197 protein-coding genes and 1 CRISPR repeat array (2 of these 198 running past the window's edge) are annotated in these 230,686 nt (G+C 71.7%); of the genes, 81 read left to right on the plus strand and 116 right to left on the minus strand.

Going from position 1 to position 230,686, the window contains the following annotated elements; translation table 11 throughout:
* The 3 genes in view from urtC to NI17_RS07665 are tightly spaced (each overlapping or abutting the next) and all read left to right on the plus strand, a layout consistent with a single transcriptional unit that may run on beyond the window.
* A protein-coding gene (gene urtC, locus NI17_RS07655) for an urea ABC transporter permease subunit UrtC (RefSeq protein WP_084012550.1) crosses the window boundary here: on the plus strand, window positions 1–870 show its 3' portion. The gene continues 267 nt to the left of window position 1, outside the view; the window shows 870 of its 1,137 coding nt (coding positions 268–1,137); its start codon lies off the left edge, out of view; it ends in the stop codon at window positions 868–870.
* On the plus strand, window positions 867–1,655 hold the full coding sequence (gene urtD / locus NI17_RS07660; RefSeq protein WP_243597655.1) for an urea ABC transporter ATP-binding protein UrtD: 789 nt from the start codon (window positions 867–869) through the stop codon (window positions 1,653–1,655). The genes urtC and urtD overlap by 4 nt, the downstream gene beginning before the upstream one ends.
* On the plus strand, window positions 1,652–2,350 hold the full coding sequence (locus tag NI17_RS07665; protein WP_324609955.1) for an ABC transporter ATP-binding protein: 699 nt from the start codon (window positions 1,652–1,654) through the stop codon (window positions 2,348–2,350). The genes urtD and NI17_RS07665 overlap by 4 nt, the downstream gene beginning before the upstream one ends.
* 98 nt (window positions 2,351–2,448) lie before the next feature.
* On the opposite strand, the gene NI17_RS07670 is transcribed toward NI17_RS07665, so the two are convergent.
* Window positions 2,449–3,279 (minus strand): class I SAM-dependent methyltransferase, encoded by an 831-nt coding sequence (locus NI17_RS07670; protein ID WP_234401849.1) that lies wholly within the window; start codon window positions 3,277–3,279, stop codon window positions 2,449–2,451.
* Between the two features lie 72 nt (window positions 3,280–3,351).
* Between NI17_RS07670 and NI17_RS07675 the strand changes: the two genes are divergently transcribed.
* The gene (locus tag NI17_RS07675) at window positions 3,352–3,951 is read left to right on the plus strand and encodes a TetR/AcrR family transcriptional regulator (RefSeq protein WP_068690423.1); all 600 of its coding nucleotides are present in this window, start codon (window positions 3,352–3,354) and stop codon (window positions 3,949–3,951) included.
* Between the two features lie 177 nt (window positions 3,952–4,128).
* The gene (locus NI17_RS07680) at window positions 4,129–4,800 is read left to right on the plus strand and encodes an enoyl-CoA hydratase-related protein (RefSeq protein WP_243597656.1); all 672 of its coding nucleotides are present in this window, start codon (window positions 4,129–4,131) and stop codon (window positions 4,798–4,800) included.
* Window positions 4,801–4,853: 53 nt separating this feature from the next.
* On the opposite strand, the gene NI17_RS07685 is transcribed toward NI17_RS07680, so the two are convergent.
* A complete protein-coding gene (locus NI17_RS07685) occupies window positions 4,854–5,828 on the minus strand; it encodes an acyltransferase domain-containing protein (protein ID WP_068690425.1) in 975 nt (324 codons plus the stop codon).
* 247 nt (window positions 5,829–6,075) lie between these two features.
* Here NI17_RS07685 and NI17_RS07690 point away from each other — a divergent pair, with 247 nt between their 5' ends.
* Window positions 6,076–7,623, plus strand: coding sequence for an AMP-binding protein (locus NI17_RS07690; RefSeq protein WP_068690426.1), 1,548 nt, complete (start codon window positions 6,076–6,078; stop codon window positions 7,621–7,623).
* Window positions 7,624–7,644: 21 nt separating this feature from the next.
* On the opposite strand, the gene NI17_RS07695 is transcribed toward NI17_RS07690, so the two are convergent.
* From NI17_RS07695 to NI17_RS07745, 11 genes are all read right to left on the minus strand, one after another.
* The gene (locus tag NI17_RS07695; RefSeq protein WP_068690428.1) at window positions 7,645–7,935 is read right to left on the minus strand and encodes a 4a-hydroxytetrahydrobiopterin dehydratase; all 291 of its coding nucleotides are present in this window, start codon (window positions 7,933–7,935) and stop codon (window positions 7,645–7,647) included.
* Window positions 7,936–8,067: 132 nt separating this feature from the next.
* On the minus strand, window positions 8,068–8,259 hold the full coding sequence (locus NI17_RS07700; RefSeq protein WP_147416856.1) for a hypothetical protein: 192 nt from the start codon (window positions 8,257–8,259) through the stop codon (window positions 8,068–8,070).
* Between the two features lie 101 nt (window positions 8,260–8,360).
* Window positions 8,361–10,121: a SpoIIE family protein phosphatase gene (locus tag NI17_RS07705; protein ID WP_243597657.1), complete on the minus strand. Its 1,761-nt coding sequence runs from the start codon at window positions 10,119–10,121 to the stop codon at window positions 8,361–8,363.
* 150 nt (window positions 10,122–10,271) lie between these two features.
* Window positions 10,272–11,306 (minus strand): site-specific integrase, encoded by a 1,035-nt coding sequence (locus NI17_RS07710; protein WP_068690433.1) that lies wholly within the window; start codon window positions 11,304–11,306, stop codon window positions 10,272–10,274.
* Window positions 11,307–11,382: 76 nt separating this feature from the next.
* The gene (locus NI17_RS07715) at window positions 11,383–12,084 is read right to left on the minus strand and encodes an FAD-dependent monooxygenase (protein WP_234401852.1); all 702 of its coding nucleotides are present in this window, start codon (window positions 12,082–12,084) and stop codon (window positions 11,383–11,385) included.
* A gap of 2,307 nt (window positions 12,085–14,391) precedes the next feature.
* Window positions 14,392–14,583, minus strand: coding sequence for a type II toxin-antitoxin system HicA family toxin (locus NI17_RS07720; protein ID WP_068690435.1), 192 nt, complete (start codon window positions 14,581–14,583; stop codon window positions 14,392–14,394).
* On the minus strand, window positions 14,580–14,816 hold the full coding sequence (locus NI17_RS07725; protein ID WP_068690437.1) for a type II toxin-antitoxin system HicB family antitoxin: 237 nt from the start codon (window positions 14,814–14,816) through the stop codon (window positions 14,580–14,582). The genes NI17_RS07720 and NI17_RS07725 overlap by 4 nt, the downstream gene beginning before the upstream one ends.
* A 175-nt stretch (window positions 14,817–14,991) precedes the next feature.
* Entirely contained in the window at window positions 14,992–15,837 is an 846-nt protein-coding gene (locus NI17_RS07730) for a VanZ family protein (protein ID WP_068690438.1), read from the minus strand.
* Between the two features lie 323 nt (window positions 15,838–16,160).
* Window positions 16,161–16,481: a hypothetical protein gene (locus NI17_RS07735; protein WP_068690439.1), complete on the minus strand. Its 321-nt coding sequence runs from the start codon at window positions 16,479–16,481 to the stop codon at window positions 16,161–16,163.
* 264 nt (window positions 16,482–16,745) lie between these two features.
* On the minus strand, window positions 16,746–17,231 hold the full coding sequence (locus NI17_RS24535) for a DUF4158 domain-containing protein (protein ID WP_324609956.1): 486 nt from the start codon (window positions 17,229–17,231) through the stop codon (window positions 16,746–16,748).
* A gap of 21 nt (window positions 17,232–17,252) precedes the next feature.
* Window positions 17,253–17,849 (minus strand): LysE/ArgO family amino acid transporter, encoded by a 597-nt coding sequence (locus NI17_RS07745; protein ID WP_243597658.1) that lies wholly within the window; start codon window positions 17,847–17,849, stop codon window positions 17,253–17,255.
* A 69-nt stretch (window positions 17,850–17,918) separates the two neighbouring features.
* Here NI17_RS07745 and NI17_RS07750 point away from each other — a divergent pair, with 69 nt between their 5' ends.
* Window positions 17,919–18,794, plus strand: a complete 876-nt coding sequence (locus NI17_RS07750; protein WP_068690443.1) for a LysR family transcriptional regulator ArgP — start codon at window positions 17,919–17,921, stop codon at window positions 18,792–18,794.
* 171 nt (window positions 18,795–18,965) lie between these two features.
* Here NI17_RS07750 and NI17_RS07755 read toward each other — a convergent pair whose 3' ends face one another.
* Window positions 18,966–19,430 (minus strand): nuclear transport factor 2 family protein, encoded by a 465-nt coding sequence (locus tag NI17_RS07755; RefSeq protein ID WP_084012552.1) that lies wholly within the window; start codon window positions 19,428–19,430, stop codon window positions 18,966–18,968.
* Window positions 19,431–19,598: 168 nt separating this feature from the next.
* Between NI17_RS07755 and NI17_RS07760 the strand changes: the two genes are divergently transcribed.
* On the plus strand, window positions 19,599–20,048 hold the full coding sequence (locus tag NI17_RS07760; RefSeq protein WP_068690446.1) for a MarR family winged helix-turn-helix transcriptional regulator: 450 nt from the start codon (window positions 19,599–19,601) through the stop codon (window positions 20,046–20,048).
* Window positions 20,049–21,171: 1,123 nt separating this feature from the next.
* Window positions 21,172–22,386, plus strand: a complete 1,215-nt coding sequence (gene chrA / locus NI17_RS07765; protein ID WP_068690447.1) for a chromate efflux transporter — start codon at window positions 21,172–21,174, stop codon at window positions 22,384–22,386.
* A gap of 73 nt (window positions 22,387–22,459) precedes the next feature.
* On the opposite strand, the gene NI17_RS07770 is transcribed toward chrA, so the two are convergent.
* From NI17_RS07770 to NI17_RS07780, 3 genes are all read right to left on the minus strand, one after another.
* Window positions 22,460–24,433 carry a heavy metal translocating P-type ATPase gene (locus NI17_RS07770; protein WP_068690448.1) on the minus strand — a complete coding sequence of 658 codons (1,974 nt, stop codon included), beginning with the start codon at window positions 24,431–24,433 and terminating at the stop codon, window positions 22,460–22,462.
* The gene (locus NI17_RS07775; RefSeq protein ID WP_068690450.1) at window positions 24,430–24,855 is read right to left on the minus strand and encodes an ArsR/SmtB family transcription factor; all 426 of its coding nucleotides are present in this window, start codon (window positions 24,853–24,855) and stop codon (window positions 24,430–24,432) included. Before NI17_RS07775 ends, NI17_RS07770 begins: the two co-directional genes overlap by 4 nt.
* 328 nt (window positions 24,856–25,183) lie before the next feature.
* A complete protein-coding gene (locus NI17_RS07780; RefSeq protein WP_068690452.1) occupies window positions 25,184–25,777 on the minus strand; it encodes a dihydrofolate reductase family protein in 594 nt (197 codons plus the stop codon).
* Window positions 25,778–25,904: 127 nt separating this feature from the next.
* On the opposite strand from NI17_RS07780, the gene NI17_RS07785 reads away from it, so the two are divergent.
* On the plus strand, window positions 25,905–26,480 hold the full coding sequence (locus tag NI17_RS07785) for a TetR/AcrR family transcriptional regulator (protein ID WP_068690454.1): 576 nt from the start codon (window positions 25,905–25,907) through the stop codon (window positions 26,478–26,480).
* Between the two features lie 12 nt (window positions 26,481–26,492).
* On the opposite strand, the gene NI17_RS07790 is transcribed toward NI17_RS07785, so the two are convergent.
* The 3 genes from NI17_RS07790 to NI17_RS07800 form a co-directional block, all read right to left on the minus strand.
* Window positions 26,493–26,879 carry a DUF488 domain-containing protein gene (locus NI17_RS07790; RefSeq protein WP_068690456.1) on the minus strand — a complete coding sequence of 129 codons (387 nt, stop codon included), beginning with the start codon at window positions 26,877–26,879 and terminating at the stop codon, window positions 26,493–26,495.
* A gap of 30 nt (window positions 26,880–26,909) precedes the next feature.
* Entirely contained in the window at window positions 26,910–27,530 is a 621-nt protein-coding gene (locus NI17_RS07795; protein ID WP_068690461.1) for a TetR/AcrR family transcriptional regulator, read from the minus strand.
* A gap of 180 nt (window positions 27,531–27,710) precedes the next feature.
* Window positions 27,711–28,196, minus strand: coding sequence for an anthrone oxygenase family protein (locus tag NI17_RS07800; protein ID WP_068690463.1), 486 nt, complete (start codon window positions 28,194–28,196; stop codon window positions 27,711–27,713).
* A gap of 145 nt (window positions 28,197–28,341) precedes the next feature.
* Here NI17_RS07800 and NI17_RS07805 point away from each other — a divergent pair, with 145 nt between their 5' ends.
* Window positions 28,342–29,304 carry an AraC family transcriptional regulator gene (locus NI17_RS07805; protein ID WP_068690465.1) on the plus strand — a complete coding sequence of 321 codons (963 nt, stop codon included), beginning with the start codon at window positions 28,342–28,344 and terminating at the stop codon, window positions 29,302–29,304.
* A 136-nt stretch (window positions 29,305–29,440) separates the two neighbouring features.
* Here the strand turns inward: NI17_RS07805 and NI17_RS07810 are convergent, their stop codons facing one another.
* From NI17_RS07810 to NI17_RS07830, 5 genes are all read right to left on the minus strand, one after another.
* Window positions 29,441–29,758 carry an ABC transporter permease gene (locus NI17_RS07810; RefSeq protein ID WP_068690466.1) on the minus strand — a complete coding sequence of 106 codons (318 nt, stop codon included), beginning with the start codon at window positions 29,756–29,758 and terminating at the stop codon, window positions 29,441–29,443.
* A 30-nt stretch (window positions 29,759–29,788) separates the two neighbouring features.
* On the minus strand, window positions 29,789–31,105 hold the full coding sequence (locus NI17_RS07815) for a TRM11 family methyltransferase (protein WP_068690467.1): 1,317 nt from the start codon (window positions 31,103–31,105) through the stop codon (window positions 29,789–29,791).
* Window positions 31,102–31,941 (minus strand): cytochrome c oxidase assembly protein, encoded by an 840-nt coding sequence (locus tag NI17_RS07820; RefSeq protein WP_068690468.1) that lies wholly within the window; start codon window positions 31,939–31,941, stop codon window positions 31,102–31,104. Before NI17_RS07820 ends, NI17_RS07815 begins: the two co-directional genes overlap by 4 nt.
* Entirely contained in the window at window positions 31,922–32,404 is a 483-nt protein-coding gene (locus NI17_RS07825; RefSeq protein ID WP_068690470.1) for a DUF2243 domain-containing protein, read from the minus strand. Before NI17_RS07825 ends, NI17_RS07820 begins: the two co-directional genes overlap by 20 nt.
* 80 nt (window positions 32,405–32,484) lie before the next feature.
* Window positions 32,485–33,108: a TIGR03085 family metal-binding protein gene (locus NI17_RS07830; RefSeq protein WP_243597659.1), complete on the minus strand. Its 624-nt coding sequence runs from the start codon at window positions 33,106–33,108 to the stop codon at window positions 32,485–32,487.
* Window positions 33,109–33,228: 120 nt separating this feature from the next.
* Here NI17_RS07830 and NI17_RS07835 point away from each other — a divergent pair, with 120 nt between their 5' ends.
* Entirely contained in the window at window positions 33,229–33,885 is a 657-nt protein-coding gene (locus tag NI17_RS07835; RefSeq protein ID WP_068690472.1) for a hypothetical protein, read from the plus strand.
* Between the two features lie 66 nt (window positions 33,886–33,951).
* Here the strand turns inward: NI17_RS07835 and NI17_RS07840 are convergent, their stop codons facing one another.
* A complete protein-coding gene (locus NI17_RS07840) occupies window positions 33,952–35,517 on the minus strand; it encodes an OmpA family protein (RefSeq protein ID WP_119267616.1) in 1,566 nt (521 codons plus the stop codon).
* Between the two features lie 360 nt (window positions 35,518–35,877).
* Between NI17_RS07840 and NI17_RS07845 the strand changes: the two genes are divergently transcribed.
* Window positions 35,878–36,414, plus strand: coding sequence for an NUDIX hydrolase family protein (locus tag NI17_RS07845; protein WP_068690474.1), 537 nt, complete (start codon window positions 35,878–35,880; stop codon window positions 36,412–36,414).
* Between the two features lie 49 nt (window positions 36,415–36,463).
* Complete coding sequence (locus NI17_RS07850; protein ID WP_234401854.1) at window positions 36,464–37,567, plus strand: NAD(P)-binding domain-containing protein; 1,104 nt, start codon at window positions 36,464–36,466, stop codon at window positions 37,565–37,567.
* Window positions 37,568–37,594: 27 nt separating this feature from the next.
* Here NI17_RS07850 and NI17_RS07855 read toward each other — a convergent pair whose 3' ends face one another.
* Entirely contained in the window at window positions 37,595–38,257 is a 663-nt protein-coding gene (locus NI17_RS07855) for a TetR/AcrR family transcriptional regulator (RefSeq protein ID WP_068690476.1), read from the minus strand.
* Between the two features lie 221 nt (window positions 38,258–38,478).
* Between NI17_RS07855 and NI17_RS07860 the strand changes: the two genes are divergently transcribed.
* Window positions 38,479–40,026, plus strand: coding sequence for an MDR family MFS transporter (locus NI17_RS07860; RefSeq protein ID WP_068690478.1), 1,548 nt, complete (start codon window positions 38,479–38,481; stop codon window positions 40,024–40,026).
* Window positions 40,027–40,380: 354 nt separating this feature from the next.
* Here the strand turns inward: NI17_RS07860 and helR are convergent, their stop codons facing one another.
* Window positions 40,381–42,531 carry an RNA polymerase recycling motor ATPase HelR gene (gene helR / locus NI17_RS07865; protein WP_068690483.1) on the minus strand — a complete coding sequence of 717 codons (2,151 nt, stop codon included), beginning with the start codon at window positions 42,529–42,531 and terminating at the stop codon, window positions 40,381–40,383.
* Window positions 42,532–43,048: 517 nt separating this feature from the next.
* On the opposite strand from helR, the gene NI17_RS07870 reads away from it, so the two are divergent.
* Genes NI17_RS07870 through NI17_RS07880 form a run of 3 tightly spaced genes read left to right on the plus strand, consistent with a single transcriptional unit; the run spans window position 43,049 to window position 45,371 of the window.
* Window positions 43,049–43,303 (plus strand): hypothetical protein, encoded by a 255-nt coding sequence (locus tag NI17_RS07870; RefSeq protein ID WP_068690484.1) that lies wholly within the window; start codon window positions 43,049–43,051, stop codon window positions 43,301–43,303.
* The gene (locus tag NI17_RS07875; protein WP_068690485.1) at window positions 43,303–44,277 is read left to right on the plus strand and encodes an MvdC/MvdD family ATP grasp protein; all 975 of its coding nucleotides are present in this window, start codon (window positions 43,303–43,305) and stop codon (window positions 44,275–44,277) included. Before NI17_RS07870 ends, NI17_RS07875 begins: the two co-directional genes overlap by 1 nt.
* Complete coding sequence (locus tag NI17_RS07880) at window positions 44,274–45,371, plus strand: methyltransferase domain-containing protein (protein WP_068690486.1); 1,098 nt, start codon at window positions 44,274–44,276, stop codon at window positions 45,369–45,371. Before NI17_RS07875 ends, NI17_RS07880 begins: the two co-directional genes overlap by 4 nt.
* 2 nt (window positions 45,372–45,373) lie before the next feature.
* Here NI17_RS07880 and NI17_RS07885 read toward each other — a convergent pair whose 3' ends face one another.
* From NI17_RS07885 to NI17_RS07900, 4 genes are all read right to left on the minus strand, one after another.
* Window positions 45,374–45,898 carry a DUF6624 domain-containing protein gene (locus NI17_RS07885; protein ID WP_068690488.1) on the minus strand — a complete coding sequence of 175 codons (525 nt, stop codon included), beginning with the start codon at window positions 45,896–45,898 and terminating at the stop codon, window positions 45,374–45,376.
* Window positions 45,899–46,121: 223 nt separating this feature from the next.
* The gene (locus tag NI17_RS07890; protein ID WP_119267613.1) at window positions 46,122–46,400 is read right to left on the minus strand and encodes a hypothetical protein; all 279 of its coding nucleotides are present in this window, start codon (window positions 46,398–46,400) and stop codon (window positions 46,122–46,124) included.
* A 290-nt stretch (window positions 46,401–46,690) separates the two neighbouring features.
* Complete coding sequence (locus NI17_RS07895) at window positions 46,691–48,106, minus strand: FGGY family carbohydrate kinase (RefSeq protein ID WP_243597660.1); 1,416 nt, start codon at window positions 48,104–48,106, stop codon at window positions 46,691–46,693.
* Between the two features lie 24 nt (window positions 48,107–48,130).
* Window positions 48,131–50,521, minus strand: coding sequence for a lysylphosphatidylglycerol synthase transmembrane domain-containing protein (locus NI17_RS07900; protein WP_199860002.1), 2,391 nt, complete (start codon window positions 50,519–50,521; stop codon window positions 48,131–48,133).
* Window positions 50,522–50,754: 233 nt separating this feature from the next.
* On the opposite strand from NI17_RS07900, the gene NI17_RS07905 reads away from it, so the two are divergent.
* Window positions 50,755–52,056: an SUKH-4 family immunity protein gene (locus tag NI17_RS07905; protein ID WP_068690491.1), complete on the plus strand. Its 1,302-nt coding sequence runs from the start codon at window positions 50,755–50,757 to the stop codon at window positions 52,054–52,056.
* A gap of 7 nt (window positions 52,057–52,063) precedes the next feature.
* Here the strand turns inward: NI17_RS07905 and NI17_RS07910 are convergent, their stop codons facing one another.
* Window positions 52,064–52,510, minus strand: a complete 447-nt coding sequence (locus tag NI17_RS07910) for a hypothetical protein (protein ID WP_068690493.1) — start codon at window positions 52,508–52,510, stop codon at window positions 52,064–52,066.
* 149 nt (window positions 52,511–52,659) lie between these two features.
* Here NI17_RS07910 and NI17_RS07915 point away from each other — a divergent pair, with 149 nt between their 5' ends.
* Window positions 52,660–52,971, plus strand: a complete 312-nt coding sequence (locus NI17_RS07915; protein WP_068690495.1) for a 4a-hydroxytetrahydrobiopterin dehydratase — start codon at window positions 52,660–52,662, stop codon at window positions 52,969–52,971.
* A gap of 37 nt (window positions 52,972–53,008) precedes the next feature.
* Entirely contained in the window at window positions 53,009–53,740 is a 732-nt protein-coding gene (locus NI17_RS07920) for a helix-turn-helix transcriptional regulator (protein WP_068690506.1), read from the plus strand.
* A 257-nt stretch (window positions 53,741–53,997) separates the two neighbouring features.
* On the opposite strand, the gene NI17_RS07925 is transcribed toward NI17_RS07920, so the two are convergent.
* Window positions 53,998–54,966 carry an AraC family transcriptional regulator gene (locus NI17_RS07925; RefSeq protein WP_068690508.1) on the minus strand — a complete coding sequence of 323 codons (969 nt, stop codon included), beginning with the start codon at window positions 54,964–54,966 and terminating at the stop codon, window positions 53,998–54,000.
* Between the two features lie 101 nt (window positions 54,967–55,067).
* On the opposite strand from NI17_RS07925, the gene NI17_RS07930 reads away from it, so the two are divergent.
* A complete protein-coding gene (locus tag NI17_RS07930; protein WP_234401856.1) occupies window positions 55,068–55,925 on the plus strand; it encodes a TIGR03086 family metal-binding protein in 858 nt (285 codons plus the stop codon).
* 2 nt (window positions 55,926–55,927) lie between these two features.
* Here NI17_RS07930 and NI17_RS07935 read toward each other — a convergent pair whose 3' ends face one another.
* The 8 genes from NI17_RS07935 to NI17_RS07970 all read right to left on the minus strand — a co-directional run bounded on the left by NI17_RS07935 (window position 55,928) and on the right by NI17_RS07970 (window position 65,893).
* Window positions 55,928–57,385: a rhamnulokinase gene (locus tag NI17_RS07935; RefSeq protein WP_068690510.1), complete on the minus strand. Its 1,458-nt coding sequence runs from the start codon at window positions 57,383–57,385 to the stop codon at window positions 55,928–55,930.
* Window positions 57,386–57,485: 100 nt separating this feature from the next.
* Complete coding sequence (locus NI17_RS07940) at window positions 57,486–59,537, minus strand: bifunctional rhamnulose-1-phosphate aldolase/short-chain dehydrogenase (protein ID WP_068690512.1); 2,052 nt, start codon at window positions 59,535–59,537, stop codon at window positions 57,486–57,488.
* A gap of 61 nt (window positions 59,538–59,598) precedes the next feature.
* The gene (rhaI, locus tag NI17_RS07945) at window positions 59,599–60,765 is read right to left on the minus strand and encodes an L-rhamnose isomerase (protein ID WP_068690514.1); all 1,167 of its coding nucleotides are present in this window, start codon (window positions 60,763–60,765) and stop codon (window positions 59,599–59,601) included.
* A 65-nt stretch (window positions 60,766–60,830) separates the two neighbouring features.
* Entirely contained in the window at window positions 60,831–61,148 is a 318-nt protein-coding gene (locus NI17_RS07950; RefSeq protein WP_068690518.1) for an L-rhamnose mutarotase, read from the minus strand.
* Between the two features lie 75 nt (window positions 61,149–61,223).
* Window positions 61,224–62,300 (minus strand): rhamnose ABC transporter substrate-binding protein, encoded by a 1,077-nt coding sequence (gene rhaS / locus NI17_RS07955; protein WP_068690519.1) that lies wholly within the window; start codon window positions 62,298–62,300, stop codon window positions 61,224–61,226.
* The gene (locus tag NI17_RS07960; protein WP_068690521.1) at window positions 62,300–63,343 is read right to left on the minus strand and encodes an ABC transporter permease; all 1,044 of its coding nucleotides are present in this window, start codon (window positions 63,341–63,343) and stop codon (window positions 62,300–62,302) included. The genes rhaS and NI17_RS07960 overlap by 1 nt, the downstream gene beginning before the upstream one ends.
* Window positions 63,333–64,379: an ABC transporter permease gene (locus NI17_RS07965; RefSeq protein ID WP_369974891.1), complete on the minus strand. Its 1,047-nt coding sequence runs from the start codon at window positions 64,377–64,379 to the stop codon at window positions 63,333–63,335. The genes NI17_RS07960 and NI17_RS07965 overlap by 11 nt, the downstream gene beginning before the upstream one ends.
* On the minus strand, window positions 64,376–65,893 hold the full coding sequence (locus tag NI17_RS07970) for a sugar ABC transporter ATP-binding protein (RefSeq protein WP_068690523.1): 1,518 nt from the start codon (window positions 65,891–65,893) through the stop codon (window positions 64,376–64,378). The genes NI17_RS07965 and NI17_RS07970 overlap by 4 nt, the downstream gene beginning before the upstream one ends.
* A 226-nt stretch (window positions 65,894–66,119) precedes the next feature.
* Between NI17_RS07970 and NI17_RS07975 the strand changes: the two genes are divergently transcribed.
* The gene (locus NI17_RS07975) at window positions 66,120–67,211 is read left to right on the plus strand and encodes a LacI family DNA-binding transcriptional regulator (protein ID WP_084012567.1); all 1,092 of its coding nucleotides are present in this window, start codon (window positions 66,120–66,122) and stop codon (window positions 67,209–67,211) included.
* 75 nt (window positions 67,212–67,286) lie between these two features.
* On the opposite strand, the gene xylA is transcribed toward NI17_RS07975, so the two are convergent.
* Window positions 67,287–68,444 (minus strand): xylose isomerase, encoded by a 1,158-nt coding sequence (gene xylA, locus NI17_RS07980; RefSeq protein ID WP_068690527.1) that lies wholly within the window; start codon window positions 68,442–68,444, stop codon window positions 67,287–67,289.
* 34 nt (window positions 68,445–68,478) lie between these two features.
* Window positions 68,479–69,867, minus strand: coding sequence for a xylulokinase (xylB, locus tag NI17_RS07985; RefSeq protein WP_243597661.1), 1,389 nt, complete (start codon window positions 69,865–69,867; stop codon window positions 68,479–68,481).
* A gap of 153 nt (window positions 69,868–70,020) precedes the next feature.
* Between xylB and NI17_RS07990 the strand changes: the two genes are divergently transcribed.
* Complete coding sequence (locus tag NI17_RS07990; protein ID WP_068690528.1) at window positions 70,021–71,274, plus strand: ROK family transcriptional regulator; 1,254 nt, start codon at window positions 70,021–70,023, stop codon at window positions 71,272–71,274.
* A 665-nt stretch (window positions 71,275–71,939) separates the two neighbouring features.
* Here NI17_RS07990 and NI17_RS07995 read toward each other — a convergent pair.
* Together NI17_RS07995 and NI17_RS08000 are read right to left on the minus strand one after the other, a co-directional pair.
* Window positions 71,940–72,131 (minus strand): DUF397 domain-containing protein, encoded by a 192-nt coding sequence (locus tag NI17_RS07995; protein ID WP_068690530.1) that lies wholly within the window; start codon window positions 72,129–72,131, stop codon window positions 71,940–71,942.
* The gene (locus tag NI17_RS08000) at window positions 72,131–72,934 is read right to left on the minus strand and encodes a helix-turn-helix domain-containing protein (protein WP_068690532.1); all 804 of its coding nucleotides are present in this window, start codon (window positions 72,932–72,934) and stop codon (window positions 72,131–72,133) included. The genes NI17_RS07995 and NI17_RS08000 overlap by 1 nt, the downstream gene beginning before the upstream one ends.
* A 331-nt stretch (window positions 72,935–73,265) precedes the next feature.
* Between NI17_RS08000 and NI17_RS08005 the strand changes: the two genes are divergently transcribed.
* Both NI17_RS08005 and NI17_RS08010 read left to right on the plus strand, forming a co-directional pair.
* A complete protein-coding gene (locus tag NI17_RS08005) occupies window positions 73,266–73,676 on the plus strand; it encodes an ATP-binding protein (protein WP_068690533.1) in 411 nt (136 codons plus the stop codon).
* A gap of 351 nt (window positions 73,677–74,027) precedes the next feature.
* The gene (locus NI17_RS08010; protein WP_119268139.1) at window positions 74,028–74,531 is read left to right on the plus strand and encodes a helix-turn-helix domain-containing protein; all 504 of its coding nucleotides are present in this window, start codon (window positions 74,028–74,030) and stop codon (window positions 74,529–74,531) included.
* 28 nt (window positions 74,532–74,559) lie between these two features.
* Here NI17_RS08010 and NI17_RS08015 read toward each other — a convergent pair whose 3' ends face one another.
* Together NI17_RS08015 and NI17_RS08020 are read right to left on the minus strand one after the other, a co-directional pair.
* Window positions 74,560–77,391 (minus strand): CRISPR-associated helicase/endonuclease Cas3, encoded by a 2,832-nt coding sequence (locus NI17_RS08015; RefSeq protein ID WP_068690534.1) that lies wholly within the window; start codon window positions 77,389–77,391, stop codon window positions 74,560–74,562.
* A gap of 166 nt (window positions 77,392–77,557) precedes the next feature.
* A CRISPR array of direct repeats spans window positions 77,558–78,808; the repeat unit is 29 nt; unit sequence CCGAGCCCCACGCACGTGGGGATGGACCG.
* 99 nt (window positions 78,809–78,907) lie between these two features.
* Complete coding sequence (locus NI17_RS08020) at window positions 78,908–80,152, minus strand: MFS transporter (protein WP_243597662.1); 1,245 nt, start codon at window positions 80,150–80,152, stop codon at window positions 78,908–78,910.
* Between the two features lie 125 nt (window positions 80,153–80,277).
* Between NI17_RS08020 and NI17_RS08025 the strand changes: the two genes are divergently transcribed.
* Window positions 80,278–80,637, plus strand: coding sequence for an ArsR/SmtB family transcription factor (locus tag NI17_RS08025; protein WP_068690538.1), 360 nt, complete (start codon window positions 80,278–80,280; stop codon window positions 80,635–80,637).
* 162 nt (window positions 80,638–80,799) lie between these two features.
* Here the strand turns inward: NI17_RS08025 and NI17_RS08030 are convergent, their stop codons facing one another.
* The gene (locus NI17_RS08030) at window positions 80,800–82,980 is read right to left on the minus strand and encodes a heavy metal translocating P-type ATPase (RefSeq protein ID WP_068690540.1); all 2,181 of its coding nucleotides are present in this window, start codon (window positions 82,978–82,980) and stop codon (window positions 80,800–80,802) included.
* 308 nt (window positions 82,981–83,288) lie between these two features.
* A complete protein-coding gene (locus tag NI17_RS08035) occupies window positions 83,289–84,476 on the minus strand; it encodes a cytochrome P450 family protein (RefSeq protein WP_147417003.1) in 1,188 nt (395 codons plus the stop codon).
* A gap of 676 nt (window positions 84,477–85,152) precedes the next feature.
* On the opposite strand from NI17_RS08035, the gene dpdE reads away from it, so the two are divergent.
* From dpdE to dpdD, 8 genes are read left to right on the plus strand one after another with little or no spacing between them, the layout of a single operon-like run.
* The gene (gene dpdE, locus NI17_RS08040; RefSeq protein ID WP_267887185.1) at window positions 85,153–88,482 is read left to right on the plus strand and encodes a protein DpdE; all 3,330 of its coding nucleotides are present in this window, start codon (window positions 85,153–85,155) and stop codon (window positions 88,480–88,482) included.
* Complete coding sequence (dpdF, locus tag NI17_RS08045; RefSeq protein ID WP_068690544.1) at window positions 88,479–91,061, plus strand: protein DpdF; 2,583 nt, start codon at window positions 88,479–88,481, stop codon at window positions 91,059–91,061. Before dpdE ends, dpdF begins: the two co-directional genes overlap by 4 nt.
* Complete coding sequence (gene dpdG, locus NI17_RS08050) at window positions 91,061–91,945, plus strand: protein DpdG (protein ID WP_068690545.1); 885 nt, start codon at window positions 91,061–91,063, stop codon at window positions 91,943–91,945. The genes dpdF and dpdG overlap by 1 nt, the downstream gene beginning before the upstream one ends.
* Window positions 91,938–95,012: a protein DpdH gene (dpdH, locus tag NI17_RS08055; RefSeq protein WP_068690547.1), complete on the plus strand. Its 3,075-nt coding sequence runs from the start codon at window positions 91,938–91,940 to the stop codon at window positions 95,010–95,012. Before dpdG ends, dpdH begins: the two co-directional genes overlap by 8 nt.
* Window positions 95,009–95,695 carry a hypothetical protein gene (locus NI17_RS08060; protein WP_119268141.1) on the plus strand — a complete coding sequence of 229 codons (687 nt, stop codon included), beginning with the start codon at window positions 95,009–95,011 and terminating at the stop codon, window positions 95,693–95,695. Before dpdH ends, NI17_RS08060 begins: the two co-directional genes overlap by 4 nt.
* Window positions 95,692–100,197: a protein DpdJ gene (gene dpdJ, locus NI17_RS08065; protein ID WP_068690551.1), complete on the plus strand. Its 4,506-nt coding sequence runs from the start codon at window positions 95,692–95,694 to the stop codon at window positions 100,195–100,197. The genes NI17_RS08060 and dpdJ overlap by 4 nt, the downstream gene beginning before the upstream one ends.
* Window positions 100,194–100,724, plus strand: a complete 531-nt coding sequence (gene dpdK, locus NI17_RS08070) for a phospholipase D-like domain-containing protein DpdK (protein WP_199860003.1) — start codon at window positions 100,194–100,196, stop codon at window positions 100,722–100,724. Before dpdJ ends, dpdK begins: the two co-directional genes overlap by 4 nt.
* Window positions 100,721–102,823 (plus strand): protein DpdD, encoded by a 2,103-nt coding sequence (gene dpdD / locus NI17_RS08075; protein ID WP_068690702.1) that lies wholly within the window; start codon window positions 100,721–100,723, stop codon window positions 102,821–102,823. The genes dpdK and dpdD overlap by 4 nt, the downstream gene beginning before the upstream one ends.
* Window positions 102,824–102,875: 52 nt before the next feature.
* Here the strand turns inward: dpdD and dbpB (NI17_RS08080) are convergent, their stop codons facing one another.
* From dbpB (NI17_RS08080) to NI17_RS08095, 4 genes are read right to left on the minus strand one after another with little or no spacing between them, the layout of a single operon-like run.
* Window positions 102,876–103,991 (minus strand): DGQHR domain-containing protein DpdB, encoded by a 1,116-nt coding sequence (gene dbpB, locus NI17_RS08080; protein WP_068690556.1) that lies wholly within the window; start codon window positions 103,989–103,991, stop codon window positions 102,876–102,878.
* Window positions 103,992–104,034: 43 nt separating this feature from the next.
* Window positions 104,035–105,222 (minus strand): tRNA-guanine transglycosylase DpdA, encoded by a 1,188-nt coding sequence (dpdA, locus tag NI17_RS08085; protein ID WP_211329498.1) that lies wholly within the window; start codon window positions 105,220–105,222, stop codon window positions 104,035–104,037.
* Window positions 105,223–105,251: 29 nt separating this feature from the next.
* On the minus strand, window positions 105,252–106,385 hold the full coding sequence (gene dbpB, locus NI17_RS08090) for a DGQHR domain-containing protein DpdB (protein WP_068690558.1): 1,134 nt from the start codon (window positions 106,383–106,385) through the stop codon (window positions 105,252–105,254).
* A complete protein-coding gene (locus tag NI17_RS08095) occupies window positions 106,385–106,843 on the minus strand; it encodes a hypothetical protein (RefSeq protein WP_211329499.1) in 459 nt (152 codons plus the stop codon). Before NI17_RS08095 ends, dbpB (NI17_RS08090) begins: the two co-directional genes overlap by 1 nt.
* Before the next feature lie 542 nt (window positions 106,844–107,385).
* On the opposite strand from NI17_RS08095, the gene queC reads away from it, so the two are divergent.
* The 4 genes from queC to NI17_RS08115 all read left to right on the plus strand — a co-directional run bounded on the left by queC (window position 107,386) and on the right by NI17_RS08115 (window position 109,669).
* Window positions 107,386–108,081: a 7-cyano-7-deazaguanine synthase QueC gene (queC, locus tag NI17_RS08100; RefSeq protein ID WP_068690562.1), complete on the plus strand. Its 696-nt coding sequence runs from the start codon at window positions 107,386–107,388 to the stop codon at window positions 108,079–108,081.
* A gap of 2 nt (window positions 108,082–108,083) precedes the next feature.
* A complete protein-coding gene (gene queE, locus NI17_RS08105; RefSeq protein WP_068690564.1) occupies window positions 108,084–108,719 on the plus strand; it encodes a 7-carboxy-7-deazaguanine synthase in 636 nt (211 codons plus the stop codon).
* Complete coding sequence (gene queD / locus NI17_RS08110; RefSeq protein ID WP_068690566.1) at window positions 108,720–109,076, plus strand: 6-carboxytetrahydropterin synthase QueD; 357 nt, start codon at window positions 108,720–108,722, stop codon at window positions 109,074–109,076.
* Window positions 109,077–109,156: 80 nt separating this feature from the next.
* Window positions 109,157–109,669 carry a VUT family protein gene (locus NI17_RS08115; protein WP_068690568.1) on the plus strand — a complete coding sequence of 171 codons (513 nt, stop codon included), beginning with the start codon at window positions 109,157–109,159 and terminating at the stop codon, window positions 109,667–109,669.
* Window positions 109,670–109,772: 103 nt separating this feature from the next.
* Here the strand turns inward: NI17_RS08115 and fxlM are convergent, their stop codons facing one another.
* Window positions 109,773–111,035: a methyltransferase, FxLD system gene (gene fxlM, locus NI17_RS08120; protein WP_068690570.1), complete on the minus strand. Its 1,263-nt coding sequence runs from the start codon at window positions 111,033–111,035 to the stop codon at window positions 109,773–109,775.
* A gap of 126 nt (window positions 111,036–111,161) precedes the next feature.
* On the opposite strand from fxlM, the gene NI17_RS08125 reads away from it, so the two are divergent.
* The 3 genes from NI17_RS08125 (at window position 111,162) to NI17_RS08130 (ending at window position 115,856) form a co-directional block, all read left to right on the plus strand.
* Window positions 111,162–111,650: a DUF4383 domain-containing protein gene (locus tag NI17_RS08125; protein WP_068690572.1), complete on the plus strand. Its 489-nt coding sequence runs from the start codon at window positions 111,162–111,164 to the stop codon at window positions 111,648–111,650.
* 300 nt (window positions 111,651–111,950) lie between these two features.
* Window positions 111,951–112,262 carry an NUDIX domain-containing protein gene (locus NI17_RS24645; protein ID WP_211329500.1) on the plus strand — a complete coding sequence of 104 codons (312 nt, stop codon included), beginning with the start codon at window positions 111,951–111,953 and terminating at the stop codon, window positions 112,260–112,262.
* Between the two features lie 108 nt (window positions 112,263–112,370).
* On the plus strand, window positions 112,371–115,856 hold the full coding sequence (locus tag NI17_RS08130) for an NACHT domain-containing protein (protein WP_068690574.1): 3,486 nt from the start codon (window positions 112,371–112,373) through the stop codon (window positions 115,854–115,856).
* Here NI17_RS08130 and NI17_RS08135 read toward each other — a convergent pair.
* Window positions 115,798–118,137 carry an ATP-binding cassette domain-containing protein gene (locus NI17_RS08135; protein ID WP_068690576.1) on the minus strand — a complete coding sequence of 780 codons (2,340 nt, stop codon included), beginning with the start codon at window positions 118,135–118,137 and terminating at the stop codon, window positions 115,798–115,800. The genes NI17_RS08130 and NI17_RS08135 overlap by 59 nt on opposite strands.
* 60 nt (window positions 118,138–118,197) lie before the next feature.
* On the opposite strand from NI17_RS08135, the gene NI17_RS08140 reads away from it, so the two are divergent.
* Window positions 118,198–119,184: a helix-turn-helix transcriptional regulator gene (locus tag NI17_RS08140; RefSeq protein ID WP_243597663.1), complete on the plus strand. Its 987-nt coding sequence runs from the start codon at window positions 118,198–118,200 to the stop codon at window positions 119,182–119,184.
* Here the strand turns inward: NI17_RS08140 and NI17_RS08145 are convergent.
* A complete protein-coding gene (locus tag NI17_RS08145; RefSeq protein ID WP_068690582.1) occupies window positions 119,117–119,734 on the minus strand; it encodes a carboxymuconolactone decarboxylase family protein in 618 nt (205 codons plus the stop codon). The two genes, NI17_RS08140 and NI17_RS08145, sit on opposite strands and share 68 nt — an antisense overlap.
* A gap of 435 nt (window positions 119,735–120,169) precedes the next feature.
* Window positions 120,170–120,937, minus strand: coding sequence for a type I methionyl aminopeptidase (map, locus tag NI17_RS08150; RefSeq protein WP_068690584.1), 768 nt, complete (start codon window positions 120,935–120,937; stop codon window positions 120,170–120,172).
* 58 nt (window positions 120,938–120,995) lie between these two features.
* Between map and NI17_RS08155 the strand changes: the two genes are divergently transcribed.
* Window positions 120,996–121,271 carry a helix-turn-helix domain-containing protein gene (locus tag NI17_RS08155; RefSeq protein ID WP_068690586.1) on the plus strand — a complete coding sequence of 92 codons (276 nt, stop codon included), beginning with the start codon at window positions 120,996–120,998 and terminating at the stop codon, window positions 121,269–121,271.
* Window positions 121,272–121,325: 54 nt separating this feature from the next.
* On the opposite strand, the gene NI17_RS08160 is transcribed toward NI17_RS08155, so the two are convergent.
* On the minus strand, window positions 121,326–122,348 hold the full coding sequence (locus NI17_RS08160; RefSeq protein ID WP_199860006.1) for a LysR family transcriptional regulator: 1,023 nt from the start codon (window positions 122,346–122,348) through the stop codon (window positions 121,326–121,328).
* Window positions 122,349–122,491: 143 nt separating this feature from the next.
* On the opposite strand from NI17_RS08160, the gene NI17_RS08165 reads away from it, so the two are divergent.
* Entirely contained in the window at window positions 122,492–122,932 is a 441-nt protein-coding gene (locus tag NI17_RS08165; RefSeq protein WP_068690594.1) for a RidA family protein, read from the plus strand.
* A gap of 461 nt (window positions 122,933–123,393) precedes the next feature.
* Here the strand turns inward: NI17_RS08165 and rpmF are convergent, their stop codons facing one another.
* From rpmF to rpmG, 3 genes are read right to left on the minus strand one after another with little or no spacing between them, the layout of a single operon-like run.
* The gene (rpmF, locus tag NI17_RS08170; protein ID WP_068690596.1) at window positions 123,394–123,561 is read right to left on the minus strand and encodes a 50S ribosomal protein L32; all 168 of its coding nucleotides are present in this window, start codon (window positions 123,559–123,561) and stop codon (window positions 123,394–123,396) included.
* Window positions 123,562–123,590: 29 nt separating this feature from the next.
* A complete protein-coding gene (locus tag NI17_RS08175; RefSeq protein ID WP_119267644.1) occupies window positions 123,591–123,848 on the minus strand; it encodes a type B 50S ribosomal protein L31 in 258 nt (85 codons plus the stop codon).
* Between the two features lie 43 nt (window positions 123,849–123,891).
* Window positions 123,892–124,056, minus strand: coding sequence for a 50S ribosomal protein L33 (gene rpmG, locus NI17_RS08180; RefSeq protein ID WP_068690598.1), 165 nt, complete (start codon window positions 124,054–124,056; stop codon window positions 123,892–123,894).
* Between the two features lie 246 nt (window positions 124,057–124,302).
* On the opposite strand from rpmG, the gene NI17_RS08185 reads away from it, so the two are divergent.
* From NI17_RS08185 to NI17_RS08195, 3 genes are all read left to right on the plus strand, one after another.
* Window positions 124,303–125,466: a CobW family GTP-binding protein gene (locus tag NI17_RS08185; protein ID WP_068690600.1), complete on the plus strand. Its 1,164-nt coding sequence runs from the start codon at window positions 124,303–124,305 to the stop codon at window positions 125,464–125,466.
* 147 nt (window positions 125,467–125,613) lie between these two features.
* On the plus strand, window positions 125,614–125,850 hold the full coding sequence (rpmB, locus tag NI17_RS08190) for a 50S ribosomal protein L28 (protein WP_068690601.1): 237 nt from the start codon (window positions 125,614–125,616) through the stop codon (window positions 125,848–125,850).
* A 5-nt stretch (window positions 125,851–125,855) separates the two neighbouring features.
* Complete coding sequence (locus tag NI17_RS08195) at window positions 125,856–126,077, plus strand: uS14 family ribosomal protein (protein WP_068690603.1); 222 nt, start codon at window positions 125,856–125,858, stop codon at window positions 126,075–126,077.
* A 63-nt stretch (window positions 126,078–126,140) separates the two neighbouring features.
* On the opposite strand, the gene NI17_RS08200 is transcribed toward NI17_RS08195, so the two are convergent.
* The 6 genes from NI17_RS08200 to NI17_RS08225 form a co-directional block, all read right to left on the minus strand.
* Entirely contained in the window at window positions 126,141–126,617 is a 477-nt protein-coding gene (locus tag NI17_RS08200; protein ID WP_068690604.1) for a hypothetical protein, read from the minus strand.
* Window positions 126,614–127,186 (minus strand): hypothetical protein, encoded by a 573-nt coding sequence (locus NI17_RS08205; protein WP_068690606.1) that lies wholly within the window; start codon window positions 127,184–127,186, stop codon window positions 126,614–126,616. Before NI17_RS08205 ends, NI17_RS08200 begins: the two co-directional genes overlap by 4 nt.
* 100 nt (window positions 127,187–127,286) lie before the next feature.
* Complete coding sequence (locus NI17_RS08210) at window positions 127,287–128,282, minus strand: enediyne biosynthesis protein UnbU (protein WP_243597664.1); 996 nt, start codon at window positions 128,280–128,282, stop codon at window positions 127,287–127,289.
* Window positions 128,279–130,180: a CRTAC1 family protein gene (locus NI17_RS08215; RefSeq protein ID WP_068690609.1), complete on the minus strand. Its 1,902-nt coding sequence runs from the start codon at window positions 130,178–130,180 to the stop codon at window positions 128,279–128,281. The genes NI17_RS08210 and NI17_RS08215 overlap by 4 nt, the downstream gene beginning before the upstream one ends.
* Before the next feature lie 454 nt (window positions 130,181–130,634).
* Complete coding sequence (locus tag NI17_RS08220) at window positions 130,635–131,798, minus strand: epoxide hydrolase family protein (RefSeq protein WP_068690610.1); 1,164 nt, start codon at window positions 131,796–131,798, stop codon at window positions 130,635–130,637.
* A 70-nt stretch (window positions 131,799–131,868) separates the two neighbouring features.
* Window positions 131,869–133,053, minus strand: a complete 1,185-nt coding sequence (locus NI17_RS08225; RefSeq protein ID WP_119267781.1) for an acyl-CoA dehydrogenase family protein — start codon at window positions 133,051–133,053, stop codon at window positions 131,869–131,871.
* A gap of 399 nt (window positions 133,054–133,452) precedes the next feature.
* Here NI17_RS08225 and NI17_RS08230 point away from each other — a divergent pair, with 399 nt between their 5' ends.
* Both NI17_RS08230 and NI17_RS08235 read left to right on the plus strand, forming a co-directional pair.
* Window positions 133,453–133,884, plus strand: coding sequence for an SgcJ/EcaC family oxidoreductase (locus NI17_RS08230; RefSeq protein WP_068690612.1), 432 nt, complete (start codon window positions 133,453–133,455; stop codon window positions 133,882–133,884).
* 26 nt (window positions 133,885–133,910) lie between these two features.
* Window positions 133,911–135,284, plus strand: coding sequence for an FAD-dependent oxidoreductase (locus NI17_RS08235; RefSeq protein ID WP_068690613.1), 1,374 nt, complete (start codon window positions 133,911–133,913; stop codon window positions 135,282–135,284).
* A 213-nt stretch (window positions 135,285–135,497) separates the two neighbouring features.
* Here NI17_RS08235 and NI17_RS08240 read toward each other — a convergent pair whose 3' ends face one another.
* The gene (locus NI17_RS08240) at window positions 135,498–137,081 is read right to left on the minus strand and encodes a 4-hydroxyphenylacetate 3-hydroxylase family protein (protein WP_068690614.1); all 1,584 of its coding nucleotides are present in this window, start codon (window positions 137,079–137,081) and stop codon (window positions 135,498–135,500) included.
* Between the two features lie 601 nt (window positions 137,082–137,682).
* On the opposite strand from NI17_RS08240, the gene NI17_RS08245 reads away from it, so the two are divergent.
* A complete protein-coding gene (locus tag NI17_RS08245) occupies window positions 137,683–138,939 on the plus strand; it encodes a cytochrome P450 family protein (RefSeq protein WP_324609957.1) in 1,257 nt (418 codons plus the stop codon).
* Window positions 138,940–139,008: 69 nt separating this feature from the next.
* Here the strand turns inward: NI17_RS08245 and trpD are convergent, their stop codons facing one another.
* A complete protein-coding gene (trpD, locus tag NI17_RS08250; RefSeq protein WP_068690615.1) occupies window positions 139,009–140,085 on the minus strand; it encodes an anthranilate phosphoribosyltransferase in 1,077 nt (358 codons plus the stop codon).
* A 34-nt stretch (window positions 140,086–140,119) separates the two neighbouring features.
* Window positions 140,120–141,040: a VOC family protein gene (locus NI17_RS08255; protein WP_068690617.1), complete on the minus strand. Its 921-nt coding sequence runs from the start codon at window positions 141,038–141,040 to the stop codon at window positions 140,120–140,122.
* A gap of 449 nt (window positions 141,041–141,489) precedes the next feature.
* Here NI17_RS08255 and NI17_RS08260 point away from each other — a divergent pair, with 449 nt between their 5' ends.
* The 5 genes from NI17_RS08260 (at window position 141,490) to NI17_RS08280 (ending at window position 147,164) form a co-directional block, all read left to right on the plus strand.
* Complete coding sequence (locus NI17_RS08260; protein ID WP_068690619.1) at window positions 141,490–142,143, plus strand: DUF899 domain-containing protein; 654 nt, start codon at window positions 141,490–141,492, stop codon at window positions 142,141–142,143.
* Window positions 142,144–142,331: 188 nt separating this feature from the next.
* Window positions 142,332–144,098 (plus strand): non-ribosomal peptide synthetase, encoded by a 1,767-nt coding sequence (locus NI17_RS08265; protein ID WP_119267697.1) that lies wholly within the window; start codon window positions 142,332–142,334, stop codon window positions 144,096–144,098.
* A gap of 120 nt (window positions 144,099–144,218) precedes the next feature.
* Window positions 144,219–144,431, plus strand: coding sequence for an MbtH family protein (locus NI17_RS08270; RefSeq protein ID WP_068690621.1), 213 nt, complete (start codon window positions 144,219–144,221; stop codon window positions 144,429–144,431).
* 86 nt (window positions 144,432–144,517) lie between these two features.
* Entirely contained in the window at window positions 144,518–145,606 is a 1,089-nt protein-coding gene (hppD, locus tag NI17_RS08275; RefSeq protein WP_234401860.1) for a 4-hydroxyphenylpyruvate dioxygenase, read from the plus strand.
* Between the two features lie 172 nt (window positions 145,607–145,778).
* On the plus strand, window positions 145,779–147,164 hold the full coding sequence (locus tag NI17_RS08280) for a condensation domain-containing protein (RefSeq protein WP_068690625.1): 1,386 nt from the start codon (window positions 145,779–145,781) through the stop codon (window positions 147,162–147,164).
* A gap of 253 nt (window positions 147,165–147,417) precedes the next feature.
* On the opposite strand, the gene NI17_RS08285 is transcribed toward NI17_RS08280, so the two are convergent.
* From NI17_RS08285 to NI17_RS24405, 7 genes are all read right to left on the minus strand, one after another.
* The gene (locus NI17_RS08285) at window positions 147,418–148,251 is read right to left on the minus strand and encodes an alpha/beta hydrolase family protein (protein WP_068690627.1); all 834 of its coding nucleotides are present in this window, start codon (window positions 148,249–148,251) and stop codon (window positions 147,418–147,420) included.
* 147 nt (window positions 148,252–148,398) lie between these two features.
* Window positions 148,399–149,202, minus strand: coding sequence for an indole-3-glycerol phosphate synthase TrpC (gene trpC / locus NI17_RS08290; RefSeq protein WP_068690629.1), 804 nt, complete (start codon window positions 149,200–149,202; stop codon window positions 148,399–148,401).
* The gene (locus NI17_RS08295; protein ID WP_068690631.1) at window positions 149,199–149,468 is read right to left on the minus strand and encodes a DUF6052 family protein; all 270 of its coding nucleotides are present in this window, start codon (window positions 149,466–149,468) and stop codon (window positions 149,199–149,201) included. Before NI17_RS08295 ends, trpC begins: the two co-directional genes overlap by 4 nt.
* Window positions 149,449–150,780 carry a phenylacetate--CoA ligase family protein gene (locus NI17_RS08300; protein ID WP_199860009.1) on the minus strand — a complete coding sequence of 444 codons (1,332 nt, stop codon included), beginning with the start codon at window positions 150,778–150,780 and terminating at the stop codon, window positions 149,449–149,451. The genes NI17_RS08295 and NI17_RS08300 overlap by 20 nt, the downstream gene beginning before the upstream one ends.
* On the minus strand, window positions 150,780–152,621 hold the full coding sequence (locus NI17_RS08305; protein ID WP_068690633.1) for an FAD-dependent monooxygenase: 1,842 nt from the start codon (window positions 152,619–152,621) through the stop codon (window positions 150,780–150,782). Before NI17_RS08305 ends, NI17_RS08300 begins: the two co-directional genes overlap by 1 nt.
* Window positions 152,606–153,421, minus strand: coding sequence for a tryptophan synthase subunit alpha (locus tag NI17_RS08310; RefSeq protein WP_119267698.1), 816 nt, complete (start codon window positions 153,419–153,421; stop codon window positions 152,606–152,608). Before NI17_RS08310 ends, NI17_RS08305 begins: the two co-directional genes overlap by 16 nt.
* Window positions 153,409–154,638, minus strand: a complete 1,230-nt coding sequence (locus tag NI17_RS24405; protein WP_084012560.1) for an indole-3-glycerol-phosphate synthase — start codon at window positions 154,636–154,638, stop codon at window positions 153,409–153,411. The genes NI17_RS08310 and NI17_RS24405 overlap by 13 nt, the downstream gene beginning before the upstream one ends.
* Window positions 154,639–154,760: 122 nt before the next feature.
* On the opposite strand from NI17_RS24405, the gene NI17_RS24410 reads away from it, so the two are divergent.
* The 4 genes from NI17_RS24410 (at window position 154,761) to NI17_RS08345 (ending at window position 159,239) form a co-directional block, all read left to right on the plus strand.
* Window positions 154,761–155,552: a tryptophan 2,3-dioxygenase gene (locus NI17_RS24410; RefSeq protein WP_068690644.1), complete on the plus strand. Its 792-nt coding sequence runs from the start codon at window positions 154,761–154,763 to the stop codon at window positions 155,550–155,552.
* Complete coding sequence (locus NI17_RS08335; RefSeq protein ID WP_068690646.1) at window positions 155,549–156,733, plus strand: kynureninase/PvdN C-terminal domain-containing protein; 1,185 nt, start codon at window positions 155,549–155,551, stop codon at window positions 156,731–156,733. Before NI17_RS24410 ends, NI17_RS08335 begins: the two co-directional genes overlap by 4 nt.
* Before the next feature lie 129 nt (window positions 156,734–156,862).
* On the plus strand, window positions 156,863–158,242 hold the full coding sequence (locus tag NI17_RS08340; protein ID WP_119267699.1) for a tryptophan 2,3-dioxygenase: 1,380 nt from the start codon (window positions 156,863–156,865) through the stop codon (window positions 158,240–158,242).
* Window positions 158,235–159,239, plus strand: coding sequence for a methyltransferase (locus tag NI17_RS08345; protein ID WP_199860011.1), 1,005 nt, complete (start codon window positions 158,235–158,237; stop codon window positions 159,237–159,239). The genes NI17_RS08340 and NI17_RS08345 overlap by 8 nt, the downstream gene beginning before the upstream one ends.
* Before the next feature lie 99 nt (window positions 159,240–159,338).
* On the opposite strand, the gene NI17_RS08350 is transcribed toward NI17_RS08345, so the two are convergent.
* Window positions 159,339–160,118, minus strand: a complete 780-nt coding sequence (locus tag NI17_RS08350) for an alpha/beta fold hydrolase (protein ID WP_068690648.1) — start codon at window positions 160,116–160,118, stop codon at window positions 159,339–159,341.
* Window positions 160,119–160,508: 390 nt separating this feature from the next.
* Between NI17_RS08350 and NI17_RS08355 the strand changes: the two genes are divergently transcribed.
* From NI17_RS08355 to NI17_RS08370, 4 genes are all read left to right on the plus strand, one after another.
* Window positions 160,509–160,838: a YciI family protein gene (locus NI17_RS08355; RefSeq protein WP_234401872.1), complete on the plus strand. Its 330-nt coding sequence runs from the start codon at window positions 160,509–160,511 to the stop codon at window positions 160,836–160,838.
* Window positions 160,835–162,082 carry an RNA polymerase sigma factor gene (locus NI17_RS08360; RefSeq protein WP_119267795.1) on the plus strand — a complete coding sequence of 416 codons (1,248 nt, stop codon included), beginning with the start codon at window positions 160,835–160,837 and terminating at the stop codon, window positions 162,080–162,082. Before NI17_RS08355 ends, NI17_RS08360 begins: the two co-directional genes overlap by 4 nt.
* Window positions 162,083–162,245: 163 nt before the next feature.
* Complete coding sequence (locus NI17_RS08365) at window positions 162,246–163,832, plus strand: MFS transporter (RefSeq protein WP_119267796.1); 1,587 nt, start codon at window positions 162,246–162,248, stop codon at window positions 163,830–163,832.
* Between the two features lie 63 nt (window positions 163,833–163,895).
* Window positions 163,896–164,186 (plus strand): putative quinol monooxygenase, encoded by a 291-nt coding sequence (locus NI17_RS08370; protein ID WP_068690657.1) that lies wholly within the window; start codon window positions 163,896–163,898, stop codon window positions 164,184–164,186.
* A gap of 169 nt (window positions 164,187–164,355) precedes the next feature.
* On the opposite strand, the gene NI17_RS08375 is transcribed toward NI17_RS08370, so the two are convergent.
* The 8 genes from NI17_RS08375 to NI17_RS08410 form a co-directional block, all read right to left on the minus strand.
* Window positions 164,356–165,156, minus strand: coding sequence for a TIGR03084 family metal-binding protein (locus NI17_RS08375; RefSeq protein ID WP_068690660.1), 801 nt, complete (start codon window positions 165,154–165,156; stop codon window positions 164,356–164,358).
* 246 nt (window positions 165,157–165,402) lie between these two features.
* On the minus strand, window positions 165,403–166,446 hold the full coding sequence (locus tag NI17_RS08380; protein WP_068690662.1) for a carboxymuconolactone decarboxylase family protein: 1,044 nt from the start codon (window positions 166,444–166,446) through the stop codon (window positions 165,403–165,405).
* Window positions 166,447–166,477: 31 nt separating this feature from the next.
* A complete protein-coding gene (locus NI17_RS08385) occupies window positions 166,478–168,133 on the minus strand; it encodes an FAD-dependent oxidoreductase (protein ID WP_243597665.1) in 1,656 nt (551 codons plus the stop codon).
* Complete coding sequence (locus NI17_RS08390) at window positions 168,130–168,696, minus strand: DUF5987 family protein (protein WP_068690664.1); 567 nt, start codon at window positions 168,694–168,696, stop codon at window positions 168,130–168,132. Before NI17_RS08390 ends, NI17_RS08385 begins: the two co-directional genes overlap by 4 nt.
* A 56-nt stretch (window positions 168,697–168,752) precedes the next feature.
* Entirely contained in the window at window positions 168,753–170,102 is a 1,350-nt protein-coding gene (locus NI17_RS08395; RefSeq protein WP_068690666.1) for a cytochrome P450, read from the minus strand.
* A gap of 4 nt (window positions 170,103–170,106) precedes the next feature.
* Window positions 170,107–171,087 carry a DUF1702 family protein gene (locus NI17_RS08400; RefSeq protein ID WP_119267518.1) on the minus strand — a complete coding sequence of 327 codons (981 nt, stop codon included), beginning with the start codon at window positions 171,085–171,087 and terminating at the stop codon, window positions 170,107–170,109.
* A 136-nt stretch (window positions 171,088–171,223) separates the two neighbouring features.
* Complete coding sequence (locus tag NI17_RS08405; RefSeq protein ID WP_119267519.1) at window positions 171,224–172,195, minus strand: DUF1702 family protein; 972 nt, start codon at window positions 172,193–172,195, stop codon at window positions 171,224–171,226.
* Between the two features lie 207 nt (window positions 172,196–172,402).
* Window positions 172,403–173,230 (minus strand): helix-turn-helix transcriptional regulator, encoded by an 828-nt coding sequence (locus tag NI17_RS08410; RefSeq protein ID WP_267887188.1) that lies wholly within the window; start codon window positions 173,228–173,230, stop codon window positions 172,403–172,405.
* A 661-nt stretch (window positions 173,231–173,891) separates the two neighbouring features.
* Here NI17_RS08410 and NI17_RS08415 point away from each other — a divergent pair.
* Window positions 173,892–174,548, plus strand: a complete 657-nt coding sequence (locus NI17_RS08415) for a TetR/AcrR family transcriptional regulator (protein ID WP_068690668.1) — start codon at window positions 173,892–173,894, stop codon at window positions 174,546–174,548.
* A 15-nt stretch (window positions 174,549–174,563) separates the two neighbouring features.
* Here NI17_RS08415 and NI17_RS08420 read toward each other — a convergent pair whose 3' ends face one another.
* From NI17_RS08420 to NI17_RS08440, 5 genes are all read right to left on the minus strand, one after another.
* Window positions 174,564–176,105, minus strand: coding sequence for an acyl-CoA carboxylase subunit beta (locus tag NI17_RS08420; RefSeq protein WP_369975089.1), 1,542 nt, complete (start codon window positions 176,103–176,105; stop codon window positions 174,564–174,566).
* 119 nt (window positions 176,106–176,224) lie between these two features.
* Window positions 176,225–177,262, minus strand: a complete 1,038-nt coding sequence (locus NI17_RS08425; RefSeq protein WP_068690670.1) for an NAD-dependent epimerase/dehydratase family protein — start codon at window positions 177,260–177,262, stop codon at window positions 176,225–176,227.
* A 35-nt stretch (window positions 177,263–177,297) separates the two neighbouring features.
* A complete protein-coding gene (locus tag NI17_RS08430; protein WP_119267522.1) occupies window positions 177,298–177,861 on the minus strand; it encodes a flavin reductase family protein in 564 nt (187 codons plus the stop codon).
* Between the two features lie 4 nt (window positions 177,862–177,865).
* Window positions 177,866–178,312, minus strand: a complete 447-nt coding sequence (locus NI17_RS08435; RefSeq protein ID WP_068690674.1) for an acyl-CoA thioesterase — start codon at window positions 178,310–178,312, stop codon at window positions 177,866–177,868.
* Window position 178,313: 1 nt separating this feature from the next.
* Window positions 178,314–184,133 carry a type I polyketide synthase gene (locus NI17_RS08440; protein WP_279395517.1) on the minus strand — a complete coding sequence of 1,940 codons (5,820 nt, stop codon included), beginning with the start codon at window positions 184,131–184,133 and terminating at the stop codon, window positions 178,314–178,316.
* Window positions 184,134–184,911: 778 nt separating this feature from the next.
* Between NI17_RS08440 and NI17_RS08445 the strand changes: the two genes are divergently transcribed.
* Entirely contained in the window at window positions 184,912–185,286 is a 375-nt protein-coding gene (locus tag NI17_RS08445) for a DUF4180 domain-containing protein (protein WP_068690675.1), read from the plus strand.
* 207 nt (window positions 185,287–185,493) lie between these two features.
* Here NI17_RS08445 and NI17_RS08450 read toward each other — a convergent pair whose 3' ends face one another.
* The gene (locus tag NI17_RS08450; protein ID WP_068690676.1) at window positions 185,494–186,477 is read right to left on the minus strand and encodes a hypothetical protein; all 984 of its coding nucleotides are present in this window, start codon (window positions 186,475–186,477) and stop codon (window positions 185,494–185,496) included.
* A 524-nt stretch (window positions 186,478–187,001) separates the two neighbouring features.
* Between NI17_RS08450 and NI17_RS08455 the strand changes: the two genes are divergently transcribed.
* Window positions 187,002–187,526 (plus strand): DinB family protein, encoded by a 525-nt coding sequence (locus NI17_RS08455; RefSeq protein ID WP_068690677.1) that lies wholly within the window; start codon window positions 187,002–187,004, stop codon window positions 187,524–187,526.
* A 295-nt stretch (window positions 187,527–187,821) separates the two neighbouring features.
* On the opposite strand, the gene NI17_RS08460 is transcribed toward NI17_RS08455, so the two are convergent.
* From NI17_RS08460 to NI17_RS08505, 10 genes are all read right to left on the minus strand, one after another.
* A complete protein-coding gene (locus NI17_RS08460) occupies window positions 187,822–189,201 on the minus strand; it encodes an MFS transporter (protein ID WP_068690678.1) in 1,380 nt (459 codons plus the stop codon).
* 230 nt (window positions 189,202–189,431) lie between these two features.
* Window positions 189,432–190,523 carry a cytochrome P450 gene (locus tag NI17_RS08465; protein WP_243597667.1) on the minus strand — a complete coding sequence of 364 codons (1,092 nt, stop codon included), beginning with the start codon at window positions 190,521–190,523 and terminating at the stop codon, window positions 189,432–189,434.
* Window positions 190,524–190,667: 144 nt separating this feature from the next.
* Window positions 190,668–191,666 (minus strand): PDR/VanB family oxidoreductase, encoded by a 999-nt coding sequence (locus tag NI17_RS08470; RefSeq protein WP_084012563.1) that lies wholly within the window; start codon window positions 191,664–191,666, stop codon window positions 190,668–190,670.
* A 96-nt stretch (window positions 191,667–191,762) separates the two neighbouring features.
* Window positions 191,763–192,515 carry an IclR family transcriptional regulator gene (locus tag NI17_RS08475; protein WP_068690679.1) on the minus strand — a complete coding sequence of 251 codons (753 nt, stop codon included), beginning with the start codon at window positions 192,513–192,515 and terminating at the stop codon, window positions 191,763–191,765.
* 289 nt (window positions 192,516–192,804) lie between these two features.
* Entirely contained in the window at window positions 192,805–194,193 is a 1,389-nt protein-coding gene (locus NI17_RS08480) for an RHS repeat domain-containing protein (protein WP_119267587.1), read from the minus strand.
* Window positions 194,194–194,515: 322 nt separating this feature from the next.
* Window positions 194,516–196,315 (minus strand): LamG domain-containing protein, encoded by a 1,800-nt coding sequence (locus NI17_RS08485; protein WP_068694175.1) that lies wholly within the window; start codon window positions 196,313–196,315, stop codon window positions 194,516–194,518.
* 460 nt (window positions 196,316–196,775) lie between these two features.
* A complete protein-coding gene (locus NI17_RS08490; RefSeq protein ID WP_068694192.1) occupies window positions 196,776–197,213 on the minus strand; it encodes an ATP-binding protein in 438 nt (145 codons plus the stop codon).
* Between the two features lie 822 nt (window positions 197,214–198,035).
* Entirely contained in the window at window positions 198,036–199,349 is a 1,314-nt protein-coding gene (locus NI17_RS08495) for a DUF4073 domain-containing protein (RefSeq protein ID WP_068694173.1), read from the minus strand.
* Window positions 199,350–199,854: 505 nt separating this feature from the next.
* On the minus strand, window positions 199,855–200,334 hold the full coding sequence (locus NI17_RS08500) for a hypothetical protein (RefSeq protein WP_068694172.1): 480 nt from the start codon (window positions 200,332–200,334) through the stop codon (window positions 199,855–199,857).
* Window positions 200,335–200,350: 16 nt separating this feature from the next.
* Window positions 200,351–201,826: a helix-turn-helix transcriptional regulator gene (locus tag NI17_RS08505; protein ID WP_119267601.1), complete on the minus strand. Its 1,476-nt coding sequence runs from the start codon at window positions 201,824–201,826 to the stop codon at window positions 200,351–200,353.
* 560 nt (window positions 201,827–202,386) lie between these two features.
* Between NI17_RS08505 and NI17_RS08510 the strand changes: the two genes are divergently transcribed.
* The gene (locus NI17_RS08510) at window positions 202,387–202,899 is read left to right on the plus strand and encodes a DUF742 domain-containing protein (protein ID WP_234402172.1); all 513 of its coding nucleotides are present in this window, start codon (window positions 202,387–202,389) and stop codon (window positions 202,897–202,899) included.
* A gap of 91 nt (window positions 202,900–202,990) precedes the next feature.
* Here the strand turns inward: NI17_RS08510 and NI17_RS08515 are convergent, their stop codons facing one another.
* Complete coding sequence (locus tag NI17_RS08515; protein WP_068694169.1) at window positions 202,991–203,998, minus strand: quinone oxidoreductase family protein; 1,008 nt, start codon at window positions 203,996–203,998, stop codon at window positions 202,991–202,993.
* Window positions 203,999–204,052: 54 nt separating this feature from the next.
* Between NI17_RS08515 and NI17_RS08520 the strand changes: the two genes are divergently transcribed.
* Window positions 204,053–204,526 (plus strand): MarR family winged helix-turn-helix transcriptional regulator, encoded by a 474-nt coding sequence (locus NI17_RS08520; RefSeq protein ID WP_084012897.1) that lies wholly within the window; start codon window positions 204,053–204,055, stop codon window positions 204,524–204,526.
* Window positions 204,527–204,581: 55 nt separating this feature from the next.
* On the opposite strand, the gene NI17_RS08525 is transcribed toward NI17_RS08520, so the two are convergent.
* Window positions 204,582–205,706, minus strand: a complete 1,125-nt coding sequence (locus tag NI17_RS08525; protein ID WP_068694167.1) for an alkene reductase — start codon at window positions 205,704–205,706, stop codon at window positions 204,582–204,584.
* A gap of 62 nt (window positions 205,707–205,768) precedes the next feature.
* Here NI17_RS08525 and NI17_RS08530 point away from each other — a divergent pair, with 62 nt between their 5' ends.
* Window positions 205,769–206,155 (plus strand): MerR family transcriptional regulator, encoded by a 387-nt coding sequence (locus NI17_RS08530; protein ID WP_068694179.1) that lies wholly within the window; start codon window positions 205,769–205,771, stop codon window positions 206,153–206,155.
* Between the two features lie 30 nt (window positions 206,156–206,185).
* Here the strand turns inward: NI17_RS08530 and NI17_RS08535 are convergent, their stop codons facing one another.
* Window positions 206,186–207,187: a LacI family DNA-binding transcriptional regulator gene (locus NI17_RS08535; RefSeq protein WP_068694177.1), complete on the minus strand. Its 1,002-nt coding sequence runs from the start codon at window positions 207,185–207,187 to the stop codon at window positions 206,186–206,188.
* A gap of 91 nt (window positions 207,188–207,278) precedes the next feature.
* A complete protein-coding gene (locus NI17_RS08540; RefSeq protein ID WP_068694165.1) occupies window positions 207,279–209,924 on the minus strand; it encodes a glycoside hydrolase family 78 protein in 2,646 nt (881 codons plus the stop codon).
* A 456-nt stretch (window positions 209,925–210,380) separates the two neighbouring features.
* Between NI17_RS08540 and NI17_RS08545 the strand changes: the two genes are divergently transcribed.
* The 4 genes from NI17_RS08545 to NI17_RS08560 all read left to right on the plus strand — a co-directional run bounded on the left by NI17_RS08545 (window position 210,381) and on the right by NI17_RS08560 (window position 216,074).
* On the plus strand, window positions 210,381–211,352 hold the full coding sequence (locus tag NI17_RS08545; protein WP_068694163.1) for a carbohydrate ABC transporter permease: 972 nt from the start codon (window positions 210,381–210,383) through the stop codon (window positions 211,350–211,352).
* Window positions 211,349–212,170: a carbohydrate ABC transporter permease gene (locus NI17_RS08550; RefSeq protein WP_068694161.1), complete on the plus strand. Its 822-nt coding sequence runs from the start codon at window positions 211,349–211,351 to the stop codon at window positions 212,168–212,170. Before NI17_RS08545 ends, NI17_RS08550 begins: the two co-directional genes overlap by 4 nt.
* Before the next feature lie 48 nt (window positions 212,171–212,218).
* Entirely contained in the window at window positions 212,219–213,469 is a 1,251-nt protein-coding gene (locus NI17_RS08555; protein WP_119267589.1) for an ABC transporter substrate-binding protein, read from the plus strand.
* Window positions 213,470–213,575: 106 nt separating this feature from the next.
* On the plus strand, window positions 213,576–216,074 hold the full coding sequence (locus NI17_RS08560; protein WP_068694157.1) for a glycoside hydrolase family 3 protein: 2,499 nt from the start codon (window positions 213,576–213,578) through the stop codon (window positions 216,072–216,074).
* A 486-nt stretch (window positions 216,075–216,560) separates the two neighbouring features.
* On the opposite strand, the gene NI17_RS08565 is transcribed toward NI17_RS08560, so the two are convergent.
* The 4 genes from NI17_RS08565 to NI17_RS08580 form a co-directional block, all read right to left on the minus strand.
* Window positions 216,561–216,797, minus strand: a complete 237-nt coding sequence (locus NI17_RS08565; protein ID WP_068694155.1) for a hypothetical protein — start codon at window positions 216,795–216,797, stop codon at window positions 216,561–216,563.
* A 209-nt stretch (window positions 216,798–217,006) separates the two neighbouring features.
* Window positions 217,007–217,945, minus strand: coding sequence for a VOC family protein (locus tag NI17_RS08570; RefSeq protein ID WP_119267590.1), 939 nt, complete (start codon window positions 217,943–217,945; stop codon window positions 217,007–217,009).
* A 20-nt stretch (window positions 217,946–217,965) separates the two neighbouring features.
* The gene (locus tag NI17_RS08575) at window positions 217,966–219,093 is read right to left on the minus strand and encodes an FAD-dependent oxidoreductase (protein ID WP_068694153.1); all 1,128 of its coding nucleotides are present in this window, start codon (window positions 219,091–219,093) and stop codon (window positions 217,966–217,968) included.
* Between the two features lie 7 nt (window positions 219,094–219,100).
* A complete protein-coding gene (locus NI17_RS08580) occupies window positions 219,101–220,075 on the minus strand; it encodes a cyclase family protein (RefSeq protein WP_211329427.1) in 975 nt (324 codons plus the stop codon).
* A 115-nt stretch (window positions 220,076–220,190) separates the two neighbouring features.
* On the opposite strand from NI17_RS08580, the gene NI17_RS08585 reads away from it, so the two are divergent.
* The 5 genes from NI17_RS08585 (at window position 220,191) to NI17_RS08605 (ending at window position 226,144) form a co-directional block, all read left to right on the plus strand.
* Complete coding sequence (locus NI17_RS08585) at window positions 220,191–221,099, plus strand: LysR family transcriptional regulator (RefSeq protein WP_068691843.1); 909 nt, start codon at window positions 220,191–220,193, stop codon at window positions 221,097–221,099.
* Between the two features lie 265 nt (window positions 221,100–221,364).
* The gene (locus NI17_RS08590; RefSeq protein ID WP_068691841.1) at window positions 221,365–222,426 is read left to right on the plus strand and encodes a sigma-70 family RNA polymerase sigma factor; all 1,062 of its coding nucleotides are present in this window, start codon (window positions 221,365–221,367) and stop codon (window positions 222,424–222,426) included.
* A 35-nt stretch (window positions 222,427–222,461) separates the two neighbouring features.
* Window positions 222,462–223,298, plus strand: a complete 837-nt coding sequence (locus NI17_RS08595) for a YybH family protein (RefSeq protein ID WP_119267591.1) — start codon at window positions 222,462–222,464, stop codon at window positions 223,296–223,298.
* A 528-nt stretch (window positions 223,299–223,826) separates the two neighbouring features.
* On the plus strand, window positions 223,827–225,074 hold the full coding sequence (locus tag NI17_RS08600) for a zeta toxin family protein (RefSeq protein ID WP_068691837.1): 1,248 nt from the start codon (window positions 223,827–223,829) through the stop codon (window positions 225,072–225,074).
* Window positions 225,075–225,433: 359 nt separating this feature from the next.
* The gene (locus tag NI17_RS08605; RefSeq protein ID WP_068691835.1) at window positions 225,434–226,144 is read left to right on the plus strand and encodes a hypothetical protein; all 711 of its coding nucleotides are present in this window, start codon (window positions 225,434–225,436) and stop codon (window positions 226,142–226,144) included.
* Window positions 226,145–226,264: 120 nt separating this feature from the next.
* Here the strand turns inward: NI17_RS08605 and NI17_RS08610 are convergent, their stop codons facing one another.
* The gene (locus tag NI17_RS08610; RefSeq protein ID WP_068691833.1) at window positions 226,265–227,038 is read right to left on the minus strand and encodes an NAD(P)H-dependent oxidoreductase; all 774 of its coding nucleotides are present in this window, start codon (window positions 227,036–227,038) and stop codon (window positions 226,265–226,267) included.
* A 133-nt stretch (window positions 227,039–227,171) separates the two neighbouring features.
* On the opposite strand from NI17_RS08610, the gene NI17_RS08615 reads away from it, so the two are divergent.
* Complete coding sequence (locus tag NI17_RS08615) at window positions 227,172–228,245, plus strand: GlxA family transcriptional regulator (protein WP_084012638.1); 1,074 nt, start codon at window positions 227,172–227,174, stop codon at window positions 228,243–228,245.
* 90 nt (window positions 228,246–228,335) lie between these two features.
* Here NI17_RS08615 and NI17_RS08620 read toward each other — a convergent pair whose 3' ends face one another.
* The 4 genes from NI17_RS08620 to NI17_RS08635 form a co-directional block, all read right to left on the minus strand.
* A complete protein-coding gene (locus tag NI17_RS08620; RefSeq protein WP_068691831.1) occupies window positions 228,336–228,539 on the minus strand; it encodes a cold-shock protein in 204 nt (67 codons plus the stop codon).
* 266 nt (window positions 228,540–228,805) lie between these two features.
* Entirely contained in the window at window positions 228,806–229,036 is a 231-nt protein-coding gene (locus NI17_RS08625; protein ID WP_068691829.1) for a hypothetical protein, read from the minus strand.
* Between the two features lie 128 nt (window positions 229,037–229,164).
* Window positions 229,165–229,623: a DUF421 domain-containing protein gene (locus NI17_RS08630; RefSeq protein WP_068691827.1), complete on the minus strand. Its 459-nt coding sequence runs from the start codon at window positions 229,621–229,623 to the stop codon at window positions 229,165–229,167.
* Between the two features lie 16 nt (window positions 229,624–229,639).
* On the minus strand, window positions 229,640–230,143 hold the full coding sequence (locus NI17_RS08635) for a hypothetical protein (RefSeq protein WP_068691825.1): 504 nt from the start codon (window positions 230,141–230,143) through the stop codon (window positions 229,640–229,642).
* Between the two features lie 180 nt (window positions 230,144–230,323).
* On the opposite strand from NI17_RS08635, the gene NI17_RS08640 reads away from it, so the two are divergent.
* Window positions 230,324–230,686 carry the start of a cytochrome P450 gene (locus NI17_RS08640; protein WP_084012637.1) on the plus strand. The gene runs 957 nt beyond the window's last position, so 363 of the gene's 1,320 nt are visible here — the first part of the coding sequence; it begins with the start codon at window positions 230,324–230,326; its stop codon lies off the right edge, out of view.

A 230,686-nucleotide genomic window follows, 5' to 3' on the forward strand; every position in this document is an offset into this window, starting at 1 on the left:
GCGATGGGCATGTACTTGACGTTGGAGCGGGTGGCCTCCGACCCGCTGTCGGGCGGGGTGCCCGACTTCATGGCCTGGAGCGGGATCGACGAGCTGCCCGCGCTGTGGCGTCCCTTCGCCCACCCGGCCGTGGCGATCGCCGCCGCGGTGCTGGTGCCCGGCCTGGTCGCGGCCGTGCTGGGCTGGGCGGTGTTTCGGCAGCGGGTGCGCGGCGCCTACTTCGCCATCCTCAACCAGGCGCTGGCCGCGGCGTTCGTGATCCTGCTGATCAACCAGCAGCACCTGACGGGCGGCACCAACGGGCTGACCAGGTTCCCCACCCTGTTCGGCGCCAGCCTCTACAGCCCCGACACCAAGCGGTGGGTGTATGTGGCGGTGGTGGCGGTCGCCGCCCTGGTCTATGTGGCCTTCCGGCAGGTGGTGCGCAGCCGCTACGGGTCGCTGCTGGTGGCGGTGCGTGACGGCGAGGACCGGGTGCGGTTTCTGGGCTATGACCCCACGTGGGTCAAGACGCTGGCCTACACGCTGTCGGCGATGGCCGCGGGCGTGGGCGGCGCGCTGTTCGTGCTGGTGATGGGCATCATCGCGCCCTCGTCGCTGGGCATCATCCCGTCGCTGATGATGGTGCTGGCCGTGGCGATCGGGGGCCGGTTCAGTCTGGCGGGAGCGGTGGTGGGCGCGGTGCTGGTGAATGCCGCGCAGACCACGTTCTCCGAGAGCTTCGCGGGCGGTTGGACCTATCTGCAGGGCGCCCTGTTCGTGGTGGTGATCGTGTTCGCCCCGCGCGGTCTGGCGGGGATCGCCGAGACGGCGGCCGAGTGGTGGCGCCACCGCGGCCGTCGGCAACAACTCCAGGGGAGCAGTCAGTGACGTCATCGGTGGAGCCGCTGCTGCGGCTGAGTGAGATCAAGGTCGTGTTCGGGTCCTTCACCGCCGTGGACGGGGTCGACCTGTCGGTCGCCGAACGGGAGCTGCGGTTCCTGATCGGTCCCAACGGCGCGGGCAAGACCACCCTCATCGACGTGATCACCGGACGCACCCGCCCCAGCGGCGGCCGGGTGCTGTTCGGCGGCGTCGACATCACGGGGCGCAGGGAGCACGCGATCGTGCGCGCGGGCATCGGCCGCACCTTCCAGACCGCCACGGTGTTCGAGCGGTTGAGCGTGGCCGACAACGTCGACCTGGCCGCGTCCTACCGGATGGGGCCGCTGCGGCTGCTGCGGCGGCGGCGCGGCATCAGCGACGCGGTGGCCGCCGTGCTGGAACGGGTGGGGCTGCTGCGGTTGGCCGACCGCGGAGCGGGTGTGCTCTCCCACGGCCAGCGGCAGTGGCTGGAGATCGGCATGCTGCTGGCGCAGCAGCCGCGGCTGCTGCTGCTGGACGAGCCGGTGGCGGGCATGAGCGCGGCCGAGCGGGAGCGCACCGGCGAGTTGCTGACCGAGATCTCCGCCGACCACACCGTGGTCGTGGTCGAGCACGACATGGAGTTCCTGCGGCGCTACGCCCGCGATGTCACCGTGCTGCACGAGGGCCGGGTGCTGACCGAGGGCACGGTCGCCCGGGTGCAGGCCGATCCGCGGGTGCAGGAGGTCTATCTGGGACGTGACGTGCGGGTGGCCGAGCCCGTCGCCGCGGGTGCTGTGGAGGTGGAGTGACCGTGCTGGAGATCAGGGGGCTGTGCTCGGGGTACGGGCGCGCCCAGGTGCTGTTCGACGTGGACGTGGCGGTGGGGGCCGGTCAGGTGGCGTGTGTGATGGGCCGCAACGGGGTCGGCAAGACCACGCTGCTCAACACCGTCATGGGGTTGGTTCCGGCCGTGCGCGGAACGGTGGTCTTCGACGGAACCGACATCACGCGCACGCCCACGCACGCGCGGGTGCGCTCGGGTATGGGGTATGCGCCCCAGGGGCACGAGACGTTCGCGCCGCTGACGGTGTGGGAGAACCTGCGGGTGGCGGCGGACGGAGCGTCTCGGGGTGCGCAGGTGTCGATCGAGGCGCAGTTGGAGCTGTTTCCGAGGTTGAAGCCGCTGCTGAAGCGGCGGGCGGGGCTGCTGTCGGGCGGGCAGGCCCAGCAGTTGGCGATCGCGCGGGCGCTGGTGGCCGATCCCAGGCTGCTGGTGCTGGACGAGCCCACCGAGGGCATCCAGCCCTCCATCGTGGCCGAGATCGCCGAGGCGATCGCGCGGGTGGCCGCGCGCGGGGTGGCGGTGCTGCTGGTGGAGCAGTACCTGGATGTGGCGTTGGGGCTGGCCGACACGGTGACGGTGATGGACGCGGGCCGGGTGGTGTACGCCGGGGAGGCCTCGGGGTTCTCCTCCGACGACGCCGCGCGGCTGCTGGCGGTCTGACCGCTGCCCCGCGAGGAGGCGGGGCAGCGGCCGGTGCCGCTTCGCCCGGGCGGAGGCGGTCGCCTGGCCGGCGGTTGCCGCGGGGTCGGGGAGCCGGGTCAGGCGGGGCCGGTTCGTGCCGCGGTGACCGCCACCGTCGCGTAACGCATCGTGAGGCTGCCTCCCCTCCTGTCGACAGCGGCTCCGACACCCTCGAGCACCTGCGCCAGCCTGTCCGGTGGAAGCCGGGTGAAGGGGCCGAGGGTGGGGATCTGGTCGAGCCACTCGTCTCGGGTGGAGGACCGTTCCCAGTCGAACCGCCACTGCTCCGGCTCGCCGAAGGCGCCCGCCCGGCGGATCCCGTCGGCCGTCCTGGCCAGCAGCGCGGAGTAGCCGTCCTGGGTCTGTCGCGTCATCGCCCGCGGGTCGAGCGGTGAGTCGGGCGCTGCTCGCCGGTGGACCTCGGAGAGGGCTTCCGCCACGTCGGGTGGGAGTTGGAACACGTTCCACAACGCTGCCAGTCGGCCGCCGGGACGCAGCACCCGCGCGGCCTTGGCCGCTCCCGCGACCGGGTCGGTCCAGTGCCAGGCCTGTCCGGCGACGACCGCGTCGAACTCCCGGCCGGCCGGGTCCCAGGCTTCGAACGTCGCCACGTCGACCTCGATTCCGGACCGTCGCGCCAGGTCGGCCATCCGCGCGTCGGGATCGACTCCGAGCACCCTGCACCCGGCCGCCCGGAACTGCCGGGCGGCGATTCCGGTGCCGCAGCCGACGTCGAGGACGTCGGGGCCGGGGCTGGCGGCGACGATCCGCTCCACCAGCGCGTCGGGGTAGCGGGGGCGGGTCCGGTCGTAGCGTTGGGCGTCCGCGCCGAAGGACTCCGCCACCTGTCGGTGGTGGTGGGGCTCGTGTTCGGGGGGTCGCGGTTGCTCCGGCGGTAGAGTGGGCACGCGCCCACCGTAGTGGGCGCGTGCCCACTCGTCAACGACGGAACCCATCGAACGAAGTGAGGGAGGCACGGTATGCCGACAGGGGTGGCCCTGCGCGACGCGCGCGAGCAACTGTTCGCCGCCGCCGAGCGCGTCCTGCTCCAGGACGGGCCGAACGCGCTGACCAGCCGGGCGGTCACCGCCGAGGCGGGCTGCGCCAAGGGCGTGCTGCACCGGCACTTCGCCGACTTCGACGCCTTCCTCGCCGAGTTCGTGCTGGACCGCATCGCCCGGATCGACACCCGGGCCGCGGCCCTGCGCGACTCCGCCGGGACCGGCACCGTCGCCGACAACCTCACCGGCGCGCTGGTGGACCTGTTCGGATCGGTCGCCGTGGCGATCGTCGGCCTCGTCACCTTCCGGGACGACCTGCGCGCCCGGCTGCGTCAGGCCACGCCCACCGGTGTCCCGCTGCTGGCGGAGGCCACGGCCATGATCGCCTCCTACCTCGCCGCCGAGCGCGAACTGGGTCGCGTCGCGGCCGACGCCGACGTCGACACGCTCGCCCCCACGCTGGTCGGGGCCGGGCACCTGCTCTTCGCCGACCGCAGGGGCACCCCGCCGGAGGCCGGGGCCGTCCACAGGACCGTGACCGCGGTCATCGCCGGTGTCGTGCGGGAACCGCCGCCGTGACGGGCGGGTGCCGGTCCCGCCTGTCCGGCGCCCTCTCCTCCGCCGGTCGGCGCCGGTGGACGGCGGTGATGCGGGCGTGGGCGGCTCCCCCCACCCCAACCTTGGTTACCGGATAGTAACATTGGGGGTCGCACACCCCCGGGTGCTGCGCCCCGACCCCACCTGTGAGGAGCCGCCATGCCCACCCTCGACCGCCAGGGCGACGTCTTCGTCCTCGACCTCGGCGACGGCGAGAACCGCTTCCACCCCGACTGGATCGCCGCGGTCAACGCCGCACTCGACGAGGTGGAGAAGACGGAGGGGCCACGCGCCCTGGTGACCGCCGCCACCGGCAAGTTCTTCTCCAACGGGCTGGACCTGGACTGGCTGGCCGCCCACCCCGACCAGCACGTCGACTACGTCGTCAGCGTCCACGCGCTGCTCGCGCGGACGCTGACGCTGCCGCTGGTCACCGTCGCCGCCCTGCAGGGCCACACCTTCGCGGCCGGCGCCATGCTCTCCCTGGCCCACGACTTCCGCGTGATGCGCGCCGACCGGGGGTTCTGGTGTCTGCCCGAGGCCGACATCAACATCCCCTTCACCCCCGGCATGTCCGCGCTCATCCAGGCCAGGCTGGCCCCGCAGACCGCGCACGAGGCCATGGTCACCGCCCGCCGCTACGGCGGCCACGACGCGCTGGCCGCGGGCGTCGTCGACCACGCGGTGGCCGCCGACGCCGTGCGCGCCACCGCCGTGGACGTCGCCGCCGCCCTGGCCGCCAAGGCCGGATCCACCGTCGGCACCATCAAGACCCGCATGTACGCCCCGGCCCTGGCCGCGCTCACCGACACCGAGGCCCCGCTCGGCTGAACGGCCGGGCGGCCGACGCGGCGCGGGGCCCGCCCCGGGGCGGGCCCCACCCGTCAGGGCAGGCGCAGCCAGCCGGTGCGCACCCGCCAGGAGCCGCCGCGCTCCAGCAGGTCCAGCACGCCGCGCTGCAGGCGACTGGCGGGCTCGACCCGGTCGGGGGCCACCTCGGGGCACTCGAACACGAACCGGAACACGTCGGCGTCGCCGGGGCCGACCCGGTCGGTCAGGGTGAAGCGGTCCTGGAAGGCGAGGATGTTGGAGCCGGCTGGCAGGTACCGCCGGAGCTGGGGGTCCAGCAGCCAGGAGGTGCAGGTGGCCACGCGCACCTCCTGGCCGGTGACGGCGGCCAGCACCGCGCGGGCGCGAGCCAGGGAGGCGTCCACCGCCTCGGGGGCCAGCGGCCCGGAGGCGGGGATGTGCAGGCGCGCCAGGGGCTGTCCGCCCGCCAGTTCCGCGACACCGGGGAAGTCGCCGTCGTCGAGGCGGGCCGTCTCGTACTGCAGGCGCCCCACCTCCAACAGCGACCCGCGGTAGTGCAGGGCGATCCAGACGGGCAGGTCCAGACCCACCCGCCCGTACATGCGGCGGGTCTTGGCCACGTGGCGGCCCACGTCGGCGAGGGTGGCCGCGGTGACGTCGGCGGGCACACCGCGGCGGCGGTGCTGCTCGCGCAGCAGGGGCGTGGCGGCGAGGAACGCGTAGACGGGGGCGCAGCGCACACGGGCGTCGTCGGCGGAGGTCAGGTCGGGCCAGTCGACCCAGCCGGGGCGGCCCTGGTCGGCGACGACACGGGCGTGGCAGGCGTCCAGCAGCCACCGGGCGGTATCGGGCCAGTCCGGGGCGGGCCACAGGGCCAGCAGGTCGGCGCGGTCCGCCTCATCGAACGCGAGCGCGTCCAACACCCCGCGCGCGGCCTCGGGCGGAGGCAGCGGCGCGGGCTCGGGAGCGGGAAAGTCGGCGAGGGAGGCCAGGGTGGGGGCCGCGTCGGCGGCAAGCCCCAGGGCACGAGCGGTCGCGGAAAGGTCCATGCTGCCATCCTGGCGGCCTTTCCGTCCTCCGGGGAAAGGGATTCTTCGGGCCCGTCCCACCGCCCCGGGGGACGGCCCCTCAGAGGGCAGCAGCCCGAAAAAAGCAAGATGCTACCTGGAAGACACCGGTAGTGGTGGTGCACGCAATGATTTTTCTTTCCGGTGAGGCGCACGTCACATTCGGCGCATAGGCTTTGCTTCGACAACACCTGACCGACCCCATGACCACGAAAGGGGACAGACAGCGATGGCCGACCCCGAACAGCAGGTCCGCGACTGGCTCACCGCCTACACCGCACCCACCACGACCGTGGCCCACCTGCTGTGTGATCGGCACGACCCGGCCCGCACCGCCGTCACCGAGGTCGCCCCCGACCTGTCGGCGACCACCCTGACCTTCGGCGACCTCGCCCACCGCTCGACGGCCCTGGCCGCGGTCCTGGCCGGACGCGGCGTGGGCGCGGGCGACCGCGTGGCCACCCTGCTGCCCCTCGGTACCGAGTTGACCGTCACCGCCGTGGCCGTCTGGCGGCTGGGCGCCGTCCTGGTCCCGCTGCCCCCCGTCCTGGCCGCCTCGGCCGTCGACCAGCGGCTGCGGCAGGCGGCCGCACGCACCGTGGTCTGCACCGGTGACCAGACCGCCAAGCTCGCCCCCGACGCCGTCCAGGCGGTGGTGGCCGTCGACCGCGACGCGCCCGCGGCCGAGACGGGACAGGCCCCCGAGCCCGCAGCCGCCGCCCCCGACGCCCCCCTGCTGATCAGCCACACCCCCGGAGTGGCCGGCCCCCCACGCCAGATCACCGTTCCCGTGCGCGCCCTGGCCGCCTTCCACGCCCACCACCACTACGGACTGGGCGTGCGCGACGACGACGTCTACTGGTGCTTCAGCGAGCCCGGCGACCCCCACGGCCTCTACTACGGGCTCATCTCCCCCCTGCTGGCCGGGCACGCCTGCCTGCACCTGCGCGCGGGCTTCGACCCGGAGCTGACACTGGACGTGATGGAGACCTTCGGCGTCACCCGCCTGGCGGCGGCCCCCACCGTCTACCGGGCGCTGCGCACGGCCACCAAGACCCTGCCGCCCGAGATCATGGTGCGCAGCCTGGCCAGCAACGGCGACGCGCTGCGCACCGACCTCACCGACTGGGCACTGGGCACCTTCGGGGTGGGCATCAGCGACCACTACGGCAACGCCGAGAGCGGGATCGTGGCCGTGGGCGACGGACACGGCGGCCCGCTGACCGCCCTGCCCGGATTCACGCTGGCCGTTTTGGACCCGCTCAGCGACACCCCCGCCGAGACCGGGACGGTCGGCCGGGTGGCCGTCGACACCGCCACCAGCCCCGCCTGGTGGTTCGACGGCTACTCCGACGACCCCCTGGCCTCGGCGCGCCGCTTCAGCCCCGACCGCCGCTGGTACCTGACCGGCGACACCGGGACCGTCGACGAGTACGGCGCCGTCCACCTGACCCGCCGCGACGGCGAGGTGATCATCACCTCCGGCTACCGGATCGGCCCCTACGACGTGGAGTCGGTGCTGCTGGGGCACGAGGCGGTCGACGAGGTCGCCGTCTACGGCGTTCCCGACCCCGCGCGGGGCGCGCTTGTCGCGGCCAACGTGGTGACCGCCCCGGGCGTCTCCCCCACCCCGGAGCTCGCCGAGGAGCTCAAGCGGCTGGTCGCCGAACGCTTCGCCGAGGCCGCCGTGCCGCAGCGGTTGACGTTCGTCGCGCACCTGCCCAAGACCGCCAGCGGCAAGCTGCGCCGCAACCGGCTGCGCGCCAGCGCCGCCTGAGCCCGCCCCGGGCGCCACCGTTCACCCCTGTTCGACGAGCACGTCGATCCGTGCGGCCAGCCTCAGGTCGCGTTCGGTCAGACGACCCACGTCGTGGCTGGTCAGGGTGAAGGTGACGGTGGTGTAGCGGATGTCGATGTCGGGGTGGTGGTTGGCCTCCTCGGCCGCCCGGGCGACCCGCACCACCAGGTCGATGGCGTCGGTGAAGCTCGGCACGGTGACGCTGCGGGTGATGGTCTGGCCCTCACGGCGCCAGGCGGGCAGCCGGTTCAGCGCCGCCTCCAGCGTGGTCTCGTTGCTCGTGTCGACCATGGTCGCTCCTCCTCGGTTCGGTGGCTTCCCCGTCGCCCTACCCGAAACGAGGGTGTTTCCGCCCCTCACGCACACGACGCACGGGAGGCGGGGACGCTCGACCAGCGGCACCGCAACGCCGTCCGAACCGGATCAGACGCAGGTCCGGCCCCCGGCGAGGACGTGGCGTGCGTCGGCCGCGAGAGCCGATCCGGTGTGCCGGTGGTAGGGAAGTGGGATGAGCGCGGTCGACAGCGCCCAGGTCGCGTCGTCGACGTCCATGGCCGAACGGAAGACGCCGCGCGCCTCGGCGGCCAGCAGGTTCCACGCCACGATCAGGTCCACGGCCGGATCCCCCACCCCCGCTGCCCGTCCACCCGTCACCCCGCCGCGGGCCACGGTCGCCGCACCGGGATGCGCGCCGCCGTCGCAGGAGCCGACCGGGCTCACGACGTCGCGGACACGCGGTCGGGCTCGGGGACGCGCAGGGCGATCAGGGCGACGTCGTCGTCGTTGTCGGAGGGGCGGACCCGTTCGACGAGCAGGTCGCACAGGTCGTCGACGGGGTGGCGGGCCAGTTCGGCGGCGTGCCGACGCAGCCGGGCCATCCCCTCGTCCACACTGTGGCGGGGCGACTCGATCAGCCCGTCGGTGTAGAACACCACCGTGCTCGCCACGGGCAGCTCCACGGCGGCGTCGGCGCGCGGGGACGCCAGGTCGGTGCCCAGCAGCAGGCCGTGCCCGTCGTCGAGGAAACGGGCCCGGCCGTCGCCCGTCACCAGCAGAGGCGGCGGATGTCCCGCGTTGGTCCACCGCAGCAGCCGCGGTCCGGGGCCCCTGCCCTCCAGGCGGGCGAAGACCATGGTGGCCATGGACGCCTCACTGATGTGCCCCATGGCCCGGTCGAGTCGGCAGACGACTCTGCTGGGCGGTTCGCCGCTGTCCCAGGCCAGCGCGCGCAGCATGTTGCGGATCTGGGCCATGTGGGCCGCGGCCTGCAGGTCGTGTCCCACCACGTCGCCGATCACCAGGGCCGGGATCCCGTCGGACAGCAGGAAGGCGTCGTACCAGTCGCCGCCGACTTGGGAGGAGTACGGCGCGGGATGGTAGCGGGCGGCCGTCTCCAACTCCGAACTCTTCGGCAGCGGCGGCAGCAGGTAGCGCTGCATCGTCTCGGCGACCCGCTGCTGCCTCTCGTACAGCCGCGCGTTGTCGACCGCGAGCCCGGCCTGGCGGGCCAGGTCGTCGACCAGCGCCAGTTCGGTGGTGTCGAAGTCGCGGTGCTGGTCGGCGCGGCCCAGGGTGAGCGCTCCCAGGATCGATCCGCGCGGTCCGCGCAGCGGCGCGGCGATCGCCGAGTGCATTCCGGTGCGTTCGAACAGCTCCCGCTGCACCACCGCCATGTCCGAGTCCGGGGGGCGCCGGTAGTCCCGCGGGCTGACCCGGGTGGTGGGCGCGCCCCGCAGGACCCGCGACAGGGGCATCGGGGAGGCCTCCGGGATGGGCGGCATCGACCTCTGCAGTCCGCTCACCCGCACGTGGCGGTCGTCCTCGTGGTGCACCACGAGGACGCGTTCGAGTTCGCCGAGCTCGTTGACCAGGTCGACCACCGCCCAGTCGGCCAGGCGGGGGGTGACCAGCCGCACCAGACGCCACAGCGCCTCCTTGACCTGCAGGGTGGAGGTGAGTACCGAGGTGGCCTCGGCGAGCAGGGAGAGGCTGTCGGCCAGGCTGGTCAGCGCGGCCACGTGGTCGGTGGGGGCCGGATCGGTGATCTCGTCGTCGTGGGGGACGCGTTCGTGGAAGAGCACCGCCGCGCCGGTGGTGCCCTCGTCGATCTCGTAGGGGGTGATCATCCAGACCACGGGGAGCAGGGTGCCGTCTCCGCGCAGGAACCACTTGTTGCCGCCGTGGGCCGCCCGCCCCTTGAGGAAGGCCTTCATCAACTGGCACTGCGCACGCGGCAGGAGAACCCCGCCCGCGCCCCGGTGCAGCAGGTCGTGGGCGTTGTGTCCCAGCATGGAGGAGACCGGACGGCCGAGCAGCTCCTCGCCCCGGGGGTTGACCGCGATGATCTGCTCGCGGTCGTCGGTCATGTACACCCCGACGTCGAGCCCGGCCAGCACCTTGCGTGCCAGGTCGGGGTCGGCTCTGGGGAGACGGGACGGGGACTCTCCGCGCGGCGCGCCCTGGTGGTTGCTACCCAATGGTCCGCCTTTCTGGGTGAACACGCGTTCGCCCAGTTCGAGCCTAACTGTTCCGCAGAAGCGGATTCGGAAACCCCTGTTTCGCGGTGGAGGCGGTGAGTCGCGGACCGTGCCGGACGTGCGGCTTGCAGAGACGAAGACCGGGGCGACTCACAGTCCAACGTGGCGGATGGGGTTGTCATTCCACGCGTCGGCGGGGCGGATGTAGGTGTCGACCACGGGTGAGCGCAGCGACCAGCGGCCCTGGCGGGCGATGTGGGCGCGGGGCACGCGGGCGGCCGCGGCGGCGGTGGCCGCCCCGGCGCGCAGGGAGTGGGCGGTGACGGGGGCGTCGATTCCGGCGCGCTGGGCGAGGGTCTTGACGACGTGGTTGATACCCGCGCCGCTCATGCGCCCGGAGCCGCGGACCGTGGCGCCGGGGGTTCCGGCGGGGCGGCCGTGGCGGTCGACGGCGCGCAGCAGCGGGCCGGTGGTGATTCCGGTCTCAGCGAGCGCGGCGATCCAGGCGAGGGTGGTGCGCACCGGGCAGGTCCGCGCCAGCGAGCCGTAGGGGACGGCGACACCGGCCCCGACGGAGTCGCGGTCGGTCTTGGAGGTGCGCACGCGCACCTCCAGCCCTTCGGCGACCTCGCGGACGTCGTCGATGTCGAGGGCGGCCAGTTCGCTGCGGCGGGCCATCATCGCGAAGCCGAGCAGGCACAGGGTGCGGTCGCGCAGCCCGACCAGGTCATCGCCGGTGGCGTCGACCATGGCGCGCAACTGGTCGACGGTGAGCGCGGGGGCGCGGCGCGGGGTGTGTCCGGCCTGGGCGCGTTCCCGGCGGTAGGAGCGCAGGACCATGCGGGCGGGTTTGGTGTCCAGCGGCAGGCCGACGGCGGTGTGGTGGGACTGGATGGTGCCCAGGGCACGGTCGACGGTGGCGGGCGCGGGGGGCGGGACGGTGCGGGTGAGGGCGTCGACGTAGGTGGCGAGGGTGGCGGCGGAGGCGGGCAGGGCGCTGCGGTCGTGGGCGTCGCACCAGGTGCGGAAGGCGGTCCAGTCACGGCTGTAGGCGGTGCGGGTGTTGGCGGCCCAACTGTCGGCGATGCGCGCGGCCGCGGCCTCGCTCAGTTCGTTGTCGACGGCGGGCACGGTGTCGCGGCCGGCGGCGGGGACGAGCGGCCCGTGGGGGTGGGGGGTGGTCATCGAACGCCTTGTCCTTCCTCGCGGTGCCGGTGCGGCTCCTCCAACCGGGCTATTAAGGCACAGGTCGGGCACACGATCAAAAACCCCGCCCTGCCGGGGTGTCGGCTCCCCGCGCGGCGCTCCCCGCGGAACCCGGGCGGACCCGCACCAACTGGGCGAGTAGGGCCAGTACCGGCAGCTCCAGCAGCGGTCCCACCACCGGGGCGACGGCGACCAGGGGTGCCACAGCGAAGAAGACCGCCAGCGGGACCAGCAGATCCGCGCCGCAGGCCAGGACGGTGCGGGCCTGCCCGGCGAACATCGCGAACACGGCCGCGTACAGCAGCGGCAGCACCACGTGCCCGGCCGGGCCGGTGACGAACCGCTCCCGCCGGGCTGGGTCCCCGAACCGCAGGGAGGCCCGGCGCAGCACCACCGCCAGCACCAGGGGGGCGACGAGCACGAGCAGGACCGACTCGGCCAGCAGTCGGTCGACGGCGGGCTGGGGGATGCCGAGGACGTAGGAGTGCGTGGTGTCCAGCCGGTCCGGCCACGGCTTGTCGATACCGGCGAAGTAGCCGCCGAGCACGTATTTTCGGCCGTGTGCGAGGAACCGCTCCAGCAGGCCGCGCTGGTCCATCACCTCGATGCTGCGCACGTGCAGACCGAGCGCGCGCACGACCTCGGTCGGCTCCGTCTCCTTCTCCAGCACGAGCGCGCGCACGCCGTGCAGCCGCAGTTCACCGGCCAGCATCAAACCGGTCGGCCCACCGCCGACCACGATCACGTCGATGCCCATCACGCAACCCCGTTCGACCGCGGCTTCGGCCGGCCGCACCGCGGATTCCGGCTTCAGCTGGAGATTCTGCGGCACGGCCCGGGTCCTGCCGCAAGCCCCCCGGTGGGCTGCGCCGTGGAAACGGCAGGGAGTGCGCAACCTCCTCGCCACTGTTGTTCTCCGCCGTCCGCCGTGCGCGACGGGCGGGGGAAGAGCGGCATCCATGCCCGCCGGTACGGGAGGAACGGTGCCGACGCCGGGCGCCCCGCTCCTGCGACGTCACCGGTGCGGGATGGGCACGCCCGCGGCGCGGAGCGCGCTCTCGACCAGCGCGTTCAGCCGGACCCAGGCCGGTGCCCGGTCTTCGCCGTGGTGGCTGGTCAGCCCGTAGCGGGTCGCGGTCCCGGTGCGGGCCCGGAAAGAGGAAGTGGCCGGTCACGGCGGTGGCCAGTTCGGCGATGCGCGGGTCCTCGGGGTCCCAGGACGCGGCCTCCCCGCAGCGCTTGTTCAAAGCGATGAACCGGGTGTCGTCCAGGGCGTGCGCGACCCCCGACAGTTCACGGCACCTCGCGGCGCGGGAGCGGCAGATCGCACTGCTCACCCGTGGCCGCCCCTGGGACGGCGCGATGGCCCAGCGCTGCTTCGGCCAGGCGGTGGCCCACCCGAACCGCGATGGGGAAACGGGGCCGGAACCTGGAGATCGGGTGCGGCCCGCCGACACCCGCGGCCGGCTCCCAGTCGGCGTCGCCGAGGACGGAGGAGCGGTCCAGGTGCGCGCGAGGGCGGCTCGGTGCGGCGGCCGTAGAGGACCGCCTGCTCATCGGTGAGGAACTCGGCCGGCATGCCCTGGAAGGTACGAGCAGGGGCGCGGTGCTCAGCGCGGGTCTTCGTTGCGGTGCTCCCCACCCCCCGTGTTCGGACCCGCCTCGCCGGAACCCGCCGCCGGCGGCCTCTTCCGCGCGCGGCGGAGAGGTCGGCCGCTGTGGAGCGGCGACCGGGGCCACCCGGCGGCCCGCTCCTCCCGCACTCCTCGGCGGGGCGGCGGGCGGCCCGCACCACTTCCGAGCTGCGGAGACGATTCGTTGCGGCCCGCTGCAACGCTATGGCGGCACCCCCGGCGCCCGGGGCGGAGGCGGCCCGGCGGGCGGGGCGACCCCCGCTTTTCTGGTTTGCGATAAGGGAAGGTTATCGAAAACCAGCGGAACAGCGGCCCCCGGCGCCCTCTTCGCTCATTCTGTTTGCTGAAACCTTTTACGTTATGCATTAACGTTACTTACGCTACGAAATTAAACAGGGGGCGGGCAGACCGAGGGCTCAGGAGGCGGCCCCTCCCCGGACCGAGTGCGTCGACCGCTACCGGGGCAGGACCGGGGTGGTGGTCAAGGCCCAGTTCTCCCGAAGCTACGGCGAGCCGCAAAGTAGCTCGTGACTCGTGCGCTCAGCCCAGCAGCCGGTGGAAGAACCGCTCTTCGCCCTCGGAGGCGATCGACGCGGGCAGGGCGAGCAGCGACTCCAGACGGAGCGGCTCCCCCAGGTCCAGCACGGTGCGTGGAAGCCGCTCGCTCGTACAGTCGGACGGTGCGTTTGACCAGCGCCGCGCCGATACCCCGACCGCGGTGGGAGGGGGTCTACCGCCAACCCTCTGAGCTTGGTGATGACCAGCATCAGGGCCAGGCCCTGGACCTCGTTGGCCCGGCGGGATGGTCAGGGCGCAGCCGACGACCCGTCCGTCGCGATCGGTGGCCACGAGCAGCGCCGACAGGCCCGCGAAGGGGGCGACCTCGCGGCCGTGCAGGGGTGCCACTCGCCACGGTTCGCACCGCGCTCTCGTTGTCGCGCTGGGCCAGGCACTCGTGCAGCAACAGGGCGGTGTCCGCCTTCCCAGCGGCGGCGTTCAGGTCCTCGGTGATGTCGGTGCCCACGTCGGCCAGCAGTTCGGCGGCCCGGGGCAGGCCGTCGGGGTGTGCCGGGCGGATGCGGCCGCCGGCGGGAGCAGACCATCCCTTGGCGAGCTTCTCGGGGGTGATGGGGGAACGGGGGCGGAGCGCTTCTTCTGTTTGGCCACTCCCTTGAGTTGGCCAACCCAACCCACTGGCCAGACGAAACGAATGGCCAATGGCCCCGGGCCTCGGCCAGGACATCGACGAAGTCGCCGCGGACACGACAGCAGGTCCCAGAAGCACGCCCCACCGCGGCCTCTGCGAGGCGGGATCCGGACTGATTCGGCGAACACCTGCATGCCCGCGTACCGGTACGCGGGCGTATGGGCAGACGGAGGGGCCGGTGCCGTTCCCGGAGGTCAAAGAAGTATGCGCATCTCTTCGGCGGTCAGCCGCTCTGCTTGAGGACGGACGCCGTCGTGCCCCGCTTCAGCTCACGATGCAGGGACACGATCACCACCTTCTGGTCGCGGCGCAGCTTGGCGTGGTCGACTCTGGTCTTGACGTGCTCGGACCCCGCACGCTTCAGGGCGGCGACGACTTCGGGGCCGGAAGCAACAGGCAGACGGGAGGGACTCACGCGGGCAGGCGTATGTCGATCGCAGCGATCGAGGTGTCCGCAGTCGTCACGCTGTGGATCTCGTCGAAAGACTCGTCCTCGAAGTACAGCTCCAGCGCGTGTCCCAGCGCGGCGATCGCCTCCTCGCGGCTCTCTCCCTGAGAGGCCGCCTCGACATCCAGCGCACGCGCCACGTGCCCGCCCAACTCCGGGTCAGGGGTCACAGCAACAGCCAGATACGCGAAGCGCCCCATGTTCTCCAGAGTACTTCCGCACGGTCCGCGCAACCTGCGCGAGACCCACACGAGGAACGGGGTGGCTCCCTCGGGAGGTCAAAACACCGCAGCCGCCCCCGGCTGCCAGGCCGGGGACGGCTGTGTGGGATCAGGGTCGGAATGCGACCGCCTGGGGGCGGTGTTCCGCGGTCTTCTACCGTGCCGGGTGGCGGACCTCTGGCTCTTCGGTGGCGGGGCCGCGATGTCGTGTGCCGTTCGTGCGGAAAAGGCCGAGGCACAGGGCGGCGACGGCGACCATGCCCACCCCTGTCGCGGAGCCCGCCGTGTTGACCAGCAGGTCACCGACGTCGGCGCTGCGCCCGGCGGCCAGCGCCCACTGGACCGTCTCGATCGCCAGCGACAGCGCCGGCCCCGCGGCCAAGCGGGCCCACCAGGCGGGGAAGGCGGCGAAGGCCAGGATGCCGATCGGGACGAACAGCAGGGCGTTGACCGTCTTCTCCTCCACGATCAGGGCCGCCGACTCCTCGGCCTGGAGGAGAGGAGGCGGCAGGGCCTCCAGTTCCGCGCGCGTGTCCAGGTCCACGTCGTGTCCGTGGGCGTCGAACCACACCACGCCGCTGTCGGTGGTGGGATAGCGGTAGAAGGCCGCATCAGCCGGGTCGGCCTCCCGGCGGGCCTGCTCCACCTCCTCCGGTGACAGCTCCCGTGCCCCGTAGTAGAGGGTCTCCTCCGGTCCCGGCCCCAGCACCAGGTAGGCGCCCTCCGGTTCGACGGCCGCCTGGCGCAGCTCCTCGTAGGCCGACAGCGGATTCCACGTCACGTCCCAACCGGTGGTGCCGACCTTGTCCCACCCCAGCATGGGCCCGGCCAGGACGAGCAGGTACACCGCGGCGGCCGCGCCCAGCAGCCACCGGGCCTCCCGCGCGAACGCCCGCGGTGAGCGGCGGCGCCATCGAGCCACCACCACGGCGGCCGCGCCCAGCACCACCAGGGCGATGCCCACCGTCAACGGCGTCACGTAGAACAGCACCTGCCACATCACGAGTCTCTTTCTCTCCTCCTGGTTCCGGCCGGGCGGACGTCCGGCCGGAACCAGGGAAGGTGTAGGAAGCCGCTTCTGCTACGGCCTCATGCGGTCACAGGCACGAGACCGTTTCGGTCTCGTACATGGTGCTCGATCCCGCAACCTGCATGAGTCCCGTAACCGGAGGACCACCATAGGTGAAGTAGGACCTGATGCGGAACGTGGCTTAGGAACTCCACTGGTCGGAGTAACCGGACTGGCGGACCCCGAACTTCGCACTGATTGTGCTGCCGTAGTCCTTGAAGTAGTCCACTGAGGCATTGCTGCAGTTGAAGGCATCAATACGCAAGGTGCCGTTGCTCAGGATGCCGTAGCCGATCGCCATCGGCCAGGGAGGCGTCCACCATGCGCCGCAGGATGCCCTTCTTGCCCGGCACCGCGGTCAGCTCCCCGATCAGCTCCTTCTCCACCCGCTTCTCCGCACGGGCGTTGATCCGGTGGATGAGACGGATCAACAGCTCCACCAGGCCGTCGATCAGCTCGGCCTGCCGGGTCCAACACAGGGCGGCCAGCAGGGTGTAGCGCACCGGCTCGGCGAAGTCGGAGGGGTACATCCGGGCCGCGCGCGAGCGCCAGGCGGCCACGATCTTCTCCGACACGCTCCCGAACGGCTCGTCCGGCAGCCCCAGGGCCTGGACGGTCTTGAGCTTGTCGATCTCGGTGAGCCGGGTCCCAGCCCCAACGGCCCGGGGTCGGACTTCACGGTCCCCAACACGCCCTCGGTGCCCAGCACCCGGCTCTGGATCCGGTCGCAGACCCCTGAGCCCAGGCGGGTCATCACGCTGGTGGTGAAGCCTCCTCAAACCGGCGCACCCCCGAGGCGACGACCCGCTCGGTCTGCCCGGGTGGGGGAGGTTCGATCTTCAGAGTGCGGCACCGGCGCCGAACGGCCTGGGCGAGCTCGTCGCGGTCGACCTCCACCGGGCACACCTGGTCGGCCAGTCAGTCGGCGAGCTGGTCCTCTTCATCCTCGGTGGCCGGATGTGTGCCGTACTTGTCGCGGATCTGATAACGGTGGTACTCGATCGTCCGACCGATCCAGGCATACTTGGCGAACAGGGCCGCCTCGACGTCACCTGGTCGGCGACGAACTCCACCGCGGCCGCCGGGATCTCCTCCGCGTAGGTGGGGATGCAACCCTCGATCTGGAAGAACTTCAGCAGCAGCGCGAAGCCGAGCCGTGTCGCCCCGCTCTTGTTGCCGACCAGTTCTCGGTCGCCTTGCTCCAGTGTCCACTCGTCGACGAGTTCTTCGGGGGTCCAGCCCTGGCGCACACCCACTCCGGGTGGTCGGCTGCTCCGACACCGCGGTTTCCGGCGGCACCGTTTCGAGCCGGGCCCACGCTCCACCGGCCCCGCCGCCCCCTGCTCTCAGCCGAGCAGCAGGCGCAGCGCGAGGGCGACCATCACGACCCCGACGGCCAGGTCGAGCAGCCGCCAGGTGGCGGGGCGGCCCAGCACGTGCGAGGCCGCACGCGCCCCGAACCCCAGGCAGGCGAACCAGGCGAGACTGCCCGCGGCGGCCCCTGCGGCGAACCACCACCGGTCCGCGCCGTGCTGGTTGGCCAGTGAGCCGAGCATGAGCACCGTGTCGAGGTAGACGTGCGGGTTGAGGTAGGTGAGCGCGAGCGTGGTGGCGACCACCGCCCACCGGCCGCCCTCCCGCTCGGGTGCGGCGTGCAGCGCCTGGGGCCGGCGCGCGCTCCACAGCGACCGCGCCCCGTAGGCGGCGAGGTAGGCCGCACCGCTCCACCGCAGCACCGCCAGCACCGTCGGATGCTGCTGCACGAGCGCGCCCACACCGCCCACCCCCACGGCGATGAGCAGCGCGTCGGAGGCGGCGCACAGGGCGACGACCAGGCCGACGTGGGCGCGTCGCAGTCCCTGGCGCAGGACGAAGGCGTTCTGCGCGCCGATGGCCATGATCAACGACAGTCCGGTCAGCAGACCGGCGACAGCAGCGGACACGCTCTGACCCTAGGGACCGCCCCCTGTGAAGTAAAACGAAAGATTCTGCGGATCCGTTAGGTTTGCTTCATGCGCGTCAGTCCCGAGCAGCTCGCCGCCCTGGTCGCGGTCGTCGACCACGGCACGTTCGACGCCGCCGCACGGCACCTGTCGGTCTCCCCCTCGGCGGTCAGCCAGCGCATCCGCGCTCTGGAGTCCCGGCTGGGCCGGGTGGTGGTGGCGCGGAGTGCGCCGTGTCGGCCGACCGAGGCGGGCCGGGTGCTGCTGCGCCTGGCCCGCCAGCAGCAGCTGCTGGAACGCGAGGCGCTGGCCGAACTGCACGCCGGGGAGCACACGGCCGTGGAGGTGGCGGTCGCGGTCAACGCGGACTCGCTGGCGACCTGGTTCGCCCGGGTGCTCGACGCGTGCGCCTCGTGGCCGGACGTGACCGTGCGGCTGCACGTGGAGGACCAGGACCACTCGGCCGCGCTCCTGCGCTCCGGGGCGGTTCTCGCGGCCGTCACCTCCGATCCCGTCGCGGTGCAGGGCTGTGCGGTGGAGCGTCTCGGCACGATGCGCTACCTGCCGGTCGCCGCCCCCGCTCTGGCCCGCGTCCACGGAGGCGAGCGGGGGACCGACTGGGCGGCGATGCCCGTGGTGCGGTTCAACGCCAAGGACGACCTGCAGCACCGGCTGCTGGCCTCCCGTGGCGTCACCGTGTCCCCGCCCACGCACGTCGTGCCCTCCTCGGAGGGGTTCGTGGCCGCGGTGCGGGCGGGGCTCGGCTGGGGCATGGTGCCACGGGAGCAGTTGGGCGACGACCTGGCAACCGGGCGGCTGGTGCGGTTGGGTGACGCTGAGGCGGTCGACGTCCCGTTGCACTGGCAGTGCTGGCGGCTGCGTTCTGAGCGCCTCGGCCGCGTCAGCGCGGCCGTGCGCGCCGCCGCGGCCGCCCTGCACCGCTGATCCGGCCGCCGCGTCCCCGAGAGGGCGCGCCCGGTCCGGCCTCGGGCGCGCTGCTGCTCTTGGCTGCGGCCGTGGAGCGACTGCTTATGGGGGCGCGCACGGACAGGACCACGCCCCGCGCGGGGCGGACCTCGTCACCGCCTCGGTGGCCGATCCCTGAGACGCCCCGCGTCACTCCGGGTGGCCGGACGGGAAGCGGGCCTCCCGCTGTCCGAGGTCTGCGCCGCGGGGCTTCTCGTGGTCGGTGCGCCACACCACCTCGGCGGCCACGCGGCGCAGGCGCCAGCCGCGCGGGGTGCGCGCCGCCTCCATGCGGTACTCCTCGCCGACGGTGGAGGCCGCGCGGCCGGGGGTGGGGCAGAAGACCGCGATCTGCTGGGCGGTGAGCGTGGCGCGGTCGCCGTCGAGGGTGATGAGCGGGTTGGTGGTCAGGTGGTGGGTGCCGGCGTGGCCGCCGTGGCTGCGACGTGCCAGGGCCGCGATCCGGTCGACGCCGCTGACCTCGCCGGAGGCCACGACGACCGTGGCGTCCTCGGTGAAGACCGAGCGCGCCTCGTCGAAGCGCCCCTCGTCGAGCCAGCGGCCGTGGCGGGCGAGCAGGTCGGTCAACTCGGCGCGGTCGGTGAGGGTCTGCAGGTGCTGCCGAAGCGTCCTCGGGTCGGTGTCGGGGAGGGGTGGTCATGGGCTGCTCCGTGACAGAAGGGTTCTGGGTGAACGGACCACACCAGTATTGGTTACACCAACATTGGTGTTGATTGACCATAGCTGAAAGTTGGTGACGCCAACAAGCACTAGAATCGAGTTATGACCGCCGATCCCACCGAGACGCCTCCCCGCCGACTGAGTGGCCTGCCCAGCCGTCTGCTGACCCAGACGGCCGCACACGTCCACCGCCTGGTCACGCACGGCCTGGGAGACTTCCGCACCCACCACTACGCCCTGATGGCCGCCCTGGCCGAAGCGGGACCGTCCAGCCAGGCCGTGCTGGGCCGCCGCTGCGGGATGGACCGCAGCGACGTCACCGCCGCGGTCACCGAACTGGCCTCCCGGGGACTCCTCCGACGCACCGTGGACCCCGCCCACCGCCGCCGCAACATCGTCGCCCTGACCGCCGAGGGCGAGAACGCGCTACGCGAGTTGGACCAGCGGGTGCAGCGCCTCCAGGACGAGGCGTTTGCGCCCCTGACCCCGACAGAGCGCGCCCACCTGGCCGAACTCCTCACCCGTCTCCTGGACCACCACACCCGTCCCTGACCCCGACCGGCGTCCCTCCCCTCAGGCGCCCAGGCCGCGCAGCAGCACGGCCAGACCTTCGAGGAACTCCCGGTCGGCGTCGACACCGCGGGCCTGCCGCGCGATCTCCGGCCAGGTACGGAAAACTCGGTCGGCGGCAATGTGGAGAGGGCGACCGCGCCCTCACCGGACAGGGCCCCAGGTGCTCGACCCGGATCGCCCCGATGACGCAGGCGAGCAGGCTGCGCAGCGCGACAACCCGCCATCCGCCCTCGATGCCCGCCTCGGTGAGAACGGCGAGTACCGTCTCCGACCGGCGCAGCACGCTGGGGGACCGGTGCCGGTGGGTGAGCGCCAGCAAGATGACCGACGGATGGGCGCACACGGCGTCGCACCAGGACCTCGATCCGCTCCCGCCACGGGCGCGCCCGGATCCGACGGCGCCGCCGTACGCCCCCGCGCCCTCGTCCCCGTCTTCGGACCACCGGCCCCGTCCCCGACCGCAACCGACCGGTCCACCGGAATCCGCGAGGCCGTGGTCTTCTCCCCGCCGAGGAACTGCCGGACCACACCGCCGACCTCCCGTCCGCGGTTGTCGTCGACCCCGACCAGCGGCTGTACACCGAATTCGGCGTCGAGGCCGCGCCGCGCGCTGCTCGACCCGTGCGCCTGGGGACCGACGGCACGACCGCACGGGGGGCCGCCCCGGCCTGCCCGCCGACTTCCCCGTCACCAGCCACGGCCGCGTCGCCGCCGCCAGGTACGGCGAGCACGTCTACGACCAGTGGTCGGTCGACGAACCGCTGGAACTGGCGGCCCGCGCAACGCGACCGACTCCCCCAGCCCGGTGCGGAAGGCCGCGGTGGCCCCGGTGGTGTCCGCATGTCCCACGCGCGACGCCACGGACCGGCGCGGGCGGGAGGAGCACCGGCCACACCACCGCCGCCGTCCCGGCACCGCGAATGCCCCGCCCCGCTGCCACACCCCCGATTTCGGTATCGTCATCCGATATCGGACGAAGCCAGTGGAACGGGCCACTCACCCGCGAAGGAGACCGGACCGTGAGCGAACCACCGGTGCCCCCGGCCGCCCTGCGGCCGCCGTCGGCACACCCCCGGCCAGGAACCCCGCGCGCGGTGCGCGGATGAGCGGGCGGACCACGGCGCCGGCTCCCGGACGCGGGACGGTCGGCGAGGTGTTCGGCGCCTTCCTGCTGCTGGGACTGACCTCCTTCGGCGGACCGGTGGCGCACCTGGGCTACTTCCGGGAGGCGTTCGTGGTGCGGCGCCGCTGGCTCACCGAGACCGCCTACGCCGACCTGGTGGCGCTGTGCCAGTTCCTGCCCGGCCCGGCCTCCAGCCAGGTCGGCATGGCCATCGGCCTGCGCCGCGCCGGATACGCGGGTATGGCCGCGGCGTGGGTGGCCTTCACCCTGCCCTCGGCGGCGCTGCTGGCGGCCTTCGCCCTGGGGGTCCAGGCCGTGGGAGCCCAGCCCGGAGCCGGGTGGCTGCTCGGACTCAAGGCCGCGGCGGTGGCCGTGGTCGCCCACGCCGTGGTGGGCATGGCCACCAGCCTGGCCTCGGGCAGACGCCAGGCCACGATCGCGGTGGCCTCTCTGGTCCTGGTCCTGCTGCTGCCCTCGACCCTGAGCCAGGTCGCGGCCATCGCCCTGGGCGCTGCGCTGGGCGCGGTGTGGCTCACCACGGCGCCGCCCGCCGACGGCGACGCGGCCGCCCCCGGCGTTCCCGTGCGCCGCACGACCGCCCTGGCCTGCCTGGCCGTGTTCGCCGCCCTGCTGGCGGGGCTGCCCCTCCTGGCCGCGCTGACCGGCAACACGGCCCTGGCCACGGCGGACGGCTTCTACCGCGCCGGATCGCTGGTCTTCGGCGGCGGACACGTGGTGCTGCCGCTGCTGGAGGCCGAGGTCGTGGGCACCGGAGCGGTGGACCACGAGTCCTTCCTGGCCGGCTACGGCGCGGCGCAGGCCGTGCCCGGACCGCTGTTCACCTTCGCCGCCTACCTGGGGGCGCTGCTGCCCGTGGCCGCAAACCCGCTGCTGGGGGCGGCGCTGGCCCTGGCGGCGATCTTCCTGCCCTCGGCGCTGCTGGTCGTGGGCACCCTGCCGTTCTGGGAACAGCTGCGCACCGCCGCGCACGCCCGGCGCGCGGTGGCCGGGGCCGGTGCGGCGGTGGTGGGGATCCTCGCCGCGGCCCTGTACGACCCGGTCTTCGTCCAGGGGGTGGTCTCGCCCGCGACGATGGCCGTGGCCGCGGTCGCGTTCGTGGCCCTGGCGGTGTGGCGCGCCCCCGCCTGGGCGGTGGTCCTGGCGGCCAGCGCGGTCGGGGCGCTGGCCCTGTGAGCGGTGGGGCGACGCTGAGGGCGTCGCCCCACCGCCCGGGAAGGGACCGGCTCCACCCTCCCCGGGCGGCCCGTCAGCGGACCGCCGCCTCGCTCGCCCCTGCGGGGGCGGGGGTGTCCAGCCGCAACCGGGTGGTGCGGCCCGCGCGCACGCCGTTGAGGATGATGACGAACTCCGCGACCTCGTGGACCAGCACCACCGCGGCCAGGCCCAGCACCCCGGCCAGCGCCAACGGGATCAGCACCGCGATCAGCGCGAGGGAGACCACGACGTTTTGCAGGATGATCCGCCGGGAGCGGCGGGCGTGCGCCAACGCCCCGGGCAGCAGCCGCAGGTCGTCGCCCATGAGGGCCACATCGGCGGTCTCCACGGCCACGTCCGCGCCCATCGCGCCCATGGCCACGCCCACATCCGCGGTGGCCAGGGCCGGGGCGTCGTTGACGCCGTCGCCGACCATCGCGGTGACGCGACCCGAGCCGCGCAGCCGGCCCACGATGCGGGACTTGTCCTCCGGGCGCAGATCGGCGTGGACCTCACCGATTCCGGCGCGTTCGGCCAGGGCGTGGGCGGTGGCGGCGTTGTCGCCGGTGAGCATCACCACGTCGTGGCCGCCGGCGCGCAGACGGGCGACGGCCTCGGCGGCCTCCGGCCGCAGGTCGTCGCGGACCGCGACCGCGCCGACGACCGCGCCGTCGACCTCCACCAGCACGGTCGTGGCGCCCTCCCGCTGCATGCGGGCGACGTCGTCGGCGAGCACGCCCGGCTCGATCCAGCCCGCACGCCCCAGACGCAGTCGACGGCCGTCGCAGACGCCGAACAGCCCCGCGCCGGGCACCGCCTCCACCTCCGTGGCTCTCGGGACGGCGGGGGCCGCGCGCAGGACCGCGCGGGCCAACGGGTGCTCGCTGCGCGCCTCCAGGGCGGCGGCCAGCCTCAGCACCGTGTCGCGGTCGTGGCCGGGGGCGGCGGCCACCGCGACGACGGCCGGTTCGTTGCGGGTCAGGGTGCCGGTCTTGTCGAGGGCGACGGTGCGGACCCTGCCGAGGGCCTCCAGGGCCGCGCCGCCCTTGATGAGGACGCCGCGTCTGCTGGCGGCGCCGACGGAGGCGACGACCGTGACGGGCACCGAGATCGCCAGCGCGCACGGGGACGCGGCGACCACGACGACCAGGGCACGCTCCACCCACAGCAGCGCCTCGCCGAGGAGGGCCCCCGCGGCGGCGATGAGGGCGGCGACGACGAGGATGCCCGGCACCAGCGGGCGGGCGATCCGGTCGGTCAGGCGCTGGGTGACGCCCTTGCGGGACTGCTCCGACTCCACGATGTGGACGATGCGGGCCAGGGAGTTGTCGTCGGCCGTGGCGGTCACCTCGACCTCCAGGGCCGCGCTGCCGTTGACGGACCCGGCGAAGACCTCGTCTCCGGGACCGGCCTCGACCGGCACCGACTCGCCGGTGAGGGCCGAGACGTCCAGGCTGGCGCGCCCCTCGCGGACGATCCCGTCGGTGGCCAGGCGCTCGCCCGGCCGGACGAGCAGGACGTCGCCGACGGCGAGGTCGTCCGGGTCGACCTCGCGCTCCTGTCCGTCGCGCCGGACGGTGGCGGTGCGGGGGACCAGGTCGAGCAGGGCGCGCAGCCCTCTGCGGGTGCGGACCACGGAGTACTCCTCCAGGCCCTCGCTGAGCGAGTAGAGGAAGGCCAGCGCGGCGGCCTCCTCGACCTGGCCGAGCGCGGTGGCGCCCACCGCGCCGATCGTCATGAGGGTGTCGACGCCGATCCTGCCGCGGAGCAGTTTGGCCAGGGTCTCGGGCACGAACGTGGCCCCGCCCGCCACGAGGGCGGCGGTGTAGGGCAGCAGCGCCCAGACCCGCTGGTCGGCCAACTCCAGCAGGAACCCGCACAGCAGCAGCAGCCCGGACAGCGCGCCCAGGCGGATCTCGCCGACCTGCCAGACGTGGTCGACGTCCTCGCCGTCCTCGTCGTGGCCGCAGCACCGGTCGTCGTCGGGGGCGGCGGTGGGCGCGTCGTGGGGGTCGTGTCGGGTCATGTCGGCCGCTCCGTGTCAGGGGAGGTCGGGGGTGCGGGGCGGGTCGGGGCGTCGACGCCGTAGTTCGGGCACAGCGCGGGGGCGTCCCCGGTGGAGTGCAGCAGCCGCTTCGCCGCGGTGAGCACGTCCAGCAGTTCGGGGGCGCTGGTCAGGGAGAACAGCGAGGCCCGGCCCCGGGGGCGGGAGGTGACCAGGCCGCAGTCGCGCAGGCAGGACAGGTGGGCGCTGATCGTCGACTGCGCCAGTCCCAGGTGGTCGGTCAGGTCCCGTACCCGGTGCTCGCCGAAGGTGAGGTGGTGCAGGATCGCCAGCCGGGTCGGGTCCGACAGGCCGCGGAACAGCGCGGCCGTCGGGGCCAGCGCGTCGGGGGCGAGGACGGTCCCTTCGCCCGTCTCACCATTTTCTTCCGGTGTCATCGTCATGCGACGATGCTATCGGTGGTGGGCTGTGACACGGATCGGCGCCTACCTGTGCGGCACACCACAGCAAGGCGGGTGGCGCACCGCCCCCGGCCCCTTCCCCGTCCTCGCCGACGGACCCGCGCACGCACCGCACGCTCCACGACCTCCTGCGCATGCCGCCACGGCGTCCCGGCCAAAGCAGCGACGCGAAGTCGTTGGGGGAAGGCGGGGCCGTTCCGAGGTGCCGCGCCGCTGCTCGGCCTCGGTGTCCCCGGAGCCGGATCCAGGGACCGGTGCCAGGCGGAGCGCCCCCCGCCGCGGCCGACCGAAGCCGCCGGCACAGCGGACCTCACGCCGACGCGGCCCCGCCCGGTGCGCGCGTGTAGGTGAGGACGACCACCCCGCTGTCGAAGACGCGACTGCCCGCCAGCGCGAAGTGCCGGGGGGAGAAGTCGGCGGTGAACAGCGGAACGCCCGATCCGGCGACGACCGGGTAGAGCTTGACGACCAACTCGTCGATCTCCGGCAGCAGCGCGCCCGCCAGCGCGGCCCCGCCCGCCAGGTAGACGCCCAACCCGTCCTCCGCCTTGAGCGCGCGGACCGCCTCCAGCGCATCGCCGGAGACGATCCGCACCGCCGGATCGGGACTGCGGGTCATCGAGCGGGAGACCACGTACTGGCGCAGGTGGGCGTACGGGCTGGTGATCCCGGCCGCCAGCGCGGGCTCGTAGGTGCGCCGCCCCTGGATGACGGTGTCGAAACGGGTGTTGGCGACATCGGCCACCCCCAGCCGGGCACGCACGTGCGTGGGCAGCACGTCGGGGATGTCGGAGACGAACCAGTCGACGAGGTCCCCGCCGACGGGGTAGAAGTCGACCTCGTCGCCGGGACCGGCGATGAAGCCGTCGATGGTCGTGCCGACGTAGTAGGTCAGTGTGCGCACGGAAAAGACCCCCTGGCGGTGGCGCGGACAACGGGAGCGGGCACGACTGGGCCGACCCGACAACAACTTCACGTATAGTACTTCACATGTAGTGGTTGTGGGTGTTGATCTTTCTGGAGGACCCCCTTTGGTACGCAACCCGCAGCGACGCGCGGCCCTGACCGACGCGGCCATCGAGGTACTGGCCCACCAGGGCGCACGCGGCCTCACCTTCCGCGCCGTCGACGCCCGGGCCGCCCTGCCCACAGGCACCGCCTCGAACTACTTCACCAACCGCGACGACCTGCTCGCCCACGTCGCCGACCGGATCTTCCAACGGCTCGCCCCCGACCCGGCCGTCACCGAACCCCTCATGCGCTCCCCCCGCGACCGCGTGCTGGTGGCCGCACTGATGCGCGACATCGCCGACCGCGTCACCCGCGACCGCACCGGCTACCTCGCCCTGCTCGAACTGCGCCTGGAAGCCACCCGCCGCCCCCGACTACGCGCGTCCCTGACCCGGACCGTCCGCACCGACCTCGACGCCAACATCGCCTTCCACCTGGACGCCGACCTGCCCGGCGACCGCGCCACGGTCACCACCCTCTACTTCGCGATGCTCGGCCTCATCGTGGAACACCTCACCCTGCCCGACCTGCTCGCCGACACCTCCCTGCACGAGACGATCGACCGCATCGTCACCACGATCGTCCCCGAACACTGACCTTCCACCCGCTCAGGCGCGCAACCGCTCCAACAGCCACTCCCGCAACACCACGGCGTTGTTGCGCTCGGTGTCGGCCGCCGAGTACAACAGGGTCACCGGCCCGTGCCGCGCGGCGTCCACCAGCACGGCCGACCGTTCGGGAGCACCGTCCAACTCGGCCCGGTAACGGTCACGGAACCCGGCCCAGCGCCCGGGATCGTGCCCGAACCAGCGACGCAACCCGGCACTGGGCGCGACCTGCCGCACCCAGCCGTCCATGGGCACATCCGCCTTACGGACCCCGCGCGGCCAGACACGGTCGACAAGAAACACCCGCCGCCCGCGCGTGGCGGAGCCGTCACGCACCCCGGCGTCGTAGACCCTGCGCACCTCGATGTCGGTCGATGCGGTGTTCATGGCCGTCTGCTGCCCACAGCAGACAGAGTCTCACTCCCACCCGTCGGACGGCTCGGGAGGCGGGGCGGACAGCAGCGGCAACACCACCTCGTCGACGATCTCCACGACCACCGCCTCGGGGATGGGCGTGCCGTGGAAGAGAAAGTGGTGGCGCAGCAGCGCCTGACCGGCCTCCAGACGGCGCGGGGTCACACACGCCGGATCGAGTTCACCGCGCTCCACGGCACCGCGGACGATCTCGGCCATGACCGCACGTCCCACCCCCTGGGAGTGATCGCGAAACCGCCGTGCCAACTCCGGATCGCCGAGCAGGCCGCGCATCGCCTCCCCCGCCGGTCCGGCCAGCAGCGCCGCACCCCGCCGCAGCAGGGTCAGCAGGTCACCGCGCAGACTCCCCGTGTCAGGAGGATCGGACGGGTCGACAAGCATGCGGGCAACGGTGTCCATCACCAACTCGACACGGCTGGGCCAGCGCCGGTACAGCGACGCCTTGCTCGCCCGGGCACGCTCGGCCACGCTCTCCATGCTCAGCTTCGCGTACCCGTTCTCGGCGAGTTCGACCACCACCGCCCAGAAGATCGCGTCGTCGAGGGTCTTTCCGCGACGGCGGGGCCGACGGCGGTGGTCGACGGCAGACAGATCGGAGTGCATGGCGGGAATCCTACGAACCCTCGGCGACGCCGGGGGTGAAGATGACGATTCCGATACCGCAGCCCGGATAATCCGCCACTTCCCAACGGAAACGGCGGGCGGAACCACGGATTCCTCCGCCCCGCCCCGAAGCGCAGGACCCACGCGACCGCACCGGACAACGGAGGCGACCCGCCCGGCTCACCCCACCGCCACCGCACCCACCAGGCACCCGAACGCCAGCACCGACGCCACCGTGCGCACGACGTTCCAGCGCACCCACCGCGCCTCGAAACGGCGACGCACCCCCACCGGATCCGCCATCCGCTCCACCGGCCCCGCCTGCGCCAACGCGTCGTTGAGCGGAACACTGCCCCGCACGGTGACCGCCAGCGACACCACACCCCCCACCAGCGCCGCCACCAGCCATCCCAACACCGCTCCGGACGAGCCCACGTGCACCACGACCGCCACCAGCGACAGCACCGGGGAACCGAGGAAGACCACCAGGAACCACCCGTTGAGGATCGCCTCGTTGATCCGCTGCATCACCTCCACCACCCCGCGGTCGCCCACCCTGGCCAGCCCCGGCATCACCGCCACCGAGAACGCGAAGAACACCCCCGCCAACAGCCCCGTTGTCACCGTGGCCGCCACCACCGCGGCCCACCGCACCACCTCGAACACCCCACACCTCCCCGCACGAGGGCCACACGGGTTCACCACCCCCGCACGGCGCGATCCACGATCCACGACCAGCCAAACACCACCCCGCCGGGCAGGGCCATACGCGCACGACTCACCCTGCTGCGCGAGCGTCTACACTCCAGGCGTGGACGCGCTCCTTCCCCTCCTCCACAGCCCCCGCGCCCGCGACGCGTTCCTGCTGCGCGCCCTCCTCGACCCGCCCTGGTCACTGCTGGTCCGCGACCGCGCCCCGCTGACCCTCATCGCCGCCGCCCGCGGCGAGGCCTGGCTGCGCCCCGGCACCGCGGCCCCCCACCGCCTGCGCGCCGGAGATGTCGCCGTCGTCCGCGGCCCCGACCCCTACACCGTCTCCGACACCCCCGCCCGGCCGCCCCGCGTCGCCATCGGCCCCGACCAGCACTGCACCACCCTGCGCGGAGCGCCCCTCGCCGAGACCATGGCGCGGGGCGTGCGCACCTGGGGAACCGGCGACACCGGGACGACCGTGCTGCTCGTGGGCACCTACCCCACCCCCACCACGGTGGGACGCCGCCTCCTGGCCGCCCTGCCCCCGCTCATCGTCCTGCCCGGCCACACCGCCACCTCCCCCCTCGCCACCCTCCTCGCCGCAGAGATCACCCGCGACCTGCCCGGACAGCAGGCCGTCCTCGACCGCCTGCTGGACCTGGCACTGATCGCGGCGCTGCGCACCTGGCTCACCGACCCCGCCGCGCACGTGTCCGCCTGGTACCGGGCCGCCGCCGACCCGGTGGCGGGCCGCGCCCTGGCCCTGCTGCACCAGCACCCGGCCCACCCCTGGACGGTCGCCTCCCTGGCCGCGGCCGCCAAGGTGTCCCGCGCCACCCTGGCCCGCCGCTTCCGCGCCCTGGTCGGCCAACCCCCCATGTCCTACCTGGCCGCATGGCGCCTGGAGTTGGCCGCCGACCTGCTCGCCGACCCCGACGTCACCGTCGAGTCCGTCGCCCGCGCCGTCGGCTACACCAGCGCCTTCGCCTTCAGCGCGGCCTTCAGACGCCACCACGGCACCAGCCCCCGCCACCACCGCGCCGGACACGCGACGCACACCGCCGAGGAGCCGACCCCGTAAGGGCCCGGCTCTCCCGAAGCTGCGGCGAGCCGGGCCGGATGAATCACTGCTGGCCGGTCCGGTCTTCCCCGCGGGCCTACTCGTCTCCGGCCGGGACGTCTTACGTGGCACTCGCCGCGATCCGGCTGGTTCGTGGTCAGGTCTTGTTGAAGGTGTTCTTGGCCCAGAGGTGGTAGGCGGCGATGGCGGCGCTGCTGCCGATCGGGGTGCCGAGGAGGAGGCCGCGGACGGTTTCCATGATCGGGGTGAAGGGCTGGTAGTCGGCGAACCAGCGGAGGGCGGTGGGCATGGAGCCGGTGGGAACGAAGCCGCTGCCGAGGAAGAGCAGCAGGACCAGGGGCGTCGGGGTGTTGCTGGCGGCCTCGGGGCAGGATCCCCCCGCACAGAGCCCTCCCGCGGCCGTCACGCCCGCGCCAACGGTGCCGACGAGCGGAACGGAGAGCCATGCCCACAACGGTGCCGCGCACCCGATCCGCCCTCCCGGTCACGGTGCCGCGGACACGCCGGGCCAGCCAGCCCGACCGCACCGGCGCGAGGGGGTGAGCCCCGTCCCGCCCGGCCGCACCCCCCGCACCTCGTACTCGTACAGCGCCTTGTTGCTGTTGCGTTTGCGGACCGTGGCGACCTCCACGTCGGCGAACCCCAGCGCGCGCAGCATCACCGCGTACCACTCCTGCGCGGGCACCAGGTGCCCGTAGAAGACGGAGTTGCCGACGATGTAGCACACCGATCCGCCCGGCCGCACGTGGGCGGCCGCGGCCCGCAGGTGCAGCCACATGTCATGGAAGTACCTGCGGACATAGGTCGCCAGCAGCGGCCCGTTCCTGCCGCCGTCGGCGGCGATCGCCGCACACACCGGCTCCACCAGCGCGTCCACCGGCGTGTCGGTCTCCGGCTCCCAGGAGGTCAGCCTGGAGGTGGCCGTCCCCCAGGAGCCGCCGACGGCCCGCCAGTCCAACTCCCCCGCGTCGGCCGCCCGGTCCAGGTAGCGCAGCCAGTACATGTAGGGCCGCAACTCCCGGATGTAGGACATCCGGTTCACGTACGGCGGAGAGGTGAGCAGCAGGTCGCACGGCCGCAGGCCCTCCAGTGCCCGTCGCGCGTCACCGTGGACGATCCTGGCCCCTCCGGGGAGCCCGTCCCCGGCGCCGCCGACAACGGTGCGCCCCTCGGCTTCGAACGCCGCCAGCGTTTCGGCGGCCTCGCGATCCGGGTCGGACGGAGTCGGGGCATCCGTCCGGTTGCCCAAGGACATGCTCTGGTGGTTGAACGCCGCGTTGCTGCGCGCGATCAACGCACGGCACAGGGCGACCTCCAGAAGGTCGCCGCTCCCGCCCAGGCCGCCGCTGTCGTCAAGGGCGGCGCGCAGCGCTCTCAGGGCCCCAAGACTCCCAGGACCCCACCACCTCTCGATCCTGAAGAGGCCGGGCTGCCACAGGTCGTCCCGGCCCAGCAGCCGCCTCGCCGCGGCCACGACCGCGGAGACCGCGTCGTCGGCGGCGGCCAGCTCCGCCCCGGAGTAGTGCGCGGTCTTGACCCGCCCCAGCCACACCAGGAACGGGTTGACGTCGACCCCCTGCCCGATGTGGCCCGACTCCACCGCGGCCAACGGCGTGGTGCCGCTGCCGCAGAACGGGTCGGTGACCACCGACCCCTCGGGCAGGTGCGCGATGCGCTCCCGGACCAGACGGACCCCGTAGGCGGGAGTGAGCCGCAGCCAGCCGTGCCGGCCGACTCCCGCGTTGGCCCGAAACGTCAGGTGCCGGTTGCGCCCGTGCGGCCCGCGTTCGGCAACGGTCATCGCGCCCGCACAACCCCTCGGCCCCGGCCGGACCGGGTCGCCTCCTGCGCCCCCCGGCAGCGCAGGCGCGCCGGGGTCCGCCCGGCACGCGGCCCCAACCAGTCCCGGCACAGCAGCGCCGCCAGCGCGATCTCCACCGGCATACCGCCGTAGTACATCACCTGCGCGCCCACCTGTGCCTGCTCCACCGGCACCCCGGCGGGCGGAGCCGCGTACAGGGTCTTGGCGAGAACGTTGTGCGCGGCCACCGCCCCCACCAGTACCCCCGCCCGCCAGAGGGGCCGCATCCGGTGCGGCGCCGGGTCCGGCCCGCCCAGCACCGCGAAGGTGAACACCCACCCGGCAACCAGCACATGCACGTGCACCAGAGCGTGCGCCCCGGCGTGGTCCAGCATCACCGCATACAGCCCACCGTGGTACAGCACCCACAGCCCACCGACGTTGAGCACGGCCGCCACCACGGGGTGGGTCGCCACCGCGACCGGCGGCGAACGCAGCAGCCGCACCAGACGGCGCCCGTGAGGCGTCGGCAGCACCCGCAGCGCCAGCGTCACCGGAGCCGCCACCGCCAGCAGCAGCGGCGCCAGCATCCCCAACAGCACATGCCCCGCCATGTGCCAGACGAAGTCGTGGTGGGCCAGCCGGGCCATCGGCCCCGCCACCGCGCCGACCGCACACGCCCACCCCGCCGTCCACGCCGCGACACGCCGCGCCGACCAGGCCGTCCCGCGCCGACGCACCGCGGCCGCCGCGGCCAGGTAGCCGCCCACCGCCGCAGCCGCGACCGCGGCGGCCACCCACCCGGCCACCGCCGGGTCAGGACCGTGCGGATGCACCGGAAGCCGCCTCGGCCGCGCGGACTCGCCGCCACGTCACCACCCACCACACCAACCCCGCGACCAGCAGCACCGCGGCGGCGACGTTCCACGTCACGTCGTAGGGCAGCAGGTCCACCCCGTAGCGGATCTGGTGGATCCCCATGATCTTGTGCTGCACGACACCGTCGTACAACTGGAAGGACCCCGCCCCCACCAGCCAACCGGCGGCGAACGGAGCCCACCGAAACACCCGCTCCCGTTGCAGGGACGCCACCATGAACAGGCCCGCCACCGTCGCGAACCAGCTGAAGGCGTGGAACAGCCCGTCGGAGACCAGCCCCACCTCACTGGTCGACAGGTCGTAGAAGTGGTGCCAGTGCAGCAACTGGTGGAACACCGCCTCGTCAACGAACGCGACCGTGCCCAGCCCCAGCAGAATCCCCGCCGTCAGGGTGCGGCGCGCCGCACTCACCCGCGCCATCGCGCTCCCCTCTACCGCCTTTCGCGCCTGTGGACGCCGCACCGCCTACCCGGGGCGCGAAACGGCAAAACCAGCGCGGCTCACCAGTCCAGCCGGGCGCCGGACAGCCGTTCGGCCAGCGCGTCGGGTCCGATCAGCCGCACCTCGCGGGCGACCCGCTGCCTGCCGGAGACGAACAGCGCCAGTTCCGAGGGGGCGCCGACCACACGCAGGCCCGGCCCGCCCCGCCCCGAGCGCAACCGACCGTGCTCCGGCGCCTCCACCAGCACGGTGGCCGGAAAACGCCGCAGGCCCAGCTTCGCCATCGGTTTCAGCCCGCGCCACAGCGCCGCCTGCTGCGGCCGCGACAGCGTCCGCGGCCGCCACTGCGGCTGCGCGCGACGCACGTCCTCGTGGTGGATGAACAGCTCCAGGGTGTTGACGATCCGGTCCACCACCGAAAACCCGCCCAGCGACCAGCGCGGCGGCTGCCGCAGCGCCGCCACCAGCTCCGCGAACGGCAGCCGCTCCACCCGGGCGCGGGCCCCGCCTCCGCCGGCCACCGCCGACCACGGACGGCGTTCCCGCACCACCAGGTGCACGGCCAGATCACGGGTCGTCCACCCCTCGCACAGCGTCGGCGCCTGCTCACCGAGCTCGGTGAGCAGATCACACAGCGCCGACCGTTCCGATCGGGCCAGATACCCCGCAGACCTCGCAGCCACGTCTCTCCCTCCGCCCCGGTCGGAAGCGTCCGGGTTCCTTGCCGATGTTCCTCGCGTCCGAGCCTGCCCTATACTCCCGTGGCGCCCGACGCCTATCCCCTAGCCAACCGAAAGTCTTCCATGCGACTGATCCCCTCCACCCGCACCGGATGCATCGCCGCGACCGCCGGGGTCGTCGTGGTGGGCGGACTGGTGTTCCTCGGCTACCGCCACCTCCTCGGCGACGACGAGTTCACCCTGCCGGTCACCGCGCTGACCTCGCCCGCCCCCACGCCCACCCCGGCCGACGTCACCTTCACCCTTCCCGACACCTGCGCCGAGGCGGGAGCGACCGAACTGGTCGGCGACCTCGCCCCGCAGGGCACCGCCCTGGTCGAGGACAGCGAGGAGAGCGACGACGCCGACGCCCGCCAGCTGTCGTGCGTGTGGACCGACGGCACCGACGCCGACAGCGAGGCCCTCATGCTCGTCTTCGCCGTCAACATCGACCCCAGCGACCGGGTCGCGGTGGTCCGGCTCCCCGACGAACAGCGGGAGCAGCAGGACATGGGCTGGGAGGTCGACGTCGACGTGAACGTCGACACCTACCGGACCACCGCGACCGACCCCCTCGGCGGCGAGCTCAAGTACGTCACCACCGTCGACGGCTCCAGCCGACAACTGTCCCTGGAACTGCCCGGCGAGGTCCACATCGCAGCCGTCGCCCTGTTCTCCGACATCCCCCGAGAAGACATGGAACAACTCCTCGTCACCGCCGCCGGGCAGCTCCAGCAGTAGCCCCCGCACACCAACGGGGCCGCCCCCGCGACGGGGGCGGCCCCGCAAACGTCACCCGCACGGCGACTACTCGACGGGAACCTCCGGAATCTCACCGAACACCCCGGCCCGCAGCGTCAACTGCTCCACCTCCGACCCCGGAGCGGGAAACACCGCCACCAGCTCGTAGGTGCGCCCCGGCTGCAACTGGTGCACCTCCTCGGCGAAACCGCTGTAGACGCCGTCACCGAAGTTCATCTGCGCCACATAGCGCACCAGACCGCTCTGCGGCTCCACCAACTGGAAACCACCCAGCGTGCCCTTGCTGAACTGCTCGGGACCGCCCGCCACCACAGCCGCGTCCAGGTCCGGGTCCAGCGGCTCACCGGTGGTGTTGGTCAACGTCACCGTCCCCACCACGTAGGCGCCGTCACGGCGCAGCGGGTGGACGTCCAGCCGGACGCCGTCACGCTCCACACTCGCCACCACGTCACCGGGGTCGTCGGTGAACGGCGCGGGCCAGCCCACGCTCTGCCCGGCCACCCCGAGGCCGTCGTCGGTCTCCTCCTCACCCCCGCCCGGCATTCGGATGGTGTAGGAGAACTCCACCCGCCGGTTGCGGGCCCGCGCCTGCTCGTCGTCGGGACCGCCCTCGCGCGCGATCGGCTCGCGGCTGCCGCGGCCCTCCACCACGTACACGTAGTCGGTGCCCATCTCCTCGACCAGGAGGTTGCGCACCGTCTCGGCCCGCCGCACCGACAGGTCGTCGTTGTAGGCGTCGCTGCCCCTGCCGTCGGTGTGGCCGATGACGACGATCTCCGGGTTCTCCGGGTCCACGTTGCGCTCCAGCGTCTCGGCGGCCCGCCGCACCACCGCCTCGGCCTCCGGGGTCAGATCCGACCGGTCGAACTCGAACATCACATCGGAGTGCAAGGAGATCGTCTCGGTGTCGCCGTCGCGGGTCACCGACGCGATCTCGGAGTCCACGAAGCTCTCCACCCAGCCCTCCACGGCGACCGCCTCGTCGTCGGGGCGCCGGTTGGCGAACGTCAACGTCTCCCCGGCCGGCGGCGGATCGTCCACCGACAGGTGCTCTCCGCCGTTGGGCTCCACCGGGTCGGGCCGCTCCTCCTCGACGTCCTGCACCGGGATGCCGGTCATCGCGCCCAATCCGCTACCGACGAAGGTCACCTGACGCACCTGCTTCGGCAGCGGCGGAAAGTAGCGGCGGTACTCGTTGGTGACCCCCGGAAACACCGGATACAGGCCGTTGCCGGTGGGACTGACCGAACCGTACTTCAGTCCCTGCCCGTCCACGTAGGGACGGTAGACCCGCCCGGTGACCGGGTCGACCAGCGTATGGGTCATGCTCAGGTTGCGGTTGGCGCCCTCGAAGTCGTCGGGATAGGTGATCTCGTAGTGCAGCACCGTGTACTCGTCGGTGCGCTCCAGGCCCGTGACGGCGAACCGCATCGTCGTGTCCTGGCCGGTGTCCTGGAAGATCGTTCCCTCCTTCACGTAGGGGAACTCCTCCCGCACCGTCGGCCGGTCCTCACCCGACACCCACGACACGACGACACTGCACCCGCTCACCAGCAGGCCGCCCACCACCAGCAGCGCGATCATCGAGAAGACGCGTCTGTTCCGCGCCATGCGGGACATCTCCGATCATTGGGGGACTCGTTCGCAGACATCCTCCAGGAATCACCGCCCAAGCGCGAAACGCACGTCCGCCGCTTTCCCGCCGCCACGCCCTGCCCCCACTCCAGGATGTGGCCCAAGGCGCACCGCCGGAAAGACCCCTTCGGTCTTCCCGGCGGTGCGCCCCGGCCGCGACCGGGCACGGCGCCATCGAACCCGGACCGCCCCGAACTCCGGGGCGCGAAAAACGACACCGCAGGGCCGCCCACACCCTCGAAACCACACGAGCCCCGCCCACCGACCCACACCGAACCCGCCGGTAGCACATCCGCCACGCGGATACCACCCGCCCGGATGCGGTAGGAACGAGGCATGACCGATACCACGGACACCACACCGGTCTGGTTCTCCCCCGAGGAACTGGAGTCGGTACGCGACCGCATGCCGATCCTCTACATCAACGCGGTCCCGGTACGGACCGACGACCGGGGCGAGGTGACCAGCGTCGGCCTGCTGCTGCGCGTCGGCCCCGACGGCACCATCAACCGGGCCCTGGTCTCCGGACGCGTCCTCTACCACGAACGCATCCGCGACGCCCTGCTGCGCCACCTGGAAAAGGACCTCGGCCCCGTGGCACTGCCGCGCGTCCCCACCTCACCGCAGCCGTTCACCGTCGCCGAGTACTTCCCCACCCCCGGCGTCACCCCCTACCACGACCCCCGCCAGCACGCCGTCTCACTGGCCTACGTCGTCCCGGTCACCGGCGACTGCCAACCCCGCCAGGACGCCCTCGACCTGGTGTGGTTCACCCCAGAGGAGGCCGCAGGCCCCGAAGTCCTGCAGGAGATGAGCGGCGGCCAGGACGTGCTGCTGCGCCAGGCCCTCGCCCACGTGGGCCGCCTGTCCTGACCCCGGGCGCCGGGCGGGAAAACACCCTGCCCGGCCCGGCGTTGCCACCGTGACACCCATCCGAGGCAAAGAGGCGACCCCGCAGCCGCGCGAGGTCGACGTCGCCGTCATCGGCGGCGGGCAGGCGGGCCTGGCCTCCGGCTACTTCCTGAGCAGACGCGGCCACACACCCGAACGCGACTTCGTCATCCTCGACCGCTCCCCCGCCCCGGGCGGGGCCTGGCAGCACGTGTGGCGCTCGGTGCGACTCCTCTCACCGCCCCACCACACCCACCTGCCCGGACTCCCCTGGGACCGCCCCTCCTCCGCCCCGCCCAGCGGACCGGAGGTCGCCGCCTACTTCGCCCGCTACGAGGAGCACTTCCGGTTTCCGGTGCACCGACCCGTCACGGTACGCCGGGTCGCCAACGACGGCCCCGACGTCACCGTCACCCGCGACACCCCACTCCTCATCCACACCGACGCGGGCCGGTGGCGGGCCAGAGCCGTCATCAACGCCACCGGCACCTGGGACCGCCCCTTCGTCCCCACCGTCCCCGGAGCCTCCGACTTCCGCGGCCGCCAACTGCACGCCGCCCACTACCACGCCCCCGAGGAGTTCACCGGGCAGCGCGTGGCCGTGGTCGGCGGCGGCCACTCCGCACTGCAGATCCTCGCCGAGATCTCCACCGTCGCCGACACCCTCTGGATCACCCGCCGCCCACCCGAGTTCCGCACGGCCCCGCTCACCGAGGCCGACCTGGTCGCCGTCACCGACGCAGTCGCCGCCCACGCCGCCACCGGCCGTCCGCTGCGCAGCGTCGTCAGCTACACCGGACTCGTGGAGACCCCCGAGGTGGCGCGGGCGCGCGAACGCGGCGTCCTGAAAGCGCGCCCGATGGTCGACTCCCTCACCCCCGACGGCGTGGCCTGGACCGACGGCACGACCGAACCCGTCGACACCATCGTGTGGGCCACCGGCTTCCGCCCCGTCCTCACCCATCTGGCGCCGCTGCGGCTGCGCTCCGAACTCGGCGGCATCAAGCTGGCCGACACCCGCGCCGCCGTCGACCCCCGCGTCCACCTGGTCGGCTACGGCCCCTCGGCCAGCATGATCAGCGCCCACCGCGCCGCGGCCACCGCCGCCCGCGTCCTCGCCGCAGGACGGCCCTGAACCGTCGGCCCCGCGCGGGGAGACCGCTCAGTCCGCGCCGCGCGGCGGACGGAGGAGAGCGTCCAACTCCTCCGGGGTGAGCGGATCCGGCAGTGGGCTGGGATCGGGCGTGCGCAACCCGTCCAGGATGATGAGCAGGTACCGCTTCCACACCTCGGGACGGACGGTCCGCACGTACTCGCTGACCGAACCGAGCATCATCCCGATGATCGGCATGTCCCGGTCGGTGATGTCGGACCGCAACCGGCCGCTGCGCTGGACGCGTTCGACGACGGCCCGGATGGCGGGCACCAGCCGGTCCCTGGCCCGGGCCACGCGGTCACGGCCGTAGGTACCCAGCAGCGTGGCCTCGCGCAGACCCCGGTCACGGACGAACAGCTCGTTGGCGCGCACGGTGAAGCGCACGAACCCCTCCCAGGGGTCGTCGACGGCCAGCGCCTCCTCCGCCAGGGCCACCATGGCGTCGATCTGCTCCTCGAAGAGCGCCTCGACCAGTGCCTCCTTGCCGGAGAAACGGCGGTAGACCGTGCCCACGCCCACCCCGGCGCGAAGGGCGATGTCGTCCAGGGCGGCCTCCAGACCGCGTTCGGCGAACACCTCGCGTGCGGCGCGCAGGATGCGCCGCCGGTTCTCCTCGGCGTCCTTGCGCAGGGGGCGGGAGGACGGGGAGCGCGACGGTGGGGAACTCATGCGGCCAGCATAACCAAAAGCGGAGAGGTCACCTCCGCTTGTGTTATCGTCAGTCAGCCGGAGGGGGAATCTCCACCTGGCGCACAACGGCCCACCGGCCCCACCACCGCCGATTCCGGCCCCGGCCGATCACCCACCACACACGGACCGGGACCCGCCCTCCCCGCATCCCCTCCAGTCGAACCACGGGCCACCAGCCCCGGTCCCTTCGAGAAGGACACGTGAGCACCCCAACACCAGCACGAGAGGGCACACCGCACGGACCCGCCGAAAAGACGGTCGACCGGCGGACGATCCACGCCGTGTTCGCCGGGCTCCTCGTCACCATGTTCCTGAGCTCACTGGACCAGACCGTCTTCGGCACGGCCCTGCCCACCATCGTCGGCGAACTCGGCGGCGTCAGCCGGATGCTGTGGGTGACCACCGCCTACATCCTCGCCGCCACCGTCACGATGCCGGTCTACGGCAAACTCGGCGACCTCATCGGACGCAGGAACCTGTTCCTCGGCGCGCTCGTGCTGTTCCTCGCCGGATCGGTCATCGGCGGCCTCTCCCAGGACATGCGCTGGCTGATCGTCGGCCGCGGAGTACAGGGCCTGGGCGGCGGTGGACTGATGATCCTGTCCCAGGCGATCATCGCCGACATCGTCCCCGCCCGCCAACGCGGCCGCTACATGGGTGTGATCGGCGGAGTGTTCGCCCTGTCCTCCGTGCTCGGCCCGATCCTCGGCGGCTGGTTCACCCAGGGCATCGGCTGGCGCTGGGCATTCTGGATCAACATCCCCCTGGGACTGCTCGCCCTGCTGACCGCCGCGGTCTTCCTGCGCCCGCCCCAGCACGCCGTGCGGCGCCCCCGTATCGACGTCGCGGGCATCACGACCATGTCGGTGGCGGTCACCTCGATCGTGCTGTTCAGCTCACTGCTCGGCGACCACGCGTGGAACTCCCCCGCCCTCCTCTCGCTCGCCGCGGTCGCCGTCGCCGCGGCCACGGTCTTCATCCTCGTGGAGCGCCGCGCCGCCGAACCGGTCATCCCGCCGCACCTGTTCGCCGACCGCAACTTCAACCTGGCCACCCTCGCGGGGCTGTGCACCGCGCTGGCCATGTTCGGCGCCGTCGCCTACCTGCCCACCTACCTGCAGATGGTCTCCGGACTCAGCGCCACCAGGGCAGGGTTCCTGATGCTGTCCATGATCGGCGGGGTGATGGTCACCTCCGTGGTCACCGGCGGCCTGGCCAGCAGAACCGGACGCTACAAGTGGATGCCGATCGCTAGCTCCCTCGTCGTGACCGGCGGCCTGGTGCTGCTGTCCACGATGACCGTGGACACCCCGCTGGCAGCCGTCTGCTGCTACATGGCCATCGTCGGAGCGGGCATCGGGCTGGGCATGCAGATCCTGGTGCTGATCGTGCAGAACTCCTTCCCCAACTCCGAGGTCGGCACCGCCACCGCCGCCAACAACTTCTTCCGCGAGATCGGCGCCTCCCTCGGCTCCGCAGCCGTCGGTGCGCTCTTCACCCACAGGCTCACCACGCTCCTGGGCGAGAGGGCATCCGTCGCGCCAGGCGGCGGCCACGGTGGGATCGACCAGGACTCCCTCACCCCGTCAGCCGTCAACGCGATGCCCGAACCGGTGCGCGACGCCATCATCACCGCCTACAACGAGGCACTGACCCCGGTGTTCCTCTACATCACCCCGCTGTTGCTGGTCAGCACGGTCATCCTGTTTTTCGTCAAGGAGAAGCCGCTGGCTACCACCGTGCGGTGATCTCTTTCTGCCGTTTCTTCTTCAACTAAAACTCTTGATATATTAGTTCAGCGACCTTTACGATGTAGATTAATAAGGCCCGCGACGTGGCGAACCGAAGCGGCAGGTGTGCCGCAGCCCGGCACGGGTAACCGCATCCACCTCGGAGGAACCGACCCCCCGGGAGTGCGCGCGCCTCGGGGGTGTCCGGCCCCGCCCCTGCGGGGCGACCGTGAACCGGGGGGCGACAGGACCGGCGTCACCCGGCTCGGGTCCTTCCGGATCGGGGGCCGTTTCCCCTCCCACGCCGAGGAGGTCCCGGCGGCCGTGGTGCCCGCCCGGCGCCGGGCGGGCACCACGTTGTCCCGGCCGACATCAGGAGCTCGTGAGGATGACGAGTCGCTGTGTCGCCCGGGTCATCGCGACATAGCGGTCGACCGCTCCTTCGATCCCCCCGCCGAACGCCTCCGGGTCGACGAGGACGACCAGGTCGAACTCGAGCCCCTTGGCCAACTCCGGGGGCAGCGACCGGACGCGGGACGTCCCCCGGAACGCGGGATCGCCGATGACGCAGGCGATCCCGTCGGCATTCTCGGTGAGCCAGGTGTCGAGGATCGACCCCAGATCCGAGACGGATCCGTGGACGACGGGGACGCCGCCGCTGCGGACGGAGGTCGGCACGTTGGCGTCCGGGAGCACGGCCCGGATGACCGGCTCTGCTTCGGCCATGACCTCTTCCGGAGTCCGGTAGTTGATGCTCAGGGAGGCCAGGTCGATCCGGTCGAACCCGACCCGTTCGAGCCGTTGCCGCCACGACTCCGTGAACCCGTGCCTGGCCTGGGCGCGGTCCCCGACAATGGTGAAACTCCGGGACGGGCAGCGCAGCAGCAGTATCTGCCACTCCGCGTCGGTGAGTTCCTGCGCCTCGTCCACGACGATGTGCGCGAACGGGCCGGCGAGCAGGTCCGGGTCGGTGCCGGGCAGCGCGGTCTCGTCGATCAGGCTGTCCTGCAGGTCCTGTCCGCGCAGCATGGTCACCACACCTTCACCGTCGTCATCGGCCTGGAGCAGGCTGTCGATGACGTGGGACATGCGCTCGCGTTCGGCGGCGGCGGAGGCGTTGTACCGACGCCTGCGCCGTGACGCCTCCGGGTCGCCGAGCCGCTGGCGTGCCGCGTCCAGGAGCGGCAGGTCGGACACCGTCCATGCCTGGGCGTCCTCGCGCTGCAGCTTCCGAACGTCGTCGGGACTGAGCCAGGGGGCGCACCTGCGCAGGTAGGCGGGCACCGACCACAGGTCTGCGACGAGGTCGGTCGCTTCGATCAGCGGCCACGCGCGGTTGAGGGCCCTGATCAGCTCCGTGTTCCGCAGCAGCGACATCCGGAGCAGGTCGGGCGGGACGTCGTCATCGTCGTGCTTGTCCATCAGGATCGCGAGCAGTTCCTCCAGGATCTGTTCGCGCGCTTCGTTGTGCGGAGTACCTGGTTCCGGTGCTTCGAACGCCTCGGCCCAATCGTCGGCGCTCAACCAGATGTCGGACCAGTCCGTCGCGACCGTCATCCCCTCGGTGGGCGGCTGTTCGTAGAACCTGACGGCCGGCTCGATCGCCTTCACCAGGTTCGCGGAGGACTTCAGGAGGGCCACGTCCGGGTCGGTCTCGACCGTCGCCGAGGCTCCCTCGGGGACGAGGTCCCGCAGGGTGCAGGTCTGCACGCCCTCCTCTCCGAGGCTGGGGAGGACGTCGGCGACATAGGCCAGGTAGGGCTGGTGCGGACCGACGAACAGCACGCCGCCCCGACGGCGGCCGAGGCGGGGGTCGGAGTAGAGGAGGTGGGCGGTGCGGTGCAGGGCGACGACGGTCTTTCCCGTGCCCGGACCGCCGTCGACGACGAGAGCGCCACGGGATCCCGCGCGGATGACGGCGTCCTGGTCGGCCTGGATGGTGCCGAGCACGTCTCGCATCCGGGCCGACCGGTTGCCGCCCAGGCTGGCGATGAAGGCGGACTGGTCGTCGAGTGCGGCGTGCCCCTCGAATCCGTCCGCGGTGAACACCTCGTCCCAGTAGTCGCTGATCCGGCCGCGGGTCCAGCGGTACCTGCGGCGGCTTGTCAGTCCCATCGGGTTGGCGTGGGTCGCCGCGAAGAACGGCTCGGCCGCGGGGGAACGCCAGTCGAGCAGCAACCGACGTCCTTCGCGGTCGGTCAGACCGAGCCGTCCGATGTACACGGGCTCGGGGTCGTCCGCTGTGACGATGCGTCCGAGGCACAGGTCCAGGCCGAAGCGGCGCAGGGCGCGCAGGCGGGCGGTCAGCCGGTGGATCTCCATGTCCCGGTCCATGACCTCCCGGCCTGTGCCGCCGGACGTCCTGCGTCTGGCATCGAGGCGGTCGGACAGGTCGGCGATCGTCTGTTCGAGGCTCTCCGCGATGGCCGCGAAGTGCTGCTCGTCTCCGGCGATCAGTGTCGGGTCGGCTTTGGCGGCGAGGTGGCCGGGGAGGTCGAACGCGCTGGTGGTCAGTGGCTTCACGCCGTCTCCCGTGCCGTGGGTTCTGGTCACGGTCGACGATTCTGCGGCAAGACCCGGGGCTTGCCGCAAGCCCCCGGGTGGGCTATAGCTTGAGAGTGGAGGGGAGTCGTCAAGACCCTCTCCCCTGACCGTCCGCCGTTGACGGACGGCCTTTTCACGCAGCGGCGTCGCGCCGCGTCCCCCTCTTCCCACGCTGAAAGCGTTCCCGGCCGCCCCGCGCACCGTCGCCGGGGTCGTGTCCCGGCTCACCGTGCCAGCACCGGACCGCGGCGGCTCCGTCGCCGTCCGGGATTTCCCATCCACCCCGAATGCGGGCAAACATAAGAACGGTACGCATTTATTCTCCGAAAACGGAGTCCGCGTTTCCTCTCTCCGGAAATGGAAGCCCATCCCCCTCTCCCGCCCCTGTCGCACCGGCGCCGATACGGGCGTTTTTTCGCGGCCGCCGAGCTTTTATCCTTCCCAACCCGGGGAATAGGATGGAAGAAAGAAATCACCCCGTCCCGGAAGTCGAGCGATGGATTTCTCCCCCCTTGTCCTGACCGAAGACCGCTTCCCCACCGGACTGCCCGGGCGGCGCGTTCCCGTCCGCGTCGAACAACCGAGCGCGCACCGTCCGTGGGGCATGGACCAGGCCCGCCCGCCGCTTCCCGTCTCCTTCTCAGGCAAGCACGAGAAGCCCACCACCACCCGCCAGGAGACCGTGCCCACCCAGTACAGCGAGGACAGCGAGGTACGGCCCGACGACTACACCCAGACCGTGACCGACTGATGCGCGACGGCGGGAAGGTGCTGATGCTGGCCGCAGGCGACGACGGTGAGGCCGACCGGGTGGCCGCGCGGCTCACCGAGCGCGGCGCCGCCTTCTTCCGCCTGGACACCGCCGCCTTCCCCGCCGTCTGCACGGTCACCGCCGAACTGGGTCCCTCCGGCTGGCACGGCACCATCACCACACCCGAAGGAGTCCTCGACCTGACCGAGGTCGACGCGGTGCTGTACCGCCAGCCCCGCCCGTTCGACCTGCCCGCCGACCTGAACACCTCGGAGCGCCGCTTCGCGCAGGTCGAGGCCCGCTTCGGCCTCGGCGGCCTGCTCTCCTCCCTGCCCGCACGCTGGGTGCCCGGCACTCCCGGCCGGGTCGCCGACGCCGAGTACAAACCGGTGCAACTGGCCGCGGCCGCCCGCTGCGGCCTACGCCCGCCTCCCACCCTGGCCACCAACAGCCCCGACGCCGCCCGCTCCTTTGCCGCCAGCCACGACGGCGGAGCCGTGTACAAGGCGTTCATGCACAAGGTCGTCGCCGACGACGGCCGACTCCGCCTCATCTACACCAGTCGGGTCGACCCCGCGGCGGTGGACGGACGGGTCGCCGTCACCATGCACCAGTTCCAGGCCAACCTGGCCGCCCGCAAGCGTTTCGACGTCCGCGTCGTCGCCACCCGCCACCGACACGCCGCCGTCGCGATCGCCTCCGACAGCCCACAGGCCCGCCAGGACTTCCGCAGTCACTACGACACCCTCACCTACCGGCCGGTCGCACTGCCGCCGGAGGTGGCCGAGGGCTGCCGCCGGTATCTGCGTCTCCTAAAGCTGCGGCTGGGCGTTTTCGACTTCTGCGTCACCGACGACGACCAATGGCATTTCCTGGAATGCGGTCCCGGGGCGCAGTGGGCCTGGCTGGAGGAGGCCACCGGAATTGTGATGGGCGACCTGGTCGCCGACGCGCTGCTCAAGGACTCGCCATGACCCTTTTGTCCGCCCCGGAATGGCGGTCGCTGCTGCTCGCCCTCGCCGACACGCTCCCCGAGGACGTGGTGGCCGACCCCGCCTGGCGCCGCGCCTTTCTGTCGGTCCCCCGGCACGTGTTCGTGCCCGGCTTCTACGGCGACCAGCGGCCCCGGCCACGCTGGATCGGCCCCGACGACCCGTCCTGGCTGCCGCGTGTCTACTCCGACGTCTCGCTGGTCACCCAGATCCGCCAACACCCCGACGACCCGCGCAACTGGTGGCCCACCTCCTCCAGCAGCCGCCCCTCCCTCATGCTGGCCATGCTCCACGCCCTCGACGTCGCCGACGGCATGCGGGTGCTGGAACTGGGCACCGGTACCGGCTACAACGCCGCACTGCTCACCGCCCGCCTCGGCGAGGCGGGCGTGGTCTCCGTCGACATCGACCCCGCCCTGGTGGAGGAGGCCCGCGACCGCCTGGCCCGCCTCGGCCTGCACCCGACGCTCGCCGTGGCCGACAGCACCGCAGGCCATCGTGCCGCCGCCCCCTACGACCGGGTGATCGCCACCCACTCGGTGGAGCGGGTGCCCTACGCCTGGGTGGAGCAGACCCGCCCTGGCGGCGTCATCCTCGTCGACATCCGGTCGGTCGGCAACGCCCGCGTGGGCCACATCGCCCGCCTGACCGTGCACGCCGACGGCACCGCCACCGGCGACTTCCGCGCGGTCGCCTCGGGGTCGTTCATGCCCGCCCGCCGCGAGGTCGCCGTCCCCGACCAGCGCCTGCTGCCCGCCCGCGACCTGCGCGACGCCACCACACGCGCCAGCGACCTCGGCGGCGGCGTCCTGGCCGACCCGGACCTGGCGTTCGCGCTGTGGGTGACCGTACCCGACCTCAGTATCGTCCCCACCGGCCCCCGGACACTCGTGTTCACCCCTGACGGCTCGTGGGCAAGCGCTCCCGCGGACCCCGGCAGGGTGCAGGTCGCCGGAGAGCGCGACCTGTGGCACGCGGTCGAGGAGGTCCACGCCGCCTGGCAGGCGGCGGGACGTCCCCGGGTGGAGGAGTACACCGTCACCGTGACCGAGCACGGGCAGCGCATCGAGGCGTGAGGTCAGGCCCCGGCCCGGATGCGGGTGTCGTAGTCGGAATGCGGTTCCAACCCGACGGCCGCGCGGCGCTCGTCCAGCCCCTCGGGGTCCTCCACCTCGTACAGTCGCACCTCGCCGTCGGGCAGACGCAGGTACTGGGTGCCGTAGCGCTGCGGCATCCCCTCGTGGCAGCGGACGCGGTCCTCCAGGTAGGCGAGTTCGGTGGCTTCGGCCTCCCCCGCGGCGACCGCCTCGCGCAGCAGGGGCAGGCAGCGCTGCTGCAGGTCGTGTGGGGCGTGCTGGACCAGCAGCCACGCGGCGTGCGCGCCGTCCTCACCCACCAGGCTGCGTCCCGGCCAGCCGTGCTCGCCGATGACATCGCGCAGCCACGCCGTGTTGTCCCTGTCGACCGGGGCGACGGCCCGCCGCCACTCCTCGGGGTCACGGCCGACCGGAACGGCCGTGCGCGCCTCGGTGTCCCGCCGCGCCCGCGCCAGCAGTTCCTCCCGCAGCCGTGCCCTCGGCTCAGTGGTGTGGTCGTGCATCATGTGTCCCTCCTGGAAAAGGCCCTGGGAGTGGTCACCTTGCCACGGAACCCGGCCTCACCCCTGCCGTTCCCGACGCCGCGAGTCGTGTTCCCGGGAGACGGCCCTGACGTCCGAGTGAAGTTCCGGGAAAGTCGGCGGTTCCGCGCGGTCCCCGCTCGGTGGCGTCGGTGGCACCGGCCGCTGCCGACGGCTGGACGCAAACACCGGGCCGGTCGCGGACCGGTCAGACGCCGAACCCACCCAGCCTGAGCGCGAACCAGCCCAGGGCCGCCAGGGGGACGGCGAGGAGCAGTGACAAAACCCTGCCGTACAGACCGCGACCGGCGAGAGCGGCGACCACCACGGCCAGGCAGATCTCGACGGGGGCCGTCTCCGGTAGCGGGTTGACGTCGCGAGTGACCCGTGTCGCGGCCTCACTCAGCAGCACGGCCACCGGAAACGCGGCGCGCCGCGCGCAGGTGACCGGCGAACCGAACACGCATCCGGCGAGCACGCCACCCACCAGCCAACCGCAGCCGCTGCCACAATCCCGTACGCTCCCCCTCCGGCGCCCGGATGCCGTCAGAGGAGGGCCGCGGGTGTCCCGCCCGGTACCGGAACTGCGCGGTTCCTCCCGCTCCTGCTGTCGGTCATGTGGACTTCGGACACGGTGGATTCCCGCGTCCGGCGGCACCCGGCGGGCGTGGACGGAACGGCTCGGCGCGTTCTTCGTGCCGCAGGCGATGATCCTGGGACCTGCGGGACCAGAACGCAGTTCACGGTCTGCTCCCGTCGAGACCATCGCGGGTGCGGTCAGATGCGGGAAGTGTCCAGTTGCTCCAGATAACGCTGGAACTTGACATTGTAGATTTCTGATCGGTCGGTGGGGCGCACCACCGGGTCCCGGTGCGGTCGGGGCCGGGCCATCTCCAGGGCGGCGGCGCGTGCCGCCAACTGGGCCGCGCCCAGGGCGGAGGCGCTGCGCAACCGCACCGGGTGCAGTTCCACGCCGAGCACGTCGGCGAGCAGGGCGCGCAGGCGCGGGTCGCGCGCTCCTCCCCCGGTCAGGCGGACGGTGGGCGGCAGGCCGTCGGGCAGCAGGGTGGCGGCGTGGCGCAGGGTGAAGGCCACGCCCTCCACGGCGGCGCGCAGGATCTCGGTGCGGCCGGTGGCCAGGCGCAACCCCGACAGCGCCCCGGACACCCCCAGGGCGGGGGTGCGCTCCCCCGTCAGGTGGGGCAGGAACACCACTCCCCCGCTGTCCGGCGCGCCTTCCACGGCGGCGTACAGCTCCTCCCAGGTGGCGCCCAGCAGGGCGCGCACCCAGTCCAGGGCCAGTCCGGCGTTCTGCACGGCGGCCATGCGGTACCAGCCCGCCTTCTCGGCGGTGCGGTAGACGTGTACGCCGGGAACCGGGGCGGGTTCGGCCGCGCCCGTGACGATCTGGGCGCCGCTGCCCACGGTGATCTGGACCTGTCCGGGGGCCAGACCGGCGGCCAGCAGCGCGGCGGGGGTGTCGCCCGCTCCCGCGGCCACCGGGATTCCGGAGGGCAGTCCCAGTTCGGCGGCCGCGTCCTCGCGCAGGCGGCCGGCCGCCTCGTCGGAGGCGACCACCGGCGGCAGCAGCCCCTCCGGGACGTCGGCGGCGCGCAGGGCCGCCCCGGACCAGGCATCGGCGGGCACGTCCCACAGCAGGGTCGCCGAGGCGTCGGAGGGGTCGGTGGCCGCGGCGCCGGTCAGACGCAGCCGCAGCCAGTCCTTGGGCAGCAGCGCCCAGCGCGCCCGGGCCAGGGCGGCGGGTTCGTGGCGGGCCGTCCAGGCCAGCAGCGGTCCCGTCATGCCGGGGACCAGCGGGTTGGCCAGGCGCTCCCGGTCGGTCTTTGCGAGCTCTTGCCAGCGGTCGAGTTCGGCCCCGGCCCGCTGGTCGGCCCACAGCAGTGCCGGCCGCACGGGCTCGGCGTCGTCACGGGCGAGCACGAGGCCGTGCATCTGCCCGTCGACGCCCACGGCGGTGATCGTGGGGTGGTCGGCGCGGCACAGCGCGGCGCGGACCGCGGCCACGGTCGCCGCCCACCAGGCGTCCGGGTCGGTCTCGGTCCGCCCCGGACGCGGGGAGCGGACCGGGCAGGCGGCGTCGGCCTCGCCCAGCACGGTCGCGTCCGCGCCCACCACCACGGCCTTGACGCCGCTGGTGCCCAGGTCCACGCCCAGCAGCGCGTCCCGTCCCATCTGTTCCTCCTCGTCGCGCGCGGGTCAGATCGCTCTGCGGTGCTGCAACCGGGTGAAGGCCAGCCATCCGGGCAGCACCGGAAGCCAGAAGGTCAGCAGCCGGAACAGCAGGACTCCCGACAGCGCGCCCGCGGCGGGCACCCCCGCCACGGCGGTCAGTCCGCCGATGAGGGCGGCCTCGACCGCGCCGAGGCCGCCCGGTGAGGGCGCGGCCGAGCCGATGGCGTTGCCCGCCAGGTAGACGACGCCGACGGCGGCCAGTGACGGGGCCACACCGAACGCCCTGAGGCTGGCGTACAGGCACAGCACCAGGCAGACGGTGAGCAGCAGCGTACCGCCGAGTCCCAGGAGCAGGCGGCGCGGCTGCTGGATGAGGTCCAGCAGTTGCGGCAGCACCCCGTGGAGGTGGGGGCGCAGCCGCCCGACGGCGGCCCGGCGCAGCCGCGGGATCGCCAGCACGGCCGCGACCAGCACCGACAGCACCCCCACCACGACCAGCAGGGTGAACGACGGGGAGAAGTCGCCGGGGTAGTCGGTGTTGGACAGGTAGGCGCTCAGCACCAGCAGGGGGACGAGGGTGACCACCCCGGCGAGTTGGGAGACGCCCACGGCGGAGACCGCCTGGGCGGTGGTGGCGCCCTCGCGGACGAGGTAGCGGGTGTTGATCGCGAGTGAGCCCACGCCCGCGGGGGTGGCGATGCGCACGAAGGAGGAGGCGTACTGGACCAGTACGGTGCGCCACAGCCGCAGCCGCACCGGGGAGAAGCCGAGCAGCGCGATGGCGGGGGCCAGCACGCACAGCAGCGACAGGGCGACGGCGGTGCCGGTCCAGGCGGGGTCGGGGTCGCTGATGGTGGTCCAGTCGACCCCGGCGAGCTGGTAGGCCAGGGCCAGGCCGACGACGGTGACCACGGCGACGGTGACCACGGTGCGCGGCGGCATCCGCTCCAGTTGCACCGGTTGGGCGGGCGCGTGGGGGGCGATGCGGGAGATCTCCTCGCGCACCTGTCCCAGCAGGCCGCGGTGGGCGCGTACGGCACGGCGCAGCGCCGGGGGCAGTCCGGCGCTCTGCAGGAACGGCAGGATGGCGGCGACGGTGTCGGTGTCGGTGTTGCGCACCGCCGAGGCCACGGCGCGGCGCGGCCCCACCCGCAGGGCCAGCGTGACCAGCAGGGCGGCGTTGTCGAGGGAGACGGCCCAGGTCCCGGCGGCGATGCTGCCGGTGGACAGCCCGACGAAGGCGGCGCGTCCGTCGGCGCGGCGGGTGACGACGTCGGGGCTGATCGCGCGGTGGGCGATGCGGTGGCGGTGCAGCAGGCGCAGTTGTGCCCAGACCTCGTCGAGGAACGCGTCGGTCAGTTCGGTGTCGGCCAGGTCGGTGAGCGGGCGGAGGCTGACGTGCTCGCGGACCAGGACGGCGGCCGCGGCTTCGAGATCACCGACGGCCAGCAGGCGGGGGGTGGCCGTGCCCGCGGCGGCGGCCGCGTACTCCAGCAGGGCGGTGTGCTCGATCCGGTCGCGCAGCCCCAGCAGCAGCGGCGGGGCCGCCGCGTTGCGCAGCACGATCTTCGACAGCAGCCGCTTCCACACCCCGCCCACCGGGTCGGAGTTGACCACCGTCACGTCCAGGCGCCGGCTGACGGTCTCGGCGACGAACCGCTGGTTGCCGTCGGAGTCCTCGCCGACGGGGTCCAGGCACAGCGGTTCCAGGCCCAGCCGGGTCAGTTCGCGGACGAGGCGCCCGGCGGCGGGGGGCGGAGTGCTCATCCCCACGACGTAGCTGACCAGGGAGGCGCAGACCGCGCCGACGAGCAGGGTCAGCACCAGGGAGAGCGCGGTGGTGTATCCGGACAGCAGCACCGAGGTGGCGGTGACCGCGACTCCCACCGCCATGGCGCCCATGACGCGGGGCAGGTGCACGGAACGGCTGGCGTGCAGGTAGGCGACGACGGCGGCGAGGTAGGCGTGCAGCGGGTTGCTGGCGACGCCACCGGTGGTGGAGACGCTCAGGATGTCGGGCATCGCGGGCCCGGTGAGGGCGACCAGGGCCGTGTTGAGGGCGACGGTGGCGCCGTAGCCGAGTCCGGCCGCGGCGAGTGAGCGCACCACGTGGCGGAGGTCGCGGCTGGCGAGGCGTTCGGCCACCGTGACGCCGCCCAGCAGCAGCACGGTGAGGTTGGCCAGGCCCGCGGCCAGGCCGAGCAGCGGCGGCGGCAGCAGGGAGCGCAGTTCGGGGGGATCGGCGCCGCCCGGCAGCTCGGTGACCGGAGACGGTTCGGCGGAGGCCGCGACGACCAGGAGCGCGAGGGCCAGCAGCACGGCGCCCGCGAAGGTGAACAGCAGGTCGAACGGCCGTCGCGCGATTCCTCCGGCCGGGCCCGCCGCGGCTTTGGGTGTGGACTGCCCTGTTCTCACGTCCCCTACCCTGCCCCGACCGGCCGCGGATTGTCGCGCTGGGCGGCCTGATGCTCCAACATCCACGTCAGGTGCTGCTCCTTCGGTTCGGAAATCACCACGGTCGCGTCTTCTCCGGGGAGAGGTTCGCACGGTTTCCGCCGTGGGGTGGGACGGCGGAATCGTCCCATGCAACAGGACGGTAATCTCACCGGAAGCGCTGTTTGTGCCGCTGTTGCCGTCAAAGGAGAGACATGGTCACGTATGAGCAGGCGGTCGCGATCGCGGACGCGTGGCTCAACGGCTCCGCCTCGCCGGAGCGGCGTCGGGAGGTGCGGACCCACGAGTTCGACCTGGGCTGGGTCGTCTGGGCCGTTCCCGCCGGCGCCGCCGAACGCGATCGGGTGGCGCAACGGCGGCGTTCTCCCTCCGACACCGGGGACGCGTGCGGGGTGGTCGACCGGCGCACCGGAGAGTTGAGTACCTGGCCGTCGGTTCCGGTGGAGGAGGTCGTGCGGATGTACCGGGACAAGCACGCCTCCGACCTCTTCCCCTACGACCCGTCGCTGCCGCCGGTCGTCGGCCCCGGCAACTCGGTGGTGTTCACCTACCGCGACTCCGGGGGCGAGGAGTCCGCCATCACCCGTCTCTCCGGCCCCGGCATGCCGCCCCCGGAGATCCAGATCTGGACCGAGCTGCGGTGGATGGGGGTGCGGCCCGAGGCCGTCGTGGGCGTCCACTCCGACCTGTACCCCGCGGACCTGCCCGGCGGCTACCACGGTCGTTTCCTGCGCGACACCCTCGGCGGCGTCGAGGTGTCCTGCTCCCACGACTACGGGCCCACGCGCGCCGCCCGCGCCCGCGGCATGGCCGCGCTCGTCGACCGGACCGAGACGGTGCAGCGACTGACCGGGGCCGCACCGCGGCCGCGCCCCAACCGGGTGCCGTTTCCCCCAGGGGGGCCGGGGCGTCCGGTGACCGACGGAATGCTGCAGCGGACACTGTCGGAGGCGTTCTTGCAGGTGCGGCGCTACGGTGCCGACCTGCTGGCCGACAGCGGACTTCCGGAGACCGTCCGCACCACTCTGGGACGGGCCGGGCTGCCCGGGCTGGTCCCCTACTTCTTCGCCGCCGACTCCCCGAACCACCCGCCCGCCGGCGGGCTGTTCTGCGACGCCGCCACCCACCTGCGGGCGCGGGGAGTCGAGGTGCCCGGACCGGCGGCCGAGACCCTGGCCGAGTACGTGCGTATCGGCAGTGACGGGGGAGGCGCGGTCGCGGTGCGCCGCGGCGCGCCCGACACCGGGTCGGTGTGGGTGATCGACGTGCGCACCGGGGCGTCCCGCTACGTCAACCGGTCGGTGGCGGAGTTCTGCCGCTGTCTGGTGCTGCTGTCGCGGACGCTGCCGACCCTGCGCGGCCGGGACCCGTACGCGGCGGGCAGGGGCGTCGCCGAGTTCCAGGAGGCGCTCGCCGACATCGACGGCTCGGTGTTCGGCGACCCCGAGCACTGGTGGGCGGTGATCGTCGAGCAGATGTGGGACGGGCTGCTGTGAACCCCGGTCACCGGTCGGGGGGCGCGGCCTCGTGCCCGGGGGCGCCGCCTGAGCGGCGGCGCTCCTTCATCGCGGCCTCGTGGACGTGCCGGACCCCGCCGAGCAGGCGCTGGCGCACCGCGCGCTCCACCTGCCGGAAGTCGGCGTAGTAGCCGTCGTCGTACTCCTCCACCAACTGGTAGGTCCAGCGGCCGTCGATGACGTTGCGTCCGATGAGGCGGTGGGTGATCTCGTCGGCGGCGCCGTGGTGCCCGGCCTCGCGCAGCAGCCGCACCGCCTCGTCGAGGACGCCGTCGGCGTGGCCGGTCAACTGGTGCATCGAGTACAGGTGGCCGCGGGCGCGTTCGACCGTCTCCAGGGCCTCGGTGAGTTTGCCGACGCCCGCGGCGGTGGCGTCGTCGGCGTCCGGGGGACACCGGTCCGCGCCGCGGTGGGCCGGGGTGTGGTGGTCCATGACGGAGGCGCTTCCCTCCGCGCGGTGGGGTCATGCGTCGTCACCCGGTGCCGCCTCGCGGTCCGCACCGCGGGACCGGGTGATGTGGTGGACGGCCGCGGCGCGGGTAGCGGTGGGGGCGGTGTCGTCGACAACCGAGGAGCGGACCCATGCGGGTGCTGAGCGAGGAGGAGATCTCCACCGCGCTGGCGAGTCTGGCGCACTGGGAGCACCAGGCCGACGCGCTGGCCCGGTTGGCTCCCACCGACGATCCGGCCGGGATGCGTGCGGCGGTCGACAGCGTCTCGGGGGCCGAACGCGACCACGTGGCCACCCGGGCCGCCCCCAACGGGCTGGTGGTGCGGGTGGCCACCCCGGGAGCGGGGGTCACCGACACGGACGTGGAACTGGCCGCGCGCATCGAGCAGACCATCGAGATGGGCGGCTCCGACGCGCGGCCTCAACCCCCGGGCGGGCGCTGAGGCCGCCGCTGTCACCGGCCGCCGCTATGGTGGCGCCGTGGTCTTCTACACACCGTTTCCCGCGCCCGCCGACCTGTCCGGTGACGTGGTGCTGGGCTGGACCACGCGGCTCGGCGGCGGCACGCACCGGCTGGTGCCGGACGGGTGCGTGGACGTGCTGTGGCTCGACAACGGGTCGGTGCTGGTGTGCGGGCCGGAGACGACGGCGTGGACGTTCGCGCTGCCGTCGGGTACCGAGGCGGTGGGGGTGCGGTTCCGTCCGGGGCGGGCCGCCACCGCGCTGGGCCTGGACGTCCCGGAGGCGCGCGACCGCCGCGTCCTCCTGGAGGACGTGCTCGGTTCGCGGGTGCAGCGGCACGTGGCCGAGCAGGTCGGCGCGGTCGCCGACGCGCGATCGCGGCTGCGTGTCCTGTACGGCCACGTGCGCGGCTGGCTGGAGGACGCCGCCGAGGCGGACCGGGTGGGCGAGACCGTGGCGGGCCTGCTGGGACACGACCTCGCCACGCCGGTGGCGGAGCTGGCGCGGGAGGCGGGGCTGAGCGAGCGGCAACTGCACCGCCGCTGCACCGCCGTGTTCGGCTACGGCCCGGCCACGCTGCGCCGCATCCTGCGCCTGCAGCGGTTCCTGCGCCTGGCCCGCCGCCCGGGTGCGCCCGCCGACCTGGCGTACCTGGCGTGTGCGGCGGGCTATGTGGACCAGCCGCACCTGTCGCGCGACTGCCGCGCCATAGCCGGGGTGAGCCCGCGCCAACTGCTGGTCGGCCGCTGATCGGCGGCCCCGTTCACGGCTGTCTGCCGCCGCCTCCCACCGCCTGCGCTTTCCGGACCGGCCCGTACCGGGGGTGTCGGGTTGCGGTGTCCGGTGGTCTGTCCGCGAGGTCGCGCCGCGCGCGGAGAAGAAGCGGCCGCCGGGTGCGGCCGTGGTGGGCGCGGCCTCGCTGGCGAGGACCACGTCGGCCCGCGTAGCACGTGCTGCCGGTCGCTCCCCTCCACCGTTCGCTCTGACGGCCTCGGGAGGCATCCTGGTCACTCGACCTGACCTGAGGTCAGGGGGCGAAGCGGCGGGACCTCCCCGCTCCGTTCCCCAGCGTCCCGGCTCCGGCTCCTGGCCCCGGTCGGACTGATCCCGCGGACCCGCTTGAAGGCCGTGCTGAAGGCGAACGCGTCGGCGTACCCCACCCGACGCGCCACCGCGCCGACGGTCAGCTCGGTCTCGGCCAGCAGGTCGGCGGCGAGCGCCATCCGCCACCGGGTCAGGTAGGTCAGCGGCGGCTCGCCGACCAGTTCGGTGAACCGCCTGGCCAGTGTGGTGCGGGAGACGCCCGCCTGCGCGGCCAGGGACGCGATCGTCCACGGCCGCTCCGGCGTCGTGTGGACGGCCCGCAGCGCCGGACCGACCACCGCGTCGCCGAGGGCACGGTACCAGGTGGGCGGGGCCGCCCCCGGGCCGTCGAACCAGTGCCGCAGCGTGCACACCAGCAGCCAGTCCAGCAGGCGGTCGAGCACGGGCTGGCCGCCGGACCGCCCCTCGCCGACCTGCGTCTCGATGCTGCTCCGCAGTGCCGCGCAGTCCGGGCCGTCCGGAACGACCAGCACCGGCGGCAGCGCCCGCAGCAGCAGCCGCGGCACCTGCTCCTGGGTCCGGAATGCGGCGGCCAGCAGCACCGTGTGCTCCGCGGAACCGGCGACCGTCGAACCGTCCGTCGCGCCCCCGCCGTCGCAGCGGACCTCTCTCGGCGGCTCCGGCGGGGTCGCGGCGGGGTCGTCGGTGAACACGAAGGGCTCCGGACCGCGCACGACCGCCGTCTCCCCCACCCCGATGAGCCGCGGTTTCCCGCTCCCCCGCACGATCCACCCCTGTCCGCGCAGCGGCACGCACAGCGTCAGGGAGGCGCCGTCGACGAAGCGGACGGCCCACGGAGGGGAGAGAACCGAGCGGTCGAACACGGCGCCGCGGCCCCGTATCCCTCCCAACAGATCGTCGAATACGTCCATGCCGTCACCCTAGGTCCGGACCCGGCCGCCTCCCGCCGTGAGGGAACCACCGGGCGACCGCGCAGGCGCCCGGGACGCGCGGCCGCGGTCCCCGCCGCCTGGTGCCGCTGTCCGGACGCGGCGCCGACCGCTTCGGTGGGGGCGGCCAGAGCATGCTCGCCGGGGAGCACGCCCTGCGGGACTCCGGCGGCGCGGAGCGGACGGCCCCCAGGGCGAACAACTTCGACCAGAACTTCGACGAGGACCCGTGGGAGCCGGGCGGCTGGCGCTGCCGATCGGCGCGGTTCCGGAGCCGTTACGCGGCGGGCCTGGCCGATTCCGGTGGCCGGGCAGGGGTGCTGCGGGCCGGACTCGGTCCCATGTCCGATCCGTACACGACAGCGCGCCCCCGTCCCGGCAGGATCGGGGCCATGACGCAGATCCTCAAACGCTACGACTTCCTCGCCGCCGAGTTCACCCGCCGGGTCGGCGGCGTCGCGGCCGAGAAGTGGGACGCCCCCTCGCCGTGCGCCGGCTGGAGCGCCCGCGACGTGCTGCGGCACGTGATCGAGACGCATGTGGCCATGCCCGGGTACGTGGGGCTGAGGGTGGAACTGACCGGGTCGGTCGACGATGACCCGGCCGCCGCGTGGGCCGAGGCGCGCGACGCGCTGCGGGAGATCCTCGCCGACCCCGACCGCGCCGGCCTGGAGTACGACGGGTGGTTCGGCCGCACCCGGCTGGAGGCGACCGTGGACCGCTTCCTCGGCTTCGACCTGCTCGTGCACGCCTGGGACATCGCGCGCGCCACCGGGCAGGACGAGACGCTGCCCGGCGAAGAGGTCGCCCGCGTGCACGCCGACGCCCTGGAACTGGGCGACAGCCTGCGTTCGGCGGGTGTCTGCGGCCCCGAGGTCGAGGTGGGCGCCGCGGCCTCGGCCCAGGACCGGCTGCTGGCGTTCCTGGGCCGAACTCCCTGACGTCAGTCCCGCCAGCCCAGCCGCGCGGCCGCCGCCGCCCAGGCCGCCTCGTCGCCGGAGGGCTCGTGGCGGCGCACCTGCTGGGTGGCGGCGGTCAGGGCGCGCATCCGCTCCAGGTCGCCGACGAGTCCGGCGGCGCGGGCCTGGACCAGCAGGTTGCCGATGGCGGTGGCCTCCACCGGCCCGGCCAGCACCGGCAGGCCCACCGCGTCGGCGGTGAGCTGGCACAGCAGTTCGTTGCGCGCTCCCCCGCCCACGACGTGCACCACGGACACGTCGCGGCCGGTCAGTCGGGCCGCGGTGCGGATGACGCGGCGGTGCGCCAGCGCCAGGCTCTCCAGGACGCAGCGCAGCACCGCCGCGTGCCCCTGCGGGGGCCGCTGGCCGGTTGCGCGGCAGTACTCGGCGATGCGGGCGGGCATGTCACCGGGCGGCAGGAAGCGCGGGTCGTCGGGGTCGACGAGCGCGGCGAACGCGGGCTCCTCGGCGGCCCGGGCGAGCAGGTCGGGCAACTGGTCGGCGGTCATGCCCCAGGTGCGCAGGCTCTCGTTGACCAGCCACAGCCCCATGACGTTGCGCAGGAACCGGACGGTGCCGTCCACGCCGAGTTCGTTGGTGAAGTTCGCGGCGCGCGCGGCCTCGGTGCGCAGCGGCGCGTCCAGTTCCAGTCCGGCCAGCGACCAGGTGCCGCAGGAGATGTAGGCGAAGTCGGGGACGGTGGCGGGCACGCCGACGACGGCGGAGGCGGTGTCGTGGGAGGCGACCGCGACCACGGGCACGCCGTCCAGGCCGGTGGCCTCGGCGACCTCCGGCAGCAGCGGCCCCAGCGGGCTGCCGGGTTCGCGCAGCGGCGGCAGGATCGCGGGGTCGGCGCCGACCTCGGCGGCCAGGGCGGTGTCCCAGGAGCGCGTGGCCACGTCGAGCAGGCCGGTGGTGGAGGCGTTGGTGACCTCCGCGCCGATACTGCCGGTCAGCCAGTAGCCGATGAGGTCGGGGACGAGCAGCAGGGTGCGGGCGGCGGCCAGGGCGGCGGTGCCGCGCGCGGCGGCGAGCTGGAAGACCGTGTTGAACGGCAGGAACTGCAGTCCGTTGACCGCGTAGAGCCGGTCGGCGCCGAGGCGTTCGGCCGTGCTCGCGGCCACGCCGTCGGTGCGCGCGTCGCGGTAGTGGTGGGGTAGGCCCAGCAGGGCGCCGTCGCCGTCGAGCAGGCCGTAGTCCACCGCCCAGGAGTCCACCCCGATCGAGGCGGGGGCGTGCTCGGCGGCCCGGCGCAGGCCGTGCCGGATCTCGCGGTAGAGGCCGACGACGTCCCAGTGCAGGCCGTCGGGCAGGGGGACGCCCCCGTTGGGGAACCGGTGGACCTCGGTGAGGGCGAGTTCGCGGGCGCCGATCCGGCCGGCGACGACGCGTCCGCTGGACGCGCCCAGGTCCACGGCGGCGAAGGAGCGGGAGGCGGTCATGGGGGCCTTTCCACTGGGTTCGACTCGGGAAGCTGCGGGAACGGGGGTGTCCCGCCGCCGGGGGAGGTCGGCCCGGCGGCGGGACGTCCGCGGACGGGCCTCAGCGTAGGAACGCCGCCGCCACGCCCGCGTCCACGGGGACGTGCAGGCCGGTGGTGTGGCTCAGCTCGCCCGCGGTCAGCGCGAAGACCGCGTTGGCCACGTGTTCGGGCAGCACCTCGCGCTTGAGCAGGGTGCGCTTGGCGTAGAAGGCGCCGAGTTCCTCCTCGGGCACGCCGTAGACGGCGGCGCGCTGGGCGCCCCAGCCGCCGGCGAAGATGCCGGAGCCGCGCACCACGCCGTCGGGGTTGACGCCGTTGACGCGGATGCCGTGCTCGCCGAGTTCGGCGGCCAGCAGCCGCACCTGGTGGGCCTGGTCGGCTTTGGCCGCGCCGTAGGCGATGTTGTTGGGCCCGGCGAACACGCCGTTCTTGCTGCAGATGTAGACGATGTCGCCGCCCATGCCCTGCTCGGTCATGACGCGCGCGGCCTCGCGGGAGACCAGGAAGGAGCCGCGGGCCATCACCGAGTGCTGGACGTCCCAGTCGGCGGTGGTGGTCTCCAGCAGCGGCTTGGAGATGGACAGTCCCGCGTTGTTGACGACCAGGTCCACGCCGCCGTAGGCGAGCACGGTCTCGCGCAGCGCGGCGGCGATCTGGGCCTCGTCGGTGACGTCCACGGCAACCGGGATGGCGACGTCGCGCGGCCCGATCTCGGCGGCGACCTTCGCGGCGGCGTCGGCGTCGCGGTCGGCGACGGCCACGCACGCGCCCTCGGCGGCCAGCCGCAGCGCGATGGCGCGGCCGATGCCCGAGCCCGCGCCGGTCACGAACGCCACGCGGGTGGCCAGCGGCTTGGGCTTGGGCATGCGCTGGAGCTTGGCCTCCTCCAGCGCCCAGTACTCGATGCGGAACTTCTCCGACTCGTCGATGGGCGCGTAGGTGGAGACGGTCTCCGCGCCGCGCATGACGTTGATGGCGTTGACGTAGAACTCGCCCGCGACCCGGGCGGTCTGGGCGTCCTTGCCGAAGGAGAACATGCCCACCCCGGGCACCAGCACGATCGCCGGGTCGGCGCCGCGCATGGCCGGGGAGTCGGGGGCGGCGTGCCGCTCGTAGTAGGCGCGGTAGTCCTCGCGGTAGGCGGCGTGCAGTTCCTTCAGCCGCTCGACGGTCTGCTCCAGCGGCGCCGACGGAGGCAGGTCCAGCACCATGGGGCGGACCTTGGTGCGCAGGAAGTGGTCGGGGCAGGAGGTGCCCAGCGCGGCCAGGCGGGGGTGCTCGGCGCGGGCGACGAAGTCGAGCACGACGTCGGAGTCGGTGTAGTGGCCCACCTGCGGCCGGTCGGTGGAGGCCAGGCCGCGCAGCACGGGGAACAGTGCGGCGGCGCGGGCGCGGCGTTCGGCCTCGGGCAGGGGCGCGTAGCCGTCGACGACCTCGCCGAAGGGGTGGGCGTCGGTGGCGCGTGCGGCGATGAACTCCTCGGCGGTGCGGATGATCTCCAGGGAGTGGGCCTCGCACTCCTCGGAGGTCTCACCCCAGGCGGTGATGCCGTGTCCGCCGAGGATGACGCCGATGGCCTGCGGGTTGGCGGCCTTGATGGCGGCGATGTCCAGGCCGAGTTGGAAGCCGGGGCGCCGCCACGGCACCCACACCACGCGGTCGCCGAAGCACTCGGCGGTGAGCGCCTCGCCGTCGGCGGCGCAGGCCAGTGCGATCCCGGAGTCGGGGTGCAGGTGGTCCACGTGCGCGGCGTCGACGAGGCCGTGCATGGCGGTGTCGATGGAGGGCGCGGCCCCGCCCTTGCCGTGGGCGCAGTAGTCGAACGCGGCGACCATCTCGTCCTCGCGCTCCTCACCCGGGTAGACGCCGGTGAGTGCGCGCAGCCGGTCCAGGCGCAGCACGGCCAGTCCGCGTTCGGTGAGCGTGCCCAGGTCGCCGCCGGAGCCCTTGACCCACATCAGTTCCACCGGGTCGCCGGTGACGGGGTCGGTGTCGGTTCCCTTGGCGGAGGTGTTTCCGCCCGCGTAGTTGGTGTTGCGCGGATCCGCGCCGAGTCGGTTGGAGCGTTCGATGAGCGCTTCGACCTGCGGATGCGAGGAGAGGGAGGACATCCCCGGTTCCCTTCCGGTGTGGTTGTCGGATGGTGGTTCGGACGGTGGTCTCGGATGGCGGTCAGGCTCCCCAGCCCGCCTGCTGGCCGCCGACGCGTTCGGCGGCGACCCGCTCGGCGTAGCCGGAGCGGGCGAAGGCGGCCATGGGGTCGGGGTCCAGGCCCTGCTCGGTGCGCAGTTCGGTGAGCAGGGGGCGCACGTCGGTGTTGTAGGCGTCCATCAGGACCGCGTTGGCGGCGAGTACGTCGCCCGCCTCCTGGGCCGCGGCGAGCGCGTCGGCGTCGACCAGGAGGGCCTTGGCGGTGGCCTCCTGGACGTTGAGCACGGAGCGGATCTGGCCGGGGATCTTGGGTTCGATGTTGTGGCACTGGTCGAGCATGAACGCCACGCCTGCGGCCGGGTCGTAGCCGCCGCCCCGGATGACCTCGTGCATGATGCGGAAGAGCTGGAAGGGGTCGGCGGAGCCGACCATGAGGTCGTCGTCGGCGTAGAAGCGGGAGTTGAAGTCGAATCCGCCGAGCTTGTTCTCGCGCAGCAGGAAGGCGACGATGAACTCGATGTTGGTGCCGGGCGCGTGGTGGCCGGTGTCGACCACCACCTGGGCCTTGGGGCCCAGGCGCAGGCAGTGGGCGTAGGCGGTGCCCCAGTCGGGTACGTCGGTGGTGTAGAAGGCGGGTTCGAACAGCTTGTACTCCAGCAGGAGGCGCTGGCCGTCGCCGAGGCGGGCGTAGACCGCCTCCAGGGCCTCGGCGAGCCGGTCCTGGCGGGCGCGGATGCTGTCCTGGCCGGGGTAGTTGGTGCCGTCGGCGAACCACAGTTTGAGGTCGCGCGATCCGGTGGCGTCCATGATGTCGACGCATTCGAGCAGGTGGTCCAGGGCCTTGCGGCGTACCCGGGGGTCGGGGTTGCAGACGCTGCCGAGCCGGTAGTCGTCGTCCTGGAAGACGTTGGCGTTGATCGCGCCGATGCGCACGCCCAGGTCGGCGGCGTGGGCGGCCAGGGCCGCGTAGTCGTCGACGCGGTCCCAGGGGATGTGCAGGGCCACGGTGGGCGCGATCCCGGTGTGGTGGTGCACCTGGGCTGCGTCGGCGATCTTCTCCTCGGGGGTGCGGGGCACTCCGGGTTGGGGGAACACCTTGAAGCGGGTGCCGCTGTTGCCGAACGCCCACGAGGGCAGTTCGATGGCCTGGTGGGCCAGCGACTCCTTGACTGCGCTGAGGTCGGGCACGGATGGGACTCCTGAGTGAATCGTTTCAAAACGGGGTGCGGTGGTCTTCGGGGACCGCCGCGGCCTCAGTCGAGGTGGAAGACCTCGGTGAGGGGGACCATGGCGGCGTCGGGGCGGCCGTCGAGGCCCTCGAAGAAGGGCGCCATCTCGCGCTGCCAGCGCTCGTTGACGTCGGTGCGCTCCATGGCGGCCCGCGCCGCGGCGAAGTCCTCGGTCTCCAGGTAGCCGACGAGCAGGCCGTCGTCGCGGCAGAACAGCGAGTAGTTGCGCCAGCCCGCCGCACGCAGGGCGTCCAGCATCTCGGGCCACACCGCGGCGTGGCGTTCGCGGTACTCGGCGAGCCGGTCGGGTCTGACCTTGAGCAGGAAGCAGACGCGCTGCACGGGGCTCCTCTCTCCGGTCGGGTGGGGTACGCGGGGGTGGCCCCGGCAGGGTGCTGCCGGGGCCACCGGGGGTGACTAGAAGTCGTAGTCGTCGATGTTGTCGGCGTTGAAGCGGGTGGGCTCGCCGAGGACGATCTCGCCGTTCTCGCCGATCTCGTACTCGCCCAGGCGTCCGGCGGTGAAGGTCTGGCCCGACTCACCGGTGATCTGTCCGGCGGCCAGTGCCGCGCCCGTGTATCCGGCCAGGTAGGCCATGTCCTTGGGGTTCCACAGCGCGAACTCCTCGACGGTGCCGTTCTCGACGTACTCGCGCATCTGGTTGGGCGTGCCCAGGCCGGTGAGGGCGACCTCGCCCTTGTACTCGGAGTCGCTGAGGTAGCGCGCCGCCGCGGCCAGGCCGACGGTGGTGGGCGAGACCACGCCCGCCAGGTCGGGGTGGCTCTGCAGCAGGCCCTGCATCTCCTGGAAGGACTTCTGGTCGTCGTCGTTGCCGTAGACGGTGTCCACCACCTCGATGTCGGCGTAGTCGGGGTTGGTGGACAGCTCCTCCTCCATCAGCTCCAGCCAGAGGTTCTGGTTGGTGGCGTTGGGGGTGGCCGACAGGAAGGCGATCTCGCCCTCGCCGCCGATCTGCTCGGCGATCATCTCGACCTGGACCTTGGCCAGTCCCTCGGCCGAGGCCTGGTTGACGAAGGCGTCACGGCACTCGGGCGCGGTGTCGGAGTCGTAGGTGACGACCTTGGCCCCGGCCTGGCGCGCGGAGTTGAGCGCCGAGCACACCGCGTTGGGGTCGTTGGCCGCGATGACGATGACGTCGGAGCCCTGCTGGCTGAGGGTGTTGATGTAGCTGACCTGGGAGGAGGCGTTGGCGTCGGAGGGGCCGACCTCCTTGAACTCCGCGCCCAGCTCCTCGGCCACCTCGGCGCCGCCGGTGTTGGCGAAGGTGAAGTAGGGGTTGTTGAGCTGCTTGGGCAGGTAGCTGATGGTCAGGCCCTCGGGGATCTCGGCGTTGGGGTCGGCCTCGCCGCCCGCGCCGACCGCCGTCGTCTCCTCTTCCTCGCCGCGGGTGGTGCCGCCGCAGGCGGAGACGGCCAGCAGCAGACCCGCTGCCGCTCCGGCGGCGATACCGCGGGTCAGTCGGTTGCGAAACATCAGATCACCTCTTGCTTGGTGCGGGTGTTGGGGGATGGGGTGACGGCCCGGCCGGGTGGCGGGGCCGTGGTCCGACGGCGCTGCCTGAGGCGGGCCGCGACGTTGGGGACGACCACCGAGACGACCAGCAGCAGGCCGGTCACGATGGAGAGGGTGTCGGAGGAGACGTCGGCGAGCTGCAGGGCGTTGCGGATGGTGCCCAGCAGCAGGACGCCGCCCACCACTCCGGCCAGCGCGCCGCTGCCGCCGAAGATCGAGACGCCGCCGAGCAGCACCGCCGCGACCACCGACAGCTCCAGTCCGGCCGCGTTGTCGGCGCGGGCGCTGGCGTACTGGAGGGTCCAGAACACCCCGGCGGCGGCGGAGACCGCGCCGGAGGTGACGAACAGTCCCAGCTTGGTCCGCTGCACCGAGATGCCGGAGAAGCGGGCGGCCTCGTCGTTGTTGCCGATGGCGTACAGGGCGCGGCCGACGGGGGTGGCGTGCAGCACCACGCCGAAGGCGAGGGCGAGCACGATGATCAGCAGCGCGATCCAGGGGATCTGGGTCTCGCCCAGGCGCGCGGTGGCTCCTCCGGTCCAGGAGAACGGGAAGTCGGCGACGGCCCGGTCGCCCAGCACCACGTAGGCCAGGCCCCGGTACAGCGCCATGGTGCCGATGGTGACCGCCAGTGAGGGCAGTCCCGCCACGGTCACCAGCAGGCCGTTGACCGCGCCCAGGACCACGCCCAGGACCACGCACAGCGGGACGATGGTCTCCAGCGGCAGTCCCATGACCCACAGCTGTCCCATGACGGCGCTGGTCAGGCCCAGAATGCTGGCCACCGACAGGTCGATCTCGCCGGTGATGATGATGAGCGTCATGGGCAGCGCGATGATCGCGATCGCCGCGATGTCCAGGACGAGGAATCCGGTGTTGCGGCCGCTGGCGAAGCCGTCCACCCAGAAGGACGCGGCGATCACGGTCACCGCCAGCGCTCCCAGGACGGACGCCTCCCTGGTGGCCAGTAGGCGGCGCAGGGCCGTGGTGGACTCAGGCGCCACGGGACTCACCTCCACGAAGTCGGCGTTCGGCGCGGACGGACAGCAGCCGGTCCATGCCGATCGCGATGAGAATGAGCAGGCCGACCACCGCCTCCTGCCAGAATCCGTTGACCCGCAGGACCGGCAGCGCCGCTCCGATGGTGGTGAGCAGGACCGCGCCCAGCGCCGCGCCGAGCACGGTGCCGCTGCCGCCGAAGATCGCGACGCCGCCGACCACGGCCGCGGCGACGACTTCAAGTTCCAGACCTGTGCCGACGGTGGCGTCCAGGGTGCCGAAGCGGGCGGCGTAGCACACTCCCGCCAGGCCCGCCAGGGCCCCGTTGACGACGAAGGCGGAAAAGACCCTGCGGTCCACCGGGATTCCGGACAGGCGCGCCGCGTCGGGTTCGGAGCCGATGGCGTAGAGTTCGCGTCCGCTGCGGTAGGAGGCCAGGTACCAGCCGACCACCGCGGCGACCAGGACCGCCGCCAGGGCGAGCACCGGAACACCCAGGACCGTCTGGCGGCCCAGCGCCAGGAAGGCGGAGGGCATGTCGGCGGCGTTGATCTGCCGGCCCGCGGCCCACCAGTGGTCGACGCCGCGGAAGATGTAGAGCGTGCCCAGGGTGACGACGAGGGCGGGGACGCGGGCCGCGGCCACGAGCACTCCGTTGACGGCGCCGCACAGGGCGCCCACCAGGACGCCCGCCACGACGGCCACACCGACGGGCAGGTCGGGGAAGGCGACGAAGAGGCTGCCCACCGCGAACGCGGACAGGCCCAGGATGGAGCCCACCGACAGGTCCACGCTGCGGGTGATGATGACCAGGGTCTGGCCCACAGCCAGAATGGTCAGCAGGGTCGCGCCCAGCAGCAGGTCGCGCACGCTCTGGGCGGACAGGAAGTTGGGGTTGACGACCGTGGTGACCCCGATCAGCAGCACCAGGGCCAGCAGGATGCCGGCCTCGCGCACCTGCCGGATGCGGCGTCCGGCCCCGGCGTCGCCGCCGCCGTGCTCCTTCAGGCGGGGTTCGGGCGTGGTGGTCGAGGCGCTCACGCGGCCTCACCCCGCTGCCCCGTGGCCGCGTACATGACGGACTCCTCTGTGGCTTCGTCTCGGGAGAGTTCGGCGCTGATCCGCCCCTCGTGCATGACCAGCACCCGGTCGGCCATGCCGAGGACCTCGGGCAGCTCGCTGGAGACCATGACAACCGCCAGTCCCTGCCCCGCCAGTTGCGACAGCAGGCGGTGCACCTCGGACTTGGTGCCCACGTCGATGCCGCGGGTGGGCTCGTCGACGATGAGGACCTTCGGTTCGGTGGACAGCCACTTGGCCAGGACGACCTTCTGCTGGTTGCCTCCGGAGAGGGTGGACACGGCGTCGGTGAGTCGTCCGGCCTTGACCTGGAGGCGCTGGGCCCACTCCCGGGCGGCGCGCTCCTCGCTGCGGCCGCGCAGCAGGCCGAACCGGCTGAGCGGCCAGCGCCGGGTGAGGGTGGCGTTGCGCTCCACCGACATCTCCATGACCAGTCCCTGCTGGCGGCGGTCCTCGGGGACCAGGGCCACCCCGGCGGCCATGGCCGCCGACGGGGAGCCCTTGCGCAGGGGTCGGCCGTTGACGCGGACGGTTCCGGAGTCGTAGGAGTCGACGCCGAAGACCGCGCGCATGACCTCGCTGCGGCCCGCCCCCACCAGGCCGGCCAGCGCCACGATCTCTCCGGCGCGGACCTGGAAGCTCACGTCGGAGAAGACGCCGGCGCGGGTGAGGCCGTCCACCCGGAGGACCACGTCGCCCGGTTCGGTGTCCTGTTTGGGGAAGAGGGCGGTGACGTCGCGTCCCACCATCTTGCGCACGATCGTGTCGACGGTGAGCTCGGCGATGGGGTCGGTGGAGATGTACTGGCCGTCGCGCATCACGGTGACGCGGTCGCACAGGGCGAAGACCTCGTCGAAGCGGTGGGAGATGAACAGGATCGCCGCCCCGGAGTCGCGCAGCGAGCGCGCCACGGCGAACAGCCGCTCCACCTCCACTCCGGACAGCGCGGCGGTGGGCTCGTCCATGATCAGGACCCTGGCCTTGCGCGAGAGCGCCTTGGCGATCTCGATGAGCTGCTGGTCGGCGATGGACAGGCCCTTGGCGGGACGGGCCGGGTCGATGCGCACGCCCAGCCGGGCGAACAGCGCGTCGCAGGCGGCGTGCATGGCGGCCCTGTCGATGCGCCGTCCCCGCTTCAGCGGCTGGCGGCCCATGAAGATGTTCTCCGCCACCGACAGGTCGGGGAAGAGGGTGGGTTCCTGGTAGATGACGGCCACGCCGGCCTGCTGGGCGTCTGCGGGGCCGGTGAAGACCACCGGCTCACCGTCGACCTCGATCCGACCCTCGTCGGGCTGGTGCACTCCGGCCATGGTTTTGACCAGGGTGGACTTGCCCGCCCCGTTCTCTCCGCACAGCGCGTGGATCTCCCCCGCCCGCAGTCGCAGCGACACGCCGCGCAGTGCCTGGACGTTCCCGAAGGACTTGGCGACGTCGACGAGTGCGAGCGGGGGCGACGGCGGAGGCTGTTGGGCCACGACGCCCTCCTTTGGTCTTCCTGAGCCACTCTCGTGGCAAAAACGTTTTAATGAAGAGCACGTTAAATGTCTCACACAAGACGCGTCAAGAGGGCAGCGCCAACCGGCTCCGACCTCCGCAGACCCGTCCGAGGCGGTTGCGGGACCACCGGGTTTCCAAAGTTTTCCCAACCTGGCGCCGTAAGGTGACGCACCGCTATTGACACGTTTCAATCCAGTGGCGATCATGGAGAGTACCGTCTGCCCTCCACCACAGTCCGGAGCCCCTGCCTTGCCTGCCCCTGAGAACACCAGACGCCCTGTCGGGATCAACGACGTCGCGGCCCGGGCGGGCGTGTCTCCGGGAACCGTGTCCAACGTGCTCAACCGCCCCGAACGGGTGGCCGAGGCCACCCGGCTCAGGGTCGAGCGGGCGATCCGGGAACTGGACTACGTGCGCAACTCCTCGGGCCGCAGCCTGCGCGCGGGCCGCAGCGACTCCGTCGGCCTGCTCGTCCTGGACGTCACCAACCCCTTCTTCACGATGGTCGCCCGGGGTGTGGAGGACCAGGCCGCCGAGGACGGCCTCACGGTGATGCTGCTGAACTCGGCGGAGAACCCCGAGCGGCAGCGGCGCTCCCTGCGCGTCCTGGCCGAGCACCGCGCGGCGGGGGCCGTGGTGATGCCGGTCGACAACGACGTGGCCGACCTGCTGTGGCTGCGGGAGCGCGGCATCCCGTGGGTGCTGCTGGACCGCGGCGACGTCGCCGTCGACGTGGGCAGCAGCGTGTACGTGGACAACCACGCGGGCGGCCTGGCCGCGGGACGGCACCTGGTCAGCCTCGGACACGAGCGGATCACCTACCTGAGCGGCCCGCTGTCGCTGGAGCAGTGCCGCACCCGCCTGGCCGGGCTGCGCGCCGCCCTGGAGGAGAACGGCGTCGAGGCCGGCGACGCGGTCCGGCTGATCGAGGCCCCCTCGCTGACCGCCGACTCCGGGGAGAAGGCCGTGGAGGAGGTGCTGGCGGGCGGCCCCCGGCGGCGCCCCCAGGCGGTGTTCTGCGCCAACGACCAGCTCGCGCTCGGCCTGCTCAAGGGGCTGGGGGCGCGCGGCCTCTCCGTTCCCGACGACCTGTCGGTGGTCGGCTACGACGACGTCGACGTCGCGGCCCTGGTCCACCCCGGCCTGACCACCGTCGCCCAGCCCAAGTACCAGATCGGCCGCGCGGCGATGCGCCTGCTCGCCGCCGAGATCCACGAACCCCGGGGCGCGCACGAGCGCCTGGTGTTCACCCCACGGCTGGTGGTGCGGGGCTCCACCGCCGCCCACCGCGGCTGACCCCGGCGGCTCCCCGCGCGAACGACAGAAGGGGGCGGTCGCCGCGGCGACCGCCCCCTGCCCCCTTCTCCAGGGTCAGCGCACGCCCATGAGGTACTCCAGGGCGATCTGGTCCAGCCGCTCGAAGTGGTAGCCGCGCCTGCCCACCTCGTCCAGGTCGATCGTCTCGGCGCGCAGGTCCGCCACGCTCTCTCCCGGCTCCAGGGTGGGCCGCTCCAGCTCGAAGACCCGCGCGGCCTCCATGGCCTCGCGCACCTCGGGGTCGGCGCGGAACGCCTCCGCCTTGGCCTTGAGGATGAGGTAGTTGCGCATGCAGTTGCGCGCCGCCTCCCACACCCCGCTCATGTCCTCGGTGCGGGGGGTCTTGAAGTCGAAGTGCCGCGGCCCGTCGTAGCCGTGGCTCTCCAACAGGTTGACCAGGAAGAACGCGTCCCTCAGGTCGCCCGCGCCGAACCGCAGGTCCTGGTCGTACTTGATGCCGCGCTGGCCGTTGAGGTCGATGTGGAACAGCTTGCCGTGCCACAGCGCCTGGGCCACGCCGTGGGTGAAGCTCAGCCCCGCCATCTGCTCGTGGCCGACCTCGGGGTTGAGCCCCACCATCTCGGGGTGCTCCAGCTCGTTGATGAAGGCCAGCGCGTGCCCGATGGTGGGCAGCAGCACGTCGCCGCGCGGCTCGTTGGGCTTGGGCTCGATCGCGAACCGCAGCCCGTAGCCCTGGGAGCGGACGTAGTCGCACAGGATGTCGAAGGCCTCGCGCAGCCGGTCCAGGGCGGCGGCGTCGTTCTTGCCCGCCTCGAACTCGGCGCCGTCCATGCCGCCCCAGCACACGTAGGTGCGCGCGCCCAGCTCGGCGGCCAGGTCGATGTTGCGCATCACCTTGCGCAGGGCGTAGCGGCGCACGTCGCGGCTGTTGGAGGTGAAGCCGCCGTCGCGGAACACCGGGTGGCTGAACAGGTTGGTGGTGACCATGGGCACGGCCAGGCCGGACTCGCCCAGCGCCTTGGTGAAGCGCTTGATGACGGCGTCGCGCTCGGTGTCGCCGCTGCCCGGCGGGATGAGGTCGTCGTCGTGGAAGGTGATGCCGTAGGCGCCCAGCTCGCTGAGCTTCCCCACCGCCTCGACGGGGTCGAGGGCGGGGCGCACGGCCTCCCCGAAGGTGTTGTGGCCGCGCCATCCCACGGTCCACAGTCCGAAGCTGAACCGGTCCTCGGGGGTGGGCTGGTAGTCGGTCATGCTGGCCTCTTTCGTGGTCGACGGGACTTGCGGTTCAGAGTCGGTCGCGGGCGGCGGCGTAGCGCTCCCGCACCTGCGGGGTGGGGTCGGCCTCGCTCACGGCGGTCGAGGCGTTCTCCCACGCGGGCGGCTCGGCGGTGCCGGACAGCGCCCAGGCGGCCTGGCGGGCGGCGCCGTCGGCGACGTACTCGCCCTCGGCGGGCACGGTGACGGGGCGGCCCAGGACCCGCGGGGCGAGGGCGCGGACCGCGGCCGAGCGCGCGCCGCCCCCGACGAGCAGGACCCGGCGCACCGGCACCCCCTGGTCGACCAGGGCGTCCACGGCGTCGGCCAGACCGCACAGCATGCCCTCGACGAAGGCGCGCGCCACGTTCTCCGGGCGCAGGTTGGCGCGGGTGAGGCCGTCCAGGCGGCCGGTGGCCTCCGGCAGGTCGGGGGTGCGCTCGCCGTCCAGGTAGGGCAGCAGCACCAGGCCGTCCGCGCCCGGAGGGGCCGCCAGCGCCAACCGGTCGAACTCGGCCAGGTCCACGCCCAGCGCGGCGGCCCCGGCGCTCAGGACGCGGGCGGCGTTGAGGGTGCACACCAGCGGCAGGAAGCGGCCGGTGGCGTCGGCGAACCCGGCGACGGCGCCGGTGGGGTCGGCGGTGGGCTTCTCGGCGACGGCGAAGGCGGTGCCGGAGGTGCCGATGGAGACCACGACGTCGCCGGGGCGGGCGTCCAGGGCCAGCGCGGCGGCCATGTTGTCGCCGGTTCCGGCGGCCACCACGCCGATGGACGGCAGTTCGGGGGCGCGGACCTCGCCGACCGCCTCGGCCGGGTCGGCGACGCGGGGGATGCGCAGCTCGCGGCCGAAGGCCAGGGTGAGCAGGTCGGTGCGGTAGGCGCCCGCGGCCGCGTCGTAGTAGCCGGTGCCGGAGGCGTCGCCGCGGTCGGTGACGGGTTCGGTGGCGCGGGTGAGGCGCTGGGTGATCCAGTCGTGGGGCAGCAGGACGCTCTCGGCGCGCGCGGCGTTGTCGGGTTCGTTGCGGGCCAGCCAGCGCAGCTTGGTCACGGTGAAGCTGGCCACGGGCACCGAGCCGACCGCCCTGCTCCACTCCCCCGGTCCGCCCAGTTCGGCGACGAGGTCGGCGGCCGCGCCCGCGGAGCGGGTGTCGTTCCACAGCAGCGCGTCGCGCACGGGCTCGCCGTCGGCGTCGAGCGCGACCATGCCGTGCTGCTGGGCGGCGACGGCGATGGCGGCGACGTCGTCGAGCAGCCCGCCACCAGCGGCCTCGAGCAGGGCCTGCCACCACGCGTGCGGGCTGACCTCGGTCCCTTCGGGGTGAGGCGCGCGGCCGGAGCGGACGAGCGCTCCGGTGGCGGCGTCGCGGACGACGATCTTGGTGGCCTGGGTGGAGGAGTCGACTCCGGCGACGAGCGGCATGGGGCCTCTCTTTGGTGGGGCGGTACGACATCTATTAGTTTTGTGTTTGAACGAATTGGTTGTCAATCCTCGACCGGGCAGAAACCAGCACACTGGAGGTCGAGGACGCGGAGGGGCACGCCGTGGGGGCGTGCACGGGAGGGGAGCCGCCGCATGGTGGGCGCAAGCGAGGGACCGGCCGGATTCCAGGCCGTCAGGGAGACCAACCTGGGCATCGTGCTGCGCACGATCCGCACCAGCGCGCCGTGCTCGCGGGCGGTGGTCGCCGCGTCGACCGGCCTGACCAAGGCCACCGTCTCCAGCCTGGTGGCCGAGCTCATCGACCGGGGTCTGGTGTGCGAGACCGGACTGGTCAACCAGCGCCGGGTGGGCCGCCCCGGCATGATGCTGACCGTCAACGGCTCCACCCTGGTCGCGATCGGGGTGGAGGTCAACGTCGACTACATCGCCCTGGCAGCCGTCGACCTGCTGGAACGCGAGGTGCTCACCCGGCACGTGGCCTTCGACGCCCGCTCGGCCGGCCCCGAGGAGTGCGCGGCGCGGCTGCGCGACCTGCTGCTGGAGGTCACCGGCGACCCCCTGCTGCACGAGCGGCCGCTGCTGGGCGTGAGCGTGGCGGTGCCCGCGCTCATCGACGTCGCCGCCGGAACCGTCACCAACGCCCCCAACCTCGGCTGGCACCACTTCCCCATGCAGCGGCGGCTGACGGACCTGCTGGCCGACACCGCGCTGGCCGGGGCCCCGGTGCTGGTCGACAACGACGCCAACCTGGGCGCGGTCGCCGAGTACCGGGGCGGCCACCTGGCCCGCACCATGGACCTGGTGTACCTGACCGGTGAGGTCGGCATCGGCGCGGGCGTGCTGATGAACGGCGAGCCGCTGCGCGGCGCCAGCGGGTTCGCCGGGGAGATCGGGCACATCCCGCTGCTCAAGGACGGGCCGAGGTGCGCGTGCGGGCAGCGCGGCTGCCTGGAGGCGCTGGCGGGGGTGGAGGCGATCCTGCGCCGCGCCGTCCCCGACCTGGTGCCGGACGCTCCGGTGCGCGGCAGCGTCGTGGGGTCGCTGATCGAGGAGACCGCGCGCCGCGCCGAGGCCGACGACGCCACGGCGCTTCGGGCGCTGCACGACGCGGGAAGCTGGCTGGGCCGCGCCGCGGCGACCCTGGTCAACCTGCTCAACCCCAGCGCGATCATCCTGGGCGGCTACTTCGTGCCGCTCGCCCCGTGGCTGCTGCCGTCCTGCCGGGAGGCGATGGCCGCGCACTCCTTCGCCCCCGACAGCGGCAACTGCCGCGTCGAGCCCTCCGCCCTGGGCCTGAGCGCGGCGGCGCGGGGAGGGGCGATGGCCCTGATCGACGCCCTGGACACCGGCTCCCTGCCGCTGCCCCCGGGCAGCTCGGCGGCCTGAGCGCGACGGCCCCGGGACCGCACCCGCGTGCCGAGCGCGGCCCCGGCGTCATACCCGGTGGGAGCTGCCGCCGGTCCTGCTTGAGACCGGCGGGGAAGACGGCCCACTCGGAGCGGGCGCGACCGAGACGGCCGAGGTCACGGTGCCGGGTGTCGCGGACCAGCACCGCCTCGGGGATCCCACCGGGGTTGGAGTGCCGAGTTCTGTGGTGGGCGCGGGCCGAAGAAGGCGGGGGCGGGGTATTCCATCTCAACCCCCGCGGTGGGTTCCCACGGGCTGGCCGCGCCTGGTCGAGGCGCCCCGGCGCCGAGTCCGGACGCGCCTCCACGGGCGGACCGGGGCAAGGACACCGGCCGCCCCGGACCGGCCCCCCTACAAGGGGTGCGGGGTGGTCTTTCCCGTACCGGAAGGTGGGGCCGTGTCCGGACTCGGCGCCGGGGCGCCTCGACCGGCCACCGGCAGCCGGTGGGGTCCCATCGCGGGGGCGGGGCTGGAATACCTCCGGACCGGCCGCTCCGGCCCGGGACCGGCTCGCGGGCTCCCTACACCCCGATGCCTCACGAGAACCCTCCCATCAGAGTCCAGTCAGCGACCTCGACGCAGTCGGATTCTCCCGGCTGTGGCTGGACTTGTGCGTGGCGGCCGAACCGGTGAGGACCTGCTGACTACAGACGCCCGGCCTTCAACACGGTGAGGAACTCCGCCCACGCCTTCGGTGCGAAGCCCAGATGACCGAGGTCGCGGTGTTGGGTGTCGCGGACCAGCACCGCCTCGGGGGTCTCGGCGACCTCGACGCAGGCTCCGCCGCTCTCGTTGCTGTAGCTGGACTTGTGCCAGTCAAGACTGTGGGGGGCCATCAGAACTCTCCTTGGATCTGTGCGATCAACTGTCGGGACGCTCCCAGAGGCAGGGCCGCTCCCCGCAGGTCAGAGAACAGTTGGGAGTAGTCGTCCACTGCGTCCGAGTCGTCCGTGGGCGTTCCAGAGCGTCGTGTCTCCACATACAGGACAGGATTGCGTCTGGGAACCGTGAACAGCATAAAACTGTTGGTCAGTCCCGGATGGTGGTCACTGTCGTAGGGCACCACCTGGACGGAAACGTGTGGCTTCTCGCTCTCTTCCAGCAGATTACCGAGCTGCCGCTTCATCACCTCGCGCCCCCCGGTGGGACGGCGCAGCACCCCCTCGTCCACGACGACGACCAGACGGGGTGGACGCTCTCGGTCAAAGATCTTCTTGCGGTTCATCCGGCCGCGCACCAACTCCTCAATCTCAGCAGGAGTGTCCCGAGGACGACCGACACGGAAGATGTGCTCGGCGTACTCCTCGGTCTGCAACAACCCCGGAATCAGAAGAGGGTGGTACTCCCAGATCTCAGAGGCGGCCCGTTCGATGTCGGCCACCTTCTCGTACCAGGTCGGCAGCCCCGTTCCGGTGGAACGGTCCCACAGTTCGGTGAGTGTGCCAGGCGTGCCGAGTGCGGCGTCAATTCGTTCTATATGGTCCCTTTTGATGCCGCGTGCACCGCGCTCCATCGCACTGAGCATGGTCGGCGAGACCATTACCAGCTTCGCCAACTCCTCCTGCGAAAGCCCAGATCGTTGCCGCTGCTCCCGGATCTTCCGGCCAATCCTGATCCAGCGGCCCCTGTCTTTCTGCACTACTTCCCTCCCTCCTGCACTAGCCCTGCACAGTCACTTACTGCGCATGACTCATTACTTGACTTTAGTCAAAGGGATGGAAACCGTCTAGCGATTCAGGAAGTGTGTGGACACCGAAGGACAGCGAAAGAACGCGATTTTCTTCCGCACCAGCCTTCACACACAAACGGCCCTGACCCGGTGTAGCAGCACCGGATCAGGGCCTTAGCCCCCGACCTGACTCGACCAGGTGGTGACTCATGCAAAAGCCTACTGCCCGCCCCGTGCCTGAAACGCGGCATCCGTCTCGTGTGCGCCTCTATGTTCTTTGTTCCGGAAAGGCGGTGGCGCGGTGACCGTCGCGTTCACGTCCTTTCCCGGCGTGCCGGACAGCGTGGCCGCCGCGCGCCGGTTCGTGGTCGGCGCGGTCCGGTTGTGCCCGCGTTCCGCCGCTCCGGACGAGGTGGTGGAGCGGGCCGAACTGATCGTCTCGGAGTTGGCGACGAACGCGATCCTGCACACGCACTCGGGTGACCCCGGCGGGTTCTTCAAGGTGCGGGTACACGTGGACGGGCGCGGTGTACGGGCCGAGGTGCGCACCCTGCACCCGCGCCTGTGGCAGTCCGCGCCCCACGTGGTCAAGCCCGAAGACCCGTTCCGCGAGCACGGCCGGGGTCTGTTCCTGGTCGACCAGCTCGCCACCGAGTGGGGCACCCTCGCCCCCTGGGAGGAAGGCGTGTACTTCCTCCTCGCCTGGCCCTGACCTTGTTGATCTTGATACCGGGGGTCGTTCTCCGCGATCTTCGGCCCCCGGTGTCGATCTCAACGCCCGTCTGTCCGCGCCTCCGGTCGGGGGTTTGGGTCTGCGGTCACCCAGCGGGATGTGTTTCGGCCGGGAGGCCCGGCAACCCCTGCCTGGGCTCCGGGTTTCGGAGGGATGGAAAGGCCCGTGTGTGCTCGGGGCTCTGCCACCCCTCGACTGCGGGCACCATCCCCATCCCTCCCCCACCCCTGGAGAGGTGAAAGCTGCCGCGCCTCGCGGCAGAAACACACCCCGCACCCGATCGCCAACCCCAACCACCCGACCACACCAATCCCGAAGAACCTCAGGACCATGCCGCAGCCGCTGATCACCCGCGCCGCCCTCAAGGCCGCCATCACCGCCCGCGAACTCAACCCCAACCACCCCGTCTTCCCCACCGAGTTCTGGACCCATCCGGTCGTCGCCCGGGCCGTGGCCCGCCTCGACACCACCACCCTCATCCGCCAGGCCCGCACACTCACCCCCATCACCCAGGAACAACTCGCCCACCTCACCGGACTCACCCAGGCCACCATCTCCCGCATCGAACACGGCCGCACCCAACTCCGCGACCTCGACCGGATCCACGCCCTCCTCACCGGCCTCGGCGCACCCCACCCCCCGTCTCTCAAGGGCACTGACCCCCTGGACGGCTACACCGTCCGCGCCGTCATCGCCGACAACCCCGACGGCCACACCGTGGTCCTCCACGCCCCCACCCAAACGGTCGCCCAAGCCCTCACCCACACCGGAAAACCCGTAGCCACACCACTCCCCCCACCCCCCACCCACCCCGAATGGCCCCCACCCCGATAGTGATGGCCGTGTCCCGGCGTTTCCCGCTCTAGAAAACCAGTCCCTTACGCGGATCGAGCAGCCACTCGCGTCCGCCCGCCTCGGTCGGAAGCACGGCTCCCTCCTCCGTCACCCTCTGGGGGACGAGCACCAGGTCGCGGAGGTGGAACGACTCCCGCCACGCCTCGGGCGGCCGGTTGTCCTCGGCGAGCCGGTCGAACCAGAGGCCCATGCGCACCGGAACCGTGCGGGCCACCAGGTCGCGGCAGTCAGCCACGGTGAAGCGGCCTCCCCTGCCCGTTCCCTTCTCGGGGAGCTCGACCGCGCAGTCGGGGTCGAGCCAGCGCCGCCCCGCCGGGTCGACGTAGTGGCACAGCACCCGCACCGAACCGGCACCGAACCGAGTGGCGAGCAGGTGCTCGTCCACGTCGAAGTCGAACTCGCTGAGCCCGAGCAGGCTACTGCCCACCCCTCCCGGATCGGGGACCACCGCGTTACGGGCCAGGCCGCGCTTCGCCAACTCCTCACCCATGCGGTCGAGGTCGGCCTCCAGGTCCTCGGCGAGCGAGTCGTCGTCGTAGACGCCGTCGACCAGCCGTTGGACATCGTCGGGAATCCGCACCGGTGTCCCGTCGCGGCGGCGCAGCAGCGCGTGCGTGCGCTGGAACAGCGACAGCGGATACACCGCCTGCCAGGACCGGGGAAACCGCGGCGGCCCGTCGGTCTCGGCATCCTGCTCGGGGGTGAGCACCACCAGTTCCGGGCGGCGCGCCCAGGGCGGGCGTCGGATGATCCCCAGGTGCTCGTGCCGCCAGCAGCGGCCCGCGCGCTGCAACAGCAGCGACACCGGCGCGATGTCGGTGACCATCAGGTCCAGGTCCAGGTCGAGGGACTGCTCGACGACCTGGGTGGCCACCAGGACGGCGGAGCGCGGACGCCGCCCCTCGCGGGCGCCGTCCTTGCCGAACCGGTCGACGATCGCCTCGGTGATCTCGGTGCGCTGCCGGTTGGGGAACCGCGAGTGCAGCAGGTGCAGCTCGGGGGCATTCGCACCCCACTCGGCGAACCAGTCGGCGAGCAGGTCGTAGACCTCCTGGGCCTCGGCGACCGTGGTGCAGATGACCGCGGCGCAGCCGCCCCGCTCCACCAGCGGAGCGAGTTCTGCCCGCAGCGCCTCCGTCCGGTCGGGCCTGCTGTCCCGGACCGGAATGTCGACGAGGCGCAGGTCCAACGGTTCGCGGGGGGTCGTGGCGATGGGCGCGGGATCGACGTCGGCGCTGCGGGTCACCGTCCCGGTCCGGGCGTCGGCGTGCAGCCACCCGGGGTAGGAGACCTCGGGGACCGGCTGCGGCTCAGACCTGCGCCAGCGGTACCCCCGCGCCCCCTCCAGATACGCCTTGACCAGCGAGTTCGCGATGCTGTGGTGCAGGGTCGCCGACAACAGCACGACAGGCACGTCGAGCGCGCCCAGCCAGCGCAGCAGTTGCTCCAACAGGACCTGCATGTAGGGGTCGACCGCGTGCGCCTCGTCGACCACGACCACCTTCCCCGCGAGCCCGAACAGGCGCAACGCGTTGTGCTTGGCACGCAGCACCGCCATGAGCGCCTGGTCGATCGTGCCCACCGACCAGGAGGCGAGCAGCCCCCGTTTGCGGCCCATGAGCCATTCGGTCGCGGCGAACGGGTCGCGGCGGTCGGCGTCGGCCAGCACGGTCGACACGCCCGGCGCGTCGGCGGGAGCGTAGTCGGGATTCAGCCACGCCATCGAGTGCAGCAGGGCCAGCGTCGAGGGGCGCTCCGGATCGGCGTGCTCCGCGCGGTGCCGCGCATACGCCTTGAGCCGGGAGTGCATCTGGTCGGCGGTGGCCGTCGTGGGCAGCGCGAGGAACCGTCCCGGCCGCCCCGTCGCCGCGCCGAGCAGGTCCGCGACATGGTAGGCGGCCTCGGTCTTGCCCTCGCCCATGGGAGCGGTGACCAGCACCAGCCCCGGGCCGGTGCACAGCGGCGGCAGGTGCTCGGCCAGCGAGGCTTGCAGGCCGTTGGGCGTGTCGATGTGCGGAAACGACTCGGTGAACGGGGCCGGGGAGACCGTGATCGGCCGCAGCCCGGCGGAGTCGAGCAGGTCGGGGACCTGCTGTTCGGACTCCCGGAAGTGGGCGCGCAACTCCGGCACGGAGCCGTCGGCGGGAAGGGCACCCAGGCGGCCCAGGAGGAAATCCTCCTGGCTGACCAGCCAGTCGGCGAGTATGACCAGCCCGCACACGACAGCGGCGGTCGGGCCGTCCAGCATGTGAGGCGGTTCGGGACGCCCCACCGCGCCGAAGACGGCATTCAGCAGGGCGCGGCGCTGCCCCTCCCACGAAGAGGAGGTGAACCCCAACCCCAGCAGCGGGTTGCGGCTGCCGGGATCGGGATGCCCGCCGAACCGACCGTGGTGGCCGCCGAGCAACTGGGCCACCAGCCACGTCACCGGTCCGCTGTCCGGATAGCCGACCGAGGGCAGCGCGAACGGCAGCCACTGCCCGGTGGCGGCGGCGTGGGAGCGCCGCTCGCCGCTGAGTTCCTCTCCGGGATAGGCGGACAGGTCCACATCGGTCTGCTCCTGGAACTCGCGGGTCAACTTCCCGACATCGTGCATCCCCGCCCAGAATGCGACACAGCGCCCTGCCTGCTCCTCGTCCACTTCCATGGCCGAGGCGATCGTCTCCCGCAGACCGGGAGAAAGGTACTCACGCCACAGCACCAGAGCCGCCGCGGCGGCGTCGAGGGAATGGCACACGAGCGGGTAGACCTGCCCTCTGAGCCCGCGTTCTTTGGCCCAGAATCCGAGGTCGACGAGCGAAGTGTTCCTCTCCCCGCTTGCAGGGCCGTACTCAGGCACGTTTCCTCCCACAGTCCGCCATCCCGGTATGCGCAGAACGTAGTGGGCGGCCGACCGCGAGCGGGACGCTTTCACGAAATTGGCCTAGAATCGCCCTACGGGAGGAGACCGCCCGCAAGCTTGATAACGCGGAGATAACGCTCCGCAAAACCGCAGGTCATCTTCTCCGAGCCCCACGCACGTGGGGATGGACCGGCCTCGGGCACGTAGATCAGCCGCCCCTCCAGCCGAGCCCCACGCACGTGGGGATGGACCGGCTGGTGTGCAGATCTCCCACGGGATCGCCGACCGAGCCCCACGCACGTGGGGATGGACCGACCCTCCAGGCATGAGAAAGGCCCGCACGCTGCCGAGCCCCACGCACGTGGGGATGGACCGGTGGGCGATCTGCTGGGCGTGGTCGTCCGTTCCCGAGCCCCACGCACGTGGGGATGGACCGCCGCGATCGCGGAGGTCGAGTCCAGGTACAAGCCGAGCCCCACGCACGTGGGGATGGACCGAGGAGCCGGAGGAGTCCGAGGCGGACCTGGTCCCGAGCCCCACGCACGTGGGGATGGACCGGCGTTGAGTCTGGGGGACGCCTACCTGTTCGTCCGAGCCCCACGCACGTGGGGATGGACCGATCCTGGTCGTGCGGAACGGGTCCGCGTCGTCCCGAGCCCCACGCACGTGGGGATGGACCGCTGGTCGACGACTCGGTGGAGGAGATCCGCCGCCGAGCCCCACGCACGTGGGGATGGACCGCAGTTGGGCGCCGTATCGGAACCCGTCGCCGCCCGAGCCCCACGCACGTGGGGATGGACCGCGTCAGGGTTCGCCCTCAGGCTGTTGGGGGTGCCGAGCCCCACGCACGTGGGGATGGACCGCGTCGATGATCTTCTGCTGTTCGTCGGTGGGCCCGAGCCCCACGCACGTGGGGATGGACCGGCAACGACTCCACGGCCGAACCAGTCGTACCCCCGAGCCCCACGCACGTGGGGATGGACCGGTGATGTCCCCGGTTGGGGATTTGAGGAGGTGCCGAGCCCCACGCACGTGGGGATGGACCGTGGAAGCGAACCGTGCCCAGTACGAGCAGTGGCCGAGCCCCACGCACGTGGGGATGGACCGTACGAGGAGGTGCCGGTTCCCGAGTGGGGTGGCCCGAGCCCCACGCACGTGGGGATGGACCGACCTGCCGTTCCGGATCGCGCAGGAGGCATACCCGAGCCCCACGCACGTGGGGATGGACCGTACGAGGAGGTGCCGGTTCCCGAGTGGGGTGGCCCGAGCCCCACGCACGTGGGGATGGACCGGAGTGGGGGGCTGCCACCACGGCACTCCCTGGCCGAGCCCCACGCACGTGGGGATGGACCGCCGACCCACTCCCGGGGGCCGAGCCAGACTTCCCGAGCCCCACGCACGTGGGGACGAACCGCTGGTCCAGTCGGTCTATCCGCACCGGGAGCACCGAGCCCCACACGCAGAGACCGATCCGCGCCCTCTGCGCTCCCCGCTGTTGAGCACGACGGAAACGTCAACGGTCTTCGACCGTGGCGGCCCGGTCGGCGGCCACCGGGCTGGGGCGCCACAGTCCCGCCGCAGCCAGGGCGCACATCCCCGTGAGCGTTCCGGCGCCGCCCAGCAGCAGGATCGGGTCCAGGTTCCCGGCCCACCCGGCCAGGGGGTAGGTGAGCAGGAAACAGGCATGGGAGAGCGCGAACTGGGCGGCGAAGACCCCGGCCAGAGCGCCCTCGGGGGCGGCCTCGCGCAGCAGTCGCCCGGTGGGCGCGGACACCAGCGCACACCCCGCGCCCAGCACCGCCCACCCCGCGCCCAGCACCGCCCAGCCCGCGCCGAGCACGGCCGGTCCCGGGGCAAGGGTCCAGCCCAGAACGGTGGCCGCCGCTCCCGCGGTGGCCACGGCGGGGCCGGTGAGCATCAGGGCGCGGGTGCCGAACCGGTCCACCAGCGCTCCCAGCGCCAGGGCCACGAGCATCGACCCCGCGCCGAAGCACGCCAGCATCAGCGCCACGCCGGTGTCGGTGCCGCCCAGGTGGGAGCGGACGAAGACGACGGTGTCGACCAGGACCAGCGCGGTGGCCACGGCCACGGCCATGTTCAGGGCCATCAGCGCCATCAGGCGCCGGTCGGTGGCGAAGACCCGCCAGCTCGCCGCGGCCCGGCGCGGACTCTGCGAGGCGGGACTCCGTGCGGGCAGGGCGGTGGTGGCCACCAGGACGCCGGACACGGTGAAGCCGAGCGCGGTCAGTGCGAACAGGCCGTCGAAGGGCACCAGGACCAGCAGGAGCGCGGCCAGTAGCGGGGAGGCCAGTGCCTCCAGGTCATAGGCCAGGCGGGACAGGGCCAGCGCCGAGGTGTAGCCGCGGTCGTCGACCAGTTCGGGGATGACCGCCTGGAAGGTGGGGGTGAAGGCGGCCGAGGCGCACTGGAGCACGGCGATGAGCACGTACACCTGCCAGACCTGGTCGACCAGGGGCAGGCACGCCACCGCCAGGGCGCGCACCGCGTCCGAGCCCACCAGCACGGCGCGGCGCGGGGCCCGGGCCAGGGCCGCGGTCAGCAGCGGACCGGCGCCCACGTAGGCGAGCATCTTGATGGTCAGGGCGGTGCCCACCACCTGCCCGGCCCTGCCCGGGGCCAGGTCGTAGGCCAGCAGCGCCAGGGCGACCGTGGCCAGACCCGTGCCCGCCAGCGCCACGACCTGGGCGTAGAACAACCTGCGGTAGGACCGGAAGTCCGCCAGTACCCGCCACACCACGACCACCACCCGAGAGTGAAGAGGAGCACGAACACACGCATCATAAATGTGCGTAAGTACGCACATGATGTCATGTTGTGCGGCGCTTCCCCACCCCGGATCCGCATGTGTCCTAGACTGCGCACATGCCCACCAGCGACGAGCGGGCCGCCCCCAGCCTCGTGCATCCGACTCCGCCCGAGCACGAGCGGCTCGCCGTGGCCGCCGGGATCTTCGCCCTGCTGTCCGACCCCACCAGGCTGCACCTGTTGTGGACCCTGGCCGGGGGCGAGGCGGACGTGGGGCGGTTGACCGAGTCCTGCGGCGCCTCGCGGACCGCGGTCTCCCAGCACCTGGCCAAGCTGCGCCTGGCCGGCCTGGTGGAGTCGCGCAGGCAGTCCCGGCACGTCATCTACCGGCTGCGCGACGGCCACCTGCGCCGCCTGGTGCTGGAGGCGCTCAACCACGCCGACCACGTCGTCACCGGCGAACCCTTCCACGACTGATCCCCGCGCCCGTGCCGGACAGGACACGTCGGCGGCCACCGCCCAGCGGGCATCGGTGATCATCCCTCGCTCCTGCCTGCGGCAGCCACCCGCACACCCGGCGGTCCCCGGCGGCCCCGAGCCGCGGGGGCTCGGGGCCGCCGAAGGACGCCTCTCCTCTCGTCACACCCCCGCGGTCTCGCGCGGACGCGTCCGCGCCGTCCGCAGGGCGGTTTCGGTGCTGGTGTGCGGGCGCAGGTCGAGGCGGCGCAGCAGTTGGGCGTTGAGCGCGACCACGACCGTGGACAGTGACATCAGCAGCGCGCCCACGCTCATGGGCAGGACGAACCCGACCGGGGCGAGCACACCGGCCGCCAGCGGTATGGCTGCGAGGTTGTACCCGGCGGCCCACCACAGGTTCTGCTTCATCTTGCGGTATCCGGCCCGGGACAGTTCGATGACCGAGAGCACCGACCGGGGGTCGTCGCTGGCCAGGATCACTCCGGCGGAGGCGATCGCGACATCGGTGCCCGCGCCGATGGCCAGTCCGACGTCGGCCTGGGCGAGGGCGGGGGCGTCGTTGACCCCGTCGCCGACCATGACGACCCTGTGTCCCCGCTGCTGCAACTCCGCGACCCGCTCTCCCTTGTCCTCGGGTCTGACCTGGGCGAAAACCCGATCGATGCCCAGTTCGCCGGCCACGGCGCGGGCGACGTTCCCGGCGTCTCCGGTGATCATCACGACCTGGATGCCGAGGGCGTGCAGGGCCTGGACGGCCTGCCGGGACTCCTCGCGGATCTCGTCGGCCAGGGCGAGGGCTCCGATGGCCTCGCCGTCGACCAGCACGTGCAGGACGGTCGCGCCCCCGCTCTTCCACGACTCCGCGTCCGGCAGTTCGGCGGCGCCGTGGGCGGTGAGCATCGCGGGGCCGCCCACGCTGACCCGCAGACCGTGGACGGTCGCGGAGACGCCGAGGGCCGGAGCGGCCCTGAAGTCCGCGGCTCGGGGGACGTCGACGCCGCGGTGGCGTGCGGCGGCCGCAATCGCCTTGGCCAGGGGGTGTTCACTGTCGGTCTCCGCTGCGGCGGCCAGCGCCAGGACCTCCTCCTCGTCGTGTCCTGCCGCGGCGGCGACGCGGGTCACCGTGGGGCTGCCCTTGGTCAGGGTGCCGGTCTTGTCGAACAGCACGGTGTCGGCGGTGCGCATGTTCTCCAGCGCCATGCGGTCCTTGATCAGCACCCCGCCCCGGGCCGCGCGTTCGGTGGCGATGGAGACCACCAGGGGGATGGCCAGTCCCAGGGCGTGGGGGCAGGCGATGACCAGGACGGTGATGGTGCGGGTCAGGGCGTCTCCGGGAAGTCCGAGCAGGAACCACGCGGTGAGGGTGACGGCCGCGGCGCCGAGAGCGAGCCAGAACAGCCAGGCGGCGGCCCGGTCCGCGAGCCGCTGCGCGCGCGAGGAGGAGCCCTGCGCGGCCGCGACCAGCCGCTGAATTCCCGCCAGGGCGGTGTCGTCGCCGACCGCGGTGACGCGCACCCGCAGCGCCGTGTCGGTGGCGATGGTCCCGGCGACGACCTGGTCTCCGGGACCGCGCCGGACCGGCCGCGACTCGCCGGTGATCATCGACTCGTCGACGTCGGCGGCGCCCTCTGCGACCTGTCCGTCGGCCGGGACCCTGCCGCCGGGACGGACGACCACCAGGTCTCCGACGGCCAGTTCCGAAGGCGCCACGGTGACGACGGAGCCGTCAACGATCTTCTCTGCCTCGTCGGGCAGCAGCGCGGCCAGCGAGTCCAGGGCCGAGGAGGTCCGCGCCAGGGAGCGCATCTCGATCCAGTGGCCCAGCAGCATGACGACGACCAGCAGCGCCAGCTCCCACCAGAAGTCCAGGCGGTGGGTGAGGATGCCGAGGCTGGCTCCCCAGGAGGCGAGGAACGCCACGGTGATGGCCAGTGCGACCAGCAGCATCATTCCGGGCCGCAGGGCCCTGGTCTCGTCGACCGCGCCGGCCAGGAAAGGTCGGCCGCCCCAGAGGAAGATGACGGTGCCCAGCAGCGGGGAGACCCACTCCAGCCCGGGCACGGGCGGCAGGGGGTAGCCGAGGAGGTCGGCGAACATGCCGCTCGCCAGGACCGTGGGGACGGCCAGGACCAGCATGATCCAGAACAGCCGTCGGAACTGCGCCACGTGGTCGCCGTGACCGGCGTGGCCCGTGCCCGCGTGGCCCGCGCCGGAGCGGCCGTGACCGGCAGCGGTGTGGTCCGCGCCGTGGCGGTCGTGACCGGTGTGTGCGTCGGAGGCTCCGCCCGGGGCGTGGCGGACCTCCGAGGCGTGTGCGTGGTGGTTGTGCTGGCTCGTGTCCATCTCTCAGCCCGCCTTGGCGTACTTCGTGGGATCGGTTCGGGACCGGTCCGTGCTCTGTTCCTTCTCCTGCGAGAAAATACCCCTAGGGGGTATTTTTCGATCATGAAAATACCCCTTGGGCGTAAAAGACGCAAGGGGTGGAGTCACGGGAGAATGTCCGGGGCACCGTGGACACCCGCACCGGACCCCACGGCCGACCACCACCGGGCACGCACGTCGAACGCCAGACGTCTCCTCGGCTCCCGTCCGCCTCCTGTTTCCCGGCGGCCCCGAGGCCGCCTCCCCGCGGCACCGGTGACCCGGGAGGTTCAGCCGGTCCCCGTGGTCACCCACAGTTCGCGGGGGCGGTTCACGAGCACGCTCCTGACCTGTTCGGAGGAGTCCTCGGCCAGTGCCAGGTCCGGGAAGCGCGCGAAGAGCTCGGGCAGGACCACGTTGAGTTCCAGGCGGGCCAGCGGGGCGCCCAGGCAGTGGTGGGGGCCGTGGCCGAAGGTCACGTGCCGGCTGTCGGGGCGGGTGACGTCGAAGGCGTGGGGGTCGGCGTGGACGCGGCCGTCCCGGTTGGCGGCCAGGTAGACCATCATCACCGCCTCGCCCGCGCCGATGGTGACCCCGCCCAGCTCCAGGTCGCGGGTGGGGAAGCAGAACGGCAGCATCGCTATCGAGGCGCTGTGGCGCAGGCACTCCTCGACCGCCCGTTCCCACCGCACCGTCCCCGAGGCGACCCGGGCGAGCTGGTCGGGATGGCGCAGCAGCAGCCGCACGGAGTTGGAGATCTGGCCGACCGTGGTCTCGAACCCCGCGTCGACGAGCAGGACGACCGTCCAGACGAGGTCCTCCTCCGACAGTCGGGTTCCGTCCTCGTCGTGGACCCGGAGCAGTGCGCTGATCAGCGCGTCGTCCGGGTGCCGCCGTTTGGCCTCCACCATTTCCGCGACGTAGTCGTACAGCTCCCCGTGCACGGTGGCGTCGGTTCCCGACAGCAGCCGGGTGACCAGGGCTTCGAGGGCGGGCCGGGCGGCCTCGGGGATGCCCAGCAGGTGGCCGATGGCGCCCGTGGGCACCGGATGGGACAGGGCCGCGTTGAGGTCGACCGGCCCCGTGGGGTCGATCCCGTCCAGGCAGGCGCGGGTGAGGTCGCGCACCACCGGGCGCAGGCCCTCGACGCGGCGGGTGGTGAACGCGTGCTGGACGAGGCGGCGCAGGCGGGTGTGCTCGGGCGGGTTCCTGCTCAGCATCGAGTCCATGGAGACCAGTTGGACCAGCGGGTGCTCGGCGGGAGCCTCGCCGCGGGCCAGTGCCGACCAGTGCGCGGCCCCCCGCTTGACCGTGGGATCGGCCATGAGGGCGCGCAGCTCCTCGTGGCCGGTCACGGCCCACACGTCGAGCCCCATCACGTCGAGGCGGACCACGGGATGGGCGGCCAGCGCCCTGACGTCGTCCTCGGTGATGCCGCTGTCGGCGTCAAGCGCGATCCTGGGCACTGGGGAAGGCACGGGGAGGATCCTTGCTCGGAGGCGGTGGAACCCCAGTGTTATCTGCCTTCCCCGCAATGATCAACCGCTTTCCGGAAAGTCGCCACACACAGAAGCACAACAAGCCGTGAACCCCACATGCGCGAGGTCCGGGGGGCGGACCGGTGTTGCTCTTTTCCTGACGATCCCCCTGTGCCGACAGTCAGCCAGTCAACACAGCCCCTGCAGTGGGCGGGGCCAGCACAGTCGTCTTCAACGAGCTTGGTCTCGGATGGCTACCTTCTCGGCCTGAGACGGGATGTTACTTCCGCAAGCACCTGTCCGTCCCTGGACCCGCCCTTCACATCCGCCAGAACGCCGTTCCACTCCTCGCCCGAAGCCCGGAGGCAGGCACTTGTGCACTCATCATGTTACCCTCCGAGTTCGTGAACGACGCTTCTACCACTCAGAGACGCATACCGTCGCAGGCAGTCAATAGATGCGAAGACTGTGTTTACAATCGTTACCTATAGAACCCCGCAAACCGCCACCCAAGGAACTACCATGAGCGCAGCACCAAAGAAGCGCAACGTGGGAAGCATCGTGCAATAAGAGGGCCGACAGCAGCGACAGAGAACTCTCACAGCCTGACAAGCTCAGTGGTCAACCTCTTCCGCACCCATCTCGTCACCGAAACGCTCAGGAGCAGAGAAGCAAGGTGTCAACTGGTCTTCGCGTTGGAAATATCGTTGTATGTCCGAAAAGTCCTGGCATGGGACGAATCGGCGAGGTAGAGCAGGGGCGGGTGCGTGTCGACTTCTTCGAGTCGGTCGCCGATCCTGCAGCCGAATCCATGTGGGTCCCATCATCCACCTGCAACCACGTGCAACTCGCTCCTGAGACCCGTGTCTACTGGCACAATCCTGATACTGGAACGTGGCTGGCAGGCCGGATCAGAGGAACCAAGGGCAACGGCGACGAGTACTTCGTACGATTTCCCAACGTCCCATACGACTTTCCTGTCCCTGAAGAGCAGTTGCGGGTGCGTTGGGACCGGCCAGTACGCAACCCCGTCACCATCCTCACAGCCGGAGGGAACGAATCCCCCTACTACCGCAACGCGCGCCTGTCGATGCTGAGTGACCTGATCAACCAACGGGCAGCCAGCGCGAGCACCTTTTCCCTGCTCTCCTCTGCTGTCGAACTCTATCCTCACCAACTCAACGCTGTGCTGCGTGTCCTCTCCGATCCGGTACGCCGCTATCTGCTCGCTGACGAAGTAGGCCTCGGCAAGACCATCGAGGCGGGGCTTGTCGTCCGGCAGACCCTCATCGACAATCCGGAATCCCGCATCGTCATTCTTGCTCCCGAGACACTACGCCGCCAGTGGGTCCGGGAGTTGCGGGAGAAATTCTTCATCGACGATTTTCCCGACGCCCAAGTGCGGGTGGCCGCACACGAGCAGCCAGAGCGGTGGACCTCCTACCACGGGTGCGACCTGGTCGTTGTTGACGAAGCACACCAACTGGTCCAGGTCAGTGGCCCTGATGAGAGTCCTTACCAACAGTTGTGCGGGCTTGCCCATTCGGCCCCGAGCCTGCTGCTGCTTTCTGCGACTCCTGTCACTTCTCACTACACCACGCACCTGGGACTACTGCACCTTCTGGATCCGGAGTTGTACCGGTGGACGGACCAGGAGGCTTTCCGTTACCGACACCAACTGCGCGCCCGACTCGCCGACAGTGTCTACGGTCTCGACAGCGAGTACACCTACCTGCTGCCCTCCTCCATCGAGGAACTCCGAGGCCTACTCCCTGCGGAAGACAGAAGATTCGCCGAACTGAGCGAACAGATACTGGAACTGCTCGACGAGAACGACGAACTTCGGGAGGACGTGGATGCCAAGGAGTTGGCCTACCGGGTGGAGGCGCTACGCGGCCACATCAGCGAGGCCTACCGACTCCACCGGAGAATCATCCGCAACCGCCGTGCCAAAGTTCTCGCCAGCCAGGAGTCGGAGGAATCTCTCCCCTACGAAGTGCTTGGGCGGCAGGCTCCCGAGCCACTGCTTCTAGACTCGGCGGTCCTGGACACGGCGGCCCACGAGGCGACGACGACCGCAGTGCTCGACTGGCGCAGCAGGATCCATGACGCATTGCTGGACTCGGACGCAGGCGAAGAAGAGCAACTCCCCTACGCTCTGGTACTCGCTGTTCTCACCTCACGATCGGGTGTCCTCGCCGATGACCTGCTGGCCGCGCTGCGTTGGCGGATTCACCAGGACGAGAGTACGGCGGAAACCGCCGGGCTGACCCCGCGCGAACGGGAACTCCTGGCCGCTCCCCCCGTTCTGCCCGTGGAGCGTACGGTGCTAGCCGACCTCCAGGAACGGTTGGCAGGTGCGGAGGACACCGAAGCCCTCAATTCCGTCATTGACCTCATGCTCCCGGTATTCAAGCGACACCCGCGTGTTGTGGTCTTCTGCGGTCCAGGAGCCCTGGCCTCAAAATTGACCGACTGTCTACGCAGCCGCTTCCAGAGAGCACTCTTCTGCGAGCACACATACCGTGTCGGAGCCGCCAAGATGGAAGAAGAGCTCGATACCTGGCGCACATTCAACGGAAAGAAATCGAGAGCTGCCGTCCTGGTGGCTGACAACTCCGCCGAGGACGGTCTTAACCTGCAACTGGCAGACGCCGTCATCCACTTGCGTCTTCCCTGGTCCCCCAACCAGTTCGAGCAGCGCATGGGGCGTGTGGACCGCTACCGGAGCGCAGACTCGCTCCACCGAACCGGTCCCGCAGGACAGTATTGGCTGAGCAGGGGCAGCGGCGGAGACGAGTCCTTCGTCGGAGCCTGGGGGGGGCTGCTGCGGGATGGCTACAGGATCTTCGAGGAATCGGTGTCCACCCTCCAAGACGCCATCGCCGAAGGGCTGACCGAGGTCTGGAAGAACGCCTTGACTAATGGTCGGGAAGGGTTCACTGCGGACGTCCAACGGGTGCGTGCACAGTTGACGACCGCCCGTGAGGAGATCACCAAGATGGACATGCTGGAGTCCATCCACGACACCTCACTGGGAGGCCGTGACATTGCCGAACTCCTTGACTCCTACGAGCAGCGGTGGCGTGACACCCAGTGGGCAGTGCTGAACTACACCTCGAACAGTGGCGGTGGTATCGGACTACAGCGTCGGACCCGCCGACTGAACTCCGTTGAACGGGTGGAATTCGATGTCTTCAGCGCCCAACCCCTGATTGACCCGCGTTCCTGGCGACGCCTCAGACTACGGGTCTCTAAGGAGATGGCGTCTGGAACATTCAACCGTTCGGCTGCACTACGTTCCCCGGGAACCCGATTGTTTCGCAGAGGCAACCCACTGATCGACGAGTTGGCTTCTGTGGTCTTCAGCGATGACAGGGGACAGGTTGCGGCCTTCCGTCGCGTGGATCCCTCCCTGGCTGGGCCCCCCGAGCCCTACTTCGGTTTTCTTTATCTTGTGGAGGCCGACATCGAGGAAGCGTTGGAAATTGTTGGTGATTCCACCGCAGCGCAGGCACTGCGCCGCCATGTGGACAGCATCCTGCCGCCGTTCACCCTGACGGTGTGGCTGTCCGGAGATTCGAAGACCCCGGTCACCGATCCTCGACTGCTCGACTGGCTCAACCTGCCCTACGACAAGAAACGCAGAGATCAGAACTACAACAACACCCGCATCGCCGAACTCATCGAACTCTTCAACGGGTGGGACACCTACCGCCTGGCCGCGGAGAGCGCCGAGGAGGCCGCCCGTAGACGCCTGGTCGACATCACCGACATCGATCAGCGTTGCGCGGAGGCACAACACCAGGCCCGGCAGCAGTTGGCGATCGCCCGTGCCCAGGCAGAGGCACGAAAGGCCGCAGGACGCCTTGTGGGTGACGCCGAAAGCTACCTGACCGACGTCGGTGTAGCCGAAGCGTTGATCGAAGGGCTCAGCAAACCCGTAACCCGTGTTGTCTCGGCGAGTTGCCTGGTGCGCGTCGGGTTGGAAAAGGGCAGGGCATGACCAGTGACCAATGGACGCAGGCACAGCAACTCTTCTCCACTTGGACCGAAGGCCATATCATAGACATCCCCGCTGCGGGCACGGTCCGGCGGTTGAGAGACGCGCTCAACGGCCTGCGCTCCGGAGCAACAGGGTGGCGGGACATCGCCGCTCTCACCCGGCAGGTGCTGTTGGAGGCACAGGTTCGTGGCAACGACTCTCCACTGAATGTGCCCCGACATCCGCTGTTTCCCACCCAGGAGCAGTGGCTCCAGGCCCACTGCGGCGTCACCTACGGAACCGATGAACACACCCTGAGGGTGTGGGGCCAACCGTGGGTTCCGGGAAGTCTCGAAGGTTCCGCAGCCGAAGCGGCCGAATCCGACCTGCGTCAGGTGTACCTGGGTCTGGACTCCCCACAACGCCGTTCACTCACCGAGCGCCCAGGAGACCCCTTCTGGTCCGCCACGTTGGGAGAGGAGTTCCAGCACTATCTGTCCGCAGGCCAGCAGCAGACCGCTCGGTCGGTCGCCCTGGCACCTCCCGGCAGCACCACGATCGTCTGCCTGCCCACCGGACACGGCAAAACGTTTGTGGCATTGGCGGCCGCACTGCTGGACGACCGTAGTGGCGTGTCCGTCATCGTTGTGCCCACTGTGGTGCTCGCCATCGATCTGGAACGGCGTATCCGCGTGCTTGCGGAGAAACGTGGCTGTCCGTCGCCTACCGGGCGCTACGCGTACACAGGAGACCTGCCCGCGGAGGTCAAGGAACGCCTGACCTCCGACATCCGCTCCGGTCGGCAACGGGTGGTACTGGCGGCGCCGGAAGCGGTCACACACGGACTCAAGCGACCGTTGGCGGACGCGGCACGGGCGGGGCTGTTCCGCTACTTCGTACTCGACGAGGCACACCTGGTCGACCAGTGGGGTAACGACTTCCGGCCTGACTTCCAGTCCATCGCTGGCCTACGCCACTCCTGGGTGAGCAACGCGCCGGAAGGACGCGCTCCTCGCACCGTGGCGATGAGCGCCACGCTGACCGACCAGCAGATCACTACCCTTCGCACGCTGTTCGGCTCGCCCGGTCCGGTGGAGGTGATCTGGGCGAAGCAGGTACGCAGCGAACCCAGTTACTACATCGACCAGTTCACCAACGAGGAAGAGCGCACAGCGGCGGTGCTGAAGGCGGCCACCCTGCTTCCCCGGCCACTGGTGTTGTACGTGTCCAAGAGAAAAGCAGCCGAGGACTGGGTCGCCCGGCTACACAACGCGGGAATGCACAGAGTCGCCCGGGTCACCGGAACCTCCTCCGGGGAACAACGACGGGACGCCCTTCAGGGGTGGAGTGGCCGGTTCTCTGAGCAGGACATGCCCACCCGGTTCGATATCGTGGTCGGCACTTCGGCATTCGGCCTCGGCGTCGACCTACCTGACGTCCGCACAGTTGTGCACTCCTGTCTTCCTGAAACGGTGGACCGCTACTACCAGGAGGTCGGTAGGGGCGGGCGTGACGGCAGTCCTTCTCTGGCCTACATGGCCACCGCCCCCGCGGACATCGCCACAGCGGAGAGCCTGAGCCAGGGGTCGATCATCTCCGATGAGAAGGCCTGGCCGCGTTGGCAGGGCATGTTCCACAGCCGTACGGAGGACGGCGCGGTGTTCCACCTCAATCTGGACGCTCTACCCATCCACCTTTCTTCCGGTTACGGGCGAAGCAAGCGGTGGAACATACATACGCTCAACCTGATGGCGCAAGCCGGCCTAATCGAACTTCGGGAGTCCACAGAGCCGCAGCGCGGCCAGGATGAACCCGAAGCCAGTTGGCAACGCCGTCTGCAGGAGTACTACGAGCAGTCGGACTCCCGGATGGACGTGGTGCTTGTTGACGGCCGCACGAACGAACACGACTACTTCACCGCTCGGATCAACGAGACTCGGGCGAGGATCCTGGACAGTCAGCGGGCAGCTTTGGAACAGCTCCACAAGGCGTTGCGCGGCGACCGTTGTATCGGCGACGTATTCGCTGAGTACTACACGGTGGACGACCACATCACCGCTCCCGCCTGTCGCGGTTGCCCGCACTGCCGTCGCGGCGGTCCCACATCCGACCTCGGTTTCTATCAGAAGGGGTGGGAACCCAATCCCAGCGTCGTCCTGTGGTCGAAGTCGCACGCGGATCCGCTGTCCGCGTTCCGTCCTCCCGACCAGGCTTGTCTGAGTATCTGGTGGGACACCGAGGAGGAGCGTGAACTACTCCCCGAACTGCTGGTCCAACTCTGTCGTAGGGGAATGCCGTTCCTCGGCGGCCCTGGAGCAGACGAGGCGACAGTCCGTCGCGTCCAGCGGGACGCCCTGCCCTATCCAGTCGTCTACGACAGTGACCAGAGCCTAGTCTTCACCCATCCGGCTCCGGTGATCTGGGTGGAGGACACAGATCACGAAACGCTGACCTTCGAAGCAGCGGCGCGATTCCACAGCCCCGATGTCCTGTACCTGCTGCATCCTCGGCAGTTGCGCCACCCGGAGCGCCCTGATCAACTGTTGGCTGACCTGCATACAGCCAGCATCCCCCTCCGTACAGCCTGGAAAGCCCTGTAATGACCCTGATCAACGTCTCCGCTTCGATCCCCACTCTGATGTGGCCGGTCGTACGATTCCTGGCCAGTGTCCGCAAAGGCATCGACAAAGAGCGTGCCCGCGCCTATCTCAGCCCACCGGCACTGGGCGACGACGGGAAGGTTTTCGACGCCGCGGTGAGCACGCTGGTGGAACTCGGACTGGTCGAGGAAACCGAAGGCGTCCTCTCGCTCGCCGCCTCCGCCAAGGAGCTCGACGCAGACAACCTGGCCGACTTCCAGAAGGTACTGCGGGAAGCCGTACTGGCTCCTGAGCGCAACACCGGCCTTGGGGATGACGACAGCCACACCGGGCCTCGGGACCTGACACGGGCCCTTGCCTGGTACCTCTCCCTGGACCCGAGTACTACCGCACTCAACTGGGCGGAGGCCCAACAGGTGCAGGAAGAAACCTCTTTCCGCCCTGAAATCGGACGCCCCCTCGTGAACAACACCCGGTGGAATCGTTTCGCGTACTGGGCTTCCGCACTCGGCTTGGCGACACCGTCGCTACTGACGAACGACCGTCTCGTCCCAGACTGCACCACCGCGGTCCGGCAGGTGGTCCAGAGCAGGTGGAAACCTGGAGAGCAACTCCCCGCACTGCAGTTTCTGCACGCTCTCCGTGCTGCCCTGCCTGTCCTGCCCGGCGGAGCCTACGCGGAAGCCATCGGCCTCCCCTCCCCCGGCGATGCGGTCGCCGGTCCTTCCCTCTCCTTCGCCCTGCTTCGCGGCGAGGACGAAGGCTGGCTCCGCCTGGACCGAGACGCCGACGCTCCGCAGTACCTCAGCGTGCACTCCTTCGAACAGGGCACCTCCCCCCGCTCCTGCACCTCGATCACCATTCTGGAGGACCCCCGTGGCTGACGTCTTCCGCGGCTATCTGTGCTGGGACTTGGAGAAGGCTGCGACGACCATCAACACCGAGGCGGTCAGCCCATCCGCAGCGGTGTTCCTGGCCACGCACGCTCCGCTGCGCATCCGGCGTTCCCACATCCAGGGCCGTGACCTGGTGTCCACCGACACGATGGTGAACGAGCACGAGGTGCTCCGCGACTTCCTGGAACGGCGGCCGGACACGGGGACGCTGCTGATGCCGATCATCGGTGACTCCGGCTCCGGAAAGTCGCACCTGGTGCGCTGGGTCAAGGAGCGGTTTCCGCGTTCGGACAGGCACCATGTGATCTATCTGGAGAAGGCCAAGACCAGCCTGAAAGCGGTCATCGAAACGCTGTTGGAGGGAGTGAACGACAAGAACCTGGACAGGTTGCGCGAGGACATCCGGTCTTTCAGCACCAGGATGGACGCAGAGGCACTGGCCCGCCGTCTGGTCAACTCCCTCAATGAGGCTCTCGCCGCCACAAAACCCGCCGAACTCTCAGGCGCGGCCCGTGCCCTGGCGGGGCCCGGCGGACTCGCCATCCTGCTTCAGGACCCGCACATCCAGGAGCACATGCTCCAGCAGGACAAGTTCATTCCGCAGTTCGCGGAACGGCTACTCCACGACCGTAGGGAAGGCGTCCAAGAACGCCCTCCGGCCTTCACCGTCGACGACCTGCCCTTGAATGTCAACGACGTGGGCCAGGCTGCCCAGGTGTCGCAGAAACTACTCAAACTCCTCCTGTCCAGATCGGAGTTGCGTACTGCTGCGGTGGACCTGCTGAACAAGCATTGGGAAGCCGCCGTCAAAAGCGTGTCCAGCCTCAGTTCCGGGCGACTGCACGAAGCCATGCTGCAGGTACGGCAGGCCTATGCCCGCCAGGGCAAAGAGATTGTGCTGCTCATCGAGGACTTCGCGCTGATCCAGGGCGTGCAACGGGACCTGCTGGACGCGATCACCGAGGCGGCCAACCGCTACGGCAATGCCCAGTACGCACCGATTCGCACCCTGATGGCGGTGACCAAAGGCTACTTCCGCGAGTTCCTACCCGAAACCGCGATCAGCCGCATCTCGGCCGCCACCATGGGTTACGTCTACGACCTCGACGTTCCTTTCAACGAAACGGACACCGGAACGGAAGTCATCGCCTCCTTCGTCGGCCGCTACCTCAATGCCGCCCGGGTGGGCCGCACTGAACTGGAGCGCCGTGGCCCCGACGACGTCCCCAACGCCTGTGAGGAATGCCCGTTCCAGGAACCCTGTCACGAAGGATTCGGCGCCACCGCCGAGGGATACGGCCTCTACCCTTTCAACCGGAGCGCCTTGGTCCGCACGGTGCACTCGGTGGCTCCCAAAGAGGAGCCCTGGGCATTCGTGCCGCGCACAGTTCTGGGCAGTGTCATCCGACCGGTGCTGGTGGAGCATGCCGATGCCCTGGCCAAGGGGGCCTTCCCCGACAACCGGTTCCGTGACCGTTTCCCACTCACCGATATCGACAGCCCGCTTCCTGAGAACGTCGGTGAGTTTGTCGCCGCAGTCGACGAACTGGACGGCGAACGCCGGAAGAACGTGTTGGAGATGTGGGCGGACGCACCCCACAACCCCCACCACGTGCCACCAACCGTACTCGAGGCGTTCGGTCTTCCTCCCCTACCGCAACGGGACGACCGGTCCTTCACTGAGACAGCGTCTCTCCCGAAGCCCAGGAACACCGCTGTCGAGTCCGCACCCAAAAGCACCGCCCCCGAAACCGACATTCCAGCGTCCATCCGTCGCAAGTTGCAGACGATCAGCGACTGGAACTCCCGCAAAAAACTCCTCCCCCAAGAGGAGGCCCGGGAGATACGTACGATCATCGTGGACACCATCAGACGTCGCTATCTCTGGCTGTCGCCACCCCTGCGGGAACAGTCCACGGACGTCATCCGCAGGGCGCTGCCCCCCAAATCCACCAGTGTCTCCATCGAGGGGGCGAACGCCGAGAATCTGCCCGGCGTCGAGAACGCTCCCGTCCGGTTCCGCCGCACTGCGGCCAACAGCCTCTTCTTCCAGAACCTCATCCTGGCAAACAACAACGTCGGTCGTCCGCGCTCCGAGGACATGCGCCGTCTGGCCTCTTTCGCGGAGGAGAAGACCGACGTGCTCATGACCGCTATCCAGCGCCACCTCGGCACCTCCGACGACGACCTGGTACTGGGACTGCGGGCTTCCCTGCTCGGTGCCGCACTGGCTGGACAAGCGACTCCGGACATGACCGAACCCGAACTGCTGTCCGCTGCATTCGACTACGGTCAGGACTGGGAGCGCGGCGACACGGCCATCCGTTCCGCGGGATGGACGAGAACTCTGGGACGCCATTTGGAACACCGGAAACTCCTCGTAGACACCCTGCGTTCCAGCCTGGGCGTCGCCCAGGGCACCGGCTCGGTGCGCATGATCGACGCTGCCCGTGCCCTGCCGCTACTGCGCCGCGCCACCGAGAAGTGGGAATGGGAACTGGAGGGGCGTCGCCTTCCCGAGTGGATGTCCAAAGCGGTGGGCAATTTCTCCTCCTGGAACCAATGGATGGAGGAGCACGCCGAACTGCTCCGCGGCCGCCTGCAGGAGATCCGGCGACGGCTCCCCAGGGGCGTCAACGGCCGTGAAACCGTGAAAGCCGTGGAGACCGCGCTCAACGAAGCCCGCAAGGTGGGACTGCTGTCCGCCCTGTCACCGGGAGACCTCGCTCGCCTACAAGAGTTGCTGCCCCGCCTCGCCAAAGCGAACTGGCAGGTCGTCTCCCACCTGGAGACGGATCTGGAACGGGCCGCGAATGAGAAACATTCCCCGAACCAGCGCCGACTCTCACTGATCAGCGCGGTGACGCGAGACCGCGGTTCGGTATTGACCGACATCCAGGAGTTCCTGACCATCTCCGATCGGTGGCTCGACTCGGCACTGGTTCAGGCGACAAACCGCAGTGGCTCGTTGGGCGACGCCGCGGCCCGCGAACTCCAGGAAGTCATGGCGGAATGGGCCTCGTTGATCAGTCAGGAAGGTGAGCAGGACCGGTGACCGCTCAATCCGTATTCGACAAGGCGCACGCACTGCAGAGTGAGGCACGCAGACTGGACACCAGCGCCAAGGGCGAAGAAGACGCCCGGAGAGTGAATCAGCGTGTGCAGGAACTTCGAGCCACACTGCGTGACCTCGACCGGCAACTCCAACTCGCCAGGGCGCTGCGGAAGCGAACAACCGCCCAGGTGGACCTGTCAGGGATGGAGGACGGATACGCCGAGTTCGCGCGCAAAGCGGGAAACGGGCTCCCCAAAGATCCGACGTTCAACGCCGCTCGGCGCAGGGTAGAAGCAGTGACCAAACTGCTTTCCGAAAAAAACCTGCTCGCCTGGCAGGAGTGGACCCAACAGCAACTAGCGAAACTTCCCACGGACCGACTGGTGATGCTGCCAGGTGACCAGCAGCGGTCGCTTCGCACAACACTGCGCAACCTCGATGCCCTAGCGAAGCGTCCCTCGGACAGACTCAGCACATCCGACATCACCGAGTTCACCGCCTCCTACGAACGGGTGAGCGAGGAACTGGCCGAAGCTCCAGAGCCCCCCACCCCTCTGCTGACCCTGCTGGAGAAACTGGCCTCCGACGAAGTGCCGTTGAGCGAAGTAACGGACGAGGAGATCGTCCTGCTTCGTGAGTGCGGCCTGGACAGGGTGGTCAAGTTGCGCAGGAGTGGCATGTGACTCCGAAACTGAGCATCGAGTTCCTCAACCACGTCCTCAATACCTTGGAGGACCTCGAACTCCCACTGCTGTCCTGGGGTGTCACAGAGGGAGCGATGTCCGAGGAGGAGGTGCTCAACGCGATCGAGCACGCGTTGAGCAGTACCCCTGGCTCCCCCCGTGATCTCTTTCCGGAGGACGTGCGAGACCTCCTCATACGGCAGGGCCTGCTTTTCCGTGTCCCAGGAGAGTCTTCGAGCTACCGCACCCGGTTCGCCGAAGCGCTCCGTCTCACCGTGCACCTACGGCAACTCTTCCCCAGGTGGAGGCGAGAGGGGCCTCCTGCGAACTGGTGGCGAAGCGGTCGGCGACTGGTGGCCGACTACCGCCTACACGTCGCACCGCGCCGATACCCGCGACGCGACGTGCCCGCCTCCACCGCGCTGGAGGAGTTCGCCCAACTCGACGGGTGGGGGTCGCTGCAGGAACAGGTGGCTGCCGCACAGATCAGCGACTACAGCCTGGCCCGGTTTCAGGTGCGGGCCACCGAGGCCATCTTCGACTCACTGGCACGGCGACAGTCTCGCGGCGTCATCATCGGCGCGGGCACCGGCAGCGGCAAGACGCTCGCTTTCTACCTGCCCGCGTTCGCTGCCATGTCTGCGGAGACCCACCGCCGTCAGGTTCACACTCTCGCCCTGTATCCGCGTACCGAACTCCTCCGAGATCAACTGCGTGACGCTGTCGCCGCTGCGCTGAAGGTCAACCCACTGCTGGTCGGTGAGAAACGGCGACCACTGCGGATCGGAGTTCTCTACAGCAGCACCCCTTACTCAGCGAGATCTCTGGATTCTTCCCAGGCCAGTAGCCAGGGTTGGAGGCGGTTGCGCACCGGCCTCGTCTGTCCCTACCTGACCTGCCCCGCTTGCTCCAACGGCGCACTAGTCTGGTCTGCGCAGGACTGGAAAGCCCAGGTGGAGCGGCTGCATTGCCAAGACTGCGGCCTGCAACTCCCGGAGGACCTGCTCGCCCTGACCCGCGACTCACTGCAGCGCCACCCACCGGATCTGCTGTTCACGACGACGGAGATGCTCAACAGGCACAGCACCAATCCGTCCCTGGCTCCACTTCTGGGGTGGAGCGGACGGGCCCGACCGTCTCTGGTGCTGCTCGACGAGGTGCACATCCAATCCGGTCCACAGGGCGCTCAGGTGGCATTGCTACTGCGCCGGTGGCGGCATGCCGTACGCCAACCCGTCACCTTCGTCGGGCTGAGCGCGACCCTGAAGGACGCTCGCAGATTCTTCGCTCAGTTGACCGGGCTACCGGAGACAGATGTCGATTACATCGAACCCGCGCCTGACACGATGGTCCAGGAGGGTCGGGAATACTCCCTGGCCTTGCGCGGCGACCCCCTCTCTGGTGCCAGCCTGCTGTCCACCTCGCTGCAGGTGTCCATGCTCTTCGGTCGTATCCTGGATCGGCAGACGTCCAACCGGAGACCGAATTCCTTATTCGGCTCCACAGGTTTTCTGTTCACCGACGACCTGGATGTCACCAACCGGTTCTACAACGACCTGCGCGATGCCGAAGGCGGACAGACCCGGCGCGGACACACCAGAGGACGGGCGGTACTGGCCGCGCTGCGCTCCCCGGACCTCCCCCAACGCGCCGAACGCTACCAAGAGGGGCAGTCCTGGGAGTTGGTGGAGAGGATCGGCCGCCATCTCTCTCCGGATCTGCATGCACAGGAGTTGCGGATCGGTCGGACCTCCTCGCAGGACGCCGGGGTCAATCTCGACGCCGATTTGACGGTCGCCACGGCTTCACTGGAGGTAGGCTTCAATGATCCTTCGGTCGGTCTGGTGCTGCAGCACAAGGCGCCGCGTGACGCGGCCGCCTTCATCCAGCGCCGTGGACGTGCTGGCCGAATTCGTGGCACCCGGCCGATCACTGTCATCACGCTCTCCGACTACGGCCGCGACCGCTTGGCCTACCAGGGATACGAGACGCTCTTCTCTCCTGAAGTCAGTCCCCGCAACCTTCCGGTAGGCAACCGGTATGTGGTCAAGATCCAGGCCGCCCAGGCCCTACTGGACTGGCTAGGCCGTGATCTGCAACGGCAACACCGGGTTGATCCGCGGGCACTGCTGAACGGGATGCGAGCCCGGCAACTAGACCCTGCGAACTACCGCAGAGCTCGGGAGTGGCTGGTCAAACGACTGCGAGGGCTACTGGAAGACAAGGAAGGACTGCGTGACAGTCTCGCCAGGCATGTGCAGAACGCACTGCAGTTGAGCGCCGATGCCACCCAGGCGGTGCTGTGGGAGCAACCGCGCTCCCTGATGCTGTCCGTGGTCCCCACCGCACTGCGTCGCCTGCAGAGCAACTGGCAGTCGCTGCGAAGAGATCCAGCAGCGGAACGGGATTCGGTGCTTCCCGAGTTCATCACCCGGTCACTGTTCGAACCGCTCAACGTACCCGAAGTGGAGTTCGACCTTCCTTTCGAGGCCGAACCCGAGTCGCTGCCCGTAGAACGCGCACTGCGGGAGGCGGTACCGGGCAGGGTCAGTCGCAGGTACGGCTACCGGCGAGACGACCATCGTACCTGGCTCCCTCTGCCCGTCGACGGGCAGCAGACCCTGCAGATCGACGCTCTCGCCCCAGACAGTTCCGGTCAGGGCGAGTGGCTTCCTTACGGTCCCCACCAGCAGCGCCTGCGCGTCTTCCGGCCCTTCCGCATCAAGCTGCAGACTCCCCCGGAGGATGTCAGCGACCACTCTCAGGGACGACCGCTCTGGGGCTCTCAGATCATCGCCTCCGAGGCAACTCCCCCCCACGAGGCCGAGGTTCCTCGGGTTCTGCCTTGGAAGGAACGCGTCCAATCGGTCGGGTTCGCCACCCATGCGGCAGGTAACCCCATCGAGGTGCGTCGGATGACCTACGGGGCGGACTGCGAAATCAGTCGAACCGGTAGTCAGTCCAGCGAACGACGTACCGTACGCTACGCACACGGGGACACACCCGCTGCGTTCGGCTACCGCCTGGAGGTGGACGCCCTGCGACTGCGGGTGGCCCCCCTGGATCTGTCCCAACCTACAGTCCGGGCCTACCTCGCCTCACCGGCGTGGCGATCCAAGGCCTACTTCCGCGCGTTGGCCGAGGATCCAGAACTGACCAAGGTGGCCAATAGTTTCCAACGCGACTGGTTGGCACTGGTCTATCTCACCGCCTTCTCACTGGAGGGTCTGGACGGGAGTCGCACCCCTCAGCAGATCCACGCCACTCTGGCAGACGGTTCCTGGCGGGAAAGACTGCCGGAGATCCTCAAGGTGCTCTACCGGGAGGAGGCGTCCGAAAACCGACCCTCCGTGGACGCGGAACAGGCACCCGCGGATCGACTCATCAACGCGTTGACCGAGGTGAGTAACAATCAGGTCGTCCTTGATGCGTTGAACCGCGCCAGCCAACTGCTCGTCGCTGACGACGTCGCCGAGCGCACCGCAGAACTGGCGTGCCGTGCCTACTGGGACACCCTGGCCTCCGCCGTGCTACAGGCATGCCTGCTCGCCTGCCCCGACGCCCAGGACAGCGACCTGATCGTGGATGTCCTCCCCACTCTGGAACCGGGCGGCTCCGCCACCATCTGGTTGAGCGAGTCCTCCGCCGGTGGACTCGGCGTCATGGAATACCTTGTCGAGTACTACAGTCAGGATCCAAGGCGCTTCTGGACATTGGTGTCGGCCGTTCTCCGACCGAACGAGTATGAGTACACCGACGCGACGCTTACTCGGCTACTGGAGTACGTCGTCCAGGAGGAACCATCCGGCGAGGCATCGGTCACCATGGAACTGCTGCGCTCAGCGGGCTCCGCATCCGACGCCGACCGCGCGCTGACCCGCCTCCGGACCGCGTGGGCCGATCTTGACGGTCCTCCCCGCCACAGCGCGATAGCTGCACTCTCCACCCGCCTGCTGCGTCCCGGCAGCGACCGGAGAACGGACGCCTTCGCCCTGCGGTTGGTCACCGAATGGACGGCTCTGGAACAGCGACTGGGCTTCGAGGTCGACTCACGGGTAATCGCCTACGCTGTCGGTTCGGGACGACTGCGCCTCGACGGTGGTCTCAACCTCGCAGCCGACCAGGTGTTCAGTCTGCTGTGGCCACGCGGGGACCGCGCCCGTAACCACCATTTGGAGTACTACCAACCCTTCGGCAACGCCAACCGTCCCACGGTGTTGGACCGAATGCTCGCCGAAGCCGCACATGACGAGCAACTGCCGAGGATCACAGTGACAGAGGCCGGTTGGGAAGAGCGTTACCGCCGGGCCATCGCTGACGCCCGCGCGGTGGAGTTGATCTGTCCGACCTCCGAACGCGCAGCGCTGAGTGAGGCACTGCTCCGCGTCCCCGCCCTCTCTGTCGATCTGGACGTGTTGCGTGTCTACGGCGACGTCATATCCATCAATCGGTACGGCAGAGAGTTCCGCTGCCGCGTGGAACTGCTGGAGACAGAGCAGTGAGTCAAAGCGAGACACTGGAACGCACGGTCCGCACCGGCACGGGAACCGGACTGCGTGCCGACACACTGCTGGCCACAGCCCTGCTGGCAGAGTTGGTGTCCCCCAGCCCGGAGTTGTGGATAGTCTCGGCGTGGATCAGCGACGTCGAGATACTCGACAATGCTCATGCGGGTTTCAGCGCGGTACTTGACGAGAGCAGTGCGTCGGCGTGTCATTTGTCGACGATACTGGGGCTGATCGCCAACACCGGTGCCCGCGTCCACATCGTCACCCGGCCCGGCCCCCACAGCGGGACGTTCGTCTCCCGCGTCCGTGCCCTGGTGCGGAACCCGGAGCGGCTGCACGTGGTGTTCGACAGCAGGGTGCACGAAAAGACGATATGCGGTCGGAACTGGATCCTAAGCGGTTCCATGAACTTCACGGTCAACGGTCTGGGAAGCAACAAAGAGCAGGTGACCTACACCGTGGGAGGCGGCCGGGCCGACCAGGCCCACCTCGACTTCACGGAGCAGTGGGGGGCCGCATGACGGATACACGACAGATGGACGGCATCACCCGGGCCTGGAACCAGAGCGACATCGATCCCTTTCTCAAGGACTTCTTCGGCGAAGGCAACGACGCACGGCGCTACGGATCCGTGATCGAGTTGTACATCAACGCTCTTCGGGGCGGCAAGGACGCTCCCGCGGTGCTCCCACGGTTCATCGCGTCCGACAACCAGTTCATGATGTACGTCATCGCCCGGGACGCCGCAGAGGTCTCCTGGCTGCGTGACCTTCTCGAGGCATTCGCTGGACCCACGTACTGCACAGACGGTTGGACAGCACCGGCTCGGCTGGATCCACACGACCCGGTTGACGCCGCTGTGATCGATTTCGCTGGCCCGGACCGCACGTTCGTCCTCAAGGGCGGTCCCAACCGTGAATACCGGACGGTCCTGCGCCAGATGCTGAAGCTCATGCAGGACACTATTGCAAGCAGTCCGCGACGCGAGTTGCGATTGTCTCGCCCGCTGGGTCGGTTGCTCGCGGAGTTCAACGCCGCACTGGCCGCAGGGGGCGAGGCGGCGTCCCTTGAGGTGTTGGAGCAACTCGCGGCACGAGGCGGCTTGGGGGCGACCAACCTTGCCCATCTACGGATCAAGCGACTTGACCGCCTGGGGCTGAGCGAGGAGTTGCTGGCGCTGCCAGGTTTGAACAGCGTACTCCGTCAGAATCCGCCGCTTCCGGTAAAAGAAGCTGTGCTCAACGCGGTCCATTCGGCAATCGTGGCGGAACCGCTGTCCCGGGACGGTCTCGTTGCAACTCGGGATGCTCTCTTCAATACGAACCTGCCCAGTCCCCTCCCCTGGCACGAGGACGTGGGGCCATACGGGGACGAAGCCGTGACGGTACTGGTCACCGCAGCGATCGCGCGTGATGACATCCCCACCGTGCGGCGGATGCGAGCTCGGTTGGCAGAAACCGGACGTCTCGGGGTATTGCCGGAACCACTACGGGAAGCACTGGGGCTCCTAGCCGATGCGGACGACAGGCAAGCAGAAGACGAGTCACGCTCTACCGCCACGGGGACGGTTCACTCCTCCGAATCCGGGATTGCGGGAAACGAAACCGCCGAGCAGGCGAACGCCGCGTCTGCCACTGCCCAACCACCCACCTCCTGGCCCGAACTGATGGCCGCCATGAGCGGGGACGAAACCCGTTACGCGACTGTCGTTCGCAACGCGGGCTGGCGCAAGTGGCCGTCGCCTGCCGAGAGCGACCGAGAGCTCAGCGCGGTGGCCGACGCTCTGGATTACCTGGGGTGGGAACGTGCCTGGCAACATCTGACCGCCCCATTCATCGACGCGGTGGGATACGAGCAGCCCGCTCCGAGCACCGCACTGTCGTTCCTCACCTACGCAGTCTCCTTCGACCGGTTCGGCCCGGGCGACCTGGTCACAGTGCAGGCGCTGCTGGAGATCTACTTGCGCTCAGCACCCCCAGCGGACGCTTACCGGGAGGTTCTTGACGCACTGCGTGGTTCCTGCGAGCAGTGGGTGTCGCCGAACAACGCCGTCGAGGTTCTGGACTTCGCGGACCGACTCGTCCTCGCCGCGTGCCCTGACCCCGAAGCCCGAACGCGTCTGGCGGTCGCCCTTCTGGAGCCACTGCACCGACACCGAGGACGACTCAAGCCGTCGGACCTCTTCTCCGCACGAAAACTGTCGAAGGAGTTGGAACTCGGCTTCGACTGGACACTGCCCGAACAGATCTCCTCCGAGGAGGAGAACCCCCTCCCCGACAGGTCATTGACCGCCTCGGTGCTGCTCTACTCTTTGGACCCCGATGTGCTGCAACGTACCGCCAAACACCTGGGTGAACAGTTCCCGGAGGTACGGGTGGCACTCGCACAGGACAAAGTGGGCGGTGACTCGCTCCGGCAGAAGGCTCGCAACGCGGACGTGATCGTGCTTGCTGTCCGCTGTGCCACTCATGCGGCGACGGGATTCATCAACCAGCACTCCAATGGTGCCGTCCTGCGTCACGCGAACGGCAGTGGCTCTGTCTCGCTGCTGCGGGCGACGGTGGAGGGGCTGGCCGAATGGAATACCGCTGTCGGAGGTAAACGCCGCAGGCGGCGGTGATAAGAACGCCACCGGTGGGGCTGGGCGCCTGATCGCACCCAGCCCCACCGGGTCACCCCCGGGTCTCCGCTGTCCGGATGACCCGCAGCAGGTGGGTGGTCAGCTTGCGCACGTCGTTGGGTGTGTTCTGCAGGCTGTTCCACTTCTGCTCGTCGTCCTCCCCAAACCGCCACGTGCCCTCCGTCCAGGCGACGTGCGGACGCAGGCTCTCCAGGGCGTCGCGTACCCTGATGCAACGCACTCCCTCTGCGGGCAGCTCATCGGTGAGGGCGTCCATGACGAACCCCATCGCCTGGATGCCAACGCCGTGGGTGAGTCGGGAGTGGCGCGGCGGTTTACGCCAGGCGTCGGGAAAGATCTCTTTGACCAGTCCCCAGAACCCCTTCAGGTGGGTCAGCATGCGCTCGACGTCGCCGCTGCCGTCGACGGGATTGCGGTACTGGTAGAGCGCACCCTCGAAGAGACTGTGTTCCAGCATCTTCAGCAGGCTGTTGTCCTTGATGTAGCCGTCGGGTGCGGTAGGGCTGGCGACAAGGCCATAGAAGGGCCCGTCGCCGTCGATGTTGAGCCGGGTCATCAGGTAGGCGGGAAGTTTGCGTCGAACGTAGGCGGGCGGCAGGTGACCGGTGGTCTCGGGCAGCAGTTCGTGGATGAGGCCCTTGGGCAATGGCTTGGTGGAGTTGACCAGGATGAACTGGGAGCGCTGTTCCTCCACGTTGTCGGCGATGAAACCGACGGCGGCCACGGGGAACTCCGCCAGATCGGCATCACGGATAGCGGCGCTGCGCTGTTGGCCGTCCACAAGCCAGGCGGGTTTCTGTTCCTCGGGCAACGACTCGTCGACAGGGATCACCAGTTCTCCGGGAATGGCGTAGTCGACGCTGCCCGTCTGACCGTGGCCGACGAAAGTAACCCTCGAGTCGAAGGCCAGGACAATGGCGTTGGGCATCATGGCCCCATCCGACTCCAGGTAGCGACGGATGGCTCGGATGTGACTGAGTACCTCGGGACGCTGATAGCCCTGCAGTCGCTCCTCCTTATCCCGCCGGACGCGGGACACGGCGGCGAAGCTGTGCAACTTCTTGCCGTCGATGGCGAAGCAGTAGATCCGCCGCTTTCCCTGGTGCACTTCCAGGGCGGGGATCCGGAGCGAATACTGGTCAGCCACGTCTTCTCCCAGGTCGAGCCGTGAAATAGTTGAGGGGTTGTTGTCAGGCGAAATCAATGTCGTTCATCTTGGACCTCAAGATCGTGAGGTTGTGAAATCCTCTGCGCTTGTTCCGCTCCGACCCTCGGAAGATGATGATCTCGATCCCGTGCTTCTGACACAGAGCGCAGGAGCACGACTTCCATGGAGTTTCTTCGAGCGTGCGCCGGTACAGGTCGATGTAACTTCTCTTCTTAGAGGTGTTGACAATCCGCTCGTAGTTCACGAGCGCGTCGAGGACGTCGTCGATCCGCACGTTTCCCTGATCGTATCCACGTAGCAGGCGCAAGCACTCACGTTCCGCAACCACCGCTTCCGCCTGGGACACCGCTCCGGAAAGGATTTGACGTTTGAGTGCGGGGTTGCCGTCGACCTGGGGGACCCGGACCGCGGTGAACATGGAGTCGCGAGTGTGGTAGTTGTTTCGGTCATCCATGAACGCCTGCCGGAAGGCCGACGTACTGTCGAAGCTGCGCACGCCGAAGTTCGCGAAGAGTTCCATGCTCTCCACACGTGTGATCCCGAGCAGGTGGAGTTCAGTTTCGGGGGCGCGAATCTTCTCGATCTCTTCCAGACATGCCAGGATCTCCGCAGTCTTGAGTGGGACCATTCCCCCAAGAGCGATGCGTCGATACCCCATCTGCTGCAGCCGGTTCACGCTGTCCGCGTAGCTGGCCGGACTCCAGCCCTGCGCGGCACCGACCGGAATGAGCCGGGACCTGCGTTTGCGGAGTTCAGCCAGAAAGTCCTCGGCGAGGTCCAAAGAGATATGGCGACGTTTCACCCACGCCGGATCGGCCTGTTTCTCGTCTGCGTCAGACTCGTAACCGAAGATCACATGGTCGATACTGACACCCTCGTCGAAGCCGCACTCTTCGTAGAAGTCCACCACCTCGGCGACGTTGTACGGCGGATATTCCTCGTTGATGTAGTTGAAGGCACCACAGTCACCCAACGTCACTATCTCGGGAGGCAGTCGGAAGAACCTTCGTACCCCCATGCGGTAGAGCCTGGCACGCTGGGGTTCGGTGTACTTGCCAGCTTTGCGCTCTCCTCCGTCGACGATGGCCTTGCTGACAAGTATGCCGTTGTAAGGGATTGGCGTGACCACCTCGTGGGCGTACTGATCGTCCCGCTGCCGCACCCGGACAGGCGAGTACTCATCAGTGAGGAAGTCGTAGGTCGGACTCACCAGGTCCTGGCTATCAGGAAAATAGAATCTCACGACGTTTTCGCCTTCGTCTGAACGTACTCGCGGATGAGGTAATTGGAGAGCGTGCTGATGTGGCGAGGGGTGTTCTGCAGTTCGTTCCAGTTGACGTTGAGGGCCTGCCACCGACCGTGGGTCCAGCAGCACTTCCCTTTGATCAGTGCCAACTCCGCGCAGGTGCGTTCCACTGCATCCTCGGCCGTCACATCGACGTTGGCCATCACACGATCCATCAGGCGTCCCATGGCGCGGATTCCCACCCCGTGCATCAGTCGGCTCTTGGTAGGCGGCAGTCCCCAGGCATTGGGGAATGTGTCACGGACCGCCGCCCAGTAGGTGGCAAGCACCCTGAGAATTGCCGCCGTATCCGTGGTGTTGTTCAACAGGTTCCGGTGGAGGAACAGGACGCCAGCCGAGGAGTTCAGCGACTCTTCGATGGCGGTCATCAAACTGTTGTCTTTGATCACCGCTTGGCTGCGGTCCTCCGTCTTGGTGGAGGCGCGTTTGATCATGCCTCGCAGTGGCGAGTCCGCGTCCTGGTTGAGAACGTCCACCAGTGCGGAGGGCAGCTTCCTCGCAGAGAGCTTGGCGGGCAGTGGCATCCAGACCTCGGGCAACAACTCTGAGACCAGGTTGGATGGAAGTGGGGAGACAGTGTTGACCCGGAGGAACTGGTCACGCTGGGTGGTCAGGTCCTCGGTGACGAATCCCGCGACGGTGACGGGCAGTCGGTTGTGTCGGGTACGGGCGAGAGCGAGACTGCGCTGTTGACCGTCGACGATCCAGGCCGGTCTGGGCTCCCCCGGTGACTCCGGGAGCCTGATCTCCAGAGTGCCACTGGTGGCCAACCCGTCACTGGCGGCGGGGCCAGGACTGGACCGGAACCGGACGCTGTTTGGCAACGCCAGGATCAGGCTGTTGGGGAACAGCACCTCGTCGCTGTCAAGGTACTCCAGGATCTGCCGCACGTGCTGCTTCTTTTCCGGCCGCTGGTAGCCGATGAGCTTTCCCGCCTCGTCCCGGGAGATGCGTGCCACATCTGCTACCTGGTTGATCTCCTCTGCGGCCAGTGTGAACAGATAGAGCGGGATGTTCGGGTGCTGGTGAATCTTCAGTGCCCTACGCTTCAGAACGAGACCTGACATCACTCTTCCATCGTCGCGGCGTACAGAAGAGCGAACCGCTTCTGTTCGCAGGCTCTGCCGCTCTCCCGCAGCAACCGGTGGAGTCTGGTTCGGGAGTAGCCGGGGTTCCTCGCTGACTCCGTCCGTATGAACTCTCGAATCTCTTCGTCCGTCATTGGAGTCCGCTGATAGCGCTCGTGGTGCTCCGCGGCGGCGGCCCACCTCTTCCAGGAGGCAGCGGTCTCGGCGGAGACGAGTGGACGTCCCGTCCTCCAATGCTTGAGCCAGGAAGCGGCCATACGTACGTTCAGGCTGGTGAGTGTGCCTCCCAGCGCTCCCCGCAGTGCACCGTTGGCAGGCACTCGGTGAATACCGGGAATGTCACGTTCCCCACCGATCAGCAATACGTCGTCGCCTCTCTGTCCTGCGGCGCGCAGTTCGTCGTGCATCGCGGCCGCGTAGGGCTCTGAGAGCACCAAGAGAGCGGGACCTTGATCTGCTAGCTCGCTGAGTGTGGTGGCTCCACGCGCTTCCTGGAGACGGCCCCACCACCGGGTTCGCTCCGTTCTGGTCGACGCGACGGAATCTGCGTGCCGAGCCCCGAAAGTCGCCGCATACGGAGGTGCGGTGTTGGACACCGACTGGAGTCCCAACCCGGCAGAGGCGACCCACAGCTGGGGAGAGAGTCCGGCCGAGACCGCGGTCTCCACCAGAACGCGCACTTGGACCCAGTGTTCTCCCTGGTAGAGCTGGGCGAGTGAAAAACTCCTCGGTACTTCGCCAAGACGTTTGTCCCAGATTGCCACACGGTGGTCAACGTTGCCCTCGGGGAGATTCCGAGCCAGGAGTTCGGGAGCCGGACGCGCCATCTTGCGATCTGTGCAGGTAACTACAAGTGATAGTTGCCTCACAATCTCCGGCTCCTCAATTCGCCAACTCGAACTTAATGTGGATCACTCTACCTCGGAGTTAGCGCGTATAGGATCATGACTGGTCCGCAGCCAACTGGAGGGCGAGAGACATGGAACGACCCGCAATCGTACTACTCAGCGGCGGTCTGGACTCAACAACCGTGTTGGCCATCGCCCGCGAGCAGGGCTTCACCCCGTACACGCTGAGTTTTCGCTACGGGCAGCGGCACAGCCTCGAACTGGAGGCCGCCAAGCGGGTGGCCCAAGCCATGGGCGCGGCACGTCACGTGATCACCGACATCGATCTGCGGGTCTTCGGTGGTTCGGCATTGACCGACGAGATCTCAGTTCCCAAGCACGGCAGCGTGGAGGAGCTCGACGCAGCAGCCGTCCCGGTGACCTACGTGCCGGCCCGCAACACCATCTTTCTGTCCTTCGCCCTGGCCTACGCCGAGGTGGTCGGTGCCCAGGACATCTTCATGGGCGTCAACGCGGTGGACTACAGCGGCTACCCCGATTGCCGCCCCGAGTACATCGCGGCCTATGAGAAGATGGCCAACCTTGCCACCCGGGCAGCCATCGAGGGCGAAGGGCGTATCACCGTGCACACCCCTCTGATCACCCTGTCCAAGGCGGACATCATCCGCGAGGGAGTGCGGTTGGGCGTGGACTACTCCCTGACCTTCAGCTGCTACGACCCCGACGAACAGGGCAGATCCTGCCGGAGGTGTGACACCTGCCTACTGCGGCTCAAGGGGTTCACCGAAGCCGGGTTTATCGATCCCATTCCTTACCAGGCCGGTTGACCATGGGATATCTCGTCAAGGAGATCTTCTACACCCTGCAGGGAGAGGGTGCCCACACGGGCCGTCCCGCCGTCTTCTGCCGCATGTCCCGCTGCAATCTGTGGACTGGTTATGAGAAAGACCGACATCGGGCGATCTGCCAGTTCTGCGACACCGACTTCGTAGGAACCGACGGGGTGGGCGGCGGTCGGTTCGCCACTGCGGACGAACTGGCCGACGCCGTTGCGCAGGCCTGGCCCTCAGTCTCCACTGACCACAGGTTTGTCGTCTGCACCGGGGGCGAACCCCTACTCCAGTTGGACGAACCCGCCGTCGAGGCCTTACACACACGAGGCTTCGAGGTGGCGGTGGAGACCAATGGCACACGTCGCCCTCCACGTGGGATTGACTGGCTCTGCGTCAGCCCCAAGATCGGCGCCGAACTCGTCGTCACCAAAGGTGACGAACTGAAACTCGTCTTCCCTCAGGAAGGCGGTGACCCGACCAAATTTGAGCAACTGGACTTCAGGTTCTTTCGTCTGCAGCCTATGGACGGTCCCGAACTCGAGGTCAACACACAAGCTGCTATCGAGTACTGTCTGAAGAATCCGCGCTGGACGCTCTCCCTGCAGACACACAAATATCTAGGAATCCGTTAGATGGAGATCTTCCGAGAATTCGGCTTCGAGGCGGCACACCGACTGCCGAGGGTCCCAGAAGGACACAAATGCGCCCGCCTTCACGGGCATTCCTACCGCGTCATCGTCCACGTCGACGCCCCCGTTGATCCAGAAAGCGGTTGGGTGATGGACTTCGGGGACATCAAGCGAGCGTTCAAACCGATCCGGGACCGACTCGACCACTACTACCTCAACGAACTCGACGGATTGGAGAACCCGACGAGCGAGAATCTGGCCCGTTGGATCTGGGAGCGCCTGCGGCCAGTGCTGCCTGCCCTGTCCGCTGTCACCGTACGCGAAACTTGCACTTCCGGCTGTACCTATCAAGGAGAGTGAACTGCAGGTCCGCAGGTCTCGGGGGAGAATCCGTCTCTCCCGTAGTTCGGTGAGTATCCATCCCCCGAAGGAGCACCTTGATGATCCTCACCCCCCGTGCCCTAGTTCTGTGGAGTCTCTACACCGCGACCGTGATTGGTGCGAACCTGGCTGTCGCCTACATTGGCATGCTACCTGTCGGATTCGGCTTGGCTGCGCCTGCCGGGGTTTACCTGGTAGGTCTTGCACTGGTGCTGCGGGATCTACTTCAAGACGCGACATCGTGGCGGTGGTCTCTGGCTGCCATTGTTGTTGGCGCGGCCCTGTCAGCAGCGTTCTCTCCCGAACTCGCCATCGCCTCGGCAGCAGCCTTCCTGTTCTCTGAGATCGCCGACTTGGTTGTGTACACGCCGCTCCGTAAGCGAGGCTTGGTCATAGCGGTGGCCGTGTCTAACGCGGTTGGGTTGTTTCTCGACTCAGTGCTGTTTCTGTGGCTGGCATTCGGCACTCTAGAATTCCTGGCCGGCCAGGTGCTTGGTAAAACGTGGATGACGCTCGTAGCGATCGTAGTGCTACTGGTTATCCGTCGCCCTCGCCAGGCGATAGCCCAATGAAATGCTGTCTGCGTACACATCGTTGCAGCTGATCTGCTACCTTCACTGACTCCACATACACGAAGCTGCCCCAGGTCCGCCAGGATCCGGCTTCTCTCTCTGGTCACGGCCAGGAGAGCGTGATCCTGGTGTGGCGCTTGTCCACGACCAGTCCCCGTGGCAGGTGCTCGTCGGGGGTGTGTGCCGGATGGACGGTGTAGCGGGCCCGTGATCCCCGGTGGTCGCGGTCCCAGACGCGGACCTGCTCGACGAAGCGGTCGGCGACCCGCTGGGCGTCGGAGCCGTGGGCGTAGGCCCCGAGCTCGTGCCTGGAGCTGTCCGGGGCGACCAGGCGCAGCACGCGGTAGGCGAAACCGCCGTCCTCGACCAGGGCCGGGTTGCCGCGCGGCCAGAACGGGCGGACCAGGCCGCGGTCGAGCGCTCCCTGCTCGGCGGTGAGGCGGCAGAACCCGTGCAGGCTGCTGGCCAGCCACAGGTCCAGGTCGTCGAACGGCTCCATGCGGCCCACCGTCGCCCCCGACCACGCTTCGGCCCGCTCCCCCGCCAGGGCCGCGCTCAGCGCTTCGGCGTCGACGTCGCGGTCGTCGTCCAGCAGCAGCTCGATCCGCGCGCCGGGCTCGCCGTGGACGGGAACCCGTCGTTCCCGGCGCTCCCCCGCCCCCTGCATGGGCACAAAACCGCACAGCTCGTAGCCGCGGTCGGCCAGGTGGTCGCCCTCGCGTTCGAGGACCACCGACCGGGTGAGTCCGCGCACCCGCAGCGGCAGCACCAGCCGCCCGCCGCCGGCCAACTGCTCCACCCACGCCGGGGGGATGTCCCACGCCTCGACGGTGACGACGATCCGGTCGAACGGTGCGCGCTCGGCCGCCCCGGACTCGCCGTCGCCGCACACCACGCGCACCCGGTCGTACCCGGTCGCGGCGAGCGCGGCCCGGGCGCGCGCCACCACGTCGGGGTCGATGTCGACGCTGGTGACCTCGCCGTCGGGGCCGACCAGTTCGGCCAGCAGCGCGGCGTTGTAGCCGCCCGAGCCGATCTCCAGCACCCGGTGCCCGGGTTCGACGCGCAACTGGTCGAGCATCAGGGCGACGACGGACGGCGCCGACACCGAGCTGAGCACGGTGCCGTCGGCGCCGTGCTTCATGCGGACGACGTCGTCGGCGTAGGCCTCCTCCAGCGACGCCCCGGGTGTGAACAGGTGCCGGGGCACGGCGCGCATCGCGTCGCGGACGTTGTCCGCCAACCCCTGGCCGAGTTCGGCCCGCCAGGCCAGGACCCGGTCGACCATCGCCTCGCGCAGCGCGCGGGCCTCGGGCGTGTCGGGGCTGCTGTCGGCGTCCGAGTCTCGCTCCCGCTGTGTGGTCATGCGGTCACTCTCTCACGCGGAGTCGTCCCGTGGGCTACTCCTGCGGGCCGGGGCGGGGCCCGGGCCGCCGTGTCGCGCCCTCGCTTCCGGGTAGGGGCGGATCCAGTCGACATTTCGGAGGTCGTCATGGCGGGCAGTCGAACCCGTGAGGTCGCGGATGCGACTCGGCGTCCGGCCCGGCTCGTGGCCGCGGTGCTGGGCGCGGTGTTCCTCCTGGTCGGAATCCTCGGGTTCGTTCCGGGGATCACCACCGACTACGGCGCGATGGAGCTGGCCGGTCACCAGTCGCGGGCGAAGCTGTTCGGCGTGTTCCAGGTGTCGGTGCTGCACAACCTCGTGCACCTGCTGTTCGGTGTCGCCGGGCTGGCCGCGGCCTGGCTGGGCGCGAAGACCGCGCGCCTCTACCTGCTCGTCGGCGGCCTGGTCTACCTGGTGCTGTGGCTGTACGGGCTGCTCATCGACCTGACGACCGTGCAGGAGCTGTTCGGCCCGGTCCCGCCCGAGGCGAACTTCGTCCCGGTCAACAACGCCGACGACTGGCTGCACTTCTTCCTGGGCGCCGGGATGATCACGCTGTGGCTCGTGGTGCGCCCGGGACGCGGCGTCCGGGAGTGACCGGCACCGGCGGCGGTCCGCGCTCCGGGCGCTGTCCGGCGTGTGCTCCCGGTCTTCCGTGTCCTCCCGCCCCGGCCGGTCCGGTCCCCTACCGTTGGGGCGAATGCGGGTCCGGCTCCGGGAGGGGTTCGGGACGGGCCGCCACGCGGTCCGCGCGCCCGTCGCGCGCGTCACGCCCTTCGGCGCGGTGGAGCAGGCCCACCGCGCCGAGACGCTGGCCTGGGTCGACACAGCGGCGCGCCGCTGTAGCGCGTCGCCAGGCCGGACGTGCCACCGGTCCACCTGGTCTGCTATTGCGTGGTGCGTGAGCCCGAACGCGGCGAACTGCTGCTGGTCGCGCGCCGCCGGGCCGGGTTGCGGCCGCCCGCGGGCGGCCACGTCGAACCCGGTGAGGACCCCTGGGACACCGTGGTCCGCGAGTGCGCCGAGGAACTCGCCCTGACCGCCCGCCCCTGCCGGACGTCGGCCCCGTGCCGGTGTTCCCCACCGCCAACCGCACCCGCGGCGCACCCTCGACCCGCACCTGCACCGCTTCGTCCGCAGACTCGCCGCGCCCGGCTGACCGGCGCGGCACCGAAACCGTCCCCTCGCCTTCTCCGGAACCCGCCGTAGAGCCGTTCGCGGTCCGCTAGTGTCCTTGCCACCACGCCACGGCAACCGCCGTGTCCCCGTCTTCTCGCCCGTGTCCGCTCCGAGGACCGGCCCGCCCGGACACCAGAGATGAACCACCCTCCCCCCTCCACCGGCGACACGTTCAACGTCTTCCACGGGGAAGCCGAGTTCCTCGTGCAGATGCGCGACAACTACGGTGAGATCCACTACCACGCGTCGCCGCGCCCCCGCCCCGTGGACAGCGCCGCCGACGCGCTCGCCGCGACGCTGTTCACCCAGTGGCGTGAGGAGGTGGCGGCCTGGGACGTCAGCGCGCCCGCCGTGATCCCGGTGCGCTGGCGGGCCAACTTCGAGCGTTCCGCTCCCCCCGAACACGCCGGCGGATCGGTGGACGGGCGCGGCGACCGGCTCGACGGTCTGCTCTCCGCCTTCCTGGGGCTGCGGCAGCGGCGGCTGGCCGTCCTCGGCGACGCCGGATCGGGCAAGACCACCCTGGCGGTGCTGCTGATGCTGGAGTTGCTGGAGCGCAGGCTGGCGTCCACCGCTTCCGGGGCGGACCGGTCGGCTCCGGTACCGGTCCTGTTCTCCCTGGCCTCCTGGGATCCGGACCGCGAGCACTTCGCTGCCTGGCTGACCCGTCGGCTCCGTGAGGACTACCCGGGGCTGCCCCGCGTGGACGGCCGCCATCCCGCCGACGCGCTGTGGCGTGACTCCCTGCTGCTTCCGGTGCTCGACGGCCTGGACGAAATGCCCCAGGAGCACCGCTCCGCCGCGGTGCGGTCGCTGAACCGCGCTCTGCGGGTACGCTCCCCGCGCTCGGGGCGGGAGGTTCCGCTGATCCTCACCTCCCGGACCGACGCCTTCCGGGCGCTGCGCCGCGAGGTGGTGCTGTCGTGCGCCTCGGTGGTGGAGGCGCGGCCGGTGGACGCGGCCGGTGCCGCCGCCTACCTGCGTCCGGAGTCCCCGGAGGCGGCGCGGCGGTGGCGTCCCCTGCTGGAGGAGCTGCGGGAGCGCCCCGACGGGACTGCGGCGCGGGCCCTGTCGACCCCGTTGATGCTGTGGCTGGCGCGCAGGGTGTACGAGCGGGTGACGACCACACCCGCCGAACTCGCCGACACCTCGCGGTTTCCCACGCGCGCGGCGGTCGAGGACCACCTGCTCGACCGCTTCGTGCCCGCGGTGTTCACCGGGGAGCTGCCCTCCCACGACCGGTGGGAGCCGCCCCGGCGGTGGCGTCCCCACCGGGCCCGGCGCTACCTGGCCCACCTGGCGCGGCACGCGGGTCGGCGGGAGACGACGGAGCTGGCGTGGTGGCGGCTGCACACGGCGCCGCTGCCCCGGGTCGTCTTCCCGCTGGTCCTGGTGGCGGCGGCGCTGCTGGTCTCGCAGGCGGCCGTGTGGTTCCGGGAGCTCGTGCTGGACCGCGCGCCCGAGGAGTGGCCCGGACGCCTTCTCACCGTCCTGTCGCTGCAGAACTCGCTGACCATGGGCCTGGTGTTCGGGCTGGCCGTGCAGTTGTGCGCCAAGCACTGGTTCGGCTACCGGTTCGGGGAGCCGCGGCGCAGGGCGTCCCTGCGCCGCCCCGGGGCGGCGCTGCGGTCGGCGCTGCACGCGACGACGCCGTGGCGGGTCCTGCTCGTGCTCGCGCTGCTGTTCCTGATCGTGCTGTGCTTCGTGGAGTACCTGCCGTTCGTGGGGGCGAGGGGGGTGTCCGTCCCGCTGGGTCTGGTGGCCGCCACGGCGTTCGCCCTGCTGTTCGCGGCCCCCTCCGCCGGTTCCGAGGAGCCGACGACCCCGGAGTCGCTGCTGGCGGACGAGCGGACCGCGGTCCTGCGTTCGTTGACCGTGACCTGCTCCGTGATCGGCCTGGGCGTGGGGCTGGTCCACGGGGTCGCTGCGGGGGTCATGGCCTGGTTGGGTGCGGCCGCGATGCTCGTCCTGGTCACCCCGTGGTCCCGTTGGCTGGTCGCCAGGGCGGCCTTCGCCGTGACCGGCCGGGCGCCGTGGTCCCTGATGCGCTTCCTCGGCGACGCCCACCGCCACGGTGTGCTGCGCAGGGTGGGCGGAGTCCACCAGTTCCGGAACGTGCGGTTGCAGGAACGGCTGGCCGGGCGCGTCCCGGCCCGGACCGCGCGGCGACCGGTGCTGCCCGAGGGGGCGGTCACCCACTTCGCGGGCGGGGTGCGCCTGCGGTGGAAGAAGCGCCGGATCGCGCTGGCTGCGCTGCTCTTCCTGCTGCCCACGGCCGCCCTGGTGACCGTGCAGGCGGTGGTGCGTGAGGGGGTGGCCGCGCTGCCGTACGCGTGGGCGCCCGGTGCGTTCTTCGTCGTCTTCGGCGGTTCGGTCGCCGTTGTCGCCTTCCTGCTGCCCCGGGCCACGACGGTGCTGACTCTCACCGGGGACGCCGTGTCCTGCCGGGAGAGCGGCCGGGCCGTGCGCTACGAGTGGCGGCACGTGGAGGAGGTCGCGGTCCGGCGGACCCGGCGGCTCGGGTTGGACACCCGGTTGTACGGCGTGCACGTGCTGTTGACGCCTGATGCCCCCTACCGTCCGGTGATGTCGCGCAGTGACGGCGACTGGTACCTCGTCTGCACCGTCGGCCTGTCCCCCGCGCTTGCGCGGCAGGTCGAGGAGGAGTTCCGGCGTTTTTCCGGGGGGCGGTGGCGGGCCAACGAGTCGGTGTACGCCACCGGGGCCGAGAGGAGTGGAGACGCACCGCCGCCCCTCCCGCCGCCGCTGCCCGCGTCGGCGCGTCCGCACAGCGAAGACGCACCGCCCCCGCCGCTCCCGCCGGTCGGGCCGGAACCGGCGCCGGCCGCGGCGGGCGCTCCGCGGCGCTCCTCCACGGCGGCGAGGGTCACGGGCGGGATCGGCGCGCTCCTGGTCCTGCTGGGGTGCCTGCCGGTGCTGGCCTCCCGGCTGCTGTCGGGCGGGATCGACGACTTCACCGGCGTCTCCCCCTGGTCCTGGAGCGCCGCCCTCGTCGGCTCGGTGCTGCTGCTCTCCTCCACCCCGTTCCTGTCCCGCCGCGCGGTGGTCCCGCTGTGGGGCCTGGCCGCTGTGCCGTCCCTGTACGCGCTCGCGGCGACGGTGCTGCCCCCGACCCCGCTGGGCTGGTCCGACATCGCGGGTGTGGTGGTGTTCGGGCTGTGCGTACTGCTGTGCGGCATGATGGTGGGCGACCCGGAGTTCTTCGGCGCGCAGGGGCGGCGGATCCGCATGCTGTCCGGTCTGGCCCTGCTGCTGGCGGGGTACGTGGTCGTGCCCTCGGCGGCGGTGAGCGACGGCGCGGCCGTGTTCTTCGGCTACCTGGCGGCCTGCGCCGTCATCGTCGTCGGCTGTGCCTGGGCTCTGACTCGGCAGGTCTCCTACTCCCCGCGGGAGGAGGGTCCCGCGGTGACCGTCACGCCCCCGGCGACGCGGCTGACGCCGGTGTGGCGTCTGCTGGTGGCGGCGGCGGTGATCGCGGGCTGCGGTTACGCGGTCCTGGTCGGCGGAACCGCCATGTGCTGGGTCGTCGCCGTTGTCACGTTCCTCACCAACCTGGGGATTTTGATCGGGGCCCGTGACATGGCGCCCGGTGTCCTCCCCTGAGGAAGCGGCGGAGCGCGTCCGCGGTCGGGCCGGTGCCTTTTGCGGCGAGTCGCGCGGGCGGTCCGGTGAAGGTGACGGTTCCTCCGTCGTCGCCCGCACCGGGGCCGAGGTCGATGACGTGGTCGGCGTGGGCGACCACGTCGAGGTTGTGCTCGATGACGACGACGGTGCGGCCGTGGTCGACGAGGTCGTCGAAGAGGGCGAGCAGGTGCTGGGTGTCGGTGCCGTGCAGGCCGGTGGTGGGTTCGTCGAAGACGTAGTGGCGGGTGTCGCCGGCGAGTTCCCGGGCCAGGCGCAGGCGCTGCCGCTCCCCGCCGGAGAGGGTGTCCAGGCCCCGGCCGAGGGTGAGGTGGCCGAGGCCGACGCGGTCCAGGCGGGCCAGGGCGTCCGCGACCGCCGGGGCAGCGGTGTCGGCGAAGAAGTCCTGGGCGGTTCGTGCCGTCATGCCCAGCACGTCGGCGATGGTGCGCCCGTCAATGGTGTAGCCGAGGGTCCGCTGGTTGAAGCGGGTGCCGCCGCAGGCCTCGCAGCCGGTCTCGACGTCGTCGAGGAAGGCGAGTTCGGTGGTGACGACGCCGCGGCCGCGGCACTCCGGACAGGCGCCCCTGGAGTTGGCGCTGAAGTGGGCGGCGGGCACGCCGTGGGTCCGGGCGAAGAGGTCCCGGATCGGGTCGAGGACGTCGAGGAAGGTGGCGGGGGTGGAACGGCCGCTCGCGCGGATGGGCGCCTGGGTCATGACGGCCACCTGCGGGTGTCGGCGCGGCAGTTCCCGGGTGGCGAGTGTGCTCTTGCCGGAGCCCGCGACGCCGGTGACGGCGGTGAGCACTCCGGTGGGGACGTCCACGGTCACGTTCTTGAGGTTGTGCTCGCGCGCGCCCCCGACGGTCAGGTGCCCGGTGGGGACGCGCGGGTCCGACCGCACCGAGGGGGTGCGCCGCAGGTGGCGTCCGGTGGGGGTGTCGGCGCGGCGCAGGCCGTCGAGGGTGCCGGTGTAGAGGACGGTGCCTCCGGCGTCGCCCGCGCCGGGGCCCATGTCGACGACGTGGTCGGCGACCGCGACGAGGTCGGGATCGTGTTCGACGATCAGGACCGTGTTGCCCCGGTCGCGCAGATCCCTGACGAGTTCGGCGAGCCGGTGCACGTCGTGCGGGTGGAGTCCCGCGCTGGGCTCGTCGAGGACGTAGCACAGTCCGGTGAGGGAGCTGCCGAGGTGGCGCACCAGCCGCACCCGCTGGGCTTCGCCGCCGGACAGGGTCGTGGCGTCGCGGTCGAGGGTGAGGTAGCCGAGACCGACGCGGTCCAGTGCCGCCAGGCGGGACGTGATCTCGGCGACGACGGGGGCCACCTTCGGGGAGGTCACCGATCGGACGGTTTCCACCAGATCGCGGACGGGTGTGGCCGACCAGTCCGCGATGGAGCGTCCGTCGACGAGGCTGGAGCGCGCGGCGTCGTTGAGCCGGGTTCCGGCGCAGTCGGGGCAGGTGGCGCGGCGCACGACCCGGTCGAGCGCGGCGCGTTCCTCGGTGGTGGTGCGCTTGGGGGTGCGGGTGAGGTAGTCGCGGCGCAGCCGGGTGAGGACGCCGTGGAACACGCCCGTCCTCGGAAACTCCGGGCCGGGGTTCGGGGGTTTGTGGCCGTCGGCGTTGAGCAGCAGGTCGTAGCGGTCCGGCGGGTAGTCGCCGAGCGGCAGGTCGGGGTCGAACAGGCCGGAGTGGACGCAGCGCTTCCAGCGGTAGGTTCCCGGCGCGAACGCGGGGAAGCGGACCGCTCCGCCGTTGAGGGAACGTGCGGGGTCGATGAGGGCGTCGACGTCGATGTCGGTGACCTCGCCGAGTCCTTCGCAGCGTGGGCACATGCCTGACGGGTCGTTGAAGGAGAACGCCGGGGAGTAACCGATGTGCGGCCGTCCCGCGCGGGAGAACAGCACCCGCAGCAGCGGGGCGATGTCGCTGGCGGTGCCGACGGTGGAGCGCGCGTTGCCGGAGAACCGCCGCTGGTCGATGACCACCGGGAAGTGCAGGCCGTCGATGCGGTCCGCGTCCGGTTTCGGGTGGTGGGGCAGCCGGTTGCGCACGAAGGAGGGGTAGGACTCGTTGGCCTGCCGCTGGGCCTCGGCCGCGATCGTGTGGAACACCAGCGACGACTTGCCCGATCCGGACACCCCGGTGAACACGGTGACGCGGCCCCTGGGGACCGCGACGGTGACCTCGCGCAGGTTGTTGGTGCGCGCGTTGACGACCACGATGTGCGTGGACGGATCGGGGCGGAATCTGTCCGACATGGCTTTCACGCTAGTGACTATTGTGGTCAGGAAACGGCCACAACCTGTCGGGGAGGTGGTGTGGCTTCCACTGGTGCGCGCATGCTGCGGCTGCTGTCGCTGCTGCAGTCGGGGCATCCCTGGTCCGCCGCGGACCTGGCGGAGGCGACCGGGACCAGTCCGCGGACCCTGCGCCGCGACATCGACCGGCTGCGGGAGTTGGGCTATCCGGTGGAGAGTCTGCGCGGCCCCGGCGGCCACTACCGGCTTGTCGCGGGCAGCGCCCTGCCGCCGCTGATGTTCGAGGACGACGAGGCGGTCGCCGTCGCCTTGGGACTGCGACTGGTGGCGGCGGGAGGTGTCGACGTCGCCGACGCCCACGGCGCTGCGGAGCGCGCCTCGGCGAAACTGGCCCGGGTGCTGCCCGCGCGGCTGGCCCGGACCGTGGACGCGGTGAGCGCGTCCGTGCAGAGCGAACCCGACACCTGGACCGGACTGGACCGCGCCGTGGTGGCCCGGCTCGCCTCGGCGGCCCGGCACCGCCGCGTGGTCTCCTTCCGCCACCGCAACCGCTCCGGCGAGGAGTCGCACCGCCGCGTCGAGCCGTACCGGATCGTCCGCCTGCGTCGCCGCTGGTACCTGTTCGGTTGGGACCGCGACCGCGGCGACTGGCGCTCCTACCGCCTGGACCGGGTCGGCGAGGTCGCCGAGTCGGCGTCGACCTTCCGGCCGCGGCCGCTGCCGGACCCCGACGTCGTCGGCTGGCTCAACCGGTCGTTCTCCGCCTCGGAACGGCGTTACGAGGCCGTGGTGCGCTTCGACGCCCCCGTCACCCGCGTGGCCGAGCGGCTGCCGCGGGTCGACGGGACCCTGGAGGTCGTCGACGACGCCCGGTGCCGCTACCGGGCGTGGGTGGACTCCCACGAGTGGCTGACCGCGGTCCTCGCCGTCTCGGGACTCGACTTCACCGTCGAGCGTCCCGCGGCCTTCGCCGACCACGTCACCGCGGTGGGCGGGCGGCTGACGAGGGCCGGTGCGCGCGGCGCCGGTGAACCGCCGCCCCCGTGACCCGCCGCCGCGCCGGCCCTCCGGGCGCGGGGCGGCGACCGTCCGTACCACCGGTCTGCCGTCGCGGGTGTCCGATGACCGAGACGCTGACCACGTGAGGCGCCCTGCTCGCCCCGAGCCGCTCAAGCAGTCGGGCGGAGAGTTCGCCGGTGACGGTCGGCGGTGTCCGCGACATCGCCTCGGCGTACTCCATGACGTCGCGCTCCAGCGGTGTGAAGACGTCCGGTTCCCGCCACCGCGGCACCTCGCGGGCCTTGGACTCGTCGAGTCCCCCGTTGTGCGCCCGGAAGCACCCCAGGTCGAGGCAGAAGGCGCAGCCGGTCAGGGATGCCACCGCCATGTGGGCGTAGGACTTCAGGTCCTTGTCGCACCTGTTCCACCTGGTGGCTTTCAGGCCGAGGCCGAGGCTGGTCCTGAGCACCGGCCGGTGGTGCCGCATCACTTCGAGGGGTTCGGGCACTTCGCCGAACATCCTCCTGGTGATCCTCTTCGGTACGACGCCGTGGACGCCGGTGATCTCCGCTTCGGGGACCCGGGTGCTGCCGGCCATGTCGCCTCCTCGTCTGCTGGTCTCGGCATGCAGACACCGGCCGGGGCCGGTCTGTGGCAGCACGGCGGACATCCTCGTCGGCCGTGGCCGGTGCCGGGTTCCGGTGCTCCCGCCTTCCGGCCGGTCAGGACGCCGTCCCGCACCGGGCTGCCCCGGGCGGGGGAAGAAGCGCCGCGTACCCGATCGGTGGCGGCTGCCTCATCGGCTTCCGCTCCTACCAGCCGCGCCCCCCGCGCGGCCGGTACGAGCGGGCGGCCCAGGCCCCGGGCAGCCTCGCCAGCCATCCCGTGGCGCGCGCCTCCGCTCCTCGCCGATGCCTGGAGGGCTTCCACGAGGAGGTCGACCATGCCGCCGCCGAGGCCTTCGAACGCCGCTCCCGCCGGGACGGGCACGCCTTCTCCGCGGCACCGGCACCACCGGTCCGCTCCCGCCGCCTCAGGGCAGGGTCAGCACGCGGGGGCCGTCCTCGGTGACGGCGACGGTGTGCTCGACGTGGGCGGCCCGGCTGCCGTCGGCGGTGCGCAGGGTCCAGCCGTCGGGATCGACTCGGTAGTCGTCGCCGCCTCCGGCCATGAACATGGGTTCGATCGCGAGGGCCAGGCCGGGGCGGAGCGGGAAGCCGCGGCCGGGACGCCCCCGGTTGGGCACGGGAGGGTCCTCGTGCATGCGGCGACCGATGCCGTGCCCGCCGAAGTGGGCGGGCATGCCGCAGCGGGCGGAGCGTGCGACGGTGTCGATGGCGTGGGAGATGTCGCCCATGCGGTTGCCCACGACGGCCGCGGCGATCCCCGCCTCCAGCGCCTTCTGGGTGGCGCTGATGAGGGCGAGGTCGGCGGGGCGGGGCGTGCCGACGGTGAAGCTGGTCGCGGCGTCGCCGGTCCAGCCGTCGAGTTCGGCTCCGCAGTCGACGCTGACCAGGTCGCCGTCGCGCAGGCGGTGGTCGGTGGGAACGCCGTGCACGACGGCGTCGTTGACCGAGGTGCAGATCACCGCGGGGAAGGGCGTGGGGGCGAAGCGCGGCTGGTAACCGAGGAAGGGCGAGCGCGCTCCCGCCTCGGCCAGGACGGCGCGGGCCGCCTCGTCCAGTTCCCGCAGGGACACCCCGACGTCGGCCGCCTCCCGCACGGCGGCGAGCGCGCGGGCCACGACACGCCCGGCCTCCCGCATCGCCTCCAGCGCCGACCCGGTCTTGAACTCCACCATGTCCCGCTCCTTCCCCGCACACCGGGACCAATTCTTATACCGGTATTAGTATAGGCGCATGGTGAGAACTCCCCTGAGCCCACAGGAACGGCGGCGCGGAGAGCGGTTCGGCGCGCTGCTGCGTCAGGCGCGCGGCGACCGCAGCATGGCGGAGGTCGCCGCGGCGGCGGGGGTCTCCGCGGAGACGCTGCGCAAGATCGAGACCGGCCGGGCGCCCACCCCGTCCTTCTTCACCGTGGCGGCCCTGGCCACGGCGCTGGGGGTGTCCCTGGACCACCTGGCCGCCGCCTGCGCGCGGGACGCCGACCGGGACGAGCGGGCGCTGTCGGCCTGAGCCCCGCCCCGCCCGTCCCACCGGCTCCCGGAGCCTCCGGGGCGGGACGTCCTCTCACCCGGTCCGCCGGTGGGGGCTCGGGCTCCCGTCCTCCCCCGGCGTCCCGGCATCGGCCTGCGCGCCCCCGCGGGCACCGGGCCCCGCGGGCGGAGGGGACGGCGACGCGTTCGCCCGCACCCGCGCCGCGGTCTCCTCCAGCACGGTGAGGAAGGCCGCGACCGCCGGGGACGGGGAGACGCCGCGGGCGGTGGCCGTGTAGACCGTCCTCGGCGGCACGTCGTCGGGGTGCACCGGCACCACCGCGAGGTCGGGACGCACCACGTCGGCGGTCCAGGACGGCACCAGGGCCACCCCCAGGCCCGCCGCGGCGAAGCCCTGCTTGGCGATCCACTCGGCCACCACGAACCTGATCCTGGGGCGGAACCCGGTGTCCAGCGCGGCGGCCACGAAGGGGCCCACGGGGGTGTCGCGCCCCACGATCCAGTCCTCGTCGGCGAGGTCGCCCAGCCGGACGCACGCGCGGTCGGCCAGCCGGTGCGTGCGGGGCAGCATCACCGACACGCCGTCGTGGAACAGCGGCTCCGGGTCCAGCTCGTCGAGCAGGTCCCCCGCGGCGGGGGTGAGCACGGCCACGTCGAGGTCACCGGCGACGAGCGCCGCCGCCAGGCGGGGGCTCGGCTCCTCCCGCACGGTGACGTCGACCCCCGGATGGCGGGCGCGCAGGGCGGCGATCGCCGTGGGGACCAGTTCGGCCCCGGCGGAGGCGAACGTCCCCACCCGAAGTCGGCCGACCGCCGCCGCGTTCACGGCGACGAGGTCCCGGTGGGCGGTTTCGAGGCGTTCCAGGACGGCCTCGGCGTGCTCCAGCAGGACGCGTCCCTGCTCGGTCAGCCGCACCCCCCGGGGCAGCCGGTCGAACAGGGGCGCACCGGCGGCCTCCTCCAGTGCGCAGATCTGCCGGGAGACGGCCGACTGGGTGTAGTCCATCTCCCGGGCCGCGGCGGTGAAGGAGCCGTGCCTGGCCACGGTGGTGAAGACCTGGAGCCAGACGGTGTTCAGTGCATGCGGAAACGACATGTCACCCATGCTAGACATTCGCTTGTGGCATTGCTGGGGTCCTCGTAGCGTCAGGGACGTGCCCACCGGCGCCTCCGCCCACGCGGCCGCCGCGGGCGCGTGGACGATCCGGCGCCCGCCGCCCCCATCCGAGAGGACCACCGTTGAACGTCTCGCTGCGCAACCCCGAGAACGCCCCCGGCCCCGCCAGCCCCTTCTACTCCCAGGTGGCCCGTGTCGACCTGGGCGGCGGCGCGCTGCTGTTCGTGTCGGGCCAACTCGCCCTGGACGAGTCGGGCGAGGTCATCGCCCCCGGCGACATGGCCACGCAGTCCCGGGCGGTCATGCGGTCGCTGGACGCGCTGCTGCGCGCCGAGGGCGCGTCACCGGCCGACGTGGTGAGCATCCGCACCTTCCTCACCGACATGTCCCGGCTCGGCGAGTACGGCGCCGCGCGCGCCGAGTTCTTCACCGGTACCCCGCCCACCAGCGCCACGGTCGAGGTCTCCCGCCTGGTTCCTCCCGGCGCCGTCGTCGAGGTCGAGGTCGTGGCCGCCGTCCCCGCTGCCGCCGGTGCGGACCCCTCCGGCGGCGCGGCCGCCTGAGGCGCGGACACCCCCGGGGCTCCCCTCTCCCGGCAGGGCCCGCTGTTGGACGCCGCCCGGCGCCACCAGGTCAGCGCCTCGTCGAGGCGGCTGAACCTGCCCGGCCGACAGTCGGCGGAGACGGGGGCGTAGGTCTGTTCGTGCGGGGCGCCGAGCCACTCGCCCGCGTCCTCGCGGATCCAGCGCACCCGGGAGTCGCCGCCCAGGTGCCGTCGGGCGACGGCCTGGAGGCCGGGGGCGACCTCGACGGTGTCCGGGACGCTGTCGGCGGTCATGCCGTGCAGCGGTCACGCGGTGGCCGCACCGGTGGACCGGGAGGTCCGGTCCGTGGGCGCCGGAATCCGGCGGAGTCGGCGGGACAACCGCTGTGTCCCCGGGTCCGCGCGGCGGTTTCCGCGCCCGGGGACCGGTCCGGCGGTGGTGCGGACCGGTCCCCGGGGAGGGTGCTCGTGGCCTGACCGCTATTCGGGGGGCAGCAGCCCCCGGCGGTAGGCGGGCACGAGCGAGTAGGGAACCCGCAGGGTGCGCCCCTGCACGGTGATCTCGACGAGGCTGGGGGCCTGCGCCTTCCACCGGCTGCGGCGCAGGCGGGTGTTGGCTCTGGACATCTTGCGCTTGGGTACCGCCATGGACGGTCCTCCTGGTCTGTCGGACGGGTTCAGTGGTCGCGGTCGCGCCCGCCGTAGCGGCGGTTGAAGCGCTCCACGCGTCCGGCCGTGTCCACCACGTGGCTGCGGCCCGTGTAGAAGGGGTGGCTGGCCGAGGAGATCTCGACGTCGACGACGGGATAGGTGTTGCCGTCCTCCCACTCGATGGTCCGGTCGCTGGTGGCGGTGGAACGGGTCAGGAAGGCGAATCCGGCGACGCGGTCGCGGAAGACCACGGGACGGTACTCGGGATGGATGTCCTGACGCATGGTGTCACCCCTCTCCTCGGGATGTCGGTCGGATCGGGCGCGGTCAGCGCTCCTCGCGGAAGTCCACGTGGCGCTTGACCACGGGGTCGTACTTGCGCAGCACCAGCCGGTCGGGGGTGTTGCGCCGGTTCTTGCGGGTCACGTAGGTGTAGCCGGTGCCCGCGGTGGACTTGAGCTTGATGATCGGGCGGGTCTCGCTGCGTGCCATCACTTCCCCCACTGGTCATGGTTTCGGTCGGTATGAAAAAGGGCTTTGGGTTCATGTACCCAGCGACGCGCGGGTATCCCCGCGCGGGACCGGAACACAGGCATAAAACGATAACCGTTTTCAGCCCGCGGCGGAAACGCCACCCCGCCGGAGCGGACCATCCGCCCATGCGGGGCGCGGTATAGTTCTTCGTATGAAAACGGTTTTCGTTGTCATCGGAGGTGTGTGGTGCCCCCTGACACGGCCATGAACGTGGTGGTGGTCTCCGGACTGCACCGACGGGCGCGGCAGCGAACCGTGGAACTCCTGCTCCACACCGTGCCCCGCTCGGTGGCCGTCCACCACGACCTCACCGAGATCGGCGCGGGCCGCGTGCGGCGGGTACTGCGCGACCGCTGGAACGTGCTCGACGCCGAAGCCGTGCCCCTCGTCCACGCCTGCGTCTCCTGCACGCTGCGCGAGGACCTGCTGCCCGCCCTGCTGGCCCTGGCCGAGCGGGGCGAACACGCACTGTGCGTGGTCGACGCCTGGGACGGGGTGGAACCCCAACCGGTCGCCGAGGCGCTGGTCCACACCGTCGTCGACGGCCGTCCCGTGGACGGTCGACTCCGCCTGGCCGCCGTGGTCACCGCGGTGGACTCCGCGCGGTTGGTGTCCGACCTGTCCTGCCCCGACGACCTGTCCGAACGCGGACTGGGCGCCGCCCCCGGAGACGAGCGCACGGTCGCCGAGGTACTGGCCCGCCAGATCGAGTACCCCTCCACCCTCGTCCTGCACGAGGCCGCCGACCCCGCGCACGACGAGGACTCCCTGCCGCTGCTGGAGCAGCTCAACCCCGCCGCCGCGGTCCTTCCCCCGCAGGTCCGCGCACTCACCCCGCTGCCGTCGGGCCGCTTCGACACCGCGGCGGCGGCCGCGCGCGTCGACCCCGTCAGTGCCCAGTACCCCGACTCCTGCGCGGACGGCCGGGTCCGCACCGTCACCTGGCGGCGGCACCGCCCCCTGCACCCGGGGAGGCTGCACGCCGCCCTGGACGAGGTGGTCGGCTCGAGCCTGCGCAGCCGCGGACGGTTCTGGCTGGCCAGCCGCCCCGACACCGTACTGGTGTGGGACGCGGGCGGCGACGCGCTCGCCGTGGAGGCCGCCGGACCGTGGCTGGCGTCGCTGCCTCCCGCCGCGCGGGAACTGGCCTCGCAGCGGCGGCGCGCCTCCGCCGAAGTCGACTGGCACCCCGACACCGGCGACCGCGGCCAGTGCCTCTGCTTCACCGGAGTGGACCTGGACGTCGCACACCTCACCGCCGTTCTGGACTCCTGCCTGCTCACCGACGCCGAACTGCGGGAGGGCGAGCGGGTGTGGACGGCCGCGGAGGACCCCTTCGCGCACGCCCTCGACTCGCCCGTGTCCTGACACGGGCGCACCCCGCGCCACCGATCCCGGAGCATCCGAAGCCGCCCGGAAGACGCCGCCACCCCACCCCGGCCCCGCCGCCCGCTCCGGACGGTGACGGCCCGCCCCTCCGCCGTCTTTCGACGGCTTCGAAGCAGAAAGGTCCCCATGTCCAGGATCTGCCAGGTCACGGGCAGGAAGCCCGCGTTCGGCAACACGATCTCCCACTCCCACCGCCGCAGCCGGCGGCGGTTCGACCCCAACATCCAGACCAGGCGCTACTGGCTGCCCGGTGAGCGGCGGTACGTCCGGCTGCGTGTCAGCGCCAAGGGCATCAAGACCATCGACCGTCTGGGCGTCGAGAAGGTGGTCGCCGACATCCGGCGGCGCGGCGGAAAGGTCTGAACCCGGTGGCGCAGAAGAGCAAGATCGTCCGCAACGAGCAGCGGGCCCGGACCGTCGCCGCGCTCGCCGCGCGGCCGCGCGACGCCAGTGCGACCCGGCCGCGCGACCGCGACTGCGTGGACGGCCGCCCCCGGGGCTGTCTGCGCGGGTTCGGGCTGCCGCGCATCCGCCTCCGGGAGCTGGCCCGCCGGGGTGAGCTCCCCGGTGTCACCGGGTCCAGTCGGTGACCGACTCCCCCGCGGTCCCGCCGGTCCCCGGGGTGGCCCGGCCCCACCGGGCCGGGCCACCCCTCAGGTTCCGTGCCGCCCGGCTCGCCGGAGCACCGCCACCACGGGAAGCCCCGACCTGACCCCCAGAGCCGCCCCGGCGACGAGCAGCACGACGGTGAAGATCCACTCCCGGGAGCCCTCCGGGCCGTACACCCGGTTGGCCGCCCCGATGTCCACCGCCGCCGTCCCCTCTCCGATCCGGCAGCTCTCGCGGTCGCCCCCGTACAGATACACCTGGTCCCGTTCCGCCGCGCCGTCGTGCGACCGGTAGCTGCCGTAGCAGGTGCAGGACTCGTGTCCCGGATGCTGGACGCAGTCCAGGCGGGCGGCGGTGAAGGTGCCGGGGGTCCCGTCCGCCCGGGCCGCGCGAACGCTCCGGTCGAGGTTGGCACCCGCGATGTAGACCAGCAGCACCGCGACGGCCAGCAGCACCACGTTGAAGGCCGAGACGGGACGGGTCCGCCTCGGCCGCCCGGTGCTCTCCCGCTCCGCCGTCACCGCGGCGCGCCCTCCGGGTGGGCGCAGGAGCACCGCATCGCCTGCCGCTCGACGGGGGTGGGCCGGGTGTGCAGGTACATCGCGACAACCATGGGAAAGAACACCGCCGCGTTGTAGAACAGGTGCAACTCGACCCGGGGGATGAGGAACTGGACGAGGCTCATCGGGGCGTCGCCGCCGCCGAGGTGGACCCCGGACAGTGCCTGGAGGAGCAGCAGCAGGTGCTCGAAGTGGTGCCACACCTGGATGCCGAGGGAGATCTTCCACCAGGTGCGGGAGCGTCCGGTGAAGCCGGGCAGCAGCAGAAACAGCCCGACCAGCATGATGAGGGCGTAGCCGTAGTGCAGCCACTCGGAGGTGACCAGCCAGGGGAAGGGAAGTCCGAGGACCCCGCGGGCCTCGGGCACCGGCCAGTCCATGACGTAGATCTGGACCGCCTGGGCCACGTGCTCGGCCCAGTGGGCGATGACGATCGCCATGAAGATCCACAGCGAGGGTCGGTGGCCGCGCGTGTTGAGCGTCGCCACGCTGTTTCGGTACGTACTGTTCAGGGTCGTCCTTGTGGCCATGCGTGCCTCTTTTGTCGGTAGTGCTCGGAGCCGACGTCGGTCGAGCCGCGGGAGGGCGGCGCCGTTTCCGTTCTCGTGCCGCGGCCGCCCGCGCCTGCGGCTAGGCGGCGGCCGCGGGCGTGGGCGCGGGCGCGGGGCGGGTGCCGCCGGAGGGGCGCCCTCCGGTGAGGACACCGGTGGCCAGCAGCACCCCGCCGCGCAGCAGACAGGTGATCACCAGGGCGAAGAACAGGCCGAAGACCACGTGGAAGGAGACCAGGACCCCGTAGACCGCCGCCGCGGTCAGACCGAAGAAGACCTGGTTGCGCGGTTTGGACGGGGTGGTTCCGGGGTCGGTGATCATGTAGTTGGTGAACAGGACGAACGCCGCGCCGGTCATCGGCAGCAGGGCGGCGACGAGCGCGTGGTCCAGCAGCAGCCACCGGGCGAACGCCTGGGCGGCGAAGCCCCCCACCCAGCCCAGGACCAGCGGCCACCGCCCGGTCAGTCTGGCGTTGAGCATGGTGCCCGCCATCAGGATGCCGAGCGGGATCAGCCAGTCCACCGTGCCGGCGACGTTGTTGGTGAAGTGGTAGGGCGGGGCGATCCCCACCCAGGGAAACAGCAGCAGCACCAGCGCGATACCGAAGTTCGACGGGTTCAGGAAGTGGCGCCACTTCCCGTTCACCGGAATCCTGACGAGGTACTTGCTGCTGACGGCGATGGTGACGGCGAACAGGTACGGCCACAGCGACTCGTTGCCCCACAGCAGCATGGCGCAGGCCAGACCCGCGATGTGCGTGGGCAGCAGGTGGTCGATCAGGGCCCGCGCCCCTCCCGCGTAGGCGGGGGCGCGGCCCTCGGCACGGGCGTCCAGGGTCTCCAGGACCAGGTCGAGCGCGTAGGCGACCAGGACCGCGACGACGGGGGTGATCGGAGACTGCTCGAAGCCGAGCAGCAGGTGCCCCAGCACGGTGAAGACGGTGATCGAGGTGGCGAACATGCGCAGCGCCTTGATCCGCTTGTCCGTGGGTGTCTTCGGGGCGGGGAGCGTCTCGGTCGCGGGGCCGCTTCCGTTGGCCGCGACGTGGTCTATGCCTGGCTGGGTCGTGGTCATCGCAGAACCGCCGTTCCGTCGTCGTTGAGTTCGACCGTGCTCGTCCCGGACGGCAGGTCCAGGTCCGCCGTGTGCGTCCGCCCGCCGCCGTCGCGCCACTCGACCGTGACCGGCAGGGTCCCGTTCTCCGGCGCGGCCAGGTGCAGGGACTCCGCCGACACGCCGACGTGGCCGTTGGCGGGGAACAGTTGGCGGGTCTGCGCGAGCTCGTCACCCCTGACGGTGACCTTCGCTCCGATCGCGGCGCGGTACGCGCCGTCGACCGTTCCGGGAGCGAGAAGGTTCAGGCTGATCCCCGGCGGCGCGTCGGGCGCCGTGTTGACCAGCACCTTGGAGTCCTCCCACTGGTTGGCGACGACCGCGTCGAGCAGTCCGTCGCCGTTGACGTCGCCCAGCGCGAACGACCGGGTGACGTCGGGGTCGCCGATGCCGAGCGGGCCCGCCAGGTCGGTGTAGCGGCCGTCGGGGGCGCGCACCCAGAACGGGTTGCTCTCGTGTCCCGACAGGTCGTCGCCCACCCGGAAGTTGGTCCACGCCCAGGGGTACTTCAGCAGCTGGTCGTTGCCCATGGCGATCTCCTGCAGCTCCGGCCAGCGGTTGTTCTCGCCCTTGATGAACCCGGTGGCCTGGACGAGCTCGTCGACGCCGTCGTTGTTGAAGTCGCCCGCCTTGACGTCCCACGACCAGCCGCTGCGGGCCAGGCCCAGCGCCTCGCTCTCGTCGCGGTAGGGCACCTCGCCCTCGAGCAGGTCGGCGCCGTCCCCGGTGGGCACGAAGGCGAAGTTGCTCTCGTGCAGGGCGTAGGGGGAGGTGATGTTGCTGACCACGATGGTCGGCAGCTCGGCCCCGTCGGGGTAGGTGAAGGTGACGCCCATGCCCTTGAACGAGTCGTGGCCGACCACCTTGGACTTGGGCTCGGTGACGTCCCGGTCGCCGCGGACGTTCTCCAGCCGCACCCGGCCGGGCGTGGAGTGGTTGACCAGCAGGTGGTCGTTGCCGAAGTCGTTGCCGATGTAGATCTCGGGCAGCAGGTCGCCGGTGAGGTCCTGCATGCCGATGGCGAGCGTCCACCCGGTCTCGACCTTCTCCGGCAGCGCGTTGCTGGCGTCGACGACCTCGGGAGGGGTGTCGGGCTCGCCGGTGGGGACGGTGAGCAGGATCTTGTTCCGCCCGGCGTTGGAGGCCAGGCTCATGCTCTGCTGCATCTCCATGCGGGTCTCGTCGTCGGCCTCCGGGTCGAGCACCCGCGCGCCGTCGGGGAAGTAGTTGCCGACGAGGACGTCGAGGTGGCCGTCGCCGTCCAGGTCGGCGACGTTGGTCGCGGTGGTGTTCCACACCTGCATGGGCGTGACCAGCTCGTGGGCGGTGAAGTGGTCCGCGTTCGGCACCTCGCCCGGTCCGGCCGTGTTCGTGAACAGCAGCGGGGAGCGTCCCCAGTAGTAGACGAGGAAGTCGACGTCGCCGTCCTCGTCCAGGTCGGCGGGCACGCATCCCATCGGGGCCATGGTGGCGTCGTAGGGCAGCCCCTCGGGGACCAGCTCGACCACCGGGTAGTCGTCGGCGCCGCTACCGGGGACCGAGCGCAGCGTCACGCTGTCGTCGCGGGGGTCGATCAGGCAGACGTCCGCGGGGTGGCCGAGGCCGCGCAGGTCGGTCAGCGACGCACCCGCGCCGACCGAGGAGATCCACGCGCCGAAGTGCTCCAGCGCCGGAGCGACCGGACGCTCGTTCCTGGCGTCGGCCGGCTCGCTGTTGAGGTCGATGACGTCGAAGCCGTAGGACTCGGCGAGTTCGAGCCGCTCGGCCTCGCCCAGCGATGGTCGAATGGTCAGCAATCCCGCCGTGACGGTCACGGCGAGCGCCACGAGCACGGTCGCAGCGCGAAAAAGCAACCGCATCACCACTCCTAGAGAAAATGGGCGCCGGCACCGACCGCACCCTTTCCATCCGGTCCTTCCCATCCTGATTCACCGAGCAGACGGCGCTTTATCTTTTCTTGCCTGTTTCCAACGGCGCAGAAAAGGGCGAAGCAGTTTCTTCGGAGGGGAGTTCCGGGGTTTCCGGGGGGTTTCGGGGTCGGCGGTTCCGAACAGGACTCCACGGCTCTTCTCGGCGCTGCCGTCCCGCTCCGACCTTTTGTCGCGGGTTTCTCAGAACGCGTCCGCCGCGTTTCCTCGGCAGGCTCCGGCACGTGGAACGGTCTTGGTGGTCGGATTCTCGGATTCGGGGTGAACGGGGTTCCGGCACCGCGGTCCCCTGCCGCGGGGCCGCGGTGCCCGTGGTCGCGGGCGGCGGAGCGGGGCCGTCCGGCCCGCGGGGTTCAGCTTCTCCGCCGCGGCGGACGCCCCGACGTCACCGCCGGAACGCCCGGCAGAACGCCCGGATGTCGTCCGCGAGCGGCTCCGGCTGTTCCATGGCCGCGAAGTGGCCTCCGCGGTCGAACTCGGTCCAGCGGGTGATGTTGGCGAGGTCCCGCTCCGCGAACCGGCGGATCGGCAGGAAGATGTCGTGGGGGAAGACCGCGACTCCGACCGGGGTCCGCAGGGGCGGCAGGTCGCCCGTGTCCGCCGAGGCCAGACGGCGCATCTGCTCGGCTCCCTCGTAGTAGAACTGGGCGGAGGAGCCCGCGGTGGCGGTCAGCCAGTAGAGGGTGACGTTCGTGAGCATGAGGTCGCGGTCCACCGCGTCCTCCGGTGCCTTGTCCGAGTCGGTCCACTCCCAGAACTTCTCGACGATCCAGGCCAGTTGGCCGACGGGGGAGTCGGTCAGGCCGTAGGACACCGTCTGGGGCCGGGTGGCCTGGAGCTTCATGTAGCCGGACAGTTCCGTGTCGAAGCGCGCCAGGCGGGCCAGCCGGTCCTGGTCGGTCCCGCTCAGGTCGGCCAGCGCCGCGGGGTCCCGGGGCGGGAACGTCATCAGCATGTTGACGTGCACCCCGGCCACGTGCTCGGGGGCGACCCGGGCCAGTTCCAGCGAGATGACCGAGCCGGCGTCCCCGCCCTGTGCGACGTACCGGTCGTAGCCGAGGCGGCGCATCAGCTCCGCCCACGCCTCGGCGATGCGCGTCGTGTCCCAGCCCGCCTCCCGGGGCTTCCCCGAGAATCCGTAGCCGGGCAGGGACGGGACGACCAGGTGGAACGCGTCCTTCGGGTCGCCGCCGTGGGCGCGCGGATCGGTCAGGGGCCCCACCAGGTCGAGGAACTCGACGAACGATCCGGGCCAGCCGTGGGTGAGGAGGAGGGGCAGCGCCTCGGGTTCGGGCGAGCGGACGTGGAGGAAGTGCACGTCCACACCGTCGATGTCCGTGACGAACTGGGGGAACCGGTTCATCCGCGCCTCGGCGGCCCGCCAGTCGTAGTCCGTCCGCCAGTACTCGGCCAGCTCCCTGAGGTATCCCGGTGGCACTCCCCGGCTCCAGCCCTCGTCGAGCGTCTCCGCGGGCCAGCGGGTGTCCGCGATCCGGCGGCGGAGGTCGTCGAGGTCCTCCTGCGGGACCTCCACTCGGAACGGGCGCATCAGCGTCTCCTTTCGTGTCTTCTGACCGCGTCGGTGGCGGGTTCCGTTCTCCCCGCCACGTCCGCGTCCGTCAGATGTAGAGGGTGTTGGGTTCCAGTCCGCAGAGGATCCGCCCGTAGAGCTCGTAGTTGGTGTCGGGGTGCATCAGGGCGTGCAGGCTGACGGCCTGGATGTCCCGGGAGATCCGCTGCATCGGCACGGTGCTGTAGACCGAGGAACCGCCGCTGGCGGAGCTGAGGATGTTGACGGCCTCCTTGGCGCGCCGACCGGCCGCCCCGAGGCAGGCCCTGGCCAGGACACGTTCCTGCAGGGTCCACGGCTCGCCGCTCTCGCCCTTCTCATCGACCATGGCGGCGAGCCGCCGCGCGTGGAACTGCGCCTCGTCGGCCTTCAGCGCGGCGTCCGCCGTCTGCAGGTGGGTGATCGGCGCCTCGCGCTGGCTGGAGTAGGCGGTGTAGGTGATGCCCCGCTCGGGCATCCGCTGGAAGAACGCCTCCTGGGCGGCCTTCGCCAGGCCCACCATCGCCCCCACGGACGTCGCCGAGGCCACCGGCAGCAGCGGAGCCCGGTACATGGGGGAGTCGGCGTTCTGCTTGGAGGCGTACTGCTCGTGCAGCACCGCCCCCAGGGGCAGGACGCGCTCTTTGGGGACGAACACGTCCTCGGCGACGGTGGTGACGCTGCCCGTGCCCCGAAGTCCCGAGGTGTGCCAGTCGTCGACGACCGTCAGCTCCTCCATGGGGACCAGCGCCATGACCGGCTCCTGTCCCCCGTCGGGGGTGGCCGCCATGGCGATGATCTCCTGCCAGTGGCTGTGCAGTGCGCCGCTGATGAACCCCCACCTGCCGTTGACAACGATGCCGTCGCCCCTGGGGACGGCCGTGGCGCTGGGGCTGAGGGTTCCGCACACCCGGACGTCGGGGGTGGAGAACACCTCGTCTTGGACCTCGTCGGGGAACAGCCCCGCCATCCAGGTGGGAATCCACCAGACCGACGCCACCCAGGCGGCCGAGCCGTCCCCTCTGGCCAGCTCCGCCGCCACGTCGACCATGGTGCGCGCGTCGCTCTCGTAGCCCCCGTACCGCGCGGGGACGCGCATCCTGAACAGGCCGGCGTCGGCCATCGCCTCGATCGTCTCCTCGGGAAGCCGCCTGTTCTCCTCCGTCCAGGCCGCTTTCTCCCGCAGCAGCGGCACCAGTTCCGATGCTCGGCGCACGAGTTCTTCCCGTTGCGGCACGCGGCGCTCTTCCACCATGTTCCTGCTCTCCTCAAGGGCGGTGAACTCTTGACTCGTCCGGTACGGGCCGCGGGAGGGACCGCCCCCGCCCGGCGGGCGCCTTCGCGCGCCGGGCGGGGGCGGTCCCCGCGCCGCCCATTCGACCGTGGCACCTCTCCCCCCGTCGACGCGCCTTCTGGAATGCGGCGTCGATCCGCCCCGGCTCCGGCAGCGCATTCTGGAAGATGTCCCGCCCCGTGCCCGGATGTGACGATTGCCGGGAAGCGCCAACAGGCCGCAGGTGGCACGGAAGGGCGTTTCCTCTCGCCCCGCGCGCCCCGCACCGGTCGGCGGAGAGGGGGGAAGGACGGGTGTTCCGACCGCGTGTCCTCCACCCCGCATCGATTCAGGTCCCAGGTCGGGATTAAGGAGCAAGACATGACCACAACCCCCCAGTCGGCAACGTCCGCCGGCCCCTCCGACGCCGACAAGGCGGCCGTCGCGGGCCTTCCCCAGCGCGTCGTCGAGGCGTGGGCGGATCACGACGCGGCGGCGTTCGGCGACGTCTTCACCGAGGACGGGACGATGATCCTGCCCGGCGTGTACCGCAAGGGCCGCTCCGAGATCCGCGCGTTCATGGAGTCCGCCTTCGCCGGGCCGTACAAGGGAACCCGGGTGACCGGCCAGCCCGTCGACGTCCGCTTCTTCAGTGCCACGTCGGGGCTGGTGATCACGGTGGGCGGCGTGCTGGCTCCCGGAGAGACGGAGCCGTCCGCGGAACGCGCGGTCCGGGCCTCCTGGACGGTGGTCAAGCAGGACGGCCAGTGGCGTCTGGCCGCCTACCAGAACAGTCCCCGCGACACGCTCTGACCCGACGGCCTGAGGAGGAGACCGCGATGAGCGGCTACTTGGGAGACCGGGCGGTGGTGCTCGGCGCAGGCATGGCCGGGCTGCTCACCGCCCGGGTGCTCGCTGACGCGTACGCGCAGGTGCTGGTGGTGGAGCGGGACCGCGTGAGCGGTCCCGCCGCGCCGCGGCGCGGGGTGCCCCAGGGACGGCACGTCCACGGGCTGCTCGCGCGCGGACAGCAGATCCTGGACGAGCTGTTCCCGGGGTTCACCGAGGAGATGACCGACGCCGGCGTGCCGACCGGCGACCTGGGCCAGCTGCGCTGGTTCTTCCACGGAAGGCGGTTGCAGCCCGCCGGCACGGGCCTGGTCTGCGTGTCGGCGACCAGGCCCCTGCTGGAGCACCGCGTACGGGAGCGGGTGCGCGCCCTGCCCGGTGTCTCGTTCCTGGAGGAGCACGACATCCTCGACCTGGTGACGACGCCGGACCGCGGCCGGGTGACCGGGGTCCGGGTGCGGCACAGGACGGAGGGCGGCGCCGAGGAGGTCCTGGAAAGCGACCTCGTCGTCGACGCCACGGGCCGCGGGTCGAGGACGCCCGTGTGGCTGGAGCAGCTCGGCTACTCGCGGCCCGACGAGGAACGGATCAAGATCGACCTGACCTACACGACCCGGATCTACCGGCTGCCCGGCGAGGAGGTCCTGAGGGGGGACCTGTCGATCAACCCGGTCTCCTCCCCCACCCACCGCCGCGGCGCCTTCCTCTCCCGGATCGAGGGCGACCGGTGCATCGTGTCGCTCACCGGCGTCCTCGGCGACAGCCCGCCGACCGATCCCGACGGGTTCCTGGAGTTCGCGCGCTCCCTTCCGGTTCCGGACGTCTACGAGGCGATCCGGGACGCCGAACCGCTCACCGACCCGGTCTCCTTCCACTATCCGACGAGCGTGCGGCGCCGCTACGAGCGGCTGGGGCGGTTCCCCGACCGCCTCCTGGTGACGGGCGACGCCGTGTGCAGTTTCAACCCGGTCTACGGGCAGGGAATGACCGTCGCGGCGCTCGAGGCCCTGACGCTCCGCGAGCACCTGCGGAGGGGCGCCCACCCCAGCCCCCTGCCCTTCCTCAAGGACGTCTCCGGCGTCATCGACGTGCCCTGGCAGACCTCGGCGGGAAGCGACCTCGGCTTCCCTGAGGTGGAGGGGCCGCGCTCCCCCGCCGTGCGGCTGGCCAACGCCTACGTGGGGCTGGTGCACGCCGCCGCGGCCCGCGACGGCGCTGTCACCCGGACGTTCATGCGGGTCGCGGGACTCGTCGACCCGATGGGCGAACTGATGCGCCCCCGCATGCTCCTGCGCGTCCTGCGCGGAGCCTGGGGGCTGTCCTCGCCCGGCGAGGAGCGGCAGCCGCGGACCGCGGACGTCTGACGCCGGACCCGTTCCGGGAATGTGGGGAGGCGGCGCCGGGAGTCCCGGCGCCGCCTCCTCCGCGTGGGTCGCCCCGCCCGCCGCGCGGTCGCGTCCGCGCCGGTCCGGACACGGCGGGCCCGCCGGGAGGCGTGTCCTCCCGGCGGGCCCGCGTGGACGGATCCCCCGGCGCGGGGCGGCGGAGCACGGGGCGCGGCGCTCCGCCGGCCGCGCTCAGCCGTCGAGCATGCCGCTCCGGACGCCGCGCAGCTCCTCGAAGGAGGAGAGGTCGGGGACCGTCCAGCCGTCCAGATCGTACTCGCCGAGGCACTCGTCGACGAGCGCCTTGTAGGCGTCGACCTGTCCCGAGACCAGTTGCGAGGTCAGCAGTTCGATGCGGGTGTTCTCGTGGTTGCCGGAGTAGTTGCGCTCGTAGAGCTCGTGCCGCCCCCCGAACTCCGACCCGATGGAGTCCCACAGGAGCTTCATCACCTTCGCCCGCTCGACGGCGTCGGTCCCGTTGGAACCGCGGAGGTACCTGTCCAGGTAGGCCCGGATCTCCGGATTGCCGAAGTCCTCCGTCCCGGAGTTGACGTAGATGAGTCCGCTGGCGACGTCCTGCAGGATGACCTCCCGGATTCTCGGATAGCCGACCTGCATGAACCACCGGTAGGCCATGCCGTACTGGGGATTGGGCAGCAGGGCGCCGTTCTTCCACTCGACGGGGTTGCGCGCGGCGGCGTCGGAGAGCGCCCAGAACAGGTTGCGCCAGGCCATGACCTCGCCCAGCCGCGTCTGCACGCCCCGGAAGTCCCCGGTGCCGGTGATCTCCAGCGCCTTCACCAGCAGGCCCGCGATGAACTCCAGTTTCACCGCCAGCCGCGTGCACCCCTGGAACGTCGCGCGCTCGTTGAAGCCCGAGTGTCCGGTGAACATCTGGAGCTTGCCCAGGTTCCCGTAGACGAACACGTTCTCCCAGGGGATGAGGACCCTGTCCAGGACGAGAACGGTGTCGTTCTCGTCCAGCCGGGAGGAGAGCGGGTAGTCGAACGGGGTGCCCATCACCGAGGCCGCGGCGGTGTAGGAGGGGCGGCAGAGCAGCTTCACTCCGGAGGCGTTCATGGGCACCGTCGCCACCAGGGCGAACTTCCGGTCCTTGACGGGCAGGCCCCAGTTCGCGATGAAGTTGTAGTGGGTCAGGGCGGAACCGGTGGCGACGACCTTGGCGCCGCTCACGACGAGCCCGGCGTCGGTCTCCCGCTCCACGTGCACGAAGACGTCGGCGACCTCGTCGGGAGGGCGGTTGCGGTCGACCGGGGGGTGCACGATCGCGTGGTTCCAGTACAGGACCTTCTCCTGGGACTCCCGGTACCAGCGGCGCGCGTTGTCCGCGAAGGGCTCGTAGAAGTCGGCGTTGGCTCCGAGGGTCCCCAGGAACGACGCCTTGTAGTCGGGGCTGCGCCCCATCCACCCGTAGCTCATCCGGGCCCATTCGGCGATCGCCCTCTGGTCCGCCACGAGGTCTTCGACGGTGCGCGGGGTGGTGAAGAAGCGGTGCGTGTACCCTCCGCTCCCGGTGTCGGTGCCCGTGGTGAGGACGTCCCGTCTCCTCGGGTCGTGGAGGGCGTCGTACAGCCGGGCCGTCATCCGCACGGGGTTGTGGAACGCCGGGTGGGAGGTGACGTCCTCGACCCGCCCGCCGTACAGGTAGACCTCGCGGCCGTCACGCAGGCTCTCGACGTATTCGGCGCCCGTCAGCGGTCTCGACGCCGCCGGGGACTCGGCCGGGTCGTCGGGAACGTCCTGGTGGTCGGTCATGGGGCCGCTCTCCTCTCCCACGTGGTCCAACTCCTACACGGGTCGGTGGCTGCCGGGGCCCACGCCCTGCGACGCCCCTCCTCCTCCGGCGCTCCGGTCCGAGGGCCCCGGGGCGCGTCGTCCCCTCCGGCCGCGGCACCGGAGGAACCGGAGCCGTCCCGGTTCCTCATCGTCGCACCTGGACTCCTGCGGGGCCTCTCGTGGATTGCGGGCCGCGGCCCTCGCAGACCGCAATCCGCAAGAGGCGCCCGCTTCCGCAGGTGAGGACAATTCAAGAACAGTGAGCGGTCGGCGACCGGACCGCTGAGGAGCACGGCGGCGCGTACGGGGCGCCGCGCGAACACCCCGGGACGGTCCCGGGGCGTGTGAGGAATCCGCGCGGGATGCCGGGCGGGTGGGGTGTCCGCTCCAGGAGGGCCCGGGTGGGGAAGCCGTGCGGCGCCGCCGACCCTTCCGCCTTCGTCGTCTCCGCCCCGGCGCCTTCGACAGTCGTAGCGCCACCGGTTCCGCGTCGCAGACCGACGGAGAACGGGGGCAGCCCGTCGGGCCGTCTCTTCTCCGCGGGGAAACCCGACCACGTTCGCCACCACGATCCAGGGAGATGACCATGGAGAGACGCTGCCCCTACTCTTTGGACACGACCGGCAGGGACATCCACGCCGAGGCCGCGATGCTGCGCGATCAGGGGCCCGCCGTCCAGGTGGAGCTGCCCGGCGGTGTCATGGCGTGGTCCCTCAACAGCCACTCCGCCATCAGGAAGGTGCTGACCGACCCGCGTGTCACCAAGAGCGCCCGCAACCACTGGCCCGCCTTCGTCAACGGGGAGATCCCGCCGGACTGGGAGATGATCAGCTGGATCGCGATGGACAACATGGTCACCGCCTACGGCAAGGACCACGTCCGCCTGCGCAGGCTGGTCGGCAGGGCGTTCACCCCCCGCCGCGCCGAGGCGATCCGACCGCGCATCGTGGAGCTGGTCAACGAGCTGCTGGACGACCTGGCCGCCACACCTCCCGGGCAGGTCGTGGACCTGCGGGCGCGGTTCGCCTACCCGCTGCCCGCCCGCCTGGTGGCCGACCTGATCGGCATGTCCGAGGAGGCCCGGGCCAGGACCGCCAAGGTCATCGACATGATGGTGGACACCACCGTCACCCCCGAGCAGGCGCAGGCCGTCCTCGCCGGCTGGCGGAGCGCGATGGAGGAGCTCATCGCCGCCAAGCGTCAGTCGCCGGGTGAGGACATCACCAGCGACCTCATCGCCGCCCGGGACGAGGACGGCTCCCGCCTGAGCGAGACCGAGCTGACCGACACGATCTTCGCGATTCTCGGCGCGGGCTCGGAGACCACGATCAACTTCTTCGACAACGCCATCACCGCGCTGCTCACCCATCCCGAGCAGCGTGAGCTGGTCGTCTCCGGCAAGGTCTCCTGGGAGGACGTCATCGAGGAGACGCTGCGCGTGGAGTCCCCCCTGGCCCAACTGCCGCTGCGGTACGCCGTCGAGGACATCGAGGTGGACGGCGTGACGATCCCCAAGGGGGACCCGATCCTGGTCAACTACAGCGCCGTCGGCCGCGACCCGGACCTCAACGGCGCCGACGCGGACCGCTTCGACGTCACCCGCGAGGCCAAGGAGCACCTGTCCTTCGGACACGGTCCCCACTACTGCCTGGGGGCCGGGATCGCGCGCATCGTGGCCGGGGAGGGCCTGTCCATGCTCTTCGAGCGCTTCCCCGACATGTCCCTGGCCGTCTCCCCCGCGGAGCTGGAGCCGCTCCCGACCTTCATCATGAACGGCCACCGCGCCCTGCCGGTCCGGCTGACCCACCCGGTCCCCGCCGGCGCCGGGGCGGCCTGACCCCCTCCCCCGAAGACGGCGACGGCCGACCGACCCCGGAAGGAGGGGCCGGTCGGCCGGGCGCTTCGGTCAGCGCAGGGCGGCGGAGAACCTCACCCAGCGGTCGAGCAGGTCCGCCGCGGCGCCCGAGTCGATCGCCCGGGCGGCGCGCTCCACCCCCGCTGCGACGTCGTCCTCCAGCCTCCCGGAGAGCCCGGTGAACGCGGCCAGCGCCGCCGCCGCGTTGAGCAGGACCGCGTCCCGCACGGGTCCGGTCTCGCCGCGGACGAGCCGACGGACCGCCTCGGCGTTGTCCTCCGCGTCCCCGCCGCGCAGGTCCGCGGCGCTTCCCCGGGGAAAACCGAGGCGCGCGGGATCCAGGGTGTGCTCGCTGACCCGTCCTCCGGACACGGCCCACACCGTGCTGGTCGTCGTGGTGGTCACCTCGTCGAGGCCGTCGTCACCGCGTACGACGAGCGCCTCCGTCCCCCTGCGGGCGAGCACCTCGGCCAGTGTCCGTGCCTTCTCCCGGAAGGCGCAGCCGACCAGCGCGCTCGACGGGCGGGCCGGGTTGGCGAGCGGTCCCAGCAGGTTGAACGTCGTGGGAATCCCCAGCTCCCGGCGGGTCGCGCCGACGCGCCGGAACTCGGGGTAGAACACCGGGGCGAAGCAGAAGCCGATGCCCAACTCGGCCACGCAGCGCTCCACGGCCTCGGGCGGGAGGTCGATCGCGACCCCGAGCCGCTCCAGCACGTCCGCCGCCCCGGCCCTCGACGAGGAGCTGCGGTTGCCCACCTTGGCCACCGGCGCCCCGCTGGCGGCCACGACGAGCGCCGCCATGGTGGAGATGTTCACCGAGTCGGACCGGTCCCCGCCGGTGCCGACGACGTCGACCGCCGGCCGGTCGAGCCGTACCCGGCGGACGCGGGCGAGCATCGTCTCGACCATGCCGGAGACCTCGGTCGCCGTCTCGCCCTTGGCCCGCAGCGCCACCATGAACGCGGCGGCCTGCGCGGGTGTGGCGTTCCCCGACACGATCTCCTCCAGGGCCCACGCGGCGTCCTCCTCGCGCAGGTCCACACGGGCGACGAGCTGGTCGAGCAGCCGCGGCCAGGAGCGGGGCGGCGCGGCCGCGTCGATCGTCGGTGTTGCGGTCCGCTCGCTCATTGTCGGCTCGGTCCTTCCTGTCTCGGCGGGGCCGCTAGGCGCCGTGGGAGTCGGTCATCAGCTCGGCCAGGTCCTCCGGCCGCAGGAAGGACGGCGGCGGCGGAGGCCCCCAGCTGTAGAGTCCCAGGGCGCCCTCGAACACCTCGGGCTTCCAGAGCTGGTCGTCCACGATGCAGTCGGTGTCGCTGTAGTACTCGGAGAAGTTGCCGGCGGGGTCCTTGAGGTACCAGAAGAAGTTGGACCCGACGTGGTGCCGCCCCAGTCCCCAGACGTGGCGCTCGGGGTGGTCCTCCAGCATCCTGACCGCCCCACGCCCCACCTCGTCGACGCTGTCGACCTCCCACGAGGTGTGGTGCAGGAAGTTCACGGGGGCGCGCAGCAGGAGCAGGTTGTGGTGGTCGGTGGTGCATCTCATGAAGGCCCCCGCCTCCTTGACCAGGTCGCTGATCTTGAAGCCGACGCCGTCCACGAAGTAGGTCCTGGACACCTCGAAGTCGATGCTGCCGAGCACGACGTGTCCCAGTTTGCGGGGGCGCACCGGCCCCTCCCGCGTGATCCCGGGCGCGCGGCTGCCGACCCGTTCGACCCGTCCGGGGCCGTTGTACGGGACCGCCGGCTGCCGGGGCTGGCGGAGCCGCTCCTGGATCTCCAGGGTGACCGTCGTCCCGGTGACCGGCTCCGCGCTGACCAGCCGGCCGCCGGTCCGCCGGTGGCCGATTCCCAGCCGGTCGAGCCGGGACGCCACCCGGCTCAGGTCGTCCTCGTCGTCGACTCCCACGGTGAACCCGATGAGACGGCGCCTGGGGGTCTGCACCAGGCGCAACTGTTCTCCTCCGTCCACCGTGGCGAACCATCCGTCGCGGGTCGGGGTGAGGCCGAAGTCTGCGTAGTAGGCCGACGTCTCGGCGAGGTTGGGCACACCGACAGTGACCGAGGCCATTTTGTGCAGCGCCACTTCAGTATCCCTTTCGGGTTTCTGCGGAATTCTGTGTCCCGGAGGCTCCCCGGCCCCTGCCGCCGGTCGGCGGAAGGCTCGGAGGGTCGTCAGAAGAAAGGGCCGTCGGACCCGCTTCGGGTTCCGGTTCTCCAGGAAAACCATTCCCCGAACGGATGCTACTGGCCGCCCGGAGCCGACGAAAGGGTTCCCAATTGCGCCGCCCGATGTGCGCAATCCAGAAGACAGACGGCCGGGCCGTCCTCCAGCGGAATTCGCGGCCCCTTCTCCGAAAGTGCCTCCCGTGCCGCCTCCTCCACGGGGCCGCGACCGCAGGATTCGAGAAGGAAGCCGCCGGAGGGCCTTTTCCGGGCGATTCCGGCAAGCAATCGAAGAGATGCGGGAAAGGCCGTGGGAACCGAGCATGGACCTCCGGAAGCATTCGGCATCACACGGCGGAGGGAAGCGCCTTGGCTCTTTCGAAGATCGTCTCGCGCGATGAGTGGCTGGCCGCGCGCAGGGATTTCCTCGCCAAGGAGAAGGAGTTCACCCGCGCGCGGGACGCGCTGAACGCCCAGCGCCGCGAGCTCCCGAGGGTACTGGTCGACAAGGACTACGTCTTCGACTCCCCCGAGGGGGGGAAGAAGAGCCTTCTCGACCTGTTCGAGGGACGCCGCCAACTGGTCGTCTACCACTTCATGTCGCCCCCCGAGACCGGCGAGTTCTGTGTGAGCTGCTCGTTCTGGGTGGACAACATCGGCCACCTCGCGCACCTGCACGCCCGCGACACCACCCTGGTCGTGGACTGCCCCGTGCCGCTGGACAGGATCGAGCGGTTCAAAAAGCGCATGGGCTGGACCGTGCCGTGGGTCTCCTCCCAGGGAAGCGACTTCTACAGGGACCTCCACTTCGCGGTGGACGGCCCCGACCCGCTGCCGCCCGGCGTCAGCGCCTTCGTGCGGGAGGGCGACAGGATCTTCCACTCCTACTCGACGCACAACCGCGGCAGCGACCTGCTCAACACGACCTACAACTACCTCGACATCACCCCGCTGGGCAGGCAGGAGGAGGGGCTGCGGTTCAAGCAGGAGTGGGTCCGCTACCACGACTGCTACGACGCCTAGCGTCCGCCGCGCCCGCGCACCGGCTCTCGTCCCCGGAGGACGCCCGTCGTCCTCCGCGGTCGGCGGGACGTGCCCTCCTCCCCCGCGAGCACGGCACGGTCGCCACGCGCGGAAGGGCGGCCGGCTCCCCGACGCGCCCGCGCCCCTCCGGAGAGACGAACGGAACGAACGGACTGGAGTAACTGACGATGCCTGATTCCCTCCACGAGCGCTTCGCCGTCCAGACCGGACGGACCCCGGACGCGGTCGCGGTGTCCTCCGGAGACGTCCGGTTGACCTACCGGGAGCTGGACGAGAGGGCCAACCGGCTGGCGCACCGGCTGCTGTCCCTGGGAGCGGGGCCCGAGGTCCCGGTCGCGGTGCTGCTGGACCGCTCCGTCGAGGTGGTGGTCGCGACCCTGGCCGTGCTCAAGACCGGGTCGTTCTACCTGCCGCTGCACACCGCCCACCCGCTGGAACGCATGCAGTGGATCATGGACCGCGCGGGCGGTCCGGTCCTGCTCACCGACCGGAGGACCGCGCGCGGACGCGCCCTGCCCCGGGGCGGCCGGGTCGTCACCGTCGACGACGACGGCCTGACCGGGCTCCCGGACTCCTTCCGCTCCCCCGCCGTCTCTCCGGACAACCTCGCCTACGTGATGTACACGTCAGGGTCGACGGGGACGCCCAAGGGTGTCGCCGTCACCCACCGGGACGCCCTGGGCCTGGCCCTGGACCCGTGCTGGGACGACGAACGGTACCGGCGCGTGCTGATGGTGGCCCCCTACGCCTTCGGCATGTCGACCTTCGAGCTGTGGGTGCCGCTGCTGCACGGCGGCCGGATCTCCGTGGCGCCGCCCGACGAGCTCGACGTCGCCACCCTGCGCCGCCTCCTCCGCGAGGAGGAGATCACGTGCGTCCACCTGACCGCGGGACTGTTCCGCGTCGTGGCGGAGGAGGATCCGGGGTGTCTCGCCGGAGTGCGCGAGGTGATGACGGGCGGTGACGTGATCTCCCCGGCGGCGGTCCAGCGGGTGCTGGAGGTGTGTCCCGACATCGTTGTACGGGCGATGTACGGGTCGACCGAGACGACGCTGTTCGCCACCTGCTCGACCGTGCGCGCACCCTACGAGGCGGGGACGAGCGTACCGGTCGGCTTCCCGATGAAGGACATGCGCGCCTACATCCTCGACGAGCGTCTGCGGCCGGTCCCCGCCGGGGCCACGGGTGAGCTGTACGTCGCCGGCACGGGGGTGGCGCGGGGCTACCTGGGCCGCCCGGACCTGACGGCGGAGCGCTTCGTCGCCGACCCGTTCACCGGAGCCGGCGAACGGATGTACCGGACCGGGGACCTCGCACGCTGGACCCCCGACGGCCAGGTCGACTTCGTCGGGCGCGTCGACCACCAGGTGAAGATCCGCGGCTTCCGGGTGGAGCCGGCGGAGGTGGAGGCCGTTCTGGCCGGGCACCCCGCGGTCTCCCAGGTCGCCGTGGTGGCGCACGAGTCCGCCCCCGGCGAGAAGCGGCTGGCCGCCTACGTCGTGGCCGACGGCTCCGTCGCGGCTGTGCGGGCCTACGCCTCGGAGGCGCTGCCGGACTACATGGTGCCGTCGGCGTTCGTCGAACTGGACGCCCTGCCGCTGACCCCGAACGGGAAGCTGGACCGCAGGGCGCTGCCGTCCCCCGAACCGGAGAGCACCTCGACGTACCAGGCGCCCCTCACCCCCGTGCAGGAGACCCTCTGCGCCGTCTTCGCGGACGTGCTCGGCGTCTCCCGCCGGGTGGGCATCGACGACGACTTCTTCGAGCTGGGCGGACAGTCCCTGCTCGCCATGCGGATCCTGCTGCGCGTCGAACTGGAGCTGGGCGCCAAGCTCCCCGTCGAGGCGCTGTTCGACTCCCCCACGGTGGCCCTGCTGTCCGAGAAGGTCGAAAAGGCCATGGACCGTTCGTCCCTGGGCGCCGCGGCGGAATAGTCCGCGGCCGTGTCGGCCCGCCGAAGAGCGCCCGCCCGAGCTCCGGCCACCCCCGCAGACCCGCTCGCTCCTGCCCCGGCCCGCCCCGCGGCGACCGGGGCGAGACAGGAAGGACAACAGGTGACGAACCCCTTCGACGACCCGACCGGCTCCTACACCGTGCTGTGCAACGCGGAGGGGCAGCACTGCCTGTGGCCCGGCTTCGCGGCCTCCCCCGACGGGTGGACCGTCGTCCACGGTCCGGACGGCCGCGACGCCTGCCTCGACTACGTGCGGACCCACTGGACCGACATCCGCCCGCGGAGCCTGGCGGCCGCGGACTCCCCCTCCTGAGTCCGTCCCGTCCGCGGCGGGGAGCCCGGGCCCGTCCGGCGGCCCGCCGACGCCACCCACCCCGAGAACCGAACGGAGATGCGCACGTGACCACGTCAACGACTCGGGCGTTCGAAGGAATGCTCGTCGACCACGTCAAGTTCTACGTCAGCGACGTCGAAGCGGCCGAGAAGCGGTTCGTCGACAGCTACGGTCTCTCCGTCTACGCGACCTCTTCCCTCTCCGACCCGAAACCGCGGGTCCGCTCCCGGGGCATCGGCGGGGGGCGGATCCGTCTGGTGTTCACCGAGCCCCTGGCCGACGACCACCCCGGCGCCGCCTATCTCGACAGGCACGGCGATGGCGTGGCCGACATAGCGCTGCTCGTCGCGGACGCCTCCGCCAGCTTCAACGAGGCGGTGCGGCGCGGCGCCCGTCCGGTGACGCCGCCCACGGAGCGGGACGGCGTCACGACCGCGACGATCGCGGGGTTCGGCGACGTGACGCACACCTTCGTCCAACGTGCCCGGGGCGTCGACGAGCGGGCGCTGCCCTCCCTGGCCCCGGTCTCCGCCGCGGCGCCCTCAGGGCGGTCCCCCGGTCTCACCGAGATCGACCACTTCGCGGTCTGCCTGGAGGCGGGCGACCTGGACCCGACGGTGCGGTTCTACGAGGAGGTCCTCGACTTCGAGATGATCTTCACCGAGCACATCGTCGTCGGCTCCCAGGCGATGCACTCGAAGGTCGTCCAGAGCGCCTCCGGCGCGGTCACCCTGACCCTCATCGAACCCGACCTGTCCAGGACCCCCGGCCAGATCGACGAGTTCCTGAAGAACCACGGCGGCGCCGGAGTCCAGCACATCGCTTTCACCGCTGACGACATCGTGGAGGCCGTGGAGTCCATCGGCTCCCGGGGGGTGGAGTTCCTCGACACCCCACCCACCTACTACGACCTCCTGGCGGAGCGTCTGGAGGTGGCCCGGCACTCCGTCGACGACCTGCGGCGGCTCAGCGTCCTCGTCGACGAGGACCACGACGGCCAACTCTTCCAGATCTTCGCCCGGTCCACGCACCCCCGCCGGACCTTCTTCCTGGAGCTCATCGAGCGCCTGGGGGCGCGCACCTTCGGCAGCGGCAACATCAAGGCGCTGTACGAGGCCGTGGAACTGCAGCGCAGCGGCCAAGGCGCCCGTTGACGCCCGTGCCCCCGCCGGTCGGGCCTCTTGGACGGTCGGCGGACGCCCCTCACGGGACGGCCCCCGACCGGACCGGGAGCGCGCCGCTTCCGGGAGGCGCCCCGGCGGCGGCGCGGCGCGGACCTGACCGCTTCGAGCCCATCCCCGACGAGACGAAGGAGAGGTCCCAACCATGAGCGTGACGGTGACATCGGACGGAGCGAGCCCTCCCGAATCCGGGATTCCGCTGTCCTCCACCCAGGAATTCCTGTGCATGTTCAACGACGGCTCCGACGAGGGGCCCTTCGGGCCCATGTACCACGTGGTCCGCGGATGGCGCGTCCGCGGCGCGATCGACGTCGCGGCCCTGCGGGGGGCGTTGGGCGACGTGGTGGAGCGCCACGAGGCGCTGCGCACGGCGATCGTCCGCGGAGGGCAGGTTCCGCACCAGCGGATCCTGCCCGCGCGCCCGCCGAAGCTGCTCGTCCAGGACATCTCCGTGCCCGACCCGCGCCTGCGGGACCGCCGGGTCGAGGAGTTCCTCAACGAGGTCGAGGCGACCGAGCACCACGTCGGCGACCTGCCCCTGCTGCGCGCGGTGCTGGGCCGTCTCGACGACGACGACGCGGTCCTGGCCCTCCTCGCCCACCACACCGCCTGCGACGGGTGGTCCCTGCGGCTGATCATGCGCGACCTCGCCTCCCTCTACGCCGCCCGCTCGGGACACGAGGCCCCCGAGCTTCCGGAGGCCCGCCAGTACCGGGAGTACACGCTCTGGCAGCGGACGGACCCGACCGCCGACCGGACGCGGGAGGCGCGCGACTACTGGCGGGACAAGCTCCGGGAGGCGCGGCTGCTCGCCGTTCCCACCGACCGGCCGAAGACGGACCGGGTGGGGCGGACGACCTCGACACGCCGCTTCCTGATCGACGCGGACCTGACCTCCGCGACCCTGCGGTTCTCCGCCTCGATGCGCTGCTCCCCCTTCATGGTCCTGCTCTCCGCCTACAACCTGCTGCTGCACCGCAGGACGGGGGAGACCGACGTCGTCGTTCCGACGATCACCTCCGGTCGCGGCCACGCCCGGTTCGAGGAGACGGTCGGGTCGTTCTTCAACTTCCTGCCGCTGAGAACGGACCTCTCCGACTGCGCGACCGCGCGCGAGGTGGTCGAGCGCACCCGGGCCACCTGTCTGGGCGCACAGCGGCACGACATCCCCTTCGCCCAGATCCTGGAGGAGTCTCCCCAGCTCATGCAGGCCGCCTCCGATCCCGCCCGGGCGCTGTGCGCCTTCCAGGTGTTCCAGAACCCGTTCGTCCTGGACGGCAGGTCGATCGGCGACCTCGAGTACTCCGAGGTGCGCAGGCGCCTGCTCTCGCAGCCCGTCAGCTCCGACATCCCGGACGGCGCGCTGTGGACCCTGGACATCGACCCGTCCGGGGAGATGTTCGGGAACCTGAAGTTCGACGGCGAGGAGTTCGACGAGAGCACGGTGGACGGCATGATCGAGGACTTCCGCCGCCTGCTGCGCCAGGTGGTCACCGCGCCGGACGCTCCCGCGGGGGTCGTCTCGGACTGACCCCGCCGCGGGCCTCCGCCGCCTCCGGGGCCGGGTGTGGGAGCACGCCCGGCCCCGGAGGCGTCCCGGGACGCGCACGCCCCGGGCCGGTTCCGTCCGAGGTCGGCGGCTGCCGGGACGAGGACTCCACCGTCGCGGCGCCCCACCACCGCCCGCCTCCGGGTCCGGTGGTGGGGCGCCGCACGCCACGCCGCTCCCTCTCCCGCCGGGTGTCCGCCTTCGGCGGGTCCGGTCGCGCCCCGCCCGGTCTACCTCACCGGGGCGGGATCGCCCCGGTCAGCGTCCGCAGGGCGTCGACGACCGGCGGCCACGCCGACGACCCGGGGGTGACCACGGCGAAGTGGTCCGCTCCCGGCACCTCCACCAGCCTGGCCGCGTGCGCCGCCGCGTACCTGCGCGACTCCTCCACCGGCACCCGGACGTCCCGGTCCCCGTGGACCAGCACCACCGGCGTCCCGGGAGCGCCGAGGAGGGACGGGTCGGCGTGCTCGTAGCGGTCCGCGACATCGTCCGGTCCCCCGCCCATCAGTTCCTGCACCGCCCGCTCCCCCAGCCCCAGCCGGTGGGCTCCGGCGAGATCGAGAACGGGGGCGAGCGCCACCACCCCGAGCACACGCGGAGCGGTTCCCCGTCCCGGGCCGCCCTCGGCAAGCCGGTCGCGCAGTGTCACCCACACCGCGAGGTGCCCGCCCGCCGAGTGCCCGACGTAGACGGTCCTGTCGCGGTCGACCAGGCCGGGCGCCTCCCGCTCGACGAGCCGGGGAACCCCCTCCGCCGCGGCGGCCGCGTCGACGAGCGTGGCCGGCCATCCGCCGCCTCCGCCGACCCTGCGGTACTCGACGTTGGCCACGGCGAACCCACGGCCGACGAGGTCGGCGACCACGGGTTCCAGGTAGCCCCGGTCGTGTCTGGCCCTCCAGAACCCGCCGTGCCACAGCAGCACCAGCGGCGCCGGTTCCCCCGCCGCGGCGGACCGCGGGAACCTGACGTCGGCCACCTGGTCGGGGTGCGGTCCGTAGCGCACGGTGAGGTCCGCCGGGGGCGCCTCCCCCGTGCGCGGTCCCTGCTTCTCGTTCGTCTCGGTCAAGCGCTGCTCCTCGGTCGTCTCGTCCGCCGCCCGGTCGCGGGGACGGGGGCGGGGTCTGGGACGCCCGCTCCCCCGTTCCCGGCGGCCGTGTGCGTTCGGCGGATGCTTCCGGGGCGGCCGGGACCCGGAAGCATCCGCCACCCCGCCCTAGTCGGCGCGGAGCGCCCGGCCGCTTCCCGCCTCGACCAGCTCCGCCACCGCCCTGCGCGGGTCGGCGCTGGTGACCAGCCCCTCGCCGACGAGCACGGCGTCGGCGCCCGCCCGCGCGTAGGCGAGGAGGTCCTCGGGGCCGCGCACCCCCGATTCCGCGACCTTGACGGTCCCGGGGGGAAGCAGCGGAGCGATCCGGCCGAACACGTCCCGGTCCACCTCGAGGGTGCGCAGGTCGCGGGCGTTGATGCCGACGACTTCGGCCCCGGCCTCCAGGGCGCGCTCGGCCTCCGCCTCGGTGTGCACCTCGACCAGGGGCGTCATCCCCAGGGACGTCACCTCGTCCACCAGCGCCGCGAGCGTTCCCTGGTCCAGTGCCGCGACGATGAGCAGTACGAGGTCGGCCCCGTGCATCCGCGCCTCGTGGATCTGGTAGGAGCCGACGATGAAGTCCTTGCGCAGCAGCGGCGCCTCCACCGCGGCCCGTACCGCGGCCAGGTCGGCGAGCGACCCGCCGAACCGCCGCTGTTCGGTGAGCACGCTGATCGCGCACGCGCCCCCGGCCGTGTAGGCGGCGGCGAGGTCGGCCGGTTCCCCGATCTCGGCCATCTCCCCTCTGGACGGGCTGCGGCGCTTCACCTCCGCGATGACGCCGACGCCCGGCGCGCGCAGGACGGCCGCCGCGTCCCGGGGCGGGGCGGCCTCTGCGGCCCCGCGCCTGACGGCCTCCAGGGGGAGCGCGGCCTCGCGGGCCGCCACGTCCTCGCGGACACCGGCGACGATCGACTCGAGGACGCTCATCCGGCCACCCCGTCCTCCTGTGGACGGCCGGGGCCGGTTCCCGCCGACCCGTCGTCGCCCGTCCCGTCCTCCAGCCATCGGTGCGAGTAGAAGTCGAAGTCCATCGCCTGCCCGTCGAGCACCGCGTGCAGTTCCGCGACGGCGACCCTGGCCGCCGCGCGGACGGAGGGGACCGGGCCGGTCCCGGCGAACTCCTGCAGCACGTCGTAGCACTCGCGCAGTCGACGCTTCTCCTCCGCCGACAGTTCAGCTCGTCCGTTCGTCATGGAACCTCGCCGCCTTCACCTCGAACCTGGGCAGATCGCCCGGAGCGACCGCCTCCACCTCGGGACGTATGCCCGTCTCGTACTTCATCGCCGCGCTGATTCGGGCGCACAGGTCGGCGGCGTCCGCCGCGGCGTCCGCCCTGGGCTCCACCCGGATGACCACCGTGTCGAGTCCCCGGACCGTGCGGATGGCCGTCTGGAACTCGCTCACCTCGCCGAAGCCGCGCACGACGTCCTCGACCATCATGGGGGTGAGCGAGATCCCCCGGACCTTGCGCATGTCGTCGCGGCGGCCGAGGATGCCGCCGTCGTACCAGTCCCACGTCCGGCCGCAGCCGCATTCCTGCCACGGCCGCTTCACCACGAGGTCGTCGGTCCAGTAGCGGAACGTCTGGATCCCCTCGCGGCCGAGGCCGGTCATCACCCGGACGCCCTGCTCGCCGTACTCCACCGGCTGCCTCGTCTCCGGGTGGAGCACCTCCTCGATGACCCCCGTCTCGATGATGTGGCACCCGTCGGCCTTCTCCGGGCACTCGAACATGAAGACGGTGCCGAGTTCCGTCATGCCCGCGAAGTTGTACACGCGCGCGCCGAACGCGGTCGAGATCGCGCGCGTGGTCGTCTCGGGCCTGGGTTCCGCCCCGGTCACCACGATCTTGACGTTCGCCTCCTCGGCGAGGTCGACGCCCATCTCGCGCGCCGTCTCGATGAGCCTCATCGCGTAGGTCGGCGTGCACCCCAGGACCTCGATCCCCTGGTCGACGATGAGTCGGATCCGGGCCCTGGAGTCCATCGAGCCCGCGGGGACGACCGTGCACCCGAGTCGCTCCATGGCGTAGTGCATCCCCCAGAAGCCCATGAACAGGCCGTAGCCGAAGGCGACCATTCCCCGGTGGTGCGGGCGCACCCCCGCCCCGTACAGGGCGGTGCACCACATGTCCACGGTCCACGCCCGGTCGCGCGCGGTGTCGAAGATCCGTATCGGGGGGTTCCCGCTGGTGCCGCTGGTCTGGTAGAAGCACATCCCCAGGGCGGGGTCGGTGGAGGGGAGCGTGCCGTAGGGAGGCGCCACCTGTTGGGCGGCGACCAGGTCCGACTTGTGGAGCAGGGGGACCCGGTCGAAGTAGTCCTGGAGCGATTCGACGTCCTCGGGGAGCCGCTCGCTCCAGAACTTCGAGTTCCTCCTGGCGTGCTCCAGCGCCCGCCTCAGCTTGCGCCACTGCCACTCGGCCAGGTCCTGCCTCGGCATGGTCTCGGTCGTCGGGTTCCAGTACTCGGCCCGGTCCGACCCGGTTCGCTCGTGTGACGCCACTACGCCTCCTCTACGTCCGTGGCGGACTGGGGGCGGAGGACGCACAGGTCGGCCCAGCCCGCCGCCACAACGGTGTTCGCTTCGTTGAGAGTCCTGGCCGCGCCGTCGGCGACGACGGTCATCCCCGTCTCGTTGCGGACCGCGTCGCAGATCTGGGCGACGCGCACGGCCGTCTCGGACACGTCCGCGCTCCCCTGCCCGGGTTCCAGGAACAGGACGTCGACGCCCCAGTCCCGGAGGGTCCTGGCGAGCGCGACGGCGTCCTCGGCCGCGGTCTCCACTTCGCCCGCCCGGTCGACGCCGACTGCAGCCGCGATCAGGTGTCCGTGCGGTGTCTCCTCCCGGAGTGCGGCGAGGAGCCGCTCCGGGGGCCGCTTCCGCAGTCGCCGGAGCGACTCCCCCGACAGGTCGAGGACCACCGAGGCGTAGCCCTGGCCGTGGGCCTCGCGCGCCCACATCCGGCACTCCTCGGGGCCTACCGAGCGCGGCAGGCGGACGAGGGTCGGCACGTCCTCGCGCCTGGGCCGGGGAAGCGCCGGGGGCCCGGCCTCCCCGCTCCCGTGCGCGCCCGTCTCCGGGACCGGCCCGGTCACCGCGAGACCGCCGTCTCCCCCCTCCTCGGTCACCAGGCGGTTGCGCGTCGTCAGGGCCCCGATCCGTTTCGGGGTGAGCGCCGGGGGCGGGGCGGCGTCCGCGGTCCGCCCCGTGGCGCGGGCGTGGAACCACCTGTCGAACTCGGCGACGAACCCCGGATCCCGCTCGGCGACCTCCTCGTGGGTGATCCGCCAGGAGCGCACCATCAACTGGTAGGCGAACTGCATCGGCGCGAAGTCGCGGTACCGTTCCAGGTTCTGGAAGTAGCGCTCGGAGAGGCGGGAGGCCGCCTGGAATCTCTCGACCCTGCCGCGGCGGGCCCCGGCGAAGCGCTCCAGGGCTCCCCGGACGTCGCCCGGCCGCTCGGCCAGCGCCCCGGCCAGCGCGACGGCGTCCTCGATCGCCAGTCTGGTCCCCGACCCGATCGACCAGTGCGCGGTGTGGGCGGCGTCCCCCACCAGGACCACGTTGCGGTGGTGCCATCTGGCGCACCGCAGGTAGGGGAAACTGCTCCAGGGCGCCCCGCCGGACAGCACCGTCCCGCCCCGCAGGTCCTCGGCGAAGACCTGCTCGCAGAGGTGGGCCGAGGCCTCCTCGTCCATCCCGGAGAGCCCGGCCCTGTGCCAGGTCTCCTCCGAGACGTGGACGATCATCGAGCTCCACGGCTGCCCGGAGGGGTAGCAGTAGGCCTGGAACAGCCCCCACCGCGTCTCCCGGAAGATGTAGGTGAAGTAGGGGAAGACCCGGTCGACCCCGTACCAGGCGTACTTGGAGCTCGACCGCCGCGTCCTGGGTTCGAAGAACTCCTCCAGTTCCCGGCGGACGACGGAGTTGACGCCGTCGGCTCCCACCACGAGGTCGGCCTCCCCGTGTTCCTCCAGTCCGTTGACCCGGTGGCCGAAGTGGAGCCGGGCTCCCCGCTTCTCCGCGGCCTCGCCCAGGATGGCGAGCAGGGCCGCCCTGGGCACTCCGTGGAAGCCGTTCCCGTTGACCAGCATCCGGGACGAGCGGCGCCTGATGTCCACCAGGCTCCAGGCCACGCCCGCCGCCTTGACCGCGGCGCAGGCCGCGCCGTCCACCTGTTCCAGGGCCCTCAGCGCGCCCTCGGGGAAGACCAGCCCCCATCCCCGGTCCGCGTCCCGCCCGTGGCGTTCGAACACCCGGACGTCGTCGGCCGTGCCGTCCCTGCGGAGCAGCCCGGCGAGGAGCAGCCCGGCCGGTCCGCCGCCGATTATGTCGACCCGCATCCGTCCTCCCTCTTCCGCTCGCGAAGCCGGGTGGCGTCCTTCCAGCGCCGGACGTTCGCGCGCAGTGTGTCCAGGCGGTCCCTCGGCTCCGCGGCTCCGAGGAGTTCGAGGAGCCGGCTGCCGACGACCAGTCCCGCCGCGTGGGGCGCCAGCGCGCGGATCTCGTGCTCGTCGCGGATTCCGAAACCGGCCAGGAACGGTTTCCCCGCGGTGGCGGCCAGTGCCGCCACGGCGCGTCGCGCCTCCGCCAGGTCCAGCCGCTCTCCGGTACGGGCCGCGAGGCCGCGGTACGTCATGTGGCCGGCGGCCGCCTCCAGCCGTCCGGCGTCGGCGGCGGAGGGGCCGATGAGGGGGACCGCGCTCAGGTCCGCGGCCGCGACCCTCTCCACCTCCTCCGGCCCCCGGGGGCCGGCGAGCACCAGCCCGTCGACTCCGGCCTCGCGGGAGCACCGCACAAGCCGGTCCCAGCCCAGGTCGTCCACCGTCCGGGGGTAGACCAGCGGAAGGATCGGGGTCCGCGGCAGCGCCTCGCGGATCTCGCCGAGAAGCCCCCACACCCGTTCCTCGCCGAGCCCGGCGGCCCGTTCGAAGGACTCCCTGACCAGCGCCCCGCGGGGCCGCGTGCTCGGCGTGGGAAGGCCCAGTTCCACCATGTCCGCCCCCGCCTCCACGGCGGCCACGGCCGCCTCCACGGGCGAGCCCGGCAGCGGGTCGCCCAGGGTCAGGTACACGACCAGCATCCGTTCCCGTCGCGCGTCGGCCCGCCGCAGGCGGTCGCCGATCCGGTCTACCGCCCCCACGCCTCCGCCCCGTTCCGCAGTGTCCGCACCGTGGCGGCCGGATCGTCGCTCTTCGCCACGGCGGTGCCCACGAGCACCGCGTCGGCTCCGGCCTCCGCGGCCCTGGCCACGTCCGCCCCGGTCCTGAAGGAGCTCTCCGAGATGGCGTACATCCCGTCGGGGAGCCCGGCCATCAGGGACTCGCTGAGACTCACCGTGCCGTCGTCCATCTCCAGGACCGTGATGTCCCGGTTGTTGATGCCCACCGCGACCGCGCCCAGGTCGACCGCGGTCTCCAACTGGGCGGCGCTGTGGACTCCGACGACCACCTCCATGCCGAGCCTCTCGGCCCTGGCCTTCATCCGGCGGAAAAGCCCGATGTCGGGGACGGTGCTCAGGGAGAGCTGCACCGCGTCGAATCCGGCCTCGTGCGACTCGTCGATCTGCTCGATCGTCCGGAAGAACTCCTTGCGCATCAGCGGGACTCCGGCGGCCCGCCGAATTCTGCGCGCCTTCTCGACGCTTCCGTCGAAGTACACCGGGTCGGTCGGGGTGGACAAGGCGTCGACGCCGCCGTCGACAAGTGCGCGGACATAGGATTCCAAACGGCTTTCCGGTATGAGCTCACCGTCGCGGGGAGACCGGAACTTGACATCGACCATCACTGCGATATTCCCACCGGCACGCGCGGCGGCGAGCACTTCGTAAAGACTGCGGACGCCCACGTCACCCCCAGAGGCACCGTATTTCCGACCAAGCCACAAAAATTTTTCCTCTCTGTGGAGGAAATCGCGTTCCAGCCGTGTCCCACGGCCTGGAACGCGACCGGACCACCCTTTCCCACCTGGAGTTTTCCCTTTCCCGGTGGGTTGGTTGCCCCTCGGCGTCCCGGCTCGACGGACTCCCGAATTCCACGGGGAATTCACGGGAGGCGACGCCGTTCCACTGTTCGGGGCCGCAGCGCAGGAAATATCCTCCGGCGCTCCGGCCGCATCCGTCACGACTGTTCTCACCACGGATCCTCGCATCCTCCCGCTCCCCGGGACATCTTCTGGAATGCGGTTCCAGCGGTTTCCTGGCGGACACTGGGAGTTCACCGGTCCGGCCTCGAACGGGCTCTGCTTCTTCCGATTTGCTGCTTCCCCGTCCTTTTCCCCGGATCCCTTCTTATCGCCGTCCGCCTCTCGTAATCTGGCGGTGCATTTCTCTTCGGCGAGGTCCGCGTCCCCGTCCGCCATGCCGTTCGCACCGAGGGTGCGGGGAGGTCCCGGCGGCCCTCTGCCGGCGGAGTCGGTCGCGCAGCGGCCGTCCTGTGTTCCGCGCCCGGAGGCGCAGCGCTCTTCGGAGAGGTGGCGAAGTCGTGGTCGTCAAACAACCAGCGGTGTCGGTGTACTCCTCGTATCTGGCCTTGGACGAACTCCTCTCGGTACAGCGGCCGAACACGGACGAGCACGACGAGATGCTCTTCGTCGTCGTCCACCAGACGCACGAACTGTGGTTCAAGCAACTGCTCCACGAGTTCGCCGGACTGCAGCGGAGTCTCGCGGCGGGCGACGCGGCACGGGCGCTGCGTCTCCTGCACCGGTCGGTGGCCATCCTCAGGGTGGCCATCTTCCAGATCGGCGTCCTGGAGACCATGGGTCCTTCGCAGTTCTCCGGGTTCCGGGACCACCTGGGGGGCAGCGGCTTCCAGTCGGCCCAGTTCCGCGAACTCGAGGCCGTCCTGGGCGCACGCAACCGCCAGGCGTTCCAGCGCTATCCCGAGGACAGCGAGGAGCGGAGGCGGATCGAGGCGGCGATGACCCGGCCGCCCCTCTTCGACTCCCTCCTCGGCTATCTGGCCGCCCAGGGCTACCCGGTACCGGAGGAGCGGCTGCGCCGGGACGTGTCGCTTCCGGCGGAGCCCTCGGCGCGGGTCCAGGACGCGCTGGTGCTGGTCTACCGCGACGACGGTGTTCCGGCGCAGATCTGCGAACGGCTGCTCGAGCTCGACCAGAGCGTCCAGGAATGGCGCTACCGCCACGTGAACATGGTGCAGCGGATCATCGGGGACAAGACCGGAACCGGCGGCTCCACCGGCGCCGCCTACCTGCGCACGACCCTGTTCACCCCGGCCTTTCCCGACCTGTGGGCTGTGCGGAACGCGCTATGAGTGACCAGTCAGCGCGCCTTGCCCCGCACTACTCGAGGTTCCGGGTGGCGCAGCGCCTGCTGCTGTCGGGGCACTCCCACCAGGCCTGGCCCGACGTGGCGCTGGAGGGCCAGGTCGAGGCCTTCGAGGACGCGGCGTCGGCGGTGGACGACAAGTGGGCCAGGGCCTTCGCGAAGGCCGACCGGGTGCGTGACGGGTTCCGGCTCTTCCTCGGCGACCGCGGGGCCGAACTCGCGCTGGGGGCGAGCACGCACGAACTCGTCCTGCGCTTCCTGTCGGTCCTGGACCTGCGCTCCAGACCCCGGCTGGTCACCTCCGACGGGGAGTTCCACAGTCTGCGGCGCCAGCTCTCCCGGATCTCCGAGGAGGGGGTCGAGGTCGTCCGGGTCCCCTCCGCTCCCGTCGACTCCCTCGCCTCCCGGCTGGCCGACGCCCTCGACGACCGGACCGCCGCGGTGCTGGTCTCCACGGTGATGTACCAGACCGCGCGCATCGTCCCCGGGCTGGACACACTCGCCGAGGCGTGCCGGCGGCGCGGCGTGGAACTGCTCCTCGACGCCTACCACGCCCTGGGAGCCGTTCCGTTCTCGACCGCCGGGATCGAGTCGGCGTGGGTCGTGGGAGGTGGCTACAAGTACCTCCAACTCGGGGAGGGCAACTGCTTCCTGCGGCTCCCCGAGCACGCCGACAGCCTGCGGCCGGTGGTCACCGGCTGGTTCGCGGAGTTCTCCGGAGCCGCCGGGAGCGGCGCCGGCGGCCCCGTCGGGTACGCGGCCGGCGCGGCCCGCTACGCGGGGGCCACCTACGACCCGACCAGCCACTACCGCGCCGCGCGGGTGTTCGACTTCTTCGCCGAGCACGGCCTGACGCCCGGCTTCCTGCGCGAGGTCTCCCTGCGCCAGGTGGGCCTGCTGGCCGAGCGCTTCGACGCGATCGGCGCCCCCGACCACGTGATCACCCGAGACCGCACCGGCTCGCCGGAGGACTTCGGCGGTTTCCTCTCCCTGCGGTCGCCCCACGCCGCGCGCCTGTGTGAGCGCCTCGCCTCGCGGGGCGTCCGGGTCGACCACCGCGGGGAGCGTCTGCGTCTCGGTCCCGCCCCCTACCTCTCAAACTCCCAACTCGTCTCCGCGATGGACCTGCTGGCTGCGGAGCTTTCCGCGTTGGACGGCCCCACCTGACCCGACGCGCTCCGGCGGGGCCGCGCGGCTCCCGCGGGTCGGCGTCCCGGGGAGGGGCCGGGCCCGGTCGCTCCCGGTCCCGCAGCGCGCACGCAGTGACCCCAACGATGCTGATGAGGTCGATCACCCATGAAAGAGCACTCCCTGACAGCCCCAGGACGCCTCCCCGACCCCGCCGGACAGGCATGGCCCCCACACGTCGGTGTCGGAGGGGTCAGCCTCCGCGGAGCCCGCACGGCCCCGCACGGCCACTCGCCCGCCCGTGCCCTCAACCGGGTCGCCGAATGGGCCGACGCGCTCGACGACCCGGCGACCCCCTCCGGGACCGCCCGGGACTTCCCGTTCGGCGAGGTCCTGGAGCACTACCAGGCCCTGGGACGCGCCCACGCCTCCCCCGAGCTGGTGTCCTGCCTCCGCGCCCTGTACCGCCGCCTCCCCCCTGCGCGCTCGGCCGAGGAGGCCGTGCTCGCCGACTGGCTGCCCAGCACGTTCGACCAGCACGACGGCGACTACGACTCCTACCTCGCCGCCCCGATGCTCGAACGGCTGGCCGCGGCGGAGGGGCCTGAGGAGGTCGACACGGTCCTGGACGTCGAACTCCTGGCGCTCCTGGCCGACCTGGCGAGGACCGAGGGCGAGGCCCTGGCGGAGTCCGCGGACTCGCGGCGACAGCGGCAGCGCACCCACGCCGCCCTGCAGGCCCTCACCCACTGGCCGGAGCTGGCCCCCAGGGCCCGCCTGCGCCTTGCCGGGCTCTCGCTTCCGCCCCCGGTCCCCCGCGACGACCCCTCGCTGGCCTCGGTCACGCTGGACCGCGCGTGGAAGATCCTGGACGAGACACCGGAGCTGGTGCGCCGCGCGGCCGAGGCGTCCCTGCTCCCCACCACCCCGCTGCACGACGAGGTGATGTTCATCCGCAGCGTCCAGTTGTTCGAGATCGTCTACAGGCAGGTCCTGCGCTGCCTTGAGCGCGCCGCCGCCGCCCTGAGCGTCCGCGACACCGCCACGGCGGGCGCCGAACTCGGCGACGCGGTGCGCCGCGTCGAGAGCACCCCCTCCCTCTTCCGGGTCCTCACCACGATGTCGCGCGAGTCGTTCGCGGTGATCCGGGCCTACACCGACGGGCGCAGCGCCATCCAGTCCCGCGCCTACCGCCTGGTCGAGCGGACCGGGGCGCCGCGGCCGCCGGGACCCTTCTCCGACAGGATCCCGAAGGTGGAGGTCACCGGTCCGACCGTGCAGGAGGCGTACGTGTCGTGCGCGGCCGCCGTGGACGGGACCGCGCTGCGCCACGTCGCCGAGGCGATGGCGCGCCTCGACCGGGGGTGGCGCGCCATGAAGCGGACCCACTGGGGGATCACGCTGAAGATCATCGGCAACGTCACGGGCACCGGTGGCACCCCCGGCGCCGACTACCTCAGGACCACCGCCGCGATTCCCCTGTTTCCCCTGCTCCACGAACCGCAGGAACGGAGTGGAGCACACGCCGAGGAGGCTTCCGATGTCTGACGCCGACGACCTGAACGGCCTGCTGCGCCGCAAGATCATGGGGTTCGTCGTCTCCCAGGCGATCATCTCCGTCACCCGGCTGCGCGTCGTCGAGCATCTCGGCGAGGAGGCCCTCGAGGTGCGGGAGCTGGCGCGGCGCGTCGGGGCGGACCCCGACGCCCTCCACCGGTTCCTGCGCCTCCTCGTCGCCGAGGGGCTCTTCGTCGAGCAGCCGCCCGGCGTCTTCGCGACCACTCCGCTGGGCGCGCTGCTGCACGAGGACGTCCCCGGATCGCTGCGGCACTTCGCCGCGCTGATGGACAACGAGGCCTACCAGGCCTGGTCGGCGGCCCTGCACTCGCTGCGCACCGGCGAGCCGGCGTTCGACGTCGTGTTCGGGAAGCCGATGTTCGACTGGCTGGGCGAGCGGCCCGACGCCTCGTCCGCCTTCAACGCGGCCCAGGCGGGCCTGGTGACCCTGCGCCTGCTGCCCCTGGTGGAGCGGGACTGGAGCGGGGTGGGCACGGTCGTCGACGTGGGCGGCGGCAACGGACGTCTGCTGGGGGCGCTGCTGTCGCGGCACGAGCACCTGCGCGGCGTCCTGTTCGACCTGCCGCACGTGGTGCGGGAGGCCGAACGCTCCGTGGGCGGGCCGCGGGACCGCCTCCGCGTGGTCGGCGGCGACTTCTTCTCCGCGGTCCCCTCCGGTGGCGACGTCTACGTGCTCGCCCAGATCCTGCACGACTGGGACGACGACAGGGCGGTGCGGATCCTGCGGCGGTGCGCCGAGGCCATGACGCCCGACTCCCGGCTGCTCATCCTGGAACAGGTCGTCCCCGAAGGACCGCAGCCCCACCCGGCGAAGATGCTCGACCTGCACATGCTCGTCCTGCTCGGTGGGCGCGAACGCACCGAGAGCGAGTGGGGCCGGCTGCTGGAGAGGGGAGGTTTCCGGGTGGCGGCGATCGACCGCTCGGCGCGCTCGTCCCTGATCGAGGCGCGCCCGACGGGCGGCTGACCCGGCCCGCGGACGGCGGCGGCCTCCGGGGTCCGGTGGAGATCCACCGGACCCCGGAGGCCGCCTGGGCGGAGCCGCCGAGGACGCGGCCGGCGCGCCTCACCCGGCGAGGAACCGCACCAGCGCCGGAGCGACGGCCTCCGCGACCAGGTTGTGGTTCTGCCCCTCCAACGTCAGGTGGGACGCGTTGGGCAGTGTCTCCACGACCGCCCGCACCGTGTTGCGCCCCCACTCGGGGCTGCTGTCCCCGTCGAACACCAGGGTGGGGACCGCCACGGAGGCCACCCGCTCGGTCGGCAGCGAACTGTCCCCCAGGACCGCGGCGTCGTAGACGAGCGAGGGCGCCAGCGCCTCGAGCATCGGCCAGGCCTCTCCCTGGCGCACCTTGGCGACGAACTCGGCCGGCAGGTCCGCCGCCTCCCTCATGAAGAGTTCGACGGCGCCGCCGAGGTCCCCGGACTCCACCAGCGCGGCGAGCCGCTCGGCGTAGTCCTTCCCGATCGGGGGACGGGTGTCGTCGACGACGTACGACGGCTCGTACAGCGCCAGCTTCGTGATGGCGAGCCCGCTGGCCGCGGCCTCCAGCGCCAGGATCGCTCCGGAGCAGTTCGCGAACACGCAGGCCGATCCTCCCGCCTCGGTGATGAGGGACTGGAGGTCCTCGATCTCGCGCTCGACCTCGTACGGCCTGGTGTCGCCGCTGTCCCCCCGCCCTCGGCGGTCGTAGGCGAACACCGTGAAGTGCGGCGCCAGGAGCTCCGCCAGCGGCATGACGGACCGCCGGTCGTTCAGCGCGCCCCCCACCAGGATGACCGGGGGCCCCTCCCCCAGGCGGTCGAAGGCGATGGGGGTCCCGTCCTTGGAACGAACTGTGTTCATGGCACTGTCTCCACTCGCGTCGGTGGGCTGCGGCGTCTCGGGGAAACCGGTTTCGGAACCGTCGCCGGCGTCCGGACCGGCTCCGTTCGCCGAACAGAAGAGAAACCGTCTCTTGACTCCGGGGAATATCAAAGGAAATTCGTTACTTCCGGCCGCCGCCCAGCATCGTCGCACGGGGCCGCAGCGCTCTGCGTCTTCTGGAATGCTGCGTCGGCTCCGCGTATTGTCCGGCGACGTGCGGAGCGTCTTCCGGCGGTCCGCGCCCGGTCCTCTCCCCTTTTCCCGAGGTTTTTTGACAAAGGCGGGAACACTCGGCGGACCGGACGGGCATATCCGCCACGGCACCGCCTTCTGTAGTAGCATCGGCCCCGAGGTGGGAATGTGAAATACATGCTGATGATCTGCGGCGACGAGTCCTACTCCGCGGAACCCGCGGCCTCCTCCTCCCTGCCGGGGTGCGAGTCCTGGCAGAGCGAGATGAAGCGCAGGGGGATCCTGCTGAGCAGCGCGGGTCTGCGGCCGACCAGCGACGCCACGACCGTACGGGTGCGCGACGGCGAGACGCTGATCGTCGACGGACCGTTCGCCGAGACGAAGGAGCAGATCGGCGGGTTCAGCCTGATCGAGTGCGCCGACCTCGACGAGGCCCTCGAGGTGGCCTCGAAGCATCCCGCCGCGAGGTTCGGGACGGTCGAGGTGAGGCCGATCTGGGAATCGTGACCTCCGACGCCGAGTCCGTCGTCGCCAGCGCCTTCCGCGAGGAGTGGGGCCAGATCGTCGCGACCCTGATCCGGATCACCGGCGACTGGGACCTCTCCGAGGAGAGCACCCAGGACGCCTTCGCCTCCGCCCTAGAGCGCTGGCCGGTCGACGGGATCCCCCGCCGTCCCGGAGCATGGCTGACCTCGGTGGCGCGCAACCGCGCCCACGACCGGCTGCGCAGGGACGCGGTCGGCGCCGCGAAGCTGCGCGAACTCGCCCTGCTCGCCCGTGCCGACGGCGCCGCCGAGAACGAGGACGCCGACGGCGCCTTCCCCGACGACCGCCTGAGACTGATCTTCACCTGCTGCCATCCGGCGCTGCCCCTGGAGGCCCGGGTCGCGCTCACGCTGCGCTCCCTCCTGGGCTTGACCACGGCCGAGATCGCCCGGGTGTTCCTGGTCTCGGAGGCGACGATGTCGCAGCGCCTGGTGCGGGCCAAACGCAAGATCCGCAACGCCGGAATCCCCTTCCGGGTCCCGCCCCCGCACCTGCTCCCCGAACGGATCCCCGCGGTGCTCGGCGTGCTGTACCTGCTGTTCACCGAGGGATACGCGGCCACCTCGGGCACCGACCTGGTCCGCCGCTCCCTGTGCTCGGAGGCCATCCGGCTGACCCGCGTCCTCGCCGCCCTCATGCCCGACGAGCCCGAGGTCCTCGGGCTGCTCGCCCTGATGCTGCTGCATGACGCCCGCCACGCGGCCCGGGTCGACGACGCCGGCGACCTCGTGACCCTCGAAGAGCAGGACCGCACCCGCTGGAACGCCGCCGAGATCGCCGAGGGGGTCGGTGTTCTCGACCGCGCCCTGCGGCTCGGCCGCCTCGGCGGCTACCAACTGCAGGCGGCCATCGCCGCCTGCCACTGCACCGCCGTCGACCCGGCCGACACCGACTGGGCCCAGATCTGCGCGCTCTACGAACAGCTCGTCCGCCTGACCCCGTCTCCGGTGGTGGAGCTCAACCGGGCCGTGGCGGTCGGCATGGCCGAGGGACCGGAGGCGGGGCTGGCGCTCATCGAGAAGCTCGAAGCGTCGGACGCCCTGGCCAACTACCACCTGCTGCCCGCCGCCCGCGCCGACCTGCTGCGCCGTCTCGACCGCCTGGAGGAGGCCGCGGCGGCCTACCGACAGGCGCTCGACCTGGCGACCACCGACGCCGAACGCCGGTATCTCGCCCGCCGGCTGGCCGAGACCGTCGGGACGTGAGCCGTTGCGGGGGTCTTCGGGCGCCGCGCGGCGGCCCCCGCCGTCCGGGCCGCGGGGGCCGGGGAAGGAAAATCCGGGATTTTCTTCGGCGGACATGTCGGTCTGCGCCCACCCCGTTCGTCGGTAGGGCGAACGGACCAGGCGACACACCAAAGGATCTCTCATGGACACGAGCAGTCAGACCCCGCCTGTGCCGCAGGCGGGGCGGCGGGAGTGGCTCGGGCTGGCCGTACTCGCCCTGCCCACCCTGCTGTTGTCGATCGACCTCTCCGTCCTGTACCTGGCTCTGCCGCACCTGAGCTCCGACCTGGGCGCCAGCGCGGTCCAGCAGCTGTGGATCATGGACATCTACGCCTTCATGCTCGCGGGCTTCCTGATCACGATGGGCACCCTGGGCGACCGGATCGGCCGCCGCAGGCTGCTGCTCATCGGGGCGGTCGCGTTCGGTCTCTCCTCCGTGCTGGCCGCCTACTCCGCCACCCCCGAGATGCTGATCGCCGCCCGCGCCCTGCTCGGCGTGGCCGGGGCGACCCTCATGCCCTCGTCGCTGGCGCTGATCACCACCATGTTCAAGGACCCGAAGCAGCGCGCCGCTGCCATCGGCGCGTGGATGAGCTGCCTGATGGGCGGCATGGCGGTCGGCCCGGTGGTCGGCGGGGTGACGCTGGAGTTCTTCTGGTGGGGCGCGGTGTTCCTGCTGGGCGTCCCGGTGATGCTCCTGCTGCTGGTGGCCGGTCCCCTGCTGCTTCCCGAGTCGCGCACCCCCGAAACCGGACGCATCGACCTGCTCAGCGTGGCCCTGTCCCTGGCCGCCATCCTGCCGATCATCTACGGCATCAAGGAGGTGGCCGAGGACGGCTGGAGCCTGCTGGCCGGCTCGGCCATCCTGGTCGGCGTCTTCTGCGGCGCGGTGTTCGTACGCAGACAGTACGGGCTGGCCGACCCGCTGCTGGACCTGCGTCTGCTCAACATCGGCATCTACCGCAGCGCCTTCACCCTCAGCTTGCTCGTCGGCGCCATCCAGGGCGGAACCCTTCTCCTGATCAACCTCTACCTGCAGATGGTTCTCGGCTTCTCCCCGCTGCGGGCCGGGCTCTGGCTGGTCCCCACCGCCTTCGCGATGATCGTCATGACCATGCTCGCCCCGGCCGTGGCGCGCCGGGTCCGCCCGGCCTACGTCATCATGGTCGGCCTGCTGACCTCCGCCGCGGGCTACCTGGTGCTGACCCTGATCGACAGCACCGGCGGGCTTCCCGCGCTGGTGGTCGGCGTCGCGATCATCATGGCCGGGATCGGTCCCGCCACGTCGCTGGGCTACGACATGATCCTCGGTGCCGTTCCGTCGGAGAAGGCCGGGTCCGCGTCGGCCCTCACCGAGACCGGCGGCCAGTTCGGCGTCGCCCTCGGCATCGCGGTCCTCGGCAGCGTCTCCACCGCCCTCTACCGCGCCCAGATGGCGGTCTCGCTCCCCGCCGACCTTCCCGCCGAGGCCGCGGAGGCGGCCCGCGAGGGCATCCCCGGAGCCGTGGCGGCGGCGCAGCAGCTCCCCTCGGAGCTGGGTGAGGCGCTGCTGGCGGCCGCCCGGGAGGCCTTCACCGGCGGCCTGCACACCATCGTGCTCTTCGGCTCCCTCCTGTTCGTCGCCCTCGCCGTCCTCGCGGTCACGACGCTGCGGACGGTACCGCCCAGCGGCCAGGGGCAGACCGCCCCGGACTCGGCCTCCCCCTCGGCCGCCTCGACCGCCTCCTAGAAGCGCCCCGAGGAGCGCAGACCACTCCGGTTCCCGACATCCGACACCGTGAAGGAGACAACGATGCTGATCATCGCCGGCAAGCTCTACGTGGCTCCGGAGGACCGCGACAAGTACATCGAAAGCCACGAGGACCTGCTCCAGCGCGCCCGTAAACAGCCCGGCTGCCTGGACCTGGCCATCTCGGCCGATCCGGTCGAGGCGGGCCGGGTGAACATGTTCGAGCTCTGGGAGTCGGAGGAGCACCTCGCGGCCTGGCGGGAGGTGGCGAACGCCCCGGCGCCGGTCACCGAGTTCCTGGGTGGGGACATCCAGAAGTACCAGATCAGCTCGGTGGGTCCGGTGTTCGACTAGGGCCTGTCCGACGGACCGTCTCGGGCGGGCACCGCGCCGGTGGCGCGGTGCCCGCCCGCCGTCCGCAGTCGGCCGGGGCCGCCTCCGCGCGGCGGCTCCGAGCAGAAGAGGAGGGAGCGGCCCCGGAGTGCTCCGGGGCCGCTCCCTCCTCCGTGCGCGGTCCGGTCGGCTACCGCTCCGCCTGCGCGAACTGGCCCGGCCTGCGTCCCTCTCCGGCCGGTCCCCGGTAGGCCTGGGCGATGTCCAGCCAGTGGTCGGCCTTCTCCCCGACGGCGGTGACCGCGAGGTCGTCGCGGTGGCGTCGGCGGGTCACCAGCAGGCAGAAGTCGACGGCGGGGCCGCTGACCCGCTGGGACGCGTCCTCGGGGCCGAACGCCCACACCTCTCCCGAGGGAGCGGTGATCTCGAAGCGGAACTCCTCCTCGGGAGGGGTCAGCCCGCGCGCCTGGTAGCCGAAGTCGCGGGTCAGCACCGCGAACGCGACCAGGTGGCGGAGCCGGTCAGTGTGCTCCCGCCGGACGCCGAGCGCGTCCGCGATGTCCTGGCCGTGGCCGAACAGCTCCATGATCCCGGCGCTGGCGAGCACGGCCGGAGGAATGGGGCGGACCAGCCACGGCACCACCTGGTCGGGCGGGACGGCGGCGATCGCCTCGGCCGCGGCGGCCCGCTCCGCGCGCCAGCGCTCCAGCATCCGCGCGGGCTCGTCCATGAACTGGGCGAGGCCGACGTTGACCGCCGCGTCGAAGCCCGCCTTGGCTCCGGCGGTCATCGCCTTGAACTCCTCCGGCTTGCCCGCGGCCATCGCGGCGATGCGGAAGATGAAGGTCAGGTGGGCGATCTGGTGCGCGACCGTCCATCCGGGGGCGGGGGTGGGCCTGGTCCAGGCCTCGGCGTCCAGGTCGGCGACCAGGCGGTCGACTTCGTCGCCTTCCGCGTTCAGGTCGAAGACCACGTCCTTCAGTTCTGTCACGTGCCTGTCCTCTCGCCGGGTCAGCGGTCTTGTCGGGAATTCGGAAAACAAAGGGGGCTCGTGTCCGTCGGCGCCTTTTTACGGCCGGAGCCGTAATCGCGCGTTCTCGGGAATTCCTACTCCCGAATCCGTCGGTCGGCGGCGGCGGGGACGGGGGTCGGAAATCCGGATTTCCTGTTGGGACCAGAATGGATCGTCGGTGATTTCCTGTCTTCTCCGTCTGTGCCTTCTGCGCGGCTTCGCGGATCATTCGCCGACGACGCGCAGCGCCGCCGCCAGGCTCGCCCACGAGGTGAGTTCGACCAGTTCCCGGTCCCCGGGGCCCCGGGCCCGGAAGGCGTCGACGACGCCCTGGTCGACCTGGTAGGAGGCCAGGGCCGTGAGCAGGGCGAGGCGGCCCGCCGGACGCTCGTCGGCGGCCAGGCCCGCCACCGCCTCCTCGACCCAGGCGCGGCTGAGGCCGGGCGGTCGCCCGTCCCAGTCCGCCAGGCGTCGTGCGAGGAGGGCGCGGACCGCCGGGGGGACCGAGCGCTCGCCCGCCGCGTCGACGGCGGCGGACGCCCGGGCCACGGCCCCGGCCACGTGGGGGGCGGCACGGGCCCAGGACGGCTCCGCCGCCGGAGGGGCGGCGGGCAGCAGCGCCAGGGACCGGCCCGGCTCGGGGTCCCGGCCGCGCCCGGGACGGGTCAGCCAGCCGAGGAGGCGGCGGACGCCGGGCCGCGCCGACCCGGGCGTCCCCCGCGGTAGCGGGGAGTCGGGGAGGAACACGTTGACCATGCGGTTCAGGTAGTGGAAGGTGGCCGCCACCCCGACGAACTCGGAACGCTGCGCCTCGGTGAGCGGTGTCCCCGCCTCCCGCCGCGCCGCACCGGCGCGCGCCCATTCGGCGAGGGCGCGCAGGCGCGCGTCGGCGACCTCCTCGATCCGGCCCTCGGCGATCGCGGCGGAGTCGGGCGACCGGACCAGGCCGCCCAGCGTCGCGCCGTGGACCTCCACGCAGTAGGGGCAGGAGTTGCCCAGCGACACCGCGGCGGCGACGGCCTCCTTGGCCGCGCGGTCCGCCCGCCCCCCGGCGAGCAGCGTCTCGCGCAGCATCACCCAGGAGGCGGCGAGGACCCGGGGGGCGGGCGAGTGCAGCGCCACCGGGGGCGCGAGCATCCCGAAGTCCCGCTCCATCTGCGCGAAGACCTCGGCCACCAGGCCCGTCACCGCGCCGGGTCGGGCCACGCGCACGTGGCGGACCTGGTCCAGGGACCGGCGTAGTGCCGTTCGGACGACCGCTCGGGCCATCACGTGCTCCTTCCGGTCTCTCGCCGCTCCGCTACCGGTTCATCAGTTCGGCCGCCTGCGCGCCGGTCGCGCGTCGGCCGCTCGTCGCGCCGTCGGGCGCGGGCGCCCCGTAGACGACGTCGACGCCGCGCTCCCGGGCCGCCCGGACGATGCCGGGGACCGCGCGTTCGGCGAGCGCGGCGATGGTCATCGCCGGGTTCACCGTGAGCGCGCCCGGCACCGCCGAGCCGTCGGTGACGAACACGCCGGGGTGGCCGCGCAGCTCGTGCCGGTCGTCCAGCGCGGAGGTGGCCGGGTCGTCGCCGATGCGGCAGGAGGCCAGCGGGTGCACCGTGTAGGCGCCGACCAGGTCGTTGGTCCAGGGGGCCACCTCGGCCAGTCCGTCGCGCTCCAGGATGCTCTTGACGTCGGCGTCGGACTCGGCCCAGGCGCGCTGGGTGTTGGCGGTCGGGTGGTAGCTGATCGTCCCGTGGCCGAGCATCTGCTGGGAGACGCGGTTGGCGTTGCCCCTGGGCGGCGGCGGGCCGAAGACCCCCTCGTTGTCGTCCTCGATCATCGTGAAGATGATCAGCCAGGAGCGCCACCGCCGCAGCATCTCCTTCTTGGCCGCGCCGAACCAGCTCGGCCGGGGCGCTCCGGGGACCTGCGCGAGGATCGTGCCCAGCCCGGGAGGGAAGTAGAGCTGCTCCAGGGAGTAGCGGGAGTACTCGGGCAGCGAGCCGTCGAGGCGGTCCCAGGAGGCCACGCACGGTCCCCGGCCGATCTGGTAGCCCTCGTAGGCGCGGCCGTCGCCGCGGGCCAGGCCGAGCACGTCGCGGACCCGGTCCTCGTTGACGACGGCGGTGTTGAGCCGTTCACCGTTGCCGGAGAAGTAGCGGCCCACCGCGTGCGGCATGGCTCCCAGGTCGGGCTGGGAACGCTGCAGGATCACCGGCGTGGCCCCGGCTCCGGCCGCCAGCACGACGATCTTGGCGTCGATGGCGCCCTCGCCGGTGTGGACGCGGTAGTCCTCGGCGTCGACGACGGTGTAGTGGACCCGGTAGCCGCCGTCGTCGGTGCGTTCCAGCCGCTGCACCTCGTGCAGCGGGCGGATCCGGGCTCCGTGCGCGACGGCGGCGGGCAGGTAGTTGAGCAGCAGGGAGCGCTTGGCGTCGAACCGGCACCCGGACATCATCCAGTTGCAGTTCACGCACTTGTCGAGGTCGACGGCGCTGGGCACCGGGTTGGCGGTGCGGCCCGCGTGGTGGCAGGCCGCCGCCCACAGTCCGCCCGCGTAGGGTACCGTCCCCCACTCCTGGGTGGTGACCGGCAGGGCCTCGGCGACCCGGTCGTACCAGGGGTCGAGGGTGTCGCGGTCGATGGCGGCGGGCCACATGCGCCGGTTGACGCTGCCGCGGCGCTCGAACACGAAGCGGGGCGCGCGCGGCATCGCGGCGAAGTTGACCACGCTGCCGCCGCCCACGCAGTTGCCGCCGAGGACGCTCATGCCGTCTCCGACGACGAAGTCGAAGGCGCGGGTGTAGGAGGAGCCGAGGAGGAAGTCGTGGTCCATCTCCTCGCTCGACAGCCACGGGCCGCGCTCCAGGACCACGACCCGGGCCCCGCCCGCGGCGAGGTGGTAGGCGGGGATCGCGCCGCCGAAACCGCTGCCGATCACGAGGACGTCGGTCTTCTCGACGCTGGTCATGCGAGGCTCCCTGTGGAGTGGTCGGTGTCGGGGTGGACGTCGGACAGCCTGCGTCCGTAGGAGTGTTCGGCGAACCGCCACAGTCCGTCGGCGTCGGGCGTGCTGACGCCCATCGCGGTGAGTCCGGGGTGCCCGGAGGCGAGGGCCTGGCGGGTGTTCAGGTGCGCGGCGCTGTCGAAGGCCATGTAGCTGAACAGGGCGAGCAGGACCCAGAACGGCTTCTCCGGGTGGCCGGGGGCGGTCAGTGCCTGGACGAGGGCGGTGCGGTGCTCGAAGGGCAGGGCGACGAAGGGCGGCACGGTCTCGTCGAGTTGCAGTCCGTGCTCGGCCGCATAACCCAGGGCGTGCTTGGTGAGCAGGTCGGCGTAGTCGTCGAGGCCGTCGGCGATCCCCGTCGCGGGGGTCCGCAGCAGCTCGATCGCTCCCGCGGCCACGGCGCCGCCGCCCGGGGCGGCGCCGGCGATCGCGCGGTCGTCGGGGGAGCGCTTCTCCCCGGGCAGGACGGTGTCGGCGAACGCCTCCAGCGTCATCGTCCGGGGGTCGCTCGGCCGGGTGTCGGGCATGAGGGCTCCTTCTGGTCGTCTGGGGCGGAGTCGTCCGAAGGGCGCGGCGCCGTTCCTCAAGGCGCGGAGTGGACGGTCATGGGCAGTCCGCCGCGCACCCGCAGGGAGAGCATCGGTTCGGGCTCCGCCCTGCGTCCGGGGACCGAGGCCAGTCGCAGCTCCCGGGCCACCAGGGCGACCACGAAGACGGCCTCCATCATTCCCAGGGCGCTGCCCACGCAGAACCGGGGGCCTGCGCCGAAGGGGATGTAGGCGTAGCGCGGCCGGTCGGTCGGCCGGTCGGGGTCGAAGCGGTCGGGGTCGAAGCGGTCGGGGTCGTCCCAGAACCCGGGGTGCCGGTGCAGGGTGTAGGGGCAGACCAGGACGTCGGCCCCGGCCGGTACCGGGTAGCCGCCGACCTCGTCGTCGTCGCGGGCCACGCGCGGCAGGATCCACACCGGCGGATACAGCCGCATCGCCTCCTGGACGACCATCGTGGTGTAGCGGAGTCGGCGCAGGTCGTCGTGGCCGGGCAGCCGGTCCCCCAGGACCTCCACGGCCTCGGCGCGCAGGCGTTCCCAGGTCTCGGGAGCGCGGTCGAGCAGGTGGAAGGTCCAGCTCAGGGTGCTGGCGGTGGTCTCGTGTCCGGCGAGCATGAGGGTGACCAGCTCGTCGCGCAGGCGCTGGCGGCCCTCGGCCCCCAGCCTGGTCAGCGGCAGCAACCGCGAGACCACGTCGTCGCCGTCGCCGTCGGGTCGGGCCAGGCGGTCGGCCACCATCCGGTCGACGGTCTCCTGGAGCCGCCTGCGCGCCCTGCGGAACCGCAACTGCTGGGGCAGGGGGACCCACATCGGGACCAGGCCCATCGTCACCACCTCGAACATCGCCTGGTCCTGCACGGCCTCGAAGGAGGGGCCGGCCGACTCCAGGGCGGTCAGGTCGGTGTCGAGCAGGGTGCGTCCGAGCACTCCCAGGGTCAGCCGGGTCATCTCCTCCAGCACGTCGACGGGCCGTCGGTCGCCGATCCGGCCGCGCAGCCGGGCCACGAGCGCGGCGGCCTCCTCGGCGACCGCCCCGGCCCGCGCGGCGATGCGCCTGCTCTGGAAGACGGGCTGGATCATCCTGCGCTGTTCGCGCCAGAGTTCACCGTCGCTGGTGAGCAGCCCGTCGCCGAGCGCCCGCCGCGCCTGGACCTGGCCTATCCCCTTGCGGTAGTTGCCGCTGTTGTCGGCGAGGACGTGCTTGGCGTGGTCCGGGTGGTTGAAGACGTACAGCTTCTTGGGCCCGATGGTCAGCAGGGCGGCGTCGCCGTACTCGGCGGCGGTGGCCATGAGGGCGAGCCGGTCGCCGACGAGCCTGCGGAACAGTGCCGGGGTGGCGCTCCTCGGCGGTCCCGGCGGGACGCGGCGGGCGGAGGTGGCCGTCATGGTGCTAGCACCTCCCCCGTGCGGCGAACTCGTCGGCGATGCGGCCGCGCCACACCTCGTAGGCGGGCGTGCTGTCGCGCTCGTCGGCCACCGGTCCGGTGGGGCGGAGGTCCTCGGTGATCCGGGCCGCCTCCTCGGGGTCGGTGCCGCAGAAGACCCGCGTCGCCACTTCCGTGTGCGGGATGAGGAGTCCGGCCCGCACGCGGGCCTGCGCGGCGAACGCGCTGCCCTGCGCGACCCTGGGCCGGTGCGCTCCCGCGCGGTCCCAGAAGGCGAGCAGCTCCTCCTCGTCGCAGCCGCCCGCGTAGGTCGCGGCCAGACCCGCTCCCGCGTACAGGTCGGCGTGCCGTCCCTGGGGGAACTTCTCGATCAGGGCGGCGGCCTGCTCGGGATCGGTGCCTCCCACGAACCACAGCGCGCGGCCGATCCCCTGGTCGATCGCGTGGCCGACGTACCACTGGTGGGCGGCGACGGGCCACCGGAGTCGGCCGTCCCGGCGTTGCTCGTGGACGTACCTGTCGGTGTGGAAGTAGGCCTGGTGGAATCCGTAGCCGTCGAGGAGGAGCCACCGCAGCAGCGGGTCGTGGGCGCCGATCCGGGGTCGGCGGGGCCTCGGGAGCCGCGCCATGGCCCAGCCGACCCCGATGTAGGCCATGTAGACGTGGTCGGCCCCCCGGCCCGCCAGGAGATCCGCGGTCCGGTGTCCGCCGGGGGTGAGGGCGTCGAGGACGGCGCATCCCATGGCGGCTCCCTCGTAGGCGAAGCCGCGGAACCGCCTGGGCACCTCCTCCAGACGGCTCTCCGCCTCGGCGGTGGAGCGCGCCTCTACCGCGTAACCGTATCCGGTCAGGAATGACTCGCCGACGGTCTCCAGCAGCTCTCGGGCGGCCTCGCTCTTCTTGTGGAAACCGCGCCTTTCGAGTTTCGTCTCCAACAGGCTCGGAGTCAGAATTCGACGCCTCAGGGTCCGCAGAAAATCGACCAAAGCACTCGCCCCCGTCGGGGTGGTCAGGTTCTGAAGTAATTTCGACCAATTCTGTCCGCGCCGCGGATTTTGCGTCTACTCCGAATTTGCTGGGCCGCCGGCGCGCCCCGGTGCGCTCCGGTGCGCTCCGCTCCGGTCAGCCCAGGCTTTCGCGTATGTTCCGGCGCCACAGCTCGTAGGCGGGCTCGGGACCGGGCGCGTCCGCGGGGACGGCCGTCGTGTCGGCGAGCGCGGCGGCCTGCTCGGCAGACAGTCCGGTGAGGAGCCGGGTCGCGGTCCCGGTGTGCGGGGGCACGAATCCGGCGTGGGTGCGGGCCTTGGCGGCGAAGACCGCGCCCTGTGCGGCCTGGATCCGGTGGGTGCCCGCCCGTTCCCGCAGTTCGGCCAGACCGTCCTCGTCGCAGCCGCCCGCGAACGCCGCCGCCAGTCCGACGCCGCTCCACAGATCGGGTCTGCGGCGTTCGGGGAAGCGTCCGACCGCGGCCGCGACGTCGCGGGGGCGGGCGCCGTGGATGAACCACAGCGCCCGTCCGATCCCCTGGTCCACCGCTCTCGGGAAGTAGTCGGGCCTGCCCTGCCAGGGGTAGGGCCTGGGTTCGCGCTGCTGCGCGACCCAGCGCCGGGTGCCGAAGTAGGCGAGGTCGAATCCGTAGCCGTCGACCGCCAGCCAGCTCATCACCGGATGGTAGGGGCTTCCGCTCAGGTCGGGAGTCGCTCTGCGCCACAGCGGTCGCGGCAGTCTGGCCATCGCGAAGCCGATCCCGATGTAGGCGAGGAAGAAGTGGGGCCGTCCCGGCCCGAGCATCAGGTCGCGGGTCATCCCGCCGCGTCCGGCCCCCATAGCGTCGCGGACGGTGAAGGCCATCGTGACGCCCTCGCAGGCGAAGCCGCGCAGCTCGGGCTCCACCAGGGCCAGTCTGCGTTCGACCTCCCACAGGTCGGGCGTGTCGATCCCCCATTCGAATCCGCAGACCACCGCCTGCGGGATCGCTTCGAGGTGTTCGGTCGTCTCGGGGGAGGCGGCGGGGAAGCCGCGTCTGCGGAAGGTCACCTCGGCCAGTGGCGGCGTCAGCAGGAGCCTGCGCAGCGAGCCGATGACGGTCGGCATGGTTCTCCGTAGGGTGTCGGGGCCCGGTGGGCCCGGGGTGGCTGATGGTCGCCCGCCCCACGCGCTCGGGAGAAGCGCCGCCCTCCCCGTTCCCGTCGGCGGGTCGCTGTCGCCGTCGGGACTCTCCGTGGGCCGCACACCAGAGGCGCGGGGCCCACGGAGGCGCACGCCGGACGTGGCGGGTCGGTCGGGCCGCCGTCGCCGGGGTCAGGCGGCAGCCTGCTGGCGCTCGTAGTAGCGCTCGACTCCGTCGTTCGCCTGCCGCGGAAAGGCACTGGAGGCCAGGGTGACGGCGATCGGGGGATCGACGGGCTGCAGCCTCCGCATCTGCACGCCGAGGCGGGTGACATGGCCGGCGGTGACCGCGACCGGGTGCCGGACGTCTCCGATGAGCACCTCCCCGGAGCCGGGTGCTCCCCCGACCGGCTCCGCCACCGCGATGGCCACCCAGTGGCCGACCGGGACGTCCTCGATGAGCAGTCGCGCCGTTCCCGTCCCGGTCCAGGCCTGGCAGGCGACGGGCGCGCACTGCGGGATCGGATCGGCGAACACCCCCACCAGGACGTTGGCGTTTCCCGCCCACGGTGGCAGTTCGACGGTGTACTCGATCGAGCCGCCTCCGGGGTGGTTCCGGGCGTTGCGCTTCTTCGCCTCGCGTGCGAGGTCGACCGGCGGCAGGCGCTGGAAGTCGGGGGAGACGGCGAGGACCAGCTCCCTGACATCGGGGCGCCGGTACTGCGTGGGAGACATCCCCACCTCCTGGGTGAACCTGCTGGTGAAGGTGCCCACGCTGTTGTATCCGACACTGCACACGATGTCGGAGACGGTCAGGGAGGTGGTGAGCAGCAGTCGCTTCGCCTCGAAGAGCCGGATCGCGGAAAGGTATCTTCCGGGGGTTACCCCGATGGTCTTGGAGAACACTCTTGAGAAGTGGTACGGACTGACGAAGACCTCTGACGCGAGACTGTTGAGGGTAAGAGGATCGAAGTATCTCTTGTGAATGGACAGAACGGCTTGCTGAATTGCCTCTCGCACTTTCTCCCCTACCCGAACGGAATATGACCGGAAAACCAATTCCCAACAGAGAAGAAATCCATTCGAGGCGGCACCCCCGCCCCCACCCAGACAACCCCTCCCCAGTCAAATTCCCAGACAAATAAATTTTCCCTCAGGTGGAATTCTTTCAACCTCTCACCTTCGGAATTCCTTGTGTACGTTAGCGCACCGATCAACCGAAGGTAAATACGCCCCACTGACCCCAGCAACATCCGAGAAGCAGAGGAGACACCCATTCAGTGTGAAGTCATTTAATTACTCTCTGGAGTATTCACAGGAAGAAACCCCCCTCCCCGAGGCGGCCATCCCCACCCCCACCTCCTTTTGTAAAGAATCGTGAAACCTTATAAATACTTCCCATATGCTTTCGTTGATGTTACGGCGCCCTCGCCGACCATGTTTGACGGCTCTCACTCCAGGGAATACAGATCAATTCCACGGATCACAGCCCCGCACGGCGGACCGCCCGTCGACCGAGAAGCGTCGGCGAGGCAAAACACAAGAGACGGACAGGAAACACTCTCTGTATTTCCCGCATTCGGTGCCCGCGGATTGGCCGGACCACGCCGCCGGACTCACGGGAGCGGAACTCAGCCGACTGGGAGAAAACCGCGCCTCCGCCCCGGGCGAGACTGCTGGTGTGAGTCCTCGACGTTCCGACCCCAGCACGCGTCCCACGCTGATCGACACCGCCGCCCGGCTGCTCGCGGCGGAAGGCCCCCGGGCGCTGTCCGCCCGCCGCGTCGCCGTCGAGGCGGGCAGTTCGACCATGGCGGTCTACACCCACTTCAAGGGCATGGGCGGTCTGGTGCGCGCGATCGTCCACGAGGGGTTCCTCCGCCTCCAGGAACACCTCACCCGGGTGGAGCGCACCGACGACCCGGTCTCCGACATGGCCCTGCTGGGCAGGGCCTACCGCCGCAACGCCCTGGCCAACCCGCACCTGTACACGGTCATGTTCGGCGGCTGCTCGCTCTCGGGCTTCTCCCTGGACGAGGAGGACCGCCAGCACGGGCGCTACACCCTGCGCAACGTGACCGAGTGCGCGGACCGCTGCATCGGTCGGGGGCGGTTCCGCAACGGCGACGCCGAACTCGTCGCCCACCGGATGTGGAGCGCGATCCACGGCCTGGTCGTCCTCGAACTCGGCGACTACCTCGTCGCGCCCTACGGCGCCGAGCGCTGCTTCGAGGACCAGCTCGTCGGCCTGATGGTCGGCGCCGGCGACACGCCGGAGGCCGCCACCGCGTCGGTGGCGGCCTCCGGAATCCGCTTCGCGCGCGGGGAGAGCGGGTGACCCCCTCCGCGGCCCCTACAACGGCACGTTGCCGTGCTTGCGGCGCGGCCCCGGCACGCGCTTGTCCCGCATCATCGCCAGGCCGCGCGCCACCGCCGCCCGGGTCAGCGCCGGATCGATCACCTCGTCGACCAGTCCCCGCTCGGCCGCGTAGTAGGGGTGCATGAACCTCTCGGCGTACTCGGCCGTCAGTTCGGCCCTGAGCCGCTCGGGCTCCGCCGCGGCGGCCAGCCTCCTGCGGTGGACGACGTTCACCGCCCCCTCGGCGCCCATCACCGCGATCTCGTTGGTCGGCCAGGCCAGCGACAGGTCGGACCCGACCGACCGCGAGTCCATGACGATGTAGGCGCCCCCGTAGGCCTTGCGCACGACGACCTGGACGCGCGGCACCGTCGCCTCGCAGTAGGCGTACAGCAGCTTGGCGCCGTGCCGGATCGCGCCCGCGTGCTCCTGCCCCGTGCCCGGCAGGAACCCCGGGACGTCGACCAGGGTCACCAGGGGGATGTTGAAGGCGTCGCAGAACCGCACGAACCGCGCCGCCTTCTCCGCCGCGGGGATGTCCAGCACCCCCGCCAGCGCCATCGGCTGGTTGCCGACGACGCCGACCACCTCGCCGTCGATACGCGCCAGCGCGCAGACCACGTTCGGCGCCCACTCCTCGTGCACCTCGAAGAACTCCCCGTCGTCGACCAGTTCGGCGACGACCAGGCGCATGTCGTACGGCCTGCCCGGGTCCGCCGGGACGATCTCGGCCAGGCGGGGCCGCTCGTCGCGCTCCGCGCCGCACGGGGGAGTCCGCGGCGCGGTGTCCAGGTTGTTGGACGGCAGCATCGAGACGAGGTAGCGCACCTCCTCCAGGCAGCCCTCCTCGTCGTCGCACACCACGGAGGCCACCCCCGACAGCCTGCCGTGCACGTCGGCTCCGCCGAGTTCGGCGTGGCTGACGCGCTCCCCGCTCACCGCCTCGACGACGTCGGGGCCGGTCAGGTACATCTGCGCGGTGCCGCGCACCATGAACGTGAAGTCGGTCAGCGCCGGGGAGTAGGCCGCTCCCCCGGCGCACGGCCCCATGACGACGCTGATCTGCGGGATCACCCCCGACGCCTGGACGTGGCGCCGGAAGATCCCACCGTATCCGTGCAGGGCGGAGGCCCCCTCCTGGATGCGGGCCCCGCCGCTGTCGTTGAGCCCGATGAGAGGAGCCCCGGCCGCCAGCGCCATGTCCATCACCTTGTGGATCTTCTCGGCGTGCGCCGTACCGAGCGACCCGCCGAGGATCGTGAAGTCCTGGGCGTAGACGAACACCCGGCGGCCGTCGATCGTGCCCGACCCCGCGACCACGCCGTCGGTGTGGGGCAGCTCCCCGCCGCGCCCCGCCGCCTCGGCCCGGCCGCGCCGGAACATGTCGATCTCGACGAACGAGTCCTCGTCCAGCAGCAGCTCCAGGCGCTCCCTTGCGGTGCGCTTGCCGAGCGCGCGCTGCCGCTGGACCGCGTCCGCGGCACCGGTGAGAATCCGGTCGCGCACCTCCTCCCGCCGCGCGCGGAGCGCGGCCATCGAACGTGTCCGCGGCGCGCGCCCGTCCTCCCGGTGCGCCGCCCCTGCCCGGACGCCGTCCCCCCTCCGCCGATCGGGGCGGGGCACCAGAACGGGGACGTGGTCGATCTCGGAAGCAGTCATCGGGTTCCCCTCGTCTCGGACCGCCGGACTCCCGCCTGGCGGGCGGTCAGGTGACCCTCGTCGTACAGCCAGCGCACGGTGTCCGCCAGGGTCTCGGCGACGGGACGCGCCCCGATCCCGTGCGTGCCGACGGCCCCCTCCGGCCACGCGGCCCGGGCACACGTGTAGACGGCGCCGTACTCCGCCGGGATGTGCCAGGGCCACACGCGCTGGAGCAGGTCGGCGCACCGCCCCACCGGCAGCATCAGACGCGCCGGGAGGAAGAGGGCCGGCAGCGCCCGCCCGGTGACCTCCCGCAGGACCCGCAGGTACTGCGGGGTGGACAGGAGACGCCCCGGACCGAAGTGGCGGTTCCTCCCGTGTCGTGGAGCGGTGAGCAGCGCGGCGTGCAGTCGCGCGGTGTCGCGCACGTCGCCGACCGGGAAGCCGCCCAGCGGCCACACCGGCATCAGCCCGCGCAGCACGTCGCGGACCCGGGCCGCCTGGTCCCCCAGGCGTGGTGAGTGCGGCCCGAGCAGGGCGGGCGGATAGGTGATCACGACCGGGGCGCCCTCCCGCTGGTGGCGGCGCGCGACCCGCTCAGCCGCGGCCTTGCTCGCCAGGTAGGTCTCGCGCGGGGAGCCGACGGGCGAGTCCGGTCCGATCACCCCGCCCCGGGCGGGCAGCAGCGCCCCGAAGGTCGAGACGTGGACGATCGGATCGGCGCCCGCCCTGCGCGCGGCCTCCAGCACGACCCGGGTGCTCCGCTCGTTGGTCCGCCGGATCTCCGCCCGCCGTCGGCTGTCGAAGGAGTACACCGACGCGGCGTGCAGCACGGCGTCGGCCCCGCGCAGCGCGGAGGCCACGGCGGCCCCGTCCGTCGCGTCGCCGACCACCGCCTCCACCGCGTCGCGGTCGACCCCCAGCGGGTCGAGCGCCCGGTCGACCCCGTCCGGGGAGCGGACGAGCAGGCGGACCCGGTGGCCCGCCCGCACGATCTCCGCGACCGAGTGGGCGCCGACGAAACCGGTGCCCCCGGTCACTGCGACAAGCACCGTCACCTCCTCTCAGACACGGCCGCCGCGGCCGGCTACCGCTCCTCGCACGGTTCCAGTCGGCGGAAGCCGCGGTCGAAGAACAGCAGCGCCTCCCCTCCGGTGCCGCGGGCCGAGCCCAGCACGCGGCCGAGGAAGATCGAGTGGTCGCCGCCGCCGTAGACCTCGACGACCTCGCACTCCAGCCAGGCCAGCGCGCCGGAGAGCAGCGGCGCGCCGGTGAGCGGCCCCGGCAGCCAGGCGACCGCGTCGAACTGGGCGGGGCCGTCGGGCCGGTCCCGGTCGGCGAAGTGGCGCGCCACCTCCTGCTGCCCGGCCTCCAGCACCGAGACCGCGAAGTGCCGCCCGCGGGCGATCGCGCGGTGCATCCGCGCGCTGCGCGCCACACAGCACAGCGCCAGCGGGGGGTCCAGCGACACCGAGGTGAAGGAGTTGGCGGTCATCCCGTGGCAGTGCTCGCCGCCGACGGTGAGCACGGTGACCCCCGTGGCGAACCGGGACATCGCCTGGCGCAGCGACGCCTGCGCAGCGCGGTCCGGCGGGGCCGGGGGCGCCGAACGCGTGGCCGTCAGGTTGCGGCCCTGTCCGTTGTCGGTCATGCCGTCACCCCCTCACCGGCTGGGCGGTCCGCGCGTAGGGGGCCAGCGCCCTGCGCAGCTCCTCGGGCACCCGGGCGGGCACCGTCCTGGTGTTGGGCCCGCGCATGCACGCGATGCGCTGCCGGCCGTGGGCGACCAGGTTCTCCACGTCGTCCTGGAGGCGCACGTAGTCGAAGCTGAACTGGATCTGCGTCTGGGTCAGCTCCTCCAGGCGCATCCGCACCGACAGCTCGTCGAACGCGGTGATCTCGGCGAAGAAGTCGCACTCGACCCTGAGGGTGAACAGCTTCAGGTCCTCCTGCAGCTCCGCCAGCACGCCCGGCGCCCGCTCCTTGAGGAACATCTCCCGGCAGCGCCCCTGCCAGCGCAGGTAGTTGACGTAGTAGACGTTGCCGACGAGGTTGGTCTCCTCGAAGCCGACGGTGTGGCGGATCTCGTAGTAGTCGGTCATGTCAGCGCTCCTCCTCGGCGAGCACGGCGAAGACGATCGGCTCGGGGCGGTCGTTGACGGTCGTCACCCAGGTGGCGATCCGGGCGCCGCCCGCGGCCAGCACCGCCCAGCCGTCCGGGTGGACCCTGTCGACGGTGAGGGCCCGCACGGTCACCCCGGTCTTGCGCAGGCACTCCACCGCGCTCCAGACCCGGGTGCCCGCCACTGCCGGGGAGTCCCCGGCCTCGGCGACCAGGAGGTCGCGGACGGCCAGCGCCCCGGGGCCGAGCAGGGCCTCCCAGTCCTGTTCGGCGCGGTCGACCGCGGGCTCGACGTCGCAGCCGAGCGGCGTGGCCCCGGCCACGGCCAGGGTCAGTCCTGCGCCGTGCGACGCCGACACGCAGGCCCCCTCGACCTCGGGTTTGCCGTCGGGCCGGTGCCGCAGCCGCACCGGGCGGCCGAGCGCGCGGCCGAGCGCCAACTCGGTCCGCTCCCGCCGCTCCGCGCCCGCCGCGGGCTCGGGGTCGGGTTCGACGACGACCGCGCGACTGCCGCCCAGCACCCGCTCCAGGGACCGCTCCAGGTGGGAGCCGAGCAGCACGGGCGTCCAGGGTCCGGCGCCGTCGCGCCTGCGCACCGCGCGCAGCGTCAGCCCCTCCCAGCGTTCGACCAGCGTCCCCGTCCCGTCGCGCACGTCGATGTCGTAGACGTAGCTGTCGCCGTCCTGGCCGCGTTCCCGGGCGTCCAGCACCACGTACTCGACGTCCTGGTCGGCTCTGGCCGCGAGGTGCAGCCGTTCGATCCCCTGGGGCAGCAGGGTGGCGTCGGGCACGCACGCCTGGAGGGCGTGCATCACCGCGTCGCGGGTTCCCGGGTCGGCCAGCAGCCGCTCCTGCGGCAGGAACGCCGCGAACCACGGGGCCGCCGAGGAGGCGGCGACCTCCGCCACCGCGCGCCGCGCGCTCGCGTGGCGGTAGGCCAGCAGCCGCTGGAACCGCTTGCCCTGGAACAGCACCCCGCCGTAGAGCTCGGTGACCGGGTCGACGGGCAGCACGGGCAGGCCCACCTCGCCGTCGCGCTCCCCGTTGTCGGTCAGGGGCGGGCGGGCGAAGCGCACCGTGGCGCGGAAGTGGTCGGCGCCGAAACCGGTCTCCTCGCTGCGCAGGACCACGTCCACGGTCGTGCTGTTCCTCGCCAGCGCCGCCAGGCGGATGGTCGTCGACCCTCCCGGCCGTACGACGACGGGGCGCAGGAACTCGACGTCCTCCAGCACCGGAGGACCGTCGTGGCCGGTCAGCGCCGCGGCGACCTGGGTCATCGCCTCCATGCCGATCACCGCGGGAAACAGCAGGTCGCCCTCCAGCAGGTGGTCGTCGAGGTAGGGGTCGCCGCCCGGCGACAGGTCGGCCTCCGTGACCAGCTCGACCCCCGGGTAGTGCGCCACGACCCGGTCCACGAACCGCAGCAGCGGCAGTTCGCGGCGGGGCAGCGCCAGCGTGGGCAGCCCGGCGGCCCTGCCGCTCACCACGAGCACCGGTCCCGCGGCGGGGTCGGCGAGCACCTGGCGCAGCACCGCGATGCCGTTCTCGGCGGAGATCGGGGAGATGCCCTCCCGCATCAGCGCCTCGACGACGCCGAGCCGCTCCCCCATTCCGGCCCCGGACCACACCGACCACTCCAGCGCCAGGACGCGCGCCCGCGGCTGCTCCCGGTGGAACCTCGCCGTCAGCTCGCTCATCCAGTCGTTGGCGGTGGCGTAGTGCGCCTCGCCGCGCAGACCGGCCCGGCCGATGATGCTCCCGAACGTGACCAGCAGCTTGATCCGGTCGCGCTCGACGGCGTCCAGCACGTTGCGCAGGCCGGTGACCTTGGGGGCGAGCGTCTGCCGGAACGCCTCCTCGGTGAGGTTGGCCAGCGCGGTCGGCTCGTTGCGGCCGGCGCCGTGCAGGACCGCGGTGACCGGGCCGAGGTCGGCCCGGATCCGCTCGACGGCCGCCCCGACCTGTTCGGCCCGGGTCACGTCGGCGCGCTCGTAGCGGAACTCGATCCCGGCGTCCGCCACGCGCGCCAGGTTGGCCGCGAGCTCGGGGTCGGAGGCGGGGTCGGCCCGCCCCAGCAGGGCCAGTCGCGCTCCCGAGTCCCGGGCGACCGCCAGGGCGCACTCGGCCGTGATCCCCTTGCCGCCCCCGGTGACGAGCAGGACGTCCCGTTCGTCCAGCACCGTTTCCCCGCTCTGCTCCGTCGGCGCGTCCAGGGCGGTCAGAACCGGCACGGTGCGAACGCCGTCGGCGTCGTAGCGCGCCTCGGAGAAACCGGTCGTGGCGGCGGCCTCGGCGACCACGCGCCGGACCGCCTCCTCGACCTCGCGCGGGTCGGTCGGCGCGACGTCGGCCAGCTCGACCAGCGTGGTCGTCACCCCGGGTGCCTCCAGGTGCAGCGTCTTGGCCAGGCCGGAGGCGCCGAGCCCCTGCTGCACCACCACGAGCCGGGTGGCGCCTGCGGCCGTGGCCGCGCGTGCGGCGTCGAGGAACAGGCGCACGTGCTCCTCGCCGCAGTCGGCGGGCAGGCACAGCAGGACGCCGCCTCCCAGACCCGCCTCGGCCAGGGCGGCGCGCAGCGGCTCCGCCAGGGGGTGGCCCGGCGTGGTGTGGACCGCCCACTCCCCGGGCCCGCTCCCCCGGTCCACCGCGCGGTCGGGCAGGGCCCGCTCGACGTGGTCGAGGGAGAACGCGCGCACCCACGGGGCCACTCCGGGCGCCTCCGCGGCACCCCCGTCCCCGTCCAGGGCCGTCTCCTCCAGTTCGTCGATCAGCCGCGCCAGCTCTCCCAGACTCAGGGTGGCGAAGCCCGACGCCGCCTCCAGCAGGGGACGCCCCAGCTCCCTGGTGGCCTCGTTGACGATCTGGCCGACCGTGATGGAGCTCAGGTGGAGGTCGTCCAGCGGCCGGGTGTCCGCTCCGACCGTCTCCAGCGGCAGTTCGACCCGTTCCGCCGCCAGCCTGCGCAGCAGGTCCAGCGTGGAGTCCGGCGTCGCGGCGGACCCGGACCCGGCTTCGGGCGCCTCGGCCGCCTCGGCCGCGGCGTCGGTCGGGGACGTCAGCGCGGCGTCGATGGCGGGGGCCGCCTCGCAGGGGTTGGCGAGGAAGACGAGGTTGCCGTCCTCGGGGAGTCCACGCAGGACCCGACCGGCGAACAGCGCCTCGGCGTCCACCCGGACACCGAGCGCGTGCGCCGCGCCCAGCGCGCGCAGCAGGGGGACCAGCGAGTCGCTGTCGGTGTCCACCGCGAGCACCGGCGTGTCCGGGTCGATCGTCTCCATCAGCCCGGTCAGCACCCTTCCTGGGCCGACCTCCAGCACCAGGTCGGCCCGCGCCGCCGCCGTGGCCGCGGCCTCGTGGAACCGCACCGGGCGCACGATCTGGTCGCGCAGCAGGGCGCGCAGGTCGGTGTCGGGGGCGAGCAGGTCACCGGTGACGGTGGAGGCCACGGTGCGGTTGAGCGGGGCGAAGTCGATCCGGGCCAGCCGTTCGGCCATCTCCTCGGCGGCCGGGGCGACCAGGGGCGAGTGGAAGGCGTGGGAGACGTTGATCCGCGTGGCCGCCAGGCCGTCGGAGCGCGCCGCCGCGCAGACGCGCTCCACGGCCTCGGCCGGACCCGAGATCACCGTCTGCCCGGGGCCGTTGTGGCCCGCCACGACCGCCTCCGTGCCGTCGAGGAGGAGCCGGACCCGCTCGGGGGCCGCCGCGATGCCCGCCATCGCGCCGCCGCCGCGACTGGCCTCGGCCATGACCCGGCCGCGCTCCGCGGCCAGCTCCAGCAGCCTCTCGGCGTCCATGGCCCCGCCCCAGTGCAGCGCGGTCAGCTCGCCGAGGCTGTGCCCGACGGCGACGTCGGCGTCGACGCCCAGCCTGCGCAGCACCCGCAGGGCCGCGAGCGAGCCGGTGACGATGCGCGGCTGGGCGACCTGCGTCGCCGTCTGGTCTCCGTCGACGGGCAGGTCGGCCGCGGCGAACGTCTCCTCCGCCTCCGCGAAGCGGCGGCGGAGCGCGCCGACGCCGCCGCGCCCCGACCCCTGGCCCGGGAACAGGTAGGCGATGGCGGGTGCTTTCGAGCGCCGGCCGAGGAAGATCCCCTCCTTGGCGTCGAACACGCTGGTCGTTCCGCCTTCGAGCAGGTCGTGCAGGCGGGTCAGCCGGTGCGCGGCCTCCTCGGGGGAGGAGGCGACGACGGCGGCGCGCACCTCTCCTTCGGCGGCCTCCGCGGCCAGGGCGCCCGCGAGGTCGGTCAGTTCGGCGTAGGACAGCCTGGCCGCCAGGTCCGCCAGGCCGCCGACGCGGTCGCGCAGTTCGTCCGGACCGTGGGCGGCCAGCAGCAGCAGTTCGGCGTCCTGGCGGCCCGCGGCCAGCGCCACCGCCCGCTCGTCGAGCCCGTCGCGGCGTTCGGCTCCGGGGGGCTGCTCGATCGCCACGTGCGTGTTGATCCCGCCGAACCCCATGGCGGACACGCCCGCGCGGATGTGCTGGGCGGTCGGCCACGGCCGGGCCTCGCGCGGCACGTACACGGCGGCCTCCTCGCCGCCCAGCAGCGGGTGCGGATCGCGGTGCCCCGTGGCGGGCGGGATCACCTGGTGGTGCACCGCGAGGGTCGCCTTGATCAGTCCGGCGACCCCCGCCGCGGCCTTGGTGTGCCCGAAGTTGGCCTTGACGGTGCCCAGCGCCGCCGGTCGGGCGGCGGCGTCGGCGGCGCGGCGGGCCGAGGACAGCGCCTCGATCTCGGTGGCGTCGCCCAGGGCGGTGCCGGTGCCGTGTCCCTCGAAGTAGGAGACGGTCTCGATGCCGTATCCGGCGCGCTCGTAGGCGCGCCTCAGGGCGAGGCGGTGCCCGCTGGCCTCGGGCCGGGTGATGCCGCCCTTGCCGTCGGAGGAGACCGCCCAGCCGGTGATGGAGGCGTAGATCCGCATGCCGCGGTCGAGCGCGTCCTCCTCCCGCATCAGCACGAGCACCCCCGCGCCCTCACCCGGCCAGAACCCGTTGGAGCCGCGGTCGTAGACCTTCATCTCGCCGGTGGCCAGCGCGCCGGTCTTGGCGAAGCCGATGACCTCGAACGGGTCGATCGACAGGTCGACGCCTCCGGCGAGCGCGACGTCGAGGTCGCCGTCGACGAGGGCCTTGGCCGCGGTGACGACCGACAGCAGGGAGGAGGAGCACGCGCCGTCGACGGTGTAGCCGCCGCCCTTCAGGTCGAAGTGGTTGCAGACGCGGCCCGCGATGGTGTTGGACAGCCCGCCGGCCAGGGTGTCCTCGTCGATCGGGGGGAACGGGGCCTTGTAGCGCGTCTCCAGGGCGCGCAGGAACGCGTCGGTCTCCTCCCGGTCCCAGCCCCGCTCCGCGAGCGCGGCGGCGACCGTGCGGCGGACGTAGGGCCAGCGCAGCCGCATGACGTTCGCCCTGGAGAACTCACCGGTGAGGCTGTTGCCGATGACAACTCCGGTGGACTGCCTGGGCAGCCCCTCCCCGTCGGGGAAACCGGCGTCCTCCAGCGCCCGGGAGGCGACGTCGAGGGCGAGCCAGTGGGTCATGTCCGTGGAGCGGTAGGTGCTTCCGGCGACCCGGTACCTGACCCGGTCGAACTCGAAGTCGCGCAGGACGGCCGCCTTCTCCGCGTAGAAGCGGTCCGGCGCGGTCGGGTCCGGCGACCAGTAGTCGGCGCGGTTCATGCGTTCGTCGGGAAGTCTTCGAAAGGCCCGGCGACCGGCGAGCACATTCTCCCAGAGTTCGTCGGGGCTGTTGGCGTCGGGATAGCGGAGACCGATTCCCACAATAGCGATCCGCTCGGTTTTCATATTCTCACCAGACTCCAGAAGAATTGTCTGTCGCCTTATCGGAGATCTCTCGCGCAGCGGCTGAGAATCCGACCCGTGTCGGCTGCGGCCTTCGGGTGGGCCCTGGCGCCGTCCTTCGGCACCGGTCCCCTCACCTCGGCACACCGCGGTTCCTGCGGTCGCGGGGCCCGCCACAGCCCGGAGGCCAGGAATTCGCTCCTCCTTTGTGCACTCAAAAAAATGATGCTCTCGCTGAGCCCTGGAGTCTTCTTCTCGTGTGCCGTTCGAGCGGGAATCGCTATTCCATAACACTGTGATTTTTTATTGCCCGGGATCGGGGCGGCCCGTTCTCCGTCCGGCGGGCCCGGACTGGCTTTTCCGTCCTCTCCCCGTGGGTCGTCCGCGGTGTCCGGCGTGTCTCCCTTCCGGGTCCGGACGCCGCGGCCGCCGTGTGCCGGGACTCGCTGACCGAGGTTTGGGTGCTGGGCTCTGCGGTGGGCGCGGGTTCTTCTCGGAGAAAGCGGGGAAAGGCGCGGCATTCCACCCCCGCGTCCGAGGCTGGCCACCGGCAACCCGTGGTGGCCCACCGCAGGGGCTGGTGTGGAACACCCCGGGCCGACCGGCCGACCCCTCTTCCCCACACGGCCGGTATCCGCCGCGGAGACGGCTGTCACACCTGAGGTGCCCCGAGGCTTCTGGACGGCGACCGGTCCCGCCCCGGGAGCGGGCGGCGCGGACCGACAAATCAGGTGACAGCGCGGGAGGGCCGGTCTAGCGTCAGCCGGGTACGGCGGCGCCCATGGCCGACGTCCTCCAACGTCTCGACGGCGTCTCCGTCCTGGTGTGCGCCGCCGACGGCGAGCGGGTGCGGGGGGAACGCGAGGCCACCGACCTGATCGGAAACGCGTTCCACCTCGGCGCCGCCTGGGTCGCCGTCCCCGTGGAGCGGTTGGCCGACGACTTCTTCCGGTTGCGCACCCGCGTCGCCGGGGAGATCACGCAGAAGTTCGCCAACTACCGACTGGGCCTGGCCGTCCTCGGCGACATCTCCCACCGCACCGCGCAGAGCACCGCGCTGCGCGACTTCGTCCGCGAGAGCAACCGGGGCGGGCAGTTGTGGTTCCTCTCCGACGTCGAGGAGCTGCGCGCCCGCCTGGCCACGGCGGGACGCTGAGCCGCCGCGTCGACCGCTCCGGTGGTCGGCACGGCAGAACCGGTGGTGTGGGACTCGGGATCGGTGACATCGAACGCCACCGGGACCGGGCCGGTGCGTGCGGCACGGGGACGAGTCGGGGCTGCCCGGCCCGCCGGACCGCTCCGACGGGCCGGGCCCCTCAGCGGAAACGCGCGGCGGCGGACGCGGCGATGCACCGGTCCCGTATCACCCCCACTCCACGATCGGGTACCAGCCGACTCCGAACATCGACGGCACCCTCAGGTCCCAGTACAGGACGGTGAAGGCGCCCACCGTGACGAAGGCGACCGCCGTGACGGTGGCGATCCGCGCCGGTTTCGCGGTCAGCCAGCCGACGAAGCGGCCGCGGGTGCCGTGGACCAACACCAGGAACAGCACGACCACGACGGTGATGTTGCCGAGCGACTGGAGGACGAAGACGCCGGCGCCGTAGAGCGGGTTCCCGGTCTCGGCCGCGTACTCGAACATCGCCCGGAACAGCGGGAACGGCCGTCCGATGAGGAACCCGCCGATGAGCGCGCCCATCACCACCAGTCTGGCGTTCGGGAACCGGGCGGACAGGGGGCGCAGCGGGTCGGGGACCAGGCGCAGCGCGGCCAGCCCCAGGTAGACGAAGGCCAGACCGATCACCCCGAAGACGACCGAGGACTGCACCAGCCGCACCGGAACCCCCGAATCGAGCACCGCCTCGGACAGCTGGGGCAGCCGGTCCCCCAGCAGTACCCCGACCATGCCGTATCCGGCGGAGACGAGGACCATGCCGAGGGCGAGCCAGCCGATCGGCCGCAGCGAGTCCACGATCCCCGGGCGCGGGACGCGGCGCGTGAGCGCGCTCCTCCCGCCGTCGGCGAGGCCGGTGGTGCGCGCCATCGGCGCGATCGCGCCGAACACCGCGATGTTGCACGCCGTGAACGTTCCGGCCAGTCCCGTGACGAAGGCGAAGACGGTTCCCGCCACGAGCCCGCTGATCGGCGTCTCCTTGGCGTCGTAGCCCAGCAGCGTGTTGGCGACGTTGTCGCCGATGACGCCGTCGACGAGTTCGAAGGACCACAGTGAGGCGAGCAGCGCTCCGGCCAGGACGCTGAGCACCACGACGGCCCATCTCCGGCGCGGCAGGTCCGGCGGGTGGGAATCGGACAGCGGGATCGGGTCGGAACCGGTCTGGGACATCGGATACCACTCCTCTGGATCTCTCGGCGGGCTTCGTCGGAGTCGTGCCGGGTCAGGAACCGTCAACCCCGCCTCGGGCGGGGCGTCCGCCGGCCGCGGGACCGCCTGTCCGACCGGCCGGCGCCCGGAGGGCAAGCGCGCGGCGTCACGCCCGGTCGGGCTCCTCAACCGCCCTGGAGTGGGCCGGTCGCGGCTTCGGTGCTGACGGGCGTGCTGCCGACACCCAGAGGATGGGGCCGGGAGTCGGTGCTTTCATCTTCCGGATTGCCCATCCGGTTCCGGACCCCGCGAGAGGCCGGGCGAGCGGGGTGAGACGCCTGCGCGCCGGTCTCCGGCTGACGACGCGCCTCCCACGGACCCCCGCACGGCGCCTGGCGGCGGTTCCCGGTAACCGCACGGCTGCTCCGCTGCCGCTCCGTGCCGGTGGGGGGAGACCGAGGGGGAGGAACCGCGCCCGCCTCGCCCCGGCCGTCGGAGCGGAGAAAACCGGTGGTGCGGCGCGGGTTCGGTGACAGCATCCTGGGATGCCGGTATCCCGTGTCGACCTGCTGCTCCACCGACTCGGCACCGCCTGGGCGCTGCTGGAGCACCACCTGGACGGCCTCGACGACCCGGTGTGCCTGTGGGAGCCCGCGCCGCACTGCTGGACGGTCCGCCCGGACGAGCGGGGCCGGTGGGCGGCCGACTGGCAGGTGCCCGCACCCGACCCCGTGCCGACCGCCACGATCGGCTGGCTGACCTGGCACATCGGCTTCTGGTGGACCACCCCGGGCCACTGCCTCGGCTCGGGCGCTCCCGAACGCGAGGAGATCACCTGGCCGGGCAGCGCCGAGGCCGCCGTCGAGTGGCTGCACGGGCTGAAGGACGGGTGGCGTGCCCACCTGGTCACGCTCACCGACGCCGACCTGGACTCCACCGATCGGACCGCGACCCTGCCTGGGGGGCGGGAGCAGACCCTGGCCGAGGTCGCGGGCCGGGTGAACATCGAGTTGACCAAGAACGTCGCCGAGATCGGCCCGGTGCGCAACCTGTACGGAGCCCGGGGATGAGGGCGGACGTCTCTGCTGCGGTCCCCTTCCCGCGTCCGTCGTGTCGGATGCTGTGTCGGGAAGGGAAGGACAACGCCGCCTTTACACGGTAGATCACTGATGGCCCGCCGTGTCCGTTCCGGTGGGCGACCGTTCCCGGGAGGCCGATGGCCGGGCCGGCGGCTCCGGGCCGCGAAGGCGTTCCGGCGAGGGGCGGCTCCCCGGCCGGTCCGCCCCACCCGGCGGCCGGGTGGGGCGGACGGTCCGGTCTCCACCACCGTGTCCGGTGGCGTTCCGCCGACCGCGCGGGTGTGTGTCAGGCACTCTCCGGACGGGAGGGGACGGCGTCCGGGACCTGTCCGGCCGGTGCCCCGTCGACGGGTTCGGGCGCGGAGGCCGCGACCGGGCGGACGGTGAGGAGGAGAACGGCCGCGGCGGCGAAGACCGCGCCGACCGCCAGGTACAGGTTCTGCGGAGTCCACCCGGCGTCCAGCAGCGCGCCCGTCGCGGACGGGGCGGTGATGGCCCCGACCCTGCCGATCCCGATCGCGGTGCCCACCCCCGTGGTGCGCACGCCCGTCTCGTAGACGGCCGGGGAGAGCGCGTAGAGTCCGGCGACGCAGCCGCTGGCGAACAGTCCGATCAGCGCTCCGGTCCCGAACGCCACCGCCGGCGAGGACGTGAACAGGACGAGGGCGGCCAGCAGCGCCGCTGTCGCCGCCAGGTAGCCCACCAGCACCCGGCGCAGCGCGAAGTGGGCGGCGAGCGCGCCGAGCGCGGCCGCGCCGAAGATGCCGCCGAGGTTGAGCAGGGTGCCGCCGGTGATGCCCTGGTCGGCGGAGAGACCGGCCTCGGCCAGCAGCACGGGCGTCCAACTGGTCACGACGTAGTAGCCCGCCATGACCAGGAAGAACAGGGACCACAGCAGGAAGGTCGAACGGCGCGTCCCGGGGGCGAGCAGCCGCAGGAATCCCGCCGCGGCCCCGGAGGGGGCGGGGGCCGCGGCGGGCAGCCGGTCCAGCGACGGGTGTCCGAGACGGCGTGCCAGGGCGTTGACCCGCTCCAGCGCGCGGGCCGGGCGGCGGGTCAGCAGGAAGTCCAGCGACTCGGGCAGGGCCACGAGCACCAGCGGGATCACCGCGGCGGTGGCCAGACCGCCGCACAGAAAGACCGACCGCCAGCCGAACTCGCTGATCAGGGTGACCGAGAGCAGGCCGCCGACGGTGGCGCCGATGGCGTATCCGGTGGAGTTGAGGCTGACCGCCAGGCCGCGCCAGCGCTGCGAGGCGTACTCGCTGGCGATGACGTTGCTGCTGGCCAGGATGCCGCCGATGCCCACACCGGTGAGCACCCGCAGCAGGCCGAGCTGCAGCGGCGACTGGCTGGCCGACGACAGCAGCATCCCGGTCGCGGCGATCGCCAGGCAGGCGAGGATCATCGGTCGGCGGCCGAGGCGGTCGGCCCACGGGGCGAGCAGCATCGACCCGGCGGCCATGCCGACCAGGCCCGCGCTCAGCAGCAGGCCGAGCTGGACCCCGGTGAGGTCCCACTCCGCCGAGACGGCCTGGCCGGTGAAGGCCATGACGAGCACGTCGAAGCCGTCGAGCACGTTGAGCAGGACGCACACCCCGACGGCGGTCCACTGGAAGAGGCTCATCGGGCCGCTGTCGAGAGCGGCGCGCAGCGACCGGGCCATCAGACGGCGTCCTGGCGGGTGGGGTGGGACAGGGTGCGCATGGGGAACTCCTTCGCGGATGTGGGGATGGATCCGCGTCCGTGCGGCGGACGCGGTCGGGACCGTCGACGCGCGCGGTGCGGTCGGGTGGACGGCGGTCCCGGGCTGCGGCGGACGGGCCGGGTGCGGTGCGGCTCCGTCCGGGGTGGTGCTCCCGCTGCCGGACTCGCGGTCCGGCAGCGGGGTCGGGGTCAGGCGGGGTGGACGCGCACCGGCAGCGACTCCAGGGCGCGCAGGGTGGTGTTGTGGTGGCGGCGGACCGGACCGGCGGTCTCCCACCGCCCGACCCGGCGGGCCAGGGCGGTCAGCAGCGCCTCGGCCTCCAGGCGGGCGACGTGCTGGCCGACGCACTGGTGGATGCCCATGCCGAAGCCCACGTGCCCGGAGGGGTCGCGGGACAGGTCGAAGACGTCGGGGTCGCGCCAGCGGCGGGGATCGTGGTTGGCCGCGCCGAGCAGCATGAGAATCTTGCGGTCGGCGGGGACGGGTACTCCGGCGATCTCGACCGCCGCGGTGGTGGTGCGGAAGAAGGTCTGCACCGGCGACCACCAGCGCACCGCCTCGTCGAAGGCGACGCGGGCCAGGTGCGGCTCCGCGCGCAGCCGCTCCCACTGGTCGGGGTGGGTGGCGAAGGCGTGGAGCACCGCGCCGAGGCCGTGCACGGTGGTGTCGACCCCGGCCGACAGCAGGGAGCGAACCACCAGCGGGGCCTGCTCGGGGGTGAGGTCGCCGTGGTCGGCCGCCGCCCAGATGCGCGCGCCGAAGCCGTCGGGGCTGAGCATGTGGCGCTGGCACTGCGCGTCGACCCACGCGGTCAGGCGGGGCGCGTGGGGCCTGCCCTTCTCCACCAGGGGGTGGTCGGTGGGGCCGAAGGCGTTGAACAGGTGGTCGCCGTAGGGCAGCAGGTTCTCGCGGCCCTCGCGGGGGATGCCGACCGCGTCGGGGAACACCCGCAGCGGGAACGCCTCGGCCAGTTCGGTGACGGCGTCGAACTCGCGCTCGGCCAGCACCCGGTCGACGAGGTCCTCGGCGGCGGCGAACCACTTCTCGCGCAGGGTGCGCAGGGTGCGGGGGCCGACGACGTCGGCGAGCACGGCGCGGGGCGCGTCGTGGCGGGGCGGGTCGGCCTCCAGCAGCAGACTGGGCGGGCGCCACGGCTTCTCGTGGCGGAAGTTGCTCAGTCCCACTCCGGCCGCCGACTGGAAGGACTGCCAGTCGACCAGCACCTCGTGCACCTGTTCGTAGCGGGCCAGGGCGTAGACGTCGTACCTGGTCAGGTACACCACGGGTCCGGCGTCGCGCAGGACTGCCTGGTAGGGGCCGGGGTCCTCCAGGCACTCGGGGCGAAGGGGTCGGCATCGCTGGTGGGCGGGGCGGTCGTGGCGGTGGGTGCGGTCATCGTCGTCTCCTCGTCGCTTCGGTGCGGGTCACAGGTCCAGGACGAGCCGGTCGGTGCGGGCGCGGGACACGCACACGAGCATCCGGTCGCCCGCGGCGCGCTCCCGGTCGTCGAGGACGGAGTCGCGGTGGTCGGGAATCCCCTCCAGCACGTCGGTCTCGCAGGTGCCGCAGACCCCTCTGCGGCAGGAGGACAGGACGGGCACTCCGGCGTCGGCGAGGGCGTCCAGCACGGAGCGGCCGGGCCCGACGGTGACGGTCCGCCCGGAGCGGCGCAGCTCCACCTCGAAGGGCGTGCCGCGGAAGGGGGCACCCTGCTCAGCGGCGGTGAAGCGCTCGGTGCGCAGCAGACCGGCGGGCCAGTGGCGGGTCAGTTCGGCGACCGCGTCCAGCAGTGGGGCGGGGCCGCAGCAGTAGACCTTGCGGTCGGCCTGGGCCTCACCGAGCCACGCGGGCAGGTCCAGCAGGCCCTGCTCGTCCTGGGGGACGACGGTGACGCGGTCGCCGTGGGGGGCGAGTTCGTCGAGGAAGGCCATGGTGGCGCGGGTCCGGCCGCCGTAGAGCAGGTGCCAGTCGGCGTCGAGCAGGTCGGCCTGGCCGATCATGGGCAGCAGCGGGGTGATGCCGATGCCTCCGGCGACGAACAGGTAGCGGGGCGAGGGCGCGAGGCGGAAGTTGTTGCGCGGTCCGCCGATGGTGACGGTGTCGCCCTCGGCGAGCTCGTCGTGGACGAACGCGGAGCCGCCCCGGCTGGCGGGTTCGCGCAGCACGCCCACCCGGTAGGAGTGGGCGTCCCAGCGGTCGCCGCACAGGGAGTACTGGCGGGTGGTCCCGTTGGGCAGGGTCAGGTCGATGTGGGAGCCCGGGGTCCAGTCGGGCAGCCGTCGCCCCTCGGGGTGGGTGAGGGTCAGCGTCACCACGCCGTCGGCCACCGCGGTCTTCGCCGCGACGCGCAGCTCGATCGCGGTGCTCCCCCGCGCGGCGGGGGAGGCGGACGCCGTGGTGGCGGAGGTGGGGGCCGCAGTCATCGTCACTCCTCGGTTCCGGGTTCTTCCGAGAATCCGAGGAATGTGGCCCACGACACTACGGCGTTTCCATTGAACGGAAAAAGAAGGTGACGCGGGTCACTCCTGTCCGGGGCGCATGGCCCGCGCGATGCCCCGCGCGGCGGCCTGGAGCAGCGGGATCTGGGCGTGGGCGCCGCCATCGTTGGGGACGATCACCGACACGGCGGCCACGACACGCCCGTCCAGCCGGATCGGCACGGCCACACCGGTGGCGCGTTCGTCGATGAACCCGGGACACACCGCGACGCCGGTGCGGCGCACCTCGGCCAGGAGGGCGCGCAGCTTCCCGGGGCCGGTGGGCGTGTGCGGGGTGTAGGACTCCAGCGGCCCGGCGAGGACCTCCTCCTGCACGGCCGCGGGGGCGTGGGCGAGCAGCACCAGCCCCGAGGAGGAGGCGTTCACCGGCAGCCGCCCGGCCACCCGGGTCACGTTGATGACCGCCCCGGGGGCGGACAGCCGTTCGACGAAGAGCACCTCGCGTCCCTCCAGGACGCTGAGCTGGGTGTGGTGGCCGACGACGGCGTGGACGTCCTCCAGGACCGGCATGGCGGCCTCGCGCAGCCCCAGCGCCGGGGAGGCGCGCGAGGCCACCTCCCACAGCCGCATGCCGACGGTGAGCCGCCGGTCGGGGCCGCGCTCCAGCCAGCCGTGCTCGACCAGCTCGCTCACCAGCCGGGACGTCGTCGCCAGCGACAGCCCGGTGCGCCGGGACAGCTCGGCGACCCCGAGCACCGGCCGCTCCGGGCCGAACGCCTCAAGAATCCGCACGACCCGGGAGAAGACGGACTCGCCGTTGGAGGAACGCGCCATCCCACCAGTGTGACCCGGGCCACCGGGAGTTCCGAACGCGGGGACGGGAGGGGGCGCGTGCAGGGGGACACCACGAGGGTGCGGCACCGCCCGCCACAGGAGCGTCACACGTCACAGCATCGACGTGGACGCAACTCGGGAACCAACCCGGTCACGGCGTCGATCGGAGCCGAAGCTGCCCATGTCCGCACCGGGCATGGACAGCAGAACATGACGATGCTACGCAACCGGGCCGTCCCACTGCTGGCCGCACTCGGACACGCGAGCATCCCAGCCGCGACCCGCTGTCCTACGACACCTTCACCCGCTCGTTGGATCTGGTCGGACTCCCCTGACCAGTCCAGACACTTCTACTCACCAAGAACGAAACAGCTGAGGTGCCCCGAGGTCCCTGGTCCAGCATGGTGGCGAAGCCCTTGTCGCTGGGCCAGGTGCCGGTGCTGCCCCGGTCGGCGCCGAAGGCGGTGGTGCGGCGGCGCACGGTCTGGCCGGTGAGGGCGTGCACCGCCAACTGTCCGGTGGCCTGGTGGTCGGAGAACGTCCAGTGCACCGAGCCGTCACCGGTGCGCACCGCCACGGTCTCGCCCGCGTGCTCATAGAAGCGGGTGGCTTCCACCGAGGGCACGGTCTTGTCCAGCCGGACCTCCATGCCCGCCAGGTACAGCACCGCCTCGGTGGGGGTGTCGCGGACCAGCCGCTGTCCGTCGGCGTCGTAGCGGAACGACGTGGTGGAGCCGTCCTCCTCGGTGACCTCGACCAGTCTGCCCTCGGCGTCCCACTCCAGGTCCTGGTCGCGGGACGCAGTGGTGCGGCCGGTCATGTTGCCGGAGGCGTCGTAGGTGTAGTTCTGCTCCAGCAGCGACCCGGAACCGACCTGGTGCACCACGCTGCTCGACACCAGCCGGTCGGTGGCAAGGTCGTAGTCCCGGGTGGCCCAGGTCACGTCCGCCCCGGAGCCGTCCAGGTCGAGCGTGCGCCGCAGCAGGTTGCCGGTCCGGGAGTAGACGGTCTCATCAACGTAGACGTCGTCGCCGAAACCCTCGACCCGCACCGGCATGCCGAGTTCGTTGTACTCGTAGACGACCGTTTCCCTGCCCAGAGTGCCGCCCGCAGGAAGGCTGATACTGCCCAGGGTGCCGTCGGGGTTGTAGCGGGTGGTCGAGGTCAGGTAGCCCTTGGCCTTGGTGTCGTAGACCCACGCGGCGCGCTGGGTGCCCTGCGGGGAGTCGTCGAACAGGCCGGTCTTGCGGCCGAGCGCGTCGTAGGTGTAGGCCAGCGTCTCACCGCGCGCATCAGTGGTGGACACCAACTGGTCGAGGTCGTTGTAGGTGTAGGTGGTGGTGCCGGTGTCGGGGTCGGTGCTTGCGACCTTGCGGCCGCGCAGGTCGTAGACGGTCTCCCACACGTTGCCCTCGACGTCGGTCACCGTGGCCGTGCCGCCGTGTCTGGCGTAGGTGTAGGTGAGGGCGTCGTAGGCGCTGTCGGGGGTGGGGCCGTGGTGCTCGCGCAGTTCCACGGTGCGCCCCCGCGCGTCCACGATGGTCGTGGTCGCGATGCCGCCCTCAGGCGGGGTGACGAGAGTGCGGTCGCCCCGGTGCTCGGTGATGGTGCGCCACTGCTCCTCACCACGCGAGACGTGCAGGACATCGGTGACACGTCCCGCGCTCCGGTCACACACCCCGCGCGAACTCCGCCGTCAAAGCCCAGTCAGAACCCAACGGACAAGCCTCACTCTGGTCATCGCAGCCAGAGCGACGACCAGGGAGAAAAGGGAGCAGTGCGGCGCTGCCGATCCCGAACGCCGCTGTCCACCGGTTGCGGAGCACGGTCCTGTCTGGCAACAGGGACATCTCCGTTGTCGGCCAGGGGAATCCGGTGGGTCGGAACGGTCGAGCCTGTGCACCGTCAGTCGAGAGGCTCACGGAAGGCGCCAACGCGCTACCCGAACAGGTCGGGTGGTCTCCCGGTCCCGGCGGGTCCGCCGGGACCGGGAGGAACCGCTACTCGCTGGGCACGGCCGCCATTCCATACTTCGCGGTCACGACACCGTAATCGTCGAGGACTCCCTGGTAGACCTGGGCTTCGGCGAGGTCACCAGGCCACAGACCGGTCAGGGCGCCCTCCGACTCGGCGGCGCCGATACGCACCGGACCGTCGGCGTGCCAGGGGGTGGTGTGGGTGGCGGTGCCGTCCTCGAAGCTGTCCACGTACAGGGTGAGGGTGTCGGTGGTGGCGTCGAAGGTGGCGGCCAGATGGGTCCACTCGTCGAGTTCGGCGGGACTTGTGGAGGCGACCTGGGTCCACGGGCTCCCCGCGGTGTCGGCCTGGGGCATCCTGACCACCCACCGGTCCACGCCGTCGATGTTGCGCGCTCCCAGGGTGAACCCGCTGTGCTGCTCGCCGTCCTGGCTGAGGGCGACGGGATCGGTGCCGGCCTCCTCCAGGCGCACCCAGATCGCCACGCTGAAACTCGCGTCGGTGCGAATCGCCGGACCGGTGGTGGCGAAGTACTCGTCAACACCGTTCAACCTGGCCGCGGGAACGTAGATCCAGTCGTTGAACGCGGTGTTCCACACGGTGGCCGGGTCTCCGGTGAGGGTGGCGTCCAAGGCGTGGTCGCTCGCGTCGGTCACCGTGGTGCCCTCGTAGTCGTCGAGTCGCCAATGCCCCTCCAGGGCCACGAACCGGTTGGCCAGCCTCCACACCTCCGTCTGCTCGTCGGGGCGGCTTCCGGGCATGAGTGTGTCCTTGACGAGGCGGTCGTAGAAGCGGACGTCGTCGATACCGCCGGGCCAGTGGTAGTCCTCGGTCCCCTGGTACCTGCCGCGGCCCATGGTCACCGGGCCACTGGCCGTCCAGGCGTCCTCGTGGACGGCGGTGCCCTGCTTCTCACCGTTGACGTAGAGGGCGGCCTCGCCGGTGGCCGCGTCGAAGGTGCCGATCAGGTGGGTCCACACCCCGGTCCGGGCGGGCTCGGTGGACAGGGCGTAGGTCCAGGCGGGGGTCTCCGGCAGGTGGGCGTCGGCGGGCGGCAACTTGAACACCCAGGCGTCCTCGCTGTGCTGGTAGCCCAGGTGGAACGGGCTCTGCTCGGTGCCGTCCTGGGCGACGGCGGTGTGGTTGGCGTCCTTGCTGTCCAGCTTCACCCAGGCGGCCACCGTGAACGTCTCGGTGGTGTCCACGATGGGCCCGCCGGTGGTGATCTCGCCTGTTCCGGAGGCGCCGTGCGTGCGAACCGCGGTGCCCTCCAGGCGGGGTTGGTGGTTCTGAACCGCTCCCACCCGGCCGCGGATCCAGTCGACCCCCGCCGAGACGGTCGCGGTCTCTCCCGGCCGCTCGACGTCGGCGGCGGTGGTGCCGCTCCCCTCGTCGAAGGGGAAGTGCGCGACCGGGTCCCTGAACGGGGCGACCAGGAAGGTGTAGACCCGTGTGCACGCCGAGGAACGCCCCTCGGTGTTGACGGTGCGCGCGTAGATCATGTTGGGGCCGTCTTTGTACGGGGTGAGGGTGACGGTGACCGAGCCGCCGGGAGTGTCCGGGACGAGCGGGACGGTGCAGGTGTCGCTGTTGAGGCTGTAGTAGTAGGTCTTGGTGTCCCCGCCGACGCTGGAGAAGGTGAACTCTCCAGGCTGGTCGGGGGCTCCGTGGAACCGCTCGTCGTCGGGGTAGTCGCTGGAATGCACTTCCAGTGTCGCCCCCGTACTCTGGGCGCTCGCTTCGGGGCCTGTCCCGTCGTCGGCCGCCGCCGGGACCGCCCACAGCAGCCCCGCCGCCACACCGGCCAGCACGCTCGCACTCATACCGCGCAGCACAAGTTCCACCCTGTTCCAGGAAACGTTAAAAGCAGCCGAACCGTGGTGATTCGGCCAGAAGCCATCAAGCCGTGGCAAAGCTAGCCCAGCCGGAAACAGGCGTAAACCTCATATAAAGCAGACGGGAGCCGGACGGGATCAGCAGCCGTTCACCCACCTGCGCGTATTCTCTTCCCTGCCGCAGATTCTCCGGAAACTGGCCGATTCCGGCCAAAGGGCCGGAACCATCCGCCTTCTCCGTGCCACGAGCGGTGCGCCGGGGTGGTCCGCCGGGCCGTGGGGCGCGGCGAGGTCCCGCCCGGCACCGACCCCCACCGCCTGCTGGCCGCGGCGACCGGCCCCTCTACCACCGGCGGGTGCTGCTGGGCGGGCCGCTTTCCCGCGAGGAGGCCGACGCCTACGCCCTCGCCGCGGCGGCCGCCGGACGGCTGTGACGCCTTTCCGGCGGTCAGGCCGTGGGGGCGGGGCGCCGACCGTCCGGCCACCGAAGGACGAAGTAGACGCCCTCGGCCCGGGGGGCCAGGCTGCCCCAGCGGGTGGCCAACCGGTCGACGAGGAGCAGGCCGCGGCCGGACTCACGGAAGAAGTCACCGCCGGGGGCGACCACGTGCGGGACGGTGGGCAGCCTGGGCGGCCGGGTGCGCACCTCGGCGCGGACACCGCGAGTGTCGACCTCGACGCGGATCTCGTAGCTTCCGCCGGGATCGCCGGATCGGGTGTGACGCAGGGCGTTCGTCGCCAGTTCCGAGGTGACCAGTTCGGCCCGCTCGACCACCTCGTCCGGGACGGGTGCCTCCGGGAAGGCCCGCAGGCACCCGACCACGAACGCACGGGCGGCGGCCACGCTGTCGGGGGTGCCGGGGAAGGACGTGGAGGACACGCTCACCACACCACCGCCTTCCCGGCCGGGGCGGACCGGGCAGGGAGCACACGGCGGCGGATGCGGGACGTGCGCCGCGCCGCGGGCACGTGAAGGGCGGAAACCTCAGCCATCAGGTCCTCAACCTGCGCTCTCGGGTAGGGGCACAGGCCCCGGGCCGGTGTCGCGCGCACCGGGCCGGGACCCCTGTTCTCGGTTGTGCGGCGCCCTGCCCGGCGGAAGCGCTCCGCACGGGCCTGTCGGGACCACGGCGGTCCTCTTCCGGACGCGCCGCGGCGCCGCCGGTCCTCCACTGGACACCGGTGCCGAAGGACCCGTTCTCCGCGTCCGCGCCAGGGTCGGGACCGTACGGTGCCGCCGTTCCGCACCGGGGCGGGGGCGACCGTCACGCTACGCGTGATTACCCGGGCAGAAAAGAAAAAGACGTGGCTTTTCTGACACTTCTCCGCACAGACCAGGAAAACGACCGTTCTGGACGCGCTTCCCAGCGTGGTCAGCGCCGGGGAGGAGGGGACGGAAAAAGCGTCGGTTCTCCCCGTTCCGCGCGCTGGTTCAGCCACCGGGAGGTCCGGCCGCCTGGCGGGCGCACCCGGTCCGTTCGGCGGGTCGTCGGGTGTGAGCGCCGCCGCGGGGGCGTCTTCTCCAGGCCCGTCGCTCGCGGTCACCGGACTCCCGTCCGCTCCGGGGCCCGGGGCCGTCCGGGCGGGAGGGGGATCGTCCGCTGTCGGAAACCCGGCGGTCGGGAATCCGTCCGCGGGCGGAGAATCCCGATCCCGGTACCGGGGCCCGTGCGGAGGCCCCGGTGCCGGGATCATCGGACGACGCGGCTCAGCGGTCGACCACCGTGAAGGCGACCGGGTCGGCCAGCGAGGTGCGGCCCTGCGGGGTGACCAGGTAGGCGGTGTACTCGCCCGGCGTCAGGTCGCCGGTGGAGAACTTCACCTTGCCCTCGGCTCGGGAGGCGTCGGCGCGCAGGACGGGCTCGGTGTCGTCGGTGATCTCCCCGGCGGGGTAGACGACGACCTGGTTGCCCCGGTCGGGCAGGTCGGTGGTGTAGGAGAACTCGGCCTTCTTGCCGTGGCGCACCTCGGCGCGCTTGGCGGCGAGGGCGCCGTCGGCCCCCGGTTCGGGGGCGAGCGGGTCGCCCGGCCACACCGGGTCGGCGTCCTCGACGGGGGCGAGGTCACCGGCCACGTCGACGGTCACCGCGCGGATCGCGCTCCCGGTCGCGAAGTCGAGGGAGGTCACCTCCACCTCGCTGCCGTCCACGGTCACCCGCAGGGCCTGCTTGAAGCTGCTCGGCCCGCTCCACTCGCCCCGGTTGGGACCGCCGGGGTTGGGTCCCCACTCGGTCTGCACGGCGCCGGTGTTGACGGCGAGGAAGCCCTCGGCGGCGCCGCCCTCGACGACCACGCGGTTCATCCAGTCGTCGCGTTCCAGGCTGTAGTGGGTGTGGCCGGAGAAGAACACCACGTTGGGGTGGTCGCCGAGGATCGCCAGCAGCTGGTCTGCCTCCGCGTAGTCCAGGTCGTAGTAGTCCTGGCGGCCCTCGCCGACCGTGCCGGACACCGAGTGCGGCAGCGGGTGGTGGCCGAAGACGAGGACGGGCCGGTCGGCGTCGAAGCGGTCGAGTTCGGCGTCCAGCCAGGCGAGCTGCTCCGCGCCGAGTTCGACCTGGTTGCCCACGGCCCACCGACCGGGGTTGGCGAGGCTGCCGATGTGCACCACCGGCACGTCGCCCGCCATGACGGTGTGGTGGACGCGGGGCATCCCGGTGTGGCGCAGGAAACGCTCGACGTGGACCTCGCTGGAGGCGCCGCTGTAGAACTCGTGGTTGCCGATGGTGTAGCTGGCGGGCGGGTGCTCGCGGGAGCCGAGCACGGCGAAGAACGCCTCGTACTCCGCCTCCCGCCCGTTGGGCACCAGGTCTCCGTTGACGACCATGTGGTCGGCCGCGGGAAACGACGCGTAGGCGTCCAGCACGGCGCCGAAGTCGGCGAGGTCGCCCTGGACGTCGGAGAGGACGTTGATGGTGACGGGCTCGGCGGCCGGGTGCGCCGCCGCGGCCGGGGCCGTGGCGAGCGCCGCCGCGCCGAGGAGGACCGACGCCGCGAGCACCGTGGTCGTGCGCGAGGTGTCCACCGGTCTCCTTCCGTTGACGAGGTTGAGGTTTCAACGGAAGAGCCAACCCGGTGACCTCGGCATCCGGCTGAGGGGCCGATGGCCGCGAGGTGACGGCCGGGGGAAGAACGGTCCCCGCCGCGCCGCAGCCGGAACCGGCGGCCCGGCGGGCCTCGCACGGGGCGGAGCCGGAACGCGGCGGAACGGGAACCGTCCATGGCGCTTCCCCGCCGGGCACGGACCGGTCTCCACCGTTCCACCCCGCCCGCGTTGCGCGAAACGCGATCCGACAGCCGCGAGCGGTTCCGGACGCGCGGGCCGCCGGTTCCGGCTGCGGTGCGGCGGGACCGCCCGGACGCGGGTCGCCTGGAGGAAGCCCGGCTCAGGGCGGACGAGCCGGTCCGGGAGCGGGAGCGCGGCGCCGCTCGGCGTCCGCCCCGGCCCTCGGGAGGAACTGTCGGTTTCCCGGGCTTGACTTCGCGCCGAGCGGTCCGCACCGTTTGGGAACGCTCCCGAACGGAAGCGGCTACTCCCGTCGGGCGCCGTCCGGCCAGATGACGTCGACCGGCACTCCCCTGGCGCGCGCGGCCGCCACCGCGTCGGCGGTGCCGCCCCTCCCCGCGGCGGGCCGGCCGTCCCAGACCGCGAACAGCCGGTCGACACCGCCCAGCACCGCCTCGTTGGCGTCCTCGTAGGCCTGCCTTCCGGCGCTCAGGTGCGACATGTAGCGCACCCACGCCGCGCGGACCAGCAGCCGGTCGAACCGCTCCCGGTTGTCCGGCTTGACCTTGGTCTCCCGGTAGTCGGCCGACGGCAGCACCACCTCCAGCCGTCCTCCGGCCTCCAGCACCGCCTCGGCGAAGAGCTGGTCGGCTCCGCGCGCCAGGCAGGAGACCCCCACCAGGTCGGCGTCCGCGTACGGCCCGAGCGCTTCGGCCAGCGCCCCGCGCACCAGGGGCACGCTGTCGGCGGCCAGATTGGAATGCCCGGTGATCCCGATTCGCACTCCCGCATCCCTTTCGTCACGTTCGACTCTCGGTCAGGAGCGTACGGGACAACTCTCCGCGCAGTTCGGCCACCGCCGGTTCCCGGTGGAACGGTGCAGCCTCCCGGTGCCAGTCGCGCAGCCGCCGACGGACCCGGCCCGAGCCCAGTCCGTCCCCGACCTCCACGGCGTTTCGGACCGCCTTCGCCGCCTCGGCCGGTTCGCCGAGCAGCAGGTAGGTGCGGCCCAGACCGATGAGGTCGAACGCCTGTCCGCGGCGCTGGGAGGGCGGGCGCAGCCGCAGCGCCTCGGTGATGTGGTGGACCGAGGACTCGGCGCTTCTGCGCCTGGCCGCCGGGTCGTCCTGGCCCTGCGCGAGGTCCCGGTAGCGCGCTCCCACCACCCCCGACAGCTCGGCATGGTCGAACGTCCTCGCCCACTCCGGCAGCGACTCGCGTGCGCCGCCGTCGATGGCCTCCTCGGCCTGCGCGACGGTGCGGCGGTAGGCCTGGGCCCGCCCCATCCGCGCGTACGCCCACCCCTCGCGGGTGTACAGCATCGCCGTCAGCACCGCCGGGGCCTTGCGGGACCGCGCGCCGTCCAGCGCCAGGCGGGAGATCTCCAGCGCGTCCTGGGGCCGGTGCAGGTCCAGCATCTGCCGGGCCATGTCCGCGAGGACGCCCACCCCGTAGAGTCCGTACTCGGGCCCCGCCTGGTGGGCGGCCCGCAGCGACAGCGTGTAGTACTTCTGCGCGGCCGGGTGGTGGCCGTCGTCGTAGAACATCGACGCCGCGATCCGCGACAACTCGGCCATCGCCAGGAACAGCCGGGGCTGCACCGCCGCGGGCTGCGACCTCCCGGCCAGCTCCGCCACCTCCGACAACTGGGCCACCACCGCCTTGCGGCCGATACCCAGACGCCACCGGTCGTCCCAGCGGCGCAGGGTGGCCACCCCCGCCTCGATCCGTCCCAGTTCCGCCTCTCCCAGGACTCCGCGTCCCGACGCGGTCGGCCGCCGGTCGGGAACGAGCCAGCGCTCCAGTGTTTCGGTCAGTGCCGTCCCGACGACCAGCGCGCCTCCCGCCGCCAGCGCCTCTCTGCGTTTCATCAGGTCATTCACCGTGGTCTCAGCGATGTCGTGGATCGTTCCCGATGCCGACCAAAGGTCACGGTGCGACTCTAGAGGCGCGGTTTCGGAGGCGACAGAACACGCTGTCGGGTTTTTGACACTGTCCGATTCGGTGGCGGATTCCCCGTCGGCCGCGGTGACCAGCCTCAGCGCGCGGGCGAGCACTCCCCCCGTGTCGAGGACTCTGTCGAGGCGCCACGCCAGATCGGGCGGGCAGGACCGCTCGGCGACCTCGATCCGTCCGACCAGACTCGTGCTGACCCACACGTGCCGGGCGAGTTCCCGTTGGGTCAGCTTCCGGTGTTCTCGCCAGTACCGCAGTTCCGCGCCGAACCAGTCAGCGGGCGACCGTTCCGGCCGTAGTGGCTTCGGGGGGCGGGGCACCGGCTCCTCCTCCGCGGATCGGACCAACAGGACGGACTGTCGGATTCAGCATCCCGTTTTCCCGGGAGGCGATCCACCGACCAGAAGGGATTATTCGCGATTGGACTGAAGTTATGCCGATTTCAGGGTACCGGTCACTTCTCCGTCCGGCATTTCCTCTCCCTGCTGACCAGGAAAAATGTCGGCCACCTGCGCTTCCTGCCGTTTCCGGGAATTCCTCGCGGGAACCGCGCCGCAGGACCCCGTTACGGTTTCCCCCGGCTTACCTGCACTGATGCGTTCCGCGGCGGAATTGCGCGGCTGAGTTGCCTCCGGCCGCGGGTTGTGAGATGCGTGGCCGATGGCGGTGGGGGGAGGAGTCCGCCGCCGTCTCCGTCCCGGTCGTCGGCCGGTGGTGTCCGGGCGCGCGGCGGGAGATGCCGGTTTCCGACGGATCGGGTTGTCCGTTTCCGCCTCTCGACCCCGGGCGGTGCCGTGCCGCTCAATAGGTGTGGTGGCGACGGGACCGGAGACAGCACCGCGCCGCCCGGTCCCCCGAGAACTCCAGAAGGAAGAAGAACATGCGCGGCGGCAGGCAACCCGAGCGACCGGCCGGGGACTGCGTTCAGAAACTCCTCGGGACACGGCGGACCACGGTGGCGTGGGCCGAGGGGGCCATCGGCCTCTTCGCCTCCTCACCGTCGGCAGGGGGGCACGGGGCGGCCGTGCGGTGGGAGATCGGCACGGGGCCGGACCGGTGTGCCTTCAGGACCGACGCCTACGTGGGGCGGCGTCGCCGGTCCCGGCCTCCGGTCACCGGTCTGCACCGGGTGCGGGTGCGTGACCCGGAGACGTCCCTGCCCGCCGACCTGCCCCGGTCCGCGGCGGTGGTCTACGCGGCCTGCCTGCGCGCCGGGCCCGCCGGGGCGCAGGTGCTGGACCTCGCGGCCGACACGGGCACGCCGCTGGGCGCGGCGGTGGAGCTGGTGGGTCTGCTGCGGGACGCTGCCCTGGTGGTCGACGCGCACCACCGTCCCTCCAGGGTCGACCGCCACCTGCTGGAGCGGGTGCTGGAGGGACTGCACCGCCTGTGAGCGGCGGCGCGGCGGACCCGGCTCACGCCCGGCGGCGTTCTCGCCCGGCCCGCCGGGGAGGGACCGTTTCCCGCGTTGTCGCCCCTCGGGGTCAGGTGCCGTCGTCGGTCATCCGGAGAACGACCTTCTCACCGGGAGCCGGCCGTTCGGCGAGGCGGTGGGCGGCCTCGATCCCGGCGAACGGAGCCACCCGCACCGAGGGCGGAACGAGTCCCCCGGCCGCGACGAGAGCGAGCTGCTCGCCGAGCAGCCGTCGATACGCGGCACGCCGGACGGACGTGTGGACGGGTACCGAGCACAGCCGCTCTGCGGGACGCGCGGCGAATCGGGCGGCCGTGCGCACGGTTCCCGTGAGGGCGTCGATCCGCTCGTGGCCGGGGCGCCCGGCGAAGGCGATCCGCACGACACGGCCGCGCGGTGACGTGGCGCGGCGGACGGCCGCGCCGCCGGTGTGGTCGACGCTTCCGTCGACACCGCCGGTGACCGCCCGCACCTGTTCGGCCCAGTCCGGGGCCCGGTAGTCGAAGACCTGCACCCCGAGCGCCTCGGCGAGGCCGCGGCCGCGCTCCGAGGCGGTGCCGTGGACCCGGACGCCCCGGCGCGCGGCGTGCTGGGCGATGAGCAGTCCGACGGCCCCGGTCACTCCCTGGACGAGAACGCTTCCCCGCTCGGGAAGTGAGAGCAGGTCGAGCGCGTGCCGGGCGGTGACCAGGTCGAGCGGGAGCGCGGCGGCGACGGCGGAGGGGATCTCCTCGGGGACCGGGACGAGCAGGGACGCGGGAACGGTGACGTGCGAGGCGTGGGCCCCCATCCCCGGGAGGATCCCGGCCACACGCGTCCCCTCCTCCAGGCCGTACCGCGCGGCCTCGTCGTTGACGGTCTCGACCCGTCCGACGAAGTCGTAGCCGGGGGTGAAGCCCGGGCGCGGCTGGAGGAGGTACCCGCCGCGTCGGGCCATGACGTCCGTGGAACCGAGCGACGCGTGGGTGACGCGCACCCGGACCCGTCTCCTGCCCGGGGGGCGGGTCTCCTCGCGGTCCACCCGGACCACCCGCGCAGTGCCGAAGGCGGTGACGCGGGCCACCAGACGGTGATGCATGGACCCTCCGGAAATAGGTAACATGTTATGTAAATCGTCCTCAGGATACGACACATGTCACCTAGTTCCACGCCGGTCCCGTCGGCCGCCGCCTTCGCCCACGAACTCAAGGCGCTCGTGCCCGAGCTCAACGCCGCCCTCGCCGAGGCGTTCCGTCCGCTGGGGCTGACCTGCGTCCAGGCGGACGCGCTGATGGCGCTGCGCCGTTCCGGTCCGGTCACCCTCAAGGAGCTGTCGAGGCTGCTCGTCGCCGAGTCGGGGCATCCGAGCCGACTGATCGGCCGCCTGGAGTCCGCCGGGCTCGTCCGCAGGGAGAGGTCCCCGGCCGACGGGCGGGCCGTCCTCCTGTCCCTGACCCCCGAGGGCGAGGCCCTCGCCGTCGACGCGGAGCGGGCCCGCGAGCCGCTGGTCCGACGGTTCGCCTCGCGGTACGGGGACGAACTCGACGCGGTGACGGCGTTCCTGCGGCGCGTCCGCCGGGACCTCGCAGACGGCCTGGCGCTCGCCGAGGCGGAGGAGAGCACCTGAGCGGCCGTGCGGCGGAGGTCCCGCGGGCGCGGTGGCGGCGTGCGCAGCGGACCGGTCAGCGCGGGGCGGCGCGGAGCGCGGAGAGCGGTCCGGCGGCCGCTTCCTCCAGGGCCGGGTAGTCGGTGTAACCCCTGGGCCCCGGGGTGTACAGGTGGGCCCTGTCGACCGTGTTGAGCGGGGCGCCGCGGGCGAAACGCTCGGGCAGGTCGGGATTGGCGATGAACGCGCGGCCGTAGGAGACGAGGTCGGCGGATCCGGAGGCGAGGACCGACTCGCCGTCCCGTCTGGTCGTGGGGGCGCGGTTCTCCCCGACGTTGGCGATGAGGGGGCCGTGCCAGCGGGGGCGCAGGTCCGCCAGGGCCGGGTAGCGGTCGTTGTCGGTGAGGTGCAGGTAGGCCAGCCCCAGACCGTCCAGGGCCGCCAGCAGGCTCCGGTAGACCGGCGCGGGGTCGTTCTCGACCATTCCGGCCTGCGGGTTGCCGGGGGACAGACGCAGGCCGGTGCGTTCGGCGCCGACGGCGTCCGCGACGGCGGTGAGGACCTCGACGGGGAAGCGGACGCGGCCGGCCGGCGTCGCGGGGCCGTACTCGTCGTCGCGCAGGTTGGTGTTGTCGGCGAGGAACTGGTGGATGAGGTAACTGTTCGCGCCGTGCAGCTCCACGCCGTCGAAGCCCGCGGCGACGGCGTTGCGGGCCGCCGCGACGTGGTCGAGCACGGCCTGGCGGATGTCCTCGCGGGTCATCGTGCGCGGTGTGGGCGGGTCCGCCTTCGCGCCGCCGCGCAGGCGCAGCGGCCCCGGCGCCGCCACCGCCGAGGGGCCCGCCGGGACGTCCCCGGACAGGCGGGCCAGCGGATGTCCGATCCGTCCGCCGTGCATCAACTGCGCGAAGATCCGCCCGCCGGCCGCGTGCACGGCGTCGGTGACGACCCGCCAGCCCCGGACGTGCTCGGGTGTCTGCAATCCGGGGATGCGCCATCCCGACTGCCCCCGGCGGCTGGGCCAGATGCCCTCGGTGATGATGAGGCCCGCGCCCGCGCGTTGGGCGTAGTAGTCGGCGACGATCGGTTGCGGGGTGCCGTCCTCGGCGGCACGGAAACGGGTCATCGGCGCCATGACGATGCGGTTGGGCAGGTGCAGGGGTCCCAGTCGGTAGGGCGTGAGCAGCGGTGTGGTTCTCATGCCGCCACGGTAGAGTCTGACATCAATGTCAGGTTCAAGTGCTGATCGGGCGGGGGTGGGTGGTGCGCATCGGTGAACTGGCCCGGCGTACGGGGGTGAGCGAGCGCTCGCTGCGCTACTACGAGCAGCGGGGACTGCTGGAAGCGGGGCGCACCCCGGGCGGCCACCGCGACTACCCCGAGGGCGCGGTCGACCGGGTGATCCGCATCCAGGAGCTGTTCGCGGCCGGGCTGGGCAGTGCGAAGGTCGCCGAGATCCTGCCCTGCTCACGGGACGGCGACGGCGGTCCGGCCGCGACCGCCACCCCCCGCCTGGTGGCCGAACTCGTCGCGGAACGGGAGCGGATCGACCGCATGATCAGGGACCTGGTGCGCTCCCGCGAGGTCCTGGACGAGGTGATCGACGCGGCGTCCGGCAGCGGACCGGACGCTCCGGGTCCCGGAGCCTGACCCCGCCCCGGCCTGCGGCGCCGACGCGGGTCAACTGGAGGCCCGCTCCACCAGACGGGGGGAGAACAGCAGCCGCCGGTGGCGGTGCTCGTTGGGGTTGGTCACCTCGTCCACGAGGAGGCGGGCGGCGGCCCGGCCCAGTTCGTGGCCGTCGACGTGCACGGTGGTCAGCGGAACCCCCGCCGTGGCCGCCGCGTCGATGTCGTCGTAGCCGACGACGGCCAGGTCCTCGGGGACGCGCAGGCCAGCCCTGGTGACCACCTGCATCACACCGAGCGCCAGCAGGTCGTTGGCGCAGAACACGGCCGTGGCCGAGGTCGCCGACGTCAGGATGCGCTCCCCCGCCCGGCGGCCCTGGTCGAGGGTGAACGCCCCCACCTCGACCACCTCCACGGAGTCGGCGGGCAGCCCGGCGCGGGCGACGGCCCGGTGGCAGCCCTCCAGGCGGTCGATGGACTGGCGCATGTCGGAGGGGCCGGTGACGCAGGCGATGTGCCGGTGGCCGCGCGCCAGCAGGTGGGTGGCCGCCAGCTCGCCGCCGCCCACGTCGTCGACCGCCACCGAGCAGATGTGGGGATAGTCGGTGGAGTTGTGGAACAGAACCGCCCGCAGGCCGCGGTCGCGCAGGCCGTCGAGCCACTCCCCCGTCAGGGCGGCCGGGGTGACCAGCACCCCCTGGGCGCGCTGCTGGGCGAGCATGTCGAGGTAGCGCTGCTCACGGTCGGCGTCGACGTCGGTGTTGCACAGCACGGCGGTCTGCCCCACGCCGTACAGGAAGTCCTCGGCTCCCCGGGCGACTCCGGCGAGGAAGGGGTTGCGCACGTCGAACAGGACGATCCCCACGGCCGTGCTGCTTCCGTTGCTGAGCTGCCGGGCGGCCAGGTTGGGCACGTATCCCAGGGCCTCGATGGCCGCCTGCACCCGGTTGCGGGTACGGGAGGCGACGATCTCGGGGCGGTTCAGCACGTTGGAGACCGTGGCGACGGAGACGCCCGCCTCCCGCGCGACCTCCCTGATACTGACGGTCTTCATGGTCGCGCTCTCCGGTCCCCCGCGGACGGACATGGGTTTGGCACGCTTCAATTCTCGTCCTCGATGGTAGTGCTCGACACGCCCGGAGCGGTCACCGTCCGCGTCCGGCGGCCTGCGCCGGGACCTCGTCGGCGTCGGCGGGAGGGTGCGGTACGCGGAAACCGTGCCGTCCGCCGGCGACCTCCACGGGCGGTGTCCCCGGCAGGTCGACGACCGCCGTGGTTCCCGTGGGGACGGTGACGTCGACGAGCAGTTCACCGCCTCTCCGCCGCCAGCGGACCTCGGCCCGGCCGTAGGGCGTCAGGTGGCTCGCCCCGGCGTGTTCGAGTCCGCCTCCCGGCCTCGGGGCGACGCGCAGCCTCCGGTAGCCGGGCGCGTCGGGGGCCAGGCCCGCGACGGTGCGGTGCAGCCAGTCGGCGACGGCGCCCAGGGCGTAGTGGTTGAAGGAGGTCATCTCGCCGGGGTTGACCCGTCCGTCGGGCAGCAGGCTGTCCCAGCGCTCCCAGACGGTGGTGGCGCCCTGGAGCACCGCGTAGAGCCAGGAGGGGCACTCGCGTTGCAGCAGCAGCCGGTAGGCGGTGGCCAGGTGGCCGTTCGCGGCGAGGACGTCGCAGACCAGTGGGGTTCCGGCGAACCCGGTGGCGATGCGGTGCCCCTCCTCCGCGACGAGCTCGGCCAGCCGGTCGGCGGCGGCGCCGCGCGCGGCCGCTCCGGGGATCAGGTCGAAGTGGAGGGCCAGCGTGTAGGCGGTCTGGGTGTCGCTGGTGAGTCGGCCGCCGGGGCGTACGAAGGCGGCGCCGAAGGACGCGCGGGCGCGCTCGGCGAGCCCGGAGTAGCGTTCCTGGTCCCGGGTGCGGCCCAGGACGCGGGCGGTGTCGGCCATCGTCCGCGCGGACGCGGCGAAGTAGGCGGTGGCGACGAGGGTGGGATCGGTGCGCGCCTGGAAGGGGTCCTCGGGCGGGGCCGCGGGGTCCAGCCAGTCGCCGAGCTGCCGGTCGGCGCGCCAGACGCCGTCGGCGTCGAGGCGGCTCGCGACGAGGTCGACCCACGCGGTGGCGCTGGCGTACTGGTCGCGCAGCACCCGGTCGTCACCGAAGCGCTGGTAGAGCGTCCAGGGCAGCAGCACCGCGACGTCCCCCCAGACGGCGGCGGGCCAGGCGGGCGTCCAGGTCGGCGCGTCGATGGTGGGGACGACGAAGGGAACGGTGCCGTCGGGGTACTGTTCGACGGCCAGGTCGGCGAGCCAGGAGGCGAGCATGCCGGAGCAGTCGTAGAGGAAGGACGCCGTCGGCGCGAACACCTGGATGTCGCCGGTCCAGCCCAGTCGTTCGTCGCGCTGGGGGCAGTCGGTGGGGATGTCGACGAAGTTGCCCCGCATGCTCCACACGACGTTGTCGTGGAGGCGCTGCAGCAGCGGGTCGGAGCAGGTGAAGGAGCCGGTGGGGCGCAGGTCGGTGTGGAGGACGCGGGCCACGACCGCGCCGTCGGTCCACTCCCCCGGCCAGCCGGTGACCTCGGCGTAGCGGAAGCCGTGGTAGGTGAACCTGGGCTCCCACTCCTCGACCCCGTCGCCGGAGAGCACGTAGCGGTCGGTGGCGGCGGCGTGGCGCAGCGGCCGCGTGCACAGTTCGCCGTCCTGGAGCACCTCGGCGTGGCGCAGCGTGACCTCGGTTCCGGCCGGTCCGCTGACGCGCAGCCGCAGCCGTCCCACCAGGTTCTGGCCGAAGTCCACGATGCGCCGCCCCGAGGGGGAGGTCCAGGTGGCGACCGGCGCGACCTCCTCCACGCAGCGCACCGGCGGGGAGAGGGGGGCCACCAGGGTGGCGCGGTCGCGTTCCACCGTGCGGACGCCGCTCCAGTGGGAGTCGTCGAAGTCGGGCAGGGACCAGCCGGGCGTCTCCAGTCGGGCGTCGTGGTGCTCGCCGTCGTAGAGGCCGGAGAAGAGGATCGGCGAGGGGGCGGCCTTCCAGTTCTCGTCGGTGCCGAAGCGGACGACGCTGCCGTCGGCGCACTCCACCTCCAGTTGGGCGAGCAGTCCGGTGCGGTCGCCGTAGACGGCGCGGCTGCCGCCGTGGAAGCCCAGTCGGCCGCGGTACCAGCCCTCCGCGAGCCAGACCCCCAGCGCGTTGCGGCCGGGGCGCAGCAGGCGGGTGACGTCGTGGGTGCGGTAGCGCAGTCTTTGGTGGTAGCTGGTCCAGCCGGGGTCGAGTTCCTCGTCGCCCACCCGGACTCCGTTGAGTTCGGCCTGGTAGAGGCCGTGGGCGGTGATGTAGAGCCGGGCCGAGCGCGCCGGGGCGGGCAGTTCGAGGACGCCGCGCAGCAGGACGGGCCGCTCGTCGTCGCCGAGGCCGTCCGCGGGGGTCACCATCCGGGCGGACCAGTCGTCGGGGCGCAGCAGCCCGGTCTCCAGGTCGAGGGGCGGGCTCCACGGGGACGGCCCGTCCGCCCCGCCGCCCCACACCCGCACCCGCACCGTCCGGCGCTCCCGCGAGCCCAGGGGGGCGGTCGGCCAGGGCACCAGCACCGACTCGGCGCCGGGGACGCGTCCGCTGCGCCGCGTCTCGCCGCCACCGCCGATCTCGATCTCGTAGGCGTCCTGGGTCCAACCGGGGGGAGCGCTGCGCACCGTCCACGACAGTCGGGGCGCGGCCTCGCCTATGCCGAGCGCGACGCGGTGGTGTTCGGCGGTCGGCGCTTCGAGGGACACGCCGGAGGGGACGCTGTGCTGCTGGGGCACCGGGTTCTCCTCGTCTGGGGGCCGGTGCTGGTCCGGTGGGGATGCGGACCAGCACCGGGAAACAGGTTACTTGAAACGGTTAAATCAGAAGAATCAAGATGCAACGGTAGGAACCAGAAACGGCTCCGTCAAGATCGACGTCAGAGCGCCGTCCCCTCGGAAGCACTCCCGGCCGCGCGCACCCCGGAGAAAATCTCCAGTACAGAGCGGATATATCCGCTCTTCTCGACGTTTCCGCGCACCGCCCCCACCCCGCCGCGCACCTGCGGCCGCCGAGGGGCCGAATGTGATCCCTTCCACGCACCGGGGTTGACTCGGTTACGTACCAGGGTCTAACTTCACCCCATCGCATGAACCGTTTCAAACCAGTTAAACCCGGAAGAGCCGCGCACCGCACCGGGCGCCCCGCCACCTGACGGCGCTTTCCGGGCACGATCAGACGGAGGACCATCCGACATGGCCTCACCAGCCCCACCGGCCGCGTCCGTGAAGACGGGCGGGCCCCCACCGCGGCCCCGAACCCCCGGTCCGCGACCCCGGCCGCACCGCGCGCTGCGCACCGGGGTGTCGGTCCCGTGGTGGTTCACCCTTCCGGCACTCGCCTTCTTCGGCTTCGCCGTCCTCGTGCCGAGCGCCCGAGGCGCCCTGTACGCCTTCACCGACTGGAACGGCATCTCCGCCGACTACGCGTTCGTCGGCCTCGACCGGTTCCGCGAACTCCTCGGAGACGAGAAGGCCCGCGACGCCCTCGGCAACACCCTGCTCGTCGCCGTGGCGGTCACCCTGGTGCAGAACGCCGTGGGCCTGCTGCTGGCGCTCGGGGTCAACAGCAGGATCAAGTCGCGCAACGTGCTGCGCGTCTTCTTCTTCGCCCCGGCCGTCATCACCCCGGTGGTCACCGCCTACCTGTGGAAGTACCTCTACTCCCCCGAGGGGGCGATCAACGCGGCCTTCGAGGCCGTCGGCCTGGGCGCGCTGCGCCAGGACTGGCTCGGCGACCCCGACATCGCCCTGTGGTCGGTCGTCGCCGTCATCGTCTGGCAGTTCGCCGGCTACTCGATGGTGATCTTCCTGGCCGGACTCCAGTCCATCCCCCGGGAGATCCACGAGGCCGCCGATGTCGACGGGGCGGGGGCGGTCCGCCGGTTCTGGTACGTCGTGCGCCCGATGCTCGCCCCGGCCACGACCATCAACCTGATGCTGTCGATGATCGGCGGCCTGAAGCTGTTCGACCAGGTCTGGGTGATGACCCAGGGCGGCCCCGGCAGGGCCACCGACACCCTGTCGACGGTCATCTACCGCGAGGCGTTCCAGTTCAACGAGTACGCCTACAGCACGGCGATGGCCGTGGTGCTGACCCTGTTCGTGATCGTCATCAGCGGTTTCCAGTACGGCTACCTCAGCCGCCAGGAGAGGAGGGCGTCGTGAAGCGCTACACCTGGAGGACCGCGCTGCTGGAGGCGGTCATGATCGGCGCCGGTCTGCTGTTCGCCTTCCCCGTCTACGTACTGGTCGTCCTCGCGCTGCGTTCCGAGGACTCCACCGCCTCGCCCCTGGCCCCGCCGACCGAGCCGACCCTGGCGAACTTCGGCGACGCCTGGCGCGAGGCGGGGCTGGGCGCCGCGACGCTCTACAGCGCGCTGGTGACCGTCTCCAGCGTGACGCTGCTGGTGGTGCTGTCGGCCCTGGCCGCCTACCCGATCGCGCGCTCGACCCGGCACTGGTCCCGGGGCGTGTTCGCGCTGTTCATGCTGGGCCTGCTGCTGCCGTTCCAACTCGCCCTCATCCCGCTGTACCAGACGATGCGCGACCTGGGCCTGCTCGGCAACCCGCTCGCCCTGACCATCTTCTACACCGGGGTGCAGATGCCGTTCTCGGTGTTCCTCTACACCGGGTTCCTGCGCACCCTCGACCGCGGCTACGAGGAGGCCGCGCTGATGGACGGCTGCGGGCCGGTGCGCGCGTTCGTCCGGGTCGTCTTCCCGCTGCTGCGGCCGATCACCGGGACCGTGGTCATCCTCAACGTCATCTTCGTCTGGAACGACTTCCTCACCCCGCTGCTGTACCTGAGCGGCACCGGCCAGCAGACCATCCCCGTGGCCCTGTTCGGCTTCGTCGGCCAGTACGTCTCGCAGTGGCCGCTCGTCTTCGCCGGGCTGATCATCGGTTCGGCTCCGGTGCTCATCGCCTACTTCGCCATGCAGAAACGCATCATCCAGGGCTTCGCCGGAGGACTGAAGGGCTGACCCCGTCCCCGGCCCCGCCGCATCCCCTTCCCCGTATTGGAGAACCCGATGAGAAAGCCCAGATCCCTGGCCGCGCTGGCGGCGCTGGTGGGCGTCGCCGCGCTGACCTCCTGCGGAACCGAGGAGGCCGCCGCCGACGGCATCACCGTGGCCGCCAACTCCACCGACCGCGTGCCGATGGACGCCGTCATCGAGGCGTTCCGGGAGCAGCACCCCGACATCGAGGTGACGGTCACCTACGCCGACACCGACCAGTTGCAGAGCACCCTGCGCACGCAGTTGTCCTCCGGGACCGCCCCCGACGTCTTCACGGTCTGGCCCGGCAACGGCAACCCCGGAGCCCTGCACGTGCTCGCCCCCGAGGGCTACCTCGTCTCCCTCGACGACACCGAGTTCGCGGACAAGATCTCCGAGGGGGACAAACCCGTCACGCAGTTCGAGGGCACCACCTACGTCGTCCCCGTCACCTTCAGCGGCATCGGAGCCATCTACCGCAAGGACCTTCTCGCCGACCTCGGGGCCGAGGAGCCCGCCACCTGGAGCGAGATGCTCGACCTGTGCGCGACCGCGCAGGACAACGACATGGCCCTGTTCGCCCTGGGCAACCAGACCCCGTGGGTCACCCAACTGGTCACCTACGCGCTGGTGGCGACCACCGTCTACGCCGACACTCCCGACTTCGACGAGCGGATGGCGGCGGGCGAGACCAGCTTCTCCGACTCCGAATGGAAGACGGCGATGGAGAAGTACCTGGAGATGGACGAGGCCGGATGCTTCACCGACAACCCGCTGGGCACCAGTTATGAGGCGTCGATCAGCGCCGTGGCGCAGGGGCGGGCGGTCGGCCTGGTCCAGGTCGCCACCACCCTGTCCCAGGTGCGCAAGGAGGCCGGGGACGTCGAGCTGGGCCTGTTCGCCCTGCCCGCCACCGACGACCCCGAGCAGACGCGGATGCCCGCCTCGGTCTCCGCCGCCTACGGCGTCAACGCCGAGAGCACCAACCTCGGCGACGCACGCGCCTTCGCCGAGTTCCTCGGCTCCGTCGAGGGACAGGCGATCTACGCCGCCGAGGGCGGCACCCTGCCCGCGCTGCCCGACGACAGCCACGAGATCGACCCCGCGCTGTCGGTGCTCGTCGACCACCAGGCGCAGGACCGCACCGTTCCCTTCATGGACCAGCTCTGGCCCAACCCGCGCGTCCAGCAGATCCACTTCACGGTCGTGCAGGAGTTGTTCTCCGGCGCCGCCTCCGTGGAGGACGCCCTGACCGAGATGGACGCCGCCTACACCAGCAACTGATCCCTCTCCCCCCGGCCGCGTCCGGCCCCGCCCCCTCCCCTCTCCCGGGGCGGGGCCGGACGCGGCGCCCCCCCACTCGCTCCCCCCACACTTCGGAGCCTTCACCATGGAACGACGTGCCTTCCTCACCGCCGCCGCCCTCTCCGCGCTGGCCGCGTCCGTGCCGCTGCGCCCCTCCGCCGCCCTCGCCGACTCCCCGCCCTGGACGGACACCGCCCTGAGCGCGGCCGAGCGCGCCGACGCGCTGCTGGCCGCCATGACCCCCGACCAGAAGACCGCGCTGATCTGCTGCGACTTCGACGCCGTGGCGGACCTGGGCGTGCCCCGCCCGGCCTTCGCCGACGCCTCGGCCGGAGTGCGCGGCGAGACGGGGGTGACCGCCTTCCCGGTCCCCCTCGCCCAGGCCGCCACCTTCTCCCCCGACCTGCTTCGTCAGCTCGGCTCCGCCATCGCCGCCGAGGTCCGCGGCAAGGCCTTCAACTCCGTTCTCGGCCCGACCGTCGACCTGGCCCGCACCTGGCGGGCGGGACGCGCCGCCGAAGGCATGGGCGAGGACCCCCTGCTGGCCGGAGTCCTCGGGGCCGAGGTGGCCCTGGGCATGCGCGAACAGCACGTCACCACCACGGTCAAGCACTTCTCCGCCTACACCCAGGAGGCCGACCGGACGACGGTCGACGTCCGCATCTCGGCCAGGGGCCTGCACGAGACCTACCACGCGCCGTTCCGCACGATCGTCGAAGTGCTCCCCGACACGTCGGTGATGACCTCCTATCCGCGGATCAACGGCGTCTACGCTCCCCAGAACCCCGACCTGATCGACGACCTGAAGGGCGACATCGGCCTAGAGGGCTACGTCGTCCCCGACTTCATGTCCGGCGACGACCAGATCGCCGCCGCCCGGGCGGGCGTGGACCTGGCCGGGCTGGGCCCCGACGCGGTGTGGATCAGCCCGTCGGTCCTCGCCGGGAGCGTCCCCGCCGACCGCATCGACGACGCCGTGCGGCGCATCCTGGTCACCATGTTCGCCGGCGGGCTGTTCGACCACCCCGTCCCCGAGGCGCCGCAGGCCGTCGTGAGCACCGCCGAGCACCGGCAACTCGCCCACGACCTCGCCGTCCACGGCACCGTCCTGCTCGCCAACGACGGCGTCCTGCCGCTGGCCGCGTCCGTGGGCGGCATCGCGGTGATCGGTCCCGCCGACGAGGCGGCGGTCACCGGCATCGAGGGCTCCACCTGGGTGGAGCCGGGTGAGTGGACCACCCCGCTACAGGCGATCCGCGACCGCGCCGGAAGCGGGACCAGCGTCACCCACGCCCAGGGCACGCGCGGCGACGTTGCGCTCGACCCCGTCCCCGGCGACGCCCTGACCGACCCCGACGGCGCGCCCGGCCTGCGGGGAACCTACTACGCCGGCCCCGACCTGTCGGGCTCTCCGGTCGCCACCCGCACCTCCGCGACCCTCGACTTCGACTCAGCGCCCGTCTCCGGGCTTCCCGCGGTCTGGTCGGCCCGCTGGACGGGCACCCTGACGCCGCCGGCCACCGGGCTGTGCCGGTTCTCGCTGCTGTTCACGGGACGCGCGAAGCTGGTCGTCGACGGACGGACCGTGGCCGAGGGCGTCCGCCCCAGCCAGGACTTCATGTTCGGCCCCCACACCTACCCCCTGCAGGGAACGGTCGAGCTGACCGAGGGCCGCGGCGTGGACGTGACCGTGGAGTACACCAACGAGGGCTCCTTCCTCGGCGCCGTGGGCCTGCACCTGGGCTGGCAGCCCGTCTCGGTGATCGACGGGGCGGTCGAGGCGGCCCGCGACGCCGACGTGGCCGTCGTCATGGTCAACCGGGTGGCCGGGGAGAACATGGACCACACCTCCCTCGCCCTCCCCGGCGACCAGGACGCCCTGATCAGCGCGGTCGCCGCCGTCAACAGCAGCACCGTGGTCGTGCTCAACACCGACGGCCCGGTCCTCATGCCGTGGCTGGACGACGTCGCCGCGGTGGTGCAGACCTGGTACGGAGGGCGGGGCATGGGCACCGCCCTCGCCTCGGTCCTGTTCGGCGACGCCGATCCGGCCGGGCGGCTTCCCGTCACCTTCCCCGCGGACGAGTCGCAGGGGCCGGGCTCCACTCCGCAGACCTACCCCGGGGTGGACGGCAGGGTCGACCACTCCGAAGGGTCCGACATCGGCTACCGCTTCTACCAGCGCAACGGGCAGCAGCCGCTGTTCTGCTTCGGGCACGGCCTGTCCTACACCACCTTCGCGCTCGACGGCCTGGGCGTACGCCACGACCAGGAGGCCGGGGAGCTGGTGGCCGAGGTGAACGTGCGCAACACCGGAGCGCGCGCCGGACACGAGGTCGTGCAGCTCTACGTCGGCCTGCCGGAATCGGCCGACGCCGCGCCCAAGCAGCTCAAGGCGTTCCGCAAGGTCCGGCTGGATCCCGGCGAGCTGCGGCGGGTGGAGCTGCGGGTGGCTCTCGACGAGCTGAGGGTGTGGGACGAGACGGCGGGAAGGTGGCGGTTCGTCGACGGCCTCTACCAGGTGCACGCGGGCCGCTCCTCGACCGACACCCCGCTGCACCGCACCATCCACCTCAACCGCTGAAAGCCCTCTCCCCGGCGGGTCCGGTTCTGTGCGGGGGCCGGACCCGCCGCCCGGGGACGGGGTGCGGACCCGTCCCCGGGCCTCTTCCACCGGGGCGCCGTCGGGGATCCGGTGTCTCCGGGACGCGCGGGAATTCCGGCAGCGGTCCGACCGCGCCCGCGAAGTCGTCGGACCAGCCGTGCAGCAGCCCGGCGGCGCGGCGTCCGGCCGCGTGTGCGGACCGTCGGGACCTGGTCGCGCGGCACCCGGGTGTTCGAGCGCAGAGGCGGCGCGTGGGCGACGGCGCACCAGCACCTGTCCTACCCGTACGATCCGGACACCGGCGAGACGCGGGCCGACCTGCGGCCCCGGCCCCGCCCGCCGGGACGGCCGCATTGCGGGACCAGGGGGCGACGAACCGGACCGGTAGGCAAGAACGACCGACTGGGCCCGGTCCCGCGCCGGGAGTCTGACCGTGGCCCGGTACAGGGCCGCGCGGCCGTACTTCTACCCGGCGCTGCGGGTCCGTCCGGCGGCCTCGTCTTCCTGGGCCATCTCCACCAGGTGTTCGGCCACGGCCGACCAGGACGCGAAGAACTCCTGCGTTCCCGCGCCCTCTCCCCGCCGCGCCGCCTCACGCGGGGGGCGGCGGGCCCGGTCCACCTCGTCGATGCGGGCGCCGCTGTTCAGCGCGCCGACAGCGGCCGGGTTCCACATGTAGTCGCCCGGAAAGTACTCGAACACCGTCTTCAGTTCTTTTCCCGTGGCGGGGTGGGAAACAGGGGTTTGGCGCCGCCGTGCGCGCTGAACCCGCCGTCGACGGGGATCTCGGCGCCGGTCACCACGACGGTCCTTCCGGTCAGGTCGGTCGTGTCGTCTCCCCGTCCGGTCGGCGCCGATGACGCGGGCCCGGGGCGGTGGCGGCGCGGTCCCCGCCCCGGGCCGGAGCACGGTCACACGGGCGGAGCGACGAACCCGCCCCGGTCGGGGTCGTTGAAGGACTCGGCCGCCACGAACTCGTCCATCGGGTTGGCGGTGCCCCACTGGTCGCTCACCTGGGGGTCGGAGAAGTCGTACAGGTGGGGGTGCCAGGTGTCCTCGTCCAGCAGTTCCAGCTCGGTGGTGTACTCCATGGTGTTGCCGTGCGGGTCGAGGAAGTAGGAGAAGGTGTTGTTGCCCGCGAGGTGCCGCCCCGGCCCCCACACCTTCCTGGTCCCGGCGCGCAGCAGCCGCCCGGTGCCGCGCATGTACTCGTCGATGCCGCGCATCTCGAAGGAGGCGTGGTGCAGGGAGACGTGCGGGCCGCGCGCGATGGCGAGACTGTGGTGCTGGGGGTTGCACCGCATGAAGTACATCGCCTCGCCGATCCTGGGATGGGTCAGCGTGTCCGACAGCGCGAAGTCGAGGTGCCGCTCGTAGAAGGCGCGGGTCCGCTCCGGGGCCGGGGAGTTGATGACCACGTGGGAGAGCTTGACCGGGATGGCCTCCTGCTCCTCGACCCTGCGGTGCCGGCGGACGGCCACGTCGCTGGACACCTCGACGGTGCGGCCGTCGACGTCGAAGAAGCGGAAGCCGTAGCCGCCCCCGGGGGTCTGGAGCGGCCCCGGCTCGCTGACCAGGGGGACCCCGGCGGAGGCCAGCCGCTGCGCGAGCGCGTCGACCGAGCGCGGGTCGGCCGCGCCGAACGCGATCAGGTCGAGGCGCTTCTCCTCTGCCCTGCGCAGCCGCATGACGTACTGCTCGGGCGACCCCTCGGCCGCGAGGAACGTGATGTCGCGGTCGTCGGCGACCGGGGTCAGGCCCCACAGGTTGGTGTAGAACTCGACCTGCTTGGCGTAGTCGGGCACCGCGATGTCCAGGTGCCGCAGGTGGGTGATGAGGCGGTCGGTCATGGTCGGGTCTCCTCCTGGGATCAGGCCGGTTCGGTGACCAGTCCGGCGACACGGGCCATCAGGCCGGGCACGTCGGCGTCGGCGGAGCGGTCGAGCATCCACCGGGTGAGCTGCAGGGAGCCGTCGACGACCGTACGGACCCGGTCGAAGCGGCGGGCGGTGAACCGGTCCCACAGCCCCTGGTCCACCCGGTCGGCGAAGAGCAGGAGCTCGGCCAGCACCCAGGCGTCCTCCAGGCACATGGCCGCGCCCTGGGCGAGGGTGGGCGGGCAGGCGTGCGCGGCGTCCCCGACGAGTACGACCCGGCCGCGGTTCCACGGGGCGGGCACCAGCAGCGACTCGAACGCCGTGTGGTTGATGGCCGCCGGGTCGTTCATCCCGGCGCGGATCTCGTCCCAGAAACCGTGGTAGGAGGCGGCCAGGCGCAGCACGAGGTCCAACTGCTCCTCGCGGGAGAGGTCCGCGTGGTCCCGGCTGCCTTCCACCAGGTAGGCGTAGATGGTGTCGTCGCTGGTGGGACAGTATCCGGCGATGTAGCAGGGGCCGTCGTAGCACAGGTCGGTGTGGTCCAGGCCGACGGGGCGCCGGGTGTGCACCCGCCAGATCGACATCCCGGTGGGCCGGGGCTCGACATCGAAGCCGAGCAGGGAGCGCATGTGCGAGCGGATACCGTCGGCGGCCACGACCAGGTCGTAGCGGGCGGCGGTGCCGTCGGTGAAGACGACGTCCACACCCGAGTCGTCCTGCTCCAGGGTCCGGACCGTGACGCCGAGGCGGACCTCCGCGCCCGCAGCCCTGGCCGCCTCGGACAGGATCTCCGCCAGCCTCGGGCGGTTCATGCCCACGGTCGCGGGCAGGTCGGGTCCGCCGGTGCGGAAGTCCGGCAGCTTCGTCAGCAGCTCACCGGAGGCCGAGCGCAGGCCCAGCACGTCGAAGGCGCACCCGCTCTCCAGCACCTGGGGCAGCACGTCGAGTTCGCGCAGCACCCGCAGGGCGTTGCCCTGCAGCGTGATGCCGGAACCGTGCACGGTCCAGTCCGTCTTGATCTCCGCGATCTCGACTCTGACCCCGGCACGGGCCAGCAGGACGGCGAGCGAGCATCCGGCGGTTCCTCCGCCGACGATCAGTACGGTGTTCACAGCGGGCACGGGGTCCTCATTTCACGGCGACGGGGTTGACGGGGGAGCCGACGGCGCCGGTGATCGGCAGCGGCACGGCGGTGAGCCAGAACTCGTAGACGCCGTCGGAGGCGCAGTCGGCGGCCAGCGCGTCCAGGTCCCACATCTCGCCGATGAACAGTCCGATGTTGGGGATGGCGACCTGGTGCAGGGGCTGGAAGGCGTGGTCGAACTCGTTGGGGCGCACCTCGAAGCCCCAGGTGTCGGTGGCGACGGCGGCGATCTCGGTGCGGTGCAGCCAGTCGGCGGTGCTGAACGACAGTCCGGGGGCCGCTCCGCCCGCGTAGTCGCCCCAGCCGTCGCGGCGGGCCCGGGTGAGCTGGCCGGTGCGCACGCACACGATGTCGCCGCGCCCCACCCGCGCGGTCCCGCCCTGGCGGGCGATCGTCTCGGCGAGGTGCCGTTCGGTGATCGCGAAGCCGTCGGGCAGTTCCCCGGCCTCGCCCACCGCCCGGCCCACGTCCAGCAGCACGCCCCGGCCGACGATCGCCGCGGCGGCGGTCTCGATCCCGGTGACCTGGTCGCCCTCGCTGGTGACGACCTTCTCGGCGGGGCGGCCGTTCCAGGCGCGGCCGTGGTCGAAGATGTGGCCGAGGCCGTCCCACTGGGTGGAGCACTGCAGCGGCATGGCGATGACGTCGTCGGCGCCGCCGAAGCCGTGCGGGAAGCCCTGCACGCCCGCGGCCGCGTCCAGGCCGGTGTCCAGCATCGTGTGCACCGGGTTCGTGCGGCGCCGCCAGCCCTTCTGCGGGCCTTCGGCGTCGAAGCGCTGCGCCAGCGAGAAGACCGCGCCCCGGCGCACCAGGCGCGCGGCGTGGGCGCGTTTGGCGTCGTCGATGAAGTTGAGGGTGCCGAGGACGTCGTCGTCGCCCCACCGGCCCCAGTTCGAGTAGGCGGCCGCGGCTTCGGCGATGGCCCGTTCGGCCCCGGCCAGATCGGTCCCGGTCTCCACCGGCCCTCCCTTCGAGTGACTTGCATCACGATGACGCGGACGGGCAGTATCAGGGAAGACGAAACCGCTAATGGCGCATATCAGCCACGGTTATGTGCCGAACGCGAGGAGGGCGATGCGGCTCGCCAACGTGGACCTGAACCTGCTGGTCACGCTCCAGGCCCTGCTGCGGGAGCGCAGCGTCACCCGCGCCGCGGCCCGCCTGGGGGTGAGCCAGCCCGCGGTGAGCGCGGCGCTGGGGCGACTGCGGCGGCACTTCGACGACGAACTGCTGACCCGGGTGGGCAACTCCTACGTGCTGACCCCGCTGGCCGCGCAGCTCGTCGAACGCACCGACCTGGCGGTCACCAACGTGCGCCAGGTGTTCAGCGCCCAGCCCCACTTCGACCCGGCCGTCTCGGAACGGGAGTTCGTCGTGGCCATGTCGGACTACTCGCTGACGATGCTGGGGGACGCGCTGTCCGGGCTGGTCGAGGAGCGGGCGCCCGGTGTGAGACTGCACATCCAGCAGTTGGTCAGCGCGGACGTCAACCACGCCGCCGAGGCGCTGCGCACCCTCGACGCGATGGTCCTGCCGCACGGCTTCCTCAGGGACCTGCCCTGCCTCGACCTGTACACCGACGACTGGGTGTGCCTGGTGTCGGCGGACAACGAACGGGTCGGCGAGAAGCTCACCCCGGACCTGTTGGCGGAGCTGTCCTGGGTGTTCACCTTCCACCGGCCGACGGCCTACACCCCCGCCGACTGGAAGATGCGGGCCCTGGGAATCGAACCGAACGTCCGCGTGGTCGCCGAGTGGTTCGTCGCGCTGCCGCTGCTGGTCCGCGGCACCGACCGGATCGCACTGATCCAGCGGGGACTCGTCGACCGGTTGGACGGCATGGACGGACTGCGCGTGCTGGAGTGCCCGTTCGAGCCCGACCCCCTCGTCATGGCCCTGTGGTGGCACCCGATGAACAGCCACGACCCGGCGCACCGCTGGCTGCGCGGGATGGTCGCGGAGGCGGCGGAGCGGGTGGGGTGAACCGGCGGTGGCGTGGAGGTGCGGCCGGGCGGGGACGGCGGCCATCCGGTTTCCCCGGGCCTGGCTGGAGGAACCCGTCCCGCCCGTGCCGGAGGATCTGGCCCGTCCGGAACGCCCCGAGGACTCCGGGGACGGTTCCGTGGCCGCCGCGCCGGAGCCCCAGCCCTGACCGTCCCCGTCCGCCGGTACGGGCCCGGTGCCTCCGGGCACGGGAGCGCGCCCTGCCCTAGCCTGGCCCGCACAGGAACGAGGCGGAGGGAGTGGGATGGAACCGGGACGCGGGGACGAGCCCGCCTCGGCCGATCTGCTGGCCGCGGCTCGGGCCGGTGACGGCGCGGCCTTCGGCCGTCTGGTGGGGCCGCTGCGGGACGAGCTGCACGCGCACTGCTACCGCATGCTGGGGTCGGTCCACGACGCCGACGACGCCGTGCAGGACACGCTGGACCGGGCCTGGCGGCACCTGGACCGGTTCGAGGACCGCGGCTCGCTGCGGCCGTGGCTGTACCGGATCGCGACGAACCGGGCGCTGACGCTCATCGAGCGGCGCGGGCGGCGCGAACTGCCCACCGACCTGAGCCCGCGGGGCGCGCCGGCGGCCGAGGCCGCCTGGCTGGAACCGTACCCCGACCGCAGGTTGGGATGGACGGCCGAGCTGGCCCCGGAGGCCCGCGCCGTGGTGCGCGAGAGCGTGGAACTGGCGTTCGTCGCCGCGTTGCAGCACCTGTCGGCCCGGCAGCGGGCCGCGCTGCTGCTGTGCGAGGTCCTCGGCCACAGCGCCCGGGAGACCGCCGATTTGCTGGACACCACGGTCGCCGCGGTCAACAGCGCCCTGCAACGGGCCCGCCGGGCCCTCGCCGAGCGGCTGCCCGACTCCTCCCAACTGCGGACCCTGCGCGCGCTGGGCGACGCGGCAGTGCGCGACCTGGCCCGGCGGTACGCGGCGGCCTGGGAGGCCGGGGACGTCGACGCCATCGTGGCGCTGCTCACCGAGGACGCGAGGTACTCGATGCCGCCGCTGCGCGCCTGGTACGAGGGCCGCGGCGGTGTCCGCGGCTTCCTGCTCGACGGGCCGCTGCGGGAGCGGTGGCGCTTCCTGCCGACGCGGGCCAACGGGCAGGTGGCGTTCGGCACCTACCGGTGGGAGGAGCGCCGGGCCCGCTACGTCCCGGCCGGGCTGGACCTGCTGGTGCTGCGCGGCGACCGGATCGCCGAGGTGGTGTCGTTCCTGGACGCCGACTTCCCGGCCCACGGCCTGCCGCTGGAACTTCCGGCGACCGGTCGCGGAGACAGCGATGACTTCCGGGGGTCCGGCGGGTTGTTGTCCTGACGGCATCCTTGCGATCCGGAAAGGACGGGACGACCATGAATTCCGACGAAGAGATCCGCGCCCTGGTCTCACGCTGGGCCGCGGCGGTGCACGACGGCGACCTGGACGGGGTGCTCGCCGACCACGCCGAGGACATCGTGATGTTCGACGTTCCCCCGCCGCACGAGGGGGTGCGCGGGCTGGACGCCTACGCGCGAACCTGGCCGCCCTTCTTCGACTGGCAGGCGCGGGGCGCGGTGTTCGAGGTCGAGTCGCTGGACGTCACCGCCGGGGACGACGTCGCGTTCGCGCACGCCCTGCTGCGGTGCGGCACCCCGGAGCGGTTCGCCGACGCCCCGGACGAGCGCCTGCGGCTCACACTCGGTCTGCGCAGGCGGGACGGCCGCTGGGTGGTCGCCCACGAGCACCACTCGTTCGCCGACACCGGCGCCGACCGGGACGACACCGCCGCCGAGGAGGAGGTGCGCGCGCTGCACCGGCGGTGGTTCGCCGACACCGCCGCGAAGAACCTGGACGGTCTGATGGCCGCGATCGCCGACGACGTCGTCTCCTACGAGCACGACCAGCCGCTGCGGCACCTCGGAGCGGCGGCGGTGCGGCGGGTCTGCGCGCGGGGCCTCGACGAGGCCGGTGCCGGCGAGGTGAGCTGGACCGTTCCCGACCTGAGGGTCCTGGTCCGCGACGACCTCGCCGTCGCGTGGGGCCTCAACCGGGTCAGGACCGAGCGGGCCGACGGCGGCGCCGCCGAGACCTGGTCGCGCGGCACCCGGGTGTTCGAGCGCAGAGGCGGCGCGTGGGTGATGGTCCACCAGCACCTGTCCTACCCGTACGATCCGGACACCGGCGAGGCGAGGACCGACCTGCGGCCCTGAACCGGACGCGCCGGGCGGGGGTTCCCGCCGCGGGAGTCCTCGTGTCGCGGGGTGCCGGGCTGCCGGTCCGGCTCCGCGGCGGGGGCGGACGGCCTCGTCGGGTGCCCGGGGAGGAGGACCGTGGCGGCGGGGGAGGCCGGGACGGAGCCGGTGACGAACCGGTAGGCGCCGTGGAAGCCGAGTGTCGGATCACCGGCGCCCCGGTCGACCGCCTGGCGCGGCTCTCACTCCCCGGCCGCCTGCGCACCGGTCCCGCCGCCGCCCGTTCCCGCCCGGAAACCCGGGAGATCCCGGAACCGAACCGCGCCCCGTCGCGGCGGGGCGCGGTCGACACGTTCCTGCGCGCCCACCGTTCGGACACCGCAGAAAAGCGGCCCCTTGCTCTTTCCGGAAGCCCGGGCAGACTCTTTGGGTGAAGACAGTCCTGGAATTCCGAGGCGCCGGGGCACCACGGGCGGACATGTCGTTCGGCATCACCGAGGCCCCCGGACGACACGCTGCCCGTCCGAACCACCGGAGGCCACCGCCATGCTCCGTCAACCGCCCTCCGCAGAAACCACGTTCTACTCCTACTCCCCCACCTCGGTGCTCTACGACGTCTTCGACAGCACCGCCACCCAGCTCAGCGGTGCCCACCTCACGCTGATCCGCCGGGCCGCCGACGACGGGGAAGGCCAGACCTGGCGCACCAGGCGCCGCGCCGTGGAGGAGCGGCGGCGCGCGGTGGACCCCGACGACCGCGACGCCCTCGTCCAGCACACCAGGCTCTGGCTCTCCGAGATCGCGGCGCTGCGGGGGCGACTGTCCGAGGCCGCCGCCCCCGAGAGCCACCACGTGTCCCCTGAGGACCTCGAAAGCGTCTTCGAGGACCCGGACGACGGGGTCAGGGAGTTCGTCTTCCACGGACACGCCCCCTCCCCCTCCCCCGTACTGGTCCTGCTCGGAGCGCAGCCCGCGGCCGGCAAGTCGAGGGTGCAGGCCGCCCTCGTCCGCCGCCGTCCCGACCTCGTCCCGGTGACCGGGGACCGCCTGCGCGCGTTCCACCCCCACCACAGCGACCTGATGCGGCAGGATCCGCTGGCCATGCCCAACGCCACGGCCCAGGCCTGCGGCGCCTGGGTGCGGATGTGTATCGGCCACGCCCTCGACAACCGCCACAGTCTCCTGCTGGAGGGGACCTTCCGCGATCCGCGGACAACCCTCGCCACCGCGGAGCGCTTCGCCGGTGCGGGATACCGCGTCGAGGTCGTCGCCATCGGTGTGCGCGAGGAGGTCAGCCGGCTCGACTCGGTCAACCGCTACCTCTCCCCCGGCTCTGTGGTCAACCGGTGGACCCCCGCCAACGCGCATGACCTCGGCTACCGCATGTGCCCGCGGACCGTGGCGGCCTGCGAGGCGAGCCCGCACGTGCACCGGATCACCGTCGTCGACCAGTCCGGTGCCGCCCACTTCGACAACGAGCGCGGCCCCGACGGGGCCTGGACCGGTCCGCCCGGAGCCGAAGCCGCCCTGCTGCGCCTGCGGGAGCGACCGTTCGATTCGGAGGAGGCGCGTATTTGGCTGTACCGCCGCGACGACTACACGGCCGCCGTGGCCGGACGCGGCGAACTGACCCCGACCACGCTTCCCACCTTCGCAAGCCTCTGCGCCGACGCCGACCGCGTCGCCGAGTACGCCTACTCCGGCCCCTGGGACTTCCGGCTGCGGCGGCGCAACGCCGCCCGGCAGCGCATGTACCGCCGTCTCCTCGACTCCGCCGCTCGGAATACGGGGTGAGCGGGGGCGGCCGGTCGGGACCGGTGCGCGCCCCGGTCCGGTGCGGCCTTCGGCCGTCCGGTGGGGCCGCTGCGGGAACGGCGGCGCTTCCTGGCGCCCCGGGCCAACGGCCACCCGGCGTTCGGCACCTACCGGTGGGAGGAGCGCCGGGCCTCCGGGCCGGGGGGCGGTTCCCCGGCCGAAGAACCGGAAACCGCCGGAAAAGAGAACAGGCCGGATCCCGGGTGTTCTTGGCGGCTCCCCGAACCGGGTTCTCCGGTCGAGATCCTCGTCGCACGCCGAACAACCGGGTATCGAGCACAGGAGGAGTCAGCGTCTCCCCGCTGTCGGGCTGATGCCGAAAACCAGAGGAGCCCGGAATGAATCCGGAAAGGACACAGAAGTACGGCGGGACCAACGACGTCCTGAGCACGTGCCCGCGCTGCGAGAGGTCGCCGGACACCCACGAGGTCCGGTGGATCCCCTCCGACGGAGGGAGTCAGCGGCTGCTCGAGAGCTTCGTCCGGACACTCGACGACCTGTCCCGGGAGACCATGGAGAGCCACAACCTCCGTGAGGCCTACCTGGCACTCGCGACCTCCCGCACTCAGGCCGGGGAGGAGAAGGTCTACTCGAGGAGCATGATGGGAACCGCGGTGGCCACCATCGGCACGCGGGTGCGGAAGTACGCCACCCTCTCCGGCCCGGGGCCGGGGATCTTCCTCCGGTGGATCAACCACTCCCGGCTGCCCAAGGACCTCACGGTGGTGGACACGAACAACGCGCTGGACGCGCGGGGGAAGATCATCGACATCCGGGGGAGGTACTTCGCTCCGGTCCACACTCCGCAGCGAAGGGACAAGGACTACCCCGCGGGATCCTGCGCGGCGCAGAAACTGCTCGACCAGATCTTCACCGAAGCGAGCGCGGCGGGAGAGAAGGTCGGGAGGATCGATCTCAGCGAGATGTTCTGGCGGGACTTCGGAACCGGGGAACGCGGCACCAAATGGTCGACGATCGACGTCGTCCCGTCGTGCGACACCTGCAAGCAGATCCTTCCCCAGATGCTCTGCTCCAACGCCGGCGACTGACCGGAGTCGGACCACCCCCACCGGGCCGGATCCCGGTGGGGGTCAACGCGGCGAGATCGGCCAACGCGTCGCCTCCGAGGTGCACGCCCGCCCCGATCCGCCGCCGTCGGGCTCGGCCGCTCACTCCGCGCGGTGCACTCCCAGTCCGCGGCGCCCCGGGGCGAGGTGGGGGCGCAGCACCAGGTCGTCGTCGTAGTCGCCGCGGTTCTGGTGGCGGAAGGCCACGGGCGCTTCGGTCTCCAGCGTGCGCAGCCGGTTCCGCAGGCGCGCGGCGTACTCCGCGAAGTCCGCGTCCCCGGCGCGGTCCGCGCCGGGGACGACGAGAGGGGCGACCACCGACATCCCCGTGTACCACAGGGTGCCGTGCTGCAGCGGGAACAGCAGTTCGCCGATGTCGCCGTTGATCCCGCGCGGCCCCAGGGAGCTCTCCCGGGCTCCCGCCGTCACCACGACCATCGCGCGCTTCCCGGCCAGCCGCCCCTCCCCGTAGCGCAGAGAGCGGCCCGGACGGGCGGGATCGGTGACCCCGTAGGCGAACCCCTTGACGAAGACGCGGTCGAACCAGCCCTTGAGGATGGCGGGCATCCCGTACCACCACAGCGGGAACTGCACGACCAGCGTGTCGGCCCAGGCGAGCTTGTCCTGCTCGGCGCGGACGTCCGCGCTCAGCCGCCCCGACTCCCACGCCCGTCGGGAGGCCTCGCCCACCACCAGCCGCTCCGCGGGGTCGTGACCGAAGTCCGCGCCGCTGACCACCGGATTCCAGCCCATCGCGTACAGGTCGGACTGCCGGTGGTCGTGTCCGAGGTCGTCGAGTGCGCGCAGTCCCTCGTCCCTGAGCGCCCCGCCCAGCGAACGCCGCTCCGGATGGGCGAACAACCACAGCACCTTCACCGTTCCACTCCCCTGCTCCGCACGTGCGGCGGAACAGGACCGGCCGCCGCCTCCGGCATCACACCGACGATCCTGCGGCAGACACCACGGAGCCGACAGTGGCCCGAAAGCCAGCATGCGAAAGAATCCGGCCATGTCCGTCTTCACCCGCCCCGGCCGCCACCGGGTCGCCGTCCTCGTCCGCCACGGCGCCCTGCCCATCGAGTTCGGCATCGTGCACCGGCTGTTCGGCCAGGCCGTCGACCCCGCCACCGGAGCACCGCTGTACGAGGTGGCCACGTGCGCGCTGGCGCCCGGCGAGGTCGCCACCGACGCCGACTTCACCGTCACCGTCGCCCACGGCCCCGAGGCCCTGGAGGAGGCCGACACCGTCGTCGTCCCGGCCGCCACCGAGGACTACGACGCCCGCGGACGCGGGTGGATCAGCGCGTCCCTCGCCGACGCCCTCGCCCGCATCCGCCCCAGGACCCGCACCGCCTCGATCTGCACGGGCTCCTTCGTCCTGGCCGACGCGGGCTTGCTGGAGGGGCGCCGCGCGACCACCCACTGGAAGTCCGCGCGGCTGTTCCGGGCGCTGTACCCGGAGGTCACCCTGCTGCCCGACGTCCTCTACACCGACGACGGCGACGTCCTGACCTCGGCCGGGGTCGCCTCGGGAATCGACCTGTGCCTGCACATGATCCGGTGCGACCACGGTTCGGCGGTGGCGGGCGACGTCGCGCGCGGCACGGTCGTCCCGCCCCACCGCGACGGCGGCCAGGCGCAGTTCATCAGGCATCCCGTGCCCGACCCGCCGCACTCTCCCATCGGCGCGGTCCGCGCCTGGGCGCTGCGGCGCCTCGACCGTCCCCTCACCCTGCGCGACCTGGCCGAGCAGGCGTCGATGAGCGTGCGCACCCTCACCCGCCGGTTCCGGGAGGAGACCGGCCTGTCCCCGCTGCGGTGGCTGACCCACCAGCGGATCGACCACGCCCGCACCCTGCTGGAGGAGACCGACCTTCCGGTCGAGCAGGTCGCCGCCGAGTCGGGGTTCGGCACCGCGGCCTCGCTGCGTCAGCACATGCACGCCCACATCGGCGTCTCCCCCAGCGCCTACCGCGCCACGTTCCGCGGCGCGGAACGGGCGCGGGAGGACGGGCACCGCCCGCGCTCCGCGTCCGTCCCGGCGGGGACGGCGCGGGCGGACCACCGGAGCAGACGGGGATGATCCCCGCAGACACAGCGCCGCCCCACTCCCGGTCCGGGAGTGGGGCGGCGGAATCCGAGACACACCGGCCGCGTCCGCGGCGCGTGTGTCCTACAGGACGCGGACCTGCTCGGCCTGCAGGCCCCTCGGGCCCTGCGCGATCTCGAACTCCACGCGCTGGTTCTCGTCAAGGTTGCGGAAACCGGCGCCGACGATGTTGCTGTAGTGCACGAACACGTCGGGGCCGCCTTCGTCCTGGCTGATGAAGCCGTAGCCCTTGTCACCGTTGAACCACTTGACGGTTCCCTGGGTCATGTCTGTCTCCTGACAGGTTGCTGGGTTGCGGGCCCGCAGCGCGGACCCCGATCGCACTCGAACCGCGGCGCGCCCCACCATCCCTGGTCAGACAACCGCCCGCCTCGACTTCCGCGAGCGTCGAACACGTGCACAGAAAATCTACGATCACCGATTACAACAACGCCGCCCACCGGTTATTCCTCTCGTTGCGGCGCCTCCCCGTGGCCGGGTCGGACCGCGCGGGCACGGTCGGATCCGGCGGGCACGCCGTCCGGAGAACGCCCCTAGGCGACGCCGTAGGGGCGGCCCCGGCGCTCCGGCACGGTCGGCTCGTCCTTCTTCTCCCACTCTCCGGGCAACTGCTCGTCGCCCTCGGGGACGTCGGGACGTCCCGCGTACGGATGGTCGATCGGGGTCATGCCCGGTCGGCCCCCGCCCTGTTCGGGCTCGCCGTGCTGTTCGGAGCGCTCCTCGGGCTCGCGCGGGTCTGGTGAGGATCCGGACTGCTCGGCCATTGCCGCCCCCTCGGTCCGATGCGGTTCTTTCCGCTCCTCTGCCCGTACCCGTGACCTGTTATGCGAGCTCAGTGCGCCGCGGCGGCAAAAAACGCGCTCCGGCACGCGGATACGCCGGTCCGCCGGGACTACTGCTGGCGGGTCTGGCTCTTGGGCAGGACGCTGATGGTTCCCGACTGCTCCAGGATGGCGTAGTCGATCTGGGCCATGCTGGAGATGCCCTGGCTGCTGCGGGCGGCCGCCAGGATCTCGCTCTCGTTGATGTGGTGCCTGGCCATCGGCTCACGCAGCATCTGTCCCCGGCTCACCAGCACCACCGGCACGCTCTGCGTCACCCTGGTGAACCAGCGGAACCGCCACCGCAGGAAGTCGGAGCCGCGTTCGACGGCCACCAGGGTGAGGATCACCAGCGTGGCGTTGGTGAGCGAGAAGTCGTCGCCCAGCAGCGCCTGCTGGGTGGCCTCGGAGACGACCAGGAGCAGCAGCAGGTCGAAAGTGGTGATCTGGGCCATGCTGCGTTTTCCGGCGAGGCGGAAGATCACCAGCAGAATGACGTAGACGGCGAGGGCGCGCAGGACGGAGTCCACCGGTTTCTCCTCCATGTCAGGGATAGACGAACTGCCGGAACCGCACCGGAGCAGATCCCTCGACGCCGAGTTCCCCCTGGTGCAGCCACATCTGCTCGCCCTGAAGGTTGAAGGTGACCGTCAGGGGCGTGTCGGGCCGATCGACCTCGAATTCGTAGACCAGCGTGTCGGTGCCGCCGACCACGGTCGACGGCTGCGGCGTGATGCTTTGGACCATGAACGCCTCCAGGTAGTCCTGGGAGACCCCCAAGCGGATCCGCCCCTGCTGTGCGGCCTCGGGGGCGATGCGTACCTCCAGGGTGGTGGGACCGCGCTCGCGGGTGAACCGCTCGTACTCCGCGTGTACCAGCCCGTCGGGGCTTCCCGCGCCGGTCCAGCTCAGCGGACCGGCACCGAACAGCCCCAGCAGCGCCAAGGCGATCAGCACCGCGGCCAGCGCCCACGCGCCCCGCTCCACCCGCCACTCGCGTCGCTGGAACACCGCGTCGCCGTGGACCGTCACCTTCGGTTCGCCGCCCATCCCGGCGTCCCCTCCCCAGTACCCCGGCGGTGACCGCACGCATCGGCGGCATGCCTTTCCGCACTTGCCGGAAAGACCGGCGGCAAACAGCGCGCCCGCGACGGCTCGTCCGCCTCCGCGGAGTTCTCCCGCAGCCGCGCCGGGTTTCGACGCGGACATCCACGGGCAGTGCGCAGCCACATGAAGCCCTATCGTGTCCCTGTCCTCGACAGCACCCTGGCCATGCTGGCCGAAGGCTACGCCTGGCTGCCCGACCGTCGACGCCGCGCGGCCGGAGGCATGGTCCGCGCCCGCGTGCTGGGCCAGCACGCGGTGGGTCTGCGCGGTCCGGAGGCGGTGCGGTTCTTCTACGACGAGCGCCATGTGCGTCGGCGCACGGCCATTCCCGAGCCGGTGCTGAGCACGCTGTTCGGCCACGACGCGGTGCACACCCTCGACGGGGAGGCGCGCCGCGTGCGCAAGGCGATGCTCCTGTCCCTGCTCGCGGACCCCGACGGCATCGCCGCGCTGGTCGACCACGTCACCGCCGCGTGGGACGAGGCG

Source organism: Thermobifida halotolerans, from assembly GCF_003574835.2.
In the GTDB taxonomy this organism is placed as follows: domain Bacteria; phylum Actinomycetota; class Actinomycetes; order Streptosporangiales; family Streptosporangiaceae; genus Thermobifida; species Thermobifida halotolerans.

What these genes read in the sequence shown, in the direction of transcription:
- NI17_RS07675 (WP_068690423.1), top strand. Translation starts at nt 3,352, where the DNA reads ATGCCGACAGGGGTGGCCCTGCGCGACGCGCGCGAGCAACTGTTCGCC.
- NI17_RS08450 (WP_068690676.1), bottom strand. Translation starts at nt 186,477, where the DNA reads ATGTCCCAGACCGGTTCCGACCCGATCCCGCTGTCCGATTCCCACCCG.
- NI17_RS07835 (WP_068690472.1), top strand. Translation starts at nt 33,229, where the DNA reads ATGCGACTGATCCCCTCCACCCGCACCGGATGCATCGCCGCGACCGCC.
- fxlM (WP_068690570.1), bottom strand. Translation starts at nt 111,035, where the DNA reads ATGACCACACAGCGGGAGCGAGACTCGGACGCCGACAGCAGCCCCGAC.
- NI17_RS08605 (WP_068691835.1), top strand. Translation starts at nt 225,434, where the DNA reads ATGAATCCGGAAAGGACACAGAAGTACGGCGGGACCAACGACGTCCTG.
- NI17_RS08625 (WP_068691829.1), bottom strand. Translation starts at nt 229,036, where the DNA reads ATGGCCGAGCAGTCCGGATCCTCACCAGACCCGCGCGAGCCCGAGGAG.
- NI17_RS08520 (WP_084012897.1), top strand. Translation starts at nt 204,053, where the DNA reads ATGTCACCTAGTTCCACGCCGGTCCCGTCGGCCGCCGCCTTCGCCCAC.
- NI17_RS08025 (WP_068690538.1), top strand. Translation starts at nt 80,278, where the DNA reads ATGCCCACCAGCGACGAGCGGGCCGCCCCCAGCCTCGTGCATCCGACT.
- NI17_RS08210 (WP_243597664.1), bottom strand. Translation starts at nt 128,282, where the DNA reads ATGACCACGACCCAGCCAGGCATAGACCACGTCGCGGCCAACGGAAGC.
- NI17_RS08590 (WP_068691841.1), top strand. Translation starts at nt 221,365, where the DNA reads ATGGAACCGGGACGCGGGGACGAGCCCGCCTCGGCCGATCTGCTGGCC.
- NI17_RS08280 (WP_068690625.1), top strand. Translation starts at nt 145,779, where the DNA reads ATGAGCGTGACGGTGACATCGGACGGAGCGAGCCCTCCCGAATCCGGG.
- NI17_RS08460 (WP_068690678.1), bottom strand. Translation starts at nt 189,201, where the DNA reads ATGGCCCGGTCGCTGCGCGCCGCTCTCGACAGCGGCCCGATGAGCCTC.
- NI17_RS08160 (WP_199860006.1), bottom strand. Translation starts at nt 122,348, where the DNA reads ATGTCGTTTCCGCATGCACTGAACACCGTCTGGCTCCAGGTCTTCACC.
- NI17_RS07840 (WP_119267616.1), bottom strand. Translation starts at nt 35,517, where the DNA reads ATGGCGCGGAACAGACGCGTCTTCTCGATGATCGCGCTGCTGGTGGTG.
- NI17_RS08220 (WP_068690610.1), bottom strand. Translation starts at nt 131,798, where the DNA reads ATGCGCCCGTTCCGAGTGGAGGTCCCGCAGGAGGACCTCGACGACCTC.
- NI17_RS07770 (WP_068690448.1), bottom strand. Translation starts at nt 24,433, where the DNA reads ATGACCCGACACGACCCCCACGACGCGCCCACCGCCGCCCCCGACGAC.
- NI17_RS08225 (WP_119267781.1), bottom strand. Translation starts at nt 133,053, where the DNA reads ATGGTGGAAGAGCGCCGCGTGCCGCAACGGGAAGAACTCGTGCGCCGA.
- NI17_RS07905 (WP_068690491.1), top strand. Translation starts at nt 50,755, where the DNA reads ATGGTCACGTATGAGCAGGCGGTCGCGATCGCGGACGCGTGGCTCAAC.
- xylA (WP_068690527.1), bottom strand. Translation starts at nt 68,444, where the DNA reads ATGACCGACTACCAGCCCACCCCCGAGGACCGGTTCAGCTTCGGACTG.
- NI17_RS08370 (WP_068690657.1), top strand. Translation starts at nt 163,896, where the DNA reads ATGCTGATCATCGCCGGCAAGCTCTACGTGGCTCCGGAGGACCGCGAC.
- NI17_RS08355 (WP_234401872.1), top strand. Translation starts at nt 160,509, where the DNA reads ATGCTGATGATCTGCGGCGACGAGTCCTACTCCGCGGAACCCGCGGCC.
- trpC (WP_068690629.1), bottom strand. Translation starts at nt 149,202, where the DNA reads ATGAGCGTCCTCGAGTCGATCGTCGCCGGTGTCCGCGAGGACGTGGCG.
- NI17_RS08295 (WP_068690631.1), bottom strand. Translation starts at nt 149,468, where the DNA reads ATGACGAACGGACGAGCTGAACTGTCGGCGGAGGAGAAGCGTCGACTG.
- NI17_RS08445 (WP_068690675.1), top strand. Translation starts at nt 184,912, where the DNA reads ATGGCCGACGTCCTCCAACGTCTCGACGGCGTCTCCGTCCTGGTGTGC.
- NI17_RS07750 (WP_068690443.1), top strand. Translation starts at nt 17,919, where the DNA reads ATGCGCGTCAGTCCCGAGCAGCTCGCCGCCCTGGTCGCGGTCGTCGAC.
- NI17_RS08510 (WP_234402172.1), top strand. Translation starts at nt 202,387, where the DNA reads ATGCGCGGCGGCAGGCAACCCGAGCGACCGGCCGGGGACTGCGTTCAG.
- NI17_RS08615 (WP_084012638.1), top strand. Translation starts at nt 227,172, where the DNA reads ATGTCCGTCTTCACCCGCCCCGGCCGCCACCGGGTCGCCGTCCTCGTC.
- NI17_RS08535 (WP_068694177.1), bottom strand. Translation starts at nt 207,187, where the DNA reads ATGAAGACCGTCAGTATCAGGGAGGTCGCGCGGGAGGCGGGCGTCTCC.
- NI17_RS08115 (WP_068690568.1), top strand. Translation starts at nt 109,157, where the DNA reads ATGATCCTCACCCCCCGTGCCCTAGTTCTGTGGAGTCTCTACACCGCG.
- NI17_RS08145 (WP_068690582.1), bottom strand. Translation starts at nt 119,734, where the DNA reads ATGGCCGGCAGCACCCGGGTCCCCGAAGCGGAGATCACCGGCGTCCAC.
- NI17_RS07940 (WP_068690512.1), bottom strand. Translation starts at nt 59,537, where the DNA reads ATGTCCTCCCTCTCCTCGCATCCGCAGGTCGAAGCGCTCATCGAACGC.
- NI17_RS08345 (WP_199860011.1), top strand. Translation starts at nt 158,235, where the DNA reads ATGTCTGACGCCGACGACCTGAACGGCCTGCTGCGCCGCAAGATCATG.
- NI17_RS07855 (WP_068690476.1), bottom strand. Translation starts at nt 38,257, where the DNA reads ATGAGTTCCCCACCGTCGCGCTCCCCGTCCTCCCGCCCCCTGCGCAAG.
- NI17_RS07935 (WP_068690510.1), bottom strand. Translation starts at nt 57,385, where the DNA reads ATGACCGCCTCCCGCTCCTTCGCCGCCGTGGACCTGGGCGCGTCCAGC.
- NI17_RS07990 (WP_068690528.1), top strand. Translation starts at nt 70,021, where the DNA reads ATGGTGGGCGCAAGCGAGGGACCGGCCGGATTCCAGGCCGTCAGGGAG.
- NI17_RS08125 (WP_068690572.1), top strand. Translation starts at nt 111,162, where the DNA reads ATGGCGGGCAGTCGAACCCGTGAGGTCGCGGATGCGACTCGGCGTCCG.
- NI17_RS24405 (WP_084012560.1), bottom strand. Translation starts at nt 154,638, where the DNA reads ATGGCGGACGGGGACGCGGACCTCGCCGAAGAGAAATGCACCGCCAGA.
- rhaS (WP_068690519.1), bottom strand. Translation starts at nt 62,300, where the DNA reads ATGTTTCGCAACCGACTGACCCGCGGTATCGCCGCCGGAGCGGCAGCG.
- dpdF (WP_068690544.1), top strand. Translation starts at nt 88,479, where the DNA reads ATGACCAGTGACCAATGGACGCAGGCACAGCAACTCTTCTCCACTTGG.
- NI17_RS08570 (WP_119267590.1), bottom strand. Translation starts at nt 217,945, where the DNA reads ATGACCGACCGCCTCATCACCCACCTGCGGCACCTGGACATCGCGGTG.
- dpdD (WP_068690702.1), top strand. Translation starts at nt 100,721, where the DNA reads ATGACGGATACACGACAGATGGACGGCATCACCCGGGCCTGGAACCAG.
- NI17_RS08560 (WP_068694157.1), top strand. Translation starts at nt 213,576, where the DNA reads ATGGAACGACGTGCCTTCCTCACCGCCGCCGCCCTCTCCGCGCTGGCC.
- NI17_RS07695 (WP_068690428.1), bottom strand. Translation starts at nt 7,935, where the DNA reads ATGGTCGACACGAGCAACGAGACCACGCTGGAGGCGGCGCTGAACCGG.
- NI17_RS07870 (WP_068690484.1), top strand. Translation starts at nt 43,049, where the DNA reads ATGGATTTCTCCCCCCTTGTCCTGACCGAAGACCGCTTCCCCACCGGA.
- NI17_RS07895 (WP_243597660.1), bottom strand. Translation starts at nt 48,106, where the DNA reads ATGGGACGGGACGCGCTGCTGGGCGTGGACCTGGGCACCAGCGGCGTC.
- NI17_RS08555 (WP_119267589.1), top strand. Translation starts at nt 212,219, where the DNA reads ATGAGAAAGCCCAGATCCCTGGCCGCGCTGGCGGCGCTGGTGGGCGTC.
- NI17_RS08430 (WP_119267522.1), bottom strand. Translation starts at nt 177,861, where the DNA reads ATGACCGACAACGGACAGGGCCGCAACCTGACGGCCACGCGTTCGGCG.
- dbpB (WP_068690558.1), bottom strand. Translation starts at nt 106,385, where the DNA reads ATGTCAGGTCTCGTTCTGAAGCGTAGGGCACTGAAGATTCACCAGCAC.
- queC (WP_068690562.1), top strand. Translation starts at nt 107,386, where the DNA reads ATGGAACGACCCGCAATCGTACTACTCAGCGGCGGTCTGGACTCAACA.
- NI17_RS08175 (WP_119267644.1), bottom strand. Translation starts at nt 123,848, where the DNA reads ATGCGTCAGGACATCCATCCCGAGTACCGTCCCGTGGTCTTCCGCGAC.
- chrA (WP_068690447.1), top strand. Translation starts at nt 21,172, where the DNA reads ATGAGCGGGCGGACCACGGCGCCGGCTCCCGGACGCGGGACGGTCGGC.
- queD (WP_068690566.1), top strand. Translation starts at nt 108,720, where the DNA reads ATGGAGATCTTCCGAGAATTCGGCTTCGAGGCGGCACACCGACTGCCG.
- NI17_RS08240 (WP_068690614.1), bottom strand. Translation starts at nt 137,081, where the DNA reads ATGACCGACCACCAGGACGTTCCCGACGACCCGGCCGAGTCCCCGGCG.
- NI17_RS07845 (WP_068690474.1), top strand. Translation starts at nt 35,878, where the DNA reads ATGACCGATACCACGGACACCACACCGGTCTGGTTCTCCCCCGAGGAA.
- NI17_RS08130 (WP_068690574.1), top strand. Translation starts at nt 112,371, where the DNA reads ATGAACCACCCTCCCCCCTCCACCGGCGACACGTTCAACGTCTTCCAC.
- NI17_RS08485 (WP_068694175.1), bottom strand. Translation starts at nt 196,315, where the DNA reads ATGAGTGCGAGCGTGCTGGCCGGTGTGGCGGCGGGGCTGCTGTGGGCG.
- NI17_RS07880 (WP_068690486.1), top strand. Translation starts at nt 44,274, where the DNA reads ATGACCCTTTTGTCCGCCCCGGAATGGCGGTCGCTGCTGCTCGCCCTC.
- NI17_RS08440 (WP_279395517.1), bottom strand. Translation starts at nt 184,133, where the DNA reads ATGAAAACCGAGCGGATCGCTATTGTGGGAATCGGTCTCCGCTATCCC.
- NI17_RS08155 (WP_068690586.1), top strand. Translation starts at nt 120,996, where the DNA reads ATGGTGAGAACTCCCCTGAGCCCACAGGAACGGCGGCGCGGAGAGCGG.
- NI17_RS07795 (WP_068690461.1), bottom strand. Translation starts at nt 27,530, where the DNA reads ATGCACTCCGATCTGTCTGCCGTCGACCACCGCCGTCGGCCCCGCCGT.
- rpmF (WP_068690596.1), bottom strand. Translation starts at nt 123,561, where the DNA reads ATGGCGGTACCCAAGCGCAAGATGTCCAGAGCCAACACCCGCCTGCGC.
- NI17_RS08620 (WP_068691831.1), bottom strand. Translation starts at nt 228,539, where the DNA reads ATGACCCAGGGAACCGTCAAGTGGTTCAACGGTGACAAGGGCTACGGC.
- xylB (WP_243597661.1), bottom strand. Translation starts at nt 69,867, where the DNA reads ATGCCGCTCGTCGCCGGAGTCGACTCCTCCACCCAGGCCACCAAGATC.
- NI17_RS07730 (WP_068690438.1), bottom strand. Translation starts at nt 15,837, where the DNA reads ATGTGGCAGGTGCTGTTCTACGTGACGCCGTTGACGGTGGGCATCGCC.
- NI17_RS07925 (WP_068690508.1), bottom strand. Translation starts at nt 54,966, where the DNA reads ATGGACGTATTCGACGATCTGTTGGGAGGGATACGGGGCCGCGGCGCC.
- NI17_RS07685 (WP_068690425.1), bottom strand. Translation starts at nt 5,828, where the DNA reads ATGGACCTTTCCGCGACCGCTCGTGCCCTGGGGCTTGCCGCCGACGCG.
- NI17_RS08205 (WP_068690606.1), bottom strand. Translation starts at nt 127,186, where the DNA reads ATGGCCACAAGGACGACCCTGAACAGTACGTACCGAAACAGCGTGGCG.
- NI17_RS07915 (WP_068690495.1), top strand. Translation starts at nt 52,660, where the DNA reads ATGCGGGTGCTGAGCGAGGAGGAGATCTCCACCGCGCTGGCGAGTCTG.
- NI17_RS07715 (WP_234401852.1), bottom strand. Translation starts at nt 12,084, where the DNA reads ATGGGCATCGACGTGATCGTGGTCGGCGGTGGGCCGACCGGTTTGATG.
- NI17_RS07775 (WP_068690450.1), bottom strand. Translation starts at nt 24,855, where the DNA reads ATGACGATGACACCGGAAGAAAATGGTGAGACGGGCGAAGGGACCGTC.
- NI17_RS08390 (WP_068690664.1), bottom strand. Translation starts at nt 168,696, where the DNA reads ATGCCCGACACCCGGCCGAGCGACCCCCGGACGATGACGCTGGAGGCG.
- trpD (WP_068690615.1), bottom strand. Translation starts at nt 140,085, where the DNA reads ATGAGCGAGCGGACCGCAACACCGACGATCGACGCGGCCGCGCCGCCC.
- dpdG (WP_068690545.1), top strand. Translation starts at nt 91,061, where the DNA reads ATGACCCTGATCAACGTCTCCGCTTCGATCCCCACTCTGATGTGGCCG.
- NI17_RS08600 (WP_068691837.1), top strand. Translation starts at nt 223,827, where the DNA reads ATGCTCCGTCAACCGCCCTCCGCAGAAACCACGTTCTACTCCTACTCC.
- NI17_RS08030 (WP_068690540.1), bottom strand. Translation starts at nt 82,980, where the DNA reads ATGGACACGAGCCAGCACAACCACCACGCACACGCCTCGGAGGTCCGC.
- NI17_RS08365 (WP_119267796.1), top strand. Translation starts at nt 162,246, where the DNA reads ATGGACACGAGCAGTCAGACCCCGCCTGTGCCGCAGGCGGGGCGGCGG.
- NI17_RS07885 (WP_068690488.1), bottom strand. Translation starts at nt 45,898, where the DNA reads ATGATGCACGACCACACCACTGAGCCGAGGGCACGGCTGCGGGAGGAA.
- NI17_RS08335 (WP_068690646.1), top strand. Translation starts at nt 155,549, where the DNA reads ATGAGTGACCAGTCAGCGCGCCTTGCCCCGCACTACTCGAGGTTCCGG.
- NI17_RS08245 (WP_324609957.1), top strand. Translation starts at nt 137,683, where the DNA reads ATGACCATGGAGAGACGCTGCCCCTACTCTTTGGACACGACCGGCAGG.
- NI17_RS07875 (WP_068690485.1), top strand. Translation starts at nt 43,303, where the DNA reads ATGCGCGACGGCGGGAAGGTGCTGATGCTGGCCGCAGGCGACGACGGT.
- NI17_RS07815 (WP_068690467.1), bottom strand. Translation starts at nt 31,105, where the DNA reads ATGACCGTTGCCGAACGCGGGCCGCACGGGCGCAACCGGCACCTGACG.
- NI17_RS07690 (WP_068690426.1), top strand. Translation starts at nt 6,076, where the DNA reads ATGGCCGACCCCGAACAGCAGGTCCGCGACTGGCTCACCGCCTACACC.
- NI17_RS07680 (WP_243597656.1), top strand. Translation starts at nt 4,129, where the DNA reads ATGCCCACCCTCGACCGCCAGGGCGACGTCTTCGTCCTCGACCTCGGC.
- NI17_RS08405 (WP_119267519.1), bottom strand. Translation starts at nt 172,195, where the DNA reads ATGCCGACCGTCATCGGCTCGCTGCGCAGGCTCCTGCTGACGCCGCCA.
- NI17_RS08235 (WP_068690613.1), top strand. Translation starts at nt 133,911, where the DNA reads ATGAGCGGCTACTTGGGAGACCGGGCGGTGGTGCTCGGCGCAGGCATG.
- NI17_RS07975 (WP_084012567.1), top strand. Translation starts at nt 66,120, where the DNA reads ATGGAGAGTACCGTCTGCCCTCCACCACAGTCCGGAGCCCCTGCCTTG.
- NI17_RS08185 (WP_068690600.1), top strand. Translation starts at nt 124,303, where the DNA reads ATGAACGTGGTGGTGGTCTCCGGACTGCACCGACGGGCGCGGCAGCGA.
- NI17_RS08350 (WP_068690648.1), bottom strand. Translation starts at nt 160,118, where the DNA reads ATGAACACAGTTCGTTCCAAGGACGGGACCCCCATCGCCTTCGACCGC.
- NI17_RS08010 (WP_119268139.1), top strand. Translation starts at nt 74,028, where the DNA reads ATGCCGCAGCCGCTGATCACCCGCGCCGCCCTCAAGGCCGCCATCACC.
- NI17_RS08380 (WP_068690662.1), bottom strand. Translation starts at nt 166,446, where the DNA reads ATGGCCCGAGCGGTCGTCCGAACGGCACTACGCCGGTCCCTGGACCAG.
- NI17_RS08135 (WP_068690576.1), bottom strand. Translation starts at nt 118,137, where the DNA reads ATGTCGGACAGATTCCGCCCCGATCCGTCCACGCACATCGTGGTCGTC.
- NI17_RS07760 (WP_068690446.1), top strand. Translation starts at nt 19,599, where the DNA reads ATGACCGCCGATCCCACCGAGACGCCTCCCCGCCGACTGAGTGGCCTG.
- rpmG (WP_068690598.1), bottom strand. Translation starts at nt 124,056, where the DNA reads ATGGCACGCAGCGAGACCCGCCCGATCATCAAGCTCAAGTCCACCGCG.
- NI17_RS07825 (WP_068690470.1), bottom strand. Translation starts at nt 32,404, where the DNA reads ATGGCGCGGGTGAGTGCGGCGCGCCGCACCCTGACGGCGGGGATTCTG.
- NI17_RS07725 (WP_068690437.1), bottom strand. Translation starts at nt 14,816, where the DNA reads ATGGGGCGCTTCGCGTATCTGGCTGTTGCTGTGACCCCTGACCCGGAG.
- NI17_RS08340 (WP_119267699.1), top strand. Translation starts at nt 156,863, where the DNA reads ATGAAAGAGCACTCCCTGACAGCCCCAGGACGCCTCCCCGACCCCGCC.
- NI17_RS08470 (WP_084012563.1), bottom strand. Translation starts at nt 191,666, where the DNA reads ATGACTGCGGCCCCCACCTCCGCCACCACGGCGTCCGCCTCCCCCGCC.
- NI17_RS07995 (WP_068690530.1), bottom strand. Translation starts at nt 72,131, where the DNA reads ATGGCCCCCCACAGTCTTGACTGGCACAAGTCCAGCTACAGCAACGAG.
- NI17_RS08230 (WP_068690612.1), top strand. Translation starts at nt 133,453, where the DNA reads ATGACCACAACCCCCCAGTCGGCAACGTCCGCCGGCCCCTCCGACGCC.
- NI17_RS08435 (WP_068690674.1), bottom strand. Translation starts at nt 178,312, where the DNA reads ATGACCGACTACTACGAGATCCGCCACACCGTCGGCTTCGAGGAGACC.
- NI17_RS07710 (WP_068690433.1), bottom strand. Translation starts at nt 11,306, where the DNA reads ATGACCACCCCCCACCCCCACGGGCCGCTCGTCCCCGCCGCCGGCCGC.
- NI17_RS08595 (WP_119267591.1), top strand. Translation starts at nt 222,462, where the DNA reads ATGAATTCCGACGAAGAGATCCGCGCCCTGGTCTCACGCTGGGCCGCG.
- NI17_RS07910 (WP_068690493.1), bottom strand. Translation starts at nt 52,510, where the DNA reads ATGGACCACCACACCCCGGCCCACCGCGGCGCGGACCGGTGTCCCCCG.
- NI17_RS08420 (WP_369975089.1), bottom strand. Translation starts at nt 176,105, where the DNA reads ATGGCCGCGCTCCGCGCGCGGCGGGAGGAGGTGCGCGACCGGATTCTC.
- rpmB (WP_068690601.1), top strand. Translation starts at nt 125,614, where the DNA reads ATGTCCAGGATCTGCCAGGTCACGGGCAGGAAGCCCGCGTTCGGCAAC.
- NI17_RS07790 (WP_068690456.1), bottom strand. Translation starts at nt 26,879, where the DNA reads ATGAACACCGCATCGACCGACATCGAGGTGCGCAGGGTCTACGACGCC.
- map (WP_068690584.1), bottom strand. Translation starts at nt 120,937, where the DNA reads ATGGTGGAGTTCAAGACCGGGTCGGCGCTGGAGGCGATGCGGGAGGCC.
- NI17_RS08585 (WP_068691843.1), top strand. Translation starts at nt 220,191, where the DNA reads ATGCGGCTCGCCAACGTGGACCTGAACCTGCTGGTCACGCTCCAGGCC.
- queE (WP_068690564.1), top strand. Translation starts at nt 108,084, where the DNA reads ATGGGATATCTCGTCAAGGAGATCTTCTACACCCTGCAGGGAGAGGGT.
- NI17_RS08545 (WP_068694163.1), top strand. Translation starts at nt 210,381, where the DNA reads ATGGCCTCACCAGCCCCACCGGCCGCGTCCGTGAAGACGGGCGGGCCC.
- NI17_RS08525 (WP_068694167.1), bottom strand. Translation starts at nt 205,706, where the DNA reads ATGAGAACCACACCGCTGCTCACGCCCTACCGACTGGGACCCCTGCAC.
- NI17_RS08305 (WP_068690633.1), bottom strand. Translation starts at nt 152,621, where the DNA reads ATGCGGGTCGACATAATCGGCGGCGGACCGGCCGGGCTGCTCCTCGCC.
- NI17_RS08515 (WP_068694169.1), bottom strand. Translation starts at nt 203,998, where the DNA reads ATGCATCACCGTCTGGTGGCCCGCGTCACCGCCTTCGGCACTGCGCGG.
- NI17_RS08385 (WP_243597665.1), bottom strand. Translation starts at nt 168,133, where the DNA reads ATGACCAGCGTCGAGAAGACCGACGTCCTCGTGATCGGCAGCGGTTTC.
- NI17_RS08395 (WP_068690666.1), bottom strand. Translation starts at nt 170,102, where the DNA reads ATGACGGCCACCTCCGCCCGCCGCGTCCCGCCGGGACCGCCGAGGAGC.
- NI17_RS08475 (WP_068690679.1), bottom strand. Translation starts at nt 192,515, where the DNA reads ATGGCGCGTTCCTCCAACGGCGAGTCCGTCTTCTCCCGGGTCGTGCGG.
- NI17_RS08215 (WP_068690609.1), bottom strand. Translation starts at nt 130,180, where the DNA reads ATGCGGTTGCTTTTTCGCGCTGCGACCGTGCTCGTGGCGCTCGCCGTG.
- NI17_RS08265 (WP_119267697.1), top strand. Translation starts at nt 142,332, where the DNA reads ATGCCTGATTCCCTCCACGAGCGCTTCGCCGTCCAGACCGGACGGACC.
- NI17_RS08635 (WP_068691825.1), bottom strand. Translation starts at nt 230,143, where the DNA reads ATGGGCGGCGAACCGAAGGTGACGGTCCACGGCGACGCGGTGTTCCAG.
- NI17_RS08455 (WP_068690677.1), top strand. Translation starts at nt 187,002, where the DNA reads ATGCCGGTATCCCGTGTCGACCTGCTGCTCCACCGACTCGGCACCGCC.